The 224,832-nt window shown below is 63.4% G+C and carries 218 protein-coding genes, 2 tRNA genes, 1 other RNA gene and 1 pseudogene (1 of these 222 only partly in view); 106 read left to right on the forward strand and 116 right to left on the reverse strand.

All coding sequences use genetic code 11. The annotated features are described in order from the left end of the window. The first annotated feature begins 410 nt into the window (after positions 1–410). Positions 411–2,378, forward strand: coding sequence for a M23 family metallopeptidase (locus tag C1A35_RS11020; RefSeq protein ID WP_104664386.1), 1,968 nt, complete (start codon positions 411–413; stop codon positions 2,376–2,378). An 83-nt stretch (positions 2,379–2,461) separates the two neighbouring features. Here C1A35_RS11020 and clpB read toward each other — a convergent pair whose 3' ends face one another. Both clpB and C1A35_RS11030 read right to left on the reverse strand, forming a co-directional pair. Beyond that, positions 2,462–5,068 (reverse strand): ATP-dependent chaperone ClpB, encoded by a 2,607-nt coding sequence (clpB, locus tag C1A35_RS11025; RefSeq protein WP_104664387.1) that lies wholly within the window; start codon positions 5,066–5,068, stop codon positions 2,462–2,464. A gap of 240 nt (positions 5,069–5,308) precedes the next feature. Further along, the gene (locus C1A35_RS11030) at positions 5,309–6,328 is read right to left on the reverse strand and encodes a saccharopine dehydrogenase (RefSeq protein ID WP_104664388.1); all 1,020 of its coding nucleotides are present in this window, start codon (positions 6,326–6,328) and stop codon (positions 5,309–5,311) included. Between the two features lie 130 nt (positions 6,329–6,458). Here C1A35_RS11030 and C1A35_RS11035 point away from each other — a divergent pair, with 130 nt between their 5' ends. Continuing rightward, complete coding sequence (locus tag C1A35_RS11035) at positions 6,459–7,043, forward strand: TetR/AcrR family transcriptional regulator (protein WP_104664389.1); 585 nt, start codon at positions 6,459–6,461, stop codon at positions 7,041–7,043. An 84-nt stretch (positions 7,044–7,127) separates the two neighbouring features. Here C1A35_RS11035 and C1A35_RS11040 read toward each other — a convergent pair whose 3' ends face one another. From C1A35_RS11040 to C1A35_RS11065, 5 genes are all read right to left on the reverse strand, one after another. Then, positions 7,128–7,790, reverse strand: coding sequence for a DUF4167 domain-containing protein (locus C1A35_RS11040; protein ID WP_104664390.1), 663 nt, complete (start codon positions 7,788–7,790; stop codon positions 7,128–7,130). 333 nt (positions 7,791–8,123) lie between these two features. Beyond that, the gene (gene prmC / locus C1A35_RS11050) at positions 8,124–8,993 is read right to left on the reverse strand and encodes a peptide chain release factor N(5)-glutamine methyltransferase (RefSeq protein ID WP_104664391.1); all 870 of its coding nucleotides are present in this window, start codon (positions 8,991–8,993) and stop codon (positions 8,124–8,126) included. A gap of 3 nt (positions 8,994–8,996) precedes the next feature. Further along, positions 8,997–10,079: a peptide chain release factor 1 gene (gene prfA / locus C1A35_RS11055; protein WP_104664392.1), complete on the reverse strand. Its 1,083-nt coding sequence runs from the start codon at positions 10,077–10,079 to the stop codon at positions 8,997–8,999. A 70-nt stretch (positions 10,080–10,149) separates the two neighbouring features. Further along, positions 10,150–12,417 carry a phosphoenolpyruvate--protein phosphotransferase gene (ptsP, locus tag C1A35_RS11060; protein ID WP_104664393.1) on the reverse strand — a complete coding sequence of 756 codons (2,268 nt, stop codon included), beginning with the start codon at positions 12,415–12,417 and terminating at the stop codon, positions 10,150–10,152. A gap of 86 nt (positions 12,418–12,503) precedes the next feature. Continuing rightward, positions 12,504–13,778, reverse strand: coding sequence for an aspartate kinase (locus C1A35_RS11065; protein ID WP_065777642.1), 1,275 nt, complete (start codon positions 13,776–13,778; stop codon positions 12,504–12,506). Positions 13,779–14,420: 642 nt separating this feature from the next. Between C1A35_RS11065 and C1A35_RS11070 the strand changes: the two genes are divergently transcribed. Further along, on the forward strand, positions 14,421–15,953 hold the full coding sequence (locus tag C1A35_RS11070; protein ID WP_104664394.1) for an ABC-F family ATP-binding cassette domain-containing protein: 1,533 nt from the start codon (positions 14,421–14,423) through the stop codon (positions 15,951–15,953). A gap of 68 nt (positions 15,954–16,021) precedes the next feature. On the opposite strand, the gene C1A35_RS11075 is transcribed toward C1A35_RS11070, so the two are convergent. Next, a complete protein-coding gene (locus C1A35_RS11075) occupies positions 16,022–16,543 on the reverse strand; it encodes an SAM-dependent methyltransferase (RefSeq protein WP_104664395.1) in 522 nt (173 codons plus the stop codon). A 144-nt stretch (positions 16,544–16,687) separates the two neighbouring features. On the opposite strand from C1A35_RS11075, the gene C1A35_RS11080 reads away from it, so the two are divergent. Then, positions 16,688–17,236, forward strand: coding sequence for a dihydrofolate reductase family protein (locus tag C1A35_RS11080; protein WP_104664396.1), 549 nt, complete (start codon positions 16,688–16,690; stop codon positions 17,234–17,236). A 213-nt stretch (positions 17,237–17,449) separates the two neighbouring features. Then, positions 17,450–18,196 (forward strand): bifunctional 2-polyprenyl-6-hydroxyphenol methylase/3-demethylubiquinol 3-O-methyltransferase UbiG, encoded by a 747-nt coding sequence (gene ubiG, locus C1A35_RS11085; RefSeq protein WP_104664397.1) that lies wholly within the window; start codon positions 17,450–17,452, stop codon positions 18,194–18,196. A gap of 22 nt (positions 18,197–18,218) precedes the next feature. Here ubiG and C1A35_RS11090 read toward each other — a convergent pair whose 3' ends face one another. The 5 genes from C1A35_RS11090 to C1A35_RS11110 all read right to left on the reverse strand — a co-directional run bounded on the left by C1A35_RS11090 (position 18,219) and on the right by C1A35_RS11110 (position 21,299). Continuing rightward, positions 18,219–18,785, reverse strand: a complete 567-nt coding sequence (locus C1A35_RS11090) for a GNAT family N-acetyltransferase (RefSeq protein ID WP_104664398.1) — start codon at positions 18,783–18,785, stop codon at positions 18,219–18,221. Positions 18,786–18,889: 104 nt separating this feature from the next. Continuing rightward, positions 18,890–19,318 (reverse strand): DUF1178 family protein, encoded by a 429-nt coding sequence (locus C1A35_RS11095; protein WP_104664399.1) that lies wholly within the window; start codon positions 19,316–19,318, stop codon positions 18,890–18,892. Further along, complete coding sequence (locus tag C1A35_RS11100) at positions 19,315–20,172, reverse strand: carbon-nitrogen hydrolase family protein (RefSeq protein ID WP_104664702.1); 858 nt, start codon at positions 20,170–20,172, stop codon at positions 19,315–19,317. The genes C1A35_RS11095 and C1A35_RS11100 overlap by 4 nt, the downstream gene beginning before the upstream one ends. Positions 20,173–20,238: 66 nt before the next feature. Continuing rightward, positions 20,239–20,496 (reverse strand): glutaredoxin 3, encoded by a 258-nt coding sequence (grxC, locus tag C1A35_RS11105; protein WP_077959929.1) that lies wholly within the window; start codon positions 20,494–20,496, stop codon positions 20,239–20,241. 47 nt (positions 20,497–20,543) lie between these two features. Beyond that, on the reverse strand, positions 20,544–21,299 hold the full coding sequence (locus C1A35_RS11110) for a ComF family protein (RefSeq protein WP_199772913.1): 756 nt from the start codon (positions 21,297–21,299) through the stop codon (positions 20,544–20,546). Between the two features lie 79 nt (positions 21,300–21,378). On the opposite strand from C1A35_RS11110, the gene C1A35_RS11115 reads away from it, so the two are divergent. After that, positions 21,379–22,257, forward strand: a complete 879-nt coding sequence (locus C1A35_RS11115; protein WP_104664401.1) for a methyltransferase domain-containing protein — start codon at positions 21,379–21,381, stop codon at positions 22,255–22,257. A 33-nt stretch (positions 22,258–22,290) separates the two neighbouring features. On the opposite strand, the gene C1A35_RS11120 is transcribed toward C1A35_RS11115, so the two are convergent. From C1A35_RS11120 to C1A35_RS11145, 6 genes are all read right to left on the reverse strand, one after another. Beyond that, positions 22,291–22,458, reverse strand: a complete 168-nt coding sequence (locus C1A35_RS11120) for a Flp family type IVb pilin (protein ID WP_104664402.1) — start codon at positions 22,456–22,458, stop codon at positions 22,291–22,293. A gap of 70 nt (positions 22,459–22,528) precedes the next feature. Next, positions 22,529–22,849, reverse strand: coding sequence for a hypothetical protein (locus C1A35_RS11125; protein WP_104664403.1), 321 nt, complete (start codon positions 22,847–22,849; stop codon positions 22,529–22,531). Positions 22,850–23,029: 180 nt separating this feature from the next. After that, positions 23,030–23,443, reverse strand: coding sequence for an 8-oxo-dGTP diphosphatase MutT (gene mutT, locus C1A35_RS11130; RefSeq protein WP_104664404.1), 414 nt, complete (start codon positions 23,441–23,443; stop codon positions 23,030–23,032). 4 nt (positions 23,444–23,447) lie between these two features. Continuing rightward, positions 23,448–24,266 carry a GNAT family N-acetyltransferase gene (locus C1A35_RS11135; protein ID WP_440271520.1) on the reverse strand — a complete coding sequence of 273 codons (819 nt, stop codon included), beginning with the start codon at positions 24,264–24,266 and terminating at the stop codon, positions 23,448–23,450. Positions 24,267–24,324: 58 nt separating this feature from the next. Beyond that, positions 24,325–25,566 carry a bifunctional glutamate N-acetyltransferase/amino-acid acetyltransferase ArgJ gene (argJ, locus tag C1A35_RS11140; protein ID WP_104664406.1) on the reverse strand — a complete coding sequence of 414 codons (1,242 nt, stop codon included), beginning with the start codon at positions 25,564–25,566 and terminating at the stop codon, positions 24,325–24,327. Between the two features lie 128 nt (positions 25,567–25,694). Continuing rightward, positions 25,695–26,561 (reverse strand): peptidylprolyl isomerase, encoded by an 867-nt coding sequence (locus tag C1A35_RS11145; RefSeq protein ID WP_104664407.1) that lies wholly within the window; start codon positions 26,559–26,561, stop codon positions 25,695–25,697. Between the two features lie 243 nt (positions 26,562–26,804). Here C1A35_RS11145 and secA point away from each other — a divergent pair, with 243 nt between their 5' ends. Next, positions 26,805–29,513 carry a preprotein translocase subunit SecA gene (gene secA / locus C1A35_RS11150; RefSeq protein WP_104664408.1) on the forward strand — a complete coding sequence of 903 codons (2,709 nt, stop codon included), beginning with the start codon at positions 26,805–26,807 and terminating at the stop codon, positions 29,511–29,513. Positions 29,514–29,611: 98 nt separating this feature from the next. Here the strand turns inward: secA and C1A35_RS11155 are convergent, their stop codons facing one another. Beyond that, positions 29,612–30,127, reverse strand: a complete 516-nt coding sequence (locus C1A35_RS11155; protein ID WP_104664409.1) for a Clp protease N-terminal domain-containing protein — start codon at positions 30,125–30,127, stop codon at positions 29,612–29,614. 12 nt (positions 30,128–30,139) lie between these two features. Continuing rightward, complete coding sequence (locus C1A35_RS11160) at positions 30,140–30,361, reverse strand: hypothetical protein (RefSeq protein WP_104664410.1); 222 nt, start codon at positions 30,359–30,361, stop codon at positions 30,140–30,142. A 212-nt stretch (positions 30,362–30,573) separates the two neighbouring features. Here C1A35_RS11160 and C1A35_RS11165 point away from each other — a divergent pair, with 212 nt between their 5' ends. Together C1A35_RS11165 and C1A35_RS11170 are read left to right on the forward strand one after the other, a co-directional pair. Beyond that, complete coding sequence (locus C1A35_RS11165; RefSeq protein WP_199772914.1) at positions 30,574–31,965, forward strand: oligosaccharide flippase family protein; 1,392 nt, start codon at positions 30,574–30,576, stop codon at positions 31,963–31,965. Continuing rightward, the gene (locus C1A35_RS11170; protein WP_104664411.1) at positions 31,962–33,236 is read left to right on the forward strand and encodes a GNAT family N-acetyltransferase; all 1,275 of its coding nucleotides are present in this window, start codon (positions 31,962–31,964) and stop codon (positions 33,234–33,236) included. Before C1A35_RS11165 ends, C1A35_RS11170 begins: the two co-directional genes overlap by 4 nt. Before the next feature lie 15 nt (positions 33,237–33,251). Here C1A35_RS11170 and C1A35_RS11175 read toward each other — a convergent pair whose 3' ends face one another. The 4 genes from C1A35_RS11175 to C1A35_RS11190 all read right to left on the reverse strand — a co-directional run bounded on the left by C1A35_RS11175 (position 33,252) and on the right by C1A35_RS11190 (position 36,391). Then, positions 33,252–34,913, reverse strand: a complete 1,662-nt coding sequence (locus C1A35_RS11175; protein ID WP_104664704.1) for an AMP-binding protein — start codon at positions 34,911–34,913, stop codon at positions 33,252–33,254. 125 nt (positions 34,914–35,038) lie between these two features. Then, positions 35,039–35,626, reverse strand: a complete 588-nt coding sequence (locus C1A35_RS11180; protein ID WP_158665048.1) for a TetR/AcrR family transcriptional regulator — start codon at positions 35,624–35,626, stop codon at positions 35,039–35,041. Positions 35,627–35,631: 5 nt separating this feature from the next. Next, positions 35,632–35,940, reverse strand: a complete 309-nt coding sequence (locus tag C1A35_RS11185; protein ID WP_104664413.1) for a DUF3817 domain-containing protein — start codon at positions 35,938–35,940, stop codon at positions 35,632–35,634. A 7-nt stretch (positions 35,941–35,947) separates the two neighbouring features. Next, the gene (locus tag C1A35_RS11190; protein ID WP_104664414.1) at positions 35,948–36,391 is read right to left on the reverse strand and encodes a CopD family protein; all 444 of its coding nucleotides are present in this window, start codon (positions 36,389–36,391) and stop codon (positions 35,948–35,950) included. Positions 36,392–36,588: 197 nt separating this feature from the next. Here C1A35_RS11190 and C1A35_RS11195 point away from each other — a divergent pair, with 197 nt between their 5' ends. Both C1A35_RS11195 and C1A35_RS11200 read left to right on the forward strand, forming a co-directional pair. After that, entirely contained in the window at positions 36,589–36,948 is a 360-nt protein-coding gene (locus C1A35_RS11195; protein ID WP_104664415.1) for a VOC family protein, read from the forward strand. A gap of 346 nt (positions 36,949–37,294) precedes the next feature. Next, complete coding sequence (locus C1A35_RS11200) at positions 37,295–37,846, forward strand: hypothetical protein (protein WP_104664416.1); 552 nt, start codon at positions 37,295–37,297, stop codon at positions 37,844–37,846. A 131-nt stretch (positions 37,847–37,977) separates the two neighbouring features. On the opposite strand, the gene C1A35_RS11205 is transcribed toward C1A35_RS11200, so the two are convergent. Next, positions 37,978–38,062, reverse strand: a tRNA-Leu gene (locus C1A35_RS11205). 212 nt (positions 38,063–38,274) lie between these two features. Here C1A35_RS11205 and C1A35_RS11210 point away from each other — a divergent pair. Then, a complete protein-coding gene (locus C1A35_RS11210) occupies positions 38,275–38,787 on the forward strand; it encodes a disulfide bond formation protein B (RefSeq protein ID WP_104664417.1) in 513 nt (170 codons plus the stop codon). 102 nt (positions 38,788–38,889) lie between these two features. On the opposite strand, the gene C1A35_RS11215 is transcribed toward C1A35_RS11210, so the two are convergent. Then, a complete protein-coding gene (locus tag C1A35_RS11215) occupies positions 38,890–39,447 on the reverse strand; it encodes an HNH endonuclease (RefSeq protein ID WP_043623031.1) in 558 nt (185 codons plus the stop codon). 107 nt (positions 39,448–39,554) lie between these two features. Then, positions 39,555–40,202, reverse strand: a complete 648-nt coding sequence (locus tag C1A35_RS11220) for a DNA-3-methyladenine glycosylase family protein (protein WP_104664418.1) — start codon at positions 40,200–40,202, stop codon at positions 39,555–39,557. A 54-nt stretch (positions 40,203–40,256) separates the two neighbouring features. Here C1A35_RS11220 and gluQRS point away from each other — a divergent pair, with 54 nt between their 5' ends. Beyond that, complete coding sequence (gene gluQRS, locus C1A35_RS11225) at positions 40,257–41,162, forward strand: tRNA glutamyl-Q(34) synthetase GluQRS (RefSeq protein ID WP_234822849.1); 906 nt, start codon at positions 40,257–40,259, stop codon at positions 41,160–41,162. 20 nt (positions 41,163–41,182) lie between these two features. Here the strand turns inward: gluQRS and C1A35_RS11230 are convergent, their stop codons facing one another. After that, entirely contained in the window at positions 41,183–42,091 is a 909-nt protein-coding gene (locus C1A35_RS11230; RefSeq protein ID WP_104664420.1) for a YihY/virulence factor BrkB family protein, read from the reverse strand. Positions 42,092–42,272: 181 nt separating this feature from the next. Between C1A35_RS11230 and C1A35_RS11235 the strand changes: the two genes are divergently transcribed. From C1A35_RS11235 to C1A35_RS11270, 8 genes are all read left to right on the forward strand, one after another. Next, positions 42,273–43,106, forward strand: coding sequence for an SDR family oxidoreductase (locus C1A35_RS11235; protein WP_104664421.1), 834 nt, complete (start codon positions 42,273–42,275; stop codon positions 43,104–43,106). A 24-nt stretch (positions 43,107–43,130) separates the two neighbouring features. Next, positions 43,131–43,334, forward strand: a complete 204-nt coding sequence (locus C1A35_RS11240) for a twin transmembrane helix small protein (protein ID WP_104664422.1) — start codon at positions 43,131–43,133, stop codon at positions 43,332–43,334. A 159-nt stretch (positions 43,335–43,493) separates the two neighbouring features. Continuing rightward, the gene (locus C1A35_RS11245) at positions 43,494–44,072 is read left to right on the forward strand and encodes a cob(I)yrinic acid a,c-diamide adenosyltransferase (RefSeq protein WP_104664423.1); all 579 of its coding nucleotides are present in this window, start codon (positions 43,494–43,496) and stop codon (positions 44,070–44,072) included. A gap of 75 nt (positions 44,073–44,147) precedes the next feature. Next, positions 44,148–44,939 carry a rhomboid family intramembrane serine protease gene (locus C1A35_RS11250; protein WP_104664424.1) on the forward strand — a complete coding sequence of 264 codons (792 nt, stop codon included), beginning with the start codon at positions 44,148–44,150 and terminating at the stop codon, positions 44,937–44,939. A gap of 291 nt (positions 44,940–45,230) precedes the next feature. Beyond that, complete coding sequence (locus C1A35_RS11255) at positions 45,231–45,980, forward strand: electron transfer flavoprotein subunit beta/FixA family protein (RefSeq protein ID WP_060518495.1); 750 nt, start codon at positions 45,231–45,233, stop codon at positions 45,978–45,980. 24 nt (positions 45,981–46,004) lie between these two features. Further along, the gene (locus C1A35_RS11260; protein ID WP_104664425.1) at positions 46,005–46,934 is read left to right on the forward strand and encodes an electron transfer flavoprotein subunit alpha/FixB family protein; all 930 of its coding nucleotides are present in this window, start codon (positions 46,005–46,007) and stop codon (positions 46,932–46,934) included. A gap of 151 nt (positions 46,935–47,085) precedes the next feature. Continuing rightward, positions 47,086–47,958 carry a 3-hydroxybutyryl-CoA dehydrogenase gene (locus C1A35_RS11265; RefSeq protein ID WP_065774654.1) on the forward strand — a complete coding sequence of 291 codons (873 nt, stop codon included), beginning with the start codon at positions 47,086–47,088 and terminating at the stop codon, positions 47,956–47,958. A 234-nt stretch (positions 47,959–48,192) separates the two neighbouring features. Next, positions 48,193–49,461, forward strand: a complete 1,269-nt coding sequence (locus tag C1A35_RS11270) for a sulfatase-like hydrolase/transferase (RefSeq protein WP_210202582.1) — start codon at positions 48,193–48,195, stop codon at positions 49,459–49,461. Here C1A35_RS11270 and tlpA read toward each other — a convergent pair. Next, the gene (gene tlpA / locus C1A35_RS11275) at positions 49,458–50,117 is read right to left on the reverse strand and encodes a thiol:disulfide interchange protein TlpA (RefSeq protein ID WP_104664427.1); all 660 of its coding nucleotides are present in this window, start codon (positions 50,115–50,117) and stop codon (positions 49,458–49,460) included. The genes C1A35_RS11270 and tlpA overlap by 4 nt on opposite strands. A gap of 26 nt (positions 50,118–50,143) precedes the next feature. On the opposite strand from tlpA, the gene argH reads away from it, so the two are divergent. The 4 genes from argH to C1A35_RS11295 all read left to right on the forward strand — a co-directional run bounded on the left by argH (position 50,144) and on the right by C1A35_RS11295 (position 56,032). Further along, positions 50,144–51,547 carry an argininosuccinate lyase gene (argH, locus tag C1A35_RS11280; protein ID WP_104664428.1) on the forward strand — a complete coding sequence of 468 codons (1,404 nt, stop codon included), beginning with the start codon at positions 50,144–50,146 and terminating at the stop codon, positions 51,545–51,547. Positions 51,548–51,652: 105 nt separating this feature from the next. Continuing rightward, positions 51,653–51,847, forward strand: a complete 195-nt coding sequence (lptM, locus tag C1A35_RS11285) for an LPS translocon maturation chaperone LptM (RefSeq protein WP_034806616.1) — start codon at positions 51,653–51,655, stop codon at positions 51,845–51,847. A gap of 71 nt (positions 51,848–51,918) precedes the next feature. Then, complete coding sequence (lysA, locus tag C1A35_RS11290; protein WP_104664705.1) at positions 51,919–53,187, forward strand: diaminopimelate decarboxylase; 1,269 nt, start codon at positions 51,919–51,921, stop codon at positions 53,185–53,187. Positions 53,188–53,395: 208 nt separating this feature from the next. Next, complete coding sequence (locus tag C1A35_RS11295; RefSeq protein WP_104664429.1) at positions 53,396–56,032, forward strand: TIGR02302 family protein; 2,637 nt, start codon at positions 53,396–53,398, stop codon at positions 56,030–56,032. A gap of 187 nt (positions 56,033–56,219) precedes the next feature. Here C1A35_RS11295 and C1A35_RS11300 read toward each other — a convergent pair whose 3' ends face one another. The 3 genes from C1A35_RS11300 to C1A35_RS11310 form a co-directional block, all read right to left on the reverse strand. Continuing rightward, positions 56,220–56,579 (reverse strand): response regulator, encoded by a 360-nt coding sequence (locus C1A35_RS11300; protein ID WP_077959870.1) that lies wholly within the window; start codon positions 56,577–56,579, stop codon positions 56,220–56,222. A gap of 219 nt (positions 56,580–56,798) precedes the next feature. Next, positions 56,799–57,344: a hypoxanthine phosphoribosyltransferase gene (hpt, locus tag C1A35_RS11305; protein ID WP_104664430.1), complete on the reverse strand. Its 546-nt coding sequence runs from the start codon at positions 57,342–57,344 to the stop codon at positions 56,799–56,801. 64 nt (positions 57,345–57,408) lie between these two features. Further along, positions 57,409–58,074, reverse strand: coding sequence for a hypothetical protein (locus C1A35_RS11310; RefSeq protein ID WP_104664706.1), 666 nt, complete (start codon positions 58,072–58,074; stop codon positions 57,409–57,411). Between the two features lie 345 nt (positions 58,075–58,419). Here C1A35_RS11310 and ftsE point away from each other — a divergent pair, with 345 nt between their 5' ends. The 4 genes from ftsE (at position 58,420) to C1A35_RS11330 (ending at position 61,781) form a co-directional block, all read left to right on the forward strand. Beyond that, positions 58,420–59,043 carry a cell division ATP-binding protein FtsE gene (gene ftsE / locus C1A35_RS11315; RefSeq protein ID WP_234822850.1) on the forward strand — a complete coding sequence of 208 codons (624 nt, stop codon included), beginning with the start codon at positions 58,420–58,422 and terminating at the stop codon, positions 59,041–59,043. After that, positions 59,036–60,058, forward strand: a complete 1,023-nt coding sequence (locus C1A35_RS11320) for a cell division protein FtsX (RefSeq protein ID WP_104664432.1) — start codon at positions 59,036–59,038, stop codon at positions 60,056–60,058. Before ftsE ends, C1A35_RS11320 begins: the two co-directional genes overlap by 8 nt. 97 nt (positions 60,059–60,155) lie before the next feature. Then, positions 60,156–60,854, forward strand: coding sequence for a YdcF family protein (locus tag C1A35_RS11325; RefSeq protein ID WP_104664433.1), 699 nt, complete (start codon positions 60,156–60,158; stop codon positions 60,852–60,854). Positions 60,855–60,989: 135 nt separating this feature from the next. Next, complete coding sequence (locus C1A35_RS11330; RefSeq protein WP_104664434.1) at positions 60,990–61,781, forward strand: lysophospholipid acyltransferase family protein; 792 nt, start codon at positions 60,990–60,992, stop codon at positions 61,779–61,781. 4 nt (positions 61,782–61,785) lie between these two features. On the opposite strand, the gene C1A35_RS11335 is transcribed toward C1A35_RS11330, so the two are convergent. Further along, on the reverse strand, positions 61,786–62,337 hold the full coding sequence (locus C1A35_RS11335; protein ID WP_104664435.1) for a gamma-glutamylcyclotransferase: 552 nt from the start codon (positions 62,335–62,337) through the stop codon (positions 61,786–61,788). A gap of 199 nt (positions 62,338–62,536) precedes the next feature. Between C1A35_RS11335 and C1A35_RS11340 the strand changes: the two genes are divergently transcribed. Then, complete coding sequence (locus C1A35_RS11340; RefSeq protein ID WP_104664707.1) at positions 62,537–63,547, forward strand: DUF2125 domain-containing protein; 1,011 nt, start codon at positions 62,537–62,539, stop codon at positions 63,545–63,547. Between the two features lie 66 nt (positions 63,548–63,613). On the opposite strand, the gene C1A35_RS11345 is transcribed toward C1A35_RS11340, so the two are convergent. The 3 genes from C1A35_RS11345 to C1A35_RS11355 form a co-directional block, all read right to left on the reverse strand. Next, on the reverse strand, positions 63,614–64,537 hold the full coding sequence (locus C1A35_RS11345) for a prephenate/arogenate dehydrogenase family protein (protein ID WP_199772916.1): 924 nt from the start codon (positions 64,535–64,537) through the stop codon (positions 63,614–63,616). Beyond that, positions 64,537–65,643: a histidinol-phosphate transaminase gene (hisC, locus tag C1A35_RS11350; protein WP_104664437.1), complete on the reverse strand. Its 1,107-nt coding sequence runs from the start codon at positions 65,641–65,643 to the stop codon at positions 64,537–64,539. The genes C1A35_RS11345 and hisC overlap by 1 nt, the downstream gene beginning before the upstream one ends. Before the next feature lie 144 nt (positions 65,644–65,787). After that, positions 65,788–66,552 (reverse strand): class I SAM-dependent methyltransferase, encoded by a 765-nt coding sequence (locus C1A35_RS11355; RefSeq protein ID WP_104664438.1) that lies wholly within the window; start codon positions 66,550–66,552, stop codon positions 65,788–65,790. An 81-nt stretch (positions 66,553–66,633) separates the two neighbouring features. Between C1A35_RS11355 and gloB the strand changes: the two genes are divergently transcribed. Next, positions 66,634–67,404, forward strand: a complete 771-nt coding sequence (gene gloB / locus C1A35_RS11360; protein WP_104664439.1) for a hydroxyacylglutathione hydrolase — start codon at positions 66,634–66,636, stop codon at positions 67,402–67,404. Further along, positions 67,404–67,841, forward strand: coding sequence for a cupin domain-containing protein (locus tag C1A35_RS11365; protein ID WP_104664440.1), 438 nt, complete (start codon positions 67,404–67,406; stop codon positions 67,839–67,841). The genes gloB and C1A35_RS11365 overlap by 1 nt, the downstream gene beginning before the upstream one ends. 12 nt (positions 67,842–67,853) lie before the next feature. On the opposite strand, the gene yddG is transcribed toward C1A35_RS11365, so the two are convergent. Beyond that, positions 67,854–68,744: an aromatic amino acid exporter YddG gene (yddG, locus tag C1A35_RS11370; protein WP_104664441.1), complete on the reverse strand. Its 891-nt coding sequence runs from the start codon at positions 68,742–68,744 to the stop codon at positions 67,854–67,856. Positions 68,745–68,841: 97 nt separating this feature from the next. Beyond that, positions 68,842–69,618, reverse strand: coding sequence for a DUF3108 domain-containing protein (locus C1A35_RS11375; protein WP_104664442.1), 777 nt, complete (start codon positions 69,616–69,618; stop codon positions 68,842–68,844). A gap of 392 nt (positions 69,619–70,010) precedes the next feature. On the opposite strand from C1A35_RS11375, the gene rpmB reads away from it, so the two are divergent. Continuing rightward, positions 70,011–70,301: a 50S ribosomal protein L28 gene (rpmB, locus tag C1A35_RS11380; protein ID WP_034806568.1), complete on the forward strand. Its 291-nt coding sequence runs from the start codon at positions 70,011–70,013 to the stop codon at positions 70,299–70,301. Between the two features lie 151 nt (positions 70,302–70,452). Continuing rightward, on the forward strand, positions 70,453–71,094 hold the full coding sequence (locus C1A35_RS11385; protein ID WP_104664443.1) for a VUT family protein: 642 nt from the start codon (positions 70,453–70,455) through the stop codon (positions 71,092–71,094). A 101-nt stretch (positions 71,095–71,195) separates the two neighbouring features. On the opposite strand, the gene C1A35_RS11390 is transcribed toward C1A35_RS11385, so the two are convergent. The 5 genes from C1A35_RS11390 to C1A35_RS11410 all read right to left on the reverse strand — a co-directional run bounded on the left by C1A35_RS11390 (position 71,196) and on the right by C1A35_RS11410 (position 76,813). After that, a complete protein-coding gene (locus tag C1A35_RS11390) occupies positions 71,196–71,648 on the reverse strand; it encodes a GNAT family N-acetyltransferase (protein WP_104664444.1) in 453 nt (150 codons plus the stop codon). 267 nt (positions 71,649–71,915) lie between these two features. Further along, positions 71,916–72,920, reverse strand: a complete 1,005-nt coding sequence (locus C1A35_RS11395; protein WP_104664445.1) for an esterase-like activity of phytase family protein — start codon at positions 72,918–72,920, stop codon at positions 71,916–71,918. Between the two features lie 184 nt (positions 72,921–73,104). Then, a complete protein-coding gene (cobT, locus tag C1A35_RS11400) occupies positions 73,105–75,000 on the reverse strand; it encodes a cobaltochelatase subunit CobT (protein WP_104664446.1) in 1,896 nt (631 codons plus the stop codon). Positions 75,001–75,107: 107 nt separating this feature from the next. Beyond that, positions 75,108–76,103: a cobaltochelatase subunit CobS gene (gene cobS / locus C1A35_RS11405; RefSeq protein ID WP_043623109.1), complete on the reverse strand. Its 996-nt coding sequence runs from the start codon at positions 76,101–76,103 to the stop codon at positions 75,108–75,110. A gap of 74 nt (positions 76,104–76,177) precedes the next feature. Further along, on the reverse strand, positions 76,178–76,813 hold the full coding sequence (locus C1A35_RS11410) for a J domain-containing protein (protein ID WP_104664447.1): 636 nt from the start codon (positions 76,811–76,813) through the stop codon (positions 76,178–76,180). A gap of 148 nt (positions 76,814–76,961) precedes the next feature. Here C1A35_RS11410 and C1A35_RS11415 point away from each other — a divergent pair, with 148 nt between their 5' ends. Beyond that, positions 76,962–77,243 carry a BolA family protein gene (locus C1A35_RS11415; protein WP_104664448.1) on the forward strand — a complete coding sequence of 94 codons (282 nt, stop codon included), beginning with the start codon at positions 76,962–76,964 and terminating at the stop codon, positions 77,241–77,243. Positions 77,244–77,258: 15 nt separating this feature from the next. Here C1A35_RS11415 and C1A35_RS11420 read toward each other — a convergent pair whose 3' ends face one another. From C1A35_RS11420 to C1A35_RS11430, 3 genes are read right to left on the reverse strand one after another with little or no spacing between them, the layout of a single operon-like run. Continuing rightward, a complete protein-coding gene (locus C1A35_RS11420) occupies positions 77,259–78,566 on the reverse strand; it encodes an HlyC/CorC family transporter (protein ID WP_104664449.1) in 1,308 nt (435 codons plus the stop codon). Further along, positions 78,563–79,696, reverse strand: a complete 1,134-nt coding sequence (aroB, locus tag C1A35_RS11425; RefSeq protein ID WP_104664450.1) for a 3-dehydroquinate synthase — start codon at positions 79,694–79,696, stop codon at positions 78,563–78,565. Before aroB ends, C1A35_RS11420 begins: the two co-directional genes overlap by 4 nt. After that, positions 79,689–80,279: a shikimate kinase gene (locus C1A35_RS11430; RefSeq protein ID WP_104664451.1), complete on the reverse strand. Its 591-nt coding sequence runs from the start codon at positions 80,277–80,279 to the stop codon at positions 79,689–79,691. The genes aroB and C1A35_RS11430 overlap by 8 nt, the downstream gene beginning before the upstream one ends. 235 nt (positions 80,280–80,514) lie before the next feature. On the opposite strand from C1A35_RS11430, the gene C1A35_RS11435 reads away from it, so the two are divergent. From C1A35_RS11435 to C1A35_RS11455, 5 genes are all read left to right on the forward strand, one after another. After that, a complete protein-coding gene (locus C1A35_RS11435) occupies positions 80,515–80,664 on the forward strand; it encodes a hypothetical protein (RefSeq protein ID WP_104664452.1) in 150 nt (49 codons plus the stop codon). Beyond that, positions 80,661–81,617 carry a site-specific tyrosine recombinase XerD gene (gene xerD, locus C1A35_RS11440; RefSeq protein WP_104664453.1) on the forward strand — a complete coding sequence of 319 codons (957 nt, stop codon included), beginning with the start codon at positions 80,661–80,663 and terminating at the stop codon, positions 81,615–81,617. Before C1A35_RS11435 ends, xerD begins: the two co-directional genes overlap by 4 nt. Before the next feature lie 64 nt (positions 81,618–81,681). Then, a complete protein-coding gene (locus C1A35_RS11445; RefSeq protein ID WP_104664454.1) occupies positions 81,682–82,635 on the forward strand; it encodes an acetyl-CoA carboxylase carboxyltransferase subunit alpha in 954 nt (317 codons plus the stop codon). A 281-nt stretch (positions 82,636–82,916) separates the two neighbouring features. Then, positions 82,917–84,353, forward strand: a complete 1,437-nt coding sequence (locus tag C1A35_RS11450; RefSeq protein WP_104664455.1) for a L,D-transpeptidase family protein — start codon at positions 82,917–82,919, stop codon at positions 84,351–84,353. After that, positions 84,353–84,589 (forward strand): sulfurtransferase TusA family protein, encoded by a 237-nt coding sequence (locus tag C1A35_RS11455; RefSeq protein WP_104664456.1) that lies wholly within the window; start codon positions 84,353–84,355, stop codon positions 84,587–84,589. The genes C1A35_RS11450 and C1A35_RS11455 overlap by 1 nt, the downstream gene beginning before the upstream one ends. A 193-nt stretch (positions 84,590–84,782) precedes the next feature. On the opposite strand, the gene C1A35_RS11460 is transcribed toward C1A35_RS11455, so the two are convergent. Together C1A35_RS11460 and C1A35_RS11465 are read right to left on the reverse strand one after the other, a co-directional pair. Beyond that, on the reverse strand, positions 84,783–85,955 hold the full coding sequence (locus tag C1A35_RS11460; RefSeq protein ID WP_104664457.1) for a CobW family GTP-binding protein: 1,173 nt from the start codon (positions 85,953–85,955) through the stop codon (positions 84,783–84,785). Positions 85,956–85,967: 12 nt separating this feature from the next. Beyond that, entirely contained in the window at positions 85,968–87,083 is a 1,116-nt protein-coding gene (locus C1A35_RS11465; RefSeq protein ID WP_199772917.1) for a D-alanyl-D-alanine carboxypeptidase family protein, read from the reverse strand. Positions 87,084–87,239: 156 nt separating this feature from the next. Between C1A35_RS11465 and C1A35_RS11470 the strand changes: the two genes are divergently transcribed. Both C1A35_RS11470 and C1A35_RS11475 read left to right on the forward strand, forming a co-directional pair. Further along, entirely contained in the window at positions 87,240–88,403 is a 1,164-nt protein-coding gene (locus tag C1A35_RS11470) for a M20 aminoacylase family protein (protein ID WP_104664459.1), read from the forward strand. Positions 88,404–88,422: 19 nt separating this feature from the next. Then, entirely contained in the window at positions 88,423–88,887 is a 465-nt protein-coding gene (locus C1A35_RS11475) for an Lrp/AsnC ligand binding domain-containing protein (protein ID WP_057254736.1), read from the forward strand. 62 nt (positions 88,888–88,949) lie between these two features. Here C1A35_RS11475 and C1A35_RS11480 read toward each other — a convergent pair whose 3' ends face one another. Continuing rightward, on the reverse strand, positions 88,950–90,002 hold the full coding sequence (locus tag C1A35_RS11480) for an NAD(P)-dependent alcohol dehydrogenase (protein WP_104664460.1): 1,053 nt from the start codon (positions 90,000–90,002) through the stop codon (positions 88,950–88,952). Between the two features lie 218 nt (positions 90,003–90,220). Here C1A35_RS11480 and C1A35_RS11485 point away from each other — a divergent pair, with 218 nt between their 5' ends. Beyond that, positions 90,221–91,159, forward strand: a complete 939-nt coding sequence (locus C1A35_RS11485; protein WP_104664461.1) for an AraC family transcriptional regulator — start codon at positions 90,221–90,223, stop codon at positions 91,157–91,159. A gap of 34 nt (positions 91,160–91,193) precedes the next feature. Here C1A35_RS11485 and C1A35_RS11490 read toward each other — a convergent pair whose 3' ends face one another. Continuing rightward, entirely contained in the window at positions 91,194–91,628 is a 435-nt protein-coding gene (locus C1A35_RS11490) for an Lrp/AsnC family transcriptional regulator (RefSeq protein ID WP_104664462.1), read from the reverse strand. A 126-nt stretch (positions 91,629–91,754) separates the two neighbouring features. On the opposite strand from C1A35_RS11490, the gene C1A35_RS11495 reads away from it, so the two are divergent. Together C1A35_RS11495 and C1A35_RS11500 are read left to right on the forward strand one after the other, a co-directional pair. After that, a complete protein-coding gene (locus C1A35_RS11495) occupies positions 91,755–94,811 on the forward strand; it encodes an aminotransferase class III-fold pyridoxal phosphate-dependent enzyme (protein WP_104664463.1) in 3,057 nt (1,018 codons plus the stop codon). 104 nt (positions 94,812–94,915) lie between these two features. Beyond that, entirely contained in the window at positions 94,916–95,938 is a 1,023-nt protein-coding gene (locus tag C1A35_RS11500; RefSeq protein ID WP_199772918.1) for an amino acid ABC transporter substrate-binding protein, read from the forward strand. Positions 95,939–96,036: 98 nt separating this feature from the next. Here the strand turns inward: C1A35_RS11500 and C1A35_RS11505 are convergent, their stop codons facing one another. Together C1A35_RS11505 and hutC are read right to left on the reverse strand one after the other, a co-directional pair. Beyond that, a complete protein-coding gene (locus C1A35_RS11505; RefSeq protein ID WP_104664464.1) occupies positions 96,037–98,961 on the reverse strand; it encodes an aminotransferase in 2,925 nt (974 codons plus the stop codon). Between the two features lie 114 nt (positions 98,962–99,075). Next, a complete protein-coding gene (hutC, locus tag C1A35_RS11510) occupies positions 99,076–99,819 on the reverse strand; it encodes a histidine utilization repressor (RefSeq protein WP_104664465.1) in 744 nt (247 codons plus the stop codon). Positions 99,820–99,955: 136 nt separating this feature from the next. Between hutC and hutF the strand changes: the two genes are divergently transcribed. From hutF to C1A35_RS11540, 6 genes are all read left to right on the forward strand, one after another. Beyond that, complete coding sequence (gene hutF / locus C1A35_RS11515) at positions 99,956–101,332, forward strand: formimidoylglutamate deiminase (protein WP_104664466.1); 1,377 nt, start codon at positions 99,956–99,958, stop codon at positions 101,330–101,332. A gap of 36 nt (positions 101,333–101,368) precedes the next feature. Next, a complete protein-coding gene (locus C1A35_RS11520; RefSeq protein WP_104664467.1) occupies positions 101,369–102,403 on the forward strand; it encodes an ABC transporter substrate-binding protein in 1,035 nt (344 codons plus the stop codon). Positions 102,404–102,546: 143 nt separating this feature from the next. After that, positions 102,547–103,404 carry an ABC transporter permease gene (locus C1A35_RS11525; RefSeq protein WP_104664468.1) on the forward strand — a complete coding sequence of 286 codons (858 nt, stop codon included), beginning with the start codon at positions 102,547–102,549 and terminating at the stop codon, positions 103,402–103,404. Continuing rightward, positions 103,397–104,224: a quaternary amine ABC transporter ATP-binding protein gene (locus C1A35_RS11530; RefSeq protein WP_104664469.1), complete on the forward strand. Its 828-nt coding sequence runs from the start codon at positions 103,397–103,399 to the stop codon at positions 104,222–104,224. Before C1A35_RS11525 ends, C1A35_RS11530 begins: the two co-directional genes overlap by 8 nt. Next, on the forward strand, positions 104,217–105,710 hold the full coding sequence (locus C1A35_RS11535; RefSeq protein WP_104664470.1) for an HAL/PAL/TAL family ammonia-lyase: 1,494 nt from the start codon (positions 104,217–104,219) through the stop codon (positions 105,708–105,710). The genes C1A35_RS11530 and C1A35_RS11535 overlap by 8 nt, the downstream gene beginning before the upstream one ends. Then, positions 105,707–106,288: a HutD/Ves family protein gene (locus C1A35_RS11540; RefSeq protein ID WP_104664471.1), complete on the forward strand. Its 582-nt coding sequence runs from the start codon at positions 105,707–105,709 to the stop codon at positions 106,286–106,288. Before C1A35_RS11535 ends, C1A35_RS11540 begins: the two co-directional genes overlap by 4 nt. Positions 106,289–106,312: 24 nt before the next feature. Here C1A35_RS11540 and C1A35_RS11545 read toward each other — a convergent pair whose 3' ends face one another. Further along, positions 106,313–106,753: an acetyltransferase gene (locus C1A35_RS11545; protein ID WP_104664472.1), complete on the reverse strand. Its 441-nt coding sequence runs from the start codon at positions 106,751–106,753 to the stop codon at positions 106,313–106,315. Positions 106,754–107,071: 318 nt separating this feature from the next. On the opposite strand from C1A35_RS11545, the gene C1A35_RS35895 reads away from it, so the two are divergent. Continuing rightward, positions 107,072–107,230, forward strand: coding sequence for a hypothetical protein (locus C1A35_RS35895; RefSeq protein WP_158665050.1), 159 nt, complete (start codon positions 107,072–107,074; stop codon positions 107,228–107,230). A gap of 221 nt (positions 107,231–107,451) precedes the next feature. After that, on the forward strand, positions 107,452–107,817 hold the full coding sequence (locus tag C1A35_RS11550; RefSeq protein WP_104664473.1) for a hypothetical protein: 366 nt from the start codon (positions 107,452–107,454) through the stop codon (positions 107,815–107,817). Between the two features lie 336 nt (positions 107,818–108,153). On the opposite strand, the gene C1A35_RS35900 is transcribed toward C1A35_RS11550, so the two are convergent. The 5 genes from C1A35_RS35900 to C1A35_RS11565 form a co-directional block, all read right to left on the reverse strand. Continuing rightward, positions 108,154–108,330, reverse strand: coding sequence for a hypothetical protein (locus C1A35_RS35900; protein WP_158665051.1), 177 nt, complete (start codon positions 108,328–108,330; stop codon positions 108,154–108,156). A 59-nt stretch (positions 108,331–108,389) separates the two neighbouring features. Further along, on the reverse strand, positions 108,390–108,530 hold the full coding sequence (locus C1A35_RS35905; RefSeq protein ID WP_158665052.1) for a hypothetical protein: 141 nt from the start codon (positions 108,528–108,530) through the stop codon (positions 108,390–108,392). Positions 108,531–108,912: 382 nt separating this feature from the next. Next, positions 108,913–108,989, reverse strand: a tRNA-Met gene (locus C1A35_RS11555). A gap of 135 nt (positions 108,990–109,124) precedes the next feature. Beyond that, positions 109,125–110,321, reverse strand: a complete 1,197-nt coding sequence (gene mnmA, locus C1A35_RS11560; protein ID WP_104664709.1) for a tRNA 2-thiouridine(34) synthase MnmA — start codon at positions 110,319–110,321, stop codon at positions 109,125–109,127. A 237-nt stretch (positions 110,322–110,558) separates the two neighbouring features. Beyond that, a complete protein-coding gene (locus C1A35_RS11565; RefSeq protein WP_104664474.1) occupies positions 110,559–111,308 on the reverse strand; it encodes a LuxR C-terminal-related transcriptional regulator in 750 nt (249 codons plus the stop codon). Between the two features lie 479 nt (positions 111,309–111,787). On the opposite strand from C1A35_RS11565, the gene sciP reads away from it, so the two are divergent. Both sciP and C1A35_RS11575 read left to right on the forward strand, forming a co-directional pair. After that, on the forward strand, positions 111,788–112,063 hold the full coding sequence (sciP, locus tag C1A35_RS11570; protein WP_003527546.1) for a CtrA inhibitor SciP: 276 nt from the start codon (positions 111,788–111,790) through the stop codon (positions 112,061–112,063). Between the two features lie 277 nt (positions 112,064–112,340). After that, entirely contained in the window at positions 112,341–112,622 is a 282-nt protein-coding gene (locus C1A35_RS11575; RefSeq protein ID WP_060581188.1) for a GNAT family N-acetyltransferase, read from the forward strand. 270 nt (positions 112,623–112,892) lie between these two features. On the opposite strand, the gene C1A35_RS11580 is transcribed toward C1A35_RS11575, so the two are convergent. After that, complete coding sequence (locus C1A35_RS11580; RefSeq protein WP_104664475.1) at positions 112,893–113,243, reverse strand: flagellar export protein FliJ; 351 nt, start codon at positions 113,241–113,243, stop codon at positions 112,893–112,895. A 440-nt stretch (positions 113,244–113,683) separates the two neighbouring features. On the opposite strand from C1A35_RS11580, the gene ctrA reads away from it, so the two are divergent. After that, the gene (gene ctrA, locus C1A35_RS11585; protein WP_025424706.1) at positions 113,684–114,385 is read left to right on the forward strand and encodes a response regulator transcription factor CtrA; all 702 of its coding nucleotides are present in this window, start codon (positions 113,684–113,686) and stop codon (positions 114,383–114,385) included. 282 nt (positions 114,386–114,667) lie between these two features. On the opposite strand, the gene C1A35_RS11590 is transcribed toward ctrA, so the two are convergent. Both C1A35_RS11590 and chpT read right to left on the reverse strand, forming a co-directional pair. Further along, positions 114,668–115,030: a response regulator gene (locus C1A35_RS11590; protein ID WP_034806707.1), complete on the reverse strand. Its 363-nt coding sequence runs from the start codon at positions 115,028–115,030 to the stop codon at positions 114,668–114,670. Between the two features lie 253 nt (positions 115,031–115,283). Continuing rightward, the gene (gene chpT, locus C1A35_RS11595) at positions 115,284–115,934 is read right to left on the reverse strand and encodes a histidine phosphotransferase ChpT (RefSeq protein WP_104664476.1); all 651 of its coding nucleotides are present in this window, start codon (positions 115,932–115,934) and stop codon (positions 115,284–115,286) included. A 274-nt stretch (positions 115,935–116,208) separates the two neighbouring features. On the opposite strand from chpT, the gene C1A35_RS11600 reads away from it, so the two are divergent. Together C1A35_RS11600 and C1A35_RS11605 are read left to right on the forward strand one after the other, a co-directional pair. Then, complete coding sequence (locus C1A35_RS11600; protein ID WP_104664710.1) at positions 116,209–116,802, forward strand: DUF1134 domain-containing protein; 594 nt, start codon at positions 116,209–116,211, stop codon at positions 116,800–116,802. A 158-nt stretch (positions 116,803–116,960) separates the two neighbouring features. Continuing rightward, a complete protein-coding gene (locus C1A35_RS11605; protein WP_104664477.1) occupies positions 116,961–118,124 on the forward strand; it encodes a hypothetical protein in 1,164 nt (387 codons plus the stop codon). A gap of 35 nt (positions 118,125–118,159) precedes the next feature. On the opposite strand, the gene C1A35_RS11610 is transcribed toward C1A35_RS11605, so the two are convergent. Then, positions 118,160–118,996 (reverse strand): TrmH family RNA methyltransferase, encoded by an 837-nt coding sequence (locus C1A35_RS11610; RefSeq protein ID WP_104664478.1) that lies wholly within the window; start codon positions 118,994–118,996, stop codon positions 118,160–118,162. Positions 118,997–119,000: 4 nt separating this feature from the next. Next, positions 119,001–119,384: a hypothetical protein gene (locus C1A35_RS11615; RefSeq protein WP_104664479.1), complete on the reverse strand. Its 384-nt coding sequence runs from the start codon at positions 119,382–119,384 to the stop codon at positions 119,001–119,003. A gap of 29 nt (positions 119,385–119,413) precedes the next feature. Here C1A35_RS11615 and C1A35_RS11620 point away from each other — a divergent pair, with 29 nt between their 5' ends. Both C1A35_RS11620 and rpoH read left to right on the forward strand, forming a co-directional pair. Further along, entirely contained in the window at positions 119,414–120,442 is a 1,029-nt protein-coding gene (locus C1A35_RS11620; protein ID WP_104664480.1) for an RluA family pseudouridine synthase, read from the forward strand. 210 nt (positions 120,443–120,652) lie between these two features. Next, positions 120,653–121,558 (forward strand): RNA polymerase sigma factor RpoH, encoded by a 906-nt coding sequence (gene rpoH / locus C1A35_RS11625; RefSeq protein WP_104664481.1) that lies wholly within the window; start codon positions 120,653–120,655, stop codon positions 121,556–121,558. A 111-nt stretch (positions 121,559–121,669) separates the two neighbouring features. Here the strand turns inward: rpoH and C1A35_RS11630 are convergent, their stop codons facing one another. Continuing rightward, complete coding sequence (locus C1A35_RS11630; protein ID WP_104664482.1) at positions 121,670–124,036, reverse strand: hypothetical protein; 2,367 nt, start codon at positions 124,034–124,036, stop codon at positions 121,670–121,672. A 63-nt stretch (positions 124,037–124,099) separates the two neighbouring features. After that, positions 124,100–125,398, reverse strand: a complete 1,299-nt coding sequence (locus C1A35_RS11635; RefSeq protein WP_104664483.1) for an adenylosuccinate synthase — start codon at positions 125,396–125,398, stop codon at positions 124,100–124,102. Positions 125,399–125,603: 205 nt separating this feature from the next. Here C1A35_RS11635 and C1A35_RS11640 point away from each other — a divergent pair, with 205 nt between their 5' ends. Next, positions 125,604–126,485 (forward strand): DMT family transporter, encoded by an 882-nt coding sequence (locus tag C1A35_RS11640; RefSeq protein WP_104664484.1) that lies wholly within the window; start codon positions 125,604–125,606, stop codon positions 126,483–126,485. Between the two features lie 127 nt (positions 126,486–126,612). After that, positions 126,613–128,427, forward strand: coding sequence for a methyl-accepting chemotaxis protein (locus tag C1A35_RS11645; RefSeq protein WP_104664485.1), 1,815 nt, complete (start codon positions 126,613–126,615; stop codon positions 128,425–128,427). Between the two features lie 48 nt (positions 128,428–128,475). On the opposite strand, the gene C1A35_RS11650 is transcribed toward C1A35_RS11645, so the two are convergent. The 14 genes from C1A35_RS11650 to tolQ all read right to left on the reverse strand — a co-directional run bounded on the left by C1A35_RS11650 (position 128,476) and on the right by tolQ (position 145,028). Next, complete coding sequence (locus tag C1A35_RS11650) at positions 128,476–128,982, reverse strand: GNAT family N-acetyltransferase (RefSeq protein ID WP_104664486.1); 507 nt, start codon at positions 128,980–128,982, stop codon at positions 128,476–128,478. A gap of 119 nt (positions 128,983–129,101) precedes the next feature. Next, the gene (gene serA / locus C1A35_RS11655; protein ID WP_104664487.1) at positions 129,102–130,697 is read right to left on the reverse strand and encodes a phosphoglycerate dehydrogenase; all 1,596 of its coding nucleotides are present in this window, start codon (positions 130,695–130,697) and stop codon (positions 129,102–129,104) included. A gap of 131 nt (positions 130,698–130,828) precedes the next feature. Further along, a complete protein-coding gene (locus C1A35_RS11660; protein ID WP_104664488.1) occupies positions 130,829–132,007 on the reverse strand; it encodes a phosphoserine transaminase in 1,179 nt (392 codons plus the stop codon). Between the two features lie 249 nt (positions 132,008–132,256). After that, positions 132,257–133,090 (reverse strand): outer membrane protein, encoded by an 834-nt coding sequence (locus tag C1A35_RS11665; protein ID WP_104664711.1) that lies wholly within the window; start codon positions 133,088–133,090, stop codon positions 132,257–132,259. Between the two features lie 177 nt (positions 133,091–133,267). Then, the gene (locus C1A35_RS11670; protein ID WP_104664489.1) at positions 133,268–134,038 is read right to left on the reverse strand and encodes an outer membrane protein; all 771 of its coding nucleotides are present in this window, start codon (positions 134,036–134,038) and stop codon (positions 133,268–133,270) included. Positions 134,039–134,290: 252 nt separating this feature from the next. Continuing rightward, complete coding sequence (gene glmM / locus C1A35_RS11675) at positions 134,291–135,643, reverse strand: phosphoglucosamine mutase (protein ID WP_104664490.1); 1,353 nt, start codon at positions 135,641–135,643, stop codon at positions 134,291–134,293. Positions 135,644–135,960: 317 nt separating this feature from the next. Next, positions 135,961–137,904, reverse strand: a complete 1,944-nt coding sequence (ftsH, locus tag C1A35_RS11680; RefSeq protein WP_104664491.1) for an ATP-dependent zinc metalloprotease FtsH — start codon at positions 137,902–137,904, stop codon at positions 135,961–135,963. A gap of 100 nt (positions 137,905–138,004) precedes the next feature. Beyond that, the gene (gene tilS / locus C1A35_RS11685) at positions 138,005–139,267 is read right to left on the reverse strand and encodes a tRNA lysidine(34) synthetase TilS (protein WP_104664712.1); all 1,263 of its coding nucleotides are present in this window, start codon (positions 139,265–139,267) and stop codon (positions 138,005–138,007) included. 64 nt (positions 139,268–139,331) lie between these two features. Further along, positions 139,332–140,363: a tol-pal system protein YbgF gene (ybgF, locus tag C1A35_RS11690; RefSeq protein ID WP_104664492.1), complete on the reverse strand. Its 1,032-nt coding sequence runs from the start codon at positions 140,361–140,363 to the stop codon at positions 139,332–139,334. 264 nt (positions 140,364–140,627) lie between these two features. Then, positions 140,628–141,161, reverse strand: a complete 534-nt coding sequence (pal, locus tag C1A35_RS11695) for a peptidoglycan-associated lipoprotein Pal (RefSeq protein WP_104664493.1) — start codon at positions 141,159–141,161, stop codon at positions 140,628–140,630. A 182-nt stretch (positions 141,162–141,343) separates the two neighbouring features. After that, the gene (gene tolB, locus C1A35_RS11700) at positions 141,344–142,630 is read right to left on the reverse strand and encodes a Tol-Pal system beta propeller repeat protein TolB (protein ID WP_234822859.1); all 1,287 of its coding nucleotides are present in this window, start codon (positions 142,628–142,630) and stop codon (positions 141,344–141,346) included. Between the two features lie 106 nt (positions 142,631–142,736). After that, complete coding sequence (locus C1A35_RS11705; protein ID WP_104664495.1) at positions 142,737–143,816, reverse strand: hypothetical protein; 1,080 nt, start codon at positions 143,814–143,816, stop codon at positions 142,737–142,739. A 9-nt stretch (positions 143,817–143,825) separates the two neighbouring features. Then, the gene (gene tolR / locus C1A35_RS11710; protein WP_034806246.1) at positions 143,826–144,278 is read right to left on the reverse strand and encodes a protein TolR; all 453 of its coding nucleotides are present in this window, start codon (positions 144,276–144,278) and stop codon (positions 143,826–143,828) included. A gap of 27 nt (positions 144,279–144,305) precedes the next feature. Then, entirely contained in the window at positions 144,306–145,028 is a 723-nt protein-coding gene (gene tolQ, locus C1A35_RS11715; RefSeq protein ID WP_077959801.1) for a protein TolQ, read from the reverse strand. A 469-nt stretch (positions 145,029–145,497) separates the two neighbouring features. Here tolQ and ligD point away from each other — a divergent pair. Beyond that, a pseudogene (gene ligD / locus C1A35_RS11720) lies at positions 145,498–146,457 on the forward strand (non-homologous end-joining DNA ligase); the annotation flags it as partial. Here ligD and C1A35_RS11725 read toward each other — a convergent pair. From C1A35_RS11725 to ybgC, 3 genes are all read right to left on the reverse strand, one after another. Next, positions 146,454–147,347 (reverse strand): haloalkane dehalogenase, encoded by an 894-nt coding sequence (locus C1A35_RS11725; protein WP_199772919.1) that lies wholly within the window; start codon positions 147,345–147,347, stop codon positions 146,454–146,456. The pseudogene ligD and the gene C1A35_RS11725 sit on opposite strands and share 4 nt — an antisense overlap. After that, complete coding sequence (locus C1A35_RS11730) at positions 147,340–147,936, reverse strand: TetR/AcrR family transcriptional regulator (protein WP_104664498.1); 597 nt, start codon at positions 147,934–147,936, stop codon at positions 147,340–147,342. Before C1A35_RS11730 ends, C1A35_RS11725 begins: the two co-directional genes overlap by 8 nt. A gap of 129 nt (positions 147,937–148,065) precedes the next feature. Next, positions 148,066–148,521: a tol-pal system-associated acyl-CoA thioesterase gene (ybgC, locus tag C1A35_RS11735; protein WP_104664499.1), complete on the reverse strand. Its 456-nt coding sequence runs from the start codon at positions 148,519–148,521 to the stop codon at positions 148,066–148,068. A gap of 124 nt (positions 148,522–148,645) precedes the next feature. On the opposite strand from ybgC, the gene C1A35_RS11740 reads away from it, so the two are divergent. Genes C1A35_RS11740 through C1A35_RS11750 form a run of 3 tightly spaced genes read left to right on the forward strand, consistent with a single transcriptional unit; the run spans position 148,646 to position 151,622 of the window. After that, positions 148,646–149,866, forward strand: a complete 1,221-nt coding sequence (locus C1A35_RS11740; RefSeq protein ID WP_104664500.1) for an NAD-dependent epimerase/dehydratase family protein — start codon at positions 148,646–148,648, stop codon at positions 149,864–149,866. After that, positions 149,863–150,723, forward strand: coding sequence for a glycosyltransferase (locus C1A35_RS11745; protein ID WP_104664501.1), 861 nt, complete (start codon positions 149,863–149,865; stop codon positions 150,721–150,723). The genes C1A35_RS11740 and C1A35_RS11745 overlap by 4 nt, the downstream gene beginning before the upstream one ends. Beyond that, complete coding sequence (locus tag C1A35_RS11750; protein ID WP_104664502.1) at positions 150,720–151,622, forward strand: NAD-dependent epimerase/dehydratase family protein; 903 nt, start codon at positions 150,720–150,722, stop codon at positions 151,620–151,622. Before C1A35_RS11745 ends, C1A35_RS11750 begins: the two co-directional genes overlap by 4 nt. Positions 151,623–151,689: 67 nt before the next feature. Here C1A35_RS11750 and C1A35_RS11755 read toward each other — a convergent pair whose 3' ends face one another. From C1A35_RS11755 to ruvC, 5 genes are all read right to left on the reverse strand, one after another. Next, on the reverse strand, positions 151,690–152,049 hold the full coding sequence (locus tag C1A35_RS11755) for a cupin domain-containing protein (protein ID WP_104664503.1): 360 nt from the start codon (positions 152,047–152,049) through the stop codon (positions 151,690–151,692). 11 nt (positions 152,050–152,060) lie between these two features. After that, positions 152,061–152,963 (reverse strand): metallophosphoesterase, encoded by a 903-nt coding sequence (locus C1A35_RS11760; RefSeq protein ID WP_104664504.1) that lies wholly within the window; start codon positions 152,961–152,963, stop codon positions 152,061–152,063. Beyond that, positions 152,964–154,004, reverse strand: coding sequence for a Holliday junction branch migration DNA helicase RuvB (gene ruvB, locus C1A35_RS11765; protein WP_104664713.1), 1,041 nt, complete (start codon positions 154,002–154,004; stop codon positions 152,964–152,966). A gap of 94 nt (positions 154,005–154,098) precedes the next feature. After that, positions 154,099–154,716 (reverse strand): Holliday junction branch migration protein RuvA, encoded by a 618-nt coding sequence (ruvA, locus tag C1A35_RS11770; protein WP_104664505.1) that lies wholly within the window; start codon positions 154,714–154,716, stop codon positions 154,099–154,101. 118 nt (positions 154,717–154,834) lie between these two features. Beyond that, complete coding sequence (gene ruvC, locus C1A35_RS11775) at positions 154,835–155,347, reverse strand: crossover junction endodeoxyribonuclease RuvC (RefSeq protein ID WP_104664506.1); 513 nt, start codon at positions 155,345–155,347, stop codon at positions 154,835–154,837. Between the two features lie 170 nt (positions 155,348–155,517). Between ruvC and C1A35_RS11780 the strand changes: the two genes are divergently transcribed. After that, positions 155,518–156,519, forward strand: a complete 1,002-nt coding sequence (locus C1A35_RS11780) for an LLM class flavin-dependent oxidoreductase (protein ID WP_104664714.1) — start codon at positions 155,518–155,520, stop codon at positions 156,517–156,519. A gap of 7 nt (positions 156,520–156,526) precedes the next feature. Here C1A35_RS11780 and C1A35_RS11785 read toward each other — a convergent pair whose 3' ends face one another. The 7 genes from C1A35_RS11785 to C1A35_RS11815 form a co-directional block, all read right to left on the reverse strand. Continuing rightward, positions 156,527–157,156 (reverse strand): HAD-IA family hydrolase, encoded by a 630-nt coding sequence (locus C1A35_RS11785; RefSeq protein WP_104664507.1) that lies wholly within the window; start codon positions 157,154–157,156, stop codon positions 156,527–156,529. Between the two features lie 70 nt (positions 157,157–157,226). Then, positions 157,227–157,973 (reverse strand): YebC/PmpR family DNA-binding transcriptional regulator, encoded by a 747-nt coding sequence (locus C1A35_RS11790; protein ID WP_104664508.1) that lies wholly within the window; start codon positions 157,971–157,973, stop codon positions 157,227–157,229. A gap of 219 nt (positions 157,974–158,192) precedes the next feature. After that, complete coding sequence (locus tag C1A35_RS11795; RefSeq protein WP_104664509.1) at positions 158,193–159,029, reverse strand: MBL fold metallo-hydrolase; 837 nt, start codon at positions 159,027–159,029, stop codon at positions 158,193–158,195. Positions 159,030–159,308: 279 nt separating this feature from the next. After that, entirely contained in the window at positions 159,309–162,485 is a 3,177-nt protein-coding gene (locus C1A35_RS11800) for an efflux RND transporter permease subunit (protein ID WP_104664510.1), read from the reverse strand. Then, positions 162,482–163,654: an efflux RND transporter periplasmic adaptor subunit gene (locus tag C1A35_RS11805; protein WP_104664511.1), complete on the reverse strand. Its 1,173-nt coding sequence runs from the start codon at positions 163,652–163,654 to the stop codon at positions 162,482–162,484. The genes C1A35_RS11800 and C1A35_RS11805 overlap by 4 nt, the downstream gene beginning before the upstream one ends. A 481-nt stretch (positions 163,655–164,135) precedes the next feature. Continuing rightward, positions 164,136–164,960, reverse strand: a complete 825-nt coding sequence (locus C1A35_RS11810; protein WP_104664512.1) for a TIGR00282 family metallophosphoesterase — start codon at positions 164,958–164,960, stop codon at positions 164,136–164,138. Positions 164,961–165,176: 216 nt separating this feature from the next. Then, entirely contained in the window at positions 165,177–165,749 is a 573-nt protein-coding gene (locus tag C1A35_RS11815) for a 5-formyltetrahydrofolate cyclo-ligase (protein WP_104664513.1), read from the reverse strand. Positions 165,750–166,098: 349 nt separating this feature from the next. Between C1A35_RS11815 and C1A35_RS11820 the strand changes: the two genes are divergently transcribed. Next, entirely contained in the window at positions 166,099–166,308 is a 210-nt protein-coding gene (locus C1A35_RS11820; RefSeq protein ID WP_065778769.1) for a hypothetical protein, read from the forward strand. 19 nt (positions 166,309–166,327) lie between these two features. On the opposite strand, the gene C1A35_RS11825 is transcribed toward C1A35_RS11820, so the two are convergent. Continuing rightward, on the reverse strand, positions 166,328–166,552 hold the full coding sequence (locus tag C1A35_RS11825; RefSeq protein WP_158665053.1) for a hypothetical protein: 225 nt from the start codon (positions 166,550–166,552) through the stop codon (positions 166,328–166,330). Between the two features lie 98 nt (positions 166,553–166,650). On the opposite strand from C1A35_RS11825, the gene C1A35_RS11830 reads away from it, so the two are divergent. Then, positions 166,651–167,532: a LysR family transcriptional regulator gene (locus tag C1A35_RS11830; RefSeq protein WP_234822851.1), complete on the forward strand. Its 882-nt coding sequence runs from the start codon at positions 166,651–166,653 to the stop codon at positions 167,530–167,532. A gap of 24 nt (positions 167,533–167,556) precedes the next feature. On the opposite strand, the gene ssrS is transcribed toward C1A35_RS11830, so the two are convergent. The 3 genes from ssrS to C1A35_RS11845 all read right to left on the reverse strand — a co-directional run bounded on the left by ssrS (position 167,557) and on the right by C1A35_RS11845 (position 168,429). Further along, a non-coding RNA gene (ssrS, locus tag C1A35_RS11835) (6S RNA) lies at positions 167,557–167,714 on the reverse strand. Positions 167,715–167,770: 56 nt separating this feature from the next. Further along, positions 167,771–168,148, reverse strand: a complete 378-nt coding sequence (locus C1A35_RS11840) for a cell division protein ZapA (RefSeq protein ID WP_104664516.1) — start codon at positions 168,146–168,148, stop codon at positions 167,771–167,773. Between the two features lie 11 nt (positions 168,149–168,159). Next, on the reverse strand, positions 168,160–168,429 hold the full coding sequence (locus C1A35_RS11845) for a DUF4164 domain-containing protein (protein WP_034806184.1): 270 nt from the start codon (positions 168,427–168,429) through the stop codon (positions 168,160–168,162). 350 nt (positions 168,430–168,779) lie between these two features. Here C1A35_RS11845 and tkt point away from each other — a divergent pair, with 350 nt between their 5' ends. From tkt to C1A35_RS11875, 6 genes are all read left to right on the forward strand, one after another. Next, complete coding sequence (gene tkt, locus C1A35_RS11850; protein ID WP_104664517.1) at positions 168,780–170,762, forward strand: transketolase; 1,983 nt, start codon at positions 168,780–168,782, stop codon at positions 170,760–170,762. Between the two features lie 74 nt (positions 170,763–170,836). Beyond that, complete coding sequence (gap, locus tag C1A35_RS11855; RefSeq protein ID WP_104664518.1) at positions 170,837–171,847, forward strand: type I glyceraldehyde-3-phosphate dehydrogenase; 1,011 nt, start codon at positions 170,837–170,839, stop codon at positions 171,845–171,847. A gap of 5 nt (positions 171,848–171,852) precedes the next feature. After that, the gene (locus C1A35_RS11860; RefSeq protein ID WP_104664519.1) at positions 171,853–172,443 is read left to right on the forward strand and encodes a putative glycolipid-binding domain-containing protein; all 591 of its coding nucleotides are present in this window, start codon (positions 171,853–171,855) and stop codon (positions 172,441–172,443) included. After that, positions 172,443–173,639, forward strand: coding sequence for a phosphoglycerate kinase (locus tag C1A35_RS11865; protein ID WP_104664520.1), 1,197 nt, complete (start codon positions 172,443–172,445; stop codon positions 173,637–173,639). Before C1A35_RS11860 ends, C1A35_RS11865 begins: the two co-directional genes overlap by 1 nt. Before the next feature lie 247 nt (positions 173,640–173,886). Beyond that, positions 173,887–174,912: a class I fructose-bisphosphate aldolase gene (locus C1A35_RS11870; protein ID WP_104664521.1), complete on the forward strand. Its 1,026-nt coding sequence runs from the start codon at positions 173,887–173,889 to the stop codon at positions 174,910–174,912. 217 nt (positions 174,913–175,129) lie between these two features. Then, entirely contained in the window at positions 175,130–176,056 is a 927-nt protein-coding gene (locus C1A35_RS11875; protein ID WP_104664522.1) for a PhzF family phenazine biosynthesis protein, read from the forward strand. Positions 176,057–176,178: 122 nt separating this feature from the next. On the opposite strand, the gene C1A35_RS11880 is transcribed toward C1A35_RS11875, so the two are convergent. After that, complete coding sequence (locus C1A35_RS11880) at positions 176,179–176,730, reverse strand: TetR/AcrR family transcriptional regulator (RefSeq protein WP_104664523.1); 552 nt, start codon at positions 176,728–176,730, stop codon at positions 176,179–176,181. A gap of 103 nt (positions 176,731–176,833) precedes the next feature. Between C1A35_RS11880 and C1A35_RS11885 the strand changes: the two genes are divergently transcribed. Continuing rightward, entirely contained in the window at positions 176,834–178,345 is a 1,512-nt protein-coding gene (locus tag C1A35_RS11885) for an MFS transporter (RefSeq protein WP_104664524.1), read from the forward strand. Between the two features lie 43 nt (positions 178,346–178,388). On the opposite strand, the gene C1A35_RS11890 is transcribed toward C1A35_RS11885, so the two are convergent. After that, the gene (locus C1A35_RS11890; protein ID WP_234822852.1) at positions 178,389–180,269 is read right to left on the reverse strand and encodes a TPR end-of-group domain-containing protein; all 1,881 of its coding nucleotides are present in this window, start codon (positions 180,267–180,269) and stop codon (positions 178,389–178,391) included. A gap of 169 nt (positions 180,270–180,438) precedes the next feature. Then, a complete protein-coding gene (locus tag C1A35_RS11895) occupies positions 180,439–180,672 on the reverse strand; it encodes a hypothetical protein (protein ID WP_104664526.1) in 234 nt (77 codons plus the stop codon). Between the two features lie 70 nt (positions 180,673–180,742). Here C1A35_RS11895 and C1A35_RS35910 point away from each other — a divergent pair, with 70 nt between their 5' ends. The 4 genes from C1A35_RS35910 (at position 180,743) to rcdA (ending at position 183,238) form a co-directional block, all read left to right on the forward strand. Next, positions 180,743–180,889, forward strand: coding sequence for a hypothetical protein (locus C1A35_RS35910; protein ID WP_158665054.1), 147 nt, complete (start codon positions 180,743–180,745; stop codon positions 180,887–180,889). Continuing rightward, entirely contained in the window at positions 180,889–182,190 is a 1,302-nt protein-coding gene (locus C1A35_RS11900) for an MFS transporter (RefSeq protein WP_104664527.1), read from the forward strand. Before C1A35_RS35910 ends, C1A35_RS11900 begins: the two co-directional genes overlap by 1 nt. Further along, positions 182,177–182,365: a DUF1192 domain-containing protein gene (locus tag C1A35_RS11905; RefSeq protein WP_104664528.1), complete on the forward strand. Its 189-nt coding sequence runs from the start codon at positions 182,177–182,179 to the stop codon at positions 182,363–182,365. Before C1A35_RS11900 ends, C1A35_RS11905 begins: the two co-directional genes overlap by 14 nt. 354 nt (positions 182,366–182,719) lie before the next feature. After that, positions 182,720–183,238 (forward strand): protease adaptor protein RcdA, encoded by a 519-nt coding sequence (gene rcdA / locus C1A35_RS11910; RefSeq protein ID WP_104664529.1) that lies wholly within the window; start codon positions 182,720–182,722, stop codon positions 183,236–183,238. 520 nt (positions 183,239–183,758) lie between these two features. Here the strand turns inward: rcdA and rpmE are convergent. Next, positions 183,759–183,980, reverse strand: coding sequence for a 50S ribosomal protein L31 (rpmE, locus tag C1A35_RS11915; protein WP_034806140.1), 222 nt, complete (start codon positions 183,978–183,980; stop codon positions 183,759–183,761). A gap of 206 nt (positions 183,981–184,186) precedes the next feature. Between rpmE and C1A35_RS11920 the strand changes: the two genes are divergently transcribed. Next, positions 184,187–185,989 (forward strand): ABC transporter ATP-binding protein/permease, encoded by a 1,803-nt coding sequence (locus C1A35_RS11920; protein ID WP_104664530.1) that lies wholly within the window; start codon positions 184,187–184,189, stop codon positions 185,987–185,989. A 138-nt stretch (positions 185,990–186,127) separates the two neighbouring features. Beyond that, complete coding sequence (locus tag C1A35_RS11925) at positions 186,128–187,120, forward strand: Bug family tripartite tricarboxylate transporter substrate binding protein (RefSeq protein WP_104664531.1); 993 nt, start codon at positions 186,128–186,130, stop codon at positions 187,118–187,120. A gap of 296 nt (positions 187,121–187,416) precedes the next feature. On the opposite strand, the gene C1A35_RS11930 is transcribed toward C1A35_RS11925, so the two are convergent. The 6 genes from C1A35_RS11930 to C1A35_RS11955 form a co-directional block, all read right to left on the reverse strand. Further along, positions 187,417–189,063 (reverse strand): FAD-binding dehydrogenase, encoded by a 1,647-nt coding sequence (locus C1A35_RS11930; protein ID WP_104664532.1) that lies wholly within the window; start codon positions 189,061–189,063, stop codon positions 187,417–187,419. 151 nt (positions 189,064–189,214) lie between these two features. Then, positions 189,215–190,246: a peptidoglycan -binding protein gene (locus C1A35_RS11935; protein ID WP_104664533.1), complete on the reverse strand. Its 1,032-nt coding sequence runs from the start codon at positions 190,244–190,246 to the stop codon at positions 189,215–189,217. A 3-nt stretch (positions 190,247–190,249) separates the two neighbouring features. Next, complete coding sequence (locus C1A35_RS11940; protein WP_104664534.1) at positions 190,250–191,353, reverse strand: MotA/TolQ/ExbB proton channel family protein; 1,104 nt, start codon at positions 191,351–191,353, stop codon at positions 190,250–190,252. A gap of 251 nt (positions 191,354–191,604) precedes the next feature. After that, entirely contained in the window at positions 191,605–192,405 is an 801-nt protein-coding gene (locus tag C1A35_RS11945; RefSeq protein WP_104664535.1) for an inositol monophosphatase family protein, read from the reverse strand. Positions 192,406–192,723: 318 nt separating this feature from the next. Further along, positions 192,724–193,872: a tetratricopeptide repeat protein gene (locus C1A35_RS11950; protein WP_104664536.1), complete on the reverse strand. Its 1,149-nt coding sequence runs from the start codon at positions 193,870–193,872 to the stop codon at positions 192,724–192,726. Between the two features lie 9 nt (positions 193,873–193,881). After that, positions 193,882–194,529 carry a thiamine phosphate synthase gene (locus tag C1A35_RS11955; RefSeq protein ID WP_199772920.1) on the reverse strand — a complete coding sequence of 216 codons (648 nt, stop codon included), beginning with the start codon at positions 194,527–194,529 and terminating at the stop codon, positions 193,882–193,884. A gap of 106 nt (positions 194,530–194,635) precedes the next feature. Here C1A35_RS11955 and C1A35_RS11960 point away from each other — a divergent pair, with 106 nt between their 5' ends. Then, positions 194,636–195,415, forward strand: a complete 780-nt coding sequence (locus C1A35_RS11960) for a sulfite exporter TauE/SafE family protein (protein ID WP_104664538.1) — start codon at positions 194,636–194,638, stop codon at positions 195,413–195,415. A gap of 100 nt (positions 195,416–195,515) precedes the next feature. Further along, complete coding sequence (locus C1A35_RS11965; protein WP_034806124.1) at positions 195,516–195,776, forward strand: ArsR/SmtB family transcription factor; 261 nt, start codon at positions 195,516–195,518, stop codon at positions 195,774–195,776. Between the two features lie 161 nt (positions 195,777–195,937). On the opposite strand, the gene C1A35_RS11970 is transcribed toward C1A35_RS11965, so the two are convergent. Beyond that, positions 195,938–196,111, reverse strand: coding sequence for a YdcH family protein (locus tag C1A35_RS11970; RefSeq protein ID WP_104664539.1), 174 nt, complete (start codon positions 196,109–196,111; stop codon positions 195,938–195,940). A gap of 213 nt (positions 196,112–196,324) precedes the next feature. On the opposite strand from C1A35_RS11970, the gene C1A35_RS11975 reads away from it, so the two are divergent. The 7 genes from C1A35_RS11975 to C1A35_RS12005 all read left to right on the forward strand — a co-directional run bounded on the left by C1A35_RS11975 (position 196,325) and on the right by C1A35_RS12005 (position 200,657). Then, positions 196,325–196,528 (forward strand): YdcH family protein, encoded by a 204-nt coding sequence (locus tag C1A35_RS11975; RefSeq protein ID WP_057254651.1) that lies wholly within the window; start codon positions 196,325–196,327, stop codon positions 196,526–196,528. 54 nt (positions 196,529–196,582) lie between these two features. After that, positions 196,583–197,047, forward strand: coding sequence for a 5-(carboxyamino)imidazole ribonucleotide mutase (gene purE, locus C1A35_RS11980; RefSeq protein WP_104664716.1), 465 nt, complete (start codon positions 196,583–196,585; stop codon positions 197,045–197,047). Beyond that, complete coding sequence (locus C1A35_RS11985) at positions 197,044–198,099, forward strand: 5-(carboxyamino)imidazole ribonucleotide synthase (protein WP_104664540.1); 1,056 nt, start codon at positions 197,044–197,046, stop codon at positions 198,097–198,099. The genes purE and C1A35_RS11985 overlap by 4 nt, the downstream gene beginning before the upstream one ends. Positions 198,100–198,270: 171 nt before the next feature. Continuing rightward, a complete protein-coding gene (gene ykgO, locus C1A35_RS11990; RefSeq protein ID WP_025424787.1) occupies positions 198,271–198,396 on the forward strand; it encodes a type B 50S ribosomal protein L36 in 126 nt (41 codons plus the stop codon). Between the two features lie 78 nt (positions 198,397–198,474). Then, a complete protein-coding gene (locus C1A35_RS11995) occupies positions 198,475–199,089 on the forward strand; it encodes a hypothetical protein (protein WP_104664541.1) in 615 nt (204 codons plus the stop codon). 17 nt (positions 199,090–199,106) lie between these two features. Continuing rightward, entirely contained in the window at positions 199,107–199,622 is a 516-nt protein-coding gene (locus tag C1A35_RS12000; RefSeq protein WP_104664542.1) for a hypothetical protein, read from the forward strand. 30 nt (positions 199,623–199,652) lie between these two features. Further along, on the forward strand, positions 199,653–200,657 hold the full coding sequence (locus tag C1A35_RS12005; protein ID WP_104664543.1) for an alpha/beta fold hydrolase: 1,005 nt from the start codon (positions 199,653–199,655) through the stop codon (positions 200,655–200,657). Positions 200,658–200,806: 149 nt separating this feature from the next. Here the strand turns inward: C1A35_RS12005 and pyk are convergent, their stop codons facing one another. Both pyk and C1A35_RS12015 read right to left on the reverse strand, forming a co-directional pair. Then, on the reverse strand, positions 200,807–202,246 hold the full coding sequence (gene pyk, locus C1A35_RS12010) for a pyruvate kinase (RefSeq protein ID WP_104664544.1): 1,440 nt from the start codon (positions 202,244–202,246) through the stop codon (positions 200,807–200,809). Next, positions 202,246–202,722 (reverse strand): DUF1036 domain-containing protein, encoded by a 477-nt coding sequence (locus C1A35_RS12015; protein ID WP_104664545.1) that lies wholly within the window; start codon positions 202,720–202,722, stop codon positions 202,246–202,248. The genes pyk and C1A35_RS12015 overlap by 1 nt, the downstream gene beginning before the upstream one ends. Positions 202,723–202,914: 192 nt before the next feature. Here C1A35_RS12015 and C1A35_RS12020 point away from each other — a divergent pair, with 192 nt between their 5' ends. The 3 genes from C1A35_RS12020 to C1A35_RS12030 all read left to right on the forward strand — a co-directional run bounded on the left by C1A35_RS12020 (position 202,915) and on the right by C1A35_RS12030 (position 204,416). Continuing rightward, the gene (locus C1A35_RS12020) at positions 202,915–203,724 is read left to right on the forward strand and encodes an N-formylglutamate amidohydrolase (protein WP_104664546.1); all 810 of its coding nucleotides are present in this window, start codon (positions 202,915–202,917) and stop codon (positions 203,722–203,724) included. Beyond that, complete coding sequence (locus C1A35_RS12025; protein WP_104664547.1) at positions 203,721–204,026, forward strand: DUF1244 domain-containing protein; 306 nt, start codon at positions 203,721–203,723, stop codon at positions 204,024–204,026. The genes C1A35_RS12020 and C1A35_RS12025 overlap by 4 nt, the downstream gene beginning before the upstream one ends. Positions 204,027–204,152: 126 nt before the next feature. Beyond that, the gene (locus tag C1A35_RS12030) at positions 204,153–204,416 is read left to right on the forward strand and encodes a DUF2312 domain-containing protein (protein ID WP_034806111.1); all 264 of its coding nucleotides are present in this window, start codon (positions 204,153–204,155) and stop codon (positions 204,414–204,416) included. A gap of 169 nt (positions 204,417–204,585) precedes the next feature. On the opposite strand, the gene C1A35_RS12035 is transcribed toward C1A35_RS12030, so the two are convergent. Continuing rightward, positions 204,586–206,451, reverse strand: coding sequence for a DUF882 domain-containing protein (locus tag C1A35_RS12035; protein ID WP_104664548.1), 1,866 nt, complete (start codon positions 206,449–206,451; stop codon positions 204,586–204,588). 180 nt (positions 206,452–206,631) lie between these two features. Beyond that, positions 206,632–208,173: a sigma-54-dependent transcriptional regulator gene (locus C1A35_RS12040; RefSeq protein ID WP_104664549.1), complete on the reverse strand. Its 1,542-nt coding sequence runs from the start codon at positions 208,171–208,173 to the stop codon at positions 206,632–206,634. A 188-nt stretch (positions 208,174–208,361) separates the two neighbouring features. On the opposite strand from C1A35_RS12040, the gene C1A35_RS12045 reads away from it, so the two are divergent. Genes C1A35_RS12045 through C1A35_RS12055 form a run of 3 tightly spaced genes read left to right on the forward strand, consistent with a single transcriptional unit; the run spans position 208,362 to position 212,100 of the window. Further along, a complete protein-coding gene (locus C1A35_RS12045) occupies positions 208,362–210,221 on the forward strand; it encodes a M3 family oligoendopeptidase (protein ID WP_104664550.1) in 1,860 nt (619 codons plus the stop codon). Between the two features lie 44 nt (positions 210,222–210,265). Continuing rightward, a complete protein-coding gene (locus tag C1A35_RS12050; protein ID WP_104664551.1) occupies positions 210,266–211,465 on the forward strand; it encodes an aminodeoxychorismate synthase component I in 1,200 nt (399 codons plus the stop codon). Next, on the forward strand, positions 211,462–212,100 hold the full coding sequence (locus C1A35_RS12055) for an aminotransferase class IV family protein (protein ID WP_104664552.1): 639 nt from the start codon (positions 211,462–211,464) through the stop codon (positions 212,098–212,100). Before C1A35_RS12050 ends, C1A35_RS12055 begins: the two co-directional genes overlap by 4 nt. Here C1A35_RS12055 and C1A35_RS12060 read toward each other — a convergent pair. Continuing rightward, complete coding sequence (locus tag C1A35_RS12060) at positions 212,065–213,015, reverse strand: sensor domain-containing diguanylate cyclase (RefSeq protein ID WP_104664553.1); 951 nt, start codon at positions 213,013–213,015, stop codon at positions 212,065–212,067. The two genes, C1A35_RS12055 and C1A35_RS12060, sit on opposite strands and share 36 nt — an antisense overlap. A 147-nt stretch (positions 213,016–213,162) precedes the next feature. Here C1A35_RS12060 and C1A35_RS12065 point away from each other — a divergent pair, with 147 nt between their 5' ends. The 8 genes from C1A35_RS12065 (at position 213,163) to C1A35_RS12100 (ending at position 222,710) form a co-directional block, all read left to right on the forward strand. Continuing rightward, positions 213,163–214,041, forward strand: a complete 879-nt coding sequence (locus C1A35_RS12065) for a heme-dependent oxidative N-demethylase family protein (protein ID WP_104664554.1) — start codon at positions 213,163–213,165, stop codon at positions 214,039–214,041. 193 nt (positions 214,042–214,234) lie between these two features. Beyond that, a complete protein-coding gene (locus tag C1A35_RS12070) occupies positions 214,235–215,686 on the forward strand; it encodes a homospermidine synthase (RefSeq protein ID WP_104664555.1) in 1,452 nt (483 codons plus the stop codon). Between the two features lie 173 nt (positions 215,687–215,859). Beyond that, positions 215,860–216,231, forward strand: coding sequence for an outer membrane lipoprotein Omp10 (gene omp10 / locus C1A35_RS12075; protein ID WP_077959745.1), 372 nt, complete (start codon positions 215,860–215,862; stop codon positions 216,229–216,231). Positions 216,232–216,460: 229 nt separating this feature from the next. After that, positions 216,461–218,335 carry a bifunctional metallophosphatase/5'-nucleotidase gene (locus C1A35_RS12080; protein ID WP_104664556.1) on the forward strand — a complete coding sequence of 625 codons (1,875 nt, stop codon included), beginning with the start codon at positions 216,461–216,463 and terminating at the stop codon, positions 218,333–218,335. Between the two features lie 113 nt (positions 218,336–218,448). Beyond that, the gene (gene hemH / locus C1A35_RS12085) at positions 218,449–219,486 is read left to right on the forward strand and encodes a ferrochelatase (RefSeq protein ID WP_104664557.1); all 1,038 of its coding nucleotides are present in this window, start codon (positions 218,449–218,451) and stop codon (positions 219,484–219,486) included. A gap of 197 nt (positions 219,487–219,683) precedes the next feature. Continuing rightward, entirely contained in the window at positions 219,684–220,682 is a 999-nt protein-coding gene (locus C1A35_RS12090; protein ID WP_104664558.1) for an SPFH domain-containing protein, read from the forward strand. 3 nt (positions 220,683–220,685) lie between these two features. Continuing rightward, entirely contained in the window at positions 220,686–221,141 is a 456-nt protein-coding gene (locus tag C1A35_RS12095) for an NfeD family protein (RefSeq protein ID WP_104664559.1), read from the forward strand. 108 nt (positions 221,142–221,249) lie between these two features. After that, positions 221,250–222,710 carry an outer membrane beta-barrel protein gene (locus C1A35_RS12100; protein ID WP_104664560.1) on the forward strand — a complete coding sequence of 487 codons (1,461 nt, stop codon included), beginning with the start codon at positions 221,250–221,252 and terminating at the stop codon, positions 222,708–222,710. Between the two features lie 75 nt (positions 222,711–222,785). On the opposite strand, the gene galU is transcribed toward C1A35_RS12100, so the two are convergent. Next, a complete protein-coding gene (gene galU, locus C1A35_RS12105; protein WP_104664561.1) occupies positions 222,786–223,673 on the reverse strand; it encodes a UTP--glucose-1-phosphate uridylyltransferase GalU in 888 nt (295 codons plus the stop codon). A 397-nt stretch (positions 223,674–224,070) separates the two neighbouring features. Here galU and C1A35_RS12110 point away from each other — a divergent pair, with 397 nt between their 5' ends. Then, positions 224,071–224,832 carry the 5' portion of a lytic murein transglycosylase gene (locus tag C1A35_RS12110; RefSeq protein ID WP_104664562.1) on the forward strand. 459 nt of this gene lie beyond the right edge of the window, so 762 of the gene's 1,221 nt are visible here — the first part of the coding sequence; its start codon is at positions 224,071–224,073; the stop codon falls past the right edge of the window.

Genomic DNA, 224,832 nt, shown 5'->3' on the forward strand with positions numbered 1-224,832 from the left:
ACCAGGAAACTCTAGAGCGAAGGTCGTCGTCGCCAGCAGCGCCGCCGCCCTCGTCAGTGATCGGGCTTATAGACCCCCAGCCTCGCAGACGTCAACAGGGATTTTCGGAAAAAATGACAGATTTCTGACAAAGCCCGGAAACTGAGGGCTTTGCGCCCCCAAAAAAGTTTTACCCCCTCCCCCGGGCCTGTGGAGACACAATTTGGCCCTACCTTTTTCACAATCGGCCTATCTAAGCGAAAACGAAGATGCGTCGCGGATGCGGGCACGGGCACAGGCTTGGGATATATGGGATATCGCCCATCCTCTGCGCGCGTGATTTGACTCCGCCGCGTGAAAGATGCACACCTTCGCGCAACGTATCGCAGGCAAGAATACGGTTTAGAGAAATCGGGGACCCTCAGTTCGGCATGATCACCGACAAGAACATGGTCAGGTCGCTTGGCGATCAGCCACCGATCCTTGCGCATGGCCGACGCGCGCCTGACAGGCGCGAGATCTCCTTGCGCTGGCTGTCGGGCACCTTCCTGACGGGGATCACCTCGAGCCTCTTGATGGGGGTCGCTCTCTTTGCAGCCCTTGACGGACGCCAGCAGCTCGCAATCCCGGCCGAGGCCTACGCGGCGCTCGACGCCGGTTCGAACGGCGACGAGCAGGCGATCGCCGTTCGCGGCGGCCGTATCCTCTCGCCGAAGCTCGTCGCCAAGCCGGCCGACAAGACGGTCATGGAAGTCTCGACGATGACCCATGACGGCGAGAAGGAAGTGGTGCGCAAGCAGCCCTTCGTTCACGTCAAGATGGCGCTGGCCGCCAATCATCAGGCCTCGGAAAGCTATCCGGACTTCGATCCGCTGGCGATCTTCTCGACGGAAGAGGCCGACGAAGAGTCGCCCGTCTCGCGAACCGGCACGCTCTACGGCTCGAATGTCGATTCCGAGGTGGCGCTGAAAACCGTCGACTTCCCGCTGCGCGGCGGCCCCACCTTCGACCGTTCGATGTCGCTCGATGAAGTCGAGGAAAACGTCCGCACCAACGGTTCCGTCCTGACGGAGGGCAGCACCCAGGTCGCCTCGCTCTATTATGTCGACCCGCAGCGCTTCGCCTCGGAGAGTGACGGGCTCGACCTTCTCCAGGGCCTGACCGCCCGCATCGTCGAGCAGAACAAGAGCGACGCCGCCTACGAGACGATCGACGAGGAAACCACCGAATACGCCGACGACATCATTCCGGTGCGGCGCCAGACCGACATCGCGACCGTCATGAGCAATGCCGGTTACGCCAAGGCGCAGGCCGATGATGCCGCCAGCTATCTCGGCCAGGCGCTCGGCGCCAGTGAGCTTTCCGAGGGCGATGTCCTGCGCATCGGCATCATCCAGAACGGCGAGACGCAGAAGGGTCAGGACGCACGCATCGTCCGGGCAACGATCTATTCGCGCAACCGGCACGTGCTGACAATGGCGGTCGACGACAAGGGCCGCTTCGTGCCCGGCGCCGAACCGCCGAGGCTCGACGCCGTCGCCACCGCCTTCGACGACAACGGCGCCCCCGTCATGACCAGCAGCCACGATCTGCCGCGGGTCTATGACGGTATCTATCGGGCGGCCCTTTCCTACGGCATGAGCGCCGACATGGTCGGCCTCGTCGTCAAGCTCCTCGCCAGCAATGTGGATTTCCAGGCCCAGCTGAAACCGACGGATTCGCTTGAAGCCTTCTTCTCCGTGACCGACGAACGCGGCATGGCGACCGAGGACTCCGAACTTCTCTATGTTCGCGCCAAGTTCGGCGATGCCGTTACCGCCTTCTATCGGTTCCAGGACCCGAGCGACAACACGATCGACTATTTCGACCAGGACGGCAAAAGCATCCGCCAGTTCCTGTTGCGCAACCCCGTGCCGAACGGCCATTTCCGCTCGGGCTTCGGCATGCGCCGCCACCCGATCCTCGGCTTCTCGCGCATGCACACCGGCGTCGACTGGGCAGCCCCGCGCGGCACGCCGATCATCGCCGCCGGCGGCGGGGTCGTGGAAAAGGCCGGCTGGGATTCCGGCGGCTACGGAAATCAGACGCTGATCCGCCATGCCAACGGCTACGTGTCCTCCTACAACCACCAGAGCGCGATCGCCAAGAACGTCAAGGTCGGCAACAAGGTCGTCCAGGGCCAGGTGATCGGTTGGGTCGGCACGACCGGCCTTTCGACCGGACCACACCTGCACTACGAGCTGATCGTCAACGGCAACAAGGTCGATCCCTTGCGCATCCGCCTGCCCGGCGGCAAGTCCCTTTCGGGCGACGCTCTGGCGAAGTTCGAGAAGGAACGCGACCGCATCGACGAACTGCTCGACAAGGACGGCACCGGCGCAGAGGTGGCGAGCAACTAACCGCTCCCCTCCCCTTCCCGAAAATCTGCACAAACAGAAAGGCCGCCCCGAAGGGCGGCCTCCTGATTTGCGCCGTGCTCGACTTATGCGGCTTCCTTGTCCGGCGCCGCCCCGCGCTTGAAGTTGAGGCGGTCGGAGCCCGAAAGCACCTTGACGCTCGAACCATCCGGGAACTCGCCCTGCAGGATCTTCTCGGCCAGCGGGTCCTGGACGTACTTCTGGATCGCCCGCTTCAGCGGACGCGCACCATAGGCCGGGTCGTAGCCCTTGTCGGCGAGGAAGGCGCGGGCGTCGTCCTCGAGTTCCAGCGTGATCTTGCGCTCGGCAAGCAGCTTGCGCAGCCTTTCGAGCTGGATGTCGACAATCGCGCCCATCTCCGAGCGGCGCAGCCGGTGGAACAGGATGATCTCGTCCACGCGGTTCAGGAACTCCGGCCGGAAGGCGGACTTCACCACGTCCATCACCTGGTCACGAACCGTGTCGCTGTCCTCGTTCTCGCCGAGGCCGGTCAGATATTCGGCTCCAAGGTTCGAGGTCATGATGATCATCGTGTTCTTGAAGTCGACCGTGCGGCCCTGACCATCGGTCAGGCGGCCGTCGTCGAGCACCTGCAGGAGCACGTTGAAGACATCCGGATGCGCCTTCTCGATCTCGTCGAACAGCACGACCTGGTAGGGCCGGCGGCGGACGGACTCGGTCAGCGCGCCGCCTTCCTCGTAACCGACATAGCCGGGAGGCGCGCCGATCAGCCGGGCGACGGAGTGCTTCTCCATGTATTCCGACATGTCGACACGCATCAGCGCGGTCTCGTCGTCGAAGAGGAAGCGGGCAAGCGCCTTGGTCAGCTCCGTCTTGCCGACGCCGGTCGGACCCAAGAAGATGAACGAGCCGATCGGCCGGTTCGGATCCTGGAGTCCGGCGCGCGAGCGACGGACGGCACGGGAGACCGCCTGCACGGCGTCACCCTGACCGACCACCCATTTCGCCAGCTCGTCTTCCATCCGCAGCAACTTGTCGCGTTCGCCTTCCAGCATCTTGTCGACCGGAATGCCGGTCCAGCGCGAAACCACGTGCGCGATGTTGTCGGGGGTCACGACCTCCTGCACCATCGGGTTGGCATTGGCGTTTTCCTGGCTTTCGGCGTCGGAAAGCTCCTTTTCGAGCTTCGGGATGACGCCGTAGGTCAATTCGCCGGCACGCTGGAACTCGCCCTTGCGCTGGACGATCGCCAGTTCGTTGCGGGCGTCGTCGAGCTGCTTCTTGAGATCGGCGGCACGCCCGAGCTTCTGCTTTTCCGCCTGCCAGCGGGCCGTCAGCGCGGATGCCTGCTCTTCGAGCGAGGCGAGATCAAGTTCGAGCTTCTCCAGCCGATCCTTCGACGAGACATCCGTTTCCTTCTTCAGGGCCTCGCGCTCGATCTTCAGCTGGATGATGCGACGATCGAGCTCGTCGAGCTCCTCGGGCTTGGAATCCACCTGCATGCGCAGCCGCGACGCGGCTTCGTCCATCAGGTCGATCGCCTTGTCCGGCAGAAACCGGTCGGTGATGTAGCGGTTCGAAAGCGTGGCGGCGGCAACCAGGGCCGAGTCCGAAATGCGGACCTTGTGGTGCTGCTCGTATTTTTCCTTCAGACCGCGCAGGATCGAGATCGTGTCTTCGACCGTCGGCTCCTCGACCATGACCGGCTGGAACCGGCGGGCAAGGGCCGCGTCCTTTTCGACGTGCTTGCGGTATTCGTCGAGCGTGGTCGCGCCGACGCAATGCAGCTCGCCGCGCGCAAGCGCCGGCTTCAGCAGGTTCGAGGCGTCCATTGCGCCATCGGCCTTGCCGGCGCCGACCAGCGTGTGCATCTCGTCGATGAACAGGATGATCTCGCCGTTTTCGGCCTGCACCTCGTTGAGCACGGACTTCAGCCGCTCCTCGAACTCGCCGCGGTATTTCGCGCCGGCAATCAGCGCGCCCATGTCGAGCGCCATCAGCCGCTTGTCCTTGAGGCTTTCCGGCACGTCGCCATTGACGATGCGCAGCGCCAGGCCCTCGGCGATCGCGGTCTTGCCGACGCCGGGCTCACCGATCAAAACGGGATTGTTCTTGGTGCGGCGCGACAACACCTGGATGGTGCGACGGATCTCGTCGTCGCGGCCGATCACCGGGTCGAGCTTGCCCTCACGCGCATCGGCCGTCAGGTCGCGTGCGTATTTCTTCAGGCTGTCGAAACCCTGCTCGGCATTGGCGCTGTCGGCGGTACGGCCCTTGCGGATGTCGTTGATCACCTGATTGAGCTTGGTCGGCGTCACGCCGGCCTTCTTCAGCACGCCGGCCGTCGCAGCCGAGCTTTCGATCGCCAGCGCCAGCAACAGACGTTCGACAGTGACGAAGCTGTCGCCGGCCTTCTTGGCGGCTTCCTCGGCGCTCGAAAACACCCGCGCAAGCGGCTGCGACAGATAGACGGAGCCGTTGCCGCCGGAAACCTTGGGGAGCTTGGCCAGTGCCGCGTCATTGCCGGCGCGCGCCTCGCGGGCGTCGCCACCGGCCCGCTCGATCAGCGAGGCGGCCATGCCCTGGTCGTCGTCGAGCAGCACCTTCAGCACATGCTCGGGCGTGAACTGCTGATGTCCCTGCGCCAGCGCATAGGTCTGCGCCGACTGCAGAAAACCGCGCACGCGCTCAGAATATTTTTCGATGTTCATACTCTACCTCCATAGCCCGGCAGGCCCATCATGGCACCCGTCGGTGTTTCAGGATCAGGCTCCCGCATTCGGCAAGCCTGTCAGTGTGGCGCGATCCCCGCTTTGCTCGGGATCAACGCGTCCGAAGCGAATATGGGGCAGCGTTTTTGGAAATTAAAGAGCCTCTCGGCGCTCCTAAGACGGAAATCTGCAACCGCGAGGCGGCCGCGCGCCGAAAGGGTAACGCGGCCGCGGGATCGTCTATACCGCGAGCGGCCGCTCGGCAAAGGACGCGCCGAATTCCTTCATGCGCCGCACATAGTAGTCCGGCTCGATCAGCACCTCCGGCAGATAGAGGCCCGCCGCCGGTGCCGCGCCGCCTGCAAGGCCGAGCATGCGCTCGACCGCAAGGGCGACGCCAAGCGCCGTCAGTGGGGCCTGGCCATCAGGGTGCACGATCTCATAGCGACGGTCGACCGGTTCACCGTGTTTGTCGCGCCCCTTGATATCGATGGCGATCTCCGTCGAGAACGGTTCGCCGCGCCGCCTGCTCGCCGATACGCTATAGGCAAGATCCAGCCGGATATCGCTGGCGTTGGTGCGCGCCGAGAGCGCCATGACGTCGAAGGGCGAGTAGGCGGTCGCTTCGAGTTCGACGCCGTCGACGCTGACATAACGCGCCTTGGAATCCTCGCCGCCAGCCCAGTGAAGCCTGCCATCCCTGACCGTCAGCGCCGCCGGAGCGAGACCGGTGATGCGGTTGTAGTCGGCAAGTGCTGCCGGCCCGCCCATGTCCTCCTCGTCGAGCAGAACCCCGATGCGGATCGTTTCGATCGCCTCATAGGCCTTCGCAAAATCGAGGATCGGGAAGATGGCGGCGCCGGCGAGCCAATGGCTGGCAAGCAGGATCGGCGCCCTGTCGGGCGCGTGGATGTACTGCGCCATCTCCGGACCAACCTCGAAGGTACCGCTCGAAAGGCTGATATAGGGAATGCCGTGGCGCTGGGCGTAGCGCATCGAACTCAGCTTTTCGTCTTTCAGGAAGATGACGATCGCACTGAAACGAGGCTCATTGCCAAGGCCGAGGTCCGGGCGGCCGAGGTCGACGCTGACCCCGATTGCGTCGCCAACCTCGCGTGCGACCGCTTCGGCCCTGCCGAGATCGCGGCCACCGATCGCGATCGGCAGCGTCGGGTGCAGACGACGGATGATCTTTGCGGCCTGCGACCCGACGACCCCTGAACCGCCGATGATCAAAACAGGCAAAAACTTGCTCGACATCTTCCTATCTCCTAAACGAGAGGTGCTCGGCATCTACCGAACTTACCATTGGTAACTTACTATTGGTAAATAAGATGACGAACACCACTTTCAAGAGGCAGGAGCCGACGCGAAAAGAGGATTGCGATCGATGAGCCCGACGAAAGGCCGAAAGCTTGCGAAGCCCGAGCGGCGCGCCCAGCTGCTCGATACGGCCAAGGAGATTCTGCGCGAATGCGGCGCTGATGCCCTGACGCTCGGCCATCTCGCCGAACGCGCCGGCGTCAGCAAACCGATCGCCTACGAACATTTCGGTACGCGCGACGGGTTGCTGATCGCGCTCTCCCAGGAAATCGAAGATCGTCACACGGAAAAACTGAGGGCCGCGCTGAACACCGCCGCAAAGCAGCTCGACGCGATCGCCGGCATCATCAGTGCGGTTTACATCGACTGTGCGGTCGAGAGCGGCGAGGAATGGCAGGCAATCTCCGGCGCACTACGCGGCAATGCGGACATGATCGCCACACAGCAGCAGCAGGTCGACGACTACGTCGCCATGATCAAGGCAGCACTATCCCCTTTCTCGGGCGTTCCTGACGACGATCTGCGACTGCGCTGCACGGGCATCGCGGGCGCAGCCGAGGCAATCGGGCGCGAACTGATCCGCGGTCGGACAAGCGAGGCGGCCGCCAGCAGCAACCTTGCTGCGCTCATCATCGACAGTACCAAAAGCTGACCGCGGCGATCGGACAAAGAAAAACCCGGCCACAGGGGCCGGGTTTTTGATGCCCCGCTTGAAACGGGTCAATTGTGACTTCGCTTATTCGGAAGCGGCGAGAGCCGGTGCTTCCGATGCGTCCTCGCCCGACGGCTGAGCCTCGTCGGCAGCACCTTCCGCGCTGCGGCGGGGACGGCGCGGACGCGGCGCGTTGCGGCGGCGCGAAGCGGCGCGGCCGGAGGCGGCCGGCGCTTCTTCTTCCATCACGACTTCGGCCGGCGTGCCTTCGATCACCGGCTGCGGGCCCGTGCCGTCGATGACGACAGGCTGCGGCTCGGGAGCAGGTGCGGCAGCAGCGGCGGCGGCAACCGGGGTCGGCATGTCGTCGGCGTAGCCCTGATCCAGATCGTCCTGATCCTGGTCGGCGGCATCGTGGCCGCGGAAATCCTGGCGATCGTCACGCTGGAACCGATCCTGCATCTGCGCCTGCGCGGCTGCGATGATGCGGTTGTAGTGTTCGGCGTGCTGCAGGTAGTTTTCAGCCATGACCCGGTCGCCGGAGCTCTGGGCATCGCGCGCAAGTGCAGAGTACTTCTCGGCGATGTGCTGGGCAGTACCGCGAATCTTCACATCCGGACCGGAGCTGTCATAGGTCCGCGTCAGCGGATTCGAGCCCTTGCGGTTGTGATTGTTGTTGTTTCCATTGTTGTTATTGTTGTTGTTATTCCGCCCGCGGCCGCGCTTGTTTTGCTGTCCTGGCCTCATAGTACATTCACCCGAATTCTCTTGATAATGATGATCATGTGGTTTCGTCTTCCGGCCGGATCCGTTCACGCCCGACAGAACACGCGCCGTTGCGCTCGCACAATGGCGGCTTCGGCGCCGACTGACGTCAAATTAACAGGTACCCGCACAAGGCACTTGTTGAACCCTAGCAACTCTTTCTTGAGAGCAATCCCCGTGGCCAGGTCATACCGGAACGAATCTTAGGTCCATGACCTTCTGCCCAGTGCGCGGGCAAACTAGCCCGCTTCCTCCGGGATTCCAAGCCCTTTCTTTGCCTCTGCAAGAAAGAAGATGCGCCAGTGCAGCATTTTTTCAACGGTTTGTGTCGCGTTCGAAGATCAGGACACGGTCATTGCCACCGAGATCCTTCGCCTCTTCACGCAGACGGAATTTTTCGGCGCAAAACAACGCCGTCACCGCCTCTTTCTGGTCGAAACCGATTTCCAAGCCTATCACGCCGTTTGTCTCAAGATGATGACCAGCTTGAGAAGCGATGGCGCGATAGGCATCCAGCCCGTCTACTCCGCCATCAAGCGCTGCGGCCGGGTCGTGAAGTCTCACCTCCGGCTCAAGCTCTTCGACAACACTGGACTGGATATACGGCGGATTTGAGACGATGACGTCGTAGCGGCCGTCCACCTTGTCGTACCAGTTGCTGAGAAGGGGTCGAAAGCGGTCCGCAAGTCCGAGAGCACCTGCATTCGCCGTCGCCGTTGCCAGCGCGTCCCCGGATATATCGGTAGCCGTGCCCCGCGCTTCAAGAACCTGAGACAGAAGGGCGAGACATATCGCGCCGGTGCCGGTGCCGAGATCGATGATCTCGCAGCTTCCCTTTCGGCCGACCACCTCCCGCAGATAGGGGATCATCCGGTCGACCAGGGTCTCGGTGTCCGGACGCGGCTCCAGCGTTTCCTTCGACAGCTTCAGCGGCAGGCCGAAGAACTCGCGTTCGCCGAGAATACGGTAGACCGGCTCGCGCGCCAGCCGCCGCGCAACCGCTGCCCGGATCCGCTGGGCATCCTCATCCGAAACCGGGTCCCTGCCCCGGGACACGACCGCGCTCAGCGAAAGATCCAGCAGCCCGGAGATCAGATGCCGGACGTCAAGCGCCGCATGCTCGATACCGCCCGCCTGCAGGCGGTCGCGGCTTTCGGCAACAAGGCTCGCGAGCGTCTCGGCCATCTCCTAGCCCCGCTGTTCGCCGAGTTGTGCCAGCTGGCTTGCCTGGTAATCGGCAAGCAGCGCATCGACGACCTCGTCGATCTCGCCCATCATCATCCGGTCGAGCTTGTAGAGCGTCAGGTTGATGCGATGATCGGTGAGGCGCCCCTGTGGGAAGTTGTAGGTGCGGATGCGCTCGGAGCGGTCACCGGAGCCGACCTGGCTCTTGCGGTCGGCCGAGCGTTCGCTGTCGGCGCGCTGGCGCTCCATGTCGTAGAGGCGCGAGCGCAGGACCTGCATCGCCTTTGCGCGGTTCTGGTGCTGCGACTTTTCCGAACTGGTGACGACAAGTCCGGTCGGAAGGTGCGTGATGCGCACGGCCGAGTCCGTCGTGTTGACGTGCTGGCCGCCGGCGCCTGACGAGCGCATCGTGTCGATGCGGATATCCTCGGGCCGGATCTCGATGTCGATGTCCTCGGCTTCAGGCAGCACGGCGACGGTTGCCGCCGACGTATGAATGCGGCCGCTCGCTTCTGTTTCCGGCACGCGCTGCACGCGGTGAACGCCGGATTCGAACTTCAGCCGCGAGAACACGCCGCGTCCCGAGACCGTTGCGATGATTTCCTTGAAACCGCCGGCTTCTCCGTCGCTCGCCGAAAGCACTTCGACACGCCAGCCCTTGGCCGCCGCGTAACGCTCGTACATGCGGAAGAGATCGCCGGCAAAGAGCGCGGCTTCCGAGCCGCCGGTGCCGGCGCGGATTTCAAGGATCGCGCTTTTCTCGTCGGCCGCGTCCTTCGGCAGAAGCAGGATCTGGATTTCCTGTTCGAGACCCTCGATCGTCGCCTCGACTTCGGGCTTCTCCATTTCCGCGAGGTCGCGCATCTCCCGGTCGGTCGCCTTGTCGGCGAGCATGGCGGTGATGTCGGCAAGCTCGGCCGTCGCCTTTTCGTAGGCGCGGATCTTCGTCACCACCGGCTGCAGTTCGGAATATTCCGAGGCGAGCTTGACATAAACGTCGGCCGCCGGGCCAGCGGACATGCGCGCCTCGATCTCACCGAAGCGACGTTCCAGTTCGCGCATCTTTTCAACGGGAAGCTTTGCCAAGTCTCACTCCAAATGCGTCCTCCCTCGCCGGGAGCGGGTCCGGACGAGGGTTACGACGCGTCAATTCAATCTAAACCGGAATGCCGTTTTCCGCGGCGAAATCCACCAGCATCTGGCGAACGGGCGTCTGGTCGCGCGTATCGTCCAGCGCCGTGTTGAGCAGATCCGCCAGCTTGGTCGCGTCGAGCGCCAGGAGCATCGCCTTGATCGGCCCCACCGCCGTCGGCGACATCGACACCGAACGGAAGCCAAGACCCAGCAGTGCCATGGCCGAAAGCGGCTTGCTCGCCATCTCGCCGCAGAGCGTCACCGGCGTATCGTGCCTGTCGCCGGCACGCACGATGTCGCGCAGGATCCGAAGGAACGGCCGGCCGAGCACGTCGAAGCGGTCGGAGACACGGGCATTGCCGCGGTCGACCGCCATCGCGAACTGGAACAGATCGTTCGAGCCGACCGAGACGAAATCCACCTCGGTCATCAGTTCGTCGAGCTGCCAGAGCAGCGCCGGCACTTCGAGCATCGCTCCGAACTGCAGCTTGCGCGGCAACTGCTCGCCGAGCTTCGACTGCCGTTCGATTTCCTTCTGCAGCAGGTCTCTCGCGATCCTGAGTTCCGAGACCTCGGTCACCATCGGCAGCATCAGCTTGAGCTCGGCCCCGGCGGCAGCGCGCAACATCGCACGCAACTGGGTGCGAAGGAGACCGGGTCGGTCGAGCGAAAGCCGGATCGCGCGCCAGCCGAGCGCCGGGTTTTCCTCTTCCGCCGCACGGAAATAGGGAACCACCTTGTCGCCGCCGATGTCGAGCGTGCGGAAGGTCACGGGCTTGCCGCCGGTCTGCTTCAGCACATTGCGGTAGAACGCTTCCTGTTCCTCCGCCTTCGGCATCGTCGAGGCGATCATGAACTGGAGTTCGGTGCGGAACAGGCCGATACCCTCGGCACCCGCCTCGTTCAGATGCGGCAGGTCGACCAGGAGGCCGGCATTCATCTGCAGCGTGATACGCTTGCCGTCTCGGGTCAGCGGATCGACGTCCTTCAGCGCCCGGAACTGTGCCTGGCGCCGCGCCCGGAACCGGACCTTCTCTTCGTAGGCGCGCTGCAGGTCGCCGAGCGGCCGCAGATGCACCTTGGCATCGTCGCCATCGATGATGATCGCATCGCGGTTTTCCGCAAGTGCGACCGCACCGGTCGCCTGGCCGATGACAGGAATGCCCATGGCGCGGGCGACGATGACCACATGGCTGGTGACGGCGCCCTCTTCGAGCACGAGGCCGCGCACGTTTTCGCGCGGATAGTCGAGCAGTTCGGCAGCGCCCATGGCGCGCGCGACGATCACCGCGTCCGTCGGGAAGTCGCTCGCCGAAAGCTTGGCGCCATAGCCCGAGAGCTGGCGCAGCAACCGGTTGGCAAGATCGTCGAAATCATGCATGCGCTCGCGCAGGTAAGGATCCGTCAGACGGATCATGCGCGCCTTGGTCTCGCTCTGCACCCGCTCGACCGCGGCTTCCGCCGTCAGGCCGTTGCGGATCGCCTCTTCGAGCTTGCGCACCCAGCCGCGGTCATGCGCGAACATGCGATAGGTCTCGAGCACCGCCCGGTGTTCGCCTTCCATCGACACTTCGCGCCGCGACAGCATGTCGTCGATCGAGATGCGCAGCGACCCCAGCGCCTCGGCAAGCCGCTGCAGTTCCTGGTCGGTATCTTCGTTCAGCAGATTGGTGACGACGATCCTCGGTTCGTGCAGCACCACATAGCCAAGCCCGATGCCTTCGCCGTAGCTGTTGCCTTCGATCGAGACGGGACGCGACAGGTCGAGTTCGAGACCAGGCTTGGTGATCTTCTTCAGTTCGCCGGTCGCCACCATTTCGGCGAGAACCATGGCGGTCGTTTCGAGCGCCTCGACCTCGTCCTCGCGATAGTTGCGCATCGCCTTGTTCTGGACGACGAGAACGCCAAGCGCCCGGCCCGTGCGCAGGATCGGCACGCCGAGGAAGGAGTGGTAAATTTCTTCTCCGGTTTCCGGCAGATAGGTAAAGGCCGGATGCGACTGGGCGTCGGAGAGATTGAGCGGACGGGCCGAGGCCGCGATGGTGCCGACGAGGCCCTGCCCCATCTTTAGTTGCGCCAGGTGGACGGCCGCCTTGTTCAGACCTTCGGTCGCATAGAGTTCGAGCACGCCGTCGGAGCGCAGCACGTAGACCGAACACACTTCCGCGACCATATTCTGCGCGATCTGGCGCACGATACGGTCAAGGCGCTCCTGCGGCTCCAGCGGTTCCGCCATCAACTCGCGCAACCGCTTGAGGAGAACGCGCGGACCTGCGGAAAGGTCTCTCATCGCGTAGGGTCTCCCGAAATAGAGTAGACAGCGGCAATGGGATGCGCAGCGAAACCGCTGCGAATCCCAAATCAGTCGCCTGTCGATTAACTCTTATCGAGACCGTAGGCGGAATGCAAAGTGCGAACCGCCAATTCCGCATAAGGACCATCGATCAGAATCGAAATCTTGATCTCGGAAGTGGTGATCGCCTTGATATTGATGCCCTTGTCGGCAAGCGCACGGAAGGCGGAAGCGGCAACGCCGGCGTGGCTGCGCATGCCGATGCCGATGACCGAAACCTTGACGAGGCCGGCTTCGGACTGAACGACGTCGTAACCGATCTTTTCCTTGTTGTCGCCGAGCACCTTCAGCGCCTTGTCGACGTCACCAGACGGAACGGTGAAGGTCATGTCGGTCTTCGAGCCGTCTTCAGAGATGTTCTGGACGATCATGTCGACATTGATATGGGCTTCAGCCAGGGGGCCGAAGATCGCGGCGGAAACGCCCGGCCGGTCGGCGAGACGGCGCAGCGAAATCTGGGCTTCATCCTTGGCATAGGCAATGCCGGTTACGACTTCCTGTTCCACGATCTCATCCTCATCACAAATCAGCGTACCGGGCGGATTGAGAAGGTCACCCATGCCCGGCGCATCGGGATCTTCGAAAGACGAACGCACGAAGGTGCGGACCTTGTGCACCATGGCGAGCTCGACCGAGCGCACCTGCAGCACCTTGGCGCCGAGCGATGCCATTTCCAGCATTTCCTCGAACGCGATCTTCTTCAGCCGCCGCGCCTTCGGCTCGATGCGCGGGTCGGTCGTGTAGACGCCGTCGACGTCGGTGTAGATGTCGCAGCGATCGGCCTTGACCCCCGCGGCAATCGCCACGGCCGACGTGTCGGAGCCGCCGCGGCCGAGCGTGGCGACGCGGTTGTCCGGGCCCAGGCCCTGGAAGCCGGCGATGACGGCAACCTGCCCCTCGCCCATGCGGCGGATGAGTTCGGCACCGTCGATGTCGAGAATGCGGGCGGCGCCATGGGCGTTGTCGGTGCGGATCGGGATCTGCCAGCCCTGCCAGGAGCGGGCATTGATGCCCATCGACTGCAGCGCGATTGCCAGCAGCCCGGAGGTCACCTGCTCGCCGGAAGCGACGATCGCGTCGTATTCGCGCGCGTCGTAGAAGGGTGAGTTGGCGCCGGTGGCCTTGGGCATGTTCTGCACCCAGCCGACCAGTTCGTTGGTCTTGCCGGACATGGCGGAAACGACGACGGCAACCTCGTGGCCGGCATCGACCTCGCGTTTCACATGGCGGGCGACATTGTGGATGCGGTCCAAATCAGCGACGGACGTTCCGCCGAATTTCATCACGATGCGTGCCATGTGCCTCTACCGGTACCCAATTTGCGCGCGTGAGGCGCGCGTGACAGGAAAGCCCCCGCCGGCGCCCGACGGTCAAAAAGCTTGGGAGACTTCTCGGACATCGGCAGTCACCGCTTCGGGGAGCGGAAAGTCGCGGCGTCTCTTAGCGGATCGGGGGGCTGCACGCAATGGCAAGACGGCACAGATTCGGCACCTCTGCCGCACGCCCGGCAGCCACCTTTCGCAACAATATTGCCGAAGGCTGCAAATGATGGAAATTTCCGTGCCGCATAGCCCCACAATGCCGCGTTGAAAATTACCGGCGTCGATGCTAAACGAGGTCAGCAACTTCAATCGAGAAAGGGGGCTGCGCGCAATGACATTCTTCCGGCACCACCGCCAGCGTGGCCCCGTCCAAGCCCTGCAGATGCGTTTGCAGGGCTGACCGGACATACTTCGCAACTTCGCGAGCCTATCCCTGGTCTGCCCAGAGTGATGCAGTGCGCAACCGTCCCGGTTTGAGCGCCTGCATCGTCTTCCAATACCGAGCCGACGCGGTCCGTTGACAGCATGCCTGCTGTTTCGGGCCCAACCATCCGAAACCCCGGCCAGAAGTGCCGCCCCGGATGCCTCATCGTCGCTCGTGCAGTCCAGAGAACGACCATGGCTTTGATCAATATCCGCAATCTCGGCGTCAGCCTCAGCGCACCGCTTTTCTCCAGCCTCAACCTCTCCGTCGCGTCAGGTGACCGGATCGGCATCGTCGCCGCCAACGGGCGCGGCAAGTCGACGCTCCTGAAATCGATTGCCGGCACCTTCGACCCGACCGCGGGCGAGATCACCCGTTCGCGCGGCCTGACCATCGGTCACGTCGAGCAGAACGTTTCGCCCAGCTTGCTGCCCCTCTCCTTCCACGAAGCCGTTCTTTCAGCGCTGTCGACAGACCAGGCGGAAAACGAAAGCTGGCGCGTCGACATCGTGCTCGACCAGCTCGACGTGCCGGAGGGTCTGCGCCATCGGGCCGTCTCGGCCTTGAGCGGTGGCTGGCAGCGGCTCATGCTGCTTGCCCGCATCGCCGTCAGCGAGCCGGATGCGTTGCTGCTCGACGAGCCGACCAACCATCTCGACCTCGCCAAGATCGCAAGGCTTGAAGCCTGGCTGAACGCACTGCCACGCGACGTGCCGGTGCTCGTCGCCAGCCACGACCGCGCCTTCCTGGACGCCACCACCAACCGCACGCTGTTCCTGCGGCCGGAGCAATCGCCGATCTTCGCGCTTCCCTATTCGCGGGCACGCGCGGCTCTCGATGACGTGGACGCGTCGGAGGAGCGGCGCTACCAGCGCGACATGAAGGTGGCGCAGCAGCTTCGCCGCCAGGCCGCCAAGCTCAACAACATCGGCATCAATTCCGGCAGCGACCTTCTGACGGTGAAGACGAAGCAGCTGAAGCAGCGGGCGGAGCGGCTGGAAGACGCGGCAAAACCCGCGCATCAGGAGCGCTCCGCCGGCGCGATCCGGCTTGCCAATCGCGGCACCCACGCCAAGATCCTGGTGACGCTCGACGACGTCCAGGTCGAGACGCCCGACGGCACGCCGCTCTTCCGCACCGGCAAACGCTGGATCTGCCAGGGCGACCGCATCGTGCTGCTTGGCGAAAACGGCGCCGGCAAGACCCGGCTCGTCAACCTGATCCGTGCTGCGATCGAAGAGCCCGGCCAGGCGCCGGAAACCTTGAAGGCAACACCCTCGCTCGTGCTCGGCTATAGCGACCAGGCGCTTGCCGGGCTGTCGGACGAGGAGACGCCGCTTGCCGCCCTCACCCGCCGCTTCTCGCTCGGCGACCAGCGCGCCCGTACCCTGCTCGTCGGTGTCGGCGTCGGCATCGACATGCAGGAAAAGGCGATCGGCCGTCTCTCGGGCGGCCAGAAGGCGCGGCTTGCCATGCTGGTGCTGCGCCTGAAGGAGCCCAACTTCTACCTGCTCGACGAACCGACCAACCATCTCGACATCGAAGGCCAGGAGGCGCTCGAAGCCGAGTTGTTGAAGCATGAAACCAGCTGCCTGCTGGTCTCCCACGACCGCAGCTTCGTGCGCAATGTCGGCGACCGCTTCTGGCTGATCGAGAAGCGCCGTCTCGTCGAAGTCGACGACCCCGAAGACTTCTTCGCGCAGGCCGCGGCAAGCGACGTCGGCTGACGATCGCGCTGGCGAACCCGGCGACCGCCGCATCCCGTGGCGCCCGCAAGAGGCGGGCGTCTTCGCGATCATCGCGACGGCGGCGGCCGGGCAACCAGGCAGGCAACCTCGCCACCGTCGAAGGCGTGGGCGAGGCGCGCCTCGACAATCCACTGATGCCGAAGGGCCGCGACCTCGAGCCGCGCAGCCACCTCGTCCGCACGGGTGGACGGCTCATCGTGGAAGAGAAAAACGTGCCCATCCGGTTTCAAAAGCCGCACCAGTGCTGCAAATTCCTGCTTGGGATCGCCGCGAGTGAAGACGCCGACACGGATGGCAAACACCTTGTCGAACCGTCGCTCGCCCGGATCGAACGACCGAAGCTCAGCGACCTGCAAGGTTACCCGGCCCGCAGCAACATGTTCGGCATTTCGGCGCGTTGCCGCCGCGATCATCGCAGCCGATCGGTCGATGGCGACAAGCTCCCCATCGACGAGCCGCTCGCAGACCTTTGTCACCGCAACACCGTGACCGCAGCCGACTTCGAGCAGCCGCTCCGAGGGCCGCGGCGAAACGACCTCAACGGCCCAGGCGATCCTGTCCAGCGACATCCGGATTCCCCTCCTCCCCGATCACGAGAAATTAGCATGGAGACAAACGGCAGCGCGAGCCCATCTGATGCATTAACTAAACCACTTGCAATATAATATCAGTTTTGCCAATCTTACAAGAGAGGCCGCAATGGGAGAGAGACAATGTGCAAGGTCATCATGTGGGACATGGTCAGTGTCGACGGCTTCTTCGAGGCTGCCGGTCATGACATCGGCTGGTTCGTTTTCGAGGACGAGCTTGCCGCCTATATCGGCGAAACGCAGCTCGAGGCCGACACCCTGCTTTTCGGGCGCGTGACCTATGAGATGATGGCGGCCTACTGGCCATCGGCCGAAGGCGACATCGCGACCTTCATGAACGGCGTCGAGAAATTCGTCTTCTCGCGCACGCTGAAATCGGCCGACTGGGCAAGGACGACACTTGTGACTGGCGACGCCGTCAAGGAGGTGGAACGCCTGAAGAAACGCGAAGGCGGCACGATCTTCATCTTCGGCAGCGCCGATTTCGCAAGCGGCCTGATCGAGAAGGGCCTCGTCGACGAATACCGTCTCGGCATCAAGCCGGTGCTGCTCGGTGAGGGTGTGCCGCTGTTCAAGCCGGGGCTGAAGCGGACGAAACTCAAGCTCACCCACACACGTCCGCTGAAATCGGGCGTGGTCATCCTGCACTACCAGCCGCAAGCCGACACCTAGCAGGCAACGGCCGCCACGCGCCCGTATGCGCCGATCTGGCCCAGCACCGCCTCTTGACTTCCTTGCCCGATCGTCCGACTTCACTGCTGCATAGGTCCCTAAATCGAGATCGATTTAAGGATAGAATGATGCAGCACTTCAAAGTGCTACAGCGTCCTTAGCGCGCCTTGAAAGACGCACGGCGCTGTCGGGACGACGCAAGGAGACGGCGACATGAGCGAGACCGCACGCACGACGATCGACCAGAGCGAGGTGGACCGGTTTTCCGCCATGGCTGCGGAGTGGTGGGACCCGACCGGCAAGTTCCGGCCGCTGCACAAGTTCAATCCCGTTCGTCTCGCTTATATCCGCGACAAGGTGGCCGCGCATTTCGGCCGTGATCCGAAAAGCCCGCAACCGCTCAAAGGTCTGCGCCTGCTCGATATCGGCTGCGGCGGCGGTCTGCTGTCGGAGCCGATGGCGCGCATGGGCGCCGACGTTCTCGGCGCCGACGCCTCGGAAAAGAACATCGGCATCGCCAAGACCCATGCGGCCGGCAGCGGTGTCGCCGTCGACTACCGCGCCGTAACCGCCGAAGCGCTCGCCGAAGCCGGCGAGAGCTTCGACATCGTGCTCAACATGGAAGTGGTCGAGCATGTCGCCGACGTCGATTTCTTCATGACCACCTGCGCCCATATGGTGCGCCCCGGCGGCCTCATGTTCGTCGCCACCATCAACCGCACCATGAAGGCGGCAGCGCTCGCCATCTTCGCGGCCGAAAACGTTCTGCGCTGGCTGCCGCGCGGCACGCACCAGTATGAAAAGCTGGTGCGCCCGGAAGAGCTGGAGAAACCGCTCGTGGCCAACGGCCTCGAAGTGACCGAGCGGACCGGTGTCTTCTTCAATCCGCTCGCCAATCAGTGGAACCTGTCGAACGACATGGACGTCAACTACATGATCGCCGCCAAGCGGCCGCTGTAAGCGGCCGACCGCCTCCGGCGTATCAAGCAAGCTCGGACCTGGCCTGCCACTCGCGCTTCAAAAGCGCGTAGACATACTCGTCGCCCCAAGCGTCGTTGAACCGGTCGTTCTCGATCAGATGCGCTTCGCGGCGCATGCCCAGACGCTCGACGACACCGACCGACCCTTTGTTGAGGGCATCCAGGCGGGCAAAGATCCGGTGAAACTTCAACGTCGAAAAGCCGAGGTCGAGAATGGCCTTCATCGCCTCGGTGGCATAGCCCTTGCCGGCAAAGTCGGGATTGAAGATGTACCCGGTCTCCGCCTGCTCGGCCGCACGGCTTGCGAGCTTCAGCAGCACTTCGCCGATCAGCGCCCCGTCTTCCCGGCGCTCGACGGCAAACACCGCGACATCACCGTCATCGTCGAGACGTGGCAGCGACGCCTTGGCGAATTTTGCCCGCGCCGCCGTTTCGTCGAGCGGTTCCTGATAGAGATAGCGATAAACCTCAGGCAGGCTGTGATAGGCGAAGAACGCTGGAAAATCGTCCGGCGCGAAGGGCCGGATAACGAGGCGATCGGTGGAAATGCGAACTTCGGACAATGCCATTGTCTGGAAATCTCCCATTGCAAAGCTGCGAGATGGGAACCAAGGCATTGTTTTTAAAGAGCAGTCGCCAAAATTTAGGCGCGCGCAGAAGAAAGTGCGCCGCGTCAGTTGACCTCGTCGGGCAGGATCGGCAGCGGCGCGACGGCAATGCCTTCTTCGAGCAGTGCAACGGCCTCTTCCGCCGTCGCCTTGCCGATCAGGCCGCGTTCTTCCGCCTCGCCATAGTGGATCTTGCGCGCTTCTTCCGGGAAGCGCTCGCCGACATCCTCGGCGTTCTCGCGCACGGTCTTTACCAGCTCGCGGATCTTGGCAATCGTTTCCCTCTGCGCCTGATCCATGATCACCGCCCGCGTCGCTTCCTTCTTGCGTGCAGTCGCGACCGACGGCGCCATCAGTTGCTTGGCGACGGTGGTGGAGTTGCAGGCGGGACAGGAAACCAGCTTGCGCTCGACCTGGCGGTCGAAGTCATCGCTCGACGAGAACCAGCCCTCGAAATCGTGGCCGTTGTCGCAGGAAAGTGTATAGCGGATCAAGCGGCAACGCCTCCCTTCCCGGTCGGCACCACTTCGTCGAGCACGAAACTGCGGGCGTTCTTCAAGTTCGGTATCTTGGCACGCGCCGCGTGCACGGCGGCCACGTCGATGTCGGCAAGTACGATCGCCTCGCCGGTCGGGCCGGCCGAGGCGAGCACGCGACCCCAGGGATCGATGATCATCGAATGACCGAAGGTCTCTCGTCCGTCTTCATGCGTGCCGCCCTGTGCCGCAGCAATGACGAAGAGGCCGTTTTCGATCGCGCGGGCGCGAAGCAGGATTTCCCAATGCGCCTCGCCCGTCTGCCGGGTGAAAGCGGCAGGCACCGACATGATCTCGGCGCCTGCAACCGCCTGCTGCCGGAAAAGCTCCGGGAAGCGCACGTCGTAGCATATGGAAAAGCCGAGCTTGCCGAGATCAAGCTCGGCCAGCCGCGCGATGCTGCCGGGCTGGTAGGCGGCACTTTCCCGCCAGCTTTCGCCGTTGTCGAGATCGACATCGAACATGTGGATCTTGTCGTAGTCACAGATCTTGCCGCCGTCCGGTCCGAAGAGCAGTCCGCGATTGGCGATCTTGCCGTCGGCAAGCGCGATCGGCGTCGAGCCGACATGGAGATAGACGCCGAGTTCGCCAGCCAGTTTCGCGGCCGCTGCAGCGATGAGATCGTTGGCCTCGTCCTTCAGGATCGCGCGCAGAGCCGCCCGGTCCCGCTGAAGGGCCCCGGTCATTTCCGGTGTCTGGATATAGGTCGCGCCCTGAGCTGCCGCCTCACGCGCCAGCCGCATCATCGTCTCCGCATTCTTGCGCGGATCGACGCCGGAACACATCTGGATGGCTGCGGCCTTGAAAATCATCTCGTCCAACTCCCGGCGCTCACCGCTGACAAAACGGGACGTCGCCTCTTGCAGGGGTGCGGTGCCTCAGGCAGCCAGCATCGCGTCGAGTTTGCCGGCGCGCTCCAGCGCATGCAGGTCGTCGCAGCCGCCGACATGAATGTCGTTGATGAAGATCTGCGGGAACGTCGAGCCGCCATGCGACTTCTCGATCATCACCTGCCGGACCTTCGGATCATAGGTGGCATCGTGCTCGAGAAACGAAACGCCCTTGGTTTCCAGGAGTTTCTTCGCGGCCGAGCAATAACCGCAGAACTGACGCGTATAAATGACCACCGAAGCCATGATCCTGAACCGCTCCCTTGCCGGCGACCGTGCCGGACATCTGATTGTCATATAAGACCGGATACGGCTCTTGCAAAGGTCAAAACCGTGACCGACCCGGCCCCCGCCCGCTTCAACGCACGGGTCGCTGCGGCCACGGTTGCACCCGTCGTATATACATCGTCGACGAGAACCACGCTTTTCCCGCTGAGACCCGCCCTGCCGCTTTTCGAGACCGCGAAAGCGCCGCGCACGTTATCCTCGCGGGCACGCAGCCCCAGGCGAACCTGCGGGCTCGTGCGCCGGACGCGCTTCAGGATATCGGGCTGATAGGGTCGGCCGGAGAGTTGCGCAATGGCCCGCGCCAGTTCGGCCGACTGGTTGAACCGCCGCTTCCACAGCCGGAAGGCATGCAGCGGCACCGGAATGATCGCGTCTGCGGAAGCGACGGCGCCGTCGCTCGCCCGGATCATCCATGCCGCCATCATCGGCGCGAGATCCGTGCGGTCGCGATACTTCAGCCCGTGGACCAGATCGCGGGCGACGCCCTCGTGGATCGCCACCGAGCGAAGACGGTCGAAGGCCGGCGGGTTGGCGATCGCTTCAGGCGATACCGACCCGGCGCCGTGGTCGATCGAAAACGGCGTGCCGAGAATGTCGCAATAGGGCCGCTCGATCAGCGGCAGCGTCGCCCAGCACGAGGAACAGACCGCGCGATGGTCGCCGACCATTCGGCCGCAGCCGCAACACACCGGCGGAAAAACGAGGTCGACGAGCCCTGAGCCGAGCCTTCCCAGCAATCCTCCTCGCCACGCCTGCGGCATACGCAACCTCTCCCATACCATGCGGTTGACTTTGTGCCTCCGAAGGTCTCTTTGCTGCCCATCGCGCGGAGAGACTATCGTGGAAAAAATCTTTGACCAGAGCCTCGTCGAGGCGCACCGGGCAAGGGCGCTTAGAAACGCAGATCCGAAGGCCGGTTTCCTTCTCGACATCGTCGCCCAGGAGCTTGCCGAACGGGTCGGCGTCGTCGAGCGTCACTTTGACCGCGCGCTGGAATTGCACGGCTACACCGGTGAGACCGCCCGCCAGCTGATGGCGACCGGCAAGATCGACGCCATCGAGCGCGTCGAGACCGACGCCCGCTTCGGCTCGGACGAAGCACCGGTGACCATCGCCTCGCTCGAGGAGGTTCCGGCAGAACCCGAGAGCCTCAACCTGATCGTCTCGCCGCTTTCGCTGCATCTGACCAACGATACGCCGGGCGCCTTCATCCAGGTGCGGCGGGCGCTGAAGCCCGACGGGCTGTTCCTTGCCGCCATTCCCGGCAGCGGCACGCTGCAAGAACTGCGCGAGGCATTGCTGGCTGCGGAAGCCGAGCTGACCGGCGGCGCCAGTCCGCGCGTCATTCCCTTCGCCGACGTCAGGGACGTCGGCGCGCTCCTGCAGAGGGCCGGCTTCGCGCTGCCGGTCACCGACACGGAAACCTACACGGTGCGTTATGATTCGTTGTTCGCCCTGATCCGGGACCTGCGCGCCATGGGCATGAGCAGCCCGCTTTCTGCGCGCAGCCGATTGCCCGTTTCCCGGCGCTTTTTCCTCAGAGCTGCGGAAATCTACGCGGAACGTTTCTCCGATCCGGACGGCCGCATTCGTGCAACGTTCTCGATCATCTATCTGTCCGGTTGGGCGCCGCACGAAAGCCAGCAGAAGCCGTTGAAGCCGGGCTCCGCGAAACAACGGCTTTCGGCAGCGCTTGGCACGAAGGAGCAGCCGCTTTAACGGCGGCGCTGACGCTCCATCCCGGAACTCTGCCTAGGCGCTCGGAAGCACTGCCGCGAGCGATTCGTAGATGGAGGAAAGGGCACTGCCGATGCTTTCGGCTCCGATTATCAGGCTGAGAGCGACGACGGCGGCGATCAGCGCATACTCGATGGCGATGCCACCGTCCGCACCGCGAAGCAAGCGTCTTAGCGTTTCCATGCGTCCCCAGCCTGATTCCGTGTTCACTCTGAAACGCAAGCCAGCACCAAACGGACCGACAGCGTTCGTTTCAGCATCCGCTCTTGCGGCCGTCGGCATCGATAATGCAAACCGCTCCGGGCATTTCCTGAAGGACGCTGCGCCGAACCGTGTAGCGCTTGGTGGTCCCGTTCGAAGGGATGGAGCCGGTGGAAATATTGTCGTAGTCGACGGGGGTGTTGGCCATGATGCGCTTGTCGGATTTGGACGACAGCATGGGCGTCAGGATCAGCGTCAGCGCGATCACCGCCGTTCCAAACAGCAGCGACAGATTGAGCACACCTGTCCGGCGGGACTGATTTGTCATCAGATCCTTTTCCTGAACCGTGCTCCAGAAATCGTCATCCACCATCCCAGCCTCACAAACGCACAAAGTACGGCGAACGCAAGCGTCCTTCCCAAGCTTGGTTCAACCGCACTGCCTGAAATCAGTACGCCGTTTGCCAACGATCCGTACCGAAACTGAATTGGAGCTATCTTTGCGCGAGGGAGATAAACGATCGATTAATAATCAATCAGAATTCGGGTAGGTTCAGAGCAAATCCATAAGAAACGGGATGAGCGGCTCGTCGGCTGGCGGCATCGGATAATCGCGCAGGGCCTTCGGCCGGACCCACTTGATCGCCTGGCCTTCCCGACCGGTTGCCATCCCCTCGTAGCGGCGGCAGACATAGAGCGGCATCAGCAGGTGGAAATCGTCATAGGTGTGGCTGGCGAAGGTGAGCGGTGCGAGGCACGCGACCTTGGTGCGGATGCCGAGTTCTTCCTCGAGCTCGCGGATCAGGGTTTCCTCCGGTGTCTCGCCGGCTTCGACCTTGCCGCCCGGAAATTCCCAGAGGCCGGCGAGCGACTTTCCTTCCGGCCGCTGCGCGAGCAGGATACGGCCATCGGAATCGACAAGCGCGCAGGCCGCGACAAGCACGATCTTCTTTCCGTTGGCGTCCATGGCCTCAAGCTCCCGGCGTTCGGTAGATGTAGTTGTAGACTTCGGAGAACCCGGCACCACGGTAAAGCGCGAGCGCCGCGCTGTTGTCCGCCTCCACCTGCAGCCAGGCCTTCTTGGCGCCACGCAGGCGCGCCCAGCGCAGGCAGACGTCGAGCATGGCCTTGCCGACGCCCTGGCCGCGGACCTGCTCGTCCACGGCAAACTGCATGATGCCGGCAAGATCGTTGTCTTGGACGACAAGCGCCACGGCGGTCGGCCCCGTTTCCGCATCCTCGAACAGGAAGAGGCCACTCTCCGGCTTGATCGCGTTGATGATCTCGGCGAGTGCCGCCTTGCGCTTCGGATCGCCCTTCGCAATGCCGATGCAGGCGTCGACGAAGCGGCCGACATCCTTGATCGGCAGGTGGTCGATGCCGTCGCCAAACTCGCGCTCGACAAGATCGACCGTCATGACGAGGCTGCGGCTGAACGCGGTCCAGCCTTCGGCATCCATATGGGCAACGAGTTGCGGCGGCGTCAGCGGCGTCTGGCGCACGGTCAGCGGCCGGCCGTAATCGGCAAACCGCCTTGCAGCCTTTTCGAGACGGATCGGGATGTCGCGATAGTCGGACGGATCAAGCGGATTGACGGAATTCAGCCGCTTGGAATCGTGGCCCGCATTGAGCCGGATCAGCCAGCTGCCGTCATATTGCACGGACGCTGCCGGCCACGCGCGGAAACCCACGGCCTCGAGACGGCGCACGTTCGGAAGATCCACCATTGCCACTTCCCCAGCTTCGGCCTTGGGCTTGCCCGTCGCGGGCCGAATATCACTCGATGTCATCTTGCTACCTCTGGGCAGCCCGGCACGCCAGGCCGCTCATCATCACCGAACCGGCGCCTCAGCTCCGGTAATCGCCGTTGATTTCGACATATTCCTTCGTCAGGTCGCAGGTATAGACGGTGGCGCGACCCGAGCCGAGGCCGATTTCGACGCGGATCGTGATGTCCTCTTCCTTCATAACGGCGGTGGCAGCCGCTTCGGAATAGGTGGGATCACGCTCGCCATCGACGGCCACGCGCACATCGCCGAACCAGATCGCCAGCCGATCGCGTTCGGCCATTTCGCCGGACTTGCCGACGGCCATGACCACCCGGCCCCAGTTGGCGTCCTCGCCGGCAACGGCGGTCTTGACCAGCGGCGAGTTGGCGATCGAAAGCGCGATGCGCTTGGCGGCCGCGTCGTTCTCGGCGCCCTCGACCGTCACGGCGACCATCTTGCGCGCGCCTTCGCCATCACGCACCACCTGGAGCGCGAGATCGCGCAAAAGGTCGTTCAGTGCAGCGCGGAAGGCGTTGAGACGCGGATCGGCCGCATCGGAGATGGCCGGTTGACCATCGGCCGACGCCGCACCCGTCGCAAAGAGCATCAGCGTGTCGGACGTCGAGGTGTCGCTGTCGACCGTGACGGAATTGAAAGTCGGGCCGACACCCGCCGAAAGCAGGGCCTGCAGCGCTTCCGCGGCGATGTCGGCATCGGTGACCACGAAGGAGAGCATCGTCGCCATGTCGGGCGCGATCATGCCGGCGCCCTTGGCAATGCCGTTGATCGTCACCTTGACGCCGCCGATTTCGGCGCTGCGCGTCGCGACCTTCGGATAGGTATCCGTCGTCATGATGGCCTTGGCGGCCTCGAACCAGAAGTCCTCCTTGCCGGTGGTGGCCAGATCGTCGAGCACGCCGGCAAACTTGGTTGCATCCAGCGGTTCGCCGATGACGCCGGTCGATGCCAGGAACACTTCGCTCTGCGCGCAGCCGACTGCCTTCGCCGCCGACTTCGCGGTCAGTTCCGTGGCTTCACGACCCTTCTTGCCGGTAAAGGCATTGGCATTGCCGGAGTTGACGACGACAGCACGCGCGACGCCGCCGGAAAGGTTCTGACGGCAGAAATCGACGGGAGCCGAAGGGCACTTCGAGCGGGTGAAGACACCGGCCGCAACGGCCGGCCGGTCGAACACCATCATCAGCACGTCGGTACGATTCTTGTACTTGATGCCGGCGGCTGCGGTTGCCATGCGGACACCGCGCACGGAGGGCATTTCGGCAAAGGTTTTCGGAGCGAGCGGAGAAACGGAGCCGGACATGGGAAACCTGCTGTGACGTGTTGGAACGGAAGCTATGTTGCGACAAATGCCCGAACGGTTTTCACCGCCGGGCATCGACAAAAAGCGGTGACGGCCGGCCCCGCCAGTGGCAGGGCCGGCCCATCGAATTACTTGGTTTCCTGCGCTTCCTGCGCCTTGTTGGCCTCGTCATAGGCCTTCTTCAGCGCCGGGTCGGAAATCTCGACGCCCGCATCCTTCTTGGCGGTGGCAAGCAGCTCGACATACTTGTCGCGCATGACAAGCTGACGAACCTGCTGTTCGACCTGCTCCAGCGGCGGCGGGGCCTGCGGACGCTTGTCCTCGACCAGAATGACGTGGAAGCCGAACTGCGTCTTCACCGGGGTCTTGGTATAGGCGCCCTTTTCGAGTGCGAAGGCTGCCGTTTCGAATTCCGGTACCATGCGGCCCTTGGTGAAGTAGCCGAGGTCGCCGCCTTCGTTCTTGTTCGGGTCGGTGGACTTCGCCTTTGCAAGTTCGACGAAGCTCTTGCCGGCGTCGAGCTCCTTGATGATTTCCTTGGCTTCGTCTTCGGTCTTGACCAGGATATGGCGCGCCTTCACTTCTTCCTGAACCGGAATGGCCGCGACTTCCTTGTCGTAGCGGGCCTTCACCTCTTCCTTGCTGATGGCGTCGACGACATGCTTCTTGAAGTAGGCGTTGTGCAGTTCGCGCTCGGTGAGATAGGCGAGACGCTGCTTGAAGGTTGCGTCGTCCTGCAGGCCTTCCTTTTCGGCCGTCGCAGACAAGAGCTTGACGTCGATGATCGCCGAAAGCGCCGCAGCGCGCTTCTGTTCTTCAGGCATCTGCTGCAGCTGCGGATCGAGACCGCCCAGAGCGAGATTGAGCTCGGACTGGCGCACTTCCTCGCCGCCAACCTTGGCGATCACCGGATCGGCGTCTTCCGCCCGCGCGCCACCATGGACGGCCATCGCCGCAACCAGTGCCGCGGCGGCCAGGGTTTTCAACTTGGTCATGCTCACTAACCTTTCACATTGGCCTTCGGCGCAATTGCCTGCAGCTTGTAGCGGCTGCACAACACCAGAATGTGGCGGTTCTGTAGCCGTCCGGCAGCGCAAGTGCGTTGACATAATTCGACCCCCCTCTTATCTGTCACGCAACCTCGCGTCCAGAACAGTTTCCGGGCGTTTCACGGCATTGCGCGGTTTTGGCGGCGCGGCCATGAGACCCAAGGCAACAAAAAAGAAAGGACCATTCATATGGTCAGTCTCGGCGGCCTAGCCCGCAAGTTGTTTGGTTCCGCCAATGATCGCCGCGTGCGCGGCTACAAGGCCCGGGTGGATGCCATCAACGCTCTCGAAGCCGAAATGAAGGCTTTGTCGGATGAGGCCCTCGCCAGCAAGACGGTGGAGTTCCGCAAGCAGCTGGAAGAAGGCAAGACGCTGGACGATCTCCTGGTTCCGGCCTTTGCGGTGGCGCGCGAGGCAGCTCGCCGCGTGCTCGGCCTGCGCCCGTTCGACGTCCAGCTCATCGGCGGCATGATCCTGCATGAGCGCGCGATCGCCGAAATGAAGACCGGCGAAGGCAAGACCCTCGTCGCGACGCTTCCCGTCTACCTGAATGCGCTTGCCGGCAAAGGCGTGCACGTCGTCACCGTCAACGACTACCTCGCCCAGCGCGACGCCGGCACGATGGACCGTATCTACGGCTTCCTCGGCATGACCACTGGCGTCATCGTCCACGGCCTGACCGACGAACAACGCCGCGACGCCTATGCCTGCGACATCACCTACGCCACCAACAACGAACTCGGCTTCGACTATCTGCGCGACAACATGAAGTACGAGCGCGGACAGATGGTCCAGCGCGGCCACTTCTTCGCCATCGTCGACGAAGTGGACTCGATCCTCGTCGACGAAGCGCGCACGCCGCTGATCATCTCCGGCCCGCTCGACGACCGTTCGGATCTCTACAACACGATCAACGAGTTCATCCCGCTGCTTTCGCCGGAAGATTACGAAATCGACGAGAAGCAGCGCTCCGCCAATTTCTCGGAAGACGGCACGGAGAAGCTCGAAAACCTGCTGCGCGAAGCGGGGCTCCTGAAGGGCGAGTCGCTCTACGACATCGAAAACGTCGCGATCGTCCATCACGTCAACAACGCCTTGAAGGCCCACAAGCTCTTCACCCGCGACAAGGACTACATCGTCCGCAACGGCGAGATCGTCATCATCGACGAGTTCACCGGCCGCATGATGCCGGGCCGGCGCTACTCCGAAGGCCAGCACCAGGCGCTCGAAGCCAAGGAAAAGGTACAGATCCAGCCCGAGAACCAGACGCTCGCCTCGATCACCTTCCAGAACTATTTCCGCATGTACTCCAAGCTTGGCGGCATGACCGGTACGGCCTCCACCGAAGCGGAAGAATTCGGCAACATCTACGGCCTCGAAGTGGTCGAAGTGCCGACCAACCTGCCGATCAAGCGTATCGACGAGGACGACGAAGTCTATCGTACGCAGGGCGAGAAGCTCAAAGCCATCATCGACGAGATCAAGTCGGCGCATGAGCGCGGCCAGCCGATGCTGGTCGGCACGACCTCGATTGAAAAGTCCGAACAGCTCGCCGACCTCTTGAAGAAGTCCGGCTTCGCGAACTTCCAGGTTCTGAACGCCCGCTACCACGAGCAGGAAGCCTTCATCGTCGCCCAGGCCGGCGTGCCCGGCGCTGTCACGATCGCCACCAACATGGCCGGTCGCGGTACCGACATCCAGCTCGGCGGCAACATCGACATGCGCATCCAGCAGGAGCTGTCCGAAGTCGAGCCAGGTCCCGAGCGCGACCAGCGTATCGAGACGATCCGCGCCGAGGTACAGAAGCTGAAAGAGCAGGCGCTCGCCGCCGGCGGCCTTTACGTTCTGGCCACCGAGCGTCACGAAAGCCGCCGCATCGACAACCAGCTTCGCGGCCGTTCGGGACGTCAGGGCGACCCGGGTCGCTCCAAGTTCTATCTGTCGCTTCAGGACGACCTGATGCGCATCTTCGGCTCTGACCGCATGGACAGCATGCTGCAGAAGCTGGGCCTCAAGGAAGGCGAGGCGATCGTCCATCCCTGGATCAACAAGGCGCTCGAACGCGCCCAGAAGAAGGTCGAAGCGCGCAACTTCGACATCCGCAAGAACCTTTTGAAGTACGACGACGTCCTCAACGATCAACGCAAGGTGATCTTCGAGCAGCGCATCGAGCTGATGGATGCCGAAAGCGTCACCGAAACCGTCACCGACATGCGCACCGAAGTCGTCGAGGAGATGGTCGGCAAGCGCATTCCCGAGAAGGCCTATGCCGAGCAGTGGGATGTCGCGGGCCTCAAGGCCGACGTGCAGCAGTACCTCAACCTCGATCTGCCCATCACCGAATGGGCGGCCGAGGAAGGCATCGACGAGGCCGATATCCTCGAGCGGGTCTCGGCCGCTGCCGAGAAGGAAGCCGCCGACCGTGCCGAACGTTTCGGTCCGGAGATCATGCAGTATGTCGAACGCTCGGTCGTGCTGCAGACGCTCGACCATCTGTGGCGCGAGCACATCGTCAACCTCGACCACCTGCGCTCGGTCATCGGCTTCCGCGGTTACGCCCAGCGCGATCCGCTGCAGGAATACAAGTCCGAAGCCTTCGAACTGTTCCAGGCGCTGCTCGGCAACTTGCGCCAGGCCGTGACCGCACAGCTCATGCGCGTTGAACTGGTGCGCGAAGCGGCCGAAGCGCCGCAACCGGCTCCGCCGGTCATGCATGGCCACCACATCGATCCGCTCACCGGCGAGGACGATTTCGGCGGCGGCACGCTTCTGGCCGCCCCGCCGGTGCAGCGCGACGCAACCAACCCGTTGTCTTGGGGCAAGGTCTCGCGCAACGAAGCCTGCCCCTGCGGTTCGGGCAAGAAGTACAAGCACTGCCACGGCATCTACGAGGCATAGGAAGCAAGATCCGGGCACGCAGGCTGTCGACTGCACGCCCTCCCCCAAAATAGAAAATGCCGCCTCTTCGGCGGCATTTTGCTTTTAGAGAACAGCGCTCAACGATCGAACGCTTTCACGCGACCACCTTCGGCGATCGCATCGGCTGCCGATTTCAGGGCACTGCAATCGACGCCCAAAACGCGGAACGCCCGCGCCGCCACACCATGCGGCATGCCCGCGACAATTCCAACGACATGAACGCCGAGCAGCGGGCTATGATGCTTCCGGGTTGCCGCCAGTTCCTCCATGACTTCGCGACCCGAGGCAGCAGCCTGATAGACGCCAGGCTTTGCCGCCATCGGCGGGTCGGCTGGCATGTTTGCGTTCAGGCCGATCGAGCGAAGAGCATCGGTGTATTGCCGCTCGATCGCCGCTCTCACGGCGTCAGGCTCCGTACCCACCTGCTCCAAGGCGAGACGCGCAGTCCCGTCAGGCAGATCGAGCGCGGCCAACAGGAAATGTTCGGCACCGGGTTCCCGCTGCTGGTCCAAGAGAGCGTGGGCTTCCGCCCGCTCGCAGAGCAACTTGATGGTGCCGATGTCATTGAGTTTCGATTTGATAGCTTCGAACATCGCAATCTCCCGTCATGTCGAGCCGTTGTCTGCGGCCACGTCCGAAAGCCGCTTGTGGGCTGCCTGCTTGCTGATCCCGAGCGCCTGGGCGATCCTCGACCAGGACCAGCCCTGGCGCAGTGCGGAACGCACGGCCTGGCGCTCGATGCTGTCGGCCAGCCTTCGCAGGGCGACGACAGCGGCGAGCGCTTCGTCGGGGTCGGTCGGAATGGTAATGTCGTGCAGGTCAACCATGCGTCAACCTTAGTTGACGATGCAGGCCTCGTCAACAAAGGTTGACGGCGATCGGGAACAGGCTGTCACTGTCCACAATCGGCATGGTTGCCCCCAATCCTTACAACCGCGCTGCACCCTTTGTTAACGCTGTTCTGGCAGTACTGAGACCCTGTATTGCGTAATCTCAGGGTGTTCTCGTGTTCATGGCGGTATGTCAAACGGCCGGACGAATGCTGCCGTCGGCATTGAGACACCGCCTGTCCGCAATAATCAGCGGCCTCCTCTCCATCCTGACCGGCACCGATGCGAAGAACGCCGCGCGCCGCATGGCGCTCGTTGCCTTTTCCGTCCGCATCGTCAGCGCCGCGATCGCCTTCCTGTCGCAGATCATCCTCGCGCGGCTGATGGGCGAGTTCGAATACGGCATCTTCGTCTTCGTCTGGGTGCTGGTCATCCTGTTCGGCAGCCTCTCCTGCGTCGGATTTCACTCCGTCGTCATCCGCTTCCTGCCGGAGTACCAGGCCTCGGCGGCCATGGACGAAATCCGCGGCGTGACGACGACAGTCCGTGTCTTCGCCCTTTCTTCCGCCACCACGGTTGCGATCCTCGGTCTTGCCTGTCTCTGGCTCCTTGGAGCCCACATCGAGGCCTATTACCTCGTGCCTCTCTATCTCGGGCTCTTCACCCTGCCGATGATCTCGCTCGGCGATGTCATGGACGGTACGGCCAGGGCCCATGGCTGGGCGCTCTCCGCCCTGAGCCCCACCTTCATCATTCGGCCGGTGCTCGTCCTCGTCTTCATGGTTCTCGCGGTCATCGCAGGGGCGCCCCATACGGCGCAAACCGCCATGATCGCAGCCATGGCGGCGGCCTATGTCACCACCGTCGGGCAGTTCCTGGTGCTGACCTACCGTCTTCGCTCACGCTATGTGCCGGGGCCGCGGCGCATCGAGCTTCGCCGCTGGCTCAAGGTCTCGGTCCCCGTCTTCCTGGTCGATGGTTTCGGGTTTCTCCTGACCAATTCCGATGTGGTGATCGTCGGCCTCTACCTCGAGCCGGACGACGTCGCGATCTATTTCGCTGCCGCCAAGACCATGGCGCTTGTGCATTTCGTCATGTTCGCGGTCAAGGCAGCCGCAGGCCCGCGCGTCTCCAACGCCATGGCGCGCGATCCCGGCCAGATCCCCGGCATCGCAATCGAAAGCGCCCGCTGGGCCTTCTGGCCGTCGCTGCTGGTCGGCGCGCTGGTGCTTCTGGCGGGGCCCTTCCTGCTTTCACTGTTCGGGCCGGCCTTCGTCACCGGGCTGCCGCTGATGATGGTCCTTTTTGCGGGTATGCTCGCCAAGGCTTTTGTCGGCCCGGCCGAAACGCTGCTGACAATGGCCGGCCAACAGACGCTGTGCGTGGTTCTCTACGCCGGCGCTCTGGTGGTCAACATCGCACTCAACCTGAGCCTCATCCCTCTTTTCGGACTGAACGGTGCTGCTTTTGCAACCGCTGGTGCTATGTTCGTAGAGGCGATGCTGCTGCACATCGCCGTCCGGCGTACCTTCGGCTTCGCGCTCTTTGCCTTCGCAAGCGCACGGGCCGGCCATGATAACAACGGGGCTGTCCATCCATGATCGGCAATACCAATCTTCCGAGCGATGCAAACAGCCGGGCCGCACGGGTTCTGGGCGGTCTGGCGCAGGACGGCGAAAGCGGACCGACCGCAGAGCACCTGATCGAGGTCGGACGCCCCGGACGCCATCTCGCCATCTATCCGGCCCGGGCCGGCTACGAATTGCAGCGCGAGCTCGACTTCTTGTCGAACCGGGCCTTGGAGCCGAACGTCTTCTTCACCGGCCGCTTCCTGGCGCCGGCGATGCCGCGGCTGGAAGAGCGCGTCATCCGGCTTGCGATCATGCGCGACAACGACGAGCGCCGCAGCCGGCTGCGCTTCCTGATGCCGTTCTCGATCGAAAAGCCCGGCTTCTCGATCGGCGCGCCGATCATTCGCGCCTGGTCGAACCCGTTCGGTCCGCTCGGCGTGCCGTTGCTCGACGCCGAGGATGCGGCCGAGACCATCGACAACCTGTTCGAAGCATTTGCGGCGCCGGCAACGGGCCTGCCCTCGATCCTGGTGCTGCCCGACATGCGATTGAACGGCAAGGTCGCCCGCCTTACCCGCGCCGTCGCCATCGGCCGCAACCTGCCGCTGACGGTGACCGACACCTTCAGCCGGCCGATGCTCGAAAGCCTGCTGGACGGACCGACCTATCTGCGAAATTCCATCAGCGCGGCGCATTTCCGCGAGTTGCGGCGGCAGTGGAACAATCTCGAAAAGCAGGGCGAACTCGTCTATTCGGTCGCCCGCCAGCCCGCCGACGTCCGCCTGCGCATGGAGGAATTCCTGGCGCTCGAAGCTTCCGGCTGGAAGGGCAAGGCGCGCAGCGCCATGGTGCTCGACCGTTTCCGCGCCGCCTTCGCACGCGAGGCGATCACCAATCTCGCCGACGGCGACAGCGTGCGCATCCACACGCTCGATCTCGACGGCAAGGCGATCGCCTCGATGGTCGTCTTCCTGATGTCGGGCGAGGCCTATACCTGGAAGACCGCCTATGACGAGCGTTATGCCAAGTACTCCCCGGGCAAGCTGCTTCTGGCTGAGCTGACGGAATGGCATCTCGACGATGCCAACATCGCCCGCTCCGATTCCTGCGCCGTGCCCGATCACCCGATCATGAGCCGGTTCTGGCAGGAGCGCGAGGAGATGGGAACGCTGGTCATCGGCCTGCAGCAGACCCGCGACCGCGAAGTGCGCCAGGTCGCAGCCCAGCTTCATCTCTATCGCAACACCCGCAACATGGCGCGGATCCTGCGCGACAAGATCAAGGCGCTGGCCGGGCGCTAGCCCGGCACCGCCCCTTTACGATACGGCTTCTCCGATGTGCTCGCCGCGCGCTTCCGCCGCCGCCTGCTCGCGCAAGAACCGGCGGATGACCTTGCCCGACGTCGTCAACGGCAGGCTGTCGACGAAGGCGATCTCGCGCGGATATTCGTGCATCGACAGCCGGGTCTTTACCCATTCGCGGATGGAGCTGGCGACACGGTCGTCACCAATGACGCCGGGCCTCAGCACCACATAGGCCTTCACGATCTCGGTGCGGAGCGGATCGGGCTTGCCGACGGCGGCGGCCAGTTGCACGTCCGGGTGGCCGGCAAGGCAATCCTCGATCTCGCCAGGCCCGATGCGGTAACCCGACGAGGTAATGACGTCGTCGTCGCGGCCGAAAAAGGTAAAGTAACCCTCCTCGTCCATCACGCCCTGGTCCCCGGTCGTCATCCAGTCGCCGATGAATTTTTTCTCGGTCGCCGCCTCGTTGCCCCAGTAGCCGAGGAACATCACCGGGTCCGGTCGCCCGACCGCGACTTGGCCGACGCTGCCGGCCGGCAGTTCATGGCCTTCGGCATCGATGATCGCAACCCGATGACCGGGAGCCGCCTTGCCCATCGATCCCGGCTTGAGAACGCCGAGATCGGCGGCCGACGAAAGGACGATGTTGCACTCGGTCTGGCCGTAGAACTCGCTGACGTCGATCCCGAGCGCCGCCTTTGCCCATTCATAGGTCTCGCGGCCAAGGGATTCTCCGGCCGATCCGATGGTTCTGAGGTTGAGCCGGTAGCGCTCGCGCGGGTTTTCGACCGCCTTCATCAGCCGAAGCGCCGTCGGTGGAATGAAGGCGTTGCGGACGTCCATTTCTTCAAGGATTCGGAACGCGGTATGCGGATCGAACTTCTGCGCCGGCGAAGACACGACGGGCACGCCGTGCAGCAGCGATGGCAACAGCGCGTTGAGCAGCCCGCCCGCCCAGGCCCAGTCCGCCGGCGTCCACATCCGGTCGCCCGCCTGCGGCAGGAAGTGATGGTGGAACTCGAAGCCCGGCAGATGGCCGAGCAGCACCCGATGCCCGTGCAGCGCGCCCTTGGGCGGCCCCGTCGTGCCTGACGTGTAGATCATCAGCGCCGGATCGTCAGGGCCGGTATCGGCAGGCACGAAGCCGGAGGAATCCCCGGACGCGAGCGCCGAGAAGGCGATCGTTCCCGGCTGCGGCTCCTCCTCCGCCAGCACGACCAGCCGCAGCTGCGGCAGTCGCTCGCGGATCGCCGCGATGCGCTCGAAGCCGAAGCCGTTGGTGACGATAGCCGCGACACCGGCATCGCGCAGCCGGTATTCGAGCGCCTCGACACCGAAGAGCAGCGCCAGCGGCAGCGCGATCGCGCCATGCTTGTAGATCGCCGCATGGGCGATCGCCGTTTCGAACCCTTGGGGCAGCAGGATCGCCACCCGTTCCCCGGGCGCGATCCCCTCCCCCGCGAGCCCCTTGGCAAAGGCCGAGGACTTCAGGGCAAATTCGCCATAGCTCAGCGTCCGGTGCGCGCCATCAGGGTCGAAATGCTGGAGACAGACACGCTCCGGCTCACGCGCCGCCCAGGCGTCGCTGACGGCCACGCCGATGTTGAACTTTTCAGGAATCTGCCAGCGGAAGGCGCGGTAGAGTTCGTCGTAGGTCTCTATTCTCGGTAACATGACGCTGCCATGACAGTTTTCTTGCTGCAGCGCACCTAACACCTTCGTCACAAAATGTTCAATGACCGCGCGTCCGTCTGCATTTTCCTTGCATCGTCGCAAGCGCCGTCAAGGATTTGCCGCGCTCAGCCCTGCGGTGGCTCGCTGATGAGCAGCCGGACGTGACCGAGTATCCGGCGGAAGCCGCCGATCCCGCTGCCACCGCGGGCAAGCAGGACCGCCCCCTGCCATGCCGCCGTCACGATGGCCGCCCGCGACGCCGCCTGCTGCGGCGGCCAACCCATTTGAACGAGGTTCGCCGCCATCAGCCGTTCGGTGTCCGTCAGCACGCCTGCCGCCAGGTCGCGCATCGCGGGGGTTGTCGTCAGCGGATCGGCCATCGTCTGCCCGACCGGGCAGCCGATGATTTCTCCCTGTGACGCATAGAACGTCTCGATCCGGAAAAGCACCCGCTCGATGCGCTGCAACGGCGAAAGGTCCGGGTCCTCGAAGATGGGCAGTGTTTCATCGCGAAAATGTGCCACCGCCTGCGCAAACAGGGCCTCGAACAACGCTGCCTTGCTCGGAAAGTGGTGCGTGACCTTGCCAAGCGATATGCCGAGTGCGGCCGTGATCTCCGAAAAGGAGGATGCCGCATAACCGCGGACGAAGACGAGCCGCGCGGCGGCTTCGAGGATCTCGTCTCGGGTACGCAGCCCTTTGTCGTAGCCCATGGCGCCTACCTCGCCGAGGCGATCGAACGCCGGAAGAACCAGAAAGTCCCGCCCGGCACGAAGCTGAACAGCATCGCCTTTGCGGCCCATCCGCGCGGCTGGTCGCGCAAGCTCAGTTCGTTGATCACGGCCCAGATGTAGGTGAGGAAAGCCAGCCCGTGCAACGGACCGAGAAAGCGGGTGACCTCGGCGATGCCGAAACCGTGCTTCAGGGGCACGCCGACGAAGACGAGCAGCAGCAGCGTCGTTCCCTCGACGATCGCGGCGATGCGCAGCAGGCGGGAGAATGGGTGGCGCGTTTGCTCTTCGGACATGAGAACCTCACTTGACGACGGCAATGGAAACGATGGTGACGGTCAGCAGCAGGCCAGCCAGTTGCAGGGTGCGCAGGCGAAGGGCCGAAACGCCTCGATCGGCACGACGAAGCCCGGCAGCCGTTGCCGCGATCGCGCCGTGCAACGCCGTCATCGTCAGCACGCAGGCAAGCTTGACTTGAAACCAGGGCTCGCCAAGCGTTTCTGGCCCTCGCAGAAAAAACAGTGTCGCGCCAAGCAGCAGTGTCGCAAGCATCGCCGGATTGACCACCTGGCGCAGCCCACGCTGCACCACGACATTCAAGACTGCAGCGTCCCCGTTCTCGGCAACTAGCCGCCGTTGGCTCGATAGCAGAACGACGAGCACGCATTGCCCACCGAGCCACAGGACAACCGAAGCGACATGGGCCGCCTTGATCCAGAGGTAGTACGGAAAAATCAATTCGAGCATCGCGAATCCAAAACAGAAAGATCATTCTGTTTTATCGAAGCATGCTCGAATGTCACTGCGACAAATCGGCTGTACGATTGGGTGATATGGCCACCCGACAGGCCACCGTCACGGCAAGTCCTGATCCAAACCATCACCTAGAGTTGTCTGCAAGCGAATTCAGCGGCATCATCCGCTGACAGCGGGAGAGAAAGTCGATGCCCAAGGTCGTTGGAATTGGCGGGGTGTTTTTCAGGGCAGCAGACCCGGCCGCACTCGCCGCCTGGTACGAAAAGCATCTTGGAATTGACGACCTGCACAAATCCGTGTGGCGGCAGGAGGCGGGAACGACGATCTTTGGCCCATTCTCGGAAAGCACCGACTACTTTGGCCGGGCCGAGCAGCAATGGATGATCAACTTCCGGGTCGATGATCTCGATGGGTTCATAACGGCGCTGGAGGCGAGCGGGATCACGGTGGAAACGCGAGCCGAGTGGGATTCGGAGGTCGGCCGCTTCGCCCGCATCCACGATCCCGAAGGCAACCCGATCGAGCTTTGGGAACCGACCGACGGGTGAGCGCACGATCTCTTCGTGCCGGGGCGCAGCCATAGGCTGACCCTGGCCATCGAACGCGCGGGCGCGATGCGCATGCGGCGGCTTGCGAACCAAGAAACGGTGTCAGTTTGGATGGTGGTGCCCCATGCCGAAGCAAAGCAAACGAGCGGCATCAGTGGCTTACCAGTTTGCGAGACACATCAAGCCAGCGCCGTTTTATTATCTTTTCTCTCGCTCATGTCCCACCTAGAAAGGAAATGAACCATCTGGAGTGAAGTGGCAGAACAGCGCTCAAATTGCACTTCATTCTAGCTTTGCATCAGACTCATCTGACTACATGGTGAGGCCGTCAAGATAGGGGCGATTCATGAAGTGCATCTCTGAACTTTTGATGGGATTGGCGGGAGCGACATTGGTCGTCATTAGCGCAGTTCAACCGGCGGAAGCTAACAGTGACATTGGCCAAGACCAATCTTGTGAAATCGTCAACTTAGCATACGCGGCAACCATGAACGCTACCCGGTCGAGCGTGACGGTTTATGCCGAGCAGGACGATGGATCTTTAGTGTTTACTGCCGATTTGCGAACCCAGTCAGGTACTAATTATCTGAAAGATTCAACGCGAAAGCAATGGATCCGGTACCCACAGACAAAGTGGGTTCCAGCGGACCAATCTGGCCCGAAAATAACTGGCTGTGTATTTGAGGGTGATGAGAGTCACCTGGGTCTCGCAGCAAAGCACTATTCAGCTATCCGTCATGAGGTGCCGCAGGTCTCTAAAGTGGATTTTTGGATTACGCATGACGATGGACGAATTGTAAAAATGCGAATTGGGCCGTGGGGAGTCAAGCTTAAGTCCGGACTAGGACTAGTTGAAATCCGGAAGTTCGATGATGAGGCATTGACCCCTCCACTTTGATCGGCAGGAGCCATGCACAAGCTCGTGCCGGAACAAAAGTAGGCCTTATCTTGTCCCACACATTTCGGAGTGCGAAATGTGGGGCAATACAGCGAAAAAGAACAACAAAAACAATAGCTTATTGGTGTAGGTGGTGCCCCATGCCGGGGTCGAACCAGCACTCCTTTCGGAACTCGATTTTGAGTCGAGCGCGTCTACCAATTCCGCCAATGGGGCTCAGGGAAGTGCGATATCAGCGGCTCGGGTTTACACTGAGGATTTCGCCGCGGTCAACCATCATTTTCGGGATGCGCCGGAGACAATCACGAAAGCGTGCGGACCGGTCGCGGCGGCTGCGATTTACAGCGTGACCGATCCTGCCTAAGAAGGCGCCATCCAGTTTGCACTGCGGCATCCCTCGGTTTAGAGCTGCCGCCCGCGAGGTACAGATGATCGACGCCGCCACCCAATCCCGCCAGCATCTCTTCATCGCCCTTGTCGTCACGCTCGGCATGGCGGCGACCGTCGGCGGGGCGCTCGGCTTCGAGCATATCGGTGGCTATATCCCCTGTGCGCTCTGCCTCTTGCAGCGCGATCCCTATTACTGGGGCATCCCGGTCGGTGTTCTGGCCATCGCCACGAGCGCGTTCAAGCTGCCGGCGTGGACGACACGCACGCTGCTTCTCATCATCGGCATCCTGATGCTCGTCGGCGCCGGCATGGGCGTCTATCATTCGGGCGCCGAGTGGGGCTTCTGGGAAGGTCCGTCCACCTGCGCGACGACCGCTCAAGGGATTTCGTCCAATGTCGGCGACCTGCTCGGCGATCTCGATTCCAAACATGCCCCGTCCTGCACGGATGCCGCGCTCCGGGTTCTTGGCCTGTCCTTTGCCGGATGGAACGTGATCGCCAGCCTCGTGCTCGCAGCGATCGCGCTTCGCGGCGCTGCCAAGGCCCGCTGATCCGAACGAGCGGGAACTGCACAGGGTGGCAGACGCGCGCTAAGGCACGCACCTTCCCTGCTCCCGCTTTGGGCTTGATCCGGCAAGAAGGCACGAACAGCGTCAGGGCTGCAGTTCGACGTCCCAGTAGAGATAGTCCATCCAGCTTTCATGCAGATGGTTCGGCGGAAAGAGCCGGCCGTTGTTGTGCAGATCCTGGACCGTCGGCTGGTAGGGCCTCTGGTGCGGGAACATGCCGGCCTGCTTCGGCAGCTTGCTGCCCTTGCGTAGATTGCAGGGCGAACAGGCTGCGACGACATTGTCCCAGGTCGTCTGGCCACCGTGAGCGCGGGGCACCACGTGATCGAAGGTGAGATCGTCGGGCGAACCGCAATACTGGCATTCGAATTTATCGCGCAGGAACACGTTGAACCGGGTGAAGGCCGGGTGGCGCGAGGGCTGCACGTAGCTCTTGAGGCAAACAACGCTCGGCAGTCGCATCGAGAAGCTCGGAGACGACACCGAATGTTCGTACTCGGCAAGGATGTTTACGCGGTCAAGGAAGACGGCCTTGATCGCGTCCTGCCAGGACCAAAGCGACAAGGGGTAGTAACTCAGCGGCCTATAGTCAGCGTTCAAGACGAGCGCCGGCAAGGCCTGTGGTGAGACTGCAATCGTCAAGCGTATTCTCCTGATCGATTCGGCATCTGCACCTTCTATATTAGGCCCGTTGCAACAGGATTGTGAAGCCGGAAACAAAAATGCGTGCGCTGGATTCGCTTTTTCCTTCAAGGTGTCACAGGAACAGCATCACGGCGCATTTCCTGCGAGTAATAAGCCCAGAAGAGACGTGCGGCGACACTGCGCCAGGGCGACCAGGAGGCGGCGAGCGAATCAATTTCGCGTGCGGTCGGGCGCAAATCCAGGCCCAGTCCGTGACCGATCGCGTTCTGCAGCGCCACGTCGCCGGAGGGAAAGACATCCGGATGGCCGGCGCAGAAAAGCAGATAGACCTCCGCCGTCCAGCGCCCCACCCCCTTGATCGCCGTCAGCTCCCGGATCGCCTCCGCCGCCTCGACGTTGCAGATGGCGTCGAGATCGATCTCGCCGCCGACGACCACTTCGGCCACGCGCCTCAGCGCTTCGGCCTTGGCCCGCGACAGACCGATCGCCCGGCAATCCTCGTCGCTCAGCGAATTGACGCCTGCCGCCGTGACCTCGCCGAGCCTCTCCTCCATGCGCCGCCAGATCGCCGCAGCGCTCGCCTTCGAGACCATTTGCGAAACGATGATGCTGGCGAGCCCGCGATAGCCGGGATCGGTGCGCCGCAGCGGCACCGGGCCGGCTCTGGCAACGACGTGCCCGAGGCGCGCATCGAGCATCACAAGGCCGGAAAGCCCGGCCTCGATGTCTTCATGTGTCCGGATGATCCGCATGACGCCTCCACAAAGCGGATGATTTTTATACGCCTTCCATGGCAAAGGGAAAGCATGCCTGACACGCCACCCGTTTTCCGTTTTGCCCCCAGCCCCAACGGGCTGCTCCATCTCGGCCACGCGCTTTCGGCGCTGCTGAACCACGACATGGCGAAGGCCGCAAACGGACGTTTCCTGCTGCGCATCGAGGATATCGACCAGACCCGCTGCCGGCCCGAATTCGAAGCGGCGATCTTCGAAGACCTCGCCTGGCTCGGTCTTAACTGGGAACGCCCGGTGCGCCGGCAGTCGGAACATCTCGACGCCTACGCGTCGGCGCTTCACCGGCTGGGCGAGCTGGGCGTGGTCTATCCCTCCGTCATGACCCGCGGCGAGATCAAGGCGGCGGTGACCGATGCGGAGGCCGGCGGGAAAGCGTGGCCGCGTGATCCGGACGGCAGCCCGCTCTATCCGGGCCGAGAGCGCGAATTGCGCCAAAGCGAGCGCGCGGCTCTCATCGCGAGCGGCAAGGCCTATGCCTGGCGGCTCGACATGGCAAAGGCGCTTGCCCTTCTTGGCGGCGGTCCACTCAGCTGGAGGGAGAGTGGTGCGGGGCCGGCGGGCGAAACCGGCGCCATCACGGCGGATCCTGCTGCCTGGGGCGACATCATCCTGTCACGCTCCGATGCACCTTCGAGCTACCACCTCTCTGTTGTCGTCGACGATGCGCTTCAGGGCATCACCCATGTGGTGCGCGGCCGCGATCTCTACCACGCCACCGCCGTTCACCGGCTGCTGCAGCAGCTTCTCGGCCTGCCGGAGCCGCTCTATCACCACCACCGGCTGGTGCTCGGCCCGGATGGGCGCAAGCTCTCCAAGAGCAATCAGGATACCGGCATCGCCGCCTTCCGCGCCGCCGGCCGCGCGCCTGAGGAAGTCCTGGAGCATGTCGCGCAAGAGTGCCTAGCGGGTTTGCGATAACAATCGCGACGCCTATAGCGCTAGTCGGCCAGGTCCTGCTCCTCGCTCGCCGCTTCGCCACCGTTGCGGAGCTGGAAGCTGCGCCGCACCATGCGCTTGACCCGGTATTTGAGGATCGCCGCGTTGATCTCGGCGCCGATGATGAAGATTGCCGCGATCATATAGAGGAAGACGAGCACGATCATGATCGACGCCAGGCCCGCATAGGTCGAGACATAGGTGGCGAAGGCCGCGAGATAAGAGGCAAAGGCATAGGCGCCGATCGTCCAGCAGACGAGCGTCAGCACGATGCCGGGGAGCACGTCGACCACCTTGCGGTGGCCGTCGGGCAGCCAGAGATGCGACACCAGCAGACCGCCGGTCAGCATGACGAGCGCAAGCGGCAGGCTCCAATTGTCGACGGTCGCAAGCACCCCACCGAACCATGGCCACCATTCTTCGGCGTAACGCACGGCCAGAGGCACTGCGACCAGCAGGATGCTGAGCGCCGCCAGGATCAACACGCCGGCGAGCACGAAGCCGAGGCTCGCAAGCCGGGTGACGTACCAGTAGCGGCTCTCGGTAACGCGATAGGCGCGGTTCAGCGAGACGCGCAGCGCCTCCACGCCGTTGGAGGCAAAATAGGCCGCAGCGAGAACGGAAATGGTCAACAGTCCGCCGCGCGGGATCGTCAGCACCCGCACGATCTCGTCGGCGACCGGCTTGGCAATCGATTCCGGCCAGGCGTCGAAAATCAGGTGTACCGCCGTTTCGGCGAACTGATCGGCGCCGAGAAAGCTGCCGAGCGCCGTGCCGAAGATCAGGAAGGGGAAGACGGCCAAGAGCGACGACAGCGCCACGTGACTTGCCATCGCCCAACCGTCGTCGAGGCTGAAATGCCAGAGCGCATCGAACACGACTTTCCAGGTGATGCGTATAAATGCCGGCATTCCATTCCAATCCTACGAGGCACCGGGACCGCACCGTTCCTGCGTCCGTCCCGACACCGTTTCCTTGGCTCTGCACGATCCCGGCGGCGACAACGCTGGCGGGTTTCGGCTTGCGCAATTCAATTGTATCCCGCCGATGAATATGGGAAACCGAGGCAGGATTTCTACAGGATTCGACCGGATGACGGTTCGCCCCACAATCATTGTCACCGGATGCTCGTCCGGGATCGGTGCCTATTGCGCCCGTGCCCTCCATGCGGACGGCTGGCGGGTCTTTGCCACCGTGCGACGGGAAGAGGACCGCCAAACCCTTGAAGCTGAGGGCATCGAGACCTTCCTGATGGACTACACGAAGCCGGAAACCATCGCCGCACTGGCCGATACGGTGCTGGCCCTTTCCGGCGGGCGCATCGACGCGCTGTTCAACAACGGCGCCTATGGCCAGGCGGGTGCCGTCGAGGATCTGCCGACCGAGGCGCTGAGGCTCCAGCTCGAGACCAATGTCATCGGCTGGCATGACCTGACGCGGCGGGTGATCCCGTCCATGCGGGCGCGTGGGCAGGGCCGCATCGTGCAATGCTCCTCCATCCTCGGCATCGTGCCCTACCGCTGGCGCGGCGCCTACAACGCCTCCAAGTTTGCGATCGAGGGCCTGTCCCTCACCCTCAAGATGGAGCTCGCCGGCAGCGGCATCGAGGTGAGCCTGATCGAGCCGGGGCCGATCGCATCCAAGTTCACCACCAATGCCATCGCCTATATCGAGCGCTTCATCGATCTCAAGAATTCGGTGCACCGGGCCGAATACGAACGGCAGATGCGGCGCCTGAAGGGTGAAAGCAAACCAGCGCCCGGCAAGCTTGGGCCTGATGCGGTTTACGCGGTTTTGAAGCACGCGCTGACAGCAAAGAAACCGAAACCGCACTATATTGTAACAAGGCCTGCCAGACAGGGCGCGCTTCTGAAGAAGCTCCTGCCGGCGGCACTGTTTTATCGCATCATCGGCCGACTTGGCTGACGCAGAATTGCAAGGAAGAGTTCGATGTCCAGCTTCTTTACCGGCCTGACCCTGTTCGTCATGGGCCTCGTCGTGATCGTCCTGATCCGCGGCCTCGTGAACATGGCAAGGGGTGGCAGCGGCAACACCTCAAACAAGCTGATGCAGGCACGCGTGCTGCTGCAGGCGATCGCGATCGTGCTCATCATGGTGACCCTTTGGATCACCGGCGGCGGCCGTCCGACCTGAGGGCATTCCCGGACGTAATCCTTCGTGGACTTGCCCTGGAGCATGTCGCGCAATAGTGCGCAGCAGTTTTGCGATAACGACATGCGCTAAATCAATAACTTAAAGCGCACGGCGCGAACCTGAAATATCGCGACGCGCCTTAGAGGACGATGACGACCGATGGTGAAGCTCAACAAGATCTATACCCGGACGGGTGACAACGGCACCACCGGGCTCGTCGCCGGTCCGCGCCGGCTGAAGAGCGATCTCCGCGTCGATGCCTATGGCGCGGTCGACGAAACCAACGCCTTCGTCGGCCTGGCGCGCCAGCACACGGCCGGCAACGCCGATCTCGACGGCGCACTGATGCGGATCCAGAACGATCTCTTCGATCTCGGCGCCGATCTCGCAACGCCCGATACCGGCGAGACGCCGCAATACGAGCCGCTGAGGGTCGTGGCAGCCCAGGTGACCTGGCTTGAAACCGAAATCGACCGGCTGAATGCGGAGCTTAATCCCTTGCGCTCCTTCGTGCTTCCGGCCGGCAGCCCTGCCTCCGCCGCCCTGCATGTCGCCCGCACCGTGGCACGCCGGGCCGAACGGCAGATGGTGGCGCTCGCCAATGTCGAAGGCGAGATCGTCAGCAAAGACGCGATCGCCTACATCAACCGTCTGTCGGATTTCCTGTTCGTCGCGGCACGCTTTGCAAATGACAAAGGTCAAGCCGATGTCCTTTGGATTCCCGGGAAAAACAGATAACGTCGGCTTGCGCATCGTCGCCCGATCCAGATTCGGCGGGAGGAACATGCCGCAACTTGGGCTTCGGGAGACCGCATGTTCATACCGCTTCACGATACGAACACCCTCAAGCACATCAAGGTCCAGTACGTCACGATCAGCCTGATCGTGATCAATATCGCCGTCTGGCTGATCACCGGTCCGATCGCCTCGGAAGAATTCGCCAGTGCCGCACTGCTCGGCTTCGGCTACATCCCCGCGCTCATCTTCGACTACGCCCAGCTCGATCCCTCGCTCGTCGTCATCCCCGACGGCTTTACCTTCGTCACCTATTCCTTCCTGCATGGCGATTTCATGCATCTGGCCATGAACATGCTCTTCCTCTGGGTGTTCGGCGACAATGTCGAGGATGCGCTCGGGCATTTCCGCTACCTGGTCTTCTATCTTCTGTGCGCCGCCGCCGGGGCGCTGGCGCACGGGCTTCTCGACCCGGCCTCCGAAGCGCCGCTGATCGGTGCATCCGGGGCGATCTCAGGGGTCGTTGCCGCCTATTTCCTTCTGCATCCGAAGGTGCGCGTCTGGGTTCTGGTGTTCTTCCGCATCCCGCTGCCGCTGCCTGCCGCCATCCCGCTTGCCTTCTGGATCGGCCAGCAATTCTTCATGCTGGTCGTCGATCCCGGCAGCGGCGTGTCCTGGAGCGCCCATGTCGGCGGCATTGTCGCGGGCCTGGTGCTGGTGGTCATTTTGCGACGCCGGGACGTCCCGCTTTTCGACCGCACGATCGTCACCCCGCGCGCCGTCGAGCACAAGGCGGAGCCGGTCACCGCGGGCCAGCAGCCGCCGCCGGATGCGACAAGACCGCCCATCCCCTGGGGACGCCAGACCTGATCCTGACAGCCGCGAACGCGAGGCACCGGCGAGGATCAGCCGTCATTTCAATGGCTTGCCAGCGACAGGCCCGGCCCTGCTGGGATAGCGTGGGGTCAGCCTCCAAGCCACTTGCCATCGATCATTCTTACGTGTACGTAAACGTAATTCCAATTCTCGGGATTATATCGATTTAGCGCCATGCACAGCGATTGTAATTGGAGAAAAAACGCGTATCGATGTCGCCAACCGACAATCAGGCGGCTCCGTTAAGGCGCATTTTCCTGCGAAAGCTCTTGGAGGGAAGAATCCATGAAAATACTTGTGACGGTGAAGCGGGTGGTTGACTACAACGTCAAGATCCGCGTGAAGGCAGACGGTTCGGGCGTCGAGCTCGCCAACGTGAAGATGTCGATGAACCCGTTCGACGAAATCTCGGTCGAAGAGGCGCTCAGGCTGAAGGAAGCCGGAAAGGCTGAGGAAGTCGTCGTCGTTTCCGTCGGTCCGGCTAAGGCCGAAGAGACGCTGAGAACGGCCCTCGCCATGGGTGCCGACCGCGCCATTCTGGTCGAGACCGAAGACCAGGTCGAGCCGCTTGCTGTCGCCAAGATCGTCAAGGGTGTGGCCGAGGCCGAACAGCCGGGCCTGATCATCGTCGGCAAGCAGGCGATCGACGACGATTCGAACCAGACCGGCCAGATGCTGTCGGCGCTGCTCGGCTGGGCGCAAGGCACCTTTGCCTCCAAGGTCGAGATCGGCGACGGCAAGGCAACCGTGACCCGCGAAGTCGACGGCGGCCTGCAGACCATCGACATCAAGCTTCCGGCGGTCGTCACCACCGACCTGCGCCTGAACGAGCCGCGCTACGCCTCGCTGCCCAACATCATGAAGGCGAAGAAGAAGCCGCTCGACAAGAAGTCGCCGGCCGACTTCGGCGTCGACACCGCAGCCCGCCTCAAGGTGCTGAAGACCGAGGAGCCGTCGGGCCGCAAGGCTGGCATCAAGGTCAAGTCGGTCGCCGAGCTCGTCGAAAAGCTCAAGACCGAAGCCGGCGTATTGTAAGTTCAGGGAAAGGGAGAAATCATCATGGCCATTCTTCTTCTGGCTGACCACGACAGCAACCACCTTTCCGACCAGACCGCCAAGGCGCTGAGCGCCGCTTCGAAAATCGGCGGCGACGTGCACATCCTGGTCGCCGGCGCCGGCGCCAAGACGGCGGCCGAACAGGCATCGAAGCTTGCCGGTGTATCCAAGGTGCTCGTCGCCGAGGACGCCTCGCTTGCCAACAACCTCGCCGAACCGCTCGCAGCCCTGATCGTCTCGCTCGCCGGCAACTACGACACGATCGTTGCGGCCGCCACCTCGGTCGGCAAGAACGTCATGCCGCGCGTCGCCGCCCTGCTCGACGTCTCTCAGGTCTCGGAAATCATCGAGGTCGTCGCCGCCGACACCTTCAAGCGCCCGATCTATGCCGGCAACGCCATCCAGACGGTGCAGACGACCGAAGCCAAGCGCGTCATCACCGTGCGCACCGCCTCCTTTGCCTCGGCCGCTGAAGGCGGTTCGGCGGCGATCGAAAGCGTTTCGGCTGCCGCCAACCCCGGTGTTTCCTCCTTCGTCGCCGATGCCCTGTCGTCGTCCGACCGTCCGGAGCTGACGTCCGCCAAGATCATCATCTCCGGCGGCCGTGCACTCGGCTCCTCGGAGAAGTTCCAGGAAGTGATCCTGCCGGTGGCCGACAAGCTCGGCGCTGCCGTCGGCGCAAGCCGTGCCGCCGTCGATGCCGGCTACGCCCCGAACGACTGGCAGGTCGGCCAGACCGGCAAGGTCGTCGCACCCGATCTCTACATCGCCTGCGGCATTTCCGGTGCCATCCAGCACCTCGCCGGCATGAAGGACAGCAAGGTGATCGTCGCGATCAACAAGGACGAAGAGGCACCGATCTTCCAGGTCGCCGACTACGGCCTGGTTGCCGATCTCTTCGACGCCCTGCCCGAGTTGCAGAAGGCCCTGTAAGCATTCGCCAGGGCCGGTCGCTTGGCCCCTGAAAAGGGCTGGCAAAAGCGCGGACTTGGCATTAACAATCTACCGGGCCGGCCAAACCGGCCCGGTTTGCATGTCTGATGGCGGCCTCGCCGCCAACCTCTGAAGATGGAAGTTCGCCGCGATGATCAAGACGGTCGGAATTATCGGTGCTGGGCAAATGGGCTGCGGCATCGCGCATGTTTCGGCAATCGCCGGATACAAGGTCCAGATCTACGATCTGGCCGCTGACCGGATTGAAGCAGGGCTTGCCACCGTCAACGGCAACCTCGCCCGCCAGGTATCCTCCGGCAAGATGACCGACGAGGCCCGCAAGGCAGCTCTTGCTCTGATCAAGGGCTCGACCGATATCAACGACCTGTCGCAGGCCGACCTCGTTATCGAGGCCGTGACCGAAGACGAGACGATCAAGCGCAAGATCTACGGCCAGGTGTGTCCGATCCTGAAGCCGGAAGCGATCCTTGCAACCAACACGTCCTCGCTGTCGATCACCCGCCTCGCATCGGCGACCGATCGCCCCGAGCACTTCATGGGCATCCATTTCATGAACCCGGTTCCGGTCATGAAGCTGGTCGAGCTCGTGCGCGGCATCGCCACCGACGAGCAGACCTTCAAGACCGCCAAGGAATTCGTCGCAACGCTCGACAAGACCGTGACTGTCGCCGAAGACTTCCCCGCCTTCATCGTCAACCGCATCCTGCTACCGATGATCAACGAAGCGATCTACACGCTTTACGAAGGCGTCGGCAGCGTCGAGGCCATCGACACGGCGATGAAGCTCGGCGCCAACCACCCGATGGGCCCGCTGCAGCTCGCCGACTTCATCGGGCTGGACACCTGCCTGTCGATCATGCAGGTGCTCTATGACGGCCTGGCGGACTCGAAGTATCGCCCCTGCCCGCTGCTGGTGAAATATGTCGAAGCCGGCTGGCTCGGGCGCAAGTCCGGCCGAGGCTTTTACGACTATCGCGGCGAAGTGCCGGTTCCGACCCGCTAAGCCTCGTCCGGACAACGACGGGACGCCCCGTCCGCTCGGCGTCGCAACTCCGGATACAAGCTCAGGCCCAGAGTGCCTGCGGCGGTGGTAATGTAATCTAAAGACGGTGCTGTTATCTCTCCCAGACAGGTGGGGGAGACGATGAATTCGAGAACCATATCCGCGGTAGCGGCACGGTCGGTCCCTTCATTGTCGAGTGCGAGGGCGTGGCGTTTCGCCCTGCTCCTCGGAGTGGTGCCCAATCTGGTCATGTTGCTGGCCTTGCCATTCTACGTGGCCACGCGAGCGCTTTCGCCCCTCCTCTATGTCTTTGCCGGCCAGATCGCGCTGCGTGCTCCACCCGCTCTGGCCTATGTGCTGTTCCCGGTGATCGCCGTCGCCGATCTGGGCCTCGTGGCTATGGCGGTGTTCAATCTGCCATTCGACACCGCGGTCCAGTCAATGCGCTACCTGGCGTCCGTGGATCTTACCGCGTCGGCCTTCTATCTGGCGGTGCTCGGCGTCTTTGTCGCCAATGGCATCGGCATCGCCTGCCTTTTCAATCGCAACCGACAGGCCCTGCGTGGCGCAATGGTGCTGCCAGCGGTTCTGCTGGCACTCGGCGTGACCTTGCTGGAGCGCCACATCAATCGCCCCTTCCTGAAGCAACCTGCGCAATTTTTTGAAAGCGCCCTATCAAACAATGGCGCCGATCCCGCAACCATAGCGCAGGCTGGCCGCAACGTGCTTTTCGTCATGGTGGAAGGGCTCGGTGCATTGTCTGATCCCGCGCACGCGGCCATTCTCTCGGAGCGCCTCCAACCGGCGATCGAAAGCGGGCGCTACACGCTTTCAAGCGGCCTCAGCAACTTCGAGGGCTCGACGACCGGGGCTGAATCCCGCGAACTCTGCGGGCAATGGGGCGACCACAGGGATTATCTTGGCAAGGCGAGTTATGACTGCTTTCCCGCAGCCATGGTCGACCGCGGCTATCGCACCGTGTCGTACCACGGATTTTCTGAAGAGATGTTCGAACGGGACAAATGGTATCCAAGCATTGGTTTCCAGGAATCGTACTTCCTCGAGAACCTTGCGACCGACGACGATCGGTTCAGCCAGCGTTGCGGCAGCGTTTTTGCGGGACTGTGCGACAATGACGTCGCCGGGGCGATCCGTGACCGGTTGACGAAAAAGCCGGCCGAGCGGACGTTCCTGTACTGGCTGACGCTGAACTCCCACATACCTTACGTGCCCAAGCACAAAGGCCAGCTGAACTGTGGCAGTGATTCAGCCGAGATCGCGAACACGCAAGTGTGCGAATTGACCGAATTGTGGGCCGACGTCTTCGCCAATGTTGCTGCGATTGCCGAGGACCCGGCCTTGCCGCCGACCGACATCTTCATCGTCGGCGACCATCCCACACCGTTATGGAACCGTGCAGCGGCAAGCCATTTCACGCCCCACAAGGTTCAGTGGTACCTGTTGCGCGACAATCGGCAGGTCGCTGGAGGAAGTGCCCCTTAGGGTCCGACGGCGGCGCTGATCAGCGCCTTGGCGTCGTCGCTGTCCCAGGCGGCCGGGCCGTTCATCGAGCCGATCAGGCAGCCCTTGTCGTCGAGAAGCAGCGTCGCCGGCAGGCCGAAGGCGAGCCCTTCCTTCTTCATGGCGTTGAACACGCCCATCGAGGCATCGCGATAATAGCCAAGCTCGTGCACGGCGGTCTCGTCGAGGAAGGCCTTCGGCTTCTCGTCGTCGCCGACATCGATGTTGATCGCCACCACCTCGAACTTGTCGCTGCCGAGCGACTTCTGCAGCGCGTTGAGCGCCGGCATTTCCTCGCGGCAGGGCACGCACCAGGTGGCCCAGAGATTGACGAGCAGCGTCTTGCCGGCAAAGGCCGACACATTGGTCGGCTTGCCGTCGGGACCGTTGAAGTCGAGCGCGATCGGCCGCGGCGAGGACGCCGGCGACATGGCGGCCACCTGCCCTTTCATGAACGGCGTCAGCGAGGCGACCTTTTCGCCGGTCAGCGGGCAGCTCGCGCTCGCCGTTTCAGCCGTGTCGCCATTGCCAGACCCGGTCTCCTTCACGTATACCGCTGCCGCACCGACGATCACGCCGAACAGGGCGGCGAGCGCGAACAGTTTCACGGCCGGGGGGGATTTCTTCTGGTCGGGCATTTCATTCTCCAAGGCGGGCATTCTTCATGGCTGACGGCAATTCCGAGACGAAATCCTCCAACCAGATGTGGGGCGGTCGCTTTGCCTCGGGTCCGGACGCGATCATGGAGGAAATAAATGCCTCGATCGGCTTCGACAAGAAGCTCTATGCCCAGGACATCCGCGGCTCAATAGCGCATGCGACGATGCTGGCGCATCAAGGCATCATTTCGGCTGACGACAAAGACAAGATCGTTCACGGGCTGAACACGATCCTGTCAGAGATCGAAAGTGGCCAGTTCGAGTTCTCGCGCCGCCTCGAAGACATTCACATGAACATCGAGGCGCGGCTGGCGACGCTGATCGGCCCCTCGGCCGGTCGCCTGCACACCGCCCGCTCGCGCAACGACCAGGTGGCGCTCGACTTTCGCCTCTGGGTCAAGGAAGAGCTGCAGCGCACCGAAAAGGCGCTGACGGCACTGATCGCCGCCTTCCTCGACCGCGCCGAGGAACATGCCGATACCGTCATGCCCGGTTTCACCCATCTGCAGACCGCACAGCCGGTCACCTTCGGTCATCACTGCATGGCCTATGTCGAGATGTTCGGCCGCGACCGCTCGCGCGTGCGCCACGCCATCGAGCATATGGACGAGAGCCCGATCGGTGCCGCGGCCCTCGCCGGCACCGGCTTCCCGATCGACCGCCACATGACAGCCAAGGCGCTCGGCTTTGCCGGCCCGACACGCAATTCGATCGACACGGTTTCCGACCGTGACTTCGCGCTCGAATTCCTGTCGATGGCGTCGATCACCGCCACGCACCTGTCGCGCCTCGCTGAAGAGATCGTCATCTGGTCGACACCGCAGTTCGGCTTCATCCGCCTGTCCGACGCGTTTTCAACCGGCTCCTCGATCATGCCGCAGAAGAAGAACCCGGATGCCGCCGAGCTGGTGCGCGCCAAGACCGGCCGCATCAACGGCTCGCTGATCGCCCTTCTGACCGTCATGAAGGGCCTGCCGCTCGCCTATTCCAAGGACATGCAGGAAGACAAGGAACAGGTCTTCGACGCCGCCGAAAGCCTTGAGCTGGCGATTGCCGCCATGACCGGCATGGTGCGCGACATGACCATCCGCAGCGACCGCATGAAGGCGGCCGCCGGCTCCGGCTATTCGACCGCGACCGATCTTGCCGACTGGCTGGTGCGCGAAGCGGGCCTGCCCTTCCGTGATGCCCACCATGTGACTGGGCGCGCCGTGGCGCTCGCCGAGCAGAAGGGCTGCGACCTTGCGGACCTTTCGCTTGCCGACCTGCAGTCGATCCATGCCGACATCACCGACAAGGTCTTCGATGTCCTGACGGTCGAAGCCTCCGTCGCCAGCCGCACGTCCTTCGGCGGCACCGCGCCGAACGAGGTCCGCAAGCAGATCGCCTGGTGGCGCGCCCGCAACTAGGCGGGGAGCTGCGGGCGGTTTCCGCCCGCAGAAACAGGGTGCACAAGCGCCTGAAAAATCGGTAAGACATCGCACCTGCATCAGTTCCCGCGAAGGAAAATCACGATGACATTCACGAAGGCGGCCCGGCTTGCACTTCTGCTGGCGATCCCCGGGCTGGTTCTTGTCGGCTGCGGACGCAAGGGCGATCTCGATCGTCCCGGCTCGACCGCGCCGATCAACACCAAGGCGCCGGCCGGAACCGTCGAACAGAAAGAAAAGGCCGACGAGCGTTCGTTCCTGCTCGATCCCCTCCTTTAGTTGAAATTACGCAATTCCGAACGGAACCGCTTCACACTTTCCTGGAATTGCTCAAAGCCGAGCTGCCTGACGTGAACCATTTTCAATACCGCGACGGAATTCTCTACGCCGAAGACGTGCCGGTGACCGATATCGCCCGCGCCGTCGGCACGCCCTTCTACTGCTATTCGACTGCGACGCTCGAGCGCCACTACACGGTGTTCTCCAATGCCTTCGCCGATGTGGACGCGATGGTCTGCTATGCGATGAAGGCCAATTCGAACCAGGCAGTGCTGAAGACGCTCGGCCGCCTCGGCGCCGGCGTCGATGTCGTCTCGGGCGGCGAACTGCGCCGCGCACTTGCAGCTGGCATCCCGGCAAACCGCATCATGTTCTCCGGCGTCGGCAAGACGCCTCTGGAAATGGACCTCGCGCTCGAGGCCGGCATCTACTGCTTCAACGTCGAGTCCGAGCCGGAACTCGAAGTGTTGAACCAGCGCGCCGTGCGCGCCGGCAAGCGAGCCCATGTCTCCTTCCGCATCAATCCCGACGTCGACGCGAAGACCCATTCGAAGATTTCGACCGGCAAGAAGGAAAACAAGTTCGGGATTTCCTGGGAGCGCGCGCGCGCCGTTTATGCGCATGCGGCCACCCTGCCCGGCATCCAGGTGACCGGCATCGACATGCATATCGGCAGCCAGATCACCGAGTTGCAGCCCTTCGACGACGCCTTCAAGCTCCTGCGCGAGCTCGTCGACACGCTGCGCTCAGACGGCCATTCGATCGACCACGTCGATATCGGCGGGGGCCTGGGCATCCCCTACAAGGATGATAACAACCCGCCGCCGCTGCCGGATGCCTATGCCGAAATCGTCAAGAGCCAGCTGCAATCGCTCGGCTGCAAGATCGTCACCGAGCCGGGCCGGCTGATCGTCGGCAATGCCGGCATTCTGGTGACCGAAGTCATCTACGTGAAGGACGGCGGCGACAAGACCTTCGTCATCGTCGACGGCGCGATGAACGATCTCATCCGCCCGACGCTTTATGAGGCCTATCACGAGATCCGCCCCGTTCGCATCTCCGCCGCGAACGCTCCGCGCATCCGCGCCGATGTCGTCGGCCCGGTCTGCGAAACCGGTGACTATCTCGCGCTCGACCGTGAAATGGCTATGCCGAAGCCCGGCGATCTCTTCGCCATCAGCTCGGCGGGCGCCTATGGGGCCGTACAGGCCAGCACCTACAATTCCCGCCTGCTGATCCCCGAAGTGCTGGTCAAGGGCGACCGCTTCCACGTCGTTCGCCCGCGCCAGGACTACGACGCGCTGATCGGCCTCGATTCGGTGCCGGACTGGCTCGACTGAGCGGCCCCGGCGCAACAACGACAATCTGTGGATCGGCCGCCCGGACGATCACGATTGTGTTTGCGCCCTCGTCTTCGCCACAAACGATGGTATCCTGAACACAAGCGGGATCGGCGAAACTGCGCGCTTTTTTTGAGCGTACCCCGTCGCCTCACTATATTGGGTCAGCCACAAGCGTTGATGGGCGACCGAAAGGAAACTTGGGCGGATGACGCAATTCCGGCAGGATGAAACGCCACAACCGAAGCCGTTTTCGAGAACTCTGGCGCTGAAGAGATGGCTGGCGCGCGCGGTGCTGGTCGCCGAGCAGCTTCTGCCGCGCATGCTTTTACCGGGCGCAATCGCCCTTCTGTTTCTCGCCTTCGCCTGGCTCGGCTTCTTTCGCGCAGCACCCTTCTGGCTGCATGCGGCGGCGCTTTTTGCCTTTGCGCTAGCCTTCCTCGCCTCCCTCGTCCCCCTCAGCAGGATTCGCCTGCCCGACAGTACCGATGCCGATCGCATGCTGGAGGAGCGCAACGCGCTGCCGCATCAGGCCATCCGCGTGCAGGACGATCGCCCCGCGACCGACAATCCCCTGGGCGAAGCGCTGTGGCGCGAACACCAGGCGCGCATGGCGCGAATGATCGGCGCCCTCGATACCGGGTTGCCGCGGCCCGATATCGCCAGGCATGACCCCTTCGCGCTCAGAGCCGTGCCGGTGCTTCTCGCCTGTGTGGCCTTTGCCTATTCCTATTCCAATCGCGCCGGTTTGCTCAGCGACGCCTTCCGGCTGCCGCAGACTTCCATCGAGACCGCCAACCTGCGCGTCGATGCCTGGGTGACGCCGCCGCCCTACACCGGGCGGGCGCCGGTCTTTCTGACCGGCAGGCCGGAAGCGGCCGCTGCCGGAGAGGAAGAACCCGGAGCGATCACCATCCCGCAGTTCAGCGACATCACCGTCCGGATCACCGGCACCGGGGCGGACGCACCCGTAAGCTATGCGGAGACCGGCGCGAGCGAACCGGTCGCCATTCCCGTCGTCGGCGCGGAAGACAACGAAAAACAAGCGGAACCGAAAGCCGCCGAGGTCGCATCGCCGGATCCGGCGCGCAGCGCAGCCGCCGTGCGCAACCACGTCTACAAGGTCGTCAAGGATGGCGAGCTCGTCGTCGGCAGCCAGCGCTGGGCGTTCAAGATCAACCCGGACGGCGTTCCGCAGATCGCCTTCGACGGGATCCCCCGCCCCACCGTCAACGCGGCGCTGGAAATCTCCTTCGTCGCGTCGGACGACTATGGCGTGGCGCAGGCCTTCGCGGAAATCAAACCGCTCGACGCGCCGGCCGAAGGTGCACGCGCGCTCTATCCGCTGCCGGAATACCGGCTCGACCTGCCGCGCCGCAACGCGCGCGAGGCCAAAGGCACAACCAGCAGGAACCTCAGCGAGCACCCGCTCGCCGGCAAGCGCGTGCAGGTCACGCTCGTCGCCCGGGACGCCGCCGGGCAGGAAGGCCGCAGCCCGCCGCAGGACATGATCCTGCCGGCTCGCCAGTTCATGCAGCCGCTCGCCGGCGCCGTGGCCGAACAGCGCCAGGTCTTCGCGCTCAATGCCAACGACCTGCCGCGCGCCATCGACCTCAACGACGCCGTCACCTCCCTTGCCGAGGACTGGATCCCGAATCTCACGCACTTCCTGCTGTTGAAATCGGCACGCACCCGCATGGCGCTTGCCTATAACGACGACATGCTGCGCGATGCGGCCGGATACCTCTGGGAGATCGCGCTTGGCATCGAGGACGGCGACCTGTCGCTTGCCGAGCGGCGTCTGCGCGAAGCCCAGCAGGCGCTGTCCGATGCCTTGGAACGCAACGCTTCCGACCAGGAAATCGCCAAGCTGATGCAGGAACTGCGTCAGGCGATGCAGGAATACATGCAGGCGCTGGCGCAGCAGGCGATGAAGAACCCGCGCATGACCGGTAAGCTCGATCCGAACAACATCCTGCGCCAGCAGGATCTCGAAAAGATGATGGATCAGATCGAGAACCTCGCCCGCTCCGGTGCACGCGATCAGGCGCAGCAGCTGCTTTCGGAACTGCAGCGCATGATGAACAACCTGCAGGCCGGCCGCAGCCAGCAACAAATGGGCGAGCAGAACGATGCCATGCGCCAGCAGATGGACAAGCTCGGCAAGCTGATGCAGCAGCAGCAGCAACTGATGGACGAGACCTTCAAGTTCGATCAGGCCTTGCGTGACCGGATGCAGCGCGGCGATCCGCTGCAAGGCGAGGACAACGAGCTCTTCGGCCAGGAAATGCCGCAGGATCCGGGTCAGCAGGGTGATCCGAACGGCCAGCCCAACCCGCTCGACGACATGACCGCCGAACAGCTGAAGGACGCCCTGAAGCAATTGAAAGAGCAGCAGGATGCGCTCGGCAAGCAGCTCGGTGAACTGAGCCAGAGCCTCGAAAACATGGGCATCAAGCCGGGCAAGGGCTTTGGTGACGCCAAGCGCGAAATGGATGGCGCCTCCGGCGCCCTTGGCAAGGGCCAGGGCGAACAGGCCGTTGGCAATCAGGGCCGCGCCCTGCAGGCGTTGCGCGAGGGTGCGCAGGACATGATGAACCAGATGCAGGGCCAGGGTCAGGGCCCTGGCATGGGCGTGCCGCAATACGGTCAGAACGGGCGCGACCCGCTCGGCCGGCGGCAGCAGAACCTTGGCCCTGAATTCGGCGATCAGGTCAAGGTTCCCGACGAGATCGATTCGCAACGGGCCCGGCAGATCCTCGAGGAGATCCGCCGCAGGCTCGGCGACAGCCTCTCACCCGAGGCGGAGCGCCAATACCTGGAGCGCCTGCTCGATATGCGCTGAGCCCGAACGCCCGCCCGGCCGATAACGACCTTTGAATTCCTGCATGTTTCGTCCCTTAATCGGCTGCGATTGAAGGAAACATGCAGGAGCGCTCTTTGCCTCAGCAGCAACGACATCGGCTCCCGTCGCATGCAGATCCATGCGTCGGGTCGAGCTGTTGCGGCGGCCGGTCGTCAGTTCGAACGCGTCAGGCGGCGAGCGCCAGGGCGACGGCCTTGCGGATATCGGGAAGGGAAAATGGCTTGGAGATGACGTCGACGATCTTGTCGGTGAGATCGTCGGCCCGCTCGCGCTGCTCGGCATAGCCGGTCATCAGCAGGATCTTCATTGCCGGAAAGGCGGCAGACGCCTGGTGTGTCAGTTCGATGCCGTCCATGACGGGCATGCGGATGTCGGAGAGCAGGAGGTCGAATGCCTCTTCGTTGAGGCATGCAAGGCCATCGGCGCCGTCGCCGGCCTCAACCGTCTCGTGGCCATCAAGCCTCAGGGCCCGCGCGACGAAGGAACGCAATGCATCCTCGTCCTCGGTAATCAGGATCTTCGCCATCATGGCCTCCGCGTTCGCTTCCGAGTCCGGCGTTCACGCCGGCACCCGCACCTGATCGAAAGATACAGCGCGTGGATCATCGGGAGACACACTGGCGCTGCAGCGCCGCCGATCCCATCGAGAATCACTGCGGCACGCACCAAAACAACCAGTTTTTCGTTTGTGTTCGGTAAACGCCGAACGACCGGATTTCAGGGCGCATGCCCCAAAACGGGACGCTTACTCGGCGTCGCCGGTGACAACGCCGACAAAAGGCAGCTCGCGGAAGGCATAGGCGACGTCCATGCCATAACCGACGACGAAGTGGTCCGGGCATTCGAAGCCGACATAATCCGCCTCGAGCTCGACCTTTCGCTTGACCCGCTTGTCGAGCAGCACGGCGATCGTGACGTTGCGTGCGCCGCGCTCGTACATCAGTTCCTTGGCGAAGCGGAGCGTGCGGCCGGATTCGAGAATGTCGTCGATCAGGAGCACGTCGCGGCCATGCACGTCACTGTCGATGTCCTTGGTGATCTTGACGCCCTGGGAGACGGTGCCGGTGCCATAGCTCGACAGCGTGATGAACTCGACTTCCGGCGCAAGGCCGGCCGAGTGCATGGCACGGATCAGATCGGCGGCGAAGATGAACGATCCCTTGAGCACCGCGATCACCAGGAGGTCGTTGTGCGGACCGTTGACGATCATACCGGCCAGCTCGCTGTTGCGGGCAGCGATCGTTTCGGCCGTATAGAGAGGTTCGATATTCTTACCGCGAACGACGGGCATCCAGGCTTCTCCAGCGTTTCATCCGGAAGACCTTAAGCCTTCCCTTTGGCGCCGCTTAGCACAATCAGCGCGCCGAAACACCGTTTTCGGCGAAGGAAACCGTAACATCCGGCATTTTTCCGCCTGCGTAGGGCAGTCTCGTCATGAAATGGCGGCTCTCGCCCGGTGCGATGGCCGCGCCCTCGGGCATCACCCGCGTCGTCGTGACCTTGCGCCCGTTGGCGGTGATCTCCACCACGACGAGCGGCAATCGCTGTTCGGCATCCGAACGATTGTCGACCGAACCATAGACCGAAAGCACCTGCATGCCGCCGGAATAGTCGAGCGCGCTCGTGATCCCCGATATCGTCAGCGGCTGGACGTCCGCCTGTCCATCGCCGGCAAAGCCGACGATCGCCAGAAAGGAGGCGAGCGCAACGCCCGCGACCATCCCGGCGAAGCGGCGCGCGGGCATGTCGCGCAGCCGCGCTTCGGCAAGGCGCAGCAATCGGCCGCCCAGCGACGGCTGCTGCTCCACGACCGTCAGCGTCGGCCGCCGGCGGCCGCCTGTCCTGGCATTGTCGTTGAAGACAGGATAGGGCGTCCGGCGCGACGAAGCGGAAATCACCTCGAATTCCGCATCCACATAGTCGGCACGCCTCGGCGCGGCAGCGCGTCCGCCGTGCTCGGGCGGCAGGAAATCCGTATGGGCGCTGTTGCTGCTGGCGGACTTGGTCCGGAATGCCTGCATGATCATTTCCTCCTGTCCCGCAAGAGGACATCGGCCGCGGGCGGCCAGTCGATCTGCGAAACCATCGGGCGATGCAGAGCCCCTTGCGGTGCAAGAATCTAGGCATTGCATCAAATCTTTCCGACACGTAAACCGGAATGGTTAATGTTTCGGAAAGACGTCGCGAAAGCGGCGCCTTTTCATGAAAAATTAACCGTCACTTAACCATGATTCCGCTGGCGGTTTTGCCTTTCGTGGCTGGTCGTCCTATGCGCGGAGGACCGGAACCGGCCATCGGTTGCAAGGCCGTGAGAGAGACTGGGCTGCCGCTTGATTCACTTTGAGAACGTCGGACTGCGTTATGGCATGGGACCGGAAATCCTCCGGGACCTGACCTTCGACATTCCACGCCGTTCGTTCCAGTTCCTGACCGGCCCGTCGGGCGCCGGCAAGACCACGCTCCTGCGGCTTCTTTTCCTCTCGCTGCAGCCGACGCGCGGGCTGATCCGCATGTTCGACCGCAACATCTCGTCGATCCCGCGCGAGGAGTTCCCGATGCTGCGCCGGCGGGTCGGCATCGTCTTCCAGGATTTTCGCCTGCTCGAACATCTCACGACCTACGAGAATGTCGCGCTGCCTTTGCGCGTGCGCGGCAAGGAAGAGGCGAGCTACCGGGCCGACGTGATCGAGCTCCTGAAATGGGTGGGTCTCGGCGAGCGCATCAACGTGCTGCCGCCGGTTCTTTCCGGCGGTGAGAAGCAGCGTGCGGCGATTGCCCGGGCGCTGATCGACCGACCGGAAATCCTGCTCGCCGACGAGCCGACCGGCAACGTCGACCCGCCGATGGCAAAGCGCCTGCTCAATCTCTTCCTCGAGCTCAACCGGCTCGGCACGGCCGTCGTCATCGCCACCCACGATCTGTCGCTGATGGACCAGGTGGAGGCGCGACGCATGATCCTCTCGCAGGGGCGGCTCGACATCTATGAGTGACAGCCGCACGAAACGCCAAAAGGATGTGCCCGAACAGGCACCGGAGGCACAACAGCGGCGGACGGAGATGCGCGTGCGCCCGACCGGCCCGATCGTGCCGTCGAGCAATGTGTCCGGCCATGCGCTGATGTGCGTCATCGCCATCATGTCGTTCCTCGCCTGCCTGACGCTCGGCGGCGTCAGCATGGTGCGAGCCACGGCCCAGAGCTGGCAGTCGCAGATCTCCCGCGAGATCACCATCCAGATCAAGCCGGACGACAACCTCGACATGGAAAAGGCGCTCGCCGACGCCCGCGATCTGGCGTTGACCTTCAACGGCACGACGGACGGCAAGATCGTCGACCGCGCCGCCACCGCCCGCCTGCTCGAACCCTGGCTCGGCGAAGGCCTCGATCTTGATGAACTGCCCGTTCCGCGCCTCGTCATCATCACCATCGACGAAAACAACCCGCCAGACTTCGCCGGCATGCGCAAGGCGTTGACCGAAACGATCCCGCAGGCTTTCCTCGACGACCACCGCACCTGGGTCGACCGGCTGGTCGCCATGGCCAACACCACGGCGATGATCGGCACCGGCGTGCTGGCACTGGTGTTTTCCGCCATGGTGCTGACGGTGGTCTTCGCGACGCGTGGCGCGCTGTCGGGCAATCGGCATATCGTCGAGGTGCTGCATTTCGTCGGCGCCGAAGCCGGTTTCGTCGCCTCGGAGTTCCAGAAGCATTTCCTCAGGATCAGCCTCAAGGGCGCCGGTGCTGGCGGCCTGCTGGCAGCACTCTCCTTCGCGCTCGCGGGCTTCTGGCAGTCCCGGACCCTGGCGACACCCGAGACCGACCAGGCCACCGCCCTCTTCGGGACCTTCACCATTGGCTACGGCGGCTATCTCGGCATCGCCGCGATCATCGTCGTCATCGCCATCCTGACGACGGTCACGGCGCGGCTGACGGTCACCCGCACGATCTACGAGATCGACCTCATCCGTTCGGACCCCGGCCGCACCGACCTCTACCAAAGCTGAGCCGCCTGATGTTTCACCGCCACCCGATCTATTCCTTGCCGCAATCTGCGGCTATGTGAAGAGAATCATGATGGCGCGAGAGCTACGCGGGAACGGAATGGCCGGAGGAGGCAAATGGCACGGGAATGCCGACGATCGCCGGCGGCCCCGCAGTCTGCTGCGCAAAATTCTCCGCCGAACCTTCTTCGTCCTGCTATTGCCGCTGGCAATCCTGATCGCCGCCTTCCTGAACTTTGCCGACTCGGTCGCCTCCCTGCAGCCGCCTGTTCATCCCAAGGCCGACGCGATCGTGGTTCTGACCGGCGGTTTCCAGCGCATCGACCAGGCGGTCGATCTCCTGAAGGGCGGCGCCGGCAAGCGCCTCTTGATCTCCGGCGTACACCCGACGACGACAGGCAGCCAGATCCGCCGCAACACCCAGAGCTCGGCCGATCTTTTCAAGTGCTGCGTCGATATCGGCCACGAGGCGATCGACACCATCGGCAACGCCACGGAAGCGGCCCAATGGATCCGCGATCGCGGCTATGCGAGCGTGCTCGTCGTCACCAACAACTATCACATGCCGCGAAGCCTCCTGGAACTGCGCCGCGCCCGTCCGGAAACGGAGTTCATCCCCTACCCGGTCGTCAACTCCGATCTGAAGACGACAAACTGGCTGCGCAACCCGATGGTGCTGAAGTCGATCCTTCTGGAATTCGGCAAGTATACGGTGGCTTCGATACGCGACCTCGCCGGCGCCCGCCCGACCAGCGGCCTGCGCACCGACGCGTCGCGCGCGACGCCCGCCGAAGAATAAGGGCCGGCAGGAACAGCCTTCGCCGCTGCAAAGTGAAACAGAGCAGTTTTCCTTCAGCACTTAATCGTGTAGGCAGCGATCAACCGGCTCAAAGACGCCGGTCCCCTTGAGACCTCGCCTACGAGAGCGTGCCTGATGATCGTCTTGCGTTCGATCCTTTTCAACGTGGTGTTCTACGCCAATCTGATCGTGCAGATGATCGTGCTGACCCCGATCTACTTCCTGCTGCCACGCAAGAAGGCCTGGTTCGTGCCGAAGAACTGGGTGCGCAGCAATCACTGGCTCATGGAAAAGATGGTCGGCACGACCTTCGAGATCGAGGGCTTGGAGAATATTCCTGATGTGCCCTACATCTTCGCGCCCAAGCACCAGTCTTTCTGGGACGCCTATGCGCTGCTTCCTTGGCTGAGCGATCCTTTCTACATTCTCAAGCGCGAGCTGACCTGGATTCCGCTCTTCGGCTGGTACGTCCTCAAGCAGCGCATGGTGCCGGTGAACCGCGCGGCGCGCGGCAAGGCGATGACCGGCGTCATGGACCGCACCAAGCAGGAAATGGCGACGGGCCGCGAGCTCATCATCTACCCGGAAGGCACCCGCCGTCCGCCGGGAGCGCCGCCGGAATACAAGTACGGCATCGCCCGCCTCTATCGCGATCTGAACGTGCCGGTCGTGCCGGTCGCCATGCATCCCGGCCTTTTCTGGCCGCGCCGCAAGTTCCTGCGCTTCCCCGGCCACTTCAAGGTCCGCATCCTGCCGCCGATCGAGGCGGGCATGGACCCGGACGCCTTCCTCAAGAAGCTTGTCGAGGTAACGGAAAAGGCGAGCGACGAGTTGCTCGTTGAAACGGTGAAGGCCAATCCGCACGTGCCGCTGCCGCCGACCGCCGAGCAGCGGATGAAGGAACTGAAGGCGGAAGGCCGGGCCTGAACCGTCAGGCCTGGGCCGAACGCGGCGCCTGTTCCAGCAATCCGACCACCTCTTCCAGCCAGTGATCGCGGATGCCCATCTCTTTCAGATGGGCGAGCGTGTTGAACACGTATTCGCTGTTCGGCCCGGATTTTCCCGTCGAGACCGCGACGATGCCGGCCGCCTCCGCCGTGCTCAGCGCGCCCGCATACTGGATGTGGGCGCGGTCGATGACATAGGCGAGCGCCGGAACGCGGCGGCCGTCGGCAAGCAGCACCGGCATGGTGCGCTCCTTATAGACATGGGTCACCAGTTCACGCTCGCGCAGATAGTCGACGACATCTGACTGCTGTCCGCGTTCGACGCGAAACGCCGTTCCGATACAGGAGCCGCCACGGTCGAGCCCGAGCACCAGGCCCGGCCGCTTCTCGGTGCCGCGGTGCACCCAGGAATGCACGCAGAGTGATCGGCGAAAACCGAAGGCCCGCGCCGTCAGCTTCTCCTCGAAGGCAAAGCCCGGGTTCCACATCAGCGAGCCGTAGCCAAAGACCCAAAATTCGTCCATATCCACTGTCATTCAACCCGCGCTGCTGTTCTCGCCGCCGAATCACGATCGGCCCCGTGGGACGGTCGGCCATGTCGGTTTCTACGGCACAGCATCCCGGCACGAAAGAGACAAGCTCGTCCTCGTGCATCTGAACGGAAGAATAGTTTTGCGGATCGACGGCGCCACCCGAAAGGCAGCCTCGATCCTATTGAGTGAGGTATTCGCGCCCATGTCGGCCACCGCAGTCTCCAACCCATCGCCGGTCAGCCGGAAGTTCCGCTGGCTGACGGCAGGCGTCGTGCTTGTCGCCGGTATCTATTCGGCCGGCTGGTTCCTTGCCGCCGATCAGATCGAGAAGCGGCTTGCAACCCGCCTCGCCGAGGGACAGGCAGCCGGCCTTGGCGGCGAATGCACGAACATGGACGTGCGCGGTTATCCGTTCCGTATCGGCCTCTTCTGCGACAAGGTCCATCTCGACGACACCCGCAACGGCACCTCGGCTTCCTTCGGAGCGCTCAGGACTGCCGCGCAGGTCTACCAGCCGGGCCACGCGATCATCGAGCTCGACGGTCCGGCCGAGATCCGGGCCTCCCCCGGCCTCAACATCTTCGCCGACTGGACGCTTCTGCATGCAAGCGTGCGCGCGACCCTGTCCGGCGTTGACCGCACGTCGCTGACCTACGACAACCTCACCGGTCGCGTGCGGCTGCCGCTTTCCGGCGACGGCCTCGGCTTCGGCGCCAGCCACGGCGAGGTGCATCTGCGCCAGAACGGCGCGGACCTTGACGCGGCCCTGAGCGTCGACAAGCTCGACCTGCGGCCCGAGGAAGGCCCGAGCCTCGCACCGCCGGCGACCGTTGCCGCCGACCTGACCTTCACCGACCGGGCCGGATGGATGACGACCCCTCCGACACCGGAGATGTTTCGCGGCAGCAAGGGCGAGCTGAGGCAGCTCACCCTCGACCTCGGCTCCGGCATGAACGCCAAGCTTACCGGGCCGTTCTCGGTCAACGATCAGGGACTGATCTCCGGCGAGTTCTCGCTGACGATGACCAACATCGAGGCCTGGCGCGCCAACCTGGTCACGCTCATCCCCGACGACGCCAACCTCGTCGACAACACCGCCAACATGCTGAAGGCGCTGGCCAACGGCAAGAACGCGGCGACCGTGAAGCTCAACGTGCGCGACGGTACGGCGTTTCTGGCCTTCATCCCGATCGGCGTTCTGCCGACGCTTTAGGCTATGGTCATACGCCTTAAAGGAAGGAAGGAAGACCGCTCTACGGTCTTCCTTGATCTGCTCAGGTTATTTCTGATCCATGGCATGCCGGCCAAAGTCGGGCATCGCTGTATCCTGGCCCGCCTGGATGATCGAGCGGCGGATAGCGCGGGTGCGGGTGAAAAGGTCGAAGAGCTTGTCGCCGTCACCCCAGCGGATCGCCCGCTGCAGGTAGGCAAGATCCTCCGAAAACCGCGCCAGCATCTCCAGGATCGCATCCTTGTTGTGCAGGCAGACGTCGCGCCACATGGTCGGATCGGATGCCGCCAGACGGGTGAAATCACGGAAGCCGGAGGCGGAGTACTTGATGACTTCGGACTCGGTTACCGTCTCCAGGTCATCCGCGGTTCCGACGATGTTGTAGGCGATGATGTGCGGCAGGTGCGAAACGATCGCCAGCACCTTGTCGTGATGCTCGGCATCCATCTCCTCGACCATGGAACCGAGCGTTTCCCAGAAGCGCCGCAGCCGCGCCACTGCTTCCTCGTCCGCGCCCGGGGGCGGCGTCAGGATGCACCAGCGGCCGCGGAAGAGGCCGACGAAGCCGGCGTCCGGGCCGGAATGCTCGGTGCCGGCGATCGGGTGCCCCGGCACGAAATGCACGTTCTCGGGCAGATGCGGCGCCATCTGCGCGATCACCGAGCCCTTGGTTGAGCCGACATCGGTGACGATCGCGCCGGGCTTCAGATGCGCGGCGATCTCGGCGGCAACGGCGCCGGACGCACCGACCGGGACCGAGACGATGACGAGGTCCGCGTCGCGTACGGCGTCCGCCGCCGACAACGTATAGCGATCGCCGAGCGAGAGTTCCTGCGTGCGCTTCAGCGTCGCCTCGCTGCGGGTGGAGACGACGAGCGTGCCGGCAAGCTGCTTCTCGCGGATTTCGCGCGCGATCGACGAGCCGATGAGGCCAATGCCGATGAGGGCGATCGTTTCAAACTGCTGAGCCATTATTTCCGTCCCATGAATTCGGTCAGCGCCGCGATGACGCCCTCGTTGGCTTCCGCGGAGCCGATCGTCATACGCAAGGCATTCGAGAAGCCGTAGCTGCGGACCGCGCGCAGGATGTAGCCGCGACGGGTCAGGAAATCATCGGCCTCCTCCGCCCGCTTGCCGTCCTCGTCGGGGAAGTGGATCAGCACGAAATTCGTGACCGAGGGCGTGATACGCAGCCCGATCGCCGAGAGCGCCTCGCTGACACGCCCAAGCCAGGTGAGATTGTGATCGACGGCCGTCGCGACGAAGGCCTGATCGCGGATCGCGGCCGCACCCGCGGCGATCGAGGGCGCACTGAGGTTGAACGGCCCGCGGACACGGTCGACAGCGTCGATCACTTCCGGCGGCGCATACATCCAGCCGATGCGCAGGCCCGCAAGGCCATAGATCTTCGAGAAGGTGCGGGTCATCACCACGTTGCGGCTGGCCGAGACGAGTTCAAGACCGGCGGCGTAATCGTTGCGGCGCACATATTCGGCATAGGCCGCGTCGAGCACCAGCAGCACGCCTTCGGGCAGGCCCGCGTGCAGCCGGCGGACTTCGTCGACCGGGATATAGGTGCCGGTCGGATTGGCGGGATTGGCGAGAAAGACCATCTTGGTCCGCTCGGTGACCGCGGAAAGGATAGCGTCCACATCGACGCGCGCATCCTTTTCCTTGACGGTCATGGGCGTCGCACCCGCCGCCAGGATCTGGATCTTGTAGACGAGGAAGCCATGCTCGGTGATGATGCCTTCGTCGCCGGGCCCGAGATAGGTGTGGCAGAGCAGCCCGAGCAACTCGTCCGAGCCGTTGCCGCACATGATGTTTGCAGGGTTGAGCCCGTGCACGGCGCCGATCGCCTCCCGCAGCGCGCGTGCCTGACCATCCGGATAGCGCTCCAGATTGAAGGCCATCGCCTGGAAGGCCTCGATCGCCTTCGGGCTGGCGCCGAGCGGCGTCTCGTTCGACGAGAGTTTATGCACCTTGGCGACGCCGGGCGCATGCTCCTTGCCCGGCACATAAGCGGCAATGTCCATAATTCCGGGACGCGGCTCAGGGCTCTTCGAAGCAAGGCTCATCAGGTCAGCTTTCTATTGCCATCTAGGTGCTACGGCGACCTTTGCGCGCCTTGGCAGGCGCGGGGCGCGATAGGCAGGAAAAGAGGTCAAGCCATTACCGGCGCAAGCGGCTTTTGTCGAGGGTCCGCCGCCGGACGCTGCACGTTATCGGGTGGGCCGGGCCTGTTCGCGCGTGCTCGGCACGCCCTGCGGCGCAAGCACCGGCACGAAGACGCGGCGCGACGCGCGGGCGGCAACCGGCAGTCCCTGATACAGCCGCTTCTGCGCCTCGACGACGATGACGCCGGAAAAGACCGGCCAGAGCCAGCGGCCAAGGCGCTCGAAGCCCCGACGCAGCCTGAGGATCGCCCGCAGCTTCGACGGCGGAAAGAACAAGGCATCCGCCGTGGCGCCGGGGGTGAAGTTGGTCTCGCGCAGGAGCGCCGTCAGCTGCCCGCGCGAATAAGGCCGGCCGGAGCCGAAGGGCGTATGCTCCATGCGCGCCCAGACGCCGCGCCGATTGGGCACGACGATGACGAGCCGGCCGCCCGGCGCCAGCACCCGCCAGATCTCCTTCATCGTTTCGCGCGGGCTCTCGGCAAATTCCAGCGAATGCACCATCAGCACCCGGTCGATCGAAGCGTCCGGCAACGGCAACTCCTCATCGAACACCAGCGCCGTCGAGGAGCGCTCGGCAACCGGCCAGTTCACCGCGCCCTGCCCCGCCGGCATGAAAGCGAAGGTGCGCTCCGTGTCCTTGCGGAACCGTTCGAGATAGGGAACGGCATAACCGAGGCCGACCAGCCGCTCGTCCGGCAGGCGCGCCCAGACGGAAGACAACGCCATCGTGACGGATTGCTCCGCCATCCGGCCAAGCTCGGAGTGATAGAATTCGCGAAGGTCGACGATATCGGTATGCATTCGCAACATGTTAGCTTCGAAGCGGTAGACTTCAAGGCGGGCGTCGCTACATTCGGCAGCATCCCCTCTCTCCTGACCGGAGGACCTGCCATGGCCGCGCTCGAACTCGACCTCTTTCTCTGCCGCACCGACAATTTCGGCGTGCTCATCCATGATCCCGAAAGCGGTCTGACGGCCTCGATCGACGCGCCGGAGGAGGCACCGATCCTGGAGGCGCTGGAGCGCCGCGGCTGGAACCTTACCCACATCCTGACGACCCACCACCACGGCGACCACGTCGCCGCCAACGACGCGCTGAAGGAACGCTTCGGCGTCTCGATCATCGGCCCCTTCGGCGAAGCCTCGAAAATCCCCGGCCTCGACAAGGCCGTGCGCGACGGCGAGCGCTTCGAGTTTGCGGGCCGCCCCATCGAGGTGATCGAGACGCCGGGGCATACGGCCGGTCACATCTGCTTCCATTTCCCGGAGGACAAGCTGCTCTTTGCCGCCGACACGCTGTTTGCGCTCGGCTGTGGCCGCCTGTTCGAGGGGACACCGGCGACCATGTGGAAATCCCTTAGCCGGCTGATGGCGCTGCCCGACGACACGACCGTCTATTTCGGCCACGAATACACGCTGTCCAATGCCCGCTTTGCCGTGACCGTCGACCCCGAGAATGCCGAACTCAAGGCCCGCGCGACCGAAATCGAGGAGACGCGCTGCGACGGCGGCTTTACCGCGCCGACGACGATCGGTCTGGAAAAGCGCACGAACCCGTTCCTGCGCGCCAGCGACCCCGGCATCCGCGCCCATCTCGGCATGCCAGACGCCGACAATGCCGCGGTCTTCGCGGAAATCCGCAAGCGCAAGGATAATTTCTAGTGGCTGAAGCACAGACGGCGGCACAGATCATCGCGGCGCTCGGCCTCACGCGCCATCCGGAGGGCGGCTGGTACATCGAGACCTTTCGCGACCCCGCCGGCGGACCGCGTGGCCATTCGACGGCGATCTACTATCTCCTGGAGCGTGGCGAACGCTCCCACTGGCACCGCGTTCGCGACGCCGTGGAGATCTGGCACTACCACGCCGGCGCGCCGCTCGAGCTCAGCATCGCCGAGGACGGCAAGCCCGCCGAAACGCTGCGGCTTGGCGCCGACATCCGGGCAGGCGAGCGGCCGCAGGGTGTGGTCCCGGCCAACTGGTGGCAGTCTGCGGCTTCGCTTGGCGATTGGACGCTGGTCGGCTGCACGGTCGCGCCGGCATTCGACTTTGCTGCCTTCGAAATGGCGGCTCCGGACTGGGAGCCGCCATCCCGATAGCAAAATTCGACACTACTCCGCCGGCTGCGCGGCCGCCTGATCCTTGCGCAAGATCAGATCCTTCGCTGCGAGCACCGCGCCGCCGGTGACGAACATACAGGCAAGCGCAATGCGCCAGGACGGCTCGGCAAAGCCGAAGAGGATCAGGATCAGCGTCGAGAGCACCGGCGCTGCATAGCTCGATACGCCGAGAAGCTGGATGTCGCCGTTCTTCACCCCGTAATCCCACGCATAGAAGGCCGCGCCCACCGGCAACAGGCCGAGGCCGGCGACTGCCAGCCATTCGAAGGTCGTCGCCGGCCAGACCGTCGTTTCGAGCGCCAGATGGCAGACGAAGGACAGGAGAGACGTGGCGAGGCAGAAACCGGTGACCACATCCGTCGAGACCGCTTCGAAGCGACGGGTGATGAGCGAATAGCCCGACCATGTGAAAGCGCAGAGAAAGGCGGCGCCATAGCCGATGAGATAGGCATCGTCGAAGGCAACGCCATTGCGCGCGACGATCAGGATCGTGCCGACAAGGCCCGATAGAGCGCCGGCGATATGATACCAGCGCAGCCGCTCACCGGGCAGCAAAGCCGAACCGACGACGATCAAGAGCGGCCAGAGATAGGCGATCAGCCCCGCCTCCACCGCTGGCGCATTGCGCAGCGCCGTGAAGTAGAGGAAGTGATAGCCGAACAGGCCGGCAATGCCCGTGATCCAGACCTTCGCGGGCTGCTTCAGCAGCGCCAGCCGTTCCGGCCTCAGCGCCAGCACGACCAGCCCCGGCAGGCTGCCGATCAGGAAGCAGATCGCCGAAAGCTGAAAGGGTGGCATCTTGCCGGAGGCCGTCGTGAACAGCGCCAGAAGCGACCACATCAGGATGGCCGAAAACCCGATCAGAGTTGCCTTGAGTTTCATAGTCGTCCCCGGGCGCGATTTCTCTCAACGGAAACCTGCGCCGTCAAAATCACGGTGCTTGGTGGTATTTAACCTTTTAGTTGCACGCGATCGCGCGTCAACCACCAAATCGCGTCGCCGAAACCGTGACCGGTCCGAGCTTGGTGGGGATGCGGACATAGACGGGGGCATAGACGTTCACGGCCGGCGCCTTGGCAAACCAGATCTCCATCGTCTGCAGGCGCCGCAGATATTCGACATCCTCTCGGCCCTTCTTGTAGCCGGCCTTCGGCACGAAGCGGATGCCGCAGACGATCACCTCTCCTTCGAAGCCCTTGGTCTTGAAGGGCCTGGTGCCCTTGGGCGAAAGCTTGATGTCAAGCCGCGACTCGCCGTCGAAGATCGGCAGGGTGTTGGGGCAGACGCGTGCCTCGGCGGGAATGATCAGGCCCGAAAGCGGATCGAGAACATTGCGCATGTCGCGCGAGGTGACCGGAACCCAGTTCTTCGGCAGCGGCGTGCGCTTCGGCGTCATGCTCGCGTGCACCACATTGCCGTCGCGATAGGTAACGCTGATAGCGCGGCTCTTGGAGCCGCTGCGATAGGACATCGAATATTGCGACGCGCGCAGGTAATTCTTGTCGACCACACCCGAAACCTGCGTCTGGCCTGACGTGCGGCTGAGGATGTCGAGCAGGCCAGCCGACTTCAGCGTTCCTGAAATCGTGTAGCGATTCTTTTGAAGCTCGGTGTGGAAAGACGCGCGCGCCACCGGCAGACCGGCGAGCGAGATGCTGTAATCCGTCAGATGCTCGACATCGGCGGCCGATGAGGCTGTGGAAAACAAGACCGCGGAAAGCAGCACTGCCCCGCGAAAACCATTTCGCAACTTCATGCCCTAAGAAATCCATCACTTGAATGTCGCCGCAATACCCTGAAATGCAGGGTATTTACGGCTTTTCTGCGCCCATTCCGCTGCCGCCGGCTACGGGGTCGGTCCGCTCACGGAAACCAGACCATCGTGTGTCCTCGGTCAAGAAATAGCGCATAGCAAAACCGCTTGGAATGGGTCTCGTGAGGCATTATTCTTGCCCTGACAGCGCTTCGCATACGAAGAACTGCCGGGAAAAACCACGGTTTTCCGAGAATGCAAGAGGTTTGGCTTGACGGACGGGCCGTCTCTGACTATAGAACCGCGACTTTCCAATAATGGCCAATAGGAACGCGGCCTGGGCTCTGGGCCCGCTACCGCATTGTCCGGCGGCGATAAAAGAGAATAGGTGTACTATGTCCCGTAGTTGCGAATTGACCGGCAAGGGCGTCCAGTCGGGCAACAATGTAAGCCACGCCAACAACAAGACCAAGCGCCGGTTCCTGCCGAACCTGTGCAACGTCACGCTGATTTCCGATGCTCTCGGCCAGCGCTACCGCCTGCGCGTTTCCGCAGCTGCTCTCCGCTCGGTTGAACACCGTGGCGGCCTCGACGCCTTCCTGCTGAAGTCGGACGAGAACGAGCTGAGCATGCGCGCTCGCCTGCTGCGTCGCCAGATCGTCAAGAAGGTTGCTGAAGCCGCCTGATCGGCGCCAGCGCACCGTCTTTGACACGCGTTTAAAAGGCTTGCGGGTTCATCCGGCAAGCCTTTTTCTCGTGCGCATCTTTTGCCTCATCGGTTGGGTACGTTGCCCGACTTCCGTTCCTCTAGCTGGTGGCATACCCCAGGATAAAAAAATGCTGATCAATCGCACCTTCTTCGTCTATGTCGCGCTGATGACCCTCGTGGTCGTCGCCTCCAACTTCCTCGTCCAGTTTCCGCTGCCTGGCTCGATCGCCGGCATGCAGCTCGGTGACCTGCTCACCTGGGGCGCCTTCAGCTATCCCTTCGCCTTCCTGGTGACCGACCTTACCAACCGCCAGTTTGGACCGCGTATCGCACGCCGCGTGGTGGTCGCAGGCTTCATCGTCGCCATCCTGCTTTCCTTCGTCGCCGCCACGCCGCGCATTGCGATTGCTTCCGGTTCGGCCTTCCTGTTCGGCCAGCTCCTGGATATCTCGGTGTTCAACAGGCTGCGCCGCCAGAGCTGGTGGCATGCTCCGCTGGCCGGCTCGCTGATCGGCTCGGCGCTCGATACGGCGATGTTCTTCTCCTTCGCCTTTGCGCCATTCTTCGTGTTCTTCGGCCCGAACGACAGCTTCGCGCTGGAAACCGCACCGCTGCTCGGCGTGCTCTCGACCGAGGCGCCGCGCTGGATCTCCTGGGCGATCGGCGACTTGAGCGTCAAGATCCTCTGCGGCCTCGTCATGCTGCTCCCCTATGGCGCGCTGATGAGCATCGTGAAGCCGATGCCCGCTGCGGAAAAGCAGGCGGCCTGAAGGCCGCTTTCCGGCACGCTGCGCCCCGCGTGTTTGGGCGGTGACGGAACATGAATTGCCAATGCGGGGAAGAGCGGCAGCCCTTCCCCGCACTTCACATTCTAGCGCCTCTTCAAAAGCATCTGCGCGTTTTCGAATGGCAGACCCTCGTCGTCTTCCGACCGCCGCGACTGCTCTTCAAAGCCGAGGTTTTCGTAGAAGGCATAGGCTTGCGCGTTGGCGGTGTAGACCTCCAACCGGAGCTGCCCCTTCAGCTGCAGGGCGTGCGACGTCAGCAAGCGGCCGATGCCGGCACCCTGGTGTCGCGGCGACACGAACAGCCCGCCGATGAAATCGTCGAGCAGGCTGATGAACCCGGCCGGTTCGCCACCGCGCGTGGCAACCCAGGTCTCGGCGTTCGGCAGATAGACGGTCTCGATCAGCAGGCGCTGCTCGCGCAGTCGCGCCTCACCGATAAATGCGTGGGCCGTCAGCGAGGCATCGAACCAGATGGCCGACAGTTCTTCCAGGTCCGCAGCCCGGTAGGCGCGGATCATCACATCCATATTTTTCATGGTTTTTCCGTTCAATAGATATGCGTCAAGAGGGACGCCTGTTCGGCGCCTTGAACAACCGCGAATGCGGGTAAGTTTTCAGCCTCTGCGCATAAATCTCCTTCAACGGACAATCGGCCAATAGGCCCTTGTCGGGATGGCGTCAAGCGCCGGACCGGCTTGTTCGCGCCTCCTGCGGGTCCGGGCAGGCGGAACGGCCCGTTCCTTCACCCGTCCTCGTTCTAACCTCCGCAGTGGTAAACGGAGACCTCGCTTTCAGGATTGAGCTTACTGCGTCAGCGCGGCGTTGAGCCGGAATTCGAGCATCAGGTTGCGTTCGAGGATCGAGTGGTTGTCGTCGGAGACGACGATGACGCGGACTTCGCCATCGGGCAGCACGACGACGTCGAGGCCCTCCATGTTGTCGATCTGGTAGCGCATGTCCGCCTGGAAGATGATCTCGCCATCGACCACAGCACCGGGCTTGATGGTGTCGCCGGCAATCCGGCGGATCTGCATGCCGAGCCCCGAGCCGAAGGAAAAGCGCCGCTCCAGGAGAAGCAGGTCGCCGTTCGGCAGAAACGCACCATCGGTCGCCGCATAGGGGTCCTTGCGCACGACGCTGAATGCGCCGCGCTGCGGCCCGTCGAGAATGCCCGCGAGCAGATTGTCCGCCTTGTCAACGCTTCGCTCGGCAATCGCGATCATCGCGCCTGCAAGTGGGCTATCCTTGGGCGAAACGGCAATCGTCTCGATGCCGGCATTGTTGCGCAGCTCGCTGATTGGAAACGGCAGCGCCAGGCTGCCGATCGGGGTTGAACCGGCAAAACCCGGATCCGGATAGATGTCGATGCGATGGGCCTGCTCGTAGCTGACGACCGCCTGCCCATTGCGAAGCGCAAGTCCTTCCGAATCCACCTTCCATTTCGCCAGGCCGACATCGCCGTTGCGATCCGCCATCGGCGTGGCGGTCAGCTTGGTGATACCGGAAAGCCGCCCCTGCTCGTCGCGAGTCACCGCACCTTCCAGCCAGTGGCCGGTGTCCATGATGGCGACGAAAGACGTACCGTCTGGACGAAAACGGATCGCCGAAACGGCGCCGAACAGCGGGTTTGACGAGGTCATCTCCAGGCCGCCCAGAAACTCCAGGGCGCCAAATCGGGTGGCGCTGGAGCCGACCGCGAAATTGTTGATCTGGCGGCTGCGGATCGGCAGGTCTTCGCTAGCGGGAGCGGACCATGCCGGACAGGCCGAAACCAGGAGGAAAAGCGCTAGGAGTCCACGGCCAAGCATAAGGAGAAGTACCTTCAGGGGAGCGTCGGGAATGAGGCGGCGTGTGACCACAGGGAGCGCCACCACGCATGGTAGCTTGGTAGACCGTAAAACTATGTCCGTAAATTGACTTCGCGTAGCAGCAATGCGTGCAGCCGCCGAATGGCGGCCCAGGGGCGGTTGAGGACCGCCCCCGATCGAAGGATCACCCGGCGCGGCGAAGGCGCGAGGAACCGCGGCGCTGGCTTTCGTCCTCGAAGAGCGCGGCCAGCTGCTCGGTCATCGCGCCCGCAAGTTCGTCGGCATCGACGATCGTAACGGCGCGACGATAGTAGCGCGTCACGTCGTGGCCGATGCCGATCGCCAGCAGTTCCACCGGCGAGCGGGTTTCGATCTGCTCGATGACCGCGCGCAGGTGCCGCTCCAGATAGTTTCCGGGGTTAACCGAAAGCGTCGAGTCGTCGACCGGCGCACCGTCCGAGATCATCATCAGGATACGCCGCTGCTCGCGCCGCGCCATCAGTCGCTCATGGGCCCAGATCAGCGCCTCGCCGTCGATGTTCTCCTTGAGCAGGCCCTCGCGCATCATCAGGCCGAGATTGCGGCGTGCCCGGCGCCATGGCGCGTCGGCGGACTTGTAGACGATGTGGCGCAGGTCGTTGAGCCGGCCGGGTGCCTGCGGCTTGCCGCCGGCAAGCCACTTTTCGCGCGACTGCCCGCCCTTCCAAGCCTTGGTGGTAAAGCCGAGGATCTCGACCTTGACGCCGCAACGCTCCAGCGTGCGCGCCAGGATGTCGGCGCAGGTGGCGGCAACGGTGATCGGACGGCCGCGCATGGAGCCGGAATTGTCGATCAGCAGCGTCACCACCGTATCGCGGAAGTTGGTATCCTTCTCCCGCTTGAAGGAGAGCGGCTGCATCGGATCGATGATGATGCGCTGAAGCCGCGCCGAGTCGAGATAACCCTCTTCGAGATCGAACTCCCAGGAACGGTTCTGTTGCGCCATCAGCCGGCGCTGCAGGCGGTTGGCAAGCCGGCCGACCGCGCCCTGGAGATGGGCGAGCTGCTTGTCGAGGAAGGCGCGCAGCCGATCGAGCTCGGCCTCGTCACACAGTTCTTCCGAGGCGATGGTTTCGTCGAACTCGCGGGTGAAGACGGCGTAGTCGACCTTCTCGTTGAAGTCGGCGAAGGGCTGGTTCGGACGCTTGACCTCGCCGGGCGTTTCGCTGTCCTCGTCGCCTTCGTCCTGGAGATCGTCGTCGGAGATCTCCGCGCCGTCCATCTCGCCTTCTTCCATCTGCTCTTCGGCAGCCTGGTTTTCATCGGCGGGGGCAGCGTCGTCGCCGGCCTCCTCGTCGCTGGCGTTTTCGTCCTGCTCCTGGCTGCGCGGCTGGTCTTCGTCGGTCTCGCTCTCCTGCTCGTCCGGCTCGATGTCGTCGTCACCGTATTTCTCGGCGACTTCCATCGACGTCAGCATGTCGCGAACGACCCGGGCGAAGGCCTGCTGGTCGTTGATCGTCGACGACAGGTTCGCGATGTCGCCGGCAGCCTTGCCCTCGATGAACTCCCGCCAGAGGTCGAGCACCTTGCCGGCGGATGCCGGCGGCTTCTGGCCGGTGAGCTTTTCGCGCACCAGCAGCGCCACGGCCTCGCCGAGCGGCGCGTCCGCCTGGCGCTCGATCGTTGCGAAATTCGCCTTGGCGTATTTCTCTTCGAGCATGACGTTGAGGTTCTTGGCGACACCAGCCATGCGCAGCGCGCCGATCGCCTCGACGCGAGCCTGCTCCACCGCGTCGAAGATCACGCGCGCGTCCGCCCCTTGCGGCGACATGGTCGCGTGAATGCGCGCATCGTGGCAGGCCTTGCGCAGCGCCATGCTGTCGCCGAGACCACGCGTGACGGCAAGCTCCTGCAGCGTCGGACGCTTGGAAAGCTCCGGCAGACGGATGCGCTCACCGGTCATGCCCGGCCGCTCGTTGGCGAAGGCGACTTCCACCTCGGCATCGCCCGCGATCGATCGGATGCAGCCGGAAAGCGCTCGTTTGAACGGTTCCGCAGCATTCTCGCGCGTGGTTGGCTTTGCCTTCGAATTCGAGCTCACGACAGTTCCTTCTTCAGCCAGAGGCGACGGCGCCCCAGTGGGGCGTCATCCGGTTTGCCACAGCGTCATGGCCCGCCCTCCCCCGAAGGGGACGGCAGGCCGTGGGATCAGGCGGTGGCTTCGAGCACGATGTTGGCAGCGCTTTCCTTCAGCTCGATGCCGAAGGCGCGCTGATAGTGCTCGGCGACCAGCGCCCGCTCCAGCTCGTCGCACTTGTTGAGGAAGGTCACGCGGAAGGCGAAGGCGATGTCGCCGAAGATATGGGCGTTTTCGGCCCAGGTGATGACCGTACGCGGGCTCATCACGGTCGAAAGATCGCCATTGATGAAGGCTGCGCGCGTGAGGTCGGCGACGCGCACCATCTTGGAGACGGTCTCGCGGCCCTTGTCGGCAGTGAAGCCCTTGACCTTGGCGGCGACGATGTCGACTTCCTTGTCATGCGGCAGATAGTTCAGCGTGGTGACGATCGACCAGCGGTCCATCTGCGCCTGGTTGATCTGCTGCGTGCCGTGATAGAGGCCGGTGGTGTCGCCGAGGCCGACCGTGTTTGCGGTCGCAAACAGCCGGAAGGCCGGGTGCGGGCGGATGACGCGGCTCTGGTCGAGCAGCGTCAGGCGGCCGGAGGATTCGAGAACCCGCTGGATGACGAACATCACGTCCGGGCGGCCGGCGTCGTACTCGTCGAAGACAAGCGCAACGTTGTGCTGGTAGGCCCAGGGCAGGATGCCGTCCTTGAACTCGGTGACCTGCATGCCGTCCTTGACGACGATCGCATCCTTGCCGACGAGGTCGATACGGCTGACATGGCTATCGAGGTTGACGCGCACGCACGGCCAGTTGAGGCGGGCAGCGACCTGCTCAATATGGGTCGACTTGCCGGTGCCGTGATAGCCCGACACCATCACGCGTCGGTTGTGGGCGAAGCCTGCGAGAATGGCGAGCGTCGTTTCGCGATCGAAGAGGTAGTCCGGATCGAGGTCCGGAACATAGGCGTCGCCCTTCGAATAGGCAGGAACGCGCAAATCCGTATCAATGCCGAAAACCTCCCGGACCGAGATCGTCGTGTCGGGGAGGTTCGAAATGTCGAGGTCAATCTTGCTCATCATGTCTCCAGAGCGGCCACCGGACGGCACCCGCGCATTCGCCTGCAAAAGTGCTTCTGTAATAATCCGCGTTGTTAGCAGAAACCAGCCTGTTTTAACAATTGGTAGGCTTGAATAACGGCGCGAAAACGCTCTTCCGATCCTCTATCTCCGCCATTGGCATCGGGGTGATGCTTTTTGACGAGATCCTTGTAGGCCGCCTTGATGTCGGCAGCCGTCGCCGAGGCGCCAAGACCGAGCGTGTCGAAGGCCTTGGCTTCAAGTGTCTTCAGTTTGCGCTGGCGCGGTTCCGGACGGCCGGAACGGGCGCGCGCTTCGCTGACGAAGCCGAAGGGATCGCGCATGCGCGCCTGGGCGCCGGCGGAGCCGGAGCGCATCTGCGACTGAGTGGGGCCGTTCTTGGCGTTCTTGTTGACGCCGACGGTCCAGGTCGGCCGGTGGCCGGTGATCGCTTCCTTCTGGTAGCGCGCGACTTCGCTGTCGGAGAGACCGGAGAAAAAGTTGTAGCCCTTGTTGTATTCCTTCACGTGCTCGAAGCAGAACATGAAGTACTGCCCTTCGGCGTTGCGACCGACGGGCGCCCGGTGCACACCCTTCTGATCGCAACCGTCCCACTGACAGACGGGGGCCGCCGGCTCCGCCTGCGGCTCGACCTTGCGCCGGGTTCGAATGCGATCGAAGTATTTTGAATCGAGTCTCATGGCGCTCATTATGGGGTTTGGCCGAGGCCACAACAAGAATTGACAAAGCGGAATGTTGCTGGCTTTGTGCGGGCATTTTGCGCCGCCCAGCCAGCGATTGCCAGGTTCTCAAGAACTGCGAGGGGGCGCCAAGCAAACAGCAAAATGGGACGGAAGAATGTCGCTCACGGACACGATCGAAAAGAAGCTGATCGAGGCCTTCCATCCGGAGAGACTGGCCGTCATCAACGAGAGCCACATGCATGCCGGCCATCAGCCGGGCTTCGATGGCAGTGGCGAGTCGCATTTGCGCGTTCGCATCGTTTCGAGCGCGTTCACGGGCATGAGCCGGGTCGCCCGGCACCGCGCCATCAACGACCTCCTGAAGCCCGAACTCGACGCGGGCCTGCATGCGCTCGCTGTCGAGGCCACAGCCCCCGGCGAGCCTACCCGCTGGTAGCAGCCGTCGCGGCAATCAGGCCGGCGGGGCGCCCTCTTCCGCCGGGCGGATGCGCAGCTTGGTGATGCGGTTCTTCACCCGCTTCATCACGATGAAGCGCTTGCCGTGGAAGGTGAAGGCCTGACGCTCCTCCGGGATACTCTTGGATTCGTGGATCACGAGACCCGCGACCGTCGTCGCCTCCTCGTCGGGCAGCGACCAGTCGAGCGCGCGATTGAGGTCGCGGATCGGCACCGAACCGTCGACGACGATCGAGCCGTCAGCCTCCTGCCTGACGCCCTGAATGTCGAGGTCGTGCTCGTCGGCAATGTCGCCGACGATCTCTTCCAGAATATCCTCCAGCGTCACAAGGCCCTGAACCTGGCCATATTCGTCGACCACGATCGCCAGATGCAGCTTGCGGCGGAGAAACGCGTTCAACTGGTCCTTGAGATTGGTCGTATCGGGCACGAACCAGGGCTTCTGCGCGATCCTGACGATATCGAGGTTCTCAGGCTCGACATTCGGCTCCGCGAGCGCGCGCAAAAGATCCTTGGAATGTACGACGCCGATGATGTTGTCGGTCGAGCCGCGCCACAGCGGCAGCCGCGTGAACGGGCTTTCAAGGATGTCGCGCACACAGCTCTCGGGCGGTTCGTCGGCATTGATCGCCCGCATGCTCGTGCGGTGGATCATGATGTCGGAAATTTCGAGCTCGCCGAGATCGAGCACGCCGCCCAGCCGGTCGCGATCCGCCTTGATCACCGAGCCCTCGCGATGAAGCAGGTCCACGGCGCCGCGCAGTTCCTCATGCGCCGACAGCATCGACATGTCGGCGGCAAGATTGACGCCGAAGAGATTGAGGATACGCCGCACGATGCCGTTGACGAGGCTCGAAACCGGGCCGACGACCGCGACGAAGGGCCGGACGAGCGGCGCGACGGCAATCGCGAACCGGTCGGGCGAGGCAATCGCCCAGCTTTTCGGCAGCACCTCCGAGAAGATGACGAGCAGCACGGTCATGGCGAGCGTTGCGATCGCAACGCCGCTGTCGCCGAAGAGGCCGATCAAGAGGCTCGTCGTCAGCGACGACGCGAGAATGTTGACGAGATTGTTGCCGATCAAGAGCGTGCCGATCAGCCGGTCTCGCCGCTCGATCAACCGGTTGACGATACCCGCCCGCTCCTCGCCGTTGTTTTCGAGCGTGTGCATGCGCGAGCGCGAGGCGGCCGTCAGCGCCGTCTCCGAGCCCGAGAAGAAGGCCGACAGCAGCAGCAGGCAGAAGACCGAGAGGATCGACAGCCAGTACTCCGCCAGAAAGGCAATGAAGGCTTCGCCGGTCATTGCGGGTGTTTTTCCCTCAGGAAGCTTAAGACCTCCGACGCCGGCACGTCGTCGGCAACGAAGGATTGCCCGACGCCCTTCGTCAGGATGAAGGTGAGCTTGCCGCCCTTGACCTTCTTGTCCTGAGCGATCGCGTCCATCAGCCGTTCGGCCGGCGGCAGGGTGCCGGGAATTTCCGACATGCGGGTTGGCAGGCCCACGGCCTTCAGATGCGCTTCGACGCGGGTCGCGTCGTCGGCGCTTGCAAGGTTCATGCGCGTCGAGAACTGGTGCGCCAGCACCATGCCGATCGCGACGCCCTCGCCGTGCACAAGCCGGGCGCTGTCGTATTCGGTCGCCGCTTCCAGCGCGTGGCCGAAGGTGTGGCCGAGATTGAGCAGCGCCCGCAGACCATTCTCGCGCTCGTCCGCGGCGACCACATCCGCCTTGGCCTGGCAGCTGACGGCAATCGCCTCGATGCGGGCAGCTCCACCGGCGAACACGGCCTGCCAGTTCTTCTCAAGCCAGGCGAAAAAGTCAGGCTTGTCGATCAGCCCATATTTGGCAACCTCGGCATAACCGGCGCGAAACTCGCGCTCACTCAGCGTATCGAGCACGTCGGTATCGGCAAGCACCAGGTCCGGCTGGTGGAAGACGCCGATCAGGTTCTTGCCGTGCGGCGAATTGATGCCGGTCTTGCCGCCGACGGAGGAATCGACCTGGGCCAGGAGCGAGGTCGGGATCTGGATGAAGCGCGAGCCGCGACGCACGATGCCGGCGGCAAAGCCGGTGAGATCGCCGATGACGCCGCCGCCAAGCGCGATCACCGCATCGTTGCGCTCGATGTGGGCGCCAAGCACCGTTTCGCAGACCGGGATCAGGTGCTCGAAGCTCTTGGTCTTCTCGCCGGCGGGAAGCACCAGCGACACGGCGTCGATATCGCGCGCCTTGAGGCTCGCCATCAGCGGCTCGAGATAGCGCGGCGCCACGTTCTCGTCGGTAATCACGGCCATCCTGCGCCCCTTGAGACGCGCCGCGATCTCCTCACCGGCCGCAGCGATCAGCCCGGGGCCGATGAGGATATCGTAGGAACGGTCACCGAGGTCGACGCGGACTTTGCGTTCGGCGGCAGGCATCGCATGGCTATTCATGGTTCTTCTTGTCCTGGTAGTCGATGACGGCGGTCAGAACGTCTTCCACCATCGTCTCTTTCCTCACATCGCGCGACAACACCGTCAGGTCGGCTTCGGCATAGATCGGATAGCGCGCGTTCATCAGGTTTTCGAGCGTCTGCCTGGGATTTTCCGTCTTCAGCAGCGGCCGGGTGTCGCGCTTGTTGACCCGCTCCCACAGCACATCGAGTTCGGCATTGAGCCAGACCGTCAGGCCGCCCTTCTTGATCTGGCGGCGCGATCGCTCGTTGATATAGGCGCCCCCACCGGTCGAGACCACGCGCGGCCCGCTGCGCAAGAGCCGTTTCAGCACCCGCGTCTCCAGCGCGCGGAACTCCTCTTCGCCGTAGCGGGCAAAGAGATCGCTGATCGTCATGCGCGACACGCGCTCGATCTCGTGGTCGGAATCGACGAAGGGAACGCCAAGCGCCTGGGCCGTCAAGCGGCCGATGACCGACTTGCCGGCCCCCATCAGGCCGATGAACACGAGATTGCGTTTACCGAGTACAAGCTTCGCCCGCTCGGCAAGCGTTGCGGAAACCGGTTCGATCACGTCGTTCATTGGACTTCTTATTCCCCATTCCCTTTCGGTATCGACAAATCGGGGTGTAGCGTCAAGTCGTCGCGCGCGTCCGCTCACGGTTCTTGAACTCGGCCGAGGCGGCGTTCATATAGGTCTTGCACCCGCCATGGCGTCGCGCGCGCATTCGAGCGCCCGCAACGCACTGGCCGTTTGAACGCCTGCATGTATCCTTGCGCCTGCCTTGATCGACGCGGCACATGCAGAGGAGATTGAAATGCCGACCCTTTTCCGGTTCCTGTTCTTCTGCGCCGTAATCGCCGGGATAGTTTACGGCACGATGGTATCCCTCGTCACCTTCGTCGAACCGACGGAGCGGGACGTGACCGTTAAGATTCCGTCGGAACGGGTGAACAAGACCCAATGAGCGATCTTTCCGCAGCCCATGTCGAAGCCTTCCTCGAAATGATGAGCGCCGAACGGGGGGCCGCGGTCAACACGCTGCAATCCTACGAGCGCGACCTCGAGGACGCCACTTCCCATCTGCGCACGCTCGGCACCGGATTGACGGCGGCAACATCGGACGATCTTCGCGCCTATCTTTCCCACCTCTCCGGCCAGGGCTTCAAGCCCTCCTCGCAGGCAAGACGCCTTTCGGCACTTCGGCAGTTCTACAAGTTCCTCTATGCCGAAGGCATGCGCGGCGACGACCCGACCGGCATTCTCGACGCACCGAAGAAAGGGCGCAGCCTGCCAAAGACGCTGAGCGTCGACGACGTTTCGCGCCTGATCGGACAGGCCGAGACCGAAGCCGCAGCCGGCGGAGCGGACCGGCTGGCCAAGTTGCGCATGCATGCGCTGATCGAACTGCTCTACGCCACTGGCATGCGCGTCAGCGAACTCGTTTCGCTGCCGGCCAGCGTGCTTCAACAAAACGGTCGCTTCCTCGTCATTCGCGGCAAGGGCAACAAGGACAGGCTCGTGCCGCTGTCGCAGGCGGCCATCCGGGCGATGCGGTCCTATGGCGAGGCGCTCGCCGACGAGATGGCACGCGAGGAAAGCGGCAACCGTGAGAGCCCGTGGCTCTTTCCCTCCTCGAGCAAGCAGGGCTTCCTGCCGCGCCAGGTCTTTGCCCGGGACCTGAAATCGCTTGCCGCGCGCGCCGGCATCCGCGTCGCCACGATCTCCCCGCACGTGCTCAGGCACGCATTCGCCAGCCATCTGCTCGCCAACGGCGCCGACCTTCGCGCCGTGCAGGAACTGCTGGGGCATTCGGACATTTCAACGACACAAATCTATACACATGTGCTCGAAGAACGGCTGCACAACCTGGTGCAAAACCATCACCCTCTTGCCAAACAGGCGAAAAAACAGGATTAGGACCGCCGGGCAGGCTGGTTTCGGCCCGCAGACCCTTGTCGCAAAATGATCGGAAACGCATCTCATGCACAACTATCTCGATTTCGAAAAACCCATCTCCGACCTCGAAGGCAAGATTCTCGAATTGAAGAAGCTCGCCGGCGAAGACGAGAGCGTGAATACTTCGGATGAGATCGAACGGCTGGAGACGCGCGTGCGCGACGCGATGGTCGAGATCTATTCCAAGCTGACGCCCTGGCAGAAGACCCAGGTCGCCCGCCACCCCCAGCGCCCGCACTTCCTGGATTATGCCGCCGAACTCTTCACCGAGTTCACCCCGCTTGCCGGCGACCGCAACTTCGCCAACGACGACGCCATCCAGGCCGGCCTTGCGCGTTTCCGCGGCATGCCGGTCGCCGTCCTCGGCCAGGAAAAGGGCAACGACACGAAATCGCGCATCAAGCACAATTTCGGTAGCCCGCGCCCCGAAGGCTACCGCAAGGCGATCCGCGTCATGGAAATGGCCGATCGCTTCGGCCTGCCGCTGATCACGCTGGTCGACACCGCCGGCGCCTATCCGGGTGTCAACGCCGAAGAGCGCGGCCAGGCGGAAGCCATCGCCCGCTCGACCGAGATGTGCCTCAACGTTCGCGTGCCGATCGTCACCGTCGTCATCGGCGAAGGCGGCTCCGGCGGCGCGATTGCGATCGCCACCGGCAACCGCGTCTACATGCTGGAGCATGCGATCTACAGCGTCATCTCGCCGGAAGGCGCAGCCTCGATCCTGTGGCGCGATTCCACCCGCGCCAAGGAAGCCGCCAGCAACATGAAGATCACGTCCGACGATCTGAAGGCGCTCGGCGTCATCGACGGCATCATTCAGGAGCCGGTCGGCGGCGCGCACCGCGACCCGAACGCGGTCATCGGACGCACCGGAACCGTGATCGCCGACGCGCTGAAGGAACTGTCCGGACGCGATGGCGACCAATTGCGCACCGATCGCCGACAAAAATACCTGAATATCGGCCGCAACCTCTAAGTCGGGACGGGATCCTGAGAGGGAGCGGAACGGAATTCCCACGCCCTCCTCCTGATCCCATCCTGATGGCGCACGGATTGCGGAAAAGGATTTCGCAACCGCAAAGCGGAGTGTGGCCAAATCTTGGCCATATTCATGAGGTCATGAACAGCGCATCGGCAGGGCCACCCTGCAGGGTTAAGAATTCGTGAAGTATAATCGCTTAGTGATTCTCTGAAGAGCCCACCCGTTGCGGACCTGGGCTTTCCTAGTCGAGTTTGGGTTTGAACGGGCCTCTGCTGATGCGTTTCTGGCACCTTTTAGCTTCCGCCGCCATTGTCGCCGCACTTGCCGGCTGCACCAACGACGCGCTCGACGCCACGACGTCGGTCGACATCAAGTCCGTCAAGAACAAGACCGAGTACCAGGTCTCTGCCCCGATGGTCAAAAAGATGGCCGAACTCGGGATGCAGAAGCAGGCCCCGATCGCGCTGCGCATCTTCAAGGAAGAGGGCACGCTCGAAGTCTGGAAGGCCAATACCGCCAACCGCTTCCAGCTTCTGAAAAGCTATAAGATCTGCGCTTGGTCGGGCAAGCTCGGGCCCAAGGTAAAGGAAGGCGATCGTCAGGCGCCGGAAGGCTTCTACCCGCTCTTCCCGCGCCAGATGAACCCCAACTCCAACTACTATCTGGCCATCAATACCGGCTATCCCAACGCCTACGACAAGGCGAACGGCCGCCAGGGCACGCACCTGATGATCCATGGTGCCTGCTCCTCGTCGGGCTGCTACTCGATGACCGACGAGCAGATGATCGAGATTTTCGCGCTCGCCCGCGATAGCTTCAAGGGCGGCCAGGAGAGCGTGCAGCTGCAGGCCTTCCCCTTCCGCATGACCGCCGAAAACATGGCGCGTCACCGCGACAATCCGAACATCGACTTCTGGAAGATGCTGAAGGTCGGCTACGACCAGTTCGAAGTCACGAAGCGTCCGCCGGAAATCAACGTCTGCGAGAAGAAGTACGTCTTCAACCAGCAGGCCTCCGGACCGTTCAATCCGGGCGGCCAGTGCCCGGCCATGTCCACGCCGCCGGCGTTGCAGGTCGCGATGGCGAGCTTCGAGAAGAGCTACCAGACCGACTACGACAAGGCCATGAAGAAGTATGACGGCATGGTCTGGTACGAGCCGAGTGAAGCCGAGCGCAAGGCGATCGTCGCCAAGCAGCGCGTCGGCCGCGAACTCGCCTATGCCCCGACCGGCAACTCGCTTGACGCTGGCAAGATGATGAAGGCGAGCGATCTCGAAAAGAAACTCGCCGATCAGAAGGAAGCGGAAGAGACCAAGCAGGCCGTCGAGATCCAGAAGAAGGAACTCGAAAAGGCGACGGACGGCGGCAAGCACGTGCCCGTCCCGGCCGCCAATCCCATTCCGCAGCCCGTCATGCAGGCGGCCGTCGAACAGCCGAAGAAATCCTTCTGGAGCCTGTTCTCCAAGAGCGAACCGGAACTGCAGATGCCCGCTCCCGTCGTCATTGCGCCGGAACAGCAGGCCGCCGTTGCGCCACAGGCTCAGGAGCCGGCAAAGACCGAGAAGCAGGCGCGAACCGGAGCGACGGCTGCCGCTCCGCAACAGACCGCGGCCGTTGCAACGGCGCCCGCACCCGATGCGGCTGCAGAAACGCCTGTCCTGACCGAAGAGCCGCCGAAGAAGCGCCCCTTCTGGAAGATCTGGGGCAATTGATGCCGGACGAACAGAAGATCGTCTACGACCTGAGGGGGCTTAAGTGCCCCCTTCCCGTTTTGAAGACGCGCAAACGCATGAGCGCGCTGGCGCCCGGTGCGCTCATCGAGGTCGAAACCACGGACCCTCTGGCGGTCATCGACATCCCGCACTTCTGCAACGAGGACGGCCACAAGCTCGTAGAAGCGGCGCCCCTCGACGGCGGCCACCGGTTCCTCATCCGCAAGGGCGCGTGAGACGCCAAGTCGCCACGCGGCTTGGCCTGTTCTACGCAGGCACAACTCCGGACGGAAAACCGCTTCGCACTTTTCCTGGAGTTTGCCTCGACACAACTCCGGACGGACAACCACTTCGCACTTTTCCTGGAGTTTGCCTCAAACAACGCAACTCCGGACGGAAAACCGCTTCGCACTTTTCCTGGAGTTTGCTTTAGAACCGCATGCCGGGAACGGCGAGCGGGTTGTCCGAGAGCGCCTGCGCGTCCGGCCGGTCGATGCGCGGCTTGCCGGTGAAGGCGTCGAAGAGGTCGCGGACGAAATCTTCCGTCAGCCCCTTGGTGATCAGCACCATGCGTGTACGCCGGTCTTTCGGGTCCGGCCAGGCGGCAAGGCGCTCCGGCGTGTGAAACACGTTCTGTACGCCATGCAGCACCAGTGGCCTCTCCGGCCGGTCGGCAACCGCGACGATCGCCTTCATCCGAAGCAGCCTCTCGCCATGCGCCGAGCGCAGGAGATCGATGAACATGTCGAGCGCCATCGGCTCGATCGGCCGGTCGTGCACGATGCTGAACGAGCGGATATCGCCGCCATGTCGTGTCACATCGTGATGGTGGTGGTGATCGTGACCATGGTCATGATCGTGGTGATGGTCGCCATGGTCGTGGTGATGATGCTCGTGATCGTGGCCATGATGGTGATGGTCTTGATGGGCTTCGTCCTGCAGCCAGCGGCCGACATCGGCGATCTTCGACGAGGGATCGTAGAGGCCGCAGTCAAATAGCCCTGCGCGTCCCGCCTCGGCGCTGTCGCCATCGATCAGCGGCGCGCGCGGATTGAGCGCGCGGATCCGGGCCGTCAGCGCATCGCGCATGGAAGCCTCGGCAAGCCCCGTCTTGCTGATGACGATGCGATCGGCAACGGCAATCTGCTTCAGCGCTTCCTCGTGGTTGGCGATCGTCTGCAGGCCGTTGACGGCATCGACGACCGTGACGACGCCATCCAGCCGGAAGCTCTGCGCTATGATCGGATTGCCGATGACCGACTGCAGCACCGGCGCCGGATCGGCAAGGCCGGTGGTTTCGATGACGACGCGCTTCAGCGGTTTGATCTTGCCGGTCTGCATCCGGTCCATGAGATCGGCGAGCGTGTCGACCAGTTCGCCGCGCACCGTGCAGCAGAGGCAACCGTCGGAGAGCTCGATGACGCCGTCGCTGGAGGCTTCCACCAGCAGATGGTCGATCGAAACGTCGCCGAATTCGTTGATGATGACAGCCGTGTCCGAGAGATCGGGATCCTTCAGCAGCCGGTTGAGCAACGTCGTCTTGCCCGCACCGAGAAAGCCGGTGAGGATGGAGACCGGCACCGCCGGCAGGGGGCTAACCATCATAGACTCCGATCAGAATGTCGGCCGCGGCACGGGGATCGGCACATTGACGGCATCCCCCTGGCCGTCCGGATCACCGGCGACCTTCGGCGCCTTTTCACCGCTGCCGGCGATAAGACCGGCGAAGGCGAGCTTCAGCGGCCGGTTGATTTCGTGGATATAGGGTGAAAGCAGCTTTTGGCGTCCAGCCTCGTCGCGACCCTCACTGCGCACCTTGGCGGCCGCCTTCGAGCAGATCTGCTTGCTGACATCGGCCACCATGTCGCGCGTTTCGCCATAGGGTGAGATCTGCACCAGCGACGGTTTTCCGGTGCCATTCGTCGTCAGCGCCATCTGCAACAGCCGCGCGGATTCGTCGGTACGCGCGCCGAGGCTGTCTTCGCCGAGCACCACCGAAACGACGCTGCGGCCCTCTCGGGTGGCAGACGAAACCTGGTTGAAGCCGGAGGCGCAGATGAAGCCCGTCTTCATGCCGTCAGCGCCTTCGAAGCGGCCGATCAGCTTGTTGTAGTTCGGATAGTCTTTCTTGCCGGTGGTAAAGCCCTCTAGCGAGAAATAGGAGGCGTATTGCGGGAACTCGCGCTTGAGCGTGATGGCCAGCACCGCAAGGTCGCGCGCCGTCGTGTACTGTCCCGGCCCGGGCAGACCGTTCGGGTTGATGAAGTTCGAGGACGTCATGCCGATGCGCCGCGCCTCGGCATTCATCCGCTCGATGAAGGCGGGCTCCGACCCAGCGACCGTTTCGGCGATCGCGACCGCCACGTCGTTCGCGGATTTCACCAGCATCATCTTCAGCGCGCTGTCGAGCGTCATCGCCTGGCCGGGCTTGTAGAACATCTTGCTTGGTGGCTCGGCCGCCGCGTTCTTGGTCATGACGACAGGGCTTTCGAGCGTGAGCTGCCCGGACTTGATCGCGCGGAAGGCCGTATAGGCCGTCATCAGCTTGGTCAGCGACGCCGGATACCATTTCTGGAAGATATCCTGGTGCTCGTAGACCTTCAGCGAATTGACGTCGACGACCAGCCTCGGATTGGCCGCGGCCGGGAAAGCCGCAAGAAGCGTGGCGCACGTCGCTACGGTCGCTCCGAGCGCCTTTACCTTGCCACGCGTGAAAAATCCTGCTGTCACCACGATAGGACCTCGAAAATCCGCTGTTGCCTCGTCTCGTCCGGCTATTTAGCCTATATGGCGAGGAGATGGCAAAGCCCATTCACAGGGACTGCTGCCAATCCACACCGATACGCAGATACAATTAGTGATCGCACAGACCGACAGGACGAACCGATGCCGATACTCAACCGTGCCGCCGAGCTCCAAAACGAAGTCGCCGAGTGGCGGCGCCACCTGCACAGGAACCCGGAGCTCCTGTTCGCGGTCGAAAATACGGCATCCTTCGTCGAAAAGAAACTGAAGGAGTTCGGCGTTGACGAAGTCGTGACGGGCCTTGGCCGCACCGGCGTCGTCGGCCTCATCCGCGGCAATCTCGGCGCCGGCCGCACCATCGGCCTTCGCGCCGACATGGACGCGCTGCCGATCACCGAGACGAGCGGCAAGGCCTGGGCGTCCGAGACGTCGGGCAAGATGCATGCCTGCGGCCACGACGGCCACACGGCGATGCTGCTCGGCGCAGCGAAATATCTCGCCGAAACCCGCAACTTTGCCGGCAGCGTCGCGGTCATCTTCCAACCCGCCGAAGAAGGCGGCGGTGGCGGCAACGAGATGGTCAAGGACGGCATGATGGAACGCTTTGCCATCGCCGAAGTCTACGGCATGCACAATATGCCGGGCATGCCCGTCGGCCAGTTCGGCAGCCGCGTCGGCCCGATCATGGCCTCGACCGACGAGTTCACCATCACCATCAAGGGCCGCGGCGGCCATGCGGCCCAGCCGCACAAGACAATCGACCCGATCGTCGTCGGCACGCAGATCGTGACGGCACTGCAGACGATCGCGTCGCGCACCGTCGATCCGCTGGCCTCCGTCGTCGTCTCCGTCACCAAGTTCAACGCCGGCTTCGCCCACAACGTCATTCCGGAGGAAGCGGTGCTCGGCGGCACCGTACGCACTCTCATGCCGGAGGTGCGCGAGATCGGCGAAAGCCGCATCCGCACGATCGCCGAAGGCGTTGCGCAGATCTACGGCGCGACCGTCCAGGTCGCCTACAACCGCAACTACCCGGTGACCGTGAACCATGCCGACGAGACCGGTTACGCCCTGCAGGCGGCAGCCGAGATTGCCGGTGCCGGCAACGTCCAGCCGTCGCTCGACCCGATGATGGGCGGTGAGGATTTCTCCTACATGCTGCTCGCCCGTCCCGGCGCCTTTATCTTCATGGGCAATGGCGACACCGCCGGACTGCATCATCCCGCCTATGACTTCAACGACGAGGCGATCCCGCACGGCATTTCCTACTGGGTGAAGCTCGCGGAAACGCGACTTGCCGCCTGAGGCACGGATGGGAGGCTCCATGCATCAGATCGACAAGATTGACCGTCGAATTCTCAACATCCTCCAGGCGGACGGCCGCATCACCAACCTGGAGCTTGCCGATCGCATCGGCCTGTCACCGACTGCGACCAGCGAACGGCTGCGTCGGCTGTTGAAGGAAGGCTATGTCTCGGGCTTCGGCGCGAGATTGGACCCGCACAAGCTCGGCTTCGGCCTGCTGGTCTTCATCGAGGTCATGCTCGACAAGACGACGCCCGACGTCTTCGACCAGTTCGCCGCCGCCGTCAAACAGGCGCCGGCCGTGCTCGAATGTCACATGGTGGCAGGCGGCTTCGACTATCTGGTCAAGACCCGCTTCGAGGATATGGCGGCCTACCGCAACTTCCTCGGCCAGGTGCTCTGGACGCTGCCGGGCGTCAAGGAGACCCGCACCTACGCTGTCATGGAAGAGATCAAGAACGACGGGCCGCTGCCATTGGTTTAGGCCTCTGCCGCAGTCAGAAAAAGGCCCGGAATCCATCGGATTCCGGGCCTTTTCATTTCAGCTTAGGCGGCGTCCTGCAGCGATGCCATGTCGATGACGAAGCGGTAGCGCACGTCGCTCTTGACGACGCGCTCATAGGCCGCGTTGATCTCCTGGATGCGGATCGTCTCGATTTCCGAAACGATGTCGTGCTCGCCGCAGAAGTCGAGCATTTCCTGGGTCTCCTTGATCGAACCGATCATCGAGCCGGAAATGCTGCGGCGCGCTGGCACCAGCGAGAAGGCGTGCACCGGCACGGCATTCTCGGGAATGCCGACCAGCACCAGATCGCCATCGACCTTGAGCAGGTTGAGATAGGCGTTCCAGTCGATCTCGGCGGCAACCGTGCAGATGATCAGGTCGAAGGTGCCGGCCAGCGTCTTGAAGGTCTCGGGGTCGTTGGTGGCATAGTAATGATCGGCGCCGAGCTTCAGCCCGTCTTCCTTCTTGGAAAGCGTCTGGCTGAGAACTGTGACGTCCGCGCCCATGGCATGCGCCAGCTTGACACCCATGTGGCCGAGACCGCCCATGCCGACGATCGCGATCTTCTTGCCGGGGCCGGCCTTCCAGTGGCGCAGCGGCGAATAGAGCGTGATGCCGGCGCACAGAAGCGGAGCGGCAGCGTCGAGCGGCAGGTTTTCCGGGATCGAAAGCACATAGCCTTCCTTGACCACGATATGGTCGGAATAGCCGCCCTGCGTCGCCGTCTTGCCGTCGGCCTCGACGCCGTTATAGGTCACGATCAGGCCCGGCATGTAGTGCTCGAGATCGAGGTCGCGGGTGGCGCAGGTGGTGCAGGAATCGACGAAGCAGCCGACGCCGGCGCGGTCGCCCACCTTGAATTTGGTCACCTTGGAGCCGACCGCCGTGACGATGCCGACGATCTCGTGGCCGGGAACCATCGGGAAGGCGGAGTTGCCCCATTCGTTGCGGGCCTGGTGGATGTCCGAATGGCAGACGCCGCAATACTTGATCTCGATCACCACGTCGTCGTCGCGCGGCTCGCGGCGCTCGAAGGTGAAGGGCGTCAGCGGCTTCGACGCATCGGTCGCCGCATATCCTCTTGCAATGGCCATCAGTCTGTCCTCATTTTGGGAAAGGGTGCAGGTCCGGAGGGAGCCCGGCCTGACGCACCTCGAACTATGGCGGCGCAGGCACGGTGAGCGTTAGAGCGATCCTGCAAAGTTTTTGCACGATCCTCCAAGATTGACAGGGATGTCCTGGAGATGGCACTTCGATGCCCTATCTGAGCATTGCCTCACACAATGCTAAGCCGCTGGAAAGACCGTAGATTATGACAGTCACGCGACAGACCGCCCGCCAAGAGATGATCGACATCATTGCCCGGTTCGCCGAACGGGATGGTGACCACATGACCGACATCTCCGGTCTGAGCCTGCACCGCCATGGCGGTGAGGCTCCGGTCAATTGCTCCGCCTACCGGCCAAGCCTGGCAATCATCGTGCAGGGTGCGAAGCGCGTCGTGCTGGGCGAAGAGACCCTGATCTACGGCGCCTCCGACTATCTGCTGACCTCGATCGACCTGCCGGTTCTGTCCCAGGTCTGCCAGTCCTCGGCGGAAGAACCCTATCTCAGCATGGCCTTCACGCTCGACCCCGGCAAGATCCAGGCGCTGCTGGCGTCGCTTTCGCAATTGCCGGCGCCGCCCGCCTCCGTGCGCGGCATGAGCGTCAGCAAGATTATGCCGGATCTCGAAGACGCAGCCCTTCGCCTCCTGCGCCTGCTCGAACGGCCGGACGATATCCCGGCGCTGCTGCCGCTGATCGAACAGGAAATCCTCTACCGGCTCTTGAGCGGCCCGCACGGCCACCGTCTCCGGCAGATGGCCACGACCGACAGCCAGCCGCACCAGGTCGGCCGCGCCGTCGCCTGGCTGAAGGAACATTATTCGCGGCCGCTCCGGATCGATGATCTCGCCAGCCGGGTGTCGATGAGCGTTTCGTCGCTGCATCATCATTTCAAGGCGATCACCGCCATGAGCCCGCTGCAGTACCAGAAGCAGCTTCGGCTGCAGGAGGCGCGGCGGCTGATGCTGGAGGAGAGCCTCGACGCCGGCGATGCCGGCCATCAGGTGGGCTACGAAAGCCAGTCGCAGTTCAGCCGCGAATATGCCCGTCACTTCGGCGAACCGCCGATGCGCGACATCGGCCGCATGCGCCGCTCGCTGCTCGAACGTTTCAGCGGCGAGGCGGAACTGCTCAGCGAGGGCTGACGCAGCCGGTGGCCCAAGCCGGTATCCTTCAAAATCAGCTGCGCTCGATATCCCGCCTGAGCACGATCGAGGTCGTCAGGTCCTCGACATTGTCCATCGTCGCCACTTCGTTGCGCAGCTCGTTGAGCGCGTTGATCGAGCCGACCTCGACCTCGACGACCAGATCGAGCTGGCCGCTGACGGACGACACCTTGCGTACCGATGAAAAGCCGGCGAGCCGGTCGAGCACGCCGATCGACGGCGTGCGCTTCAGCGTCACCAGCAGAAAGGCCTGGATCGTGCCCTCCTCCAGCTGGCCGATATCGGCGCGATAGCCTCGGATGACGCCGGCCTTCTCCAGTCGCGTGACCCTCTCGGTCGTCGCACTTCTGGACAGTCCGATGCGGCCGGCCAGCGACTTCATCGGGATCCGCGCCTCTTGCGACAGGATGCTGAGGATGGTGCGGTCGATCGCGTCGATGTCCTGCATGCCCCCTCCTCCGTGCCCGCCGACAAGATGACGGTTATTATAAACATAGTGCCGGTGCAACCGGCATATTGCCGGATGCATCACGGCAGCGCCCATGCAAATCTCCTCATCGAGATGAGGATCCCCATGAACGATATGCTGAAGACCACGCCTGACTTTTCGACCGAAGCGGCCGCCGCCGTGCTGAAGGAGCATTACGGCCTCGCCGGTACGCTCTCGCTGCTCGCCAGCGAACGCGACCAGAACTTCAAGGTCGAGGCTGAGGACGGCAGCATCTCCATTCTGAAGATCATCAATGCCGCCGAGCCCGAAATCGAAGGCGATTTCCAGACGGCGCTGCTGAAGCATGTCGGTACCCACGCCGCAGATCTGCCGGTACCGCATGTCCGGCCGACGCTTGCCGGCGCGAGCCTGGCTTCGACGACAAGTGCGCGCGGCGTCACCCATCGCCTGCGGCTCGTCAGCTGGGTCGAGGGCCTGCCGCTTGCCGAAACCGGGCGCAGCGACGCAGCGCTTCAGTCGCTCGGACAGATGCTCGGCCGCTTCGATGCCTCGCTCAAGGGCTTCATGCATCCGGGCGCGCTGCGCGATCTCGACTGGGACATCCGCCACGCCGGCCGCTCGGCTGACCGGCTGCACCACGTCGCCTCGGCCGACGATCGTGCTTTGCTCGAACGCTTCCTTGTCCGCTTCGAAAAGACCGTGGCGCCACGTCTTGCCACCCTCCGCGCCGCCGTGATTCACAACGACGCCAACGACTGGAACGTGCTGGTTGATAAAGTCGATCACGACACCATTTCCGGCCTCATCGATTTCGGCGACGCCCTGCATGCGCCCGTGGTTGCCGAGGTCGCGATCGCCGCCGCCTATGCCGGGCTCGACCACCCTGATCCGATCGGCGCCGCCGCTGCGATCGCCCGCGGCTTCCATACCGAATATCCGCTGGCGGAAGAGGAGGTCGACCTGCTCTTCGATCTCATCGCCATGCGCCTCGTCACATCGGTCACCATCTCGGCCTCGCGCCGCGCCCACACCGACGACAATCCCTATCTCGCGATCAGCGAGCGGCCGGCCTGGACGCTGTTGCGCAAGCTCGACCGGATGAACCCGCGTTTCGCCACCGCCATCCTGCGGCATGCCTGCGGCTTCGAGGCAACCCCGGGCGCCCACGCGGTTTCCGCCTGGATCCGAGAGAACCGCAAGACACTGAAGCCGCTGCTTGCGCGCCCGGCCGCAACCTACCCGGCAGCGCTGGTGCCCTATGGCGACCCCAAGCACCCGATGACGGTGAAATCCGCAGGGGAACAACCGGACGAGGCTCAGGCGATCTGGGAAGACTATTGCCGCGAGCACGGCGTCGAACTCGGCATCGGCCCCTTTGGCGAGGAGCGTACCGTCTATGCGGGCGAGATGTTCGTTTCGCGCTTCATCGATCACACCCGCCGCACCCGCCATCTCGGCCTCGACCTGTTCATGGCCGCCGGCACCAGGCTCTACACCCCGCTCGCAGCGACCGTCGTCAGCGTCGAGATCGAAGAAGACCCGCTCGGCTACGGTTGCCTGATCGCGCTTCGCCACGAGCCGGAGGGTTGCCCGCCCTTCGTCACCCTCTGGGGGCACATGGCGCATGAAGCCATGGGACGCATCAAGGCCGGTGATCGGCTTGCGGCCGGCGCGCTCGTTGGCGAAATGGGCGCGCCGAAGGAAAACGGCGGCTGGGCGCCGCATCTGCATCTGCAGCTTTCGACCGACACCAGCCTCTCGGCGACCGAAATCCTCGGCGTCGGCGAACCGCAGTTTCTCGACGTCTGGGCCGAGCTCTTCCCCGATGCGCGCACCTTTGCCGGCATTTCCGACGAATTCTACGAGAAGAAAGGTCGCTCGCACGAGGAGATCGTCAAGCGCCGCAAGGAACTGCTCCTGCCGAACCTCTCGATCTCCTACGACAAGCCGATCAAGTTCGTGCGTGGCGAAGGCGTCTGGCTGATCGACGACAGCGGCCGCGCCTATCTCGACTGCTTCAACAATGTCTGCCACATCGGCCACGCCCATCCGGCTGTCGTCGAGGCGATGGCAAAGCAGGCGGCAATTCTCAACACCAATACCCGCTACCTGCACGACAACATCGTCGCCTATGCCGAGCGGCTGACGGCGACGCTGCCGAAGGAGTTGACGGTCGCGGGCTTCGTCAACAGCGGCTCCGAGGCCAACGGCCTGGCGCTTCGGCTGATGCGCGCCCATACCGGCCGCGAGAATGCGATCACGCTCGACTGGTCCTATCACGGCACGACCCAGGAGCTGATCGACATCAGCCCCTACAAGTTCCGCCGCAAGGGCGGCAAGGGTCCGAAGCCGCACGTCCATGTGGCGACCGTTCCCGACAGCTACCATGCACCGGCCGACTGGCCAGCAGAGGAACACGGCAAGCGCTTTGCCGCAAGCGTCGCCGAACTGATCCAGGCGATGAAGGCCAAGGGCGAAGGACCGGGCTTTTTCATCGCGGAATCGATCCCGAGCGTCGCCGGCCAGGTGTTCCTGCCTGAGGGCTACCTGAAGGAGGTCTACCGCCTCGTGCGCGAAGCCGGCGGCGTCTGTATCGCCGACGAAGTGCAGGTCGGCTTCGGCCGTGTCGGCAGCCATTGGTGGGCCTTCGAGACGCAAGGCGTCGTGCCCGACATCGTCACCATGGGCAAGCCGATCGGCGACGGCCATCCGCTCGCAGCCGTGGTCACCACCCGCGAGGTGACCGACAGCTTCAACAACGGCATGGAGTATTTCAACACCTTCGGCGGCAACCCGGTCTCCTGTGCCGTCGGGCTTGCGGTGCTCGACGTGATCGAAGGGCATGATCTGCGCGGCAACGCGCTTGAGATCGGCAACTACCTGATCGACGCCTTCCGTGCCATGCAGGCCCGCTACGAGGTGATCGGCGACGTGCGCGGCATGGGCCTGTTCCTCGGCATCGAGCTTGTTTCCGATCGCAAGACCAAGGCGCCGGCAACCGAATTCGCCCGCGCCGTCTCCAATGGTGCCCGCCGCCGCGGCGTGCTGATGGGCACCGAAGGTCCGCATGACAACGTTCTTAAAATGCGTCCGCCGATGATCTTCTCGAAACGCGATGCCGACCACCTTATCGCCGTGCTCGAAGAAACCTTCGCGGATGTGAGCAGCAGGCTCGGCTGACGCCGGGCGCGATACCGCCGAAACCATAACCGACCGGCCGGGATGTGAACCCATCCCGGCAGCGAAGACGCATGCCTAAAACAATGAAAGAGGAGAACAGGACAATGAAACTTGGAGTGAAACTTGGAGTTCTGGCACTGGCGAGCGCGGCGTTTCTTGCCGGCACCGCCGCCAACGCCGGCATGCTCGACGTCATCAAGGAACGCGGCGAGCTTCGCTGCGGCGTCAGCCAGGGCGTACTCGGCTTTTCCGCGCCCAACGACAAGGGCGAGTGGACCGGCTTCGACATCGATTTCTGCCGCGCGGTCGCCGCCGCAGCGCTCGGCAATCCGGACAAGGTGAAATACGTGCCACTCTCGACCAAGGAGCGTTTCACCGCGCTCCAGTCCGGCGAGGCCGACCTCCTGTCGCGCCAGACCACCTGGACGCTGTCGCGCGACACCGATCTCGGCATGAGCTTCGTCGGCGTCAACTACTATGACGGCCAGGCCTTCATGGTGCGCAACGACCTCGGCGTGAAGAGCGTCAAGGAACTCTCGGGCGCCTCCGTCTGCACCGAGACCGGCACGACGACCGAACAGAACATGGCCGACTATTTCGGCGCCAACAACATCCAGTACCAGGTCGTCGCCTTCGAAAAGGCCGACCAGACGATCCAGGCCTTCAACACCGCCCGCTGCGACGTCTATTCGACCGACGCTTCTGCACTTTATGCCCAGCGCCTGACGTTGAACGATCCCGATCGTTTCGTCGTGCTGCCGGAAGTCATCTCCAAGGAGCCGCTCGGTCCGGCCGTCCGCCAGGGCGACGACCAGTGGTTCAAGGTCGTGCGCTGGACGCTGTTCGCACTGACCGAGGCGGAAGAACTCGGCATCACCAAGGACAATGCCGCAAAGCTCATCGAAAGCGGAACGAACGCCCAGAAGCGTTTCCTCGGCATCGAGAACGAAGCCGGCAAGTCGCTGGGGCTCGATCCGAAGTGGGCCTACCAGGTGGTTTCCGCCGTCGGCAACTATGGCGAAGTCTTCGAACGCCACCTCGGCAAGGACAGCCCGCTGAAGATCGATCGCGGTCTCAATAAACTCTGGAGCCAGGGCGGCCTGATGTACGCCCCGCCGGCACGCTGATCCCCAGGAGCAGTTCCGGCAAAGTCTCCGTTCGGAATTGCTCATCCAAGGAAAAGCGCCAACGAGACGCCGCGGCCCTCCCCGCGGCGTTTTCGCTTTTACCAGCCTTCCTCCAGCACCCGGCCCAGCATGTCGGCAAAGAAATCGGCGCTCTCGCGGGATAGGCAGAGCGGCGGCTTGATCTTCAACACGTTCAGGTGGTCGCCGGTCGGCTGCATGATGACGCCGAGCTCGAGCAGCCGGTCGCAGATTGCTGCCGTCTCCTCCGTTGCCGGCGACAGGGTCTCCCGATCGCGCACGAATTCGACGCCGAGATAGAGCCCCATGCCATGCACGGCGCCGATCAGCGGAAAGCGCTGCCCCAGCGCTTCGAGCCGGGCCTTCAGATAGCTGCCGACGACACGGGCGTTCTCCGGCAGCCGCTCTTCGGTCAGGATATCCAAAACCACCTGCCCGACGACCGAACTCACCGGGCTGCCGCCGGAAGACGAGAAGAAGTATCCCTCCTTCTCCAGCGCATCGGCGATCTCGCGGCGGGTGATGACGGCGCCGAGCGGATGGCCGTTGCCCATGCCCTTGGCGACCGTGATGATATCGGGCACCACGCCCTGCTCCTCGAAGCCCCAGAAGTAATCGCCAAGGCGGCCGTAGCCGACCTGCACTTCGTCGGCGATGCAGACGCCGCCGCGTGCCCGCACCATGGCATAGACCGCGTCGAGATAGCCCTTTGGCAGAGGAATGCCGCCGGCATTGCCGTAGACCGGTTCGCAGATGAAGCCGGCGAGCTTCTCGTCGGCCGCGTCCAGTTCGGTGAGCTTCTTGACGACCGAGCGGACATAGCTGTCGGTGGTATCGCCGCCACGGAACTCGCCGCGATAGGTGTTGGGTGCGGTGACCGCATGCACCCAGGCCGGGCGGGTTTCGAGCGCCTGAGGATTGTCGGCGATCGAGGTCGATACGGCGTCGCTGGCGACCGTCCAGCCGTGATAGGCCTCGAGCAGGCTCACGACATTGCGCGCGCCGGAATAGGCCCAGGCGAGCCGAAGCGCGAGATCGTTCGCCTCCGAGCCGCTGTTGACCAGAAACACCGTGTCGAGCCCGTCGGGGGCGAGTGCTGCAAGCCGCGTCGAGAAGTCGGCGACGGAGGCATAGTGGAAGCGCGAATTGGTGTTGAGCAGGGACCATTGCCGTCCCACGGCAGCCGCAAGCCGCGGATGCCCATGGCCGAGGATAGTCACGTTGTTGACCATGTCGAGGTAGCTGCGGCCCTCGATGTCGAAGAGATGATCCTTCCAGCCGCGCTCGATCTGCGGTGGTTTCAGGTAGTAGTTCTTCTGCGGCCTGGCAAAGTGCTGCTGGCGGCGGGCGAGCAGCGCTTCGCTATGGGGTTCCGGCCCGTCGCATTCGAAACCGAGCACACCGGCCGGCGAAGGGCAGAGATGCTTCCAGGCTTCCGCCTGATGCGGCATGGCGAATAGCGGCGGCACGAGGCCATGCTCGCGGCAAAGCTGGACGCGGATCAGCCCGTAGGATTGCTGTTCGCCGGAGACCATGCCGAGCGCCGCCCCGGCGACAACCGTCTCTGAAAGGTCGGCATGGGCTTCCACGCCTTCGAGAAACAGGCTGGCCTCGGCGCCTTCGAGCACCAGCAAGCCATCCTGCCGGACGACACGGGCGGAGAAGGGAGCGGTGATTTCGCGGCCCGCCGCCAGGCAGATATCGACGTGCAGCGCCAGCGTCGCGTCCGGCTTCGGCGACCGCAGTTGGGTCTCCGTCATCCGGTATTCGCCGTAGCGGGTGGTCGCGACACCGATCGCGTGTGCGGCGTGCTGCAGCAACGAGATCGGCAATCCCTGGTGCTGCCAGCGCTCCTCCGGCAACAGCGGGCTCAGGATCGACAGATCGATCTGGCGCACGTCTGTCGGGCCGAGCCCCCGGATCAGGCTGTCGCCGCCAACCGGCGCTGATACCGGCGCGAGCCCTACCGCCGCCAGGATGGCGTGCTCCATCAGCGCCGTCGGAACCGAGCTCGCCACCTCGAAAATCTCCCGCTCATGCGCGGCATTGCCCTCGACATAGGCGTTATCCGGCTCGCGGGAAAGCTGGTGTTCGGAGCTGGCGACCAGCACGGCGGCACGGGCGACGATCAGCGGCCAGAGCGCCTTCAGCTCCGCCTCGGTCAGCGGGCATTCCGCATGAAACGCCTTGACCGCCGGCAGGATGAACCAGGGATCGCCATCGGCATGATGCAACAGCGAAGCACAGGTGACGGCGAGTTCGGCGACCAGCCAGCCGTTGAGGATATCGCCGAAATCGATGACGCCATCGGGGATTGGTCGGCCGGATGCGTCGGGCTGGCCCACCACATTGTCGTCGGTGACATCGTGGTGGATCGCCTGCGTGCGCAGGTCCGCCGTGAGCGGCTGCAGCCGCCGCATGGCGCCGACCATGATTTCGGCAATGCGCTTCCGGCGCTGCTGGTCCGGCATGTCGGCGAGGAGATGGAGCACGACCGGGCCGGCGCGGCGCAGGTCCCACTGCAGTTCGCGCTCGAGCCCGGGATGCTCGAAATCCTGCAAGGCGGCGGCGAGCTTGCCCGCCAGCCGGCCGAGTGCGGCAACGGTTTCGTGCGACAGATGCTTGCGCCGGGTCAGCGGTTCGCCATCGAGATAGGTGAGCAGGCGGATCCGATAGGCCTGGTCCCGGACGGCAACGCTCTCGATCGCATCGCCCTTGAGTGAGGGCACGACCTCCGCGACCCTTGCAGTGCTCAGACGTCCGGCAAGGTGCCGCAGGACCGCGTTCTGCGCTTCCAGTTCCAGCGGCTCGTATTCCGCGCGGCAGATCTTCAACACATAGCGCCGCGCGCCAGTGTCGAGGCGATAATTACGGTCCTGCTGGCTGCCGAGTTCCATGATGGTACCTGACAGACCGTAGTGGTCGGACAGCAGCGCGTGCGCCTCTTCGGCGCTGACATCGGGTCTCGGGAGCTCGGTGCGAAGCTTCAGCGCGTCCTCAACCATGGTCTCATCTTCCTCCCATTCGGCGGTCGATCCTCCGAATCGACCGGAATGTTGTCGAGATTAGAGCGGGATCGAGGAAAAGATGCGCGGTTTCCGCTTACATCCTGCCCGCGATTACTGCGACATGCCCTCCAGCCGGTAGCGGGTGCCGGGATAGAGCAGCCGCGCGGTCGTCACATTGCCCGCGTCCGACCAGGTGCGACGCCGGATCATCAGGCACGGTTCGTTGCGGTCGATGCCGAGCAACTTGCATTCCCAGAGTTGCGGCGACACGGCCTCGACAATCTGCTCGGTGCGGGTTATCGGGGCCATCGCCGTCAGATAGGCATTCGGCGTCATCGCCTGGAAATCCTGCTCCAGATAGCGCGGGCAGATCGCCGGGTTGACGAAACGATCCTCGATCTGGATCGGCAGGCCGTTTTCCGAATGCACCATGATCGAATGAAAGACGCGGGCGCCGGTGGCAAGGCCGAGCGCGTAGCCGGTTTCGGGCGTCGCCACCTCCTCCTGCAGAAGCGTCATCAGCGACGTGTGCGTATGACCACGTCCATGGATCTCGTCGGCGATATTGCGCACTTCCAGAAGCGCCGTGCTGCCCTTATGGGCCGCCACGAAGGAACCGACACCCTGCACCCGGGTGATCGCACCCTCGGTCGCAAGCTCCCTGAGCGCCCGGTTGGCGGTCATGCGGCTGACGCCGAGATCGGCGACGATCTCGTTTTCCGAGGGGATACGGTGATGGGCGGGCCATTCGCCGCTCTCGATGCGGCTGCGGATGAACTGCTTGACCGCCTCGTAGCGCGGCACCGGGCCGTCTTCAAAAACGACCGTCTCATTCCGTTTTCCCAGTGCCGTCATCAATTCACGCCCCGCCTTTCCGGAATGCCGAACAAATCATGCGCATTCGCCCAAGAATCTTTTCGTTCATTTCACGCTTGCGCGCCAGCGTAAAATATCTATAGTTCCATATACAACTACGTACAGGAAAATGCACATGGCTAGTTTTCCCGTCAACCGGATCTTTGCAGAACGGGCTCTCCTGCCCGGCGGCTGGGCCGAAAACGTCGCGATTTCACTCGACGCTTCCGGCCGCATTGCAGCGATCGAGACCGGCAGCACCGCCTCAGGTGGCGACGAGCGCGCGGCCGGGCCACTGGTCCCGGCGATCGCCAACCTGCACTCCCATGCTTTCCAGCGCGCCATGGCCGGTCTTGCGGAAGTGGCGGGCAGCGGTAACGACAGCTTCTGGACCTGGCGCGAGGAAATGTACCGCACCGTCGGCCTCGTAAACCCCGACGATGTCGAGGCGATCGCCGCCAAGCTCTATATGGAGATGCTGAAGGGCGGCTTCGGCCACGTTGCCGAGTTCCACTACCTGCACCATCAGGCCGACGGCACGCCCTATTCCGATGCGGCCGAGATGTCGCTGCGCATTCTCTCAGCCGCCCGCACGACCGGCATCGGCCTCACCCATCTGCCGGTTTTCTACGCCCACGCCAATTTCGGCGGTGTCGCGCCCAATCCCGGCCAGCGTCCCTTCCTGCACGATCCCGAGCGTTTCCTGGCTCTGCTTGAACGCCTCGAGCCGCCCTGCCGCGAGCAAGGCCACACGCTCGGCTACGCCATTCATTCGCTGCGCGCGGCGACGCCCGAGGAAATGCGCACCATCCTCGATGCCGCACCCGTTGCCGGCCCGATCCACATCCACGTGGCCGAACAGACCAAGGAGGTCGATGACAGCCTCGCCTGGAGCGGCCGCCGCCCGGTCGAGTGGCTGCTCGATGAAATGCCGGTCGATGAACGCTGGTGCGCAATCCACGCGACGCATCTGACCGAAGCCGAGCGGCAGCGCCTGGCACGCTCCGGCGCCGTTGCCGGCCTCTGCCCCGCAACCGAAGCCAATCTCGGCGACGGCATCTTCCCGGCGGTCGAATTCATGGCCGAGGGCGGCATCTTCGGTGTCGGCACCGACAGCCATGTGGCGACCAGCGTCGCCGAGGAACTGCGCCTGCTCGAATACGGCCAGCGCCTGCGCGACCGCCGCCGCAACCGGCTGGCCACCGGCCCCGGCGCTTCGATCGGTCGGACCATCTTCGACGCGGCCCATAAGGGCGGTGCCCAGGCTGCCGGCCAGACGACGGCGGGGGTCACCGTCGGCGCCCGCGCCGATTTCGTCGTGCTCGACGGCAGCAACCCCTACATCGCCGCCGCCACCGACAACCAGATCCTCGACCGCTGGCTCTTTGCACTCGGCGGCGAGACTGTCCGCGACGTCATGGTCGCGGGCGCGTGGAAGATCCAGAACGGACGCCACGACCGGGAGGACGATATCGACCGCGCCTTTGCGCGGGTGCTGATGAAACTGAAGTAATCGTCAAAGCCAAAAATCAAATCAGGGAACAGCTTAATGTCGATCAACAAACTGAAACTCACCCTTGCCGCCACCGGCCTCGTGCTTGCGGCTTCCACTGGCAGCGCCAGCGCCTCCTATTGCGGCGATGGCAAGACCGTCATGTTCGCCGGCATCGATTGGGAAAGCGGCGCCTTCATCACCGAGGTGATGAAGACCATCCTTGCCAAGGGCTACGACTGCCAGGTGGATTCGATCCCCGGCAACTCGGTGACGCTGGAACAGGCGACCGCCAACAACGACGTGCAGATTTTCGCCGAGGAATGGCTCGGCCGTTCCGACGTCTGGAACAAGGCGGTCGAGGAGAAGAAGGTCGTTGCCGTCGGCAAGACCTTCGTCGGCGCCAGCGAAGGCTGGTTCGTGCCGGAATACGTGATCAAGGGCGATGCCTCGCGCAATCTCGAAGCCAAGGCGCCCGACCTGAAGAACGTCTCGCAGCTTTCCGATCCGAAGATCGTCGAGCTTTTCGCCGATCCGGAAGAGCCGACCAAGGGCCGCTTCCTCAATTGCCCGTCGGGCTGGACCTGCGAGGGCGTCAGCTCCGCCAAGCTCGAAGCCTACAAGCTCGGCGAAACCTATGTGAACTTCCGCCCGGGCACCGGCACGGCGCTCGATTCCGCCATCACCTCTGCCTATCTCCAGGGCGAGCCGATCCTCTTCTACTACTGGTCGCCGACGGCGATCATGGGCAAGTTCAAGCTCGTCCAGCTCGAGGAGCCGGCCTATAGCGAAGCCTGCTGGAAGGAGCTTTCGAGCGCCAACGGCAAGCGCGAACAGGGCTGCGCCTTCCCGTCGGTCGATGTCTCCTACGGCGTCAACAGCACCTTCGCGCAGGAAGCGCCTGAGATCATCGCCATCCTTGAAAAGGCGACCTTCCCGCTCGAAGCCGTCAATGGCAGCCTTGCCTACATGGCCGACAACAAGGTCGACGCGACGGCCGCTGCCGCCGAGTTCCTGAAGACCAAGGCGGACGTCTGGGGCAAGTGGGTTTCCGATGAAGCCCGCGGCAAGATCGAAGCCAGCCTGAAGTAATCGCGACTGATCGCCGGCTCGGGTTTCGCCGCCGTGTCTGACGCGACGCGTGAACCCGAGCCGGCGGCAGGCCACAATACCCGAGGCAAGCGCCGTCGGCGGCTCACCGTGTCCGCTGGCAGCCCGAGCAAGGAACGCGTCCGATGTTTCCGGATTCTCTCAATCTCTCCATTCGCGGGCCGGTGAACGATTTCATCCAGGCGCTGGTCAGCGGCTATGGCTGGGTCTTCAAGGCGATCAGCGCCGTCATCCTGAAGGCCGTTCTCTATATCGAATGGATCCTGCGCGGCCTGCCCTGGTGGGTCGTCATCCTGATCTTCATGGCGCTTGCCTGGCAGAGCTCGAAGCGCTGGGGCCTGACTGTCGTCGTCGGCGTTCTCCTGTTCTTCGTCGGCGTTCTCGGCCTCTGGGACCTGACGATGCAGACGCTGGCGCTAATGCTGATGGCGACGATCGTGTCGGTCGTCATCGGCGTGCCCATGGGCATCTTCGTCGCCAAGAGCCGGACGGTGCGCAGCATCACCCTGCCGGTGCTCGACGTCATGCAGACGATGCCGAGCTTCGTCTACCTGATCCCGGCGCTGATGCTCTTCGGCCTCGGCAAGGTGCCGGCGATCCTCGCCACCATCATCTATGCGGTGCCGCCGCTCATTCGCCTCACCGATCTCGGCATCCGCCAGGTCGATCACGAGGTGGTGGAAGCGGCGACCGCCTTCGGCGGCAGTCCCAACCAGATCCTCTTCGGCGTCGAGCTTCCGCTCGCCACGCCGACGATCATGGCCGGCCTCAACCAGACGATCATGATGGCATTGTCGATGGTGGTCGTCGCCTCGATGATCGGCGCCCGCGGCCTCGGCGAACAGGTGCTGAACGGCATCCAGACGCTCGACGTCGGCAAGGGGCTGGAAGCCGGCATCGGCATCGTCATTCTCGCGATCGTACTCGACCGCATCACGCAAGGCTTCGGCAAGAGCCGGACGGAGGATCCCCGCAATGGCTGATATCGAGATCCGCAACGTCTACAAGATCTTCGGACAGGACGCCAAGGCGGCACTCGCCATGGCCAAGGAAGGGCTGAACAAGTCCGAAATCCTCGCCCGCTCCGGCTGCAGCGTCGGCCTCAACAATGTCAGCCTGACGATCGGCGCCGGCAAGATCTTCGTGATCATGGGGCTTTCCGGCTCCGGCAAGTCGACGCTGGTGCGCCACATCAACCGGCTGATCGAGCCGACCAGCGGCGAAGTGGCGTTCGACGGCAGCAACATCCTGGACCTCGACGCCAAGGCGCTGCGCACCTTCCGCATGCACCGGGTCAGCATGGTGTTCCAGAGTTTCGCGCTGATGCCACACCGAACCGTGCTGCAGAACGTCGTCTACGGCCAGCGCGTGCGCGGCCTGCCCAAGGCCGAGGCCCGCGACATCGGCATGAAGTGGATCGAGACCGTGGGTCTCGCCGGCTACGACGCCAAGTACCCGCACCAGCTCTCGGGCGGCATGAAGCAACGCGTGGGTCTTGCTCGGGCGCTGGCCGCCGATACCGACGTGATCCTGATGGACGAGGCCTTCTCGGCGCTCGACCCGTTGATCCGCGCCGACATGCAGGACCAGTTGCTGCAGCTGCAGCAGAACCTGTCGAAAACCATCGTCTTCATCACCCATGATCTCGACGAGGCGCTGCGCATCGGTTCGGAAATCGCCATCCTCAAGGACGGCCAGGTGGTGCAGGTCGGCACGCCGGACGATATCTTGGAGCGGCCGGCCAACGATTACGTTGCCCGCTTCGTGCAACGCCGACAGGGACGACCGGAAGCCCATGACTGAGCTGAGGAATGAGACCATCACCCTCGATGCGCCGTTGACCTGGAAAGAGATCGCGGCGGTCGCCAATGGCGCCCGGCTCGAACTCTCCGATGCCGCCCGCCAGCGCATCGTCCATGCCCGCCGCATCGTCGACGCGCTGGTCGAGCGGGGCATCCGCGGCTACGGCATCAACACCGGCGTCGGCGCGCTCTGCGATGTCATCATCGACCGGGAGAACCAGCAGGCACTCTCGCGCAACATCATCCTCAGCCATGCCTGCGGCGTCGGCGCGCCGCTTTCCCGGCCCGAAGCCCGCGCCGTCATGGCCGCCCAGATCGCAAACTTCGCCCATGGCTATTCCGGCGTTCGTGTCGAAACGGTCGAGGCGCTGCTGGCGCTGCTCAATGCCGATCTCATTCCGGAGATCCCGTCACGCGGCTCGGTCGGCTACCTCACCCACGCGGCCGCGATCGGCCTCGTGCTGATCGGCCACGGAAGTGTCAATGACGGCAAGGGCAGGATCGGCGGCGCCGAAGCGCTCGCCCGGATCGGTCTCAAGCCGCTCACGCTTGAGGCCAAGGAAGGCCTCAGCCTCGTCAACGGCACGCCTTGCGCCACCGGTCTTGCGGCTCTGGCGCTCTCGCGCGCCGACCGCCTGTTCGACTGGGCGGATGCGGCTGCCGCCATGACCTATGAAAACCTCGGCAGCCAGGCCAACGCCTTTGCCGCCGTCCCGCTGGCGCTTCGTCGCTCCAAGGGGCTGGAAGACGTCGGCGCGTCGCTGCGCGCCTATCTCTTGGGTAGCCCGATGCTCGCCGAGACCGCCGGCACGCGCACGCAGGACCCCTTGAGCCTTCGCGCCGTGCCGCATGTGCATGGCGCTGCGCGCGATGCGCTGGCCCAAGTGGCCGAAGTGGTCGACCGCGAGCTGGCAAGCCTCACCGACAATCCGGCCGTATCGGGTACGCCCGAAGCGCCGGAGGTGCACTCGCAGGCGCATGCCGTCGGCGCTGCCCTCGGCCTTGCCATGGACAGCCTTTCGGTCGCCGTGGCCGAAGTCGCCGCAATCTCGGAACGCCGCATCGACCGGCTGGTCAATCCGCTCGTCAGCGGCCTGCCGGCCTTCCTTGCCGGCGACAGCGGCGTCTCCTCGGGCTTCATGATCGCGCAGTACACCGCAGCCTCGCTCGCCGCCGAAAACAGGCGCCTCGCCGCCCCCGCCAGCCTCGATGGCGGCATCACCTCGGCGCTGCAGGAAGACATCCTCACCCATGCGACGCCGGCGGCCTGGAAGGCGCTGTCGATTGCCGACAATCTCGAAACGATCCTTTCGATCGAATTGCTCGCCGCATCGCAGGCCTATGACCTGCAGCCCCGTGGCCGCGCCGCACGCACCGACGCGCTTTATCGGCGCATCCGTACCCAGATCCCGACCTATGCCGACGGCCGGCCGCTGAACGGCGACTTCGCGCACATGCGGGTACTCATTGAAGAGACCATGCCATGAAGGTCCTCAGCGCCAGTAGCTACAAACGCATGCCCTGGAAGAACGGCGGCGGCGAGACGGTGGAGATCGCCGTCTCCCCCGAGAATGCCTCGCTCGCCGATTTCGACTGGCGCGTCAGCATGGCGACAGTGGCCACCGACGGCCCCTTCTCCAGCTTCCCCGGCATCGACCGCACGCTGTCGATTCTTCAGGGCAAGGGCATGCGGCTGATGATCGATGGCCGTGAACCCGTCCTGATGACCGGAGGAACGGCTCCGCTCCCCTTCCCGGCCGACGCCGCCACCACGGCAACGCTGGTCGATGGTCCGATCGTCGACCTCAACGTCATGACAAGGCGTGGCAAGCTTGCCCATATGGTCCAGCGCGTGGCGCTCGATCATCCGTACAGGGCGGAAGCCTTGGGGGGAACGACGCTCGCGCTTTGCCATGGCGGCGCCGTGCGTTTGACCGCAGGCGAAGCCACGGCCGATCTCGCGGCGGGCGACACGGCCATCCTCGAAGGCTCTGCCGCTATCACCATCGAACCGGCTGCCTCTGCCGTCGTGTTCCTCATCACCATCGACACGCCGGCCGGCTGATCGGGCGCGCCTGCGCTTGTCGGGTTAGCCGCGCTTGAGATGCAGCAAGGGATAGGACCGGCCGGCATCGTCGACCGGCGAACGCCCGACCACGTCGAACCCCATCCGCTGATAGAAGCCGGCACCGGAGGCATTCTGTTCGTTGACGTCAACCGTCAGCACCGGGTGCAGGCTCATGGCGTGCTCGATCAGCGAGCGGCCGACGCCGGCACCACGCGCCTGCGCATGGACGAAGAGGGAATCGATCTGGGCATCGCTCATGCCCATGAAACCGAGTGCCTGGTCGTTCTCGTCAGCGGCAATCCAGAACGCGGCGGCCGGCAGATACTGGTCACGCACCAGCGCCTCGATCGTCGCGAAATCCTCCGGCGTCAGGAAATCGTGCGTGGCAATGACGGCGCTACGCCAGATCTCGAAGGTACGCGGAAAATCGGAAGGGCGAGACGTGCGGATGGAAATGGTCATGAAGCAATCACTTTTGAAAATGGGCGTCCGTGAAGCCCGCCGAGCGTCCGGTATAGGCCGACGCAACTGTGCAGGGAACGCCAGATGCTGAGTTGTCCGGCCCAAATCCGGTCCGGTCCGAGCCGCGCACCTTAATCGCGGGACCGGCGATCGCAACCGTTCTCTGCACCCGCGCTTTTCAGGCTGCGACGGTTAAGAATTCAGAAACCATATTCTGTGTTCCCCGGGGAACAGCGCAATTGACGCCACACGATAGTCTCCATCTCACGGTTTCTAGCCACACACATCAACAAGCACAGGGCTCGGAGGACAAGGGACATGATCAAAACCGCTTTCGGCGTCAACGTCACCGTACTGGCCTTCTCGATCACCGTGATCGCGATCATGCACTTCGCCCTGTCCCAATACCGCGCAGCCGAAATCGCTGACATCAACCTGCCCGACTACACGACGATCACCTCGTCGATCCATCGCTGAGGCGACCCACCCCGCAGCGGCAGCCGGGCAGCATGCCTGGCTGGTTTCTACGCACACCCTCTCAAGCGCAATCCTCTGCAGGCGCTGCCATCGATGATGGCGGCGCCTTTTTTGCATCAATCGTCGGCTCCATGCATGGCCATAGGGATTATGATAGGGAACGCTGACTGAACGAATCGTCGCTCAAGACAGCGTTGGCAGCATATCCAGGAAGGCCCGAAATGACGGATCCGCAAAACGAACTGAAACTCAGCGCCTTCACCTTCCACGAACAGGCCGTCCGTGCCTCGGTCGGCGGAAAATCATTGGCACTTGATGCGCTCGAGCTCGGCGGCGAAATCCTGGTCGTCCTCACATGGCTCGGCAATGCCGAGCGCGGCCTGCGCAAGCCGGAATATGTCCTGCCCTTGAGCGCCGTGGCGCACCAGGCGCTGAGCAGCGATCACGAAGCGAAGTACAAATGGGCCATTGGCGCACCGTTGCCGCAATCGCTGTTCGACGGCAGCGCGTCACGGCAGTTCAGACGGCAGTTCGGGGTGAAGAGCGGCCCGGCGCTGACCTTGCCGCTGAAGCCGACCGAGCGTTGACGCAGAGCGAGGCGAGATCGGACTCGAACTGAACTTGGTTGCGTGGCGACGATAGGCCCTTTGCCGTCGCCTCGCCGTCTCAGGGCACAAGACGGATGAAATCATCCGTGAATTGCGGACGTTTCTAGATCGACGCTATCGGGATGGATGCGGGAAGAAATGGTAGCGGAGGACCGTCTCACGTCACCCCCCAGATTTCTTTCGGACGCTTTTTGGCCTGACATCGCACTCCATGGGAGCAGAGTTTTCTGTCCAACTTGGGCGATTCTACCGTGGCAGTAAGCGTCGCGGAGGTACGTTTGATGGCCTCCTGTCCGGCACTGCATTTGACTTTCGCTACAGATCTAAGCCGGCGTTATCTAGCTCCTCTCGCAGCCTCGATGAAAATTCGACGATCTGCTTTTTATCAAAACCGCAATATGTCGGAAGTGACTGCTCTGGTACGTTTTGGGTCAAGGCAGCTCCGCATCGGATAAGATAGCGAAGCTCTTCTGGAGTGACTTCGATCTGCATTTGATTTGCATCCTAGAGTAAGGTGGGACCAATCGGGTTTCGCCGAGTGTCAGCGTTTATCACTTCGTTCGGGCAGCGGCGAAATAGTCGTGCATCGACTTCGCATCCTTGGCGCCGCAGGTATTGCGGCGCAGACGTTGCTCGATGTCATTGAGACTATCGCAGTCGATGATTCTGGCTTGAAGAGTGTTGCGATCCACCGCCCGTATCACGCCGCAGACCTAGGCGTCATGGGGATGGTAATGAGCCAGGTTCTGTGCGCCTCCACGAGACTATGAGATGAACTTGCGATCCAAGTATTTCTTGCGGAATGGTCCTCGTTTAAGAGCGGCCGCATTTGGTCTTGCGGCTTCCATTCGTCCGCCTATCTCGGATAACGTCCATTTGGAGGAGAGCCTGAAGAGTTAGAATCGCCTCCGAGCGACGCCTCAAAACGCAATTGAAGGGTATTTTGACACCCTGTCCGGAATTGCGTTTTGGCTGTCGAGACTCCGGGAAAATCGCGGCGCTACAGCGTCAAATTTGATTTGATTGGCCAGTTGTCGGGACTCGGTAGTTCCAAGGCTCAATGGCTGAAGGACGTGGTAGCGGAGGAGGGATTCGAACCCCCGACACAAGGATTATGATTCCTCTGCTCTAACCTACTGAGCTACTCCGCCGGGTACCGCGTCAGGGCTTCGAAGGGGAAGCCGTCTTGACTGGACGGGCGGCTTATACGGCCCGCTTCCGTCCAGTGTCAAGCCAAGTCTCCGGGAAAATGTGAAGTTTTCACAACAGCCCGGAAATCATGGGCTTCAAGCGGCCGCAGGAGCCGAAAGAAGCGCCTTGAGCGCCGCTTCCGCGCTCGCTTCACGCTCCGATTTGCGAATGAATCCGCCGCCATAGACGCGCGCGTCCTCGCCGACGCCGGAATAGAGCGCGCAGGCCTGGCCGGGCGCGATGCCGGCTTCGCCTTCGGCGAGTTCCACATAGATGCCCTCATCGTCCATCGCCAGGATCGCCGGCGCCGGCTGGCGGGTGGAGCGTACCTTGGCGAAACAGTCGAAGCCGCGGGCGGCTGCCGTCTCGACGTCCTCGTCGCCCAGCCAGTTGACGTCGCGCAGGTAGACGCGGCGGGTTTCGAGCGCCTCCTTGGGGCCGACGATGACGCGGCGCGAGCGCGCGTCGAGATAGACGACATAGAGCGGCTCGCCGGTGGCGATGCCGATGCCGCGGCGCTGGCCGATGGTGAAGTGCAGGATGCCTTCGTGGGTGCCGAGCACGCGACCGTCGAGATGCACGATCTCGCCGGAGAGCGCCGCATTCGGCTTCAGCTTGGCGACGATGTCGCTGTACTTGCCCTGCGGCACGAAACAGATGTCCTGGCTGTCGGCCTTCTGTGCGACGACGAGGCCCATCTCCTCGGCAAACTTCCGCGTCTCGGCCTTGGAATAGCCGCCGAGCGGAAAGCGCAGATAGTCGATCTGCTCTTGCGTCGTCGCAAACAGGAAGTAGCTCTGGTCGCGCTCGGCGTCGGTCGGCCGGTAAAGCGCCCGCTGGCCGGCATAGCGCGGGTTCGGGCTCGGCCGCGAGCGGATATAGTGGCCGGTCGCCAATGCATCGGCGCCGAGCTCCTTGGCGGTCGCAAGCAGGTCGGCGAACTTGACCGTCTGATTGCAGGCAACGCAGGGGATCGGCGTCTCGCCGGCGATGTAGCTTTCGGCAAACGGATTGATCACCGTTTCGCGGAAGCGCGCTTCGTAGTCGAGCACGTAATGAGGGATGCCGAGCGTCTCGCAGACGCGGCGGGCATCGTCGATATCCTGGCCGGCGCAGCAGGAGCCGGCACGGTGCACGGCAGCGCCATGATCGTAGAGCTGCAGCGTGATGCCGAGAACGTCGTAGCCCTCGCGTTTGAGCAGGCCGGCGACGACAGAACTGTCGACGCCGCCGGACATGGCGACGACGACACGCGTATCTTCGGGCTTGCGGTCAAAATCGAGACTGTTCACGGGATCCAATCCGGCCTTCGGGCGGCGATAAGCGCCTGCCCTGTTTCACGCTTCATGCGATGCTTCGCCGAGCAACTCTCGGCCCACGGCATCTTCGGTTCCGTGGCGGCCGGCACCCAACCGGATGCACGATGCGCGCCGCAGCACTTTCAGTTCCGCGACATATAGAAACTTGTCCGTCCGGCGGCAAGGCCGGCCGCCGAGGGCCGCGCGCGGCAATCGGGCCGCTCGAAGGCCTCAGATCAGCTTCAGCCGCATCGCACGAGCGATCGCCTGCATGCGGTTGACGGCGTCGAGCTTGCGGGTCGCGCTCTTGAAGTAGCTGCTGACCGTGTAGGTCGAAATGCCAAGAATGATGCCGATCTCGTCGCTGCTCTTGCCGGCCGCCGCCCAGCGCAGACATTCCACCTCACGGCTCGACAGCCTCTCGCGTGCCGAATTGCCGGTGTCGAAGGTACGCTCCAGGCACTCGAAAAGCTGGATCAGCGTCAGGTACAGCGTGGCGCGCTCGACGCCGGCGGGGGCCTCGCGGCGGCCGGACAGCATGGCGACGAAGGGGTCCCCGCCGCTCGTGTGCAGAAGCACCGCAAAATGGCGCGCCATTTCCGGGTGGGCGAGCAGACGGTGAACCGTCGCCTCGTCCGCGGCCTTGGCCGCGACGTCGAGCAGCTCGGGTCCGCCGGTCACCGGCAGCTTGGTGTAGCGCAACTTTTCGACCAGCGTGCTCGACTGGAAGGTTTCGCAGGCATCGTACTGGCGCACCAGTTCGGACGGCCAGTTGCTCAGCACCAACCGCTCGGAAAAGCGCTGCTGTTCGGCGAGCGGCATCCGCGCGATCATGAAATGGGCAAAGCCATAACGCGCGATCAACCGCCGCATCAGATGCAGAAGTTCGTATTCGGTGCGGACGGTGGCCGTATCGATGTCCGAAAACATCTCCACCGTTTCAGCCTCGCGCAGCAAGGCCGGTTCCTGCGATTCCTTCATCTGCGATCACCACATCCCCTGGCGCCACCGCGCCCGGTCGAGAGAAATACAAACAACGCCCCACATTGTCAGGCGCATGAATTTCACCCGGCAGACGAAATAAAACTGCCGCTACCGGCCTGCCCGCGCAAGAAACGCGTCCGGTTGTGAAAAAAATGACGATGCACCAAGAATAAATGCGGGAGCGCATACACGACGCTCATCCTTATTTCGGCGCTTCGTTACCAAAAATTTTAGTTAAAGTGAAATGTGGTATTTGCATGGCTCCCATGTCAATTCCGGGAGATTCCGGATTGTTCTCAAGCGTTTCCACAAGTCCGGGAGATACTGCCATAAGATTTCAGGGGCGCCGCGACGCGGCGACGGCCAGCGGAAGTGTCTCAAATTATGAGCAAATTGTTACTTGACGCTTAGGCAAATGTTAAATGTGGCAGGCTAAGGTCACGGTCATATGGTCTTGAGTTTGTGTAGAGAGTCCCATGACCGAAATGATGCGACCACGCGTGAAATATGTCATCGGCCCCGATGGCAGCCCTCTGACGATTGCGGACCTACCGCCGGCCAATACCCGGCGCTGGGTGATCCGCAGGAAGGCTGAGGTTGTTGCCGCCGTGCGCGGTGGCCTGTTGAGTCTCGAGGAGGCGTGCGAACGCTATACCCTTACCGTCGAGGAGTTCCTGTCCTGGCAGTCCTCGATCAACGATCACGGTCTCGCCGGCCTGCGCACCACTCGCATCCAGCAGTATCGCCACTAATTCGCCCATCACAGGGCCATAGGTCGCGCGGCGGCTCCGGGTTCCCCGGGGCCGCCGCCGTCGTTTCAAGGCTTGGATGCGCTTCAACTCGTTGATCTGTCGCATGTCGTAATCGCAGAATGGTTGCGCACGTTGCACGATATGCTCCGGATCCCCGGGCATTGGTTCCGTTTCGCGAACACTCCGTACACCGGCGAGGCCCGCGCGAACGATTCCGATTTCCGGAAATCTGCGCTAGCTTCCAGCCAGACAAACCCGTTCACCAAGGAAGGCTGCCATGGAAATCATGCACGAGGAAACCGGATCGCACGGCCGCTACTCGACATCAGTCGAAGGCCACACCGGTGAAATGACCTATTCGCGCACCTCGCCACAACTGATCATCGTCGACCATACGCTCGTTCCGGATGCGCTGCGCGGCAAGGGTGTCGGCCAGGCGCTGGCCAAGCACGCGATCGAGGAGGCCCGCAAGGGCGGCTGGAAGATCATTCCGCTCTGCCCCTTCATGAAGGCACAGGCCATGCGGCACCCCGAATGGCAGGATGTCATCCAGGGTTGAGACGCGCGGCGCTCAAAGTCCGGTCCTGAAATGAGAAGACCCGCCCGGATGCCGAGGCATCGGGCGGGTCTTTTCGTCTTGTCACGATCGTGCCGGATCGGATCATGCCAGACGCATGATCCGTCAAGGATGGAACCATCTGCTCCGAAACGGGCTACCTGCCCGTCCAACGGACAAATTCCCCCTGCCGGACCCGGCTCGGGGTTCAAATCACCCTTTGGAACAAGGCGTTGCGGCCCGCTGCGCCAGATTGAGGCGCAGGAGCCGCAGCTATGCCCGCAGGCGGGTCGATGTGTCCCGCTCTTCGAGGGCCGCCGCCTTCGCGTATTCGGCCTGCACTTCTTCGAGCGCGAGTTCGGCAGCATCCTGCTGCGTCTTCAGTTCGCGAATGGAAACCTGAAGATTGTCGGCTCTTTGACGTGCGGCCTTGGCGAAAGTGGGATAGGCGAAGTGCAGGGGATCGGAGATGCCCGACTTCTTCTCCTCGAAAATAATCTGATTTTCCAGATCCTTGGTCATCCGTTCGAACTCAGACATCATCATCTGAAGCTGGTTCAGCTGACGCTGCTTCTCCCGGACCTGAAACTCCTTCAGTCGGACAAGGCTCTCACGTGCTTTCATACGCAATACTCCCGTGGATAACGAGACCCCGGTTACTGATTTGCCCGCGAGCCGGCCCGAACAGGGCCGGAAACGAAAAATCTTCAGCGATATTAACAAAAGCCTACCGCTGGTAACCTTTCGTTTACGGGCATCGTTAATCATAGGCGTGATGATTTAAGGCTCCGTAAATGCTGAGGCACGAAATGTGACCGCCCGGCATTAACGAGTCGAAAGAGTCAGATAGCGGCATTTCCTCATGTTTCACATGAGATTAGCCGTTCTGGATTCACGTTTGAAAACAGGAGACTGCTAAAAATATTTAACAAACTCGATACACCTTGCCAGAGGGAATCAGAATTTGTTAACCATTTGGTGGCAGCCTCCAAATCAGGCAACGACTGGATCCGTATCGCGTAAGGGTGCCACGACAACCTTGGGCGGCGGAAAAGGGGAAGAATATGCGGGTTCTACTAATTGAAGACGACAGCGCAACGGCTCAGAGCATTGAGCTGATGCTCAAGTCCGAGAGTTTCAACGTCTACACCACCGATCTCGGTGAAGAAGGCGTCGATCTCGGCAAACTCTATGACTACGACATCATCCTTCTCGACCTCAACCTGCCGGACATGTCCGGCTACGAAGTCTTGAGAACGCTGCGTCTTTCCAAGGTGAAGACCCCCATCCTGATTCTCTCGGGCATGGCCGGCATCGAAGACAAGGTCCGCGGCCTGGGCTTCGGCGCAGACGACTACATGACCAAGCCGTTCCACAAGGACGAACTGGTCGCTCGCATTCATGCGATCGTCCGCCGCTCCAAGGGCCACGCCCAGTCGGTCATCTCGACCGGCGAGCTGATCGTCAATCTGGATGCCAAGACGGTTGAAGTCGGCGGACAGCGCGTCCACCTGACCGGCAAGGAATACCAGATGCTCGAGCTGCTCTCGCTGCGCAAGGGCACGACGCTCACCAAGGAAATGTTCCTCAACCACCTCTATGGCGGCATGGACGAGCCGGAACTGAAGATCATCGACGTCTTCATCTGCAAGCTGCGCAAGAAGCTCGCAAACGCCGCCGGCGGCGCCAACTACATCGAAACCGTCTGGGGCCGCGGCTATGTGCTGCGCGAGCCGGATGGCGCCGAGTACGCCGAAACTGCCTGATTTCCCGTCAGGGCTTGCACCGACCCCGCATGATGCGGGCCCGACATTGAAGAGTTTCGCAAAACCCGCCTATGAGGCGGGTTTTGTTTTGGGCATGACCGACCGCGCCCACCGGTTTCGCAAGCGGCATCCCGGCAACCTTCGCGCGCTGTTCATCAGCCATCCACCCCTACCCTGCCCTCTTGAAAGAGCCGCTCGCTTTTCCGGTTTGCGGACAAGCAAAAAGCCGCGGCAAAGGCCACGGCTCGCATTCGCTTCGAAGCGATCGGCAAAAGAGGCGGCTCAGGCCGCCATCGACTGGCTCGCAAAAACGCTGGTCAGGATCTTGCGGTCGAAAGGCTTCAGCAGGAAATCGTCTGCGCCAGCCCGCTTTCCGGCCATCATCTTCTTCAGGTCCGCCTCGACGACGCAGTAGTAGATCCGCACCGAGGGTCCATTCGGCAGCCGGCGAATGTTGCCGATGAGCTCGAGCGCGCCTTCGAGACCCGCATCGATGATCAGGATGTTCGGGAGTTCCGCTTCACAGCGCACAAGCGCCTCGAGGCTGTTCGACGCCTCGTAAACCATAAAGCCCATGCCGGAGAGGATACGTTTTCCAACTTTCCTGACGACATCCGAGCCGTCGGCAATCATCAAACGTCGCATGTCCAACTCCCTTCGCCACTTACCTATACGCGTATCGGCATTCTTGAAACAACTCTATACAAATTTGGGAAAGATTTCGTTACGGAGTTTGCTTAACGAAGCTTTTTCGCGCGCGATCAACACTTTGAAAATATTAAATTTTCGAGAACCGAGGCGACATTGAAACGCGGATGGCAGATACGTTTCCGCCGGATGCGTTGGCACCCGGCGGATGTCGAAACGTCAAAAAGTCGGAACGCCTGGCGCTGCCGAATTAAACCTCAGGCTGCATTTTGGCCGTAAAGATGATTTCCTCGCCGGTCGAGGCTACGGCAATCTCCATGCCTGCCTCTTCGCCGAGAAGCACCGCGTAGTAGGGCTGGATCGAATGGGCGTCGACCGCTTCCTCCGGCGTGCCGGACAGAAGCTCCACCAGCTTCGGCGGCACGCGCATCATCCGGCCCTTCGCCACCAGGGTGAACACGGCGTCGAACTCCGGATTCTCCAGCGTGACGTCGATCGAGCCGCCGCGCGGAATGGCGCCGTAGGCGATCAGGAAGAGGTTCAAGAGCAGCTTGACGCGGTTCTTGGCGATGATCGCGCGCGGACCGTGCCAATTGACCTCGGTCTTCTTCTCGGCGGCGGCAAAGTCCTTGGCGGCCTTTTCCGCTTCGCCCGTGTCGATCGAAGCACCGACCGAACCGGAGGCGCCGAAGGCGAGACGGGCGAACTTCAGGCGGACAGACGCGTTGAGCGCGCTGGTACGGATGAGGTCCATCGCGTCGGCATCGGCGCCGCCCTCATCGAGCAGTTCCAGGCCGTTGTTGATGGCGCCGACCGGGGAAATGATGTCGTGGCAAACCCGGCTGCACAGAAGCGCGGCCAGATCGGGTCCCGTCAAAGTCAGGTTCGGATTCGTTGCCATCTTGGTTCCTTGTTTGGTGCCGACGGCGCGTTTCCGGAGCACGCGCCGTGGTCACGCCGGTAAAGCCTCATGCGTGAAGACGCAAGTCATGCGCTGCCCGGCGCAGCCGTTCATCAGTGGAACATAATGACACCACATTTGGTAAACCGATTGTTAAGACCATCGGTTCAAATTGCATGGAATTGGTCCAGACCCCAACTGGCCGCGCAGTGATCTGACTGGCGGCCACTGCAAACCCGCAAGCGAGCAATTTTCGCGCCTGACGGAGGATATGATGCATCAGATCATGAAGGCAGCCTCATCGGCTGGCCGTGTTGTCCTGGCCGCGATGTTTCTGGTCGCCGGCACCCTGTCCGCCGCGCAGGCCCAGTCGGCCAACAACAACAGCCAATACACCATGCAGGAAATCGTCGATGCCGGTCACGGCTTCTTCGGCGAGACCTCGGGCGGCCTTGCCAAGGTCGTCGAACGCGCTTTCGAACGCTATGGCCTGCCGAACGGCTACATCCTCGGGCAGGAAGGTTCCGGCGCCTTCATCGCCGGGCTTACCTACGGCGAAGGCGAACTCAACACCAAGAACGCCGGACAGCATAGCGTGTTCTGGCAGGGGCCGTCGCTCGGCATCGACTGGGGCGGCCAGGGCAGCCGCGCCATGATGCTCGTCTACAATCTGCCGAGCGTGCCGGCGCTCTACAAGCGCTTCGGCGGCGTCTCCGGCTCGGCCTATGTGGTTGCCGGCGTCGGCATGACGGTGCTGACCGACGAAAACATCGTCGTGGTGCCGATCCGCACCGGCATCGGCGCACGGCTGGGCGTCAATGTCGGCTACCTCAAGATGACCCAGACCCCGACCTGGAATCCCTTCTGAGACTTTTGCCGGACCTGCCGTCGCAAATTCCGGCACCACAGACTTGCAGCGCACGAAACGTCATGTTTAGTGCAAGGAAGCGGAAAATGGAGCGCCTGCCTGCCCTTGCGGCCCGGCAGGCGGTTCGGTTTCCGGTCCAGTTTTGAAACGGCCAGCTCGTGATCCAATTCTCGCTTCTCTTTGCCCTGGGCTTTCTGACGGCGATCATCATCGGTCTCCTGGTCGCGCCGGCGATCCACCGCCGCATCGTGCGCTTCGCCGAGGACCGGCTGAAGGCGACGATGCCGCTCAGCCCCCAGGAGGTGCGCGCGCAGAAGGATGCTGCCCGCGCCGCCTTTGCCGCCGAGAACGCCCGCACCCTTCAGGCCCTGAAGCGCGAGCGGGACAAGGGCGTGTCGCTGATGCTCACGAACGAAAAGAGCCTGCAGGAGGCCCGTCGCCTCAGCGGCGAAAACGCCGACCTGCATGCCCAGCTCGCCGACATGAACGTCGAAGCGGCAGACATGCGCTCGTCCATCCGCCAGTTCGAGCAGCGCCTGGAACGGATGAAGGCGACGCTCGACAGTGTTGAGCGGGACAATGCCGGAAAGTCCGACGAGCTTCAGAAACGCGACGTTCAGCTTGCTCAAAATGCCGCGGAGTCCGACAATCTGCGCATCGACCTGGCCGCGCGCGAGACCGAGGTCGAGCACCTGAAAAGCCGGATCGCCACGCTGCGCGACGAGCGCGAGGCCCTTCGCGGCGACCTCAAGACCGAGACTACCCATGCCAAGGAAATGGAGCTCCGCCTGTCGCGCGACGAGACCCGTCTGCACCGGCTGGAAGACAAGCTTGCCCGCGAAATGGCAACCAGCGCCGACCGCGAGAGCGCGCTCGAAAGACGCGCCGGCGAGATCGAGAGATTGAAGGCCAAGGTCAAGGACACGAACCAGGAAATGCGCGACGCCGCCAAGGCACTACGCGCCGCAGGCGTCGCCTTCCCCTTGCGCAAGGACCGCCGGGTCGCAGCCGAACCGACGGTCAATGGCGCAGCGGAACCGGCTCAAGCGGCGAACGGCGAGCCCGGCTCCTCGATGGCCGCCGACGACCTGCGCAATCGCGCCACCGCCCTTTCGGAACGCCTGACCAACTCCAAGTCCGCCGCCCACGACGAGGCGCTCCGCGACGAAGTTGCGGCAATCGCCGCGGGCATGGTGGCGCTGACCGCCACGAATGAAGGTGGCACCTCCCCCATCCGCGGCCTGCTTTCAGGCGAGGAGGCAGGCACTGTTAACCGGAAAAGCCTGGCAAGGCGCGTCAAGGACATCCTGCCGCGCGAATAGGCGCCCGCGTCAATCGCTCACATTAGAGCAACGTGTCAGATCCGGCCGTTGATCAAGGCCACCTGGTGCAAGGCGATACCGGCCGCCGTCGAGACATTGAGACTGTCCAGCCCCGGCCGCTGGCGGATGCGCGCCGTCCGGATCGAGGTCAGCACCGCTTGCGGCAGCCCCTCGCCTTCGGTTCCCATCAGAAGTGCGGTGCGCGGTGCGGCCGGGATCGCGCCGATGTCGGTCGTTCCCGCCGGCGAAAGGCCCCAGATCGCAAAGCCCGCGTCCTGCAGCCGCTCCAGCATGACGGCGATGGATCCTTCGCGGGCAAAGGGCACCGTCAGCACGGAACCGACGGAAACGCGGATCGCCTTGCGATACATCGGATCGCAGCTCGTCTCGTCCATCAGCACCGCATCGACGCCGAAGGCGGCGGCGTTGCGGAAGAGCGCACCCATATTGTCGTGGTTGGAGATGCCGCAGGCCGCCAGAACCAGGCTTGACGCGGGAAGGGACGCAATCAGCGTGTCGCGATCCGGCTCCCCGTCACGGCGCCCGAGCGCCAGAACGCCGCGATGCATGTTGAAGCCGGCGACCGCGTCGAACACCGGCGCATTCGCCACATAGACCGGCACATCAGGCGGGAAGCGCCGGAGAATGTCGCTGACGCCCTCCAGACGGTTCTCCAGCAGCAGGATCGCCTCCGCCGCAAAGCCGCGCCCGGCCTCGTGCGCCGCGGCCAGCATGCGCAGGACCACAGTCCCTTCGGCGATGAAGCGACCGTGCCTCCCGGTCAGATCGCGCTCCTTGATCGAGACGAAGCCGGCAATCCGGGGATCGGCGGGATCGTCGATGCGCAAGACGGGCGGGAGGGCGCCTGGCATGCCGTCAGTTCGTCCGAACGGTAATATCGGCTACGACACGGCCGGTGCCGATGTCGAAGACGATGGCGCGCGGCTCGGCGCCGGGCAGGTTGCCGTAGAACAGCACCTGCGAGCCCGAAAGCGAAACATTCGTCACCGTGAAACCTGCAGGCAGTGCCGCAACCGCATTGACCGGCGCTTCGCTCGGAACGACAGCGGCGGACGCCTCGGCCGGTGCTTTCGCATCCGTGCGCGTCAGCTTGTAGACAATCGTTCCAAGGACAGCCATAAGCATGACCAACATGACGCCGGCCGAGACGAGCTGCAGCTTCACCATCTTGCGGCGGACATTTTCCATCGCCGGATCTAGCGGCTTGTCTTCCTGGTCATCGGGCTCGATTGCGGTCATGGCTGGCCTTTTTTCGGATTTTTAACGGAATGAACGACCCCTTTAAACAAGCAACGGCCAATAGGAAAGTCCTGACGGCGGGCGAGGATGCCGCAGGGCGGCTCGATTCCTTCCTGACGGACGCACTTTCGGGTGAATTCTCCCGCAACCGCATCAAGGCGCTCATCGAACAGGGTGCGGTGTCGGTCAACGGCAAGCCGGTGAGCGAACCGAAAAAGAAGGTGCAACCGGGCGACGTTTTCGAGATCGACCTGCCGGAGCCGGAAGATCCCGAGCCGAAGGGCGAGAACATCCCCCTCGACGTGCTCTATGAGGACAGTGACCTGATCGTGCTGTGCAAGCCCGCCGGTCTCGTCGTGCATCCGGGCGCCGGCAACTGGACCGGAACCCTCGTCAATGCGCTGATCCACCATTGCGGCAGCAGCCTGTCGGGCATCGGCGGCGTCAAGCGCCCGGGCATCGTCCATCGCCTCGACAAGGAGACGAGCGGCGTCATGGTCGTCGCCAAGAACGACGCGGCGCATCGCCATCTCTCGGACCAGTTTGCCGACCACGGCCGCACCGGCCCGCTCGAGCGCGCCTATCGTGCCGTCGTCTGGGGGCGGCCGCGGCAGTTGAAGGGCACGATCGACGCGCCACTCGGCCGCGCCGGCGACCGGACGAAGCGCGCCGTCAAGCGCGAGGACAGCGATGACGCCCGCGAGGCCATCACCCATTACGAGGTGGTCGAGCGCTATCTCGAAAAACCCGACGGCACTTCGCTCGCCTCGACAATCGAATGCCACCTGGAAACGGGCCGGACCCACCAGATCCGCGTGCACATGGCCCATATCGGCCATCCGCTGATCGGCGATCCCGAATACGGCGCCGCTTTCAGAACCAAGGCAAACCTTCTGCCCGACGCCGCCAAGGCCGTGGTCAACCAGTTTCATCGCCAGGCGCTGCATGCCTTCATGCTGCAGTTCGAACATCCGTCGACCGGCGAAACCATGCATTTCGAAGCGCCGATGCCGGCCGACATGGCGGCACTGATCGAAGCGCTGCGCAGCGGAGACTGATCGCCCCTTGAAATCCGGCGCTGGAATTCCGATCTAACACTGGCCTCTATTCGTGACATTTCCGTCGCTCCGGCGTCACATGCTCGTGAACCGGACTCCTTGAATCATGCTTTCGCCGTACTTATTTTCTACGTTCGTGGGGTCTTGACGAAGACCCACATGCCCGGCTTGCCGACCGGAGGCCGGAGACTAAAAAGGGGGGTGCTTCATATGGCCCGAAACAATTTGCCGACGATTGCCGCTGGAGAAGGCGGCCTCAATCGTTACCTCGACGAAATTCGCAAGTTCCCGATGCTGGAGCCGCAGGAAGAGTACATGCTCGCCAAGCGGTACCAGGAACATGACGACCGCAAGGCGGCGCACAAGCTCGTCACCAGTCACCTTCGCCTCGTCGCCAAGATCGCGATGGGCTATCGCGGCTACGGCCTGCCGATCGGCGAAGTCGTGTCCGAAGGCAATGTCGGTCTGATGCAGGCCGTGAAGAAGTTCGAGCCCGATCGCGGCTTCCGTCTCGCCACCTACGCGATGTGGTGGATCAAGGCAGCAATCCAGGAGTACATCCTGCGCTCGTGGTCGCTGGTCAAGATGGGCACGACCGCCAACCAGAAGCGGCTGTTCTTCAATCTGCGTCGCCTCAAGGGCAAGATCCAGGCGCTCGACGAGGGTGACCTCAAGCCCGAGCAGGTCAAGGAAATCGCAACCACGCTCAAGGTGAGCGAGGATGAAGTCGTGTCGATGAACCGCCGCCTGTCCGGCGACGCCTCGCTCAACGCGCCGATCAAGGCGAGCGAAGGCGATTCCGGCCAATGGCAGGACTGGCTCGTCGATGACCACGACAACCAGGAAGAAATCCTGATCGAGCAGGACGAGCTCGAAAACCGCAGAGCCTTGCTTGCCAACGCGATGAAGGTGCTCAACGACCGTGAGCGTCGCATCTTCGAAGCACGCCGTCTGACCGAAGATCCGCTGACACTCGAGGATCTCTCGGCCGAGTTCGACATCAGCCGCGAACGTGTGCGGCAGATCGAAGTCCGCGCCTTCGAAAAGGTGCAGGATGCCGTGCGCAAGGCAGCGCTGGAGCGCGCCAATGCCCTGCGCGTCGTCGAAGGCGCCTGAGGCCATCGAAGCAATTCGGCGACGGTCCTGCCTCAGGAACGCGTAGCCCGACAAAAAAACCCGGCGGTCGCTTCCGCCGGGTTTTCTGTATCAACGGTTCTCTGTGAGAGCCTACTGGCTGTTGCTCTGGGCAGCCGTTCCCGTCGCCGTCCAGGCGCGCATGGCCTGGTTGAACACATCCGTGCCGCTCGGCCCCTTCTCAAGCGTCAGCAGCGCGCGGCGGCCGTTGCGGTAGGTGAGAGGGATGTCGATCCAGCTGCGGCTGCGCAGCAGTTCGGTGTTGTTGCTGATGGCGTCCGTCGCATCGTTCAGCGCGATCATGTGGAAATCGTCGGTGATCTTGGCCGGAACGGCGATCAAGGCGTCTCCCCGATCCTGCTCGGTCCGCTTCATCGATACACGCTGGACGCTGTCGATGGCACCGCCCTCGAAGTTCTGCGGCAGCGAGAACACGAATTCGACGACGTGGCTTGCCGGCAGCGACGGATCCGCATTCCGCTTGATCGTCATCAGCGCGGTCAGGCCGCGGTCGGGAACGGTGATCTGAGCCTGGATTGCCGGCTCGGGCTTGGCGTCGCCACCGGGCGATTCCTGCTTCACCGACCATGCCACGGTCCCCGGAACGGCCGTGGGCGAAGACTGGCCAAGGCGCTCCTCATAGAGGAACATCTTCTCGCCGCTGACAATCGCGACTTCAGTCTGGCTCGGCTGGCCGGTGGCCTGTCCCGCAGCCGGCGCCCCGGCCTGGCCGGCGGTTCCGCCCTGCCCGGCCGCCGTTTCGACTGGCTTGCCGGCTTCCGTCTGAGGCGCCACGGACTTGCCTTCCTGGGCCGCGCTCTCGCCGGTTGCATTGGCCGGCCCGTCGTCGGTCTCGGAACCATCCGCCATCAGGCGCTGCGTGAACTTCGTCGACGCGTCGTCCGGAACGGCCGTATCGTCATGCGCGGCCGGTTCCTGCTTGGCGGTCTCGCCAGCGGGCTGAGGCGGCGTGGCTTGCTCTGCCGGCGCTCCGCCGATGTTGGACACGGCCGAGGTTATCGATGCGGCAATGCCGGAAATCCAGGCATTGCCGGCCTCGCGGTTCTGCCAATAGGCAAACCCGCCACCGCCGACGACCAGAAGGGCGACGGCGGCAATGGCAAGACGCTTGGCGCTGAAGCGCGACGGCTTCGGCGTCGCCCGGTAGGATCCCGGCCTTGGGGCAGTCGGCGCTGCAGCCTCGACGCTCCGTTCCGGTTCGCGTGCCGCGGCCGCTGCTCCGGCTCCCGCCGCGGCAGCGTTGGCCGCGTCCTCGAAACCGAGCAGGTCATCGATATGATCCCAAGCGGTGCCAACGCGTTCCTGCTGATCCTGCGCTGCCGGCGTCGCGTTCGCCTGAACAGGCTTTTCGACCGGCCATGACCAGTCACTGATCTCCGGTTCGGAGGTCTTTTCGGCTCGCCGCTCCTCGATCGGGGCGAAAGGATCATTGTCGTCGAACGACCAGCCGCGCACAGGTTCCGCAGTGGGCGTTGCCTGAGGCGCCGGCTGTTCCGGCTCATCGACCGGATGCATCCCCAAAAGTTCGGGCGCACTAACCGGTTCGAGGACCTCGTCGGCTCGCTCTTCGCTGATCTGCTCGCTGGCCGGCGCGACGGTCGACGTCGGACCGACGGTCTCCCACTCGGGCAGGTCCCATTCGGAAAGCTGCGGCTTCTGTTCAGCGCTTGCAGCCGGCGCGTCGTCCCAGGTCGTCTCGTCCGCAGGCTGGTGCTGCGGCTCGACCGGCGGGGGAGCCACCGGCTCATCCTGTGTTTCTGCCACCGGTTCGGCATGTTCCGGCGCTTCATAGACCGGCGCGTCCGCGTCCGGCTGAAGAGCAACGGGGGTTTCGTCCAGCGGCGCCGTAACGGTTCCCGTAGGCTCTACGCGTTCATATTCTACAGGCTCTGCGCGTTCGTATTCTACCGGTTCCGCCGGGGCTTCCTCGGCCGGCCCGGCATCAGGCTCGACGACATGCGCCGGCTCCTCGTGGGCCACGGCCTGGTGGTAAGTCTCGGCAATGCCTTCGTCTTGCGGTGCCAGCGGCTCGACGGCATGCACCGGTTCGCTTTCGGCCACCGGCTCACTTTCGACAAGCGGCGCGCGCTCGGCTTCCGGTTCCGGTTCCGGTTCCGGTTCCGGTTCCGGTTCCGGTTCCGGAGCGTGCTCCTCTACGAAAGGCGCCGAGGCAACCGGTTCGACGGTCTCCGCTTCCAGAGCCTCCGGCTCGTCGAGCGCGGGCAAGGCCTCGGCATGTTCGCTGTCGACTTCGGCGATCGCGTTTTCGAGTTTCGCCAGCTGGCGATTGATCATGTCGTCCGACGGTCGCGGGTTCATGTTTTCGAGTTGGCGGCGCACGGCCGCGCGCGCCTTCTCGTATACCCTGTCCCGCATTTCAGGTGTGTTTTCCGACAGGCCGTCAACGGTCCTGCGAATAACTGCAACAAAATCCGCCATTAGTACTTTCTCATACGCCCAGGTATGTCTTTGCGATCACGACGCGATGTGAGTTCGCCGACACTAGTCCTCAAAGGGGTCCGTCACAAGTATTGTGTCGTCCCGTTCGGGGCTGGTCGAAAGAAGAGCGACCGGTGCACCGATCAGTTCTTCCACCTGGCGGACATACTTGATCGCTTGCGCCGGAAGATCTGCCCAGCTGCGCGCGCCAACCGTCGATTCTTTCCAGCCTTCGAGCGTTACATAGACTGGCTTTGCCGAAGCTTGCTGCGCCTGGCTGGCCGGCAGATGGTCGATCTGCTGTCCGTCCAGAGTATAACCGACGCAGATCTTCAGCTCGTCGAGACCGTCGAGAACGTCGAGCTTGGTGAGCGCGATGCCGGTGATGCCGTTGGCGGCGACCGACTGGCGCACCAATGCCGCATCGAACCAGCCGCAACGGCGCTTGCGACCCGTAACCGTGCCGAACTCATGCCCCTTCTCGCCGAGGAACTGGCCGATCTCATCGGTGAGTTCTGTCGGGAACGGCCCCTCGCCGACACGCGTCGTATAGGCCTTGGTGATGCCGAGGATGTAACCGAGCGAACCCGGACCCATGCCCGAGCCGGCGGCAGCCTGACCGGCAACCGTGTTCGACGAGGTGACGAACGGATAGGTGCCGTGGTCGATGTCGAGCAGGGTGCCTTGCGCGCCTTCGAACAGGATGCGGGCGCCCTTGCGGCGCGCCTTGTCGAGCAGCACCCAGACGGTTTCCATGAACGGCAGCACCTTGGCGGCGACCGAGGAGAGTTCCTGCATGATCGCGTCGTGGCTGATTTCCGTTTCGCAGAGGCCACGGCGCAGCGCATTGTGGTGCGTCAGGAGGCGATCGACCTTGGCCGGCAGCGTATCGAGATCGGCGAGATCCATGACGCGGATGGCGCGACGGCCGACCTTGTCTTCATAGGCCGGGCCGATGCCGCGGCGGGTGGTGCCGATCTTCGTGCCGCTGTTGGAGGCGGCGTCCTCGCGGATGCCGTCGAGTTCGCGGTGCAGCGACAGGATCAGCGTGGCATTGTCGGCGATGCGCAGGTTATCCGGCGTGATCGCAATGCCCTGCTTGCCGAGCTTGTCGATTTCGGCGATCAGTGCGTGCGGATCGATGACGACGCCATTGCCGATGACAGCAAGCTTGCCGGGACGCACCACGCCCGAAGGCAGGAGCGACAGCTTGTAGCTGACGCCGTCGATCACCAGGGTATGGCCGGCATTGTGACCGCCCTGAAAGCGCACGACGATATCCGCGCGCTCGGAGAGCCAATCCACAATCTTGCCTTTGCCTTCGTCACCCCATTGGGAGCCGACCACTACGACATTCGTCATAATTCTCTTCCTGTGCAGGCGCGCAAACGAGGCTGCGCTGTTCTCAAACCCGCGCATCTATACTGTGTTGTCATCTGGAAAGCGACCCCGTTCTGCCCGGCGTTCCGCCCTTTTTGCATGACAAGGCCGGGATTTAGCGCCTATATCTTGTGCTTTCCCGCCATGGCGACAACCGGTCGCCCATCCCCATGCAGGTCTGAGCATCGTGAATTCCAGGGCCTATTTCTATCTGTGCATCACTGCCCTCTTCTGGGGCGGCAACTCGGTCGCCGGCAAGATGGCGGTCGGCCATGTCAGCCCGATGATGCTGACGACCCTGCGCTGGGTCTTCGCGCTGATCGTCATTCTGGTGCTGATGACACCGCAGATCCGCCGCGACTGGGACAAGATCCGCAGGCATTGGCTGCAGCTTCTCGCCTATGGCGCGATCGGCTTTACCACCTTCAACGCGCTGCTCTATTCGGCGCTGAAATATACGAGCGCCATCAACGCCGTCATTCTTCAGGCCGGCATCCCGATGCTGATCTTCCTGTTCAATTTTGCGCTGTTCCGGACGAAAGCCTCGGTCGCCCAGGTCATCGGCTTTACCGTCACCCTGATCGGCGTGCTGGTCACCGCCGCGCATGGCGACGTGACCAGCCTTCTGTCGCTCGAGTTCAACTTCGGCGACGCCTTGATGATCGGCGCCTGCATCGTCTATGCGGGTTACACCGTGGCGCTGCGCTACAAGCCGACCATGCACTGGCAGAGTTTCATCGCCGCGCCCGCCTTCGGCGCGCTTTTGAGCGCCATTCCGCTGCTGTTCTGGGAAATCGGCACCGGCACGGCGATCGTACCCGACACGACAGGCTGGATCATCGTACTTTATGCCGCGATCTTCCCGTCGCTGATGTCGCAGGTGCTCTATGTGCGCGGCGTCGAAATGATCGGTGCCAACCGCGCCGGCCTGTTCATCAACGCCATTCCCGTCTTCGGCACATTGCTATCGGTGATGCTGATCGGCGAGACCTTCCATCTCTTCCATCTCTTTGCCCTGCTCCTCGTGCTTGGCGGCATCGCGATCGCGGAAAAGGGGCGCCCCCGCTGAGCGGTTCTCGCGCCTACCGGGTAGGTTTCAGGCAATGCAATCGCTAGAACTCGGGAGGCGACTTAAGGCTTGATTAGCAGATGACTGTTTCTGTCGCCTCCAGGATATTCTCCCTGGGGCTAAGGCAGTGAAAAATATTAGAATTTCGACACGTATCTATCTGTTGACGGCAATGGCGCTGGTCTTCATGGCCGCAGCCATGGCCTACAAGACGCAAGTTGCCAATTCGGAAGTCAGCGACGAGCGCCGGCAGATGTTGCGCAATGTTACCGAAGCGGCGATCTCGACGATCGCAAGCTTCGAGGAGCAGGAGCGCAATGGCACGCTCTCGCGTGAGGAGGCGCAGAACCGTGCCATTTCCGCCGTCATGGCCATGCGCTTCGGCCAGGACGGCTACTTCTTCATCAACGGCTTCGACGGCATGATGATCGCCCATCCGCTGGCCAAGAAGCTGATTGGAACCGACGTTCGCGGGCTCAAGGACACCAACGGCAAGGCCTTCAACGTCGAGCTCATCGCGCTTGCGCAGAACCCGGGCAGCGGCATCGTCAACTACTACTGGGACAAGCCCGGCCACGAGGAGCCGGTTGAGAAATACTCATATATCCAGGGCTTCAAGCCCTGGGGCTGGGGTGTGGGCACCGGCGTATATGCCGACGACCTCGCTGCGAAGTACAACGCTTCTCTGCTGATGACGATCATCACGACGGTGATTGCCGCAATCGCGACGCTTGCCGCCGCGATGGCGATCGGCCGCTCGATCAGCGGTCCGATCAACCGGCTGAAGGACGTGATGCTTGAAGTGTCGAACAACGACACCCGCTCGCAGGTCCCCGATACCGGCCGCCGCGACGAGATCGGCCATATGGCCGATGCCCTCGTCGTGCTGCGCGCATCGGTGATCGAACGCAACGCCCTCGAGGTTCGTCAGCGCGAACAGCAGGCGGCGCTCGACCACGAGCGCAGCGCCAACGAGGAAATGCAGCAGGCGACCGCGCGCAGCCAGGCCCACGTCGTCAGCAGCATCGGCGGCGCACTCGAACGGCTGGCGAGCGGCGACCTTACAACCCACGTCCCGGACCTCGGCGCCGACTACGAAAAGCTGCGCCAGGACTTCAACACCGCCGTTGCCGCATTGCGCTCGACGGTCAGCGCGATCGCCGACTCGACATCTGTCGTCACCGGCAATGCCAACGAGATCAGCAAGGCGGCCAACGACCTGTCGCAGCGCACCGAACAGCAGGCGGCATCGCTTGAAGAAACGGCGGCGGCTCTCGACGAGATCACCTCGGCGGTCCAGAACTCCACCAACCGCGCCGAGGAGGCCACCCGCATGGTCGCCGAAGCCCGCAAGGGTGCGGCCACCTCAAGCGAAGTCGTTCGCGACGCGATCACCGCCATGGGGCGCATCGAAAACTCGTCCTCGAAGATCGGCGAAATCATCGGCGTGATCGATGACATCGCCTTCCAGACGAACCTTTTGGCGCTGAACGCCGGCGTTGAGGCGGCCCGCGCAGGTGACGCCGGCAAGGGCTTTGCGGTGGTCGCCCAGGAGGTGCGAGAACTGGCGCAGCGTTCGGCGACGGCTGCCAAGGAGATCAAGGGCCTGATCACGGCATCGGGTGTCGAAGTCTCCGCCGGCGTGCGTCTCGTCGAGGCGACCGGCTCGGCGCTTGGCGACATCGAGCGGCGGGTCAACGAGATCAACGACCGCATCGTCGCCATCGCGACGGCCGCCCGCGAACAGTCGGTCGGGCTGCGGGAGATCAACACCGCCGTCAACCAGATGGACCAGATGACGCAGCAGAATGCCGCCATGGTCGAGCAGACCTCGGCAGCAAGCCAGGCGCTCGCCGGCGAAAGCAATGTGCTTTCCGGCCGGCTCGCACAGTTCACGGTCGAGGACAGAGGGTGGCGCCCCGCCGCACAGCGGGCAGCCTGACACGAACCGACACAAAGGAGAATGGCGCCGAACGGGCGCCATTTTCATTCAGGCGAGACGCCGCTCCATGTAGAGCGCGTCCTCGCCGTAGCTTGCAAGCTTCCACGCCAGCCGTTCGTCCATGCGGACCTCAAAGCCCTGCCGTTCCCAGAAGCCGCGGGATCCGTTGACCGAAACGAGCGACATCGAGCGGAACCCTTCCGTCCGGGCGACGTCTTCGAGCATCGGCAGCACGCCACCCCCTGCCCCGGAGCCGCGCATTTCCGGCAGAAGGGCGAGGTCATGGATGTACCAGGTATCGGCAGCGTCAGGGATTTCGCAGAGCATGGTGTTGAGCGACGGCGGCGCGCGCCTGAGCCAGGGGTGGCTGAGCACATAGCCGCGCGACTCTCCCCTTGCGTCCAGCATGAAGCAACCGGCAGGGCTGAGCGCGATGCGGTCGGCGAGCACGGCGTCATCCTCGGGAAAGGCCTGATGCACCACGAGCTGGATCTCCGACACGGAGGCAAGGTCAGGCAGGCTTGCCTCGCGCCAGCGGAATGTCATTTCGGTCATCTTACGTCACAAGCGGTCTAAAACAGGAAAACGCACCGGCGGGCGGCCGGTGCGTGCTCCATTGTCCCACGATTGGGTCGACAAAGCGGCAGATTGCGCTGCCGCTTGCCATGCCGGCATCAATCGATGTTGAAGACCAGCGGCTTTGCCTGGCGAATTGCCGGATTGGCACGCAGCTTGTCAAGCACGGCCTCGGAAACCGCACCATCGACGTAGAGCAGCGCGATCGCGTCGCCGGCTTCCTTCTCGCGGCCGAGCTGGAAGTTGGCGATGTTGACGCCGGCGTCACCGAGCGTCATGCCGATGAAGCCGATCATGCCGGGAACGTCGGTGTTGGTGATGTAGACCATGTGGTTGCCGACATCCGCATCGAGGTTGATGCCCTTGATCTGGATGAAGCGCGGCTTGCCATCCGAGAACACCGTACCGGCAACCGAGCGGGTCTGGTTCGCCGTCTTCACCGTCAGCTTGATGTAGCCGTCGAAGACGCCGGTCTTGTCGCGCTTGACCTCGGACAGGATGATGCCCTTTTCCTTGATCATCACCGGCGCCGAAACCATGTTGACGTCGGCGACCTGCGGCCGGATCAGACCGGCAAGCACAGCGCTCGTCAGCGCCTTGGTGTTCATGCCGGCGGTCGAGCCGTCATAAAGGATCTCGATTTCCTTGATCGCGCTTTCGGTCACCTGACCGACGAAGGCGCCGAGAACGTCGGCAAGCCGGATGAACGGCTTCAGGATCGGCGCTTCCTCGGCGGTGATCGACGGCATGTTGATGGCGTTGGAAACGGCGCCCTTCACCAGGTAGTCCGACATCTGCTCGGCCACCTGCAGCGCGACATTCTCCTGGGCTTCCGTGGTCGAAGCGCCGAGATGCGGCGTGCAGACGACGTTCGGCAGGCCGAAGAGCGGGCTTTCGGTTGCGGGCTCGACCTCGAAGACATCGAAGCCGGCGCCGGCAACGTGGCCCGACTTGATCGCTTCGGCAAGTGCCTTCTCATCGACGAGGCCGCCGCGGGCGCAGTTGACGATGCGCACGCCAGGCTTGGTCTTGGCAAGCGCTTCAGCGTTCAGGATGTTGCGCGTCTTGTCCGTCAGCGGCACGTGCAGGGTGATGAAATCGGCCTGGGCAAGCAGCTCGTCGAGCTCCACCTTGGTGACGCCCATTTCCTCGGCGCGCTCCTTGGAGAGGAACGGGTCATAGGCAAGCACGTGCATCTTGAGGCCGATGGCGCGCGAGCAGACGATCGAACCGATATTGCCCGCACCGATGACGCCGAGCGTCTTGCCGGTGATTTCGACACCCATGAAGCGGGACTTCTCCCACTTGCCGGCCTGCGTCGAGGTGTCGGCGGCCGGCAGCTGGCGGGCAACGGCAAAGAGCAGCGCGATCGCGTGCTCGGCGGTCGTGATCGAGTTGCCGAAGGGCGTGTTCATCACGATGATACCGCGACGCGAGGCGGCCGGGATATCGACGTTGTCGACGCCGATGCCGGCGCGGCCGATGACCTTGAGGTTGGTCGCAGCCGCGATCAGCTTTTCCGTCGCCTTGGTGGCCGAGCGGATCGCCAGACCGTCATAGTTGCCGATGATTTCGGCGAGCTTGTCCTTGTCCTTGCCGAGCTTCGGCTGGAAATCGACTTCGACGCCGCGGTCGCGGAAGATCTGGACGGCGGTTTCCGACAGTTCGTCGGATACGAGAACGCGAGGTGCCATGAGAGGCCTCCTTAAAGATCAGGTCTGAATGGGAATGCGGGTAGCCGGGCCTCGCCCCCATCGGGAGCGAAGCGGATCACTCAAATCAGTGTGAGATGCGGGCGAAGTTCATTGTCCTCACCCTTGTCTGATCAGGCCGCGGCCTGCGCCAGCGTCGCCTTCTGGGTCTCGAAGGCCCAGGTCAGCCACGGCATCAGCGCCTTCATGTCGGCGGTCTCGATCGTGGCACCGGCCCAGATGCGAAGACCGGACGGGGCATCGCGGTAATGGCCGATGTCGAAGGCGACGCCTTCCTTTTCGAGAAGCGCAACGACACCCTTGGCAAAGGCTGCCTGTCCGTCGGCATCGAGCGCCAGAACGTCCTTGTCGACGATCTTCAGGCAGACCGAGGTGTTGGAGCGGGTCTCGTCCTTGACGGCGAGGTTGGCGATCCAGTCATTGGCGGCGACAAAATCGAAGATGGCTTCGGCATTGGCGTCGGCGCGGGCCATCAGGCCCTTGAGCCCGCCGACCTGCTGGGCCCAACGAAGGGCGTCGATGTAGTCTTCGACGCAGAGCATCGACGGCGTGTTGATCGTTTCGCCGGTGAAGATGCCCTCGATCAGCTTGCCGCCCGAGGTCATGCGGAAGATCTTCGGCAGCGGCCAGGCCGGAACGTAGGAAAGCAGGCGTTCGACAGCGCGGGGCGACAGGATGATGACGCCATGGGCGCCTTCGCCGCCGAGAACCTTCTGCCAGGAGAAGGTGACGACGTCGAGCTTGGCGAAATCGAGGTTCTGCGCGAAGGCGGCCGAGGTCGCGTCGCAGATCGTCAGGCCCTTGCGGTCGGCCGGAATGAAGTCGCCGTTCGGCACGCGCACGCCCGAGGTCGTGCCGTTCCAGGTGAAGACCACGTCGCGGTCGAAATCGACCTTGGAAAGATCGGGAAGTTCGCCGTAGCCGGCTTCGAACTTGCGCACGTCGGCGAGCTTGAGCTGCTTGACCACGTCGGTCACCCAGCCGGCGCCAAAGCTTTCCCAGGCGACCATGTCGACGCCGCGCGGACCGAGCAGCGACCAGAGCGCCATTTCGACGGCGCCGGTATCGGAAGCGGGCACGATGCCGATGCGGTAGTCGGCCGGCACTTCGAGAATGTCACGGGTAAGATCGATGGCCTGCTTCAGCTTCGTCTTGCCGACCTTGGCGCGGTGCGAACGACCGAGCGGAGCATCGGAGAGAGCGTCGAGCGTCCAACCGGGGCGCTTCGAGCAAGGGCCAGAAGAGAAATGGGTATTGTTCGGACGGAGGTCCGGCTGTGCAGGCTTTGCCATGTGCTATCCTTCCAGATAGATAGCCCTTCGTTGGGGAAGGGTGTCCCGCCGTCGTCGATATTGGCGACGGGATCGGAAGTCAAGCGCTTTGTCGCAATCGACAAAATTTATGGCGTCGCGGGCAACATCTGCAAAGGCACGCAGCCACAAGCGAGCGATTGTTGCCACGCACCACCCTGCTTCGGGCAGCGCGGGAGCTATCGCGGAAAGAACGCGCTGATCCTGCCCGATCCTTCCATGGCGATCGCGTCAGAACGAGAAGCGCAGGCCGGCCCGGATTTCGTGACGGGAAAGACCATCGTCAAAGCCCTTGTCGCCGCGCGCGCCCGCAAGCGCTTCCGCACCGAAGCCGAACATCTCGCCATCGGCAATATGGGAATAGCGATACCCGACATCGAGCTTCAATTGATCGCTGAGATCGTAGGAGACGCCGGCCATCAGCGCATAGGTGAAACGCCAGCTGTCGCGCCCCTCATAGGAGGTCGAGGTGGCCGCCCCGGCGCAGGCGCCGCCGCCGGCAACGCAGGTCGCCTTTTCGACGGCGGTGTCCCAATTGAGACGTGTCGCGCCGAGACCGGCGCCGACATAGGGCGTGAAGCCGGCGAGCGTGCCGAAGTCGACATAGGCATTCGCCATCAGGCCGAGAGCGGAATAGTCAGCCCCGGTCGAAAACGCACAGGACGTGCCCGCCCCCTGCCCCGCGCACGGGCCTGCCGATGAGGACGAGCCGTTGAACCGGCCTTCGAAATATTCGGCCGTCAGGTCGGCGCGGAACGTGTCGGTAAACTGGTAGCCGACGCCGAGCGCCCCTGAGAACGGCTTGTCGAAACGCGCATGGTCGAAGGGGACGCTGTCATAGGTCGACGTGCCCGCATCGAAGGTCCGGTAATAGGGATCGCCTTCGCTTCGCCACGGCGCATAGCCGATATCGCCGCGCAGATAGATCGCGCTGGCGCCGGTCGCTTCTTTTTCGATGGTGATTTCCGGGGCGTTCAGAAGATCCTCGTCGGCAGCAAGCGCCGCGCCGGAAAGGAGCAGGCCGGCACCAAAAGCGGCTCCGCAGAACCCGTCTCGCCAACCCATGCCCATGCCCTTTCGCTTCCATCACGGTGGGCCATACGTCGCCCGATTCGGCGTTAACTATTGCAAGCCGAGGTTAATCCACGGTTAACCATGCCCGTTAACCATCCGGACACCCCAGAAACGCGAAAGGGCCCGCCAATGGCGGACCCCTTGTGATGCATCGAGCGCTGCTGCCGACTATTCCAGCGCGTAGCGAAGGCCAACCTTGAAGTCGTGCGAGGTGATGTCCTTGAAGTGCATCGGCGCGCTGGTGTATTTTCCGTCGTAGGACCGAATCTCCTTGGTCTTGGCATCACCGAGGTTCATGTAGCTGTAACCGACGTCCAGTGTCAGCCTGTCGCTTGCCTTGTAACCGACGCCCGCGTGCAGCGCCCAGGCGAAGTTCCAGGTGGGATCGCTGTCGGCCGTAGCCAGGCCCAGCTTCGGTACGTTGACGTCACGGAAACCCGAAATGGTGTTGCGCGACGCGCCGATGCCGGCGCCGATGTAGGGAACGACACCGTACCAGTCACCAAGATCGACATAGGCGTTCGCCATCAGCAGCCATTCGGATTTGGCTCCGTCATAGTCGTTGGTGCCTTCCCAAATCGGGTTGCCGCTCGCGTCCGTGTTGTAGGTGTAGCGGTCGAGCGCCGAGAAATCCGCCTTGCCACGATATTCGACGATGCCGTCCATTCGCAGCCAGTCATTGAACTGGTAGCCGACGCCAATGCCACCAAGCGGTGCGCTGTTGAAGCCACCTTCATCCACTAGCTCGTGAAAAGGGGCAAGGGAGAAGTCGGCGTTCTCCAGACTGCCGAGTCGCTGGTTGCTCATGCCCAGATATCCACGCAGGTACCATCCACCGACCGGTACGACCACAGGATCGGGCTCAACATAAAGGTCAGCCGCCGCAGCGGGGATCCCGCCGCAAATCGCGGCGGCCAATGCCAGAAAATGCCTTTTCATAATATCACTCCGCGAATACTAGCGAACTCCTGGGTCGCGACCGGAAGCAGGTTCGGCGACTTTTCTCGCTAGAAGTCGCATGCGCGGGTTAATATCCGATTAAGCATAGAAATTTACCACGATCGCAAGCTTAGCGGGCAATTGCGCTGCAGCGTTAACCATCTTCAAACCGCAGAGGCCAACGAAAAATGCCGACCGCGATAGCAGTCGGCATCCTGTCTTTCGGTGTGTAAGTCGTAGCGGCGACGTCGGTCAGGCGGCGTTGCGAACGCTGCCGATGACATTGACCAGTTCGTCGACGATGCGCTCGACCTGGCCGCGATCGTCGCCTTCCGCCATGACGCGGATGAGCGGCTCGGTGCCGGACGGACGGATCAGCAGGCGGCCCGATTTGGCAAGTTCCGATTCCGCATCCGCGATCGCCTGGCGCACGGTTGCATTCTCAAGTGGCTTGCCGGCGGAAACACGAACATTCTTCAAGACCTGCGGAACCGGCTCGAAGCGATGGCATACTTCGCTGACGGCCTTGCCCTGGCGTTTGATCACCGCAAGGATCTGCAGTGCGGCAACGAGACCATCGCCGGTCGTGCCGAAGTCGGACAGCACGATATGGCCCGACTGCTCGCCGCCGACATTCAGGCCGTCCTGGCGCATCTGCTCGACGACGTAACGGTCGCCGACCTTGGTGCGGCGCAGGTCGATGCCGCGTCCCTTCAGGTAGCGCTCGAGACCGAGATTGGACATCACGGTGGCGGCAATGGCGCCGCCGCGCAGCATGCCGTCCTCGGCCCAGCTGTCGGCGATGACGGCCATCAGCTGGTCGCCATCGATGACCGTGCCGTTCTCGTCGACGATCAGTACGCGGTCGGCGTCACCGTCGAGCGCGATGCCGATATCGGCGCGCACCTCGTGGACCTTCTTCGACAACGCAGCCGGATGGGTAGAGCCGCAATCGAGATTGATGTTTTGACCGTTCGGTTCGGTGCCGATGGTGACGACTTCCGCGCCCAGTTCCCAAAGAGCGGTCGGCGCCACCTTGTAGGCTGCGCCATTGGCGCAGTCGACGGCGATCCTCAGGCCCTGCAGCGTCACGTCGCGCGGCAGGGTGCGCTTTGCGTGCTCCAGGTAGCGATAGATGTCGCCATCGACGCGCTTTGCCCGGCCGATGTCTTCCGACCTAGCCAACTGGCCCGAAAGATCCTGGTCAAGCAGCGCCTCGATCTTCTCCTCGATGTCGTCGGAAAGCTTGTAGCCGTCCGGACCGAAAAGCTTGATGCCGTTGTCCTGGAAGGGATTGTGCGAGGCCGAAATCATCACGCCGATATCGGCGCGCAGCGAACGGGTGAGCATGGCCACACCCGGCGTCGGGATCGGCCCGAGCAGGAAGACGTCGAGGCCGGCAGCGGTGAAGCCTGCCACCATCGCGTTTTCGAGCATGTAGCCGGAAAGACGCGTATCCTTGCCGATCACCACCCGGTGGCGATGGGCGCCGTTGCGAAAGATCGTACCGACGGCGATGCCGACCCGCATCGCCAGATCCGGCGTCATCGGAAACGTGTTGGACTGGCCGCGAATACCATCGGTACCGAAATACTTGCGCTTCATAAGAGCTCCATCGTTCTGCCGGGTCAGCGCTGGCTTTGCCAGCTTCGCCTGTCTGCGGGGTGCGCGACTGGGTTTCATTGACCGGACCTCATTTCAAATCGGCGGTTGCCGTACGCCTCGGATCGTCGTGCCGGACCATGGCATGCGATCGCAAGACACATGAGTCTTCTTTGACACAAAAGCGCAGCAAACGGCAGCAAGCCTAGCATCAGAAATCATTACATCCCGTTACCAAATGCCAGACGCCGAACCGCCAACGAAAAGCCGCCGTTCCACTCAAGGAACGGCGGCTCCAATACATGGCCGAGAGGCGTCGGTTATTGCGGCTGCGGCTCGAACCCGCCTTCGGATTCTTCGCCCTTGCTGCCGGCCGAACCTTCCTTCTTGGCGCCGGCCGAGGGAACGGCCGAGCCGCGATGCGGCGGCGTGTCGTCGCCGAGATCACGTGCCGGCTTCTCTCCGCGGATCAGCGCCTTGATTTCTTCGCCGGTCAGCGTCTCGTATTCGAGCAGCCCTTCGGCAAGCGCCACGAACTCGTGGTTCTTCTCCGTCAGGATTTTGCGCGCGGTCTCGTAGGCCTCATCGATCAGACGACGGATTTCGTTGTCGATCTTCTGGGCGGTCGCCTCCGACACGTTCTTCTGCTGGGCAACGGAGTGGCCGAGGAAGACTTCCTGCTGGTTCTCGCCGTAGGAAACCTGGCCGAGCTGGTCGGAGAAGCCCCATTGCGTCACCATCGCGCGGGCAAGCTTGGTGGCCTGCTCGATATCGGACGATGCGCCGGAGGTGATGTTCTCCTTGCCGAAGGTCAGCTCTTCGGCGACGCGACCGCCCATCATGATGGCAAGACGCGAGACCATCCACTTGTAGCTCATCGAATAGCGGTCGCCTTCCGGCAACTGCATGACCATGCCGAGCGCGCGACCGCGCGGGATGATCGTCGCCTTGTGCAGCGGGTCGGCCGAGGGAACGTTGAGCGCCAGGATCGCGTGACCGGCTTCGTGATAGGCGGTCAGCTTCTTCTCGGCTTCGGTCATCGCCGACGAACGGCGCTCCGCGCCCATCATGATCTTGTCCTTGGCATCCTCGAACTCGAGCATGGTGACAAGACGCTTGTTGCGCCGGGCGGCCATCAGGGCAGCCTCGTTGACGAGGTTCATGAGGTCGGCACCGGAGAAGCCGGGCGTACCACGGGCGAGCACCTTGAGGTCGACATTCGGCGCCAGCGGCACGTTGCGCACATGCACCTTGAGGATGCGTTCGCGGCCGTTGATATCCGGGTTCGGCACGACGACCTGGCGGTCGAAACGGCCCGGACGTAGAAGGGCCGGGTCGAGAACGTCAGGACGGTTGGTCGCAGCGATCAGGATGATACCTTCGTTGGCTTCAAAGCCGTCCATCTCGACCAGCAGCTGGTTGAGCGTCTGTTCGCGCTCGTCGTTGCCGCCGCCAAGACCGGCGCCACGATGGCGGCCGACGGCGTCGATTTCGTCGATGAAGATGATGCAGGGCGCATTCTTCTTGGCCTGCTCGAACATGTCACGCACACGGCTGGCGCCGACGCCGACGAACATTTCGACGAAGTCCGAGCCGGAGATCGTGAAGAACGGCACGTTGGCTTCGCCTGCGACCGAGCGGGCAAGTAGCGTCTTACCGGTACCGGGCGGACCGACGAGCAGCACGCCGCGCGGAATACGACCGCCAAGGCGCTGGAACTTCTGCGGGTCGCGCAGGAATTCGACGATTTCCTCCAGATCCTGCTTGGCTTCGTCGACGCCGGCGACGTCGTCAAACGTGACGCGGCCATGCGCTTCCGTCAGAAGCTTTGCCTTCGACTTACCAAAGCCCATGGCGCCACGCGAGCCGCCCTGCATCTGGCGCATGAAGAACAGCCAGACGCCGAGGATCAGAAGCATCGGCAGAAGCGTTCCGATATAGCTGAGGAACCCGGACGAACCGTCGGTTTCCGGGCGAACCGTGACCGTCACGTCCTTGGCCTCGAGGCGCTCGGTGAGCGCCGTATCAACGGATGGCGCATAGGTCTGGAAGGTTGCGCCGCTTTCGGAGTAGCTGCCGATCACCTTCGAGCCGGTGATGACCACTTCCTTGACGCGGCTCGCATCCACGTCCTTGAGGAACTGCGAGAACGGAATCTCGCGCGAGCCGGTGCGCTCCGTCGGCTGCTGGAACATGCTGAACAGCGCGATCAGCAGAAGCGCTATGATTGCCCAAAGGGCAAGATTACGAAAATTAGGGTTCATCGAACTCCCCGGAACCTGTCACGACCCGCGCATTTCGCGAGCCGCTGTCTTGCTCCCTAACATAGGGTTCTGGTGACGTATTGCCAAGGCAAACCGCCGGCTACCGTTCCATTTCTGTCAATAGATCGTGAACCGGCGGCGGAGGATAATGCGCTCGTCCGAACAATCCGGCGATCCGATCGGCCATGATCCGGTCGAAACCCGGCAAAAAGGTGTCGTAGAGCCCGATCCGCGGCTCGATTGTGACGGATGCGACACTTTCACCGTTCTCCGCGAGTATCTGCGGCGCCGAGAGCGACGCACGGCCGGCAACGCCCGGTGGCAGGCCTGCGGCAATAAGTCTCTGCTGTTGTGGTCCACGCCCGCCTTCCGCCACCACGGAGACCGGAGCGTCTCGGCCATTGTGCACACGGAAGCGACCGTCCCACAGTCCGGTCTCGCCGCCCGCAAGCCTCAAAGCCTGCAGACCCCGCGCCTCGCGATAGAGGTAGAGCCCGCTCGAACGCCGGTCGAACACGCATCTCCCGGCGGTCAGCCGGCCGGGTGTTGCCTGCTGCAGAAACGTCGTCAGCCGCTCCACAGTGTCGGCGGCAGGGATATGCGCACGACCGCCGATGACGGCCACCAGCGCCAGCAGCGCCCGCTGCCAGTCGACGTCGCGTTCCTCGGCCGGGGTGCGCGTGATTTCCGCCACCAGGCCCGCATGCACGCGGACGTGTCGGGCGATGAGGGTGGCGGCTCTTGCCGACGACCGGGCTCTGGCCACCGCATCCCATGCGCCCGCCTTCGCCTGCGGAGATCGCGCCAGTTCAGCGCGGGCACGCACCCGCTCGAAAACCGGGTTGGCGTTGCTCGGGTCATCGAACCAGGTCGCGCTGCGGGCCGCAAGAAAGGCGCGGATCGACGCCCGCTCGAGGTCGAGGAACGGCCGCAGCACCCAGATCCGGCGATCGTAGAGGGTGGCGCTCGCCATGCCGGAGGCACCCGGCCCCTGCGCCCTTTGCGTCCGCATCAGGATCGTTTCGCGCTGGTCGTCGCCGGTGTGGCCGGTGGCGATGCAGCCGGCCTCGAGCCGCTCGGCGGCATCCGCCAGCAGGCGATAGCGCGCCGCGCGCGCGGCTGCCTGAATGCCGGTCAGCGGTTTGGGGCCATCCCATCGCATGGTGAGGTGCGGCACGCCGATGCTTGCGCAGAACGCGGCAACGCCTTGCGCTTCCTCGGCCGATTCCGGCCTCAGGGCGTGATCGACCGTGCACGCGACCAGGGACAATCTGTTGGGTTCGGCTGCCTCGATCGCCTCGTTCAGGGCGAGAAGCAGGCCCTTGGAGTCGCTCCCGCCGGAGATGGCGACGAGGATGCGCATCGGGCGAAGAAAGGAGGCGAGAAATCGTTTTGCCGTTTCGACAACGGCCGTCGGCGCTTGAGCCTCAGCAGCCAAAGCGGCTCTGCTCGCTCGTCACCTTCGCCTTCACCGCGGGCGAGGCCTTGGGATAGCGCTTGTTGACCTCGCGCAGCGTTGCGCAGGCAGTTTCCTTGTTGTCGAGCGCGCCCAGCGACATGCCGAGCTTCAGCAGCATTTCCGGTGCCTTCGGCGACTTGCCGTGGGCCTGATGCGCATTCAGGAAGGTCTTGGCAGCGTCGCTGTATTTGCCCTGCGAATATTGGGCCTCGCCCAGCCAGAAGCTGGCATCGGCCGCCTTGTCGCCATTGGGAAACGCGGCCAGGTAGTCGCCAAATTCCTGTTCGGCGGTGCTGTAGTCGCCCGAGAGGACATGACCGTAGGCCGACTGATAGAGGTCGCCGGGGTTGTCGAGAGACGCCGTCTGCTGACTGCCGGGATTGCTGTTCAATCCGCCATCGCTGGGTGCGCCGGAATCGACACCCGGTAGCGTGGCATTGGCGCCCGGCTGCGTGTCGGTGGTGGCTGCGACCGGATTACCGTTTTCGTCGAATACGATCTGGCCGAGCGTCGAGGGCGGCGCAGCGCCGGTGGCGCCCTGGCCCGCACCGGGCGAAACGCCCGACGACGCCATGTCGTTGCCGCCGCCTGCCGGCGCCATGGTCTGGCTATCCGTCACCCCCGGGGTGACGGACGCCTGATCGCTGGTTTTCGGCGTCTGCAGAGCGCCGCTCTTCTTCGGGGAGGCCTTGCCGCTTTCCAGATCCTGGAAGCGGAACTCGTTGTCCTCCTGGAACTTCCGGATCTGCTCCTGCATCTGCAGGAGCTGGAAGCTCATTTCCTCGATACGCCCGTTGAGCGAGCGGATCTGTTCCTCGAGCTGGCCAATCCGTGCGGTTTCGGCCGACTGCACCTTCACCACAGGCAGCTTCTGCTGCGCTGACGCGTTGGTGTCAGCCGTTCGGGCCAGCAGCCCTGAAAGAGGCATGGCGTTCGCCGTCTGGCCGAGACCCGCAAGGGTCGCAAGACCGATCAGGCCCGCCACGACAAATTTCTTCATTTCATTTGTCCTGTTCGAATACCGGTTGTCCCACCCTTGAGCCGGGGCCCGCAATACATCTCGCCGAGTCAACTGGGTGATTGCCGCACAGTTTTCCAATTACCCTGAAAAAGCAACGGAGTTCGGCCAAAGTGTGGTAAAAAAGCAAAGGGCGGCCGAGGGCCGCCCTTTTAATTTTAGCGATCTGTGATCTCGGGAACACGATGTGTCTTGCGCGATCACGCATCGATTCCCGGCCACGCGAGACGCGCGGCCACGGCATCATTACATGCCGGCGCCACCGAGAACGGTAACCGCGCGGCGGTTCTGCGACCAGCACGAGATGTCGTCGCAAACGGCAACCGGCTTTTCCTTGCCGTAGGAGATCGTCTTCATGCGGTTCGCCGGAACGCCCTGGCTGATCAGGTAGTCGCGGGTGGAAGCCGCACGGCGGGCGCCGAGCGCCAGGTTGTATTCGCGCGTGCCGCGTTCGTCGGCATGGCCTTCGATGGTGATCGCGTAGTTCGGATACTTGGCGAGCCACTGAGCCTGACGGGCGAGCGTCTGCTGTGCGTCGGCACGGATCGAGGTGGAGTCGGTGTCGAAGAAGATGCGGTCGCCGACATTGACGGTGAAGTCCTGCTGCGAGCCCGGCGTTGCGGAACCGGCGCCGCCGAGACCGAGTTCGCCAGCACTGCCCGGCAGGTTCTTCTTCGATGCACAGCCAGCCAGGGCAAGCGTCATGACCAGGGCGATCATGACCGGGTTGCGAGCGATGGTCTGCATGCGGCCTGCGGCCGGGGTGTCAATTCGGCTCATACGCCGGTCTCCTTGAGAAGTGTCTGAATTCACGGTTGCCAGACTGTAACCGGAAGCGGTTAATCGCTTTTCAACAGTTATGGTTAACAAATCGATAATTTCGGCCCGGGCCCTGCTAGACCAGCACTTTGCGGCGAGAAAGCGGCACCGCTGCCACAATCTCCGCCGCAAATCGGGTCACCCTATTCAAGCAGCGGCGACCAGGCCGGGTCGGATGCGAAGCCCTTGGTCTGGATCAGCTGCTCGTTGTAACCGGAGAGGTCGATCGAGTAGAGCTGCGGCCCGCCGGAGCCGGCGCCCTGGCGGAAGAACATCAGGACGCGGCCGTTCGGCGCCCAGGTCGGGCCTTCGTTGTGGAAGCCGGTCGTGAGGATACGTTCGCCCGAACCGTCGGTCTTCATCACGCCGATCGAGAACTTGCCGCCCGACTGCTTGGTGAAGGCGATGAGGTCGCCACGCGGAGACCATACCGGCGTCGAATAGGAGCCGTCGCCGAAGGAGATGCGGCGCTGGCCGGAGCCGTCGGCACCCATGACGTAGATCTGCTGGCGACCACCGCGGTCGCTTTCAAAGGCAATCTGGCTGCCGTCGGGCGAATAGGACGGTGCGGTGTCGATCGCCGCGGTGTTGGTGAGGCGCGTCGTCGTGCGCGAGCGCAGGTCCATCGTGTAGATGTTGGCGTTGCCGTCCTGCTGCAGGCTCATGATGACCCGCTGGCCATCCGGCGAGAAGCGCGGCGAGAAGGTCATGCCGGGGAAGTTGCCGACGACCTCGCGCTGGCCGGTTTCCAGCTGCAGCAGGTAGACGCGCGGCTGCTGGTTTTCGAACGACATGTAGGTGACTTCCTGGCGGTTCGGCGAGAAGCGCGGCGTCAGAACGATGTCGTTGGAATTGGTGAGCGCACGGGCGTTGAAGCCGTCCTGGTCCATGATGGCGAGCTGCCGCTTGCGTGCCGTCTTCGGCCCGCTTTCGGCGACATAGACGATACGGGTGTCGAAATAGCCCTTTTCGCCGGTGATGCGCTCATAGATGGCATCGGCGATGATGTGGGCGACGCGGCGCCAGTTTTCCGGCTGGGTGAAGAACTGCTGGCCGGTCATCTGCGAGCCGCCGAACGTATCCCACAGGCGGAATTCCGCCTTCAGCCTGCCGTCGCCTTCCTGCGTCACGCGGCCGGTGACGAGCGCCTGTGCGTTGATGACCTTCCAGTCCTCAAAGCGCGGCGTCGCGTCCGGGTTGCTGATCTTCTCGATGAAGGCACCCTTGTTGATCGGCGCAAACAGGCCCGAACGCTTCAGATCGGCTGCGACAACGTCGGAAATCTTCTGACCGAGTTCGCCCTGGAGGAAGTCGGTAACAGCAATCGGCAGCGGTTCGACGTTGCCCTTGTTGATGTTGATTTCAACTTCAGCATTTGCCGGTGTCACCGCCGCCACGACGGCGGCTAACATGCCCGCGGCCACCATCATGGCGCGGATAAGAGAGACCTTGATCATAGGGACAAGCCTTTCAGCTTCGTACGAAGGGTTTGCAGGGTTGGGGTGCTATCCGGCATGGGTTCCAATCCCGGCAGCTCTAGAGTGCGAATTCCGAGGGGTCGAAGTTCAGCACGAGGGTATTCCATCCTTTTTCGCCCTCATATTTTTCAGGCGGGAGATTCTGTAGCGGCGCCGAGCGACGGATCGCGCGCAAGGTGCTGCTCTCAACGGCGCGGCGGGTGCCTTCGGGGCCGCCGGTTGCGGTAACCTCGGGCGTACCGACGATGTTGCCCGACGGGTCGAGCTGCACGCGGACCGTGACGCGAACTTCCTCAACGCCGGTCAGGCCTGGGGTCAGCGACCAGTTGCCCTGAATCTGGCCCTTGACGCCGTCGATCTCGTTGGCGCTCAAGCCCACGCCGATCGTCTTCTTGCCGCCGAGAGCCGCTTCCTGCGTCGAGCGCTTGGCGCCACCGGCGGACGGATCCTGCCGGTTGAGCAGCGCTGCGATCTCGTCGGCGTTGAACTTGCTTTCCTCGGTGGAAGCCGCCTTCTTCTGTTCCTTCGGCGTCGCCTCGTTCTTGCGCTCCGGCGTCTTTGCGCTCTGCGCCGGCTTTTCGACCTTCGGCTTTGCAGCCGGCGTCGGCACCTTCTCGGGCAGCGCTTCGGCTTCCGGGTTCTCGGCCGGCTTTTCTTCGGCGGGCGCCGGATCGGGCTTCGTTTCCGGCTTCACTTCCTGCTTGGGTTCCGGCAGGGCTGCAACTTCGGTCGCGGGCTCCGAGGCAGGCTTGCTCTCCTCGACCTTCTTGATTTCCTGCTCGACCGGATCGGGCGTCGGTTCGGGCTTTTCGTTCTTTTCAGGCGAGGCCGTGGCTTCGCTCTTCGACGGCTTGGCGTTCGGCGTCGGCGGCGTCTTCAGGTCCGTGTCGTTGTCGCCGATGTTTTCGGCTGGCTGGTTCGTCTCCGGACGCTTGGTCGGAACCGGCGACGACGTCTCCTTCTTCGGAGCCTTCTTGTCGCCCTGCTGAACCTGGGTCATTTCCGAATAGGGAACGATGTCGACAGGCAAAGCCTCGACGTCGGCGACCTGGAAGTCAGCCGGGCTGCCAAGCGACACCAGCGCCCAGGTCAAGACCATGGCGTGGAGGACAGCAGATGTAGCGAGACTGCCCTTCATCGTGGACGATCACTTTTCCTGTTCTTGCAGCGTGACGAGGCCGAGGTTCTTGAAACCGGCGGCCGAGATGCGGGCCATGACCTTCATGACCGTACCGTAGTCGGCATTGGTGTCGCCGCGCACATAGATGCGCTCGTTGTAGCCGGTGGTGGCGATCGCCTCGAGCTTCGGCACCACTTCGTCGATGGCGATCGCGGTTTCCTGCAGGTAGATCTCGCCGGCCGGGTTGACCGAGACGGTGATCGGCTGCGTATCGGAATTGAGCGCCTTTGCCTGCGTTTCCGGCAGGTCGATCGGCACGCCGACCGTCATCATCGGTGCTGCCACCATGAAGATGATCAGGAGCACGAGCATGACGTCGACGAACGGCGTCACGTTGATCTCGCTCATCATGGCTTTCTTGCCGCCGCGGCGACGACGTCCGCCACCCGAACCCTTGGCTCCGCCAACCGACATACCCATCAGCGTGGTCTCCGTATTCTCTGGCGATTATTGTGCGGCCTGACGCGGGCTCTGCAGCTTCTCGTCGATCTGGCGCGACAGGATGGCGGAGAACTCGTCAGCAAAGGCTTCCATGCGGGCCGAGAGCTTGCCGGCGTCGGCCGAGAACTTGTTGTAGGCGATAACCGCGGGGATAGCGGCGAGAAGGCCGATCGCGGTGGCGAGCAGCGCCTCGGCGATACCGGGCGCCACGACCGCAAGGTTGGTCGACTTCGAGCCGGCAATCGCCTGGAACGAGGTCATGATACCGACAACCGTACCGAAGAGGCCGATGAACGGGGCGGCCGAGCCGATGGTCGCGAGCGAGCCGAGGCGGGCTTCGAGCGATTCCGATTCACGGGCAAGGGTCACGTCCATGGCGCGGTCGATGCGCATCTGCAGGCCGATCGGCGAACGGGCGCCGCGCTCGAAGCTCTTCTTCCATTCGCGCATGGCCGATACGAAGATCGCACCCATGCCGGCGGTCTGCCGGTCGGCGAGCGTGCGGTAGAGCTCTTCCAGCGACTGGCCCGACCAGAACACCTGCTCGAAGCTGTCGAGCTGGCGACGAACGCGACCGTAGTTCAGCGTCTTGTCGACGACGATCGCCCAGGTCCAGACGGAGGCTGCCACCAGCCCCAGCATGACCAGCTTCACGACGAAGCCCGCTTGCATGAATAGCGACCAGAGACTCACGTCGTGCGTCGCAGCGGCCAATCCAACCTGTTCCATCGTCTTCAGTCCCCGAATCCAAACACCCGGCAAGAGCGGTTCATGCTCGTGACCGGGTAGCCCAAACGTCCTGTTTGCAAGAGTGCCCGGCACCGCCGCAGATCGCACCATCGCGACCTTAATTAGCTTTAGGTTGCCTTCTTGCCGTCAATTTTGGTCAAAGGATGACGTGCACTGCACAAATCCTGATGCGATGATTAAGACACCATTATGGTTAAGAGACCGTTACCGCAGTGTGTCTTTGCAGTCTCACCGGAGCGGCGGAACTTACACTGGCCGGCCACGTTGTCCGGCGACAAGCGGATCCACGACGAGGCGTTGCGAAAAGCTGCCGTTCTCGCGATAGTCTGACGGTCGCGCTGCCACCATGCCCATCACAAAGGCGACCCCGAAGTCGACGGCCGTGCAACTGATCCCGGGTGAGCAAATGACCAGTTCCGGAAAGGCATCCACGAATAGCGGCAAAGCCAAACCGGCGGCCAGGGCGCAAAAGCCGCCCGCCGCCAAGGCACATTCCGCTGCGTCCGAAGAGATCGTTTCCGGCGTCAGGATCAGCCATCCGGAACGGATCCTGTTTCCGGAGCGGGGCATCAGCAAAGGGGATCTCGCCCGTTACTGCGCGGCGGTCGCCGATCGCATGCTGCCTTTCGCCGCCGGCCACCTGCTGTCATTGGTGCGCGCGCCCCAAGGGCTAAAGGGGCCGCGCTTCTACCAGAAGCATGCCGGCGATGGCTTTCCGCAGGAGATCAGGGAAATCCCGGTCAGGGAGAGCTCCGGCGAAACCGAGAGCTACATGTATGTGCAGGATGCCCAAGGCTTGATCGCCGCGGTGCAGATGGGAGCGCTTGAATTCCACATCTGGGGCTCGCGGTTCGACGCGCTGGAAACGCCCGATCGCCTCGTTTTCGACCTCGACCCCGATGAAGGTCTTGATTTCACGACCGTGAAGGACGCCGCCACCGCCTTGCGCGAAGCGCTCACGGAGATCGGGCTCAAGTCGATGCCGATGGTCACGGGCGGCAAGGGCGTCCATGTCATCGTACCCTTGATTGCCCAAGCCACCTGGCCGGAAGCAAAGGCTTTTGCCAAAGCCTTTGCGCAAGGCTTCGCCGAGCGCGAACCGCAAAAGTTCATCGCCACCATGTCGAAGGAGAAGCGCAAGGGCGTGATCTTCATCGACTGGCTGAGAAACGAGCGCGGCGCCACCGCGGTCGCGCCCTATTCGACCCGGGCGCGGCCCGGCGGACCGGTCGCCACGCCCACCAGCTGGGACGAACTTGCCGATCTCAAGTCCGCCAATAGCTTTCATATCCCCGACATTCTCGCGCGCATTGAAGGCGGATGCGATCCGTGGCGAGACCTCGCAAACGTCAGGCAATCGCTCACCCGGGAGATGCTGGACAGGCTTGGGGCGAAAGCGGCGGACTAGGCCGCCGCCTCCCGCTGTAGATCGAGTATCCAGGCTCGAATGGACGTGCCGATTGCATCGGGATGATCCTCCTGCAGATAGTGCGCACCCGCTCCGAGCTTCACGAGACGGCAATCGGCGAGCGCACCGGCACAGGCTTCCGCCTCCGCCGGAGAAATCAGGGCGCCCGGATCGCCCGAGAACAACAGTTTCGGATAGTGCGAAGCGCGAAGGGCCGCATGGTCCGCGCCATTGATCGCGTGGAATTCGCTCGGGCTGCCCTCGATCGGCAGTTCGCGTGGCAACCGAAGCACGGGGCGACGGGAGGCCGGGTCCGGAAACGGCGAACGATAGGCATCCATTTCCTCATCGCTCAGTTTGCGCAGGATCGCATTCGGCACCACCCGCTCGATGAAGACGTTCTCTTCCAGGATCAATCGCTCACCGACACAAGGGGTACGGAACGCCTTGAACAATTCGCGCGCCTGCGGCTTTTGATGGAAGGCGTCGAATGTCTCGGCCGGCCGGATGTACTCCATGAAGGCCAGTCCCAGTACCTTTTCCGGATAAAGCGCAGCAAAGTGAAAGGCGAGTGCAGTTCCCCAGTCCTGAGCGACGAGAAAGAGCGGACCGGGCACGACCTTTTCGACGAAGGCTTCGAGATAACGGAACTGGTCGAGAAAGGAATAGTCGATATCGGGCTTGGCCGAGTGGCCATAACCGATCAGATCCGGCGCGACGCAGCGTCCGATCGCAGCCACATGCGGAATGATGTTGCGCCAGATGTAGGACGACGTCGGATTGCCGTGCAGGAACAGGACCGTCGGCCCCGAGCCCTGCTCGACATAGGCCATCGACGATCCCAGGATATCGACGAACGATTTGCCGGCTGCGAATGTCTCGTCACGCATGCTTTCCTCCATCAAACACTGTTGAAAAAACGATCTTCCTGAAGGTCGCAAGCGGCGCCGGACTCCGGTCAACCTTCATGCGCAGCATCGCCCCTTGCCAGGCGCTGAGCAGGAAATCGGCGAGCTCGGCCGCCGAGCCGAGCGGCGTAATTTCGCCCTTCTCCAGCCCTTCGGCGATGCAGGCTTCGAAAGGGGCCCGCCAGGTCTCGAAGAGTTTCGACAGATGCGCACGAAGCCTTTCGTTGTCGAACGAGGCTTCGAGGCTGAGATTGCCGATCATGCAGCCGCGGCTGTAGTCGGCATCGGCAAGCTTGCCGGTGATGAGGTCGATATAGCGGCGAAGCCGATCGACCGGGCGCACGCTTCTGTCGCCAAGCGCCTCTTCGACGAGCCCCGAGACATAGGCGAAGTAGCGATCGAGCACTTCGATGACGAAGTCTTCCTTCGAAGCGAAGTGATTGGTGAAAGACCCGGGACGGGCGCCCGCAACCTCGACGATGTCGCGCACGCCGGTGCCGGCGTAGCCTGTGTTCCATACGAGCTGATCGCCCGCCTTCAGAAGATTTTCGCGTATCGATTTTCTGGACATAGCGAAATAATACGTACGTACGTATTATTGTCAATCGTTGAAACCGAAAGTGGAAACGAGGAGCGTTGCCAACGAAAAACGCCCCACTTCGGGGGCGTTGCGATCGGATCGAGGTTGGAGCGCCGCGACCTAGCCGGCGCTCTCCTTCGCATGCTGGAACTTGTAGGCGAGCGCCTCAGGCAGCCGCCGCGGCCGGCCCTGGCCGTTGATGACGGCGATGATCACCTTGGCGGCGATCAGCAGCTGCTCGCCCCGGCGGATCTCCTGCTGCAGCACCATCTTGGCGCCGCCGGCTTTCTCGGTGACCGTCGTGATCGTCAGGATGTCGTCCATGCGCGCCGGCAGCTTGAAGTCGATTTCCATGCGGTGCACGACGAAGACGAGACCTTCGCTGTCGCCCTCGATCGCCAGCGTCGCCTGCTCCACGCCGAGCAGCCGCAGGAAATCGGTGCGGGCGCGTTCCATGAAATGCAGGTAGCGGGCGTGGTAGACGACGCCGGAAAAATCGGTGTCTTCGTAATAGACGCGCTGGATCAGCCGATGGCCGTTTTCGGTCAGTTCGCCTGCGAGCGAAATCAGGGACATACTTCTCTCCGAAAGAATTTCCCGTTTCCTGTGCAGGAACAAAAAGCCGTTTGCAAGCATTGCAGCGTTGTCACAATCCTATCCTATCACGTGACCGACTTCCCTTGCGATCAGGAGAACGTGCATGAAGATTGCAATTCTCGGCGGCGACGGTTTCGTCGGCTGGCCCACGGCCCTTCATTTGTCCGATGCCGGTCACGACGTTCACATCCTCGACAACCTCTCCCGCCGATGGATCGATACGGAACTCGGCGTGCAATCCCTGACGCCGATGGATTCGATCCAGGAACGCACCCGCATCTGGCATGCCGAAACCGGCCGCCGCATCCACTTCAACCTGATCGACCTTGCTCGCGACTACGAACTCCTGAAGAACTGGCTCGCCGAGCATCGCCCCGATGCCATCGTGCATTTCGCCGAACAGCGCGCCGCCCCCTATTCGATGAAGAGCGACCGCCACAAGAACTACACGGTCAACAACAACGTTAACGGCACTCACAATCTTCTGAACGCGCTGGTCGAGCTCGGGCTCGACGCCCATCTCGTGCACCTCGGCACCATGGGCGTCTACGGCTATTCCACCATCGGCGCGGCGATCCCCGAGGGGTATCTGCCCGTCGGCATCGAGACGATGAGCGGCGAGACGGTCAGCCAGGAAATCCTCTATCCATCCAATCCGGGCTCGATCTACCATATGACCAAGTGTCTGGATCAGCTGCTCTTCCAGTTCTATGCCAAGAACGATGGCGTGAGGATCACCGACCTGCACCAGGGCATCGTCTGGGGCACCCACACCGAGCAGACGCGCCGCCATCCGCAACTCATCAACCGCTTCGACTATGACGGCGACTACGGCACCGTCTTGAACCGCTTCCTGATCCAGGCGGCGATCGGCTATCCGCTGACGGTGCACGGCACAGGCGGCCAGACGCGCGCCTTCATCCATATCCAGGATTCGGTGCGCTGCATCGAACTCGCGCTGAAGAACCCGCCGGCACGCGGCAGCCGCGTCGAGATCTTCAACCAGATGACCGAAACCCACCGGGTGCGCGACCTTGCCGAGATGATCGCATCGCTATCGGGCGCTGAGATCGCCTGGCTGCCGAACCCGCGCAAGGAAGCCGCCGAGAACGAACTCGTCGTGCACAACGAGAAATTCCTGGGCCTCGGCCTCAACCCGACGCGGCTGCAGGACGGATTGCTTTCGGAAATCGTCGATGTCGCCAAGAAATTCGCCTATCGTGTCGACAGAACGCGCGTGCCGGCCGTCTCCGCCTGGACCAAGGACATCGCGCCGCTCATCAACCACGACCCAGAGGGCAAGCGGCTGAAATCCGTTTCATGACATCGAACGATCCTTCGGAGGGGCTCAGCCCCTCCTCGCCTCCAACTGCCGGCCATGCCTTCGTGACGCTCGTCACCAATGCCGACTATGCGCTCGGCGCACGGGCGCTGGCCCGTTCCATCCGGCTGACGGGCACCGGGGCCGATATCGTCGTTCTGCACACGGGCGGCGTGTCGCTCGAAGCGCTGGCGCCGCTTGCCGCTTTCGGCTGCCGCATGGTCGAGACCGACCTCCTGCCGCTCTCCGACGCCTTCAACGAACGCCATCAGCGCCGCAACGTCCATGAGAAAGCTCCCTTCACCAAGGGGCGCAAGCCGGACTTCCATTCGCCGCTCGACAATTTCTGCAAGCTCCGGCTCTGGCAACTCGACGAATACCGGCGCTGCGTCTTCATCGATGCCGACGCGATCGTGCTTCGGAACATCGACCGGCTGTTTGCCTATCCGGAATTCTCGGCCGCCCCCAATGTCTACGAAAGCCTTGCGGACTTTCATCGGCTGAATTCCGGCGTCTTCGTCGCCGAACCGTCATCGGCGACATTCGAACGGATGCTGGCCTGCCTCGACGCGCCGGATGCCTTCTGGCCGCGCACCGACCAGACCTTCCTGCAGACCTTTTTCCCGGACTGGCACGGCCTGCCGGTGACCATGAACATGCTGCAATATGTCTGGTTCAACCTTCCCGAACTCTGGGACTGGCGTTCCATCGGCGTGCTTCATTTCCAGTACGAAAAGCCCTGGGAGAAAGATCATCCCCGCGCTGGAGCCTTGCAGCCGTTGGTCGAACTCTGGCACGCCTATCTGACGGGAGAAGGCATTCCGGACATCGCATCGCTCGCCAATCCGGCACGCCCATGACGAGGGTTCTGGTTTCCGGCGGCACCGGCTTCGTCGGCCGCTTCATCGTCGAGCACCTGCTGCAAAATGGCTATGAGGTTGCGGTCGGCGGCCGCACAGCGCCCGCCCGCGGCCTTTTCTCAAAGCCTGTCGATTTCGTGCCGCTTTCGCTCGATCCGGGTCTAGACCAGGCCGCCGCCTTCGCCGGGATGGAAGGTTTCGTCCATGCCGCCTTCGAGCATGTCGAAGGCAAGTATCGCGGCGGCGAAGGCGATGATCCCGATGGTTTCCGCCATGCCAATATCGACGGCTCTCGCCGCCTGTTCGAAACGGCGCGTGCCGCCGGCGTCAAACGCTGCGTGTTCCTGTCGAGCCGGGCCGTCTACGGCAGCCGGTTGGCGGGCACGGCCGACGAGACCACGCCCCCGGAACCGGACACGCTCTATGGTGAAGTGAAGCGCGCTGCCGAAAGCCTGCTCCGCGCGCTTGCCGCCCACGACTTTTGCGTTGCGAACCTGCGCGTGACCGGCGTCTACGGCGCGGTCGGCCCCGGCAAGAAACACAAATGGGCCGAACTTTTTTCGGCCTACCTCGACGGGCGGCCAGTCGAACCGCGGATCGGAACGGAGGTCCACGGCGACGACGTCGCAGCGGCCGTGCGCCTGATGCTCGAGGCCGACGCGGGTGCGGTCAGCGGCGAGGTCTTCAACGTCTCCGACCTGCTGCTCGATACCAGCCAAATCCTGTCGATCGTTCGGATGCTGACCGAATGTCCCCATCCACTGCCAGCGACAGTCCCGCCGACGGGCTATCTTGTCATGTCCACCGACAAGCTGCGCGCCCTTGGCTGGCAACCGGGCGGCACGGCACGACTGAAGGCGACTGTACGGGAATTGCTGGCGGATATCAGCCCGGTTTGAAGCAGGCTGCAGCTTGTCTGACGTCATCAGCGCTCAACCGGAAAGCCGTGCCGGAAAGCCGTGCGCTTCATCCAAGATGATCGATGGCATCCATCACGAGCAAGGTGACCCGCCCCCGGCAGCGCGCCCGATGCTCGGTGTTGGGGTGCACGGCAATCATGTCCCCGGATTGAAGGGTGTACCTCGTGACAACGCCTTCCGAACCACCGTCACGAACATCGATTTCAAGTTCGCCGGAGAGGACGACGAAGAACTCGTCGCTTCCGCGGTGGATATGCCATTTGGCCTCGGCATCCTGCATGATCCTGTAACGAACTTTGTTGCCGTTGAATTCCAGGAGATCATGGCTTTGCCAGCGCCCCTCCATCGGCTGATCGAGCCGAACCGTGCTCGCACGCGTTACCAGTGCCTCTTTGTCGTCGCGCACTTTTTCTCCCTCTAGCCGAGATCGATGACGACGATTTCCGGCGGCACGCCGAAGCGAACCGGTGCCAACGAGCAGCCGAGGCCGCCTGACACGATCAGATTGCAGTCGTTCTCCACCATATGGCCATAGGCGAAGCGGTCGCCGAAGCGCGACGGCACGACGGGCGCATAGCCGAGAAACCGCACCTGCCCGCCATGGGTATGGCCCGACAGTGTCAGGGCCACACGCGGGGGAACGCGCGGAAAGACATCCGGTTCGTGCGCCAGGAGGATGACGGGATCGCCATCGCTGACCTGCGCAAGCGTGCCGTCGAGATCGTCGAGACCGCCCATGTGCCTGCGCTTCCATTTCTTGCCCGGCAACAGCGCCAGCTGATCTTCCAGGCCGGCAATCCAGAAACCCTGCCCATCCTTCTCGAACCGGGCGGCACGGTTGCTGTAGACGTTGATGCCGACATCCTGCAGCGCCTTGTGCCCGAAAGTCGGCCCGCCGCCGTTCTTCTGTGCGGTCCGGTCTTCCCACCAATCGTGATTGCCCATGACGGCGTGTACTCCGAACGGGGCGGTCAGCGTCGCGAGCGCCTTCGACCATTCGCTGGAATGCACGTAGCGGGTGACGAGGTTCATCCCGGCCGCATAGTCGCCGAGCAGCAGCGTGATGTCGCCGCCGAGACTGTTCGCCTGCCGGCAGATCGAGGCGATGCGGCTCGCCGGCATCCAGGGTTCGCAAGCATGGATATCGGTGAGCACGACGGCGCGCAGCTTCAGCCCCGGCGTCCAATTGGGCGGCGTCAGCCTGTAACGGGTGACATTCAGCCGGGCCAGGGGCTCGACGGCAAAGGCGTAGCCGCCGAGCGCCGCCATGCTGGCGATGCCGCCGCCGATCATCTTCAGCAATCCGCGGCGGCTGATCATCTAGTCGTCCTCGAGCGTCAGGCGGAACTGGGCCGCCTCGACCTCCTTGGGTGGGTTGAGGCCGATATGTTTCCAGGCATTGGCGGTCAGAATACGGCCGCGCGGCGTGCGCTGGATGAAACCCTGCTGGATGAGATAGGGCTCGATGATGTCTTCGATCGCATCGCGCGGCTCGGAAAGCCCCGCGGCGATGGTTTCGATGCCGACGGGACCGCCGGCGAAATTCTGCGCGATCATGAAGAGATAGCGCCGGTCGAGCTGGTCGAGCCCCATATTGTCGACGAGCAGCCGCGTCAGGGCCTCGTCGGCAATTTCCTTGGTCACCGCTTCGGCGCGCGCCACCTCGGCGAAATCGCGCACGCGGCGCAACAGCCGGCCGGCGATGCGCGGCGTGCCGCGGGCGCGGCGGGCGATTTCGCGCGCGCCGTCGTCGGTCATGCCGAGGCCCATCAGCCGGGCGCCGCGACGCACGATCGATTCCAGTTCCTCGACCGTATAGAAATTGAGCCGCACCGGAATGCCGAAACGGTCGCGAAGCGGCGTCGTCAAAAGGCCGAGGCGGGTGGTTGCCGCCACCAGCGTGAACTTCGACAGGTCGATCTTCACCGACCGCGCTGCCGGGCCCTCGCCGATGATCAGGTCGAGCTGGAAATCCTCCATCGCCGGATAGAGGATTTCTTCGACCGCCGGATTGAGCCGGTGGATTTCGTCGATGAAGAGCACGTCGCGCTCTTCGAGATTGGTGAGCAGGGCCGCAAGGTCGCCGGCCTTGGCGATGACGGGGCCGGAGGTCGAGCGGAAGTTGACGCCGAGCTCCTTCGCCATGATCTGCGCCAGCGTCGTCTTGCCGAGGCCGGGGGGGCCGACGAAGAGCACGTGGTCCAGCGCCTCGCCGCGGTTCTTGGCCGCCTCGATGAAGATCTTGAGGTTCGCGCGTGCTTCCGCCTGGCCGGTAAACTCGTCCAGCGACTGCGGGCGCATGGTCGCGTCGAGGTCTTCGCCGCGCTTTTCCGGAGTTATCAGGCGTGCCGCATCAGTCATGCATTCGTTCCAATCGGTGGCCATTGTCGTGCAGGCTCATGCCCTGCGCCCGGCCTGTTCCGTTCTGCCTTGCGCGCTCCCGCAAGGCAAGCGCTCATCGCGCCAGTTCTTTCAGCCCCAGACGAATGAGCTTGGCGCTGTCGCCCCCCTCGCCGCCGTTCTTCAAGGCGGCCGCAACGGCGTTCGCCGCCTGATCGCGCGAGTAGCCGAGGTTGGTGAGCGCCGAAACCGCGTCGGAGACCGGCGCGGACGCAACGCCTTCGCCGAGCTCCTGCTTCAGACCGATCGATGATGCCATCTCCCCGGCGAAGGACGGGGCCTTGTTCTTGAGCTCGGTGACGATGCGCACCGCCACTTTCGGCCCGACACCGGGAGCGCGCGAGACCGAGGTCTTGTCCTGCAGCGCGATGGCATTGGCCAGCTCGCCCGGCGTAAGTGTCGAGAGCACGGCGAGTGCCACCTTCGAACCGACCCCCTGCACGCTCTGCAGCAGGCGGAACCACTCCCGCTCCAATGCCGTCAGGAAGCCGAAGAGCTTCAACTGGTCCTCGCGCACATAGGTCTCGATGAAGAGTATCGCCGCCTCGCCGGCCGAACCGAGCTTGGACAATGTCCGCGCCGAACAAAACGCGACATAGCCGACGCCATGCACGTCGAGCACGACATGATCTTCGCCGATCTCGTCGATGGTACCCTTCAATTTGCCGATCATGTGGCGTCTCTCGCGGTGGACTGGGATGGTCGCCCGGACCATCGGGAAATCTTCTCTACAGCGCCGCGCGTCCGTGAAGATGCGCTAAGGTCGCTGTAACACTCTAGGACGGCCGCAGCTACGCCATCAATGCCGCAAGCCGGCTCGTCACCGATTGCCGGTTATGGGCGTGACAGATGGCGATCGCCAACGCGTCCGCGGCATCGTTGCCCTTGAACTCTGCCTTCGGCATCAGAACCTTCAGCATCATGTGGATCTGCTGCTTCTCGCCATGGCCGACGCCGATCACCGCCTTCTTGACCGCGTTCGGCGCATATTCGGCAACCCTCAGGCCGGCGCGCGCCGGCACCAGCATGGCGATGCCGCGCGCCTGGCCGAGCTTCAGCGTCGCAGTCGCGTCCTTGTTGACGAAGGTCTGCTCGACCGCCGCCTCGAGCGGCTGATAGCTGTGCACCACTTCGGCAAGGCCGTCATGCAGCTGGCAAAGCCTGGAGGCGAGGTCCATGTCGCCATCGGACGTCACGGTGCCCGAGGCGACGAAACGCAGCGAATTGCCGAGCGTCTCGATGATACCCCAGCCGGTACGGCGGAGCCCCGGATCGATGCCGATGATGCGAATCGTGGTCTGCATGAATTTCACCCTATGATGTCAGCCCGGACGCTGCCAGCAAAAAGTGAACAAAACAAAAACATACGCACAGTCGAGACGCGGCCTCGGGTTTTCTTCGGCGCCGCCCTTGGATTGAGGAAAATTGAGCTTACATAGCCTTGAATCAATTTCTCTCAATGAAGGCCCGTGTCATGGCGACTTTCTCCGTCCTCGATCTTTCCCCGATCACTGAAGGCGGCAGCGTCGCCCAATCGCTGGAGAATTCGCGCCGATTGGCCCAGGCGGCCGAAGAGAACGGCTACAACAGGTTCTGGCTTGCTGAACATCACGGCATGAAGGGTATCGCGAGTGCCGCGACCTCGATCGTGATCTCGCACGTGGCGGCCGCCACCAAGACCATCCGCGTCGGCTCCGGTGGCATCATGCTGCCGAACCACTCGCCGCTTGTCATCGCCGAGCAGTTCGGCACGCTCGCGGCTCTCTATCCCGGTCGTATCGACCTTGGCCTTGGCCGCGCACCCGGAACGGACATGCGCACGGCCCAGGCGCTCCGGCGCAACATGGAAGCGAGCGGCAACAGTTTTCCGAACGATGTCGTCGAGCTCCAGGCGCTGCTCGGGCCGGTGGCCGAGGACCAGAAGATCATCGCCGTGCCGGGCGCCGATACCAACGTGCCGATCTGGCTGTTGGGCTCCAGCCACTTCAGCGCCCATCTCGCCGGCATGCTCGGCCTGCCCTTCGCGTTTGCCTCGCACTTCGCGCCGGACATGCTGCTGTCGGCGCTCGAAATCTACCGCGAGCGCTTCACCCCGTCCGCAACGCTCGACAGGCCGCAGGTCATGGTCGGCGTCATGGGTGTCGCCGCCGACACGGACGAGGAGGCGAACCATCTTTTCACCTCGATGCAGCAGTCCTTCGTGGCGCTGCGGCGCAATGCGCGCGGACAGTTCCCGCCCCCGGTTCAGTCCATGGACGGGCTCTGGAGCTACGACGAAAAGATCTTTGTCGACCATGCGATGATGTATGCGGTGGTCGGCGGGCCGGAGACGATCCGTCGCAAGATCGCAACCTTCCTCGACCAGACGAAGGCCGACGAGCTGATCATCTCCATGCCGATCTTCGACATGGAGGCACGCCTGCATTCGCTCCGCCTTTTCGCAGACGCGCGAAAGGACCTCGCAAAGGCGGCCTGAAGAGCTTTCAGGCCACCCCGAAAGCGGGCGCAATCTCATCCATTTGCGAAAAGAACCGGTCCGGCCCGAGCCCTTTGAGGAAGACCGGGTCGGCGTACCCCCATGCGACCGCGCCGGCCGCCACGCCGGCCTTGCGCGCCGCCTCGATATCACGCGCTTCGTCGCCGATCGCCAGGATGCGTGACGCATCGAAACCGGAGTGGCGGATGGCCGTCCTGAAATGCTGCGCCTTGCCGAAGAGCGCGGCGCCGCACTCGAAAAGGTCCACCATCGCCGCCGTCTCGCCGAGTGCGGCTCGAATGCTCTCTTCCGCATTCGAGCTGACGATCGCAATCCCGACACCGGCAGCCTTCAGCCGCGCGAGCAGCTCGGCGGCTCCGGGAAACAACCGGACGGACGCAGCCTCCGTCGCCATGGCACGACGCATGAAGGCCGCGATCTGCGGCAACTTCCACATGGGCACGCCGAGCTGCGCAATGATTTCGCGGCTGCCCATGGTTCTCAACGACTGGAACTCGTCGACCGACAGTTCGCGGAAGCCATAGCGCCGAGCGGCCGCGTTGCACGCCGCCATGAAGCTCGCCGCTGTGTCGGCAAGCGTGCCGTCGAAATCAAAGATCGCGAAGTCGTAGGTCATGGGCCATCCAAAGAAAAACCCGTGCCCTTTCGGACACGGGTGCATTTCCCCGAAGCGACAAGTCGCCCGATCAGGCCGACAGCTTCGCCAGGATCTCGTCCGATACTTCGAAGTTCGAATAGACGTTCTGGACGTCGTCATCGTCTTCGAGAATGTCGATGAGTTTCATCAGCGACTGCGCCTTTTCCTCGTCGACCGGCACGGTGTTCTGGGCCTTCCAGATCGCCTTGACGGTTTCGGCTTCGCCGAGCGTGTCCTCGAGCGCCTTGGAAACTTCGCCGATCGCTTCGAAACCGCAGATGATGGAATGACCGTCCTCATCGGTGGTCACGTCGTCGGCGCCGGCCTCGATCGCCGCTTCCATCACCTTGTCGGCATCACCGACCGAAAGCTTGTAGGTGATTTCGCCGACGCGGTCGAAGGAGAAGGAAACCGAGCCGGTTTCGCCGAGTGCGCCGCCCGCCTTGGTAAAGGTCGAGCGCACGTTGGAGGCGGTGCGGTTGCGGTTGTCGGTCAGCGCCTCGACGATGACGGCGACGCCGCCCGGGCCGTAGCCCTCGTAGCGGACTTCCTCGTAGTTCTCCGCGTCGCCGCCGGAAGCCTTCTTGATCGCCCGTTCGATGTTGTCCTTCGGCATCGACTGTGCCTTGGCGTTCTGGATCGCCAGGCGCAGGCGCGCATTCATCGCCGGGTCAGGCATACCGGACTTGGCGGCAACCGTGATTTCGCGCGCGAGCTTGGAAAACATTTTCGAGCGCACCGCATCCTGACGGCCCTTGCGGTGCATGATGTTCTTGAACTGTGAATGGCCAGCCATGGCACCCTCTGCATGCATGATTTTATTGGAATGGGGCGCCTTATAGTTTTATTGCCGCTTTCCGTCCAGCCGGGCGGCGGTTTTTCAGTCGGCCGAGACCTGCGCGCGGCCGAGGACGAGGCTGTGACCGTCGCTGCGGCGGCAGGAAAGGCCGCTGCGTCCCGACGGGCACGAGAACGGCCAGAACGACCAGCTCCCGTCAGTCGGGCACCACGCCGGTCAAACGCCCTTCAGAATATAAATCAGCGGTTTGCTCGGCAACGAACGCAAGGATACCTTGATGCTCGCGCTGTCGGCGAAGCGCTTGTCGTAGTCGTCGCCGAACATGTCGAGGAAGACGTCGATCGGCGGGCCGCGGCGGTGCATCGGCAGGATCAGCGACGAGCGCAGCCGGCTGACGACACGGCTCATGCTTTCTGCTCCCATGGTCAGCCCGCCGTCGACAGGCACCATCAGCACGTCCAGCCGGCCGATCTGGCTGTAGTGACTGTCATCGAGCTCGTGGTGCAGGTGGCCGAGATGGCCGATGCACAGATCCGCCACTTCGAAGATGAAGATCGAGTTGCCGTCGTGCTCCATCGCCCCACCGCCGGCGCGGATGTCGGTGGTGACGTTGCGGATGTAGGTGTCGCCGACGACCAGATCGTGCCGCGCGGGTCGGCCGTCGTCGCTCCAGCCATGCAGCACGTTCCCGATCGCCGGATCCGGCGTCAGCGTGTAGTGGCTCGAATGAGCCTTGTTCATCGTCACCACCGTCGGCGGGGCGGAGGGCGCGTACCAGCCACTAAAATCGGTCGCGATCGAGACCCCGCCGGGCGTCTCGATCAGAAAGGTGGAATGGCCAAGATAGCTGATGGACACCTCTCCGGTCGCCGTTTGCCCGGCCTTGTTCACCGCGGGCGTGAAACTGGCAAAGGTCGCCTGGGGAAGCGTCTCGGCGATCGCCTGGCATTGGCTGACAGGACGCGGCTGTTGCTGCGCATGCGCGACCGACGGCCAGAACGCATGGATGAGCCATATGGCGGCGAACGTGTAGACGAAGTACCGGAGCATCAGCCTTCACCTCTCTCACTTGCCGCCTGATCTCGGGCCTTAGGGACACGGGGCAGGCAGGTGTTGAACAGCGAATGGAAGCCTTTGCCTTCGCTCGACCGAACGGTGGCGTCACGGGGCCGGGAGAGAATTGTTCAAGGACCTGGCCGCGTCCAGTTACAAACGGCAGACCGTGCTCACGTTTGCGTCACCGGCCCAGGGACAGCTTGAAACGGCAGCGGTTCAAAGACAAATGCCCCGGCATCGCTGCCGGGGCATTGTCACTTGGCCCTCGTGCTCGCCCTATTCGGCGGGATGCGGCGCCGGCTCGCTCACCGCCGCCTTGCGTCGCCGGAACGACCGGAGCGCGACGTAGAAGACCGGCGTCAGGAACAGGCCGAGGAAGGTCACCCCGAGCATGCCCGAGAACACGGCGGTGCCGAGCGACTGGCGCATTTCCGCACCCGGGCCGGTCGCGATCATCAGCGGCACGACGCCGAGGATGAAGGCGAAGGCCGTCATCAGGATCGGGCGAAGGCGCAATTGGCTCGCCTCCACCGCCGCCTCGATCGGCGTCTTGCCCTCGTCCTCGCCCTGCCGCGCGAACTCGACGATCAGGATGGCGTTCTTGGCCGCAAGGCCGATGAGAACGATGAGCCCGATCTGGGTCAGCACGTTGTTGTCGAGGCCGCGGATGGACACACCGACGAGAGCCGATAGCACCCCGAGCGGTACGATCAGGATGATCGCCAGCGGCAGCACCCAGCTTTCATACTGGGCCGACAGCGCCAGGAACACGAAGATGACCGACAGCGCGAAGATGAAGACCGCGGTGTTGCCGGTCTGGCGTTCCTGGAAGGCGAGCTCCGTCCACTCGAAGGTCGTGCCCTGCGGCAGGATCTGGGCGGCGAGCGCCTCCATCTTGTCGAGTGCCGTACCGGTCGAGACGCCGACGGCAGGATTGCCCTGGATCGGCACCGATACGTACATGTTGTAGCGCTGCACGAGCGTCGGGCCGGCCGTATCCTGGATCTCGACAAGGGTTCCCATCGGCACCAGCGCACCGGTTGCCGAGCGAACCTTCAGCGCCAGGATGTTGTCACGCTCGACGCGGTACTGCTGGTCGGCCTGCGCCCGCACCTGGTAGACGCGGCCGAAGGCGTTGAAGTCGTTGACATAGGACGTGCCGAGGTTGATCGACAGCGCCTCGAAGATGTTGGGGATCGGCACGTTGAGCGTGCGCGCCTTGTCGCGGTCGATCGCCAGGAAGTATTGCGGGCTCGACGCCGAGAAGGTGGTGAAGACGCCGGTCAGCCCCTCCGTCTGGTTGGCCGCCCCCATCATCTGATAGGCGAGCCCGAGAGCACGACGCATGTCGGCGCTCTGCCGGTCCATGATCTGCATCTTGAAGCCGCCCGAGTTGCCGATGCCGCGCACCGACGGCGGCGGCACGGCGATGATGAAGGCCTCCTGGATGCTCTGCAGGCTGCCATAGAGCTGGCCGATGATCTGGTTGGCCCCCTGCCCGTGCTTCAGCCGCTCTTCGAAGCTCTCGAAGGACGCAAAGACCACGCCCGAATTGGACGCGTTGGTAAAGGTCGCGCCGTTGAAGCCGGCGAAGGCAACAGCACTCTTTACGCCGGGGACGTCCTCGATGATCTTCGAGGCGCGCTTGACCACGGCGTCCGTACGCTCGAGCGAGGCACCGTCGGGAAGCTGGATGACGACGATCGCATAGCCCTGGTCCATGGTCGGTACGAAACCGCGCGGCACGATCTGCGCCATGTACCAGGTGGCGCCGAGCAGCCCGACGAAGACGATGATTGCCGCGGCAAGCGCCGTCTTCGTCGACACCAGTTTGCGCACGATGAAGGCATAACCCTCGGCCATGCGGTCGAAACCGTTGTTGAAGCCGTTTGCCAGCGACTTGCCGAAGCGGGTCAACGGGTTGCGGCTTTCATGATGACCGTTCTCGTGCGGCTTCAACAGGATCGCCGCAAGCGCCGGCGACAGCGTCAGCGAGTTGAAGGCCGAAATGACGGTCGCGACCGAAATCGTCACGGCGAACTGCAGATAGAACTGGCCGGCGATGCCGGGGATGAAGGCCGTCGGCACGAAGACGGCGGTCAACACCAGCGAGATCGCGATGACCGCGGCTCCTACCTCGTCCATGGTCACGTGCGAGGCTTCGCGCGGGGTCATCCCTCGCGCCAGGTTTCGCTCGACGTTCTCCACCACCACGATCGCATCGTCGACGACGATACCGATCGCCAGCACCAGGCCGAACAGCGTCAGCATGTTGAGCGAGAAGCCGAAGGCGTAGAGGAAGGCGAAGGTGCCGACGAGCGACACGGGGATGGCGACGATCGGGATGATCGCCGTGCGCCAGGACTGCAGGAAGACGAGAACGACGATGGCGACGAGGATCGCCGCTTCGGCGATCGTCTTGTAGACCTCGTTGATGGATTCCGAGATGAACTCGGTCGGGTTGTAGACGATGCGGTATTCGAGCCCTTCGGGGAAATCCCGCGAAACGTCGGTCATCACCTTCTGGATCTGCTCGGCCGCGTCGAGCGCATTGGTGCCGGGCCGCGAGAAGATGCCGAGCGCCACCGCCGGGCTGCCGTCGAGATAGCTGTTGTTGACGTATTCGCGGGCGCCGAGTTCGACGCGTGCGACATCCTGCAGCTGCACGAGGCGGCCGCTCTCCGTCGCCTTGACGATGACGTAGCGGAACTGCCGCGCATCGCTGAAGCGACCGTCGGTGGTGACGGTATACTGGAACGCGCTGTCGCCGGGGGCCGGCGGACCGCCGATCGAGCCGCCGGAGACCTGCACGTTCTGCTCGCGCAGCGCCTGCACCACGTCGCCCGCCGTCATGCCGTAGGCCGACAGCTTCTCCGGATCGAGCCAGACGCGCAGCGCATATTCGCGCTCGCCGAAGAGGATGACGTCGCCGACGCCATCGAGCCGGACCAGCAGGTCGCGGATGCGCGTGCGCGCATAGTTGGAGACGTAAAGCTGGTCATAGCGTTCGGTCGGCGAGAGCAGATGCACGACCATCATCAGGTCGGGCGAGCTCTTGGCCGTGGTGATGCCGATGCGCCGGACTTCTTCCGGCAGCCGCGGCTCGGCGATCGACACCCGGTTCTGCACCAGCACCTGCGCCTGGTCGAGGTCGGTGCCGAGCTTGAAGGTGATCGTCAGCGCCATCGAGCCGTCGGCGGTCGAATAGGAGGACATGTAGAGCATGTTCTCGACGCCATTGATCTCCTGCTCGAGCGGGGTGGCAACGGTGTTGGCGACGGTATTGGCGTCCGCACCCGGATAGGCGGCGCGAACGACGATGGTCGGCGGCGCGATTTCCGGGTACTGCGCCACCGGAAGCTGGAAATAGGCGATGCTGCCGACGATGAGCAGCACGATCGAAAGCACCGATGCGAAGATCGGTCGGTCGACGAAAAAGTGCGCGAACCTCATTGCGCCGCTCCCGTGGCTGGCGCCGCCCCCGCGGCAGGCCCCTCGGGCGGCAACTGGATCGTCTCGGGCTTGACCTTCGTGCCGGGACGCGCCCGCATCAGGCCATTGACGACAATGGTTTCCTCACCCGTCATGCCCGAGCGGATGACGCGGTAGCCATGCAGCCTCGGGCCAAGGCGAACCGGCTTGGTCACCACGGTACCATCGGCCGTCACCTCGTAGACGATGCGTTCGTTCTGGTCGGCGCCGATCGCCTCGTCGGGAATGAGAACGGCCTTGTAGGTGTTCGAGCCCTCGATCTGAACGCGGCCGAAAAGGCCGGGCTGCAGCACGAGGTTCGGATTTTCGAGACGGGCGCGCACGCGCATGGTTCCGCTCTGCGGGTCCACGCGGTTTTCGGCGAAGTCGAGCTTGCCCTTGAACGGTTCTTCATTGGTGTCGGCAATGGTGACCATCACCTCCAGCGCCCCGCCGCCTTCCTGCAACGCGCTGCCGCGCTCGCGTGCAACCCGGGCATAGGAGAGCAACCGCCGTTCGTCGACGTCGAAGTAGAAATCGATCGGGTCGAGCGACACGATCGTCGTCAGCACCGTCTGGTCAGCCTGGACCAGATTGCCCGTCGACAGCAGGCGCCGGTCGACGCGGCCGCTGAGCGGCGCCATGATTGTCGTGTAGTCGAGGTCGAGCTTGGCGCGCTCGACAGCCGCTTCAGCCCCTCGCACCAACGCCTGGGCTGACAAAAGCTCGCGGCGATGGTCGTCGAGCGTCGAGATCGAAAGCGTGCCGGTGCCGGTCAGCGACTGCGTGCGCTTGAACTGGGCGTCGGCGAACTCCAGCGTCGAGCGCGCGGATTCCAGCGTCGACTCGGCCTGGGACAGAGCCGTGCGATAGGGACGCTGGTCGATGACGAAGAGCTTGTCGCCCTTCTTCACCAGCGCGCCGTCGGTGAAATTGATCTCGTCGAGATAGCCGCCGATGCGGGCACGAACCTGCACCTCGTCGACCGGCTCGAAGCGGCCGATGAACTCGTCGCTGTCGATGACGTCCCGCACGACCGGTTTGGCGACGGTCACAACCGGCAACTGCGCGTCCTGCGCCTGGGCACCGATTGCGGAAAGAAGGGAAAGAGAAGCGCCGACGATCATCGGCAAATGCCACTGAGACAACATGCATGCCCTCCGAATGCACTTTGGATCACGAGAGCCGGCCAATCGGCCACATCTGCGCAATCGCCTTGAATATTTCAGAGCGGGGCCTGTGCGCAAAACAGCCGCATTACCCGTCCCGCTCCGCACAAATCCTCGGATCGGCAGCGATCCAAGGGGCAAAGTCACACAAGCAATCAAATGGTACAGCGCCTTGCGCCCTTCGGCCCGCGAACGCTGTCAGGTCAAAATCGCCGGCTGCGGGCAATGGTCCGTGACGCGGCGACAACAGTACATGCCCGCAATCCAGGACTGCGGACATCACTCATTCTGCTAAAACCCACGATTAATCACGCCCCGGCCCGGCGTGATTTCGCGATAACCTGCCATCATTTGATGGGGTTGTCACCTTGAAAAAAATCAATTCCGATAAGGCGATACGGGAGCGCCAAAGGTGCGCGCCCCGTAGCGGTGCGCGGCGCTTAGAATGCCGCCTGCCCTGGTCTTATGACCAGAAATCGGGGATCGTTTCCGCCAATCTCGGACCGAGGCGCAACGGCGCGATCTTTTCGGCAAGCCCGGTCCGATCGGAAATCTCGACACCGAGGCCGCAGATGGTGGCCGGCCCCGAGGCGGCTTCGAAACGGCCCTTCGGCATCTTCGAGATGAAGCGATTGAGCGGCTCTTCCTTGTCCATGCCGAGCGAAGAATCGTAGTCGCCGCACATGCCGGCATCGCTCATATAGGCCGTGCCGCCGTTGAGGATCTGGTGGTCGGCGGTCGGCACATGGGTGTGCGTTCCGACGACGAGGCTGGCGCGACCGTCGACGAAATGGCCGAAGCACTGCTTCTCGCTGGTCGCCTCCGCATGGAAGTCGAACACGATCGCGTCCGCCTGCTCGCCGAGCGGGCAAGCATCGAGGATCGCCTCGGCGGTCTTGAAGGGATCATCGAGCTCCGGATGCATGAAGACCCGGCCCATGACATTGGCGACCAGCACGCGCGCGCCATTGCGGGCAAAGAACAGATTGGAGCCGCGACCGGGCGTGCCGGCCGGATAGTTGGCCGGGCGGAGGAACTGGTCGTGCCGCTCGCAGAAGACCACCGCTTCCTTCTGGTCCCAGACATGGTTGCCCGTGGTCACCACGTCGGCGCCGGCGTTGATCGTCTCGAGGAAGATGTCTTCGGTGATGCCGAAGCCGCCGGCGGCATTCTCGCCGTTGACGATGACGAAATCGAGCTTGAGGTCGCCGATCAGCCCTGGAAGCCGCTCCCAGACCGCCGTGCGGCCCGTCTTGCCCACCATATCGCCCAGAAACAGAAGCCTCATGCCCGTTCAATCCCACCAGAGCAGATCCGGTGGAAGCGCGTCAGTGATGTTGGCGTCCGGAGCTGCGTAAAACAAAGAGATTGAGCGTCTACACGATCGCGGCGCCGCTGGAAACGTTTTAGATCGGCTTCAAGGAAAACGAGGGGACGACGACCTTTCGGATCTGGCTGCCTCGACTAAGGAACAGCAGCCCCGTTTGCCGGTGTCGGCGATGACCTAGAAGTGCCGGAAACCGCTTTCGGTGAGCACCGCATCCAGCGCCACGTCGTGCGGTTCGGATGGCACGGCGTCCACTTCCTGGCAGTCGAAGGCGATGCCGATCAGCTTCGGCAGATGTCCCTTGTTGCGCAGCCGGTCGATGGCGCGGTCGTAATAGCCGGCACCGTAGCCGATGCGGTGACCGGTCGCGTCGAAGGCCGAAAGCGGCACGAGCATGATATCCGGGTCGAGCACCGGCGCCTCGGGGCCAGGGCCGGTCGTGCCGAAACCGGTGGCGATGATGTCGATGCCATCGAGCAACTCGCGAAAGACGATGGTCTGCTTGTCCATGATGACGGGCAGGCAGAGCCGGGCGCCGCGGCTCTTCAGCCGCGCCATCAGCGGCCGGATGTCGACCTCGGAGCGGATCGGCCAGAAGCCGGAAACGATGTGCCCCGGATCGAGCGCGATGACGTCGCCCGCGTGATCGGCCATCGTCAGGCTCGCCTCGATCCGTATCTCTGCGGGCATCGCATCGCGCAATGCCAACCGCTCCTTGCGTAGCGCCGCCTTCAAATCCTTCGGTGACATCCTGCCTCCCCTGCCTCATGCCATTGTCGCGGACAAAATTTCTTCCCGAAATGGCACAGCCCGTCACTTTCTCGCCGATTCCTCGCTCGATCGCCAGCCTATATACCCGATAGCACCGTCAAGCGCTCACCCGCATCGCCGCTTTTGCCGCGGTTTGCGACAGCAATGCCAGCGCCTTCCCGGTTCGGCACAGGATTAGCGTTCCGTTCATCATGGGCGATGGTTCTGCTTTCGCGGATTGGCGAGCGCATGCAAATAAGGACACGATTTCAAATAATTAGCAGGAACTAATTCCCGTGTTCGATGTATGGACGCGCTCCTGCAGGCAGCAGTGGAAAAGCCGACGTCCATGAAGGACCAGATGAACGAACTCGACCCGTTGGAACTGCGTTGCCTGACGCTCGCCGCCCGCGGCCGCACGCGCCAGGACATGATGCGCGAAACCGATATTCCGCTCGACCGGATCGACCGGGCGCTGGAAGACGCCATGCGCAAGCTGCAGGCCGGCAATCTGGCCGAAGCCGTCTTTCGTGCCGCAAGGCTCGATCTCATCTCGTAAGGATTGGCGCGGGGACTACCTAGAGCATCCAGTGCGACCGATAGATCGCCTGCCCCAAGATCCGCTCCCGCTGCCGAAGGTCGAAGTCCCCTGCCGGGATCCCGACGTCGCGCAGCAGCCGCGGCCTGTCCACCGGCACCTCGGCGGGCGCCTCGACAAACAGCAAATTGGCCGCCCATTGCCTTGCCCGGCGCCTGGCGGCTGCGAATGTGTCGGAAAAGGCGAGAACGGCAAGCACGCTCATGGGACAACTCGGCGCAAGATGATCTGACCGGCCGATTTTCACCCTCGCATTGACATCTGACAAACGAATTGCAAGCATGGCTGTCATCAGAAAATCTGATGGTTGATACCATGCCTCTTCCCCTCGACAGCGATCTGCTCAGGACTTTTCTCGCGGTTGTCGATACCAACAGCGTCACCCGCGCCGCCGACATCGTCGGGCGCACCCAATCGGCCGTCAGCATGCAGATCCGCAAGCTCGAGGATGTGCTAGGAGACGCCCTGTTCGAGCGCCATTCGCGCGGCGTCGTCCTGACGCCGCAGGGGCTGCGGCTCGTCGACAATGCACGGCGCATTGTGACCCTGCTCGACGACACCGCCGCCGCCCTGCGCCAGCCGGCGCTCGACGGTGCGGTCCGGATCGGATTGCCGGAGGAATACATCAACTCCACCTTGCCCAAGGCGCTCGGCAGTTTCGCCGCCATCCACCCGGGCGTCGAAGTGACCGTGCAGCAGGGCGCGTCGATGACCAATGTCGCGGCGCTGGAAGCGGGCGAGATCGACCTTGCCGTCGTCTTCGAGCCCGGCGGAAAGACGAGGAACGAAGTGCTGATGATGGATCCGACCGTCTGGGTGACGTCGGAGCAGCACCGCACCGACGAGCGCCGCCCGGTACCGATCGCGACCTATACCTATCTCGAAGGCGGCTGGTGCGACGACCTCGCCCAGCGCAACTTGAGGAAATGCCGCATCGACAACCGCGTCGCCTATGTCAGCCGCACCAGCGGCGGCCTGATGGCGGCGGTGGTGTCCGGCCTGGCGATCGCGCCGCTTGCCCGCAGCAGCATTCCGGCCGGCTGCCGCGAGCTGACCGCCGATGACGGCTACACCGTGATCGATCACTCGAATGTCGTGCTGCGGATTTCAAAGGCCGGAAACGGCAAGGACCGGATCGTCGAGGCCATGGCCGACGCCATCCGCCGGGCCTTCGCCGGAGACTAAACGACCAACCGAACAGGGGAAGAAGTGCGATCCACACAACCGATGGATAGTTTACGATCCCGGGTGCCTACAAAGTAGGTGGGCGCCGTGTGTCCGAACCCACGGGTCCGGACAGGGACAGCTCCCTTAGGATCGAGTATGGCCCCGGGGATTGTGGTTCCTGTCGGGAAGCGCAGACCGCAGCCGATATATAAAGTGTCTCGGTGCTTCGCGCCAGTGGCTCGCCGACGAAACCTCGTCAGCTCGACGGCGTTGTGGGGCGGCCGTTCAGCTTGGCGGCAATGCCGTGGATCTGTTGCGTCACTTCGCTGAGCGCCGAGGCCAGCGCCTCCTCGTTCTTCATCTGATCCGAAAGAGCGGCGTCGCGACCGTCCGTCAGGTTCCCGACCTCGGCCTCGAGCTTCTTCAGCCGGCGATTGACCTCGCTGAGCTCGTCCATGACCATGATGCCGGCCATGACGGTGAGGCGCAGATCGCCGATCTCGCCAAACTGGCTCTTGAGGTGTCCGACATACTGATCGAAATTGGTGGCAAGCTCGATCAGATGATCTTCCTGCCCTTCCTCGCAGGCCATGCGATAGGCCTTGCCGTCGATCGAAACTGTCACCTGCGCCATGTCGCTTGTTCCTAGCGGTCGAGCACCGCCCGAATGGTTTCCATCGCCGTCACGAGGCGACGGGAAACCTCGCGGTTGACCTCCTCGAGCCGGTTTGCCCGGAACTGCGACTGGTCGAGCTCCTGCGCCAGCCGCGACCGGTCGGTGTTGACGCGTCGCACCTCGCCCTCGAACTCGCTGAAGTCCCGCTCCCTGTCAAACCGACCGTCGATCGCATTCTCCAGGGATTGCACTGCATTTCGCAGTTCGTCGATCGCCGCTTTGACAGTCTTTGCCGGCATGTGTTCCGAATACCTCGCCCGTGAGGCCGAATCGCCCGAATCCCGTCCGCCGCTTCGGCTCGATCTTTTTTAAACCTATTACGTAAGTCTCAACAATGCCAAGTACTGCAAACAACAGCGGAAGCTGTGGATGGATTGCGTAGCCGGCTTTCCTCAACGGCAGTGCGATAGGCTTGTTGCAATGCGGGACAAGCTCCGGAACGGGGCCCGGAGCAGCCTGCCGTCAAATGGCCGCGGAAGCCCCGTATTTGTTGACTCGCACGGCGCACCTGCTATGTGTCAGCCGCTTCTTGCGCGGTCTTTGGAGGATAGAGACCGTTCCCTGACCACCGAACGCAAACGGAACAGTCATGATCTCTCGCGAAAAACACGACCGGATGGCGAATGCGATCCGTTTCCTCTCCATGGATGCCGTCGAGAAGGCAAATTCCGGCCACCCTGGCCTGCCCATGGGTGCAGCCGACATAGCGACAGTCCTCTTTACGCGCTATCTGAGCTTTGACCCCAAGAACCCCTCCTGGCCGAACCGCGACCGCTTCGTGCTGTCGGCAGGCCATGGCTCGATGCTGCTCTATTCGCTGCTCTATTTGACCGGCTACGAAGACATCTCCATCGACGAGATCAAGAACTTCCGCCAGCTCGGCGCCCGCACCGCCGGCCACCCGGAATATGGCCATGCTGCCGGCATCGAGACGACCACCGGTCCGCTCGGCCAGGGCATCGCCAACGCCGTCGGCATGGCGATCGCCGAGCGCAAGCTGCGCGACGAGTTCGGCTCCGACCTGATGGAGCACTATACGTATGTGCTCGCCGGTGACGGCTGCCTCATGGAAGGCATCAGCCAGGAAGCGATTTCGCTCGCCGGCCACCTGAAGCTCAACAAGCTGATCGTCTTCTGGGACGACAACAACATCTCGATCGACGGCCCGATCTCGATCGCCGACTCGACCGACCAGCACGCTCGCTTCCGCGCCAGCAACTGGAACACCATTGCCGTCGACGGCCACGACCCGGACGCGATCGCCGCTGCGATCGACCAGGCCCAGAAGTCCGACAAGCCGACGATGATCGCCTGCAAGACGACGATCGGCTTCGGCGCACCGAACAAGGCCGGCACCCACAAGGTCCACGGCTCGCCGCTCGGCGCCGAGGAAATCGCCGCCACCCGCAAGGCGCTCGGCTGGGAAGCCGAAGCTTTCGTCGTTCCCTCCGACGTGCTCGACGCCTGGCGTCTGGCCGGCCTGCGCTCGACCAAGGCGCGCAAGGAATGGGAAGACCGCCTGGAAAAGAGCGAGGCCGAGAAGAAGGCCCAGTTCGTTCGCCGCTTCTCCGGCGAACTCGAAGGCCGTCTGTCTTCCGCCATCGACGACTACAAGAAGAAGCTCGCCGAAACCAAGCCGTCGCCGGCAACCCGCAAGGCTTCCGAGGACGCGCTCGAAGTCATCAACGGTGTTCTCGCCGAAACCATTGGTGGCTCGGCTGACCTCACCGGCTCGAACAACACCAAGACGAGCCAGACCAAGTCGATCACGCCTGACGATTTCTCCGGCCGCTACATCCACTGGGGCGTGCGTGAACACGGCATGGCCGCTGCCATGAACGGCATGGCGCTGCATGGCGGCGTCATCCCCTATTCGGGCGGCTTCCTGATCTTCTCGGACTACTGCCGTCCGTCGATCCGCCTGGCCGCTCTGATGGGCATCCGCGTCATCCACGTGCTGACGCACGATTCCATCGGCCTTGGCGAAGACGGCCCGACGCACCAGCCGGTCGAGCATATGGCAGCACTGCGCGCCATCCCGAACCTCTTGATGTTCCGCCCGGCCGACGCCACGGAAACGGCCGAGTGCTGGCAGCTGGCGCTCGAAAGCCACAACCGTCCGTCCGGCATCGCGCTGACCCGCCAGAACCTGATGGCCGTTCGCACCGAGTATGAGGAAGAGAACCTCTGCGCCCGCGGCGCCTACGATCTGATCTCGGCCGCCGACGCCAAGGTCACGATCTTCGCGACCGGCTCGGAAGTCGAAATCGCCGTCAAGGCCTGCCAGACGCTGACCGCCAAGGGCATCTCGACCCGTGTCGTCTCCGTCCCCTGCTTCGAGCTTTTTGCCGAGCAGAGCGAAGACTACCAGCAGGCGATCATCGGCAATTCGCCGGTCAAGATCGCCGTCGAGGCCGGCATCCGTCAGGGCTGGGATCACTTCATCGGCAGCGATGGCACCTTCATCGGCATGTCGTCCTTCGGCGCTTCCGGCCCCTATAAGGAGCTTTACAAGCACTTCGGCATCACGCCCGAGGCGGTGGTCGCCGCTGCGGAAACGAAGCTCGCCTGATCAATCTGCGGGGCGCGCCGGAAGGTGCGCCCCGCTTTTTTTCGTACCACGTCATTCAGACAGGGAGAGACCCCATGACAGTGAAAGTCGCCATCAACGGTTTTGGCCGCATCGGTCGCAACGTGCTCCGCGCCATCGTCGAATCCGGCCGCACCGACATCGAAGTCGTTGCGATCAACGACCTCGGCCCCGTTGAGACCAACGCTCACCTGCTGCGCTATGACTCGATCCACGGTCGTTTCCCGGCCGAGGTCAAGGTCGAAGGCGACACGATCACCATCAACGGTGGCAAGCCGATCAAGGTGACCGCGATCAAGGATCCGGCAACGCTGCCGCACAAGGAACTCGGCGTCGACATCGCGATGGAATGCACCGGCATCTTCACCGCCCGCGACAAGGCTGCAGCCCACCTGACGGCCGGCGCCAAGCGCGTCATCGTTTCGGCTCCGGCCGACGGCGCCGACCTGACGGTCGTCTACGGCGTCAACCACGACCAGCTGACCAAGGACCACCTGGTCATCTCCAACGCATCCTGCACGACGAACTGCCTGGTTCCGGTCGTCAAGGTCCTGAACGATGTCATCGGCATCAACCATGGCTTCATGACCACGATCCACTCCTACACCAACGACCAGCCGTCGCTCGACCAGATGCACAAGGATCTGTACCGCGCCCGCGCTGCCGCTCTGTCGATGATCCCGACCTCGACCGGTGCCGCCAAGGCCGTTGGCCTGGTTCTGCCGGAACTGAAAGGCAAGCTCGACGGCACGTCGATCCGCGTCCCGACCCCGAACGTCTCGGTCGTCGACTTCAAGTTCGTCGCCAAGCGCAACACCTCGGTCGAGGAAATCACCAACGCCATCAAGGCTGCCGCCAACGGCGCGCTGAAGGGCGTTCTCGGCTACACGGAAGAGCCGCTCGTTTCGCGCGACTTCAACCATGACAGCCACTCCTCGATCTTCGCGATCGACCAGACCAAGGTCGTCGAAGGCAACTTCGTGCGTATCCTCACCTGGTACGACAACGAGTGGGGCTTCTCGAACCGCATGGCCGACACGGCGATCGCCTTCGCCAAGCTCATCTAAGACAGATGTTTCGCGCCCTCTCCTCAACGACGGTCCGCTGGCGTCCGCTGGAAGGGGAAGGGCTCGAACACCTGACGCTGACGAAAATCGAAACAACCGACGGCGCGGTCATCCGCGCCGTTGGCGTTCTGATCGGCAGCCGCGGCGGCACGCCCTATGGCGTGCGCTACCGGATCGACTGTGACGACGGCTGGCACGTTCGCAAGCTGATGATCGACACGACCGACGGCCGCAGCCTGCATCTGCGCTCGGACGTGCCGGGACAATGGCTGACGGCGCGAGGCCTCCCCCTCCCCGAGTTCGACGGCTGCATCGACATCGACCTCGCCGGAACGCCCTTCACCAACACGCTGCCGATCCGCCGCCTCAAGCTCGATCGCCAGTCCGGCACCGCCAGGCTGAAGATGCTCTACGTGCCGTTCGACACGTTCGAACCCGTGGTCGACGGCCAGCACTACACCTGCCTCGATGATTTCAGGCTCTACCGCTACGAGGCCGAGGACCGCAGCTTTAGAGCGGACCTGCCCGTGGACGAGGACGGCCTCGTCATCGACTATCCCACCCTTTTCCAGAGACTATCACCGGAGACCATCTGATGACTTTCAAGACCCTCGACGATCTGACCGACATCGCCGGCAAGCGCGTGCTGGTGCGCGTCGACCTCAACGTACCGGTCAAGGACGGCGTGGTGACGGACGCAACCCGCATCGAGCGCGTCGCCCCGACCATCCGCGAACTGTCCGAGAAGGGTGCCAAGGTCATCCTGCTTGCCCATTTCGGCCGTCCGAAGGGTGAGCCGGTCGCGGACATGTCGCTGAAGACGATCGCGACCGCCGTCGAGGACGTGCTCGACCAGCGCGTCCACTTCGGCGCCGACTGCGTCGGCGACAAGGCCAAGAACGCCATCGCCGAGATGAGCGACGGCGACGTGCTGCTGCTCGAAAACACCCGCTTCCACAAGGGCGAGGAAAAGAACGACGCCGAGTTCGTCAAGGCGCTTGCCGCCAACGGCGACATCTACGTCAACGACGCCTTCTCGGCTGCGCATCGCGCCCATGCCTCGACCGAAGGCCTCGCGCACCATCTGCCCGCCTATGCCGGCCGCACCATGCAGGCCGAGCTCGAGGCGCTGGAAAAGGGCCTCGGCCAGCCGAAGCGCCCTGTCGTTGCCATCGTCGGCGGCGCCAAGGTCTCGACCAAGATCGACCTTTTGCAGAACCTCGTGACCAAGGTCGATGCGCTCGTCATCGGCGGCGGCATGGCCAACACCTTCATCGCCGCCAAGGGTGTCAATGTCGGCAAGTCGCTCTGCGAGCATGACCTCGCCGACACCGCCAGGGCGATCATCGCGGCTGCCGACAAGGCCGGCTGCGCCATCGTTCTGCCGGAAGACGGCGTGATCGCCCGCGAGTTCAAGGCCGGCGCCGACAACGAAGTGGTCGACATCAACGCCATCCCCGCCGATGCCATGGTTCTCGACGTCGGCCCGAAGTCGATCGCAGCCGTCAACGACTGGATCTCCAAGGCCGAAACGCTCGTCTGGAACGGCCCGCTCGGCGCCTTTGAAATCGCTCCCTTCGACAAGGCGACCGTCGCCGTTGCCAAGCATGCCGCCGCCCGCACCCGCCAGGGTTCACTGGTCTCGGTAGCCGGTGGTGGCGACACGGTTGCGGCGCTCAACCATGCCGAAGTCGCCGACGATTTCAGCTATGTCTCGACCGCCGGCGGCGCGTTCCTCGAGTGGATGGAAGGCAAGCCGCTCCCGGGCGTCGACATCCTGAAGCAGAAGTAAGCCTTACAGTTGGCGCGCGGCACAACCGCCGCGCGCCAGTCTTTCAAGAAAAAATCGTTACTATTCAATCGATTAAAAAATTTTAAATCGTTTCAGTCGCTTTTCTTGCCATTTTCCTGGACAATTTCGCCTGTTACTCGCGCCCTCGTTTGGAGCGTGGCGGCCGCCCAGTGCGCCGTCGGTCCGAAGCTGTTTGTTTCAGTACCCGCCTGATCCTGACGATCGGCGTTGTCTAGGGAGAAAAAGCATGACGGAAAGATTGGAAGACATCGCTGTCGCCATGGTCGCTAACGGCCGGGGCCTGCTTGCCGCCGACGAGTCGACGGCCACAATCAAGAAGCGTTTCGATACGATCGGCCTAGAATCCACCGAGACCTCCAGGCGCGACTACCGCGAGATGCTGCTGCGCGCCGACAAGGCGATGCGCAAGTATATTTCCGGCGTCATCCTCTATGAAGAAACCCTGTTCCAGCATGCGGTCGATGGCACGCCGCTTGTCGACATCATCCGGGCCGCCGGCTCGATCCCCGGCATCAAGGTCGACGCCGGCGCCAAACCGATGACCAATTTTCCGGCCGAGACGATCACCGAGGGTCTCGACGGCCTCGCCCAGCGGTTGGCGAAGTATTACGAGGCCGGTGCGCGTTTTGCCAAATGGCGCGGCGTGATCGCCATCTCCGATACGCTGCCGAGCCCCGGTGCGGTGCGCGCAAACGCCCATGCGCTTGCCCGCTATGCCGCCCTTTGCCAGGAAGCCGGCATCGTGCCGATCGTCGAACCGGAAGTGTTGATGGACGGCGCGCCGGGCGACCACTCGATCGATCGCTCCGAGGAGGTGACGGAGTGGACGCTGCGCACCACCTTCGAGGAACTGGCGGCCATGCGCGTGAAACTCGAAGGCATGATCCTCAAGCCCAGCATGGTGATCGACGGCAAGAAGGCGCGCAAGGCGTCCGTCGCCGAAGTGGCCGAGCGCACCATCCGCGTGCTGAAGCGCACGGTGCCTTCGGCGGTGCCGGGCATCGCCTTCCTCTCCGGCGGCCAGTCAACCGAAGAGGCGACGGCCCATCTCTCGGCGATGAACGCCAGCCACGACCTGCCGTGGAAGCTCACCTTCTCCTATGGCCGCGCCCTGCAGCAGGAGGCGCTCAATGCCTGGCACGGCAAGGCCGACAACATCGCCGCCGGCCAGCGCGCCTTCGCCCATCGCGCCGAAATGTGCAGCCTTGCGGCCAAGGGCACGTGGAAGAAGGATCTGGAGAAAGCCGCCTGAGCCAGGCGGGGCAGACAATGACAAAGGGGCCCCAACGGGCCCCTTTCTTTTCCCTGGCTGGGACCGTTTGCCGGAGCCTTCACGGAACCGGCGGAGAGACATGAGCTGCAGGCCCGCCCCGATCGAACTTGTCACGGAGACAAGTTGCAGCCTTTGCCCCTTGGAGAGGCTGGAATAAGCCTTGGCTTCGCAGCCAACTCCAGCGAAAGCCGAGACCATGACCGCTCCCCGATCCGTCGCCTACGTCACCGTCGATGTGTTTACATCCGAGCGTTTTGCCGGCAACCAGTTGGCCGTCATGCCCGACGCGCGCGGCCTGAGCGACCGAGAGATGCAGGCGATCGCGACCGAATTTGGCTACTCCGAAGTCACCTTCGTGCTGCCGCCGCGCGACCTCGCCAACACGGCCGAAGTCCGGATCTTCACACCGACGACGGAAATCCCCTTTGCCGGCCACCCGAATGTCGGCACCGCCTTCGTGCTCGGCCGACAGAAGGAAATCTTCGGCCGCGCGCCCGGCGACGTCCTGCGCTTCGAGGAAAAGGCGGGCCTGGTCGAGGCGACGTTGCTGAGGGAAAAGGGCGAGGTTATCGGCGCCAGCATCGTCGTTCCGCGCGGATTGGCCGTCGGCCCTGAGATCGACGCAGACACGATCGCGGCCTGCGCTTCACTTGCCGCCGACGCCGTCAGCACACGCGTCCATGCGCCGACCCGCCTGTCCGTCGGTCTGCCCTTCGCCGTCGCCGAGATCAGCGATATCGCGACGCTCTCGTCGGCCAGGCCCAACGTCACCGCATTCCAGGCGGCCAATCAGCGCTACAAACCCGAGGAAGACAGTTTCAGCCTGTTCCTCTACGCTCGCTCGAAAGAGGCGCCGTGGCAGGTCCGGGCGCGCATGTTCGCACCGCTCGACAATGTCAACGAGGACCCGGCAACCGGCAGCGCCTCGGCAGCGCTTTCCGCCTATCTCGTCTCGCTCATCCCCGAAGAGGGTATCGATGTCGAAATCACTATCGAGCAGGGTGTGGAGATGGGCCGCCGCAGCCTCATCGGGGCAAGTGTCCGAAAGCAGGGTGGCGTCGTTCGGAAGGTCAGCCTTTCCGGCCATTGCGTCAGCGCCATGCGCGGGCTGGTCGACCTCTAAAGCGCGTCGCGATCTCTCAGATTCGCTCCGTGCGCTTTAAATTATTGATTCAGCGCATGTCGTTATCGCAAAACCGCTGCGCACTTTTGCGCGACATGTTCTAGCCTTTCGGCCGACACCGCTCAGGCGCCGTCGGGCTCAGGCAGGAGCTTCAGGATATCGGCGAACATATCCTGCCATTCGGCGTCGTCCATCTCGACGAAGCCGAAGCCGCGCAGCAGGAAGACGCCTTCGCTCGCAAGGAAGGCAAGCCGCGCCTTGCGCCCCTTCTCCGTCGACAGATCGAGACCGTCGAGGCGGGCGCGATACCAGGCGCGGTTCTTGGCCATGTGTTCTTCGCGCTGCAGGAGCGCAGCCATCATGCCCGATGTGCGGGCATTGTCGGCCGTGTTCATTCGGGCCGTCACAGACGCATGGGCGCGCATCGCCTTGACCGGATCAGGATCGTCGCCGCCCTCCGCCGCAACCGCGGTGTCGAACTCGTTGAACCAGCGCTCCATCATCGCGTCGATCAGGCCGTCCTTGTTGCCGAAGCAATACTGCACGCCGCCCTTGGTAATGCCGGAGGCCTTGGCGACGGCATCGATCGTCAGTCCGGCCGCGCCGACGGACCTCACAACCGCCTCCGCCGCGTCCAGAACCTTGTCCCGATCGATTGTTCGTCGCCGTCCCATCTTGACTTCCTATTTCAAATCCATACGTATGTATTTAAATAATGATCCTGATGTTAACAAGACCCTGCCGTCAATTCCCTGTGGGCGGCCACTGAGGTGTACCATGCTTCCGCAAAATCGCTGGCTCATACTCGCCATCGTATCGAGCGCCCTTTTTCTGATCGTCGTCGACATGACGGTGCTCTATACCGCCCTTCCCCGCCTGACCCATGACCTCGGCGCCACCGCGACCGAGAAGCTCTGGATTGTCAACGCCTATGCCCTGGTCGTCGCCGGCCTTTTGCCCGGACTCGGCACGCTTGGGGACCGGCTCGGCCACAAGAAGCCCTTTATCGCCGGTCTTGCGGTCTTCGGCATCGCCTCGCTGATCGCCGCCTATGCGCCGACACCGGCGATCCTGATCGGCGGTCGCGTCCTGCTCGCCGTCGGCGCTGCGCTCATGATGCCGGCGACGCTGTCGATCATCCGGCTCACCTTCACCGACGAGCGCGAGCGGGCGCTGGCGATCGGCGTCTGGGCAGCAATCGCTTCCGGCGGCGCGGCGATCGGCCCGGTGCTCGGCGGCTTCCTGCTCGAATATTTCTGGTGGGGCTCGGTCTTCCTCATCAACGTGCCCGTCGTCGCGATCGCCCTCGTGCTCGGCCTCGTCGTGCTGCCGAACAACGCCGGCAATCCGAAACATCCGTGGGACGCGATCGGCTCGCTGCAGATCATGGTCGGCCTCATCGGCCTTGCCTATGCCGTCAAGGAAACGAGCAAGCGCGAGCCGTCGCTGGAAGCGGGTCTTGCTGCGGCAGTGATCGGCGCGATCGCGCTCTTTCTCTTCGTGCGCCGCCAGCGCCGCAGCCCGCATCCGCTGATCGATTTCAGCCTCTTTCGCAATGCCGCCTTTTCCTCCGGCGTTGCCGCCGCGCTGGTGGCATCCGCCTCGATCGTCGGCATCGAACTGGTGCTGAGCCAGCAGTTGCAGCTGGTCGAGGGCTTTTCGCCGCTCGAGGCCGGTTTCTTCATCCTGCCGATTCCACTTGCGGCCTTCGTTGCGGGTCCGCTGACCGGTACCTTGCTACCGCGCCTCGGCGCCGAGGTGGTGCTGCGCTCGGGCCTCATCCTGGCGGCCCTCGGTCTTGGCGGCTACCTGCTCGTTCATGAGACCGGCGCGATCGCCGAGATCGTCACCCTCGTCGTTCTCGGCCTCGGCATCGGTGCGTCGATGACCGCCGCCTCCAGCGCCATCATGTTCAACGCCCCTCCGGAACGGGCCGGCATGGCCGCGTCGATAGAAGAGGTCTCGTTCGAGCTTGGTGGTGCGATCGGCATCGCGGTGCTCGGCACCGTCATGTCGATCGTCTACACCGCCTTCCTCGTCCTGCCGGAGGGTGCCGCGATCCCGCCGATGGCGCGCGACAGCCTCGACGAAGCCCTGCTTCTCGCCGAGAAGCTGCCGGCGGATGTGGCGCGCGAGCTGGCGACCCGTGCCCGCCTCGCCTTCGAAGGGGCATTTGCCGCTGTCGTGATGGTGGCGACAGTCATGCTGTTCGTGACCGGGGCGGCGATCTGGTGGCTGACGGCCGGGCGCGCCAGCGCCCCTCAAGGATCGCGCCAGGCACACCATTGACCGCAAATCGCGGACCGCCGGGCGGAAGCGACTGTCCGGCGGCTCAGCGCAAGCCCGCCTCGCATTTCGCGATCGCCTCGACCATCGCCTGGAAGCGAACATGATGGCGAACCGCGTCGAGATCGGAATCCTGCTTGAACCAGAGAAGCTGGTAGCACGAGCTCTGCGGCAGCAAGGTTTCGAGAAGGTCGAGCGCCGCGTCGATATCGCCGAGGATGCAGTAGACGCAGGCGGTGTTGTAGCGGGCGACCACGTCGTCGGGATCGATCGCCAGTGCCCGCGCCGCCCACTCCCGCGCCCGGTCGGCCTCGCCCATATGGGCAAGCGCCAGCGCGCCGCGATGCGCCGGTCCTGAGTTCTCGGGATTGAGTTCCAGCGCCCGCTCCGCCCGCGCGATCCCGATGCGCGCCCACTGCGCGCGCTCGGCATCCCTGCCGAGCGTGCGATAGGCGCTCATCAGGTGGATCGGTGACAGGTAATCGTCGGGACGGATGTCGGCGGCGCGCTTGAAGAACTGGATCGCCATTTCGAACGCGCCCTGCATGAACAGGAAGCGGCCATAGTGGAAGTTCGCCTCGTAGAGCCCTGCATCCAGCGCCAGCGCCTGCTCGAACTCTGCGACCGCTTCCTCGCATTGGCCGTCCTGGTGCAGCACGAGGCCGCGGGACGCATGTGCCTCCGCCAGGTTCGGATCGAGTGCCAGCGCCTTGTCGGCCATGGACAGGATGCCCTGCAGCGGGAACTCGTCCTCGTGCCAGTCGCGAAGCGCCGACTCGCAATCGGCAATGCCGGCATAGGCGCGGGCGAAATCCGGATCGAGCTCCACCGCCTTCATGAACATGCGCCGCGCGAGCAGGAGATAGGAGCGCGTCCAGGCATGGGAAAACTGGCGGCCGCGCAGGTAGTAGGTATAGGCCTCCACGCTTGTGGTCGGGTCGCTTTCGATCGCCCGCCTCTCCGCCGGCAACAGCTTGATCCTGAGCTGGTCGACGATCGCATGGGTGATTTCGTCCTGAATGGCGAAGATATCGGTCAGGTCCCGGTCATAGCGGTCGGCCCAGAGATGCGTGCCGGTGAGCGCATCGATCAACTGGCCGGTGATGCGCACCCGCGCGCCCGCCTTGCGCACGCTGCCCTCGAGGATGTAGCGGACGCCCAGTTCCTGGGCCACCTGCTTCACCTTCACCGAGCGCCCCTTGTAGGTGAACACCGTGTTGCGGGCGACGACGTGCAGCTTCGAAATCTTCGAGAGATCGGTGATGATGTCTTCGGTGATGCCGTCGGAGAAATACTCCTGCTCCGGATCATGGCTCATATTGGTGAAGGGAAGCACGCCAACCGAGAGCCCGTAGCCGTCGTCGAGCACCACCGGACACGAGCCGTTCGGCGCCGACGCGACCTTGGTCGGCGCGCCGAGTGCAATCGAATAGACGTGAACCCCGGCGGCGATGTTCTTCAGCGTGTGTTCGCCCTTGTCGATGAAGCCGACATCCAGGCGTGAGCCGACATGATCGCGCACGGATGCCGACACGGCGATGCCCGAAGGCTCGGCGAGGCCCTCGAGACGTGCGGCGACATTGACGCCGTCTCCGAAGATGTCGCCATCCTCGACAATGATGTCGCCGAGGTGCACGCCGATCCTGAGTTCGATACGCTTCAGCGGCGATACGCTTTCGTTGCGCAGAAGCATGCCGCGCTGGATATCGACGGCGCAGGCGACCGCGTGCACGACGCTTGCGAACTCGACCAGGATACCGTCGCCGGTGAGCTTGACGATGCGTCCCTTGTGGCGGCTGATCTTCGGATCGACGAGTTCGCTCTTGTGCCGTTTCATCGCGGCCAGCGTGCCGGTCTCGTCAGCGCCGATCAGGCGACTGTACCCCACGACATCGGCAGCGAGAATGGCGGCAAGCCGGCGTTCCAAGAAACCCTCGAAATCATCTCCCGAATGAAGTGCGCACTTTAGCGCTTTCTTTCCCATCTGTCCTGCGCCCTTTTCTGGTTGAAACGACAGGTTTCGCAACCAAAGTAACGGTGGACCGGTGGCGATGGAGTTCCAAAGGTAACGGGGAGTTGCGTCGCGCGTGCTGGCGCTACGGGCGGATCAGCACCGTGACCATCATCATCACGATGGCGAAGACCGCGACCTTCCAGAAATCGCGACGGTGGCGCAGCCCCGGAATGCCGATCGGCCAGATGAGCTGAACGGCCATGATCAGGAGCAGAAAAAGGGCGATCGCCTTCTGCATGTTGCCCTCGTCTACCGGGAGGCTGCCTCGACCGGCGACGCGTTCGCAAACGCCGGCACTGTTCGTCGCACGCAGCACCGTCTCTCCCAAGGACTAGCGATACGTTGCGCCTAGCAAAAAGGGCTAGTGTTTCCGCGGGCGATTTGCAATGACCGGCCGCCGCATGTTGCGTCATTCGTCTCCGATCGAAGGACAAGACCTGCGGCAACGCCAGGCGCTGCAATCAGAAATCGTCTGGCAATTCACCAGGCACCGCCCTAACTTGCTGACGGCAGAACGAATTTCGGATGAATGATGAGAAATAACCTGCTCCCGGTCGCCGCCCTCCTGCTCGGCACGCTGTTTCTCTTTCTGGGCAATGGTCTGCAGGGACTTCTTCTTCCCGTGCGCGGCACCGCTGAAGGCTATCCCACCACCATCCTCGGCCTGATCGGCACATCCTGGGCTGCCGGCTTCGTTCTCGGCTGTTTCTTCGCCCCCACCGTGGTCAAGCGCATCGGCCACGTGCGCGCCTTCAGCGTCTTTGCCTCGCTCATCGCCATCGTGGCGCTGCTCACCGGCATCCTGATCGATCCGACCTCGTGGCTGATCCTCAGAGCGCTGACAGGTTTTTCAACGGCCGGCACCTCGATGATCATCGAAAGCTGGCTGAACGAGCGCGCGACCAACGAGAGCCGCGGTGTCATCTTCTCGCTCTATATCGCCATCACCCTCTTCGGCGTCGTCGGCGGCCAGATGATGATCCCGTTCGGTGATACGTCGACCACCATCTTCTTCATGATCTGCGGCATCCTCTACTGCGTCGCCATGCTGCCGACGCTTCTGTCCAAGGCCGCCTCGCCGCAGCCGCTGAAGCAGGTACGCCTCGATCTGCGCGGCCTTTACAAGAACTCGCCGGTCTCCTTCCTCGGCATCCTGCTCGTCGGCATCGCCAACGGCGCCTTCGGCACGCTCGGCGCCGTCTTCGGTCGCCAGGCAGGCCTTTCCGACAGCACCGTGGCCGCCATGATGAGCGTGGCGATCTTTGCCGGCGCCGTCATGCAATTGCCGGCCGGCCGCCTCTCCGACCGCATCGACCGGCGCTACGTGCTTGCCGCCCTTGCCGGCATCGGCGCGCTCGCCGGCTTGCTGATCTTCCTGATCGAGCCGAGCCAGGTCTGGATCGTGCTGACGCTGATCGCGATCTACGGTGCTGCGGCCAACGCGCTCTATCCGATCGCCGTGTCGCACGCCAACGACTTCGCGACGGCGGAGGACTTCGTCAAGGTGTCCGGCGGCCTGCTGCTGCTCTACGGCATCGGCACCATCATCGGCCCGACGATCGGCGGTCCGGTCATGACGGCGGCAGGCCCTTATGGTCTGTTCATGATCACCGCCTGCGCCCATATCCTGATCACGGCCTATGCCATTATCCGCAGCCGGATGCGCGCGCCGGTTCCGGTCTCCGACCGCGACGCCTTCTCGCCGGTCAATGCCGTGGCGCCGACGACGCCCGAAAGCCTGCAGCTTTCGCCGCGCGCAGCCCCGCTGGAAGAAGCACGCAACGAGCCGGACAAGCGTCCGGAATGGGAGGACCAGTCGGATGAGCCTGTTTGACGACGATCGGCCGCAGAAGAAGGTGGCCCATGAAATCGGCAGCGATCTCGCGCTGCTGTCGGTCGATGAGCTGACGCAGCGCATCGCGCTCCTGAGCGAGGAGATCACCCGGCTGGAGGCGGAGCGAACACGCAAATCCGCCAGCCGCTCGGCCGCCGAGAACCTGTTTCGCTGATCCGGCGGCACAAGGTCGCACCGCAGCAGAACGGAGCGCACTTAACGCGGCATTAAGCATTATCTGCGATTGTCAGGGCATCCGGAGCTTTCCGGTTTCAGACAATTTCTCCGACTGGCGAATGGGTCTGATTTTTCTCCCTGTTTTACCTTGAGAGCCGCTTTCCGCGGCTCTTTTTTTGTTTTGGCATAGGTTTGTCTAAAGAACTGTGGAGATTAACCCTTTCTTAAGAATGCCCTTGCGCGAAATGCGCTATCGGATCATTCTTCAAGCATAGAGACGGGCAAGGATTTATTTCCCATAACCGTCCGCTACCTGACTGTCGTGATGCGTTTGAACCAGGGAAAACAGGTCATGTCCGAGAGAGGATTGAATACGGTCAGTTTCGCAGGACACGCGGCGTCCTCGGCACAATTCAAGACGCTCTATTCGGAAGGCATGGGACTGGTCGAGGAAACGGCCACCTATCTCGACGGACCCGGCCGCGCCGCCTCCAAGGTCCTGCCGCGCATGGCATCGGTTCTCTATGCGGCTGAATCCATGCGGCTCACCACCCGCCTGATGCAGATGGCCTCCTGGCTGCTCCTGCAGCGCGCCGTCAACAACGGCGAAATGAGCCGCGACCAGGTGATGTCGGAAAAGAGCAAGGTTCGCCTCGACAGCTTCAACGTCGACAAGTCCGCGCCCGGCTGGGCCGAACTGCCGGAATCCTTCCGCGACCTGATCGAGCGCTCGCTGCGCCTGCAGAACCGCGTCGCCCTGCTCGACCGCGAGATCTATCGCCCGAACGAGGCGGCCGCGATCGTCCCGGACAACCAGAACGGCGTCAAGGCGCAGATCAAGCTGCTGCAGACGGCCTTCGGAACGAACTGAGTTCGAACAAACGTTCCAACGGAATTCATGAAGCCCGCCGCACAACCCGGCGGGTTTCGCTTTTGTGAGCGTGGCCCGGCAAGCGGGGCTTCCCCCTCCCCCTGCCTTCGTTTCGATAGAAGCAATGCCGCATCGTGCCGGCGGATGAGGATGGTCGCGGCGTGCCTTCGCCCCAGACCTGAGACTGCTTCATCCTTGGACGCTATTGTCCGAGAGCTTTATGATGCGGATGCCGGCCTTCTCCACCACGACAATCTGAGCGCTTCGCCGCTGCGACGCAGGAAAATCTTGATCGCGTCACACAGGGTGCACCGCCCCTCAGCGCCATCGCCGACTGGCACGACGAACCGCACCGCGAGGCCGTTATGCTGCCCGTCGCTGGAACAGCGATTGAGCACCAATCCCCGCAACGGCTCCACGCGGCGCAATGCCACACACCTCGCCAGGCGCGCGCCGGGACCAAAACGGCAAAAGCCCGGGCCAATGACCCGGGCTTTGAAATTGCCGAAGAGGCGTTCGATTAGAGGCCGAGGCCTTCGAAGCGCTTCTTGAACTTGGAGACGCGGCCGCCGCGGTCCATGAGCTGCTGGTTGCCGCCGGTCCAGGCCGGGTGCGACTTGGGGTCGATTTCCAGGTTCATGGTGGCGCCTTCCGAACCCCAGGTCGAGCGGGTTTCGTATTCGGTGCCGTCGGTCATAACTACCTTGATGACGTGGTAGTCGGGATGGATGTCTGCCTTCATAACGATCTTCCTAGAGTTCCAGGGTCCAATTGTCGCAAGGCATTGCGACTTCGAGACCGAACACGTAAATGAAGCCGCGGACCGGCTGAACGGCCACGGCTTCCCAATTCGATGCCGTGCCTATACATCAAGGTCTGCGGGATAACAAGTGCCGCGCGGAAGACTCATGGGCAAACCCTTCCTCCGTGTTTGGCGAAAGGGGTCAAGTGTCGTCAAGAGAAAACCAGGCGCCAGCGCGCAAGTCCATCCGCCCGCTCGCCACGCTTCTGCCTTACCTGGCGCGCTATCGTCACCTGGTCGTCGGCGCCGGCGTTTCGCTGATCCTTGCCGCCGTGACCACGCTCGCGCTGCCGCTCGCCGTCAGGCGCATGGTCGACAACGGCTTCTCCAGTCCCGATAGCGGTTTCATCAACACCTACTTCTCGATGCTGATGATGCTCGCCATTGTGCTCGCGCTGGCGAGTGCGGCGCGCTACTACTTCGTCATCACGCTCGGCGAGCGCATCGTCGCCGATTTGAGGCGCAACGTCTTCGATCGCGTCACTCGCCTTTCCGCCTCCTTCTTCGACGTCAACCAGTCCGGCGAGATCGTCTCGCGGCTGACCGCCGACACCACCCAGGTGAAGTCAGCCGTCGGCGCCACCGCCTCGGTCGCGCTGCGTAACCTGATCCTGTGTCTCGGGGCCATCGGCATGATGGTCTACACCAGCCCCAAGCTGTCGAGCCTGGTGCTGATCGCAATCCCCATCATCGTCTTCCCGCTCGTCGGCTTCGGCCGTTCCGTCCGCCGCCGCTCGCGCCAGGCGCAGGATACGCTCGCCACTGCATCGGCCTATGCCGGCGAGGCGATTGCCGCATCGCGCACCGTCCAGGCCTTCAACGGCGAGGCGCTTGCCAACAATCACTTCGGAGCCGCCGTCGAGGAGGCCTATGGCGCGGCGCGTTCAGCGATCAAGGCGCGCTCGGTGCTCACCGCTTTCGCCATCACCATGGTGTTCGGCAGCGTCGTCGCCGTGCTCTGGTTCGGCGCGCATGACGTGCTCTCAGGCAATCTCTCCGCCGGCACGCTCAGCCAGTTCCTGCTCTATTCGGTGTTTGCCGCCGGCAGCCTCGGCTCGCTCTCCGAAGTCTGGGGCGAACTTTCGCAGGCCGCCGGTGCCGCCGAGCGCCTCAACGAGCTGCTGACCGAAATCCCCGAGATCCAGGCTCCGGAAAATCCGGTCGCCATGCCGATCCCGGCAACCGGCGCCATCACCTTCGACGACGTTCACTTCGCCTACCCGTCGCGCCCCGACTACAAGAGCCTCAACGGCCTCAGCTTCAACATCGCGTCCGGCGAGACCGTTGCGATCGTCGGGCCGTCGGGCGCCGGCAAGAGCACCGTCTTCTCCATGCTGCTTCGCTTCTACGATCCCGCCAAGGGCGCGGTGAGCGTCGACGGCGTCGACATTCGCACCGTCGATCCGAAGGATCTGCGCGAGCGCCTCGCGATCGTGCCGCAGGATGTGACGATCTTCGCCTCGTCCGTGCATGACAACATCGCCTTCGGCATGCCCGATGCCAGCCGCGAGGCGGTGCGTGCCGCCGCCATCGCCGCGCAGGCGGACGAGTTCATCAACAGGCTCGACAAGGGCTACGACACCTATGTCGGCGAACGCGGCGTTACCCTTTCCGGCGGCCAGCGCCAGCGGATCGCAATTGCCCGCGCCATTCTCAGGAACGCACCGGTGCTGCTTCTCGACGAAGCAACGTCCGCGCTCGACGCCGAGAGCGAAACCCTGGTCCAGAAGGCCCTCGACGGCCTGTTGCACGAGCGCACGACCATCATCATCGCTCATCGGCTGGCAACCGTGCTGAAGGCCGATCGCATCCTGGTGCTCGATCATGGCCGCATCGTCGAGGAAGGCACGCACGCCTCCCTCATCCGCCATGGCGGGCTCTATGCCAAGCTTGCGCGCCTGCAGTTCAACCATGGCGCCGAAGCCCTGTTCGTCAACGCGCAGAGCTGAACGAACGACAAGGGCGCGAAAAGCGTCCTCCGATTTGCTGTAAAGCGGTTGCCGTCGGAAGGCCGAGCCCTATTGTAATGGGGTCCGGCCGAGGAGGCCGGCATCACTTTCTGCTGAATTGATCGGGAGGACTACCGCATGGCATTCTCGCACCTGACCCGGCGCGCCACCCTGGCGCTGGGCCTGATGGCGCTATCGGCGCTGCCCTTTGGCTCGACGGCACTGGCCCAGGGCTTTCCCGACCGGCCGATTACGCTCGTCGTTCCCTTTGCCGCCGGCGGTTCCACTGACGTGGTCGCCCGCATCGTCGCGCAGAAAATGTCCGAGGACCTCGGCGAGCAGGTCATCGTCCAGAACGTTGCCGGCGCCGGCGGCAATCTCGGCGCCGACAATGTCGCCCGCGCCGATCCGGACGGCTACACGATCCTGATGGGCACCGTCGCTACCCACGCGCTCAACCCGCTGATCCTGAAGACCAAGCCCTATGATCCCGAGAAGGATTTCGCGCCGATCGCGCTGCTCGTGGTGGTGCCCAACGTGCTGGTGGTCAACCCGGAACTGCCCGCCAAGAACGTTGCGGAACTGCTGGCGCTCCTGAAGGCCAAGCCGGACGAGTACAGTTACGCGTCATCCGGCAACGGCACGCCGCTGCATCTCTCCGGCGAACTCTTCAAGAAGATGGCCGGCGTCAGCATGCAGCATATTCCCTACAAGGGCGCAGGCCCGGCGCTGAACGACGTCATCGGCAACCAGGTGCCGATCATGTTCGACAACCTCCCCTCCTCCTCCAGCCACATCAAGGCGGGGACGCTCAGGGCGCTTGCCGTGACCACGGCCGAACGCGCGCCCTCCTTCCCCGATGTGCCGACGGTCGCCGAGGCGGGCATTCCGGGCTACGAGACCTACACCTGGAACGCGCTCTTCGCCCCGGCCAATACACCTCAGCCGGTCGTCGCCCGCCTCAACGAGGCGGCCAACAAGGCGCTGAAGGATCCCGCCGTCATCGAGCGCATGAAGGAATTCAGCGCCACGATCGTCGGCTCGACGCCGGACGAACTGGCAGCCCATGTGAAGGCTGAGCTGGCGAAGTGGACGCCGGTCGTTCGCGACGCAAATGTGCAAATGGATTGACGATCTAGCGTCGCGCGGCCTCTCATCCGTCCGGTGAGGGCTTGCCCCTATCCGCCCGGTAGGCCCCCTCATCCGGTTACCGCCACCTTCTCCCCGCACGCGGGGAGAAGGGATCTGTGGCAACGTTGTGCCCGCCGTTTCAGCCGCGTTCTCGATACTTTGAAAGCACTGACCGACTCAGCATCCAAGCAGCTCGGCGGCAGTTGCAAACAAGAGGTTTGCGGCACACTCTCCCGTCCCCTCTCCCCGCCTGCGGGGAGAGGGGACGGGAGAGTGGCTACTCTGGACGCCGCAGATCAAAGACCCGCAGCCCCCCGCCCCGCCGCGCGGCCGGAAAAGATGCAGCCACCGAGGAAGGTGCCCTCGAGCGCGTTGTAGCCGTGCATGCCGCCGCCGCCGAAACCGGCGACCTCGCCGGCAGCAAAGAGACCCGGTACCGGTTCGCCCGATTGCTCCAGCACCTGGCCCGACAGATTTGTTTGAAGCCCGCCGAGTGTCTTGCGCGTGAGGATATGCAGGCGAACGGCGATGAGCGGTCCGGCCTTGGGGTCGAGCAGCCGATGCGGCTTGGCGGTGCGCAGCAGCCGGTCGCCGCGATAGGCGCGCGCACCGCGGATCGCGGTCACCTGCGCGTCCTTGGAGAACGGGTTGGTGATCTCGCGGTCGCGCGCCTCGATCTGCTGCCGCAGGTGCTCCAGCGACAGCCGGTTCTCGCCGGTCAGCGCATTCATCGCCGGCACGAGATCTTCGAGCCGGTCGCGCACGATGAAGTCCTCGCCCCGGTCCATGAAGGCCTGCACCGGTCCCGGCGGGTTCTTGCCGAGCCGCTTTAAGAGAAGCGATATGCTCTTGCCGGTGAGATCGGGATTCTGCTCGGAGCCGGAAAGCGCGAACTCCTTCTTGATGATCGCCCGCGTCAGCACGAACCAGCTGTAATCATGGCCGCTGTTTCGGATCGCCTGCAACGTGCCGAGCGTGTCGAAGCCGGGCATGGCCGGGGCGGAAAAACGGTTGCCGTCCGCGTCGCACCAGAAGGAGGATGGCCCCGGCAGGATCCGGATGCCGTGCTCCGGCCAGATCGGATCGAAGTTCTTCAGTCCCTCCGTATAATGCCACATGCGGTCGGAATTGATGACCGAGCCGCGCGCGCGCCCGGCGATTTCCAGCATGCGCCCGTCGACGTGATGGGGCACGCCGGCGACCATCGTCGCCGGCGGCTGGCCGAGCCGCTTGCGCGGCCAGTTGCGGCGGACCAGATCGTGGTTGCCGCCGATGCCGCCCGAGGTGACGACGACCGCGTCCGCCGAAATCTCGAATTCGCCGACCACGTCGCGGGAACTGCGTTCACCACGCCCGACCGGGTCCTCCTTCAGCAGCACACCGCGTGCACCCGTTACCCGGCCGTCTGCGGTCGTGAGTTCATCGACCTGGTGGCGGAAACGGAACCGGACGAGGCCGCGGCTCTCCGCTTCACGGGTCAGCCGGATGAACGGTTCGAGCACCGCCGGCCCCGTCCCCCAGGTGACATGGAACCGCGGCACCGAATTGCCGTGGCCGTGGGCGAGCCCGCCGCCGCGTTCGGCCCAGCCGACCACCGGAAACCAGCGCATGCCGAGCGAATGCAGCCAGGAGCGCTTCTCGCCCGCGGCAAAGTCGAGATAGGCTTCCGCCCAGAGCCGCGGCCAGTGATCTTCCGGGCGATCGAACTGCGCCGACCCCATCCAGTCCTGGCGGGCGAGTTCGCGGGTGTCGCGAATGCCCATGCGCCGCTGTTCCGGGCTGTCGATGAAGAACAGGCCACCGAGCGACCAGAACGCCTGTCCCCCGAGATTCTGCTCCCCTTCCTGGTCGAGTATGATGACCCTGCGGCCGAGCGCTGCCGCCTCCGCCGCCGCGACAAGGCCAGCAAGCCCAGCGCCGACAATCAATACGTCGCAATCCATGAAATGCTCTCCCCTCGCATCCCATCCGGCGCATCGCGCCATGACACGCGAAAGTTGCCGCAGCCATGAAATGGCTCCGGAAACTGTTACGCGTACGTCAAGGTCAATTCAAGAGGCGCCGCCGATGGCGGCCAAATGACCGCGGGGTCGGCTATTTCTCAGTCAGCTTGAGCTCGATGCGGCGGTTCTGCGCTCGCGCTTCCGGACTCTCCCCCGGCGCGATCGGCTGATACTCGCCGAAGCCGGCCGCGACCAGCCGGTCCGCCGGCACGCCCCTGGAGATCAGGAACTTGACCACAGAGGTCGCGCGCGCTGACGAAAGCTCCCAGTTGTCGGCAAAACGTCCCGCGCCGGAAAGCTGCACGTTGTCGGTGTGGCCGTCGACGCGCAGCACCCAGTTGATCTCGGCGGGGATTTCCTTGGCGAGGTCGAGCAGCGCGGTGGCGAGCTTGGCCATTTCCGCCTGCCCCTCGGGATTGAGGTCGTTGCCACCAGAGGGAAACAGCACCTCCGACTGGAAGACGAAGCGGTCGCCGACGATGCGGATGTTCTCGCGGTCGGACAGGATCTCCCTCAGGCGGCCGAAAAAGTCGGAGCGGTAGCGGTTGAGTTCCTGCACCCGCTGGGCGAGCGCGACGTTCAGCCGGCGTCCGAGATCGGCGATCTTGGTCTGCGACTGCTGGTCCTTGGCTTCCGATGCCTGTAGCGCGACTTCGATGGCGGCGATCTGGCTGCGGAGCGCCGCGATCTGCTGGTTCAGGAGTTCGATCTGGCTCATGGCCCGGGCGCTGACTTCCCGCTCGGTCTCAAGCTCCGAGCCGAGACGGCCGATCTTCTGGTTGGCGGCGTCCGTGCTGCCGGCGCCCCGGTCGAGAAGGGCCTGCAGCCGCGAGCGTTCGCCTTCGGACGTGGCGAGCGACGCCTGCAGATTGGCAAGCGAGTCCTCGAGATCCTGCTTGCCGCTCTTCTCGAGCGCCAGAAGCTGGGTGAGCTCGTTGATCTGGCTGTTCAGCCGGGTCAGCACCTCGTCCTTGCCGCTGATTTCACGGCTGAGCAGAAACTGGGCCAGGACGAAGACGGTCAGCAGGAACATGATCGACAGCAGCAGCGTCGACAGCGCGTCGACGAAGCCCGGCCAGTAGTCGATCGTACGCTGAGAGCGGCCTTTTCGGGCAAGCGCCATGGATCACTCCCCTCCGGTCTCGTCCATGCGCGCGATCTTGGCCGGCACCGGCGCCTTGTCTCCATGCGAGAGGGAGCGGTCGGAAGCGGCGACCCGCGACGCCAGCTTGTCGAGCGTCTTGCGCATCGCCTTTGCCTCGTCCTGCTGCGCCTCGATCCAGTCTCTGAGCATCTGCTGTTCGCCGCGCATGTTCTTGACCAGGCCCTGAATGCCTTCGGCAAGGCTCGCCATCGCCGCGGTCGTGCGCTGGTTCGCACCGCCCTCGTGGTTGAGACGCACGAGTTGGTCGGTCAGTCTCTTCAGCTCCTCGACCGGAGCGCCGGCGGGCAGGTCGAGCGCCGGAGAAAGCTCCGAGCCGACATCGGTGACGGACGAGAGCCAGTTTTCGAGCTCGGTATAGAAACGGTTCTGCGCCCGGCCGGCCTGCAGATCGAGAAAGCCGAGGATCAGCGAGCCGGAAAGGCCGAACAGCGACGTCGAAAAGGCGGTGCCCATGCCGGTGAGCGGCGCCGACAGGCCATTCTTCAGTGCCGAAAGAATGTCTTCCGTCGTTCCCGATCCGGCATCCAGCGACTGGATGACGGTGTTGATCGAGCCGATCGTTCCGAGCAGTCCCCAGAAGGTGCCAAGCAGGCCGAGAAACACCAGAAGCCCGGTCAGGTAGCGGGAAATGTCGCGCGATTCGTCGAGGCGGGTGGCGATGGAATCGAGGATGGAGCGCAGCGCCGTGGTCGAGATCGCCGTCTGGCGACCGCCGATCAGGGCGCGCATCGGCGCGAGCAGCACGGGATCGCGCCCGACCTTGTCGGCGCTGCCGGCGGCCCGGAACGAGTTGAACCAGCGCACCTCGGGACGCAAGCCCAGCACGTGGTTGAAGACGAGCAGGATGCCGATCAGGAGGACACCGAGGATCAGGCCGTTGAGGCCCGGATTGGCGAGAAAGGCATTTTGCGCCTGGCGGAAGAGGATCGCACCCACGAAACCGACGATGATCAGGAAGACCACCATCGTCCAGAAATAGTGCATGGGGCTCGAGAGCTTGTGCGGGTTGTAGCCGTCTTCCATGCCTTCCCGACCGTTCCACCCGGACAGATGCAGTTTCGTCATGGGTATGAGTATCTCCCGCTTTGCTTGACGGAACGGCGCCGCGCCGGCCCGGAGCCTACCGCATAATTCCTGAAACCGAAATCGATTCAAGGGCCAATTTGTACATGCAGCCGGGATGACGCCGCGGCCTGCAGGTCGTCAGTTAGGCACGGGCCTGTGGCAGCGTCGTGTTGCTGCGCCAAGCTTCGCCCAAAAACAAAGCCTCCGATGCGGGTGCGCATCGGAGGCTTCGAAACGAACGGGATTGCGCCTTACTTGGTCGGCACCGGGCGATGAACGACTTCCGTCAGCGCCTTGACGATGTACTCGTTGCCGCAGATGACCGAACCATCATCGACGGGCTTCGCGCCGCCGTTGATATCGTGCGTCCAGCCGCCAGCCTCCCGGATGAGAAGCACGCCGGCGGCGATGTCCCAGGCGGCAAGGTCGCGCTCCCAGTAGCCGTCGAAACGGCCGGCCGCGACGTAGGCAAGATCCAGCGCGGCAGAGCCCATGCGGCGGATGCCCGCGACTTCGCCCATCACGTGGCGCAGTTCGATCAGGTACTTGCCGTGGTTGCCGCGGCCGAGATGCGGCGTGCCGGTGGCGATCACCGCGTCGGAAAGATGCTTGCGCGCGGCGACGCGCAGGCGGCGATCGTTGAGGAAGGCGCCACCACCGCGCTCGGCGGTGTAGAGTTCATCGGTCGCGGGGTTGAAGACGACGGCGCCGACGATCTCGCCCTGGCGCTCCAGCGCGATCGAGACCGCGAAATGCGGAATGCCGTGCAGGAAGTTGGTGGTGCCGTCGAGCGGATCGACGATCCAGCGATGCGCGCCGTCGGTGCCGACGATCTCTTCGCCTTCCTCGCCGAGGAAGCCGTAGGTCGGGCGCGCCTTCAGGAGGTCTTCGCGGATGAGCTTTTCGGCCTTGCGGTCGGCCTGCGAAACATAGTCGCCCGGTCCCTTGAGCGAGACCTGCAGGTTCTGGACTTCGCCGAAATCGCGGGCCAACGACTTGCCGGCCTTGAAGGCGGCCTGAACCATGACATTGAGAAGAGCTGAACGGGCCATCTGGCGATCCCTTTGAAAACGAGAGCCGATCGAGCGCGCTCGATCGGACGTTGAACCTGCTTGACGGAACATGGGCCACATCGCCGGCCCTGCTGCGAACGGCCTCGATCGGAACCGATCCAGGGTCGCGGGGCAAGCTGCAGATTGAGTTCCGTCGTCAAAAAACCGAGTGAATTGTCACTCCGCTCGCCATCGCCGCCAAGATGTCGCGGCCCCACGAGCAAACCGCGGCTTCAGAACCACAAATGGCCCGCAAGTTCAAGCGAAATAGCATATTGGCGGAGCAGCCGCGGCCGATTCCGCCCCGATCCGAGCCGATCAGCTGCGGCGATACTTGTTGGCGGCGCTCAGCGCCTGTTTCTGCTGTTCTTCATTGAGGCCGAGATAGAAGTCCTCGAGCGAGTCGTCCTTGAGCCCCGCGCGGCGCGACAGCACATACCATTTCGCCGCCTCGACCGGGTTGGGCCGGGTGCCGATGGCGTTGACATAGAGATGCGAGAGCCGGTTCTGCGCAACCACGTTGCCACCCTCGGCGGCGCGGCGCATCCAGCCGAAGCCGTCTTCCAGGTTCCGATCGCCGGCAATGCCTTCGATCATCCAGATCGCGATATCCAGCTGCGCCGTATCGAAGCCCGCACGGGCCGCCCGGATCAGCCACTCGCGGGCGCGCGCCCGCTTGTTCTCGTCGATGCCGTCGACATTGACGAGGATCTGCGACAACGCATATTGCGCGTCCGCGATCCCCTGCTCGGCCGACTTCTCGTAATAGGGCATCGCCAGCTTCAACCCCTTCGGTCCGGGATTGTCGGCAACGAGCGTCTGCCCGTAGTTGAACTGTGCCGAACCGTTGCCGAGATCGGCGGCCTTCTTCATCAGCTCTTCGGATTTCTTCCGGTCACGCTTGACGTAGCGCCCTTCCATCAGGATCAGCGCATATTTGAACATCGCCGCCGGGTCGCCTTTTTCCGCCGCCTGGCCATACCAGAAGGCGGCCTGCTGGGGATTGCGCACGACGCCGAGTCCCTGCTGCAGGATTTCGGCGATCAGCGTCTGCGCCGCCGGGTCGCCGAGCTGCGCCCGCGGCAGCGCCAGGTCCATCGCCGTCAGATAATAGCCGCGCTGGAACGCTCCATAGGCCTCGTCGACCTTGCCGGCAAAGGGCTTTTCCGCCGGCAGCGCCGGCAGTTCGGCGCCCATGCGATCGAAGACGCCGACGCCTCCGGATGGCGCCGTGCCGTCCGCCGGCTTCTTTCCCGGAGCCGCGCTCGACTTGTCGCCAGTCCCGGCCGGCGCTGTCCCCTCGGGCATCGCCGCCCCGTTGAATGGCGTGATGCGGCCGCGCTTCTCGACGCCGGCATCGTCGCCTCCGGGCGGCTGCTCCTGCGCATGCGCCGGCAGCGCCAGGGCAACAGCCACGGCAACAAGGGAAAGACCTCGACAGAATCTGGAAGACGGACGGTTCAACATCGAGACGTCTTAATCTTCAAACCGTGGCGCTTTTTCGTCAAGAAGTGCGTTGACCGCAGCCACGACCGAAGGCGCCTGCCCAGCCTCGCCGAAGACGGCAAGTCGAAGCGCCACGAACTCGGCACCGGTCTCCGCCACCGCAAGCGCGGATTGCGGATCGGTGCCGCCCATGACGATGCAGGGGATCTCGATCATCGACGCCCACCATTCGGCAAGGGCCAGGTTCTTCGGATGCGCTTCCGGCTTGATGTCGCCATCGGTCTTGCCGAAGAACACGTAGTCCGGGCGCACTTCGCCGATCTCGAGCGCGTGATGCCGGTCGGCCGCGTTGCCGCCACCGACGATGAGCTTGGGCGTGTGCTTCTCGACCGCCTCGCCGAGCACTTCGGCATTGCCGGCAATATGCAGGCCGTCAGCCTTGGCGCGGCCGGCAACGCGGGAGTCGCCCTCGATCAGCGCGGCAGCACCCGCCTCCTGGATGACCGGCACGAGGCGCTCGGCATGTTTCTGGAACTCGCTATCATCAAGCCCATACTGCGGCACGATGACCGAAGCGACATCGCCGCCCTTGAGCGCGTCGGCGAGCACCTTGGCACGTTCCGCCGCATCGGACATGTCGGGCGCGATCAGCACCAGGCGGCAGCGTTCTGTTGTCATGCTCAGATATCCATTTCCGGCTGTAGCGCGTGAGCCGCGAAACCAGCGCTCGATTTCAATTCCGAAAACCGATAGACGGAGACGGCAAAAGGATCAACCGCCACCCATGCTTCCCGATCTCGACTTCTACCTTATCGCCATCCCGGCCGTTCTGCTTGTCGGCCTCAGCAAGGGCGGCATGGGGGAGGCGCTTTCGCTGATGGGGGTGCCGATCCTGTCGATGGCGGTCTCGCCGGTCCAGGCCGCGGCTCTCCTGCTTCCGATCCTGATTGCGATGGACATCGTATCGCTCTGGATGTGGCGCAAGCACGGCGACCGAAAGACGCTTCTGATGCTTTTGCCCGGCGCGATTGCCGGCATCCTCATCGGCTGGGCGACCTCGGCCTACGTCTCGCGTGACCTGCTCCGCCTGATCATCGGCCTGATCACCGTGCTCTTCGTGCTTCGCTACGTCTACAATGTCTGGCGCATGCGGCTTGGCGTCACTATCGCACCGAAGAAGCAGCGGGCCGGACCGGCCGCGCTTTGGGGCTCGTTCGCCGGCTACGGCAGCTTCGTGGCGCACGCCGGTGGCCCGCCCTTCCAGATCTACGCGTTGCCACTTCAGCTCGACCCGCGCGAGTACACCGGCACGATCGTGCGCTTCTTCGCGATCCTGAACGCGGTGAAGCTCATCCCCTATTTCGCCCTCGGACAACTGGATCTGAGCAACCTGAAGATCTCGGCGACGCTCTTTCCGCTGGCGATCGTCGCGACGGTCTGCGGAGCCTTCATCGTTCGCCGCATGAAGCCGCAGATCTTCTACCCGTTCATGTATACCATGGCCTTCATCGCGGGCTCGAAGTTGCTGTGGGACGGTATCGTCGGCCTGGTCGCGACCGGCTGAGCCGGCGCTCAAGTATTGCGGAAATATTGCAAAGCAAAATTAGCATTTCGCACCGCACAAAATTCTTGCTGCTTTGCAGGATTTCGCCTAACGTCCGCCCATGACGATCGCGGACCCATTCGATGCCATTGCGGACCCGAACCGGCGCCACCTGCTGGAGGAACTGCGACGCGCGCCGAAAACCGTGAACGAACTGGCCGAGGGCCTGCCGATCAGCCGTCCGGCCGTATCGCAGCACCTGAAGGCCTTGCTGGACTGTAATCTGGTGTCGGTTTCGGCGAGCGGCACCCGGCGGATCTATGCGATCAACCGGCCCGGTTTCGACCGTCTCAACCTGTGGCTCGACCAGTTCTGGTCCTGAGCGCGCCGGTCGCGAAGGCGGCTCCGGAAACAAACAGACCGGGCGTCACGCCCGGTCCAGGATTCCGTATATTCCACTGTGGGGGATTGGTTCTAAACCTTGTTGCGCCTGCTCAGAGGGGAGATGGCGCCTCCCGAAGTTCTGGGAAATACCGTTGATAATCAGTGAGTCGAGGAACGAAGCCTTTCGATTTCGTCCTTGATGCGCAGCTTCCTCCGCTTGATGTCGGTGATCAACTCGTCTTCCACTGACGGCTGATTCATCGCTGCATGAAGCTCCTGTTCCAGGGCGCCATGTTTTTTCTCAAGCGTTGCAAGATGAGCCTCAACAGTCATTTGGCAGTCCCTTCCTTTTGCTTGCATCCGGCACGCAAATGCCGGATGTTCCATGGTTGTAACCTTACTACTGTGCCATGCCATTTTTCATTTGTCGAAGGCGAAATGATGACGAGGGATAACTTCCCGTTACCGCCCAAGATGTGATAGAGCGGCGCATGAAATTCCGGTTCGAGGAGGACTTCGCAACCGGGCTGATGGGGATCGCTTTGCATGCCGGACCAGGACCAGGCCGAACTCAGACTGACCGCCGCGCGGCTGAGGCAGGAACATGAAGACTATGACGCTGCCATCAACGCCATGATCGAGACCGGCTGCGACGCGCTGAGGATCCAGCGCATGAAGAAGAAGAAGCTGGCGATCAAGGACAAGATCAGCAAGATCGAAGACCAGATCATTCCCGATATCATTGCCTGAACGCGGAACAGGACAGACGTGATCGACACCACGACCCCACCCGTCGCCATCATCATGGGAAGCCAGTCGGACTGGGAGACGATGAAGAACGCCGCCGATACACTCGACGCGCTCGACATTCCCTATGAGGCGCGCATCGTTTCGGCCCATCGCACGCCCGATCGGCTGGTCAGCTTCGCCAAGGGCGCCCGCGACGAAGGCTTCAAGGTGATCATCGCCGGCGCCGGCGGTGCCGCGCACCTGCCCGGCATGTGCGCCTCGATGACGCCGCTCCCGGTCTTCGGCGTTCCGGTGCAATCCAAGGCATTGTCCGGCCAGGACAGCCTGCTGTCGATCGTCCAGATGCCGGCCGGCATCCCGGTCGGGACGCTCGCGATCGGCCGCGCCGGCGCCGTCAACGCAGCGCTCCTTGCCGCCGCCGTGCTTGCGCTTACCGACGACGACCTCGCCGACCGGCTCGACGACTGGCGTGAACAGCAGACGATTGCCGTTGCCGAGTATCCGGTGGACGAGGCATGACCACCATCGGCATTATCGGCGGCGGCCAGCTCGGCCGCATGCTGGCGATGGCAGCCGCCCGACTGAACTTCCGCACCGTCATCCTGGAGCCGCAGGTCGACTGTCCGGCAGCCCAGGTCGCCAGCGACCAGATCGTCGCTGCCTATGACGACGAAGTCGCGCTCGGGAAGCTCGCAGAAGCCAGCGACATCATCACCTACGAGTTCGAGAACGTTCCGGTCGCAGCCGCCGAACGGCTGGCTGCGAAACGCCCGGTCTTTCCGCCGCCGAAAGCCCTGGAAGTCGCCCAGGACCGCCTCGTCGAGAAGCGTTTCATCAACGGTTGCGGCATCGCCACGGCGCGTTTCCACGCCGTCGACAGCCAGGCCGACCTCGAAGCGGCGCTTGCCGATTTCGGCGGGACCGGCGTGCTCAAGACCCGCCGCCTCGGCTATGACGGCAAAGGACAGCGCGTCTTCCGCTCGTCTGCAGACAGCCCGGCCGGCGCTTTCGCGGCACTCGGCGGCGTGCCGCTGATCCTTGAAAGCTTTGTGCCCTTCGAGCGCGAGATCTCGATCATCGCCGCCCGCTCGACCGACGGCGCGGTTGCCTGTTTCGACCCGGCGGAAAACGTGCACCGCAACGGCATCCTCCACACCTCAACGGTCCCCGCAGGGATCGGCGCGGCGACGGGCGAAGCGGCACGCGTCGCCGCCAAGGCGATCCTCGACGCGCTCGGCTATGTCGGCGTCATCGGCGTCGAATTCTTCGTGCTGGCCGACGGCAGCCTGATCGCCAACGAGATGGCGCCGCGCGTGCACAATTCCGGCCATTGGACGGAAGCGGCTTGCGTCGTCTCGCAGTTCGAGCAGCATATCCGGGCCGTCGCCGGCCTGCCGCTCGGCAACCCGCGTCGCCATTCGGACTGCGTCATGCAGAACCTGATCGGCGACGACCTCAATGCTGTCCCCGCATGGCTCGCCGAGGATGACGTTCTGGTGCACCTCTACGGCAAGACCGAGGCACGCGCCGGCCGCAAGATGGGCCACGTCACGCGGCTCGTCCGCGGCTGAGGACCGCAGAAATGCGGGGCAAGACGCCAAAATGGGGCGTCTTGTGGTTGACACGTCAGGGGTGACACGGTATTTGCCATCCCACCTTAAAGGAGCGCGCTCTCGGGCGCGCTTTTGATTGTTAGAGATACCGGGCGAATTTTCGTTCCCCGAAACCTGCGGATCAGGAAAATGAAGATCAAGAATTCGCTCAAGTCGCTGAAGACCCGCCACCGCGAAAACCGTCTGGTTCGTCGCAAGGGCCGCATCTACATCATCAACAAGCAGAACCCGCGCTTCAAGGCTCGTCAGGGCTGAGACCCGGCAGGGTGCTTGGGGATACCGCCTCGGCGATGCCCCATAATTGATTTTGAAGTTATTCCGTGGCGAGCTAACATGCTCGCCATGCGAGTTTTTGTACCCTTGATTCTGGCGTGTTCCGCCTTGGTCGCCACCTCCATCGGAGCTGGCAGCCTCTCCTTCGCGGCGGAGGCCTCGCCCCAGACGGAATCGGCCAGCCTCACCACTCCCAAACAACGCCTCGATGCACTGTTCGCCGACCTCAAGAAGGAACGCGACGCCGACAAGGCGCGCGAGCTTTCCAATCAGATCCGCCTGGAGTGGCAGGATTCCGGTAGCGCGACGGTCAACCTGCTGATGCAATGGGCAGACAAGGCCATCTCCGACAACAAGCAGGCAGCAGCGCTCGACATTCTCGACCAGGTCATCACGCTTGCGCCCAACTATGTCGAAGGCTGGAACCGCCGTGCGACCTTGCACTACGCGATGGGCAACTATCGAAAATCCATGTCGGACATCAACCAGGTCCTGAAAATCGAGCCACGTCACTTCGGCGCGCTCGCCGGCATGGCGGCGATCCTCGGCACCTCCGGCAAGGATGAGCTCGCCCTGCGCGCCTGGGAGCAGTTCCTGGCGATCTACCCCGCAGACCGCAAGGCGCAGGAACAGCTCGGTGAATTGGCCGAGAAGCTCGCCGGCAGCAAGACCTGACAGCCGCGGCCAGTCGATTGCCGAGCCCGTCAAAGCCCCTTCCCGCCGACCAGGCGCCTCTATTCGAGATCGCGATCGCTGCACGCCGTTTCATCGAACCGATCTGGCTGGAATGGCATCGCCACTCCGGCGCCGATCACCCCGCAATTGCCTCGCAAGGCACCTGCGGCCGCACGAGCCTGTTCCTGCAGCGCGTCTTGAGTACCCAGGGCTTCGGCGCCAACTGGGTCTCCGGAACGCCGCGCAGCGCGCCCTTTGAGCCTGAGATCGGACCCTACGGTTTCTTTTGCGGGCAAAGCTGGCAAAGCCATGCCTGGGTCGAGTGCGGCGATTTCATCGTCGACATCACCGCCGACCAGTTCGGCGCCTCCCCGGTTCTCGTTGTCGACCGCACGGACAAGCGCTACAACAGGGGCGACCGGGATGCGGCGCTGCCGACGTTCGTGCTCGCCCGCCAGCGCGCCGTGGACGACATCTGGCCGCAATGGCAAAGGATAAACGCCGGGGGCCTCAAGAGCTCACGGATGCCTTGAAAGCCCGGCGCGGGAAGACAGATAGAGACGATGTTTCCAGTCACGCTCCTGTTCATTGCTCTGATACTTGCCGGCGTCGCCTATAGCCTCTGGCATGCGCGCGCCTTTGCGCGGCGGTTTCCCAATGTCGGCGAACTGATCGACATCGGCGGCTATCGCATGAATAGCGTACACGTGCCCGCCGGCGGGCAAGCCGATCTCCTGCCCGTCGTCTTCATCCATGGCGCCAGCGGCAACCTGCTCGACCAGTTGCATGCCTTCGCGCCGGCGCTTGATGGCCGCGCCGAGATGCTGTTCGTCGATCGGCCGGGCCACGGTTACTCCGAACGCGGCGGGCCGCAAAACGACCTTCCGGACGGCCAGGCGGAAGCGATCGCAAAACTGATGGACAGGCGCGGTCTCCGGCACGCCGTCATCGTCGGCCACTCCTTCGGCGGCGCGATTGCCGCGAGCTTCGCCCTCAACCATCCGGACAAGACCGCCGGCCTCGTGCTGCTGGCGCCAGCGACGCATCCCTGGCCCGGCGGCATCGACTGGTATTACCGCTTGACGGCGCTGCCCTTCGTCGGCTGGCTCTTCGCCCACACGCTGGTGACGCCACTCGGGCAGCGGCGTATCGAGGGCGGAACGCACTCGATCTTTTCGCCCAATCCACGGCCGGCCGACTATATCGACAAGACCGGCCCGCATCTGGTGCTGCGTCCCTCGACCTTCCTCAGCAATGCTCGCGATATCGCCAACCTGCACGCCTATCTGACCGCGACCGCGCCGCGCTACCGGGAGATCGCCGCACCGACGGTGATCATCACCGGCGACAGCGACGGCATCGTGCTGGCCGATATCCACTCACGCGGGCTGGCGCGCGATATCCCAGGCGCCGAACTGCTGTGGATCGGCAATCTCGGCCACAAGCCCGACTATGTGGTCACCGACGTCATCGTCGCCGCGGTCGAGAAGCTGGCCGGCAAGCCCGGGGATCTGGATGCGGCAGTAAAGCGCGCCGAAGAAAGGCTTGCCGCAGCCAAGGCGCCCTGACGGCGCCAGGCGATGCGTAGGGGATCTGGCCGGCTTTGCCGGCGCGCCCCTCATCCCGCGACCTGCCACATCATCAACAAAACACGAAACCCCAGGAGCGGGATCAGCGCTCCTGGGGTTTCGTTGCAGTTCGAAAAAGAGACTAGGCGTCAGACGCCGCTCATGCCGTCCGAGCCGATATAGGCGATGCGCAGCATGTTGGTCGCGCCGGGAGTGCCGAGCGGCACGCCGGCCGAGATGATGATGCGTTCGCCCGGCTTGCCGAAGCCTTCCGAGGCAACGATGCGGCAGGCGCGGTTGACCATGTCGTCAAGGTCAGTCGCATCTTCGGTGACGACGCAGTGCAGGCCCCAGACGACCGAGAGGCGGCGCGCGGTCTGCACGATCGGCGACAGCGCGATGATCGGAACCTGCGGCCGCTCGCGGGCGGCGCGCAGACCCGTGGTGCCCGACGAGGTGTAGCAGACGATGGCCGAAAGCCGGAGCGTCTCGGCGATCTGGTGGGCAGCGAGCGAAATCGCATCGGCACCGGTTGCCTCCGGCGGCGTGCGCTGCGCGTAGATGATGCTGGAATAATGAGGGTCGCGCTCGACGTTGCTGGCGATCGACGCCATGGTCGAAACGGCTTCCACCGGATATTCGCCCGAGGCCGATTCAGCGGAAAGCATGACGGCGTCGGCGCCTTCGAAGACGGCGGTCGCGACGTCCGAGACTTCGGCGCGCGTCGGAACCGGTGCCGAGATCATCGATTCCAGCATCTGGGTGGCAACCACCACCGGCTTGCCGGCGCGGCGACATGCGCGCGTCAGCTGCTTCTGCAGGCCGGGCACCGATTCCAGCGGCATTTCGACGCCGAGGTCGCCGCGGGCAACCATCAGTGCGTCGGAGAGCTCGATGATCTCGTCGATGCGGTCGAGCGCCTGCGGCTTTTCGATCTTCGACATCAGGCCGACGCGGCCGCGGGCGATCTTGCGAACCTCTGCCAGGTCTTCCGGACGCTGCACGAAGGAGAGCGCCACCCAGTCGAATTCGCCGGTCGCCAGGACGGCGTCGAGGTCGGCACGGTCCTTGTCGGTCAGTACGCCGACGGCAAGCAGCGTATCGGGCAGGCTGACGCCCTTGCGGTCGGAGATCTTCGTGCCGGCGACAACAGTCGTGACGATGCTCTTGCCATCGGTCTTTTCAGCCTTCAGGTGCAGCTTGCCGTCGTCGATCAGCAGGCGATGGCCGGGCTTGACCGCTTCGAGGATCTCCGGATGGGGCAGATAGACGCGGGTGTTGTCGCCAGGCACGTCGTTGTTGTCGAGCGTGAAGGTCTGGCCGACCTTCAGGTCCACCTTGCCTTCCGCGAACTTGCCGACGCGCAGCTTCGGTCCTTGCAGGTCGCCGAGGATGCCGATCGGCCGGCCACAGCGCGCCTCGACTGCGCGGATGCGCTGCACCAGCGTGCGCATCACGTCGTGGCTCGCATGGCTCATGTTGATGCGGAACAGATCGGCCCCGGCCTCGTGCAGCTTCTGGATCATCTGCTCGTCCGAAGACGCCGGTCCGAGCGTTGCGAGGATTTTGACTTTTCTGTTCCGCTTCATCAATTCTGGCTTTCCTGCGTGCCGGACGGATCCGAAAGCTGAACCATCCAGCTTCCTTGCCGCCCCGTGTCATACTCTTTGAATCCCATGCGCTGGAAGCCGCGGGCAAAGCAGTCCTGCACGCCCGTGATTTTGAATTCGTTCTCGGCAACGCACATGTTGACGTCACCGGTCCAGCGACCGCCACGGGCCGCATCTTCCGCGTAAAGATAATAATATCGTGACTGAAGCTCGCCCTCGATCAGGGTCGCGCAGGTGTTGGCGGGCACCTGCCACCAGCCTTCCGTCATCCAGCCATCCTTGGCCCGGTAGCCGATGGCTACGCCGACCAGTGTCTGGGTGCCGTTGCACACGCGAAAGTCGGCGCGTGCGTCGCTGGCAAAGAGAAATGAGCTTGATGTTGCCAGGAGAAACAGGAGGATGCCTCCCAGTGTCGCCAGCCCCGGCTTCGCTTTGGAAAAAGGATTTCTGGACACGGTTTCCGATGGAACTCCGTTTTGATTTGCGTGGCACTTTCTTGCGACGGGTGGCCCCGAAAGTCAACGCAACTCTAATCGATTACAATCGGTAAATTGCTTTCGGATTTCGATAAACAGTTGCGTTTTTCTTGCGATTGACGCCCACGCGTGCGATCAGCGAGACGGGGCGCTGAAACGGACTGGACCGGCATGCAACACTATTCTCCCTATGAGATTATCGAAGCCAAGCCCACAACCGGGCTCGTGCTCCTTGCCGATCACGCCATGAACCGGCTGCCCGCCGAGTATGGCAGTCTCGGCCTTCCCGCCTCGGCCTTCGAGCGGCATATCGCCTACGACATCGGTGTCGAAGCGCTCGTGCGGCGCCTGTCGACAATGCTCGATGCGCCGGCCGTTCTCGGCTGCTTCTCGCGCTTGCTGATCGATCCCAACCGCAGCGAGGACGACCCGACGCTGATCATGCGGATTTCCGACGGGGCGATCATTCCGGGGAACCATCCCATCACCGAGCAGGAGTGGGAGAACCGGCTGAACCGGTTTCATCGTCCCTATCACCGTGCCGTGTCCGAGACCATCGACCGAAGCGCCCAGGCGCATGGCGCAGCACCACTGGTCATCTCCATCCATTCCTTCACGCCGGCCTGGAAGGGTGTCGCCCGCCCGTGGCACGCCGCCGTCCTGTGGGACAGCGATGCCCGCGCCGTGCTGCCGCTGATCGAGAAACTCGAGGCACCGGGCGATATCGTCGTCGGCAACAACGAACCCTATGACGGCGCGTTGCGCGGCGATACGATGTTCAGGCATTGCATGGTACCGGGCATTGCCCACGCCCTGATCGAGGTGCGGCAGGATCTGATCGCCGACGAAGCGGGCGTGGCAGAATGGGCCGAGCGGCTGGCGCCGGTCCTGGCAAGCCTCAACGCCATGCCGCAGCTGCATCGCTACGAGCGCCACATCTCGCGCACCGGCGCCTATGATGAAGAGGACGAGCGACCATGACCGAACTGACCCCGGAGCAACAGATCGCCTTCGAGGCCGCCGCCTTTCGCCGGCTGGTCAACCATCTGCGCGAGCGCAGCGATGTCCAGAACATCGACCTGATGAACCTCGCCGGCTTCTGCCGCAACTGCCTGTCCAACTGGTATCGCGAGGCGGCCGAACAGGCGGGCGTTCCGCTTGCCAAGGAGGAATCGCGCGAGATCATCTACGGCATGCCCTACGAGGAATGGCGCGAGCGCAACCAGAGGGAAGCATCCGTCGAACAAAAGGCGGCGTTCGAGCTCAACCGCCCGAAGGAATAGGGTCGTTTCGTCCGCCTCTGCCACGGAAATGACCGCGTTGTTGCGCAATCACCCTTGACCTTGGCGGCCGTTTTCGGCACGTCACGGCACCCAAGAAATTCCATTCCCCCTATCAAGGAGAAGACCATGTCGGATGCTCACGGCGTCGCACGCGATCAGCTTCGTGCTTTCATCGAACGGATCGAACGCCTGGAAGAAGAAAAGAAGACCATCGCCGACGACATCAAGGACGTCTACGGTGAAGCCAAGTCCACAGGCTTCGACGCCAAGATCCTGCGCAAGGTCATTTCGATCCGCAAGCAGGATCACGACGAGCGCATGGAACAGGAAGCGATCCTCGACACCTACCTCCAGGCGCTCGGCATGGTGCCGGCGGCCGACGAGGAATAAGCAGGTCTACTAGGGGCCGCCGACGGGCGGCCCTCGCCTTCCGCCCGTAAACTGCCGCAGCTGAGGCTCCCAATGCAGCCGGGAGCCGGGATCAGGCGAATGCACGGTACAGACACGAAAAAGCCCGCCGGTTCGGCGGGCTTTTTCGTGTCTGGCGTTTGGTGGAAGCTCAGTTGGTGCTGAACTTCTTCACTTCCATGAAGTTGACGGCATTGCCGCTGAAGCGGGCCGTGTCGACGTTTGGTCCGGCGCTGCTGGAGAAGCCGGCCGCATAGACCGTCGTCGGGGCGGTGCGCAGCGACTTGCTGACGAAGCGCGGCGCCTTCACCGGCTTGGAAAGCGTTGCGACGCGGCCGGTCGAAAGCGCCCATTCGGAAATGATCTTCTGGGTCAGCTTCGGTTCGGCGCGCACCGACGAGCGGGTCGCGGCTTCGGCGTCGTTCTTCTTCGGCCGGCCACCCTTGGCCGGCGCTTCCGCCTGCGTGTCGAAGGCACTGTCGAAGATCGCGGCGCGCGCATTCGTGCCCGACTGCGGCGCGTAGGCCGCCATCTCGATCGGCTGCGGCTGGGCGACGGGCTGACGTTCAGCCGGCGTCGGCTGCGCAAGCGCGACACGGGTCTTGGCTTCGGCCGCCACGTCGCGCGACGGTTCTGCGGATGCCACGACAGGACGCTCGGCAAAGGAGGGGATCACGACCTGCGCATCGGCAACGGCGGCAAGGGCCGCATCGCCCGCGGGCCGGCCGGCCGGAACCGGCACGAAGCCGAGCGCCTGCATGTCCGGCGCTGCGTCGGCGGATGCGACGAGCGTGTTCATGTCGCGACGGTCAAGCATTTGCGGGACCGGAACCTTCATCGAGGCGAGGTCGGCAAATTCGCTCGGCGTTTCCGAGGCTTGCGGCAGGGCAGCGGCAAGGGCCTCCTGGGCCGGGTTCGTCTCGGGCGCAACCAGCGCCACGGCTACGCCGCCATCGGCAGGCGCCTGCTTGAAGGCGGGCCGCACGGCCGGGACCGGGGCATTGATGTTCTGTTCTGTCGAGGCAGTGGCAGCAACCGTCGGCTCGGCGGCGACAGAGCCGGCGACGCCGGGCAACGCTTCCTGAGCGGCGGGCGCGGCGGCCGTCTGCACCTTGGCAGCTGGAACTGCGCCACCTTCGTCGTCGGTGCCGGGACCGGCTGCGATTGCCGAGGGTTCTTCATCCTCGTCGCCACCGCCGCCAAAGAGCATGGCGAACAGGTTGCCGCGGCGCTTGCCGCTGGTATCGCCCGGCCCCTTGTCGCCACCACCGGCAACCTCGATCGCCGAGGCGCCGACGCGACGCTTGTAGTCGGCGACCGCCTGCTCATAGCCCGGCAACGGCTTGCCGTCGGAGGGGAGATGCATGGTCTTGCCGTCGGGGAAGATGCGTGCGAGTTCGGCACGGCTCATGCGTGGCCAGGCGCGAACGCCACCGACGTCCATGTGGACGAAAGGCGAACCGGAGGTCGGATAGTAACCGACGCCGCCCACCTGGAATTTCACGCCGATCTCGCGCAGCGTCTTCAGCTTCACGTCGGGCAGGTAGAAGTCCATCGCCTTGCCGAGCATGTGCTGGCTCTTCTTGGCAACGCCCTTCGAGCGCGAGCGCAGCATGCCGTTGGTCGCCGGCGAACGATAGGCCGACACGACGTGGATATAATCGCGCGATCCGCTCTTCTGGTAGACTTCCCAGACGAGGTCGAGCAGGCGCGGGTCCATCTTCGTCGGCTCGTTGCGGCGCCAGTCACGCAGGAAACGGTTGATTTCCTGCAGACCCTTGGCGTCGTAGCGGCCATTGCGCTTGAAGGTGATCTGCGCCTTTTCCTGGGTATGAATGAAATAGAGCTTCAGTGTCCGGGTCTGTCCTGCGGCCTCCACGGGAGGTGCAAAACCAGGCGTCACGAGGGCAGCCGCAAGAGCAACGGATGTCAGAACCTGCGGCACCCGGCGGGTGACCGCCGCGCAGACTCTCGCTAAGGAGCCAAGCGGCTTCTTAAAACCGAACAAATTTGGCATTCAATCCCCGTCCGACGGACAACCGTGCTTCGCTGTCTCAGATGACTGTCAAATAAGGTGACAGCATGGCAAATTTGCCACAGTCGTCACCGCCCCTTATAATATAGTGAATACTTCACTAACAAGGTCTAAACGGCGGTGACTGAAGAGCACGGCTAATGAAGCGTGAATGCGTCGATTTTATGCCGCCTCTCTCAAGGGGTTATCGGGATCGATGCCATAATCCTTCAGCTTGCGGTAGAGGGTAGACCGGCCGATGCCGAGCTTGCGGGCCACCTGGCTCATCTGTCCGCGGTAGAATTTCAGCGCAAAACGAATCAGTTCCTCCTCGACTTCGGCAAGCTTGCGGACGTCTCCGCCTTCGTCGACGCTGGCGATCGCGTTCTCCATGCGCGGATCGCCCGAGGTCTCTGTCTCCATCGATTTTGCCGCACTTGCAAAGTCGGGATAGACGCTCGACGCTGCTTCACCAGCCGCCGCCCGCTCGGGCCCTGCCTCGCCCCAGGAAAAGCCGGCGCGGTCGGAAACCACATAGCCGGGTATCTGGGTGGCGATCTGCGGGAAGTCCTTCACCGTCAGCTCGTTGCCCTCGGCAAGCACGACGGCGCGGAAGATCGCGTTCTCGAGCTGGCGGATGTTGCCCGGCCAGTCATAGGCGGTCAGGAGTGCCAGCGCGCCGCTCGATACCGCCAGCGGCTGGTTCAGCCGCTGCTCGGCGGCGAAGCGCTCGACGAAGGAGCGCACCAGCACCGGGATATCTTCCTTGCGCCGGCGAAGCGCCGGAATGGTGATCGGGAAAACATTGAGGCGGTAGTAGAGATCCTCACGGAACCGCCCCTCCCGAACCTCGTTGATGAGGTCCTTGTTGGTCGCGGAGATCAGTCGCACATTCACCTTCTGCGGATGACGCGCGCCGATCGTCTCGATTTCGCCCTGCTGGACCGCGCGCAACAGCTTGACCTGAACCTCGAGCGGCAGGTCGCCGATCTCGTCGAGGAACAGCGTTCCGCCGTCCGCGTCGACGAACTTGCCGGTGTGCTTTTCGGTCGCGCCGGTAAAGGCGCCCTTTTCGTGGCCGAAGAGAATGCTTTCGACCAGATTGTGCGGGATGGCGCCACAGTTGACGGTGACGAAGGGCTTGCCGACCCGATCGCTTGCCGACTGGATGGCGCGGGCCACCATTTCCTTGCCGACGCCGGATTCGCCTTCGAGCACGATCGGGATGTTGGACTGCGCGGCGCGGCGCGCAAGATCGATCACCCGGATCATCGCCGGGCTTGCCGAGACGACGTCGTCGAAGCCGACGGCGCCGCCGCGCGGACGGCGCGAGGTTTTGACCTTGCCGTCGCGGCTCGCCATTTTCAGCGCGTTGCCGATCGCCACCGACAGGCGCTCCGGAGAGACCGGCTTCACCAGGAAGTCGAAGGCGCCGGCCTGCATCGCGTGCACCACGGTCTCGATGCCGCCCTGTCCGGTCTGGACGATAACCGGCGTGTCGACGCCGCGTTCGGCCAGCGCTTCAAGGAAGCCGTGGCCGTTCATTTCCGGCATCAGGAGATCGAGCAGGATGACATTGATCATGCCACCCTTGCGCTCAAGCAGTTCCAGACCGCTGCGGCCGTTATCGGCGAGATGCGCCACATGACCGAGACGCTCGATCATGTTCGTCAGCAACCGGCGCTGCACCGGATCGTCATCAATGACCAGAATGTGTGATGTCACGGAAGCCTCCTGCTCTGGACACGCGGTACTCTTTGGCCAACGTCATGTGCCAAATCACGTCAGGCATCTGTGCCATAAAGGGCTGAACATCATGTTTTGAGAAATGCTTGCATTTTATCCATTGCCGGCGATAGCAATGGGGCCCATATCGCTTGCCTCTTCCTGTCACGAACGAGAGAAATCCGACGATGACCTTCCGCCCCCTCGCCCCCGAGCAATTCGTTGTCCGCGCCGCCGCCGGCCAGAGCCATGGCGCCGCTGCCGACCTCGGTGACCTGCCCTCCTGGCGGCTGGAGGATCTCTATCCCTCCGCCTCCTCGGATGCGTTTCGCGACGATCTGAAGAAGGCCGATGCCGACGCGATCGCCTTCGAGACCAAATGGAAGGGCAAGCTGGCCGAAGCGGCGACGAAGAGCGGCGACGCCGGCATCGGCGCGGCCGTCAGGGAATTCGAAGCGCTCGAAGACATAATGGGCCGCATCGCCTCCTTTGCCGGCCTCACCTATTTCTCCGACACGTCCAAGCCGGAGAATGGCAAGCTTTATGGCGACGTGCAGTCGAAGCTCACCGACATGTCGGCGCATCTCCTGTTCTTCTCCTTGGAGCTGAACCGGATCGACGACGCGATCCTCGACAAGGCGCTCGAAAACGATGCGCTCGCCGCTCACTACAAGCCTTGGCTGACCGATCTGCGCATGGACAAGCCCTACCAGCTCGACGACAAGCTGGAACAGCTGTTCCTGGAAAAGTCGATGACGGGTGCCGCCGCCTTCAACCGGCTGTTCGACGAGACGATGGCGAGCCTTACCTTCAATGTCGACGGTGAAGCGCTGCCGCTCGAGGTCACCCTCAACCTGCTGCAGGACCCGTCGAGCGACGTTCGCAAGAAGGCGGCGATGGCGCTTGCCGAAACCTTCAAGGCCAACATCCGCACCTTCACGCTGATCACCAACACGCTCGCCAAGGACAAGGAAATCTCCGACCGCTGGCGTGGCTTCAAGGATATCGCCGATAGCCGGCATCTGGCCAACCGCGTCGAGCGCGAGGTCGTCGATGCGCTCGCCGAAGCGGTCAAATCCGCCTATCCGCGCCTGTCGCATCGCTACTATTCGCTGAAGGCGAAGTGGCTCGGCATGGAACAGATGGATTTCTGGGACCGCAACGCACCATTGCCGGAAACCCCGAACGCGCTGATCTCGTGGAATGAAGCCAGGGACACCGTGCTCTCCGCCTACAATGCCTTCGCGCCGGAAATGGCCGCGATTGCGCGTCGCTTCTTCGACGAGCGCTGGATCGACGCACCGGTGCGGCCCGGCAAGGCGCCCGGCGCCTTCGCGCACCCGACGGTGCCCTCGGCCCATCCCTATGTGCTCGTCAACTACATGGGCAAGCCGCGCGACGTGATGACGCTCGCCCACGAGCTTGGCCATGGCGTGCACCAGGTGCTCGCCGGCGGCCAGGGCGCGCTGATGGCCTCGACGCCGCTGACGCTTGCCGAAACCGCCTCGGTCTTCGGCGAGATGCTGACGTTCCGGGCGCTGCTCGACCGGACGAAGGACAAGCGCGAGCGCAAGGCCATGCTCTCCCAGAAGGTCGAGGACATGATCAACACGGTCGTGCGCCAGATCGCCTTCTACGAGTTCGAGCGCAAGGTGCACACCGCCCGCAAGGAAGGCGAACTGACGGCCGACGATATCGGCAAGCTGTGGCTGTCGGTGCAGAACGAGAGCCTCGGCCCGGCGATCCGCATTTCCGAGGGCTACGAGACCTACTGGGCCTATATCCCCCACTTCATCCATTCGCCCTTCTACGTCTATGCCTATGCCTTCGGCGACTGCCTGGTGAACTCGCTCTATGCCGTTTACCAGAACGCCGAGCAGGGCTTCCAGGACAAGTATTTCGAGCTTCTGAAGGCCGGCGGCACCAAGCATCATTCGGAACTGCTCGCGCCCTTCGGCCTCGATGCCACCGATCCGTCGTTCTGGGCACAGGGACTGTCGATGATCGAAGGGCTCATCGACGAACTCGAGGCACTTGATAAGGCCTGATCCGGAAACAATCCGGATCGCGGAGCGATCGACAAGACGACTTTATGAACGACACCGCACCCTATGTGCTGTTCCGGGACGACAGCGAAAGCCGCACCACGGTTTTCGCCTCGCCTTCGCGCGTCATAACCGCCCGCACCAAGGCGGAATTTGTCCGCGGCCTTGCGGAGCTTGAACGCGCGCACAAATCCGGCAAGTGGATCGCCGGCTTCATGTCCTACGAGGCCGGGCATCTCTTCGAGGCGAAACTCGCAGGCTACGCCGAGGAGGGCCGCGAAACGCCGCTGATGTCCTTCGGCATCTTCGATGCGCCGAGCGAGGATCATCCCCTTTCCGAGCCGCAGCGGCGAACCGAGAACGAACCCTTCTTGAGCGAGCCGCGCGCCGACTGGGACTTCGACACCTACCGCGAACGCTTCGACCGCCTGCACCAGCACCTGCGACAGGGCGATTGCTACCAGGCCAACCTGACGATGCCGATCCGCGCCCGCTGGTCTGGCGACCCGCGCGCCGCCTTCTGGTCGCTGATCGACCGGCAGCCGGTCAAATACGGCGCGCTCGTCGCGCTCGACGGGCCGGTGCTCCTGTCGCGTTCCCCGGAGCTTTTCTTCCGTGTCGATGCGGACGGCTGGATCGAGACGCACCCGATGAAGGGCACGGCCAAGCGCGGCGCGACGGCCGCCGAAGATGCCGAGATCATCGCCGCCATGCGCGCCGATGAAAAGACCCAGGCCGAGAACCGGATGATCGTCGACCTCCTGCGCAACGACATTTCGCGCATCACCGAGGTCGGCACGCTTGATGTCCCCAAGCTCTTCGACATCGAGACCTACCCGACCGTGCACCAGATGGTGAGCCACGTCCGGGCAAGGCTCCTGCCCGAAATCACCCTCAGCGACATCTTCGCCGCTCTTTTTCCCTGCGGCTCGATCACCGGTGCGCCGAAGATCCGCGCGATGGAGATCCTGCACGACCTGGAGGATGGCCCTCGCGACGCCTATTGCGGCGCGATCGGCTTCATCGCGCCAAACGGCGTGATGCGTTTCAGCGTCGCGATCCGGACGATATCGCTTTTCGAAAATGGCGACGCCGTCTTCAATGTCGGCGGCGGCATCGTCTTCGACAGCACCGCCCAATCTGAATACGAGGAGTGCCTCCTGAAGGCCCGCTTCGCCGTTGGCGACGACAGGATCGCGCTCGGTGAACGCGATGTCGCGCCAGCCGACAGCGCGGTCGTCCGATGACGGATTTCTCGCTGATCGAAACCCTGCGCTACGAGCCCGAGGCCGGCTTCGTCCGGTTGCGCCTGCACCTCGCGCGTCTGGTCCGGTCCGCCCGCCGTCTCGGCATGTCCGGCGCCGATGGCGCGCAAGCCGCGCTGCTTGCGGCGGTCGAGGCAGCCGCCGGCAATGCCGGAACCGCGCTTCGCGTGCGCCTCGAGCTTTTCCCGGACGGCCGCATCGAGGTGAAGACCGCGCCCTTCACGCCGCTGCCCGAAGAGACGGTCTGGCGGGTGCGGATTGCCGCCATGCGGCTCAATTCGAGCGATCCGCTCTTGCGCTACAAGACCAGCCGCCGCGCCGCCTATGAAGCCGCCCGCGCCGAGTTTGCGCCAAGCGAGGTCGACGAGGTTCTGCTTCTGAACGAGAAGGGCGAGGTCTGCGAAGGCACGATCACCTCGGTCTTCCTCGACGACGGCAGCGGCATTCTCAAGACGCCGCCAATCGCCTGTGGCCTGCTTGCCGGCGTGCTGCGCACCGAACTCATCTGCCAGCGCCGCGCGCGGGTCGCGCGGCTTTCGCTTAACGACCTCGCCCGCGGCAACCTTTACGTCGGCAATTCGCTACGGGGCCTGATCCGGGTGAACCTCATGGTCTGAGCCGGGAAGCGTGTGGCGTCTGACCTGGTCCCGCCCATCGCGCTTGGCGAGATAGAGCGCCTGATCGGCGCGCGCATAGAGGTCGCTGACCGTGTCCCCGTCGCGATACTCCGCAACCCCGACCGAACAGGTGTAGAAGAACTCCGGGATGTTCTCGAGCGGGCGGGAATTGCGCACCCGTTCGAGCAGACGATCGAGAATGCGGTGGCCCTCGCTGATGGTCGTATCCGGCAGGATGAGCATGAACTCCTCGCCGCCAATCCGGCCGAAGCAGTCCGAACGGCGCACGAATTCCTGCATCTGGCGGGCGAAATCGAGCAGCACCTCGTCGCCGCGCTGGTGCCCGTGGCGATCGTTGATCGCCTTGAAGTAGTCGATGTCGATGATCGCGACACAGCCCCACATATGCGGGTTCTCGGCGCAGTTGGCGATGAACTCGGTGAGACGCCCCATCGTGTAGCGGCGGTTGGGCACGCTCGTCAGCTCGTCGACCTGGGCGGCCCGAAGCGCAAAGTCGCGGTCCTGGCGCAGTTCCCGCTCTTCCGCATGGATCGTCGTCACGTCGACGGCGATGCACAGCATGCAGCCATCCGCATCCACCGTTTCCGTCATCCACAGCCAGCGACCGTCGTGCAGGTCCGTTTCCATGGCGCGGAACGGCACCTTGCCGCGCCGGTGCAGTGTCGAGGCGATCCAGGCATCGATATCTTCCGACTTCAGGACCGTGCCCTGTCCGGCGGCATGGTTCCGGCGCATGATCTCTTCCCAGGTCGGGCTCTCGTCCGGACCGAGATGGTAGGCCGCGCGAAACGCCGGATTGGCGAAGCGCAGTCGATCGTGCTGATCATAAAGTGCGATCAGCACGGGTGTTTTGCTCTGTAGGGCCGCAAGAGCCTTGAGATGACTACCGGTCACGGTCTGTCACGCCTCCGGGAACTAATCAATTATGGCGCGAAGCGGATGCTTCTAACGTAGCTATAGCACGAACCGCTTGTGACAAGCGTTTCACCGTGCGAAACGATAGTGATATGGTTAAATCGCAACCTGGACCGATCGCTCCGCATGAAGCATACGCCTTACGACGGTTCTTCAAAACCTTTCACCATCGGCCTTGCCCAGCTCGAACCCGATCGCTGGATCGAGCCGGACGACCAGCTGCAGCGCTATCTCGACGAAAAGAAGCGGCTGCTCGCGCAGGCGCGTGGCGCCGTGTTCGCAGCAGCCGACGGTACGCAGGAGGCCCAGAGGGAACTGCTCGGCGTTCTGCTCGACTACCTGCCCGCCGCATACCCTGAAGTCTATCGCCGTGACGGCGACAGCATGATCGTCGGCGGCGAGCCCGTGCCGCTCGCAGGGGATGTCCCGCTGGCCATCGCCGGATCGCTCGTCCAGGACGATCTCGCCATCATGCAGAAGACCGACGACGGCTGGCGCCTCAACGCCGCCTATGTCGCCTTCCCCTCCTCCTGGTCGCTCGCCGAGAAATACGGCCGCACCATGAACGAGATCCACGGCCCCGTCCCGGGCTTCGAGCATGGCACCCGCAATGCCGAACTGATTGCCCGCATGTTCGACAATCTGCCGCCTGGCCGTTTCGTCGAGCGCTTCAACTGGGCGGTCAATGTCGACGGCGCGCTGCATCTGCCGAAATCGAAATCCGAGGGCATTGCAGCCGGCGCGATCGAAATGACCGAGGAGCGGACCTTCATCCGCATCGAACGGCAGACACTGCGCAAGCTGCCTCAGACCGGCGCGCTCGTCTTCACCATCCGCATCTACTCCGACCCGCTGACGATGCTGCGCAAGCGACCCGATGCCGCGGCACTGGCATCCTCCTTCATCGAGCAGTTGCGCGCCCTGACCTTGCCGCAGGCCGCCTACAAGGGGCTTGTCAGCAAGCGGGACGGGCTGATTGCGGCCCTGCAATCGATCGCCGGTTAAGCACACCCTCAAATAGCGGTTGACCTTCCCGCTCTTTATTGTGACAGCAATCTATGCTCTACAGCGCCGCGTGCCCCACGGGCACAGCGGCCGTTTCGGCACATTCATACGAGCCAGAACAGCGGCCACAGCCGCTTCCTCATGCTTGGTCACCCACCGCCACAGGGAAAGTTTTCTCAGGAGTAAGACAAAAATGGCAGATACCACCTATCCGGTTTATGGCGAGATCACCGGTCCGATCGTGATGATCGGTTTCGGTTCGATCGGTCGCGGCACGTTGCCGCTGATCGAGCGCCACTTCAAATACGACAAGAACCGGTTGATCGTGGTCGAGCCCCGTGAGGACGCTGCCGACAACGAACTGTTCGAACGGCATGGCGTACGCCACGTTCGCGCGCACGTGACGAAGGACAACTACAAGGAACTGCTGAAGCCGCTCCTGACGGAAGGCGAAGGCCAGGGCTTCTGCGTCAACCTGTCGGTCGACACCGGCTCGCTCGACCTGATGAAGATGTGCCGCAAGCTCGACGTGCTCTACGTCGACACGGTCGTCGAGCCGTGGCTCGGCTTCTACTTCGACGCCGAAATGGACAATTCCGAGCGCACCAACTATGCGCTGCGCGAAACCGTGCGCAAGGAAAAGGAAAAGAACCCGGGCGGCACGACCGCGGTGTCCACCTGCGGCGCCAACCCCGGCATGGTCTCCTGGTTCGTCAAGCAGGGCCTCCTGAACCTCGCCAACGACCTTGGCGTGAAGTACGAAGAACCGCATCAGGACGACCGCGAAGGCTGGGCCAAGCTGATGAAGAAGGTCGGCGTCAAGGGCGTGCACATCGCCGAGCGCGACACCCAGCGCACCAAGAACCCGAAGCCCTTCAACACCTTCTGGAACACCTGGTCGGTCGAAGGCTTCATCTCCGAGGGCCTGCAGCCGGCCGAACTCGGCTGGGGCACCCATGAAAACTGGATGCCGAAGAACGCCAAGAAGCACAAGAAGGGCTGCAAGGCGGCGATCTACCTGGAGCAGCCGGGCGCCAACACCCGCGTGCGCACCTGGTGCCCGACCCCCGGCCCGCAGTATGGCTTCCTCGTGACCCACAACGAGGCGATCTCGATCGCCGACTTCTTCACGGTTCGCGACAAGGACGGCGAAGTCACCTATCGCCCGACCTGCCACTACGCCTACCATCCGGCCAACGACGCCGTTCTGTCGCTGCACGAGATGTTCGGCAACGGCGGCAACGCCCAGCCGGTCCATCACGTCCTTGACGAAAAGGAACTGGTCGACGGCGTCGACGAACTCGGCGTGCTGCTCTACGGCCACGACAAGAACGCCTACTGGTTCGGTTCGCGCCTGTCGCTGGAAGAAACCCGCCGCATCGCGCCTTACCAGAACGCGACTGGCCTGCAGGTGACCTCGGCCGTTCTCGCCGGCATGGTCTGGGCTGTCGAAAACCCGAAGGCCGGCATCGTCGAAGCCGACGAGATGGACTACAAGCGTTGCCTCGAAGTCCAGCTGCAGTATCTCGGCCCGGTCGAAGGTCACTACACCGACTGGACCCCGCTCGACGGTCGCCCGGGCCTGTTCCCCGAGGACATCGACACCAAGGATCCGTGGCAGTTCAAGAACATCCTCGTTCGCTAAGCTGCTGAGGCGTAAGCGCATCCGGCCCGGGACACGAACGTGCCCCGGGCCTTTTCATCTCTGCCGGAAAAGCCCAAGGCGGCGGCCCGCCGCTCTTGCTTTCAACTCATGATCGCGGCATGGTCTGCCGGAATGAAACAATCCGCTCGACCCAAACGCGGGGGAAATCGCCTATGAAGCCATTCGCCGTTCTGACCCTACTCGCAACCGCGGCGGCGCTTGCCTCCTGCCAGTCGTCGCCCCGGATCATCGATGAGGGCGGACAGCCGGCACGCCAGGCGTCGGGCGTCGAAGGCTCCTGGGTGGACCCGAACGGCATCGTCTCGACCTTTGCCGGCGGGACCTTCTCCACCCGCACGACCGACACCAACCAGTTGCTCGCCTCGGGCAACTACGTCAAGACGAGCCCGACGCTCGTCGAAATCAACATGACCTCGCTGGTGCGCAACACCCAGTCCAAGGTCGCCTGTGCCCTCGTCACGCAGAACCAGCTCAACTGCACCACCGACGCCGGCGCGCAGTTCTCGCTGGCGCGACGCGGCTAATACCGTAAACAGGCAAGCACGAAAGGCCCCCGTCCGGGGGCTTTTTTTGTTGCCGGCCATAGGCTTAACCTAGTTGCAAATCAGCAATCGGAGGATGGTTTTAGCGCTTGAAGTCGCCTTCAAGTGATGAAAACATCGGCCCGGCAAAGCCACCCCGACCGTGGGGACCGGACCCGTTTCGACGGACCGGAGACGGTCGGACGAAAACCGGCAAAAACAGGAGAACATCATGATCAGACACGTGCGGACCGGCCTGATGACCGCGTCCATTCTTGCCCTTTCCTCGGGCGCAGCCTTCGCCGATTATGAGTTGAATATCCTGCATATCAACGACCTCCATTCCCGCATCGAATCGATCAACAAGTTCGATTCCACCTGCTCGGCGGAAGAGGAAGGCAAGAACGAGTGCTTCGGTGGCGTCGCGCGCCTCAAGGCGCTGATCGACCAGAAGCGCCAGGACCTCTCGGGCAAGAACGTGCTGCTCTTGAATGCCGGCGACAACTTCCAGGGTTCGCTGTTCTTCACCACCTACAAGGGCCTCGCCGAAGCGGAATTCCTCAACCTGATGAAGTTCGACGCGATGACCGTCGGCAACCACGAGTTCGACGAAAGCGAGGACGGCCTTGCCGGCTTCCTCGACAAGATCGCCTTCCCGGTCGTCACCGCCAACGTGCTGCCGAGCCAGAAGTCGAAGATCGGCGACCGGATCAAGCCGTCGATCGTGCTCGATGTCGGCGGCCAGAAGGTCGGCATCGTCGGCGCGGTCGCCAACGACACGCCTGAACTCTCCTCCCCGGGCCCCGACATCCTGATCGGCGACGACGTCGCCACCACGACGGCAGCCGTCGAGGAGTTGAAGAAGCAGGGCGTCGACAAGATCATTGCGCTGACCCATGTCGGCTATCCGCGTGACCTCGCGGCGATCGCCAAGATCCCGGATGTCGACGTCGTCGTCGGCGGCCACTCGCACAGCCTGCTTTCGAACACCGACGCGAAAGCCGAGGGTCCTTACCCGACCATGGTCGACAACCCCGGCGGCTACAAGGTTCCGGTGGTCCAGGCCGGCTCCTATACGAAGTATCTCGGCGACCTCGTCGTCACCTTCGACGACAAGGGCGTTGTCAAGGCCGCCAAGGGCGACCCGATCCTGGTCGACAGCTCGGTCAAGCCGGATGAGGCAGTGCTTGCGCGCGTCGCCGAACTCGGCAAGCCGATCGAGGAACTGCGCTCGAAGATCATCGCCAAGACCGAGGCGCCGATCGACGGCTCGCGCGACAATTGCCGCGCCCGGGAATGCGAGATGGGCAGCCTGCTCACCGACGCCATGCTCGACCGCGTCAAGGGCCAGGGCGTGACCATCGCCATCACCAATGGCGGCGGCTTGCGCGCGTCGATCGATGCCGGCGACGTTTCGATGGGCGAAGCCATCACCGTCCTGCCGTTCCAGAACACGGTTGCGACCTTCCAGATCAAGGGCGACGGCATTCGTGCAGCCCTTGAAAACGGCCTGAGCAAGCTCGAGGAAGGCGGCGGCCGCTTCCCGCAGGTGGCCGGCATGAAGTACGCCTTCGACAAGTCGAAGCCGGTCGGCAGCCGCGTCGTCTCGGTCGAGGTCAAGGAAGGCGAAGGCTACGTGCCGCTCGACCCGGCCAAGACCTATTCGCTCGTCACCAACAACTACATGCGCAATGGCGGCGACGGCTACGACGTCTTCAAGACGCAGGGTGAGAACGCCTACGACTACGGTCCGGGCCTCGAAACCGTGCTTGCCGACTACCTCGCAGCCCACCAGCCGTTCAAGCCCTACACCGACGGCCGCATCACCGAGGTCGCTTCGGCCGCAGGCGCTGCGACAGCGGAGCCGGCAGCCGAAGCAAAGCCTGCGGCCGACGCCGCGGCAGCCCAGCCGGCGGCAACCGCCGGCAGCACGGCCGCTGCGAGCGGCCCGCAGAAGCACGTGATCGCCAAGGGCGATACGCTCTGGGATCTCGCCAAGGCCTTCTATGGCGACGGCGCGCTCTGGGCAAAGATCTCCGAGGCCAACGGCAAGCCGGCGCCGCGCCACCTGCATGTCGGCACAGAACTGGAGATTCCGGCAAAGTAAGACAATTTGCCTCTACTTTCCGAGCCGGCGCGGGCTTCCCCGCGCCGGCTTTTCTTTTTAGAAGGATTTGAAACCGACAGTGTCCCGATTGAACGGGGCCGACGAGGACCCAGATGACCGATCAGCTTGCCGTGACCACCCCTGCCAACCACCCGTCCGTCAAATCCGGAAAGGTCGGTATCCTGCTGGTCAATCTCGGCACGCCTGATGGCACCGATTACACCTCGATGCGCCGCTACCTGAAGGAGTTTCTGACCGACCGCCGGGTGATCGAATGGTCGCGGCTCTTCTGGTATCCGATCCTCTTCGGCATCGTGCTCAACACCCGTCCGGGCAAGGTCGGCAAAGCCTATGAGACGATCTGGAACAAGGATCTGAACGAGAGCTACCTGCGCACCTATACCCGCAACCAGTCCGAACTGATGGCGAAGTCCTTCGCCGACCAGCCTAACGTGATCGTCGATTGGGGCATGCGCTACGGCCAGCCTTCGATCGCCTCGCGCATGGAGGCCCTGCAGAAGGCCGGATGCGAGCGCATCCTCGTCTTCCCGCTCTATCCGCAATATGCGGCGGCGACGACGGCAACCGTCAACGACAAGGCCTTCGAAGCGCTGTTGAAGATGCGCTGGCAACCGGCGCTGCGCACGGTACCGCCCTACCACGACGACCCCGTCTATATCGACGCGCTGGCAACATCGATCGAACGGCATCTGGCGACGCTCGACTGGGAGCCGGAAGTGGTGCTCACCTCCTTCCACGGCATCCCGAAGAGCTATTTCGACAAGGGTGATCCCTATTATTGCCAGTGCCAGAAGACGGCGCGGCTCTTGCGCAAAAAACTCGGCTGGCCGAAGGAGAAGCTGCAGGTCACCTTCCAGTCGCGCTTCGGGCCCGAGGAATGGCTGCAGCCCTACACCGACAAGACGGTCGAAAAGCTTGCGCAGGAGGGCGTCAAGCGCATCGCCGTCCTCAACCCCGGCTTCGTCTCCGACTGTCTGGAAACGTTGGAAGAGATCGCCGAACAGGCGGCCGAAAGCTTCCATCACAATGGTGGCGAGAAATTCACCCACATCCCCTGTCTGAACGACAGCGCCGAAGGCATGGCCGTGCTCGAACACGTTGTTCGCCGGGAACTTGCCGGCTGGCTCTGATTTCAGAGCGCGCCGCGCTTGAAACCGACGCCCGGATCACCACCTCAGGATGAAGGAGCCGCGCGCTTGCCCACCGGCGAGTGCGCCATTCTAACATTTTGAATTTACGCGCAATCCACGGAAAACCGATTCCGAAGGCAAACGGAATGCGCTAGAGTGCAGCCACAGGTCGCGATTGCAATTTAAGGGGGTATGTCTTGGGCGGAATGGATATCGTCGTCATTGGCTTCGTGGTGCTTATCATCCTGGTCCTCTTCATGGGGATCAAGACGGTGCCCCAGGGCTACCGCTATACGATCGAACGCTTCGGGCGCTACACGAAAACCCTGGAACCGGGCCTCAACCTGATCGTCCCGTTCATCGACCGGATCGGCGCCAAGATGAACGTGATGGAGCAGGTCCTCGACGTTCCGACCCAGGAAGTCATCACCAAGGACAATGCCAGCGTCTCGGCCGATGCCGTCGCCTTCTACCAGGTGCTGAACGCAGCACAGGCGGCCTACCAGGTCGCGCATCTCGAAAACGCCATCCTCAACCTGACGATGACCAACATCCGCTCGGTCATGGGCTCGATGGATCTCGACGAGTTGCTCTCCAACCGCGATACCATCAACGACAGGCTGCTGCACGTCGTCGACGAAGCCGCCAGCCCCTGGGGCATCAAGATCACCCGCATCGAGATCAAGGATATCGCGCCGCCGAAGGATCTCGTCGACGCCATGGCAAGGCAGATGAAGGCCGAGCGCGAGAAGCGTGCCCAGGTGCTCGAAGCCGAAGGCTCGAGAAATGCGCAGATCCTGCGCGCCGAAGGTGCCAAGCAGTCGGCGATCCTGCAGGCCGAGGGCCAGCGCGAGGCGGCCTTCCGCGACGCCGAAGCGCGTGAACGTCTGGCAGAGGCCGAAGCCAAGGCGACCAAGATGGTCTCCGAGGCCATTGCTGCCGGCGATGTTCAGGCGATCAACTACTTCGTCGCGCAGAAGTATACCGAAGCGCTCGCCTCGATCGGCACCGCCAACAACCAGAAGATCGTGCTGATGCCGATGGAAGCCTCGGCGCTCATCGGTTCGCTCGGCGGCATCGGCGCCATCGCCAGGGAAGTCTTCGGCGACAGCCAGTCGGCGCAAGCAGCGCGTCCACGCCAGTCGACGCCGCGCACCACGCCGGCCTTCCCGGCCGACCCCTCGCAAGGGAAATAACCGATGATCGAACGCGCCATTCAAGAGCTCGGGCCCTGGAGCTGGTGGGTTCTGGGCTTCGTGCTTCTGGCCGCCGAGCTTGTCGCGCCCGGTGTGTTCCTGATCTGGATCGGCGTTGCCGCCTTGGCCGTCGGCATCCTCTCCCTCATGCTGTGGGAGGTCGGCCTCTGGACGTGGCAGGTTCAGCTCGTGCTGTTCGCACTGCTTTCTGTGGCGGCCGTCCTGCTTGGACGCCGCTTCGTTCGCTCCTCCGAAATCAGCGACGAACCGCTTTTGAACCAGCGCACCGAAAGCCTTGTCGGCCGCACGGCGGTGCTGGACAAACCGATCGCCGAGGGCCGTGGGCGCATCCGGCTTGACGATACGTTCTGGATCGTCGAGGGACCTGACCTGCCGGCCGGCACGCGGGTGCGCGTCGTTTCCACCCACGGCCGCAACCTGACCGTCGAAAGCGCGTGACCGCAAGCGGCTGATGCCGCGAGGTTTTTTGCCGATGGAAACGATTGCTTAACCACGTCGCTTTACGATTGCGAAAGGATTGCAATCAGGCTCGTGGACAAACGGCATATGGTGCCAGGCTTATCTCGCTCGACCAAAGGAGACGTGCGGCGTTCAGCCTCGCTGGCGTTGCTGCTGGCCGGCACGGCGCTGCTTGTTCCCACGTCCTTGAACGCCCAGACCGCCACGACCGCGCCCGCCATCACTGCGCCGACGACGACCTATGGCGCGGGCACCGCGGCTTCAGCCAGCCCGGCCACACCCGCGATCGCCGACCCGCAGACCACCGGCGCCGTCAGCGCCGACGACCTGACGCCAGCCTCGAACGAGGACTACCTCCGCCTGAACCAGCGCGAGCCGACCATCGACGGCCTCAGGCTGCGGACCTATAACCCCGAATACGATCGCGCCCCGGGCGTCCGCATCGGCACTTTCACGCTGCGCCCGAGCATCAGCGAGAGCATCAACCATGAATGGCGCAAGGACGGCGACACCAAGACCAACCGCGGCTATCTGGAGACGGGAATCCGTGGCACCCTGACGTCGGACTGGTCGCGCCACCAGCTGACCGTCACCGGCGAAGGCGTGCTGCAGAACAACATCTCCGGCGAGGGTGAGGAAGAGCCGCGCGCCAATGTCGACGCGGAGTTGCGCCTCGATCTCTGGGACGAGACGGTCGCGCGTCTGCGCGCCGGCTACAGCTTCGAGCGCGAGGACGCCGACGATCCGAACGCGATTTCCAACGCCAAGGAACAATCCGCGGTCAACACCTATCGCCTCGGCGCGGCGATCGAGCGCGACTTCGGCCTGATCCGCGGTTCGGTCGGCATCGACTTCGACCGGCGTACCTATGGCGACGTCGAGCTGGAGAACGGCACCAACCTGTCGGTCAAATACCGCAACCGCAACACCGGCACCCTCACCGCCCGCGTCGGCTATGAGCTGTCGCCGGCGCTGATCCCGTTCATCGAGGGCTCCGTCGGAAAGTCTCTTTACGATCTGCGCGAGGATCCACTCGGCTTCGAGCGTTCCTACCAGACCTATGCGGCGCGCGGGGGTGTCGAGCTTGACCTCGGCGAGAAACTCTACGGCGAACTCGGGCTCGGTTACGAGACCTACAATTTCGAGGACGGCCGGCTCGGCGATCTCAGCGGCCTTTCGGTCGATGGCCGGCTCAACTGGTCGCCGCAACGCGGCACCGACGTGCTCTTCGCCGTTTCGACCGACCTCAACCCGTCGACGACGCCGGGCGATGCTGGTTCGATCGACTACAACCTCACCAACATCATCACCCACCAGATGCGCTCGGATCTGGTGGCGCGGCTGACCAACAGCCTGACGCTGCGCAACTACCCCTCGGACGCGCGTTCGTCGGACGAAACCACATGGCGCACTGGCGCGGGTCTGACCTACGACATCAACCGCTACCTGGCGCTGACAGGCGACGTCAGCTACGAGCGCACGACCCGCGATCGCGGCGACACGACGGACATCACCCGCGTCGGCGTCGGATTGACGCTCCGCCGCTGAGGCAATCCCGTTGTCCAGATACGAAAAGGCCGCGCCCGATGGGCGCGGCCCTTTCTGCCCTTGAGAAGAAACCGGTTACTTCAGAGCGCCGAGCAGGCTCTTCAGCGGGCCTTCGACGGTCGGACGGATATCGCCACGCTCGAGCGCGAAGGCAACGTTGGCCAGGATGAAGCCGTCCTTGGCACCACAGTCGTAGGTATCGCCACGGAAGTGGTAGGCTGCGAACTGCTGGTTGTCGGATAGCTTGAGCATGCCGTCGGTCAGCTGGATCTCGTTGCCGGCGCCGCGCTCCTGTTTTTCGAGGATCGGGAAGATCTCCGGCTGCAGGATGTAGCGGCCGTTGATGAAGAAGTTGGACGGAGCCGTGCCCGGTGCCGGCTTTTCAACCATCTTGGTGATCTTGAAGCCGTCGCCAACCTTGTCGCCGACGCCGACGATACCGTATTTGTGCGCCTGGTCCGGCGCGCACTCTTCCACGGCGATGACGTTGCCGCCGCTCTGTTCATAGAGCTCGACCATGCCCTTGAGGCAGCCCTTCTCGCCCTTCATGATCATATCAGGCAGAAGCAGCGCGAAGGGCTCGTTGCCGACGAGGTCACGGGCGCACCAGACCGCGTGGCCGAGACCGAGCGGCGCCTGCTGGCGGGTGAAGCTGGTGGTGCCGGCCTTTGGCAGGATGCTGTCGAGCAGCTGGATCTCGGCCTTCTTGTTGCGCTCGCGCAGCGTCTGGTCGAGCTCGACCTGGATGTCGAAGTAGTCCTCGATCACCGCCTTGCTGCGGCCGGTGACGAAGATCAGATGCTCGATGCCGGCTTCCAGCGCCTCGTCGACCACATATTGAATGACCGGCTTGTCCACCACCGTCAGCATTTCCTTCGGCACGGCCTTGGTAGCCGGCAGGAAACGGGTGCCCAGTCCCGCGACCGGGAACACGGCTTTGCGGACTTTACGCTTGTCGGTCATCGATACCTCCTTAATAGGATTTCACTCATAACTCTTGCCGAACGGTCCGGGCATCAATCTGTCCCGAACCATACAGCGCTCCGTAATGGAGCCGCAATCTCTATGCCGTCAGCTGAACACAGCATGAACCGACGGAACAAATGCATATGCGAACTCCGCGACCAAGGCTTGACATTTTCTGTGGCCGAAGACGCCACCACATTTTCATGGTAAAGGGTTTGTTGACCACGTTTCTGTAGATTCGTTGCAATCCGGCAATGCAACAAGCGCGGCCGGATCCGAAACAGGAGCCGCCGACGACTGCCCCCACCGTCCAGGCTGGCCCCAGACTGCCACCTTGCGGAGTGATTCGGGCCATGACGGCCGAAGCCCCGCAGAGAAACGGAACCGACAGCTGATGATCAGAAACCGCAGGACGTTTTTCCGTCATATCGCAGCCGCCCTCGTCCTATCCGCCGCCACGCTCGGCACCGCGCCTGCGCGCGCCGATACCGGATTCCAGAACTGGATCAACGAGTTTTACGCAACGGCCGCCCAGGCCGGCATCACAAAGGCAACCTACCGTCAGGCCTTTGCCGGCGTGAAGTCGCCGGACCAGACCGTCATCGACAAGGCCAACTACCAGCCGGAGTTCAAGCACAAGATCTGGGAATATATCGATTCCCGCGTGAACCCCTACACCAAGCGCGTCGGCCAGGAGATGGCGGCCAAGCACGCCCGCACGCTGAACGCGCTGGAGAAACACTTCGGCGTCGACAAGACGATTCTTCTCGCCATCTGGTCGATGGAGTCCAACTACGGCGCCGTGCTGGAGAAGGATGACCGCCTGCACTATGTGCCGCGCGCACTCGCTACCCTTGCCTATGCGGACCCGAAGCGGTCGAACTATGCCAAGAAGCAGCTGATCGCCGCACTCAAGATCCTGCAGAAGGGTGACATCACGCCGCGCGAACTGACCGGCTCCTGGGCAGGCGCAATGGGTCACACCCAGTTCATCCCGACGAGCTACCTGCTCTATGCGGTCGACGCGGACGGAAACGGTCACCGCGACATCTGGAACTCCGTGCCGGACGCGCTGGCGACCGCCGCCAACCTTCTGAAGAAGAATGGCTGGCAGCCGGGCGAGACCTGGGGCTACGAAGTCGCCCCGCCGGTAAAT

Origin of the sequence: Ensifer adhaerens (assembly GCF_002940685.1) — a bacterium.
GTDB lineage: Bacteria > Pseudomonadota > Alphaproteobacteria > Rhizobiales > Rhizobiaceae > Ensifer > Ensifer adhaerens_E.

What these genes read in the sequence shown, in the direction of transcription:
- C1A35_RS11295 (WP_104664429.1), top strand. Translation starts at nt 53,396, where the DNA reads ATGACGCAATTCCGGCAGGATGAAACGCCACAACCGAAGCCGTTTTCG.
- C1A35_RS11390 (WP_104664444.1), bottom strand. Translation starts at nt 71,648, where the DNA reads ATGAAAAATATGGATGTGATGATCCGCGCCTACCGGGCTGCGGACCTG.
- C1A35_RS11530 (WP_104664469.1), top strand. Translation starts at nt 103,397, where the DNA reads ATGGCTGATATCGAGATCCGCAACGTCTACAAGATCTTCGGACAGGAC.
- C1A35_RS11500 (WP_199772918.1), top strand. Translation starts at nt 94,916, where the DNA reads ATGAAACTTGGAGTGAAACTTGGAGTTCTGGCACTGGCGAGCGCGGCG.
- C1A35_RS11125 (WP_104664403.1), bottom strand. Translation starts at nt 22,849, where the DNA reads ATGGTGGATGACGATTTCTGGAGCACGGTTCAGGAAAAGGATCTGATG.
- C1A35_RS12055 (WP_104664552.1), top strand. Translation starts at nt 211,462, where the DNA reads ATGACGGATTTCTCGCTGATCGAAACCCTGCGCTACGAGCCCGAGGCC.
- C1A35_RS12030 (WP_034806111.1), top strand. Translation starts at nt 204,153, where the DNA reads ATGTCGGATGCTCACGGCGTCGCACGCGATCAGCTTCGTGCTTTCATC.
- chpT (WP_104664476.1), bottom strand. Translation starts at nt 115,934, where the DNA reads ATGGCAACGAATCCGAACCTGACTTTGACGGGACCCGATCTGGCCGCG.
- xerD (WP_104664453.1), top strand. Translation starts at nt 80,661, where the DNA reads ATGAGCGATCTTTCCGCAGCCCATGTCGAAGCCTTCCTCGAAATGATG.
- C1A35_RS11705 (WP_104664495.1), bottom strand. Translation starts at nt 143,816, where the DNA reads ATGAAGGGCAGTCTCGCTACATCTGCTGTCCTCCACGCCATGGTCTTG.
- C1A35_RS11110 (WP_199772913.1), bottom strand. Translation starts at nt 21,299, where the DNA reads ATGCCGCAGGCGTGGCGAGGAGGATTGCTGGGAAGGCTCGGCTCAGGG.
- C1A35_RS11650 (WP_104664486.1), bottom strand. Translation starts at nt 128,982, where the DNA reads ATGACCGAAATGACATTCCGCTGGCGCGAGGCAAGCCTGCCTGACCTT.
- C1A35_RS11335 (WP_104664435.1), bottom strand. Translation starts at nt 62,337, where the DNA reads ATGACAGTGGATATGGACGAATTTTGGGTCTTTGGCTACGGCTCGCTG.
- ftsH (WP_104664491.1), bottom strand. Translation starts at nt 137,904, where the DNA reads ATGAACCCTAATTTTCGTAATCTTGCCCTTTGGGCAATCATAGCGCTT.
- C1A35_RS11670 (WP_104664489.1), bottom strand. Translation starts at nt 134,038, where the DNA reads ATGAAAAGGCATTTTCTGGCATTGGCCGCCGCGATTTGCGGCGGGATC.
- C1A35_RS11195 (WP_104664415.1), top strand. Translation starts at nt 36,589, where the DNA reads ATGCCCAAGGTCGTTGGAATTGGCGGGGTGTTTTTCAGGGCAGCAGAC.
- C1A35_RS11320 (WP_104664432.1), top strand. Translation starts at nt 59,036, where the DNA reads ATGAGTGACAGCCGCACGAAACGCCAAAAGGATGTGCCCGAACAGGCA.
- tolB (WP_234822859.1), bottom strand. Translation starts at nt 142,630, where the DNA reads ATGATGGTGGCCGCGGGCATGTTAGCCGCCGTCGTGGCGGCGGTGACA.
- purE (WP_104664716.1), top strand. Translation starts at nt 196,583, where the DNA reads ATGGGAAGCCAGTCGGACTGGGAGACGATGAAGAACGCCGCCGATACA.
- rpmE (WP_034806140.1), bottom strand. Translation starts at nt 183,980, where the DNA reads ATGAAGGCAGACATCCATCCCGACTACCACGTCATCAAGGTAGTTATG.
- C1A35_RS11435 (WP_104664452.1), top strand. Translation starts at nt 80,515, where the DNA reads ATGCCGACCCTTTTCCGGTTCCTGTTCTTCTGCGCCGTAATCGCCGGG.
- C1A35_RS11035 (WP_104664389.1), top strand. Translation starts at nt 6,459, where the DNA reads ATGAGCCCGACGAAAGGCCGAAAGCTTGCGAAGCCCGAGCGGCGCGCC.
- C1A35_RS11870 (WP_104664521.1), top strand. Translation starts at nt 173,887, where the DNA reads ATGACGGAAAGATTGGAAGACATCGCTGTCGCCATGGTCGCTAACGGC.
- ykgO (WP_025424787.1), top strand. Translation starts at nt 198,271, where the DNA reads ATGAAGATCAAGAATTCGCTCAAGTCGCTGAAGACCCGCCACCGCGAA.
- C1A35_RS11840 (WP_104664516.1), bottom strand. Translation starts at nt 168,148, where the DNA reads ATGGCGCAGGTGACAGTTTCGATCGACGGCAAGGCCTATCGCATGGCC.
- ctrA (WP_025424706.1), top strand. Translation starts at nt 113,684, where the DNA reads ATGCGGGTTCTACTAATTGAAGACGACAGCGCAACGGCTCAGAGCATT.
- C1A35_RS11080 (WP_104664396.1), top strand. Translation starts at nt 16,688, where the DNA reads ATGTGCAAGGTCATCATGTGGGACATGGTCAGTGTCGACGGCTTCTTC.
- gloB (WP_104664439.1), top strand. Translation starts at nt 66,634, where the DNA reads ATGGCCGCGCTCGAACTCGACCTCTTTCTCTGCCGCACCGACAATTTC.
- C1A35_RS11385 (WP_104664443.1), top strand. Translation starts at nt 70,453, where the DNA reads ATGCTGATCAATCGCACCTTCTTCGTCTATGTCGCGCTGATGACCCTC.
- C1A35_RS11630 (WP_104664482.1), bottom strand. Translation starts at nt 124,036, where the DNA reads ATGGCGGATTTTGTTGCAGTTATTCGCAGGACCGTTGACGGCCTGTCG.
- C1A35_RS11165 (WP_199772914.1), top strand. Translation starts at nt 30,574, where the DNA reads ATGCTGCCGTCGGCATTGAGACACCGCCTGTCCGCAATAATCAGCGGC.
- C1A35_RS11235 (WP_104664421.1), top strand. Translation starts at nt 42,273, where the DNA reads ATGACGGTTCGCCCCACAATCATTGTCACCGGATGCTCGTCCGGGATC.
- C1A35_RS11175 (WP_104664704.1), bottom strand. Translation starts at nt 34,913, where the DNA reads ATGTTACCGAGAATAGAGACCTACGACGAACTCTACCGCGCCTTCCGC.
- C1A35_RS12095 (WP_104664559.1), top strand. Translation starts at nt 220,686, where the DNA reads ATGATCGAACGCGCCATTCAAGAGCTCGGGCCCTGGAGCTGGTGGGTT.
- C1A35_RS11220 (WP_104664418.1), bottom strand. Translation starts at nt 40,202, where the DNA reads ATGCGGATCATCCGGACACATGAAGACATCGAGGCCGGGCTTTCCGGC.
- C1A35_RS11135 (WP_440271520.1), bottom strand. Translation starts at nt 24,266, where the DNA reads ATGACATCGAGTGATATTCGGCCCGCGACGGGCAAGCCCAAGGCCGAA.
- tlpA (WP_104664427.1), bottom strand. Translation starts at nt 50,117, where the DNA reads ATGCCCGACCAGAAGAAATCCCCCCCGGCCGTGAAACTGTTCGCGCTC.
- ruvB (WP_104664713.1), bottom strand. Translation starts at nt 154,004, where the DNA reads ATGACTGATGCGGCACGCCTGATAACTCCGGAAAAGCGCGGCGAAGAC.
- C1A35_RS11485 (WP_104664461.1), top strand. Translation starts at nt 90,221, where the DNA reads ATGACAGTCACGCGACAGACCGCCCGCCAAGAGATGATCGACATCATT.
- C1A35_RS11930 (WP_104664532.1), bottom strand. Translation starts at nt 189,063, where the DNA reads ATGGATTGCGACGTATTGATTGTCGGCGCTGGGCTTGCTGGCCTTGTC.
- tkt (WP_104664517.1), top strand. Translation starts at nt 168,780, where the DNA reads ATGATCTCTCGCGAAAAACACGACCGGATGGCGAATGCGATCCGTTTC.
- C1A35_RS11430 (WP_104664451.1), bottom strand. Translation starts at nt 80,279, where the DNA reads ATGAACGACGTGATCGAACCGGTTTCCGCAACGCTTGCCGAGCGGGCG.
- glmM (WP_104664490.1), bottom strand. Translation starts at nt 135,643, where the DNA reads ATGAAGCGCAAGTATTTCGGTACCGATGGTATTCGCGGCCAGTCCAAC.
- C1A35_RS11395 (WP_104664445.1), bottom strand. Translation starts at nt 72,920, where the DNA reads ATGCTTGGCCGTGGACTCCTAGCGCTTTTCCTCCTGGTTTCGGCCTGT.
- C1A35_RS11815 (WP_104664513.1), bottom strand. Translation starts at nt 165,749, where the DNA reads ATGTCACCGAAGGATTTGAAGGCGGCGCTACGCAAGGAGCGGTTGGCA.
- C1A35_RS11340 (WP_104664707.1), top strand. Translation starts at nt 62,537, where the DNA reads ATGTCGGCCACCGCAGTCTCCAACCCATCGCCGGTCAGCCGGAAGTTC.
- C1A35_RS11455 (WP_104664456.1), top strand. Translation starts at nt 84,353, where the DNA reads ATGCCGGACGAACAGAAGATCGTCTACGACCTGAGGGGGCTTAAGTGC.
- pyk (WP_104664544.1), bottom strand. Translation starts at nt 202,246, where the DNA reads ATGAAGCGGAACAGAAAAGTCAAAATCCTCGCAACGCTCGGACCGGCG.
- C1A35_RS11565 (WP_104664474.1), bottom strand. Translation starts at nt 111,308, where the DNA reads ATGAAGGAATCGCAGGAACCGGCCTTGCTGCGCGAGGCTGAAACGGTG.
- C1A35_RS11030 (WP_104664388.1), bottom strand. Translation starts at nt 6,328, where the DNA reads ATGTCGAGCAAGTTTTTGCCTGTTTTGATCATCGGCGGTTCAGGGGTC.
- omp10 (WP_077959745.1), top strand. Translation starts at nt 215,860, where the DNA reads ATGAAGCCATTCGCCGTTCTGACCCTACTCGCAACCGCGGCGGCGCTT.
- C1A35_RS11545 (WP_104664472.1), bottom strand. Translation starts at nt 106,753, where the DNA reads ATGACCATTTCCATCCGCACGTCTCGCCCTTCCGATTTTCCGCGTACC.
- C1A35_RS12020 (WP_104664546.1), top strand. Translation starts at nt 202,915, where the DNA reads ATGCAACACTATTCTCCCTATGAGATTATCGAAGCCAAGCCCACAACC.
- C1A35_RS11935 (WP_104664533.1), bottom strand. Translation starts at nt 190,246, where the DNA reads ATGGCGCTTGCCCGAAAAGGCCGCTCTCAGCGTACGATCGACTACTGG.
- C1A35_RS11955 (WP_199772920.1), bottom strand. Translation starts at nt 194,529, where the DNA reads ATGACAACAGAACGCTGCCGCCTGGTGCTGATCGCGCCCGACATGTCC.
- C1A35_RS11100 (WP_104664702.1), bottom strand. Translation starts at nt 20,172, where the DNA reads ATGATTTTCAAGGCCGCAGCCATCCAGATGTGTTCCGGCGTCGATCCG.
- C1A35_RS35910 (WP_158665054.1), top strand. Translation starts at nt 180,743, where the DNA reads ATGACCGGCCGCCGCATGTTGCGTCATTCGTCTCCGATCGAAGGACAA.
- ubiG (WP_104664397.1), top strand. Translation starts at nt 17,450, where the DNA reads ATGAGCGAGACCGCACGCACGACGATCGACCAGAGCGAGGTGGACCGG.
- C1A35_RS11880 (WP_104664523.1), bottom strand. Translation starts at nt 176,730, where the DNA reads ATGGGACGGCGACGAACAATCGATCGGGACAAGGTTCTGGACGCGGCG.
- C1A35_RS11445 (WP_104664454.1), top strand. Translation starts at nt 81,682, where the DNA reads ATGCACAACTATCTCGATTTCGAAAAACCCATCTCCGACCTCGAAGGC.
- C1A35_RS11995 (WP_104664541.1), top strand. Translation starts at nt 198,475, where the DNA reads ATGCTCGCCATGCGAGTTTTTGTACCCTTGATTCTGGCGTGTTCCGCC.
- C1A35_RS11985 (WP_104664540.1), top strand. Translation starts at nt 197,044, where the DNA reads ATGACCACCATCGGCATTATCGGCGGCGGCCAGCTCGGCCGCATGCTG.
- C1A35_RS11600 (WP_104664710.1), top strand. Translation starts at nt 116,209, where the DNA reads ATGCATCAGATCATGAAGGCAGCCTCATCGGCTGGCCGTGTTGTCCTG.
- C1A35_RS11740 (WP_104664500.1), top strand. Translation starts at nt 148,646, where the DNA reads ATGAAGATTGCAATTCTCGGCGGCGACGGTTTCGTCGGCTGGCCCACG.
- grxC (WP_077959929.1), bottom strand. Translation starts at nt 20,496, where the DNA reads ATGGCTTCGGTGGTCATTTATACGCGTCAGTTCTGCGGTTATTGCTCG.
- C1A35_RS11265 (WP_065774654.1), top strand. Translation starts at nt 47,086, where the DNA reads ATGATCAAGACGGTCGGAATTATCGGTGCTGGGCAAATGGGCTGCGGC.
- C1A35_RS11750 (WP_104664502.1), top strand. Translation starts at nt 150,720, where the DNA reads ATGACGAGGGTTCTGGTTTCCGGCGGCACCGGCTTCGTCGGCCGCTTC.
- ybgF (WP_104664492.1), bottom strand. Translation starts at nt 140,363, where the DNA reads ATGAAGAAATTTGTCGTGGCGGGCCTGATCGGTCTTGCGACCCTTGCG.
- C1A35_RS11240 (WP_104664422.1), top strand. Translation starts at nt 43,131, where the DNA reads ATGTCCAGCTTCTTTACCGGCCTGACCCTGTTCGTCATGGGCCTCGTC.
- C1A35_RS11810 (WP_104664512.1), bottom strand. Translation starts at nt 164,960, where the DNA reads ATGAGGCTTCTGTTTCTGGGCGATATGGTGGGCAAGACGGGCCGCACG.
- C1A35_RS11820 (WP_065778769.1), top strand. Translation starts at nt 166,099, where the DNA reads ATGAAGGACCAGATGAACGAACTCGACCCGTTGGAACTGCGTTGCCTG.
- C1A35_RS12035 (WP_104664548.1), bottom strand. Translation starts at nt 206,451, where the DNA reads ATGCCAAATTTGTTCGGTTTTAAGAAGCCGCTTGGCTCCTTAGCGAGA.
- C1A35_RS11310 (WP_104664706.1), bottom strand. Translation starts at nt 58,074, where the DNA reads ATGCAGGCATTCCGGACCAAGTCCGCCAGCAGCAACAGCGCCCATACG.
- C1A35_RS11190 (WP_104664414.1), bottom strand. Translation starts at nt 36,391, where the DNA reads ATGCTCGAATTGATTTTTCCGTACTACCTCTGGATCAAGGCGGCCCAT.
- C1A35_RS12005 (WP_104664543.1), top strand. Translation starts at nt 199,653, where the DNA reads ATGTTTCCAGTCACGCTCCTGTTCATTGCTCTGATACTTGCCGGCGTC.
- C1A35_RS11830 (WP_234822851.1), top strand. Translation starts at nt 166,651, where the DNA reads ATGGTTGATACCATGCCTCTTCCCCTCGACAGCGATCTGCTCAGGACT.
- C1A35_RS11505 (WP_104664464.1), bottom strand. Translation starts at nt 98,961, where the DNA reads ATGGTTGAGGACGCGCTGAAGCTTCGCACCGAGCTCCCGAGACCCGAT.
- galU (WP_104664561.1), bottom strand. Translation starts at nt 223,673, where the DNA reads ATGACCGACAAGCGTAAAGTCCGCAAAGCCGTGTTCCCGGTCGCGGGA.
- C1A35_RS11075 (WP_104664395.1), bottom strand. Translation starts at nt 16,543, where the DNA reads ATGTCGCTGGACAGGATCGCCTGGGCCGTTGAGGTCGTTTCGCCGCGG.
- C1A35_RS11180 (WP_158665048.1), bottom strand. Translation starts at nt 35,626, where the DNA reads ATGGGCTACGACAAAGGGCTGCGTACCCGAGACGAGATCCTCGAAGCC.
- C1A35_RS11945 (WP_104664535.1), bottom strand. Translation starts at nt 192,405, where the DNA reads ATGGCCCGTTCAGCTCTTCTCAATGTCATGGTTCAGGCCGCCTTCAAG.
- hpt (WP_104664430.1), bottom strand. Translation starts at nt 57,344, where the DNA reads ATGCCCGTCGTTCGCGGTAAGAATATCGAACCTCTCTATACGGCCGAA.
- C1A35_RS11785 (WP_104664507.1), bottom strand. Translation starts at nt 157,156, where the DNA reads ATGACCTACGACTTCGCGATCTTTGATTTCGACGGCACGCTTGCCGAC.
- C1A35_RS11780 (WP_104664714.1), top strand. Translation starts at nt 155,518, where the DNA reads ATGGCGACTTTCTCCGTCCTCGATCTTTCCCCGATCACTGAAGGCGGC.
- C1A35_RS11725 (WP_199772919.1), bottom strand. Translation starts at nt 147,347, where the DNA reads ATGCGTGACGAGACATTCGCAGCCGGCAAATCGTTCGTCGATATCCTG.
- C1A35_RS11040 (WP_104664390.1), bottom strand. Translation starts at nt 7,790, where the DNA reads ATGAGGCCAGGACAGCAAAACAAGCGCGGCCGCGGGCGGAATAACAAC.
- C1A35_RS12050 (WP_104664551.1), top strand. Translation starts at nt 210,266, where the DNA reads ATGAACGACACCGCACCCTATGTGCTGTTCCGGGACGACAGCGAAAGC.
- C1A35_RS11960 (WP_104664538.1), top strand. Translation starts at nt 194,636, where the DNA reads ATGCTTCCCGATCTCGACTTCTACCTTATCGCCATCCCGGCCGTTCTG.
- C1A35_RS11825 (WP_158665053.1), bottom strand. Translation starts at nt 166,552, where the DNA reads ATGAGCGTGCTTGCCGTTCTCGCCTTTTCCGACACATTCGCAGCCGCC.
- C1A35_RS11375 (WP_104664442.1), bottom strand. Translation starts at nt 69,618, where the DNA reads ATGAAGTTGCGAAATGGTTTTCGCGGGGCAGTGCTGCTTTCCGCGGTC.
- C1A35_RS11325 (WP_104664433.1), top strand. Translation starts at nt 60,156, where the DNA reads ATGGCCGGAGGAGGCAAATGGCACGGGAATGCCGACGATCGCCGGCGG.
- gluQRS (WP_234822849.1), top strand. Translation starts at nt 40,257, where the DNA reads ATGCCTGACACGCCACCCGTTTTCCGTTTTGCCCCCAGCCCCAACGGG.
- C1A35_RS11070 (WP_104664394.1), top strand. Translation starts at nt 14,421, where the DNA reads ATGGCTTTGATCAATATCCGCAATCTCGGCGTCAGCCTCAGCGCACCG.
- C1A35_RS11875 (WP_104664522.1), top strand. Translation starts at nt 175,130, where the DNA reads ATGACCGCTCCCCGATCCGTCGCCTACGTCACCGTCGATGTGTTTACA.
- tilS (WP_104664712.1), bottom strand. Translation starts at nt 139,267, where the DNA reads ATGCGCATCCTCGTCGCCATCTCCGGCGGGAGCGACTCCAAGGGCCTG.
- rcdA (WP_104664529.1), top strand. Translation starts at nt 182,720, where the DNA reads ATGTCCGAGAGAGGATTGAATACGGTCAGTTTCGCAGGACACGCGGCG.
- pal (WP_104664493.1), bottom strand. Translation starts at nt 141,161, where the DNA reads ATGAGCCGAATTGACACCCCGGCCGCAGGCCGCATGCAGACCATCGCT.
- argH (WP_104664428.1), top strand. Translation starts at nt 50,144, where the DNA reads ATGGCTGACGGCAATTCCGAGACGAAATCCTCCAACCAGATGTGGGGC.
- C1A35_RS11635 (WP_104664483.1), bottom strand. Translation starts at nt 125,398, where the DNA reads ATGACGAATGTCGTAGTGGTCGGCTCCCAATGGGGTGACGAAGGCAAA.
- C1A35_RS12065 (WP_104664554.1), top strand. Translation starts at nt 213,163, where the DNA reads ATGAAGCATACGCCTTACGACGGTTCTTCAAAACCTTTCACCATCGGC.
- C1A35_RS11230 (WP_104664420.1), bottom strand. Translation starts at nt 42,091, where the DNA reads ATGCCGGCATTTATACGCATCACCTGGAAAGTCGTGTTCGATGCGCTC.
- C1A35_RS11525 (WP_104664468.1), top strand. Translation starts at nt 102,547, where the DNA reads ATGTTTCCGGATTCTCTCAATCTCTCCATTCGCGGGCCGGTGAACGAT.
- C1A35_RS11965 (WP_034806124.1), top strand. Translation starts at nt 195,516, where the DNA reads ATGACGATCGCGGACCCATTCGATGCCATTGCGGACCCGAACCGGCGC.
- C1A35_RS35895 (WP_158665050.1), top strand. Translation starts at nt 107,072, where the DNA reads ATGATCAAAACCGCTTTCGGCGTCAACGTCACCGTACTGGCCTTCTCG.
- C1A35_RS11845 (WP_034806184.1), bottom strand. Translation starts at nt 168,429, where the DNA reads ATGCCGGCAAAGACTGTCAAAGCGGCGATCGACGAACTGCGAAATGCA.
- ptsP (WP_104664393.1), bottom strand. Translation starts at nt 12,417, where the DNA reads ATGAGAGACCTTTCCGCAGGTCCGCGCGTTCTCCTCAAGCGGTTGCGC.
- C1A35_RS11665 (WP_104664711.1), bottom strand. Translation starts at nt 133,090, where the DNA reads ATGGGTTGGCGAGACGGGTTCTGCGGAGCCGCTTTTGGTGCCGGCCTG.
- C1A35_RS11970 (WP_104664539.1), bottom strand. Translation starts at nt 196,111, where the DNA reads ATGACTGTTGAGGCTCATCTTGCAACGCTTGAGAAAAAACATGGCGCC.
- C1A35_RS11490 (WP_104664462.1), bottom strand. Translation starts at nt 91,628, where the DNA reads ATGCAGGACATCGACGCGATCGACCGCACCATCCTCAGCATCCTGTCG.
- sciP (WP_003527546.1), top strand. Translation starts at nt 111,788, where the DNA reads ATGACCGAAATGATGCGACCACGCGTGAAATATGTCATCGGCCCCGAT.
- C1A35_RS11495 (WP_104664463.1), top strand. Translation starts at nt 91,755, where the DNA reads ATGAACGATATGCTGAAGACCACGCCTGACTTTTCGACCGAAGCGGCC.
- C1A35_RS11185 (WP_104664413.1), bottom strand. Translation starts at nt 35,940, where the DNA reads ATGTCCGAAGAGCAAACGCGCCACCCATTCTCCCGCCTGCTGCGCATC.
- cobS (WP_043623109.1), bottom strand. Translation starts at nt 76,103, where the DNA reads ATGAGCAAGATTGACCTCGACATTTCGAACCTCCCCGACACGACGATC.
- C1A35_RS11575 (WP_060581188.1), top strand. Translation starts at nt 112,341, where the DNA reads ATGGAAATCATGCACGAGGAAACCGGATCGCACGGCCGCTACTCGACA.
- C1A35_RS12045 (WP_104664550.1), top strand. Translation starts at nt 208,362, where the DNA reads ATGACCTTCCGCCCCCTCGCCCCCGAGCAATTCGTTGTCCGCGCCGCC.
- C1A35_RS11355 (WP_104664438.1), bottom strand. Translation starts at nt 66,552, where the DNA reads ATGTTGCGAATGCATACCGATATCGTCGACCTTCGCGAATTCTATCAC.
- gap (WP_104664518.1), top strand. Translation starts at nt 170,837, where the DNA reads ATGACAGTGAAAGTCGCCATCAACGGTTTTGGCCGCATCGGTCGCAAC.
- C1A35_RS12080 (WP_104664556.1), top strand. Translation starts at nt 216,461, where the DNA reads ATGATCAGACACGTGCGGACCGGCCTGATGACCGCGTCCATTCTTGCC.
- C1A35_RS11540 (WP_104664471.1), top strand. Translation starts at nt 105,707, where the DNA reads ATGAAGGTCCTCAGCGCCAGTAGCTACAAACGCATGCCCTGGAAGAAC.
- C1A35_RS11975 (WP_057254651.1), top strand. Translation starts at nt 196,325, where the DNA reads ATGCCGGACCAGGACCAGGCCGAACTCAGACTGACCGCCGCGCGGCTG.
- C1A35_RS35900 (WP_158665051.1), bottom strand. Translation starts at nt 108,330, where the DNA reads ATGCAGATCGAAGTCACTCCAGAAGAGCTTCGCTATCTTATCCGATGC.
- C1A35_RS11120 (WP_104664402.1), bottom strand. Translation starts at nt 22,458, where the DNA reads ATGGAAACGCTAAGACGCTTGCTTCGCGGTGCGGACGGTGGCATCGCC.
- tolQ (WP_077959801.1), bottom strand. Translation starts at nt 145,028, where the DNA reads ATGGAACAGGTTGGATTGGCCGCTGCGACGCACGACGTGAGTCTCTGG.
- clpB (WP_104664387.1), bottom strand. Translation starts at nt 5,068, where the DNA reads ATGAACATCGAAAAATATTCTGAGCGCGTGCGCGGTTTTCTGCAGTCG.
- C1A35_RS11760 (WP_104664504.1), bottom strand. Translation starts at nt 152,963, where the DNA reads ATGATCAGCCGCCGCGGATTGCTGAAGATGATCGGCGGCGGCATCGCC.
- C1A35_RS11410 (WP_104664447.1), bottom strand. Translation starts at nt 76,813, where the DNA reads ATGAGCGCCATGAGACTCGATTCAAAATACTTCGATCGCATTCGAACC.
- C1A35_RS11730 (WP_104664498.1), bottom strand. Translation starts at nt 147,936, where the DNA reads ATGTCCAGAAAATCGATACGCGAAAATCTTCTGAAGGCGGGCGATCAG.
- C1A35_RS11900 (WP_104664527.1), top strand. Translation starts at nt 180,889, where the DNA reads ATGAGAAATAACCTGCTCCCGGTCGCCGCCCTCCTGCTCGGCACGCTG.
- hutC (WP_104664465.1), bottom strand. Translation starts at nt 99,819, where the DNA reads ATGACGGCACTGGGAAAACGGAATGAGACGGTCGTTTTTGAAGACGGC.
- C1A35_RS11065 (WP_065777642.1), bottom strand. Translation starts at nt 13,778, where the DNA reads ATGGCACGCATCGTGATGAAATTCGGCGGAACGTCCGTCGCTGATTTG.
- C1A35_RS11480 (WP_104664460.1), bottom strand. Translation starts at nt 90,002, where the DNA reads ATGGCCATTGCAAGAGGATATGCGGCGACCGATGCGTCGAAGCCGCTG.
- C1A35_RS11660 (WP_104664488.1), bottom strand. Translation starts at nt 132,007, where the DNA reads ATGGCAAAGCCTGCACAGCCGGACCTCCGTCCGAACAATACCCATTTC.
- C1A35_RS11535 (WP_104664470.1), top strand. Translation starts at nt 104,217, where the DNA reads ATGACTGAGCTGAGGAATGAGACCATCACCCTCGATGCGCCGTTGACC.
- C1A35_RS11615 (WP_104664479.1), bottom strand. Translation starts at nt 119,384, where the DNA reads ATGACCGCAATCGAGCCCGATGACCAGGAAGACAAGCCGCTAGATCCG.
- C1A35_RS11580 (WP_104664475.1), bottom strand. Translation starts at nt 113,243, where the DNA reads ATGAAAGCACGTGAGAGCCTTGTCCGACTGAAGGAGTTTCAGGTCCGG.
- hutF (WP_104664466.1), top strand. Translation starts at nt 99,956, where the DNA reads ATGGCTAGTTTTCCCGTCAACCGGATCTTTGCAGAACGGGCTCTCCTG.
- C1A35_RS11330 (WP_104664434.1), top strand. Translation starts at nt 60,990, where the DNA reads ATGATCGTCTTGCGTTCGATCCTTTTCAACGTGGTGTTCTACGCCAAT.
- hisC (WP_104664437.1), bottom strand. Translation starts at nt 65,643, where the DNA reads ATGAGCCTTGCTTCGAAGAGCCCTGAGCCGCGTCCCGGAATTATGGAC.
- C1A35_RS11255 (WP_060518495.1), top strand. Translation starts at nt 45,231, where the DNA reads ATGAAAATACTTGTGACGGTGAAGCGGGTGGTTGACTACAACGTCAAG.
- ftsE (WP_234822850.1), top strand. Translation starts at nt 58,420, where the DNA reads ATGGGACCGGAAATCCTCCGGGACCTGACCTTCGACATTCCACGCCGT.
- C1A35_RS12100 (WP_104664560.1), top strand. Translation starts at nt 221,250, where the DNA reads ATGGTGCCAGGCTTATCTCGCTCGACCAAAGGAGACGTGCGGCGTTCA.
- C1A35_RS11905 (WP_104664528.1), top strand. Translation starts at nt 182,177, where the DNA reads ATGAGCCTGTTTGACGACGATCGGCCGCAGAAGAAGGTGGCCCATGAA.
- C1A35_RS11745 (WP_104664501.1), top strand. Translation starts at nt 149,863, where the DNA reads ATGACATCGAACGATCCTTCGGAGGGGCTCAGCCCCTCCTCGCCTCCA.
- secA (WP_104664408.1), top strand. Translation starts at nt 26,805, where the DNA reads ATGGTCAGTCTCGGCGGCCTAGCCCGCAAGTTGTTTGGTTCCGCCAAT.
- C1A35_RS11865 (WP_104664520.1), top strand. Translation starts at nt 172,443, where the DNA reads ATGACTTTCAAGACCCTCGACGATCTGACCGACATCGCCGGCAAGCGC.
- hemH (WP_104664557.1), top strand. Translation starts at nt 218,449, where the DNA reads ATGACCGATCAGCTTGCCGTGACCACCCCTGCCAACCACCCGTCCGTC.
- C1A35_RS11300 (WP_077959870.1), bottom strand. Translation starts at nt 56,579, where the DNA reads ATGGCGAAGATCCTGATTACCGAGGACGAGGATGCATTGCGTTCCTTC.
- C1A35_RS11155 (WP_104664409.1), bottom strand. Translation starts at nt 30,127, where the DNA reads ATGTTCGAAGCTATCAAATCGAAACTCAATGACATCGGCACCATCAAG.
- prmC (WP_104664391.1), bottom strand. Translation starts at nt 8,993, where the DNA reads ATGGCCGAGACGCTCGCGAGCCTTGTTGCCGAAAGCCGCGACCGCCTG.
- C1A35_RS11245 (WP_104664423.1), top strand. Translation starts at nt 43,494, where the DNA reads ATGGTGAAGCTCAACAAGATCTATACCCGGACGGGTGACAACGGCACC.
- C1A35_RS12070 (WP_104664555.1), top strand. Translation starts at nt 214,235, where the DNA reads ATGGCAGATACCACCTATCCGGTTTATGGCGAGATCACCGGTCCGATC.
- rpmB (WP_034806568.1), top strand. Translation starts at nt 70,011, where the DNA reads ATGTCCCGTAGTTGCGAATTGACCGGCAAGGGCGTCCAGTCGGGCAAC.
- C1A35_RS11210 (WP_104664417.1), top strand. Translation starts at nt 38,275, where the DNA reads ATGATCGACGCCGCCACCCAATCCCGCCAGCATCTCTTCATCGCCCTT.
- rpoH (WP_104664481.1), top strand. Translation starts at nt 120,653, where the DNA reads ATGGCCCGAAACAATTTGCCGACGATTGCCGCTGGAGAAGGCGGCCTC.
- C1A35_RS11550 (WP_104664473.1), top strand. Translation starts at nt 107,452, where the DNA reads ATGACGGATCCGCAAAACGAACTGAAACTCAGCGCCTTCACCTTCCAC.
- tolR (WP_034806246.1), bottom strand. Translation starts at nt 144,278, where the DNA reads ATGGGTATGTCGGTTGGCGGAGCCAAGGGTTCGGGTGGCGGACGTCGT.
- C1A35_RS12025 (WP_104664547.1), top strand. Translation starts at nt 203,721, where the DNA reads ATGACCGAACTGACCCCGGAGCAACAGATCGCCTTCGAGGCCGCCGCC.
- serA (WP_104664487.1), bottom strand. Translation starts at nt 130,697, where the DNA reads ATGGCACCTCGCGTTCTCGTATCCGACGAACTGTCGGAAACCGCCGTC.
- yddG (WP_104664441.1), bottom strand. Translation starts at nt 68,744, where the DNA reads ATGAAACTCAAGGCAACTCTGATCGGGTTTTCGGCCATCCTGATGTGG.
- lptM (WP_034806616.1), top strand. Translation starts at nt 51,653, where the DNA reads ATGACATTCACGAAGGCGGCCCGGCTTGCACTTCTGCTGGCGATCCCC.
- C1A35_RS11885 (WP_104664524.1), top strand. Translation starts at nt 176,834, where the DNA reads ATGCTTCCGCAAAATCGCTGGCTCATACTCGCCATCGTATCGAGCGCC.
- C1A35_RS11415 (WP_104664448.1), top strand. Translation starts at nt 76,962, where the DNA reads ATGTCGCTCACGGACACGATCGAAAAGAAGCTGATCGAGGCCTTCCAT.
- C1A35_RS11170 (WP_104664411.1), top strand. Translation starts at nt 31,962, where the DNA reads ATGATCGGCAATACCAATCTTCCGAGCGATGCAAACAGCCGGGCCGCA.
- C1A35_RS11790 (WP_104664508.1), bottom strand. Translation starts at nt 157,973, where the DNA reads ATGGCTGGCCATTCACAGTTCAAGAACATCATGCACCGCAAGGGCCGT.
- C1A35_RS11460 (WP_104664457.1), bottom strand. Translation starts at nt 85,955, where the DNA reads ATGGTTAGCCCCCTGCCGGCGGTGCCGGTCTCCATCCTCACCGGCTTT.
- C1A35_RS11620 (WP_104664480.1), top strand. Translation starts at nt 119,414, where the DNA reads ATGAACGACCCCTTTAAACAAGCAACGGCCAATAGGAAAGTCCTGACG.
- C1A35_RS11250 (WP_104664424.1), top strand. Translation starts at nt 44,148, where the DNA reads ATGTTCATACCGCTTCACGATACGAACACCCTCAAGCACATCAAGGTC.
- C1A35_RS11160 (WP_104664410.1), bottom strand. Translation starts at nt 30,361, where the DNA reads ATGGTTGACCTGCACGACATTACCATTCCGACCGACCCCGACGAAGCG.
- C1A35_RS11590 (WP_034806707.1), bottom strand. Translation starts at nt 115,030, where the DNA reads ATGCGACGTTTGATGATTGCCGACGGCTCGGATGTCGTCAGGAAAGTT.
- C1A35_RS11860 (WP_104664519.1), top strand. Translation starts at nt 171,853, where the DNA reads ATGTTTCGCGCCCTCTCCTCAACGACGGTCCGCTGGCGTCCGCTGGAA.
- C1A35_RS11610 (WP_104664478.1), bottom strand. Translation starts at nt 118,996, where the DNA reads ATGCCAGGCGCCCTCCCGCCCGTCTTGCGCATCGACGATCCCGCCGAT.
- C1A35_RS11345 (WP_199772916.1), bottom strand. Translation starts at nt 64,537, where the DNA reads ATGGCTCAGCAGTTTGAAACGATCGCCCTCATCGGCATTGGCCTCATC.
- C1A35_RS11090 (WP_104664398.1), bottom strand. Translation starts at nt 18,785, where the DNA reads ATGGCATTGTCCGAAGTTCGCATTTCCACCGATCGCCTCGTTATCCGG.
- C1A35_RS11950 (WP_104664536.1), bottom strand. Translation starts at nt 193,872, where the DNA reads ATGTTGAACCGTCCGTCTTCCAGATTCTGTCGAGGTCTTTCCCTTGTT.
- ybgC (WP_104664499.1), bottom strand. Translation starts at nt 148,521, where the DNA reads ATGTCCCTGATTTCGCTCGCAGGCGAACTGACCGAAAACGGCCATCGG.
- mutT (WP_104664404.1), bottom strand. Translation starts at nt 23,443, where the DNA reads ATGGACGCCAACGGAAAGAAGATCGTGCTTGTCGCGGCCTGCGCGCTT.
- aroB (WP_104664450.1), bottom strand. Translation starts at nt 79,696, where the DNA reads ATGAATAGCCATGCGATGCCTGCCGCCGAACGCAAAGTCCGCGTCGAC.
- C1A35_RS11470 (WP_104664459.1), top strand. Translation starts at nt 87,240, where the DNA reads ATGCCGATACTCAACCGTGCCGCCGAGCTCCAAAACGAAGTCGCCGAG.
- C1A35_RS11260 (WP_104664425.1), top strand. Translation starts at nt 46,005, where the DNA reads ATGGCCATTCTTCTTCTGGCTGACCACGACAGCAACCACCTTTCCGAC.
- C1A35_RS11800 (WP_104664510.1), bottom strand. Translation starts at nt 162,485, where the DNA reads ATGAGGTTCGCGCACTTTTTCGTCGACCGACCGATCTTCGCATCGGTG.
- argJ (WP_104664406.1), bottom strand. Translation starts at nt 25,566, where the DNA reads ATGTCCGGCTCCGTTTCTCCGCTCGCTCCGAAAACCTTTGCCGAAATG.
- C1A35_RS11940 (WP_104664534.1), bottom strand. Translation starts at nt 191,353, where the DNA reads ATGACGAAACTGCATCTGTCCGGGTGGAACGGTCGGGAAGGCATGGAA.
- C1A35_RS11520 (WP_104664467.1), top strand. Translation starts at nt 101,369, where the DNA reads ATGTCGATCAACAAACTGAAACTCACCCTTGCCGCCACCGGCCTCGTG.
- C1A35_RS11020 (WP_104664386.1), top strand. Translation starts at nt 411, where the DNA reads ATGATCACCGACAAGAACATGGTCAGGTCGCTTGGCGATCAGCCACCG.
- C1A35_RS11450 (WP_104664455.1), top strand. Translation starts at nt 82,917, where the DNA reads ATGCGTTTCTGGCACCTTTTAGCTTCCGCCGCCATTGTCGCCGCACTT.
- C1A35_RS11420 (WP_104664449.1), bottom strand. Translation starts at nt 78,566, where the DNA reads ATGACCGGCGAAGCCTTCATTGCCTTTCTGGCGGAGTACTGGCTGTCG.
- C1A35_RS11200 (WP_104664416.1), top strand. Translation starts at nt 37,295, where the DNA reads ATGAAGTGCATCTCTGAACTTTTGATGGGATTGGCGGGAGCGACATTG.
- C1A35_RS11805 (WP_104664511.1), bottom strand. Translation starts at nt 163,654, where the DNA reads ATGTTGTCTCAGTGGCATTTGCCGATGATCGTCGGCGCTTCTCTTTCC.
- C1A35_RS11475 (WP_057254736.1), top strand. Translation starts at nt 88,423, where the DNA reads ATGCATCAGATCGACAAGATTGACCGTCGAATTCTCAACATCCTCCAG.
- C1A35_RS11925 (WP_104664531.1), top strand. Translation starts at nt 186,128, where the DNA reads ATGGCATTCTCGCACCTGACCCGGCGCGCCACCCTGGCGCTGGGCCTG.
- ruvC (WP_104664506.1), bottom strand. Translation starts at nt 155,347, where the DNA reads ATGCAGACCACGATTCGCATCATCGGCATCGATCCGGGGCTCCGCCGT.
- ruvA (WP_104664505.1), bottom strand. Translation starts at nt 154,716, where the DNA reads ATGATCGGCAAATTGAAGGGTACCATCGACGAGATCGGCGAAGATCAT.
- C1A35_RS11145 (WP_104664407.1), bottom strand. Translation starts at nt 26,561, where the DNA reads ATGACCAAGTTGAAAACCCTGGCCGCCGCGGCACTGGTTGCGGCGATG.